Origin of the sequence: Bacteroides sp. AM41-16, assembly GCF_003603495.1 — a bacterium.
In the GTDB taxonomy this organism is placed as follows: domain Bacteria; phylum Bacteroidota; class Bacteroidia; order Bacteroidales; family Bacteroidaceae; genus Bacteroides; species Bacteroides uniformis.
On record NZ_QTNE01000005.1, the window covers coordinates 57,672 to 226,029 of the forward strand.

At 46.8% G+C, this 168,358-nt stretch carries 142 protein-coding genes, 4 tRNA genes and 1 pseudogene (1 of these 147 running past the window's edge); 61 read left to right on the top strand and 86 right to left on the bottom strand.

What is annotated here, in order from left to right; genetic code table 11:
• The 4 genes from DW896_RS06455 to DW896_RS06470 all read left to right on the top strand — a co-directional run.
• Window positions 1-1,818: the 3' portion of a SusD/RagB family nutrient-binding outer membrane lipoprotein gene (locus DW896_RS06455; RefSeq protein ID WP_055288657.1), read on the top strand. It extends 30 nt beyond the left edge of the window; only the last 1,818 of its 1,848 coding nucleotides appear in the window; its start codon lies off the left edge, out of view; its stop codon occupies window positions 1,816-1,818.
• 331 nt (window positions 1,819-2,149) lie between these two features.
• A complete protein-coding gene (locus DW896_RS06460; protein WP_034528663.1) occupies window positions 2,150-2,956 on the top strand; it encodes a DUF3805 domain-containing protein in 807 nt (268 codons plus the stop codon).
• A gap of 63 nt (window positions 2,957-3,019) precedes the next feature.
• Window positions 3,020-4,909 carry an ABC-F family ATP-binding cassette domain-containing protein gene (locus tag DW896_RS06465; protein WP_005826716.1) on the top strand — a complete coding sequence of 630 codons (1,890 nt, stop codon included), beginning with the start codon at window positions 3,020-3,022 and terminating at the stop codon, window positions 4,907-4,909.
• A 44-nt stretch (window positions 4,910-4,953) separates the two neighbouring features.
• Window positions 4,954-5,796, top strand: a complete 843-nt coding sequence (locus tag DW896_RS06470) for a histidinol-phosphatase (RefSeq protein WP_009036801.1) — start codon at window positions 4,954-4,956, stop codon at window positions 5,794-5,796.
• A 73-nt stretch (window positions 5,797-5,869) separates the two neighbouring features.
• Here DW896_RS06470 and DW896_RS06475 read toward each other — a convergent pair whose 3' ends face one another.
• The 5 genes from DW896_RS06475 to DW896_RS06495 all read right to left on the bottom strand — a co-directional run bounded on the left by DW896_RS06475 (window position 5,870) and on the right by DW896_RS06495 (window position 12,428).
• Window positions 5,870-6,298 carry a co-chaperone YbbN gene (locus DW896_RS06475; RefSeq protein WP_005826712.1) on the bottom strand — a complete coding sequence of 143 codons (429 nt, stop codon included), beginning with the start codon at window positions 6,296-6,298 and terminating at the stop codon, window positions 5,870-5,872.
• A gap of 9 nt (window positions 6,299-6,307) precedes the next feature.
• Window positions 6,308-6,604 carry a thioredoxin gene (gene trxA / locus DW896_RS06480; RefSeq protein WP_005826711.1) on the bottom strand — a complete coding sequence of 99 codons (297 nt, stop codon included), beginning with the start codon at window positions 6,602-6,604 and terminating at the stop codon, window positions 6,308-6,310.
• Between the two features lie 71 nt (window positions 6,605-6,675).
• Complete coding sequence (locus tag DW896_RS06485) at window positions 6,676-8,835, bottom strand: S46 family peptidase (protein WP_009036803.1); 2,160 nt, start codon at window positions 8,833-8,835, stop codon at window positions 6,676-6,678.
• 139 nt (window positions 8,836-8,974) lie between these two features.
• On the bottom strand, window positions 8,975-11,140 hold the full coding sequence (locus DW896_RS06490; protein ID WP_005826709.1) for a S46 family peptidase: 2,166 nt from the start codon (window positions 11,138-11,140) through the stop codon (window positions 8,975-8,977).
• 52 nt (window positions 11,141-11,192) lie between these two features.
• The gene (locus tag DW896_RS06495; protein WP_005826708.1) at window positions 11,193-12,428 is read right to left on the bottom strand and encodes an anaerobic sulfatase-maturation protein; all 1,236 of its coding nucleotides are present in this window, start codon (window positions 12,426-12,428) and stop codon (window positions 11,193-11,195) included.
• Window positions 12,429-12,561: 133 nt separating this feature from the next.
• Here DW896_RS06495 and DW896_RS06500 point away from each other — a divergent pair, with 133 nt between their 5' ends.
• Window positions 12,562-13,311, top strand: coding sequence for a DUF4369 domain-containing protein (locus tag DW896_RS06500; RefSeq protein ID WP_005836000.1), 750 nt, complete (start codon window positions 12,562-12,564; stop codon window positions 13,309-13,311).
• Window positions 13,312-13,394: 83 nt separating this feature from the next.
• On the opposite strand, the gene DW896_RS06505 is transcribed toward DW896_RS06500, so the two are convergent.
• The 7 genes from DW896_RS06505 to DW896_RS06535 form a co-directional block, all read right to left on the bottom strand.
• Entirely contained in the window at window positions 13,395-14,153 is a 759-nt protein-coding gene (locus DW896_RS06505; protein WP_009036804.1) for a 1-acyl-sn-glycerol-3-phosphate acyltransferase, read from the bottom strand.
• A gap of 49 nt (window positions 14,154-14,202) precedes the next feature.
• Window positions 14,203-15,378: a metallophosphoesterase gene (locus DW896_RS06510; protein WP_009036805.1), complete on the bottom strand. Its 1,176-nt coding sequence runs from the start codon at window positions 15,376-15,378 to the stop codon at window positions 14,203-14,205.
• Window positions 15,366-15,992 (bottom strand): hypothetical protein, encoded by a 627-nt coding sequence (locus DW896_RS06515; RefSeq protein ID WP_005826703.1) that lies wholly within the window; start codon window positions 15,990-15,992, stop codon window positions 15,366-15,368. Before DW896_RS06515 ends, DW896_RS06510 begins: the two co-directional genes overlap by 13 nt.
• A 4-nt stretch (window positions 15,993-15,996) precedes the next feature.
• On the bottom strand, window positions 15,997-16,482 hold the full coding sequence (locus DW896_RS06520) for an RNA polymerase sigma factor (RefSeq protein WP_005826701.1): 486 nt from the start codon (window positions 16,480-16,482) through the stop codon (window positions 15,997-15,999).
• Window positions 16,483-16,675: 193 nt separating this feature from the next.
• Window positions 16,676-17,590, bottom strand: a complete 915-nt coding sequence (locus DW896_RS06525; protein ID WP_009036806.1) for a vitamin B12 dependent-methionine synthase activation domain-containing protein — start codon at window positions 17,588-17,590, stop codon at window positions 16,676-16,678.
• A gap of 40 nt (window positions 17,591-17,630) precedes the next feature.
• Window positions 17,631-18,977 (bottom strand): dihydroorotase, encoded by a 1,347-nt coding sequence (locus DW896_RS06530; RefSeq protein ID WP_009036807.1) that lies wholly within the window; start codon window positions 18,975-18,977, stop codon window positions 17,631-17,633.
• Window positions 18,978-19,021: 44 nt separating this feature from the next.
• The gene (locus DW896_RS06535; protein ID WP_005826694.1) at window positions 19,022-19,777 is read right to left on the bottom strand and encodes a polyprenol monophosphomannose synthase; all 756 of its coding nucleotides are present in this window, start codon (window positions 19,775-19,777) and stop codon (window positions 19,022-19,024) included.
• Window positions 19,778-20,430: 653 nt separating this feature from the next.
• On the opposite strand from DW896_RS06535, the gene mfd reads away from it, so the two are divergent.
• On the top strand, window positions 20,431-23,820 hold the full coding sequence (gene mfd, locus DW896_RS06540) for a transcription-repair coupling factor (RefSeq protein WP_009036808.1): 3,390 nt from the start codon (window positions 20,431-20,433) through the stop codon (window positions 23,818-23,820).
• Window positions 23,821-23,838: 18 nt separating this feature from the next.
• Here the strand turns inward: mfd and DW896_RS06545 are convergent, their stop codons facing one another.
• From DW896_RS06545 to DW896_RS06575, 7 genes are all read right to left on the bottom strand, one after another.
• Window positions 23,839-24,483, bottom strand: coding sequence for a hypothetical protein (locus DW896_RS06545; protein WP_005826687.1), 645 nt, complete (start codon window positions 24,481-24,483; stop codon window positions 23,839-23,841).
• 35 nt (window positions 24,484-24,518) lie between these two features.
• On the bottom strand, window positions 24,519-26,357 hold the full coding sequence (locus tag DW896_RS06550; protein ID WP_009036809.1) for a YgiQ family radical SAM protein: 1,839 nt from the start codon (window positions 26,355-26,357) through the stop codon (window positions 24,519-24,521).
• The gene (locus DW896_RS06555) at window positions 26,354-26,572 is read right to left on the bottom strand and encodes a sulfurtransferase TusA family protein (RefSeq protein ID WP_005826683.1); all 219 of its coding nucleotides are present in this window, start codon (window positions 26,570-26,572) and stop codon (window positions 26,354-26,356) included. Before DW896_RS06555 ends, DW896_RS06550 begins: the two co-directional genes overlap by 4 nt.
• Entirely contained in the window at window positions 26,573-26,887 is a 315-nt protein-coding gene (locus DW896_RS06560; RefSeq protein WP_009036810.1) for a hypothetical protein, read from the bottom strand.
• 116 nt (window positions 26,888-27,003) lie between these two features.
• Window positions 27,004-29,934, bottom strand: coding sequence for a xanthan lyase (locus tag DW896_RS06565; protein ID WP_009036811.1), 2,931 nt, complete (start codon window positions 29,932-29,934; stop codon window positions 27,004-27,006).
• Window positions 29,935-30,082: 148 nt separating this feature from the next.
• Complete coding sequence (locus DW896_RS06570; RefSeq protein WP_009036812.1) at window positions 30,083-30,961, bottom strand: DUF4886 domain-containing protein; 879 nt, start codon at window positions 30,959-30,961, stop codon at window positions 30,083-30,085.
• 169 nt (window positions 30,962-31,130) lie between these two features.
• The gene (locus DW896_RS06575) at window positions 31,131-33,122 is read right to left on the bottom strand and encodes a glucosamine-6-phosphate deaminase (protein ID WP_005826674.1); all 1,992 of its coding nucleotides are present in this window, start codon (window positions 33,120-33,122) and stop codon (window positions 31,131-31,133) included.
• A 497-nt stretch (window positions 33,123-33,619) separates the two neighbouring features.
• Here DW896_RS06575 and DW896_RS06580 point away from each other — a divergent pair, with 497 nt between their 5' ends.
• Window positions 33,620-34,321 carry an SIMPL domain-containing protein gene (locus tag DW896_RS06580; protein WP_009036813.1) on the top strand — a complete coding sequence of 234 codons (702 nt, stop codon included), beginning with the start codon at window positions 33,620-33,622 and terminating at the stop codon, window positions 34,319-34,321.
• On the opposite strand, the gene DW896_RS06585 is transcribed toward DW896_RS06580, so the two are convergent.
• Genes DW896_RS06585 through DW896_RS06595 form a run of 3 tightly spaced genes read right to left on the bottom strand, consistent with a single transcriptional unit; the run spans window position 34,293 to window position 35,947 of the window.
• Complete coding sequence (locus DW896_RS06585; RefSeq protein WP_009036814.1) at window positions 34,293-35,099, bottom strand: amidohydrolase; 807 nt, start codon at window positions 35,097-35,099, stop codon at window positions 34,293-34,295. The genes DW896_RS06580 and DW896_RS06585 overlap by 29 nt on opposite strands.
• A 22-nt stretch (window positions 35,100-35,121) precedes the next feature.
• Window positions 35,122-35,676, bottom strand: a complete 555-nt coding sequence (locus DW896_RS06590) for a 1-acyl-sn-glycerol-3-phosphate acyltransferase (RefSeq protein ID WP_005826663.1) — start codon at window positions 35,674-35,676, stop codon at window positions 35,122-35,124.
• Window position 35,677: 1 nt separating this feature from the next.
• Entirely contained in the window at window positions 35,678-35,947 is a 270-nt protein-coding gene (locus tag DW896_RS06595) for a hypothetical protein (protein WP_005826660.1), read from the bottom strand.
• 303 nt (window positions 35,948-36,250) lie between these two features.
• Between DW896_RS06595 and DW896_RS06600 the strand changes: the two genes are divergently transcribed.
• The 3 genes from DW896_RS06600 to DW896_RS06610 are packed head-to-tail and all read left to right on the top strand — an operon-like array spanning window position 36,251 to window position 42,037.
• The gene (locus DW896_RS06600; protein WP_009036815.1) at window positions 36,251-37,525 is read left to right on the top strand and encodes an efflux RND transporter periplasmic adaptor subunit; all 1,275 of its coding nucleotides are present in this window, start codon (window positions 36,251-36,253) and stop codon (window positions 37,523-37,525) included.
• 7 nt (window positions 37,526-37,532) lie between these two features.
• Complete coding sequence (locus DW896_RS06605) at window positions 37,533-40,643, top strand: efflux RND transporter permease subunit (protein WP_005826654.1); 3,111 nt, start codon at window positions 37,533-37,535, stop codon at window positions 40,641-40,643.
• A gap of 17 nt (window positions 40,644-40,660) precedes the next feature.
• Complete coding sequence (locus tag DW896_RS06610; protein WP_009036816.1) at window positions 40,661-42,037, top strand: efflux transporter outer membrane subunit; 1,377 nt, start codon at window positions 40,661-40,663, stop codon at window positions 42,035-42,037.
• Between the two features lie 90 nt (window positions 42,038-42,127).
• On the opposite strand, the gene DW896_RS06615 is transcribed toward DW896_RS06610, so the two are convergent.
• Window positions 42,128-42,625, bottom strand: a complete 498-nt coding sequence (locus DW896_RS06615; RefSeq protein ID WP_005826650.1) for a cold-shock protein — start codon at window positions 42,623-42,625, stop codon at window positions 42,128-42,130.
• A 79-nt stretch (window positions 42,626-42,704) separates the two neighbouring features.
• Window positions 42,705-43,010, bottom strand: coding sequence for an RNA-binding protein (locus DW896_RS06620; RefSeq protein WP_005826648.1), 306 nt, complete (start codon window positions 43,008-43,010; stop codon window positions 42,705-42,707).
• Window positions 43,011-43,317: 307 nt separating this feature from the next.
• On the opposite strand from DW896_RS06620, the gene DW896_RS06625 reads away from it, so the two are divergent.
• A complete protein-coding gene (locus DW896_RS06625) occupies window positions 43,318-44,964 on the top strand; it encodes a diphosphate--fructose-6-phosphate 1-phosphotransferase (protein ID WP_117652474.1) in 1,647 nt (548 codons plus the stop codon).
• 69 nt (window positions 44,965-45,033) lie between these two features.
• On the top strand, window positions 45,034-45,906 hold the full coding sequence (locus DW896_RS06630; protein WP_005836022.1) for a glycoside hydrolase family 25 protein: 873 nt from the start codon (window positions 45,034-45,036) through the stop codon (window positions 45,904-45,906).
• A 54-nt stretch (window positions 45,907-45,960) separates the two neighbouring features.
• Here the strand turns inward: DW896_RS06630 and prmA are convergent, their stop codons facing one another.
• Window positions 45,961-46,803: a 50S ribosomal protein L11 methyltransferase gene (gene prmA, locus DW896_RS06635; RefSeq protein WP_005836023.1), complete on the bottom strand. Its 843-nt coding sequence runs from the start codon at window positions 46,801-46,803 to the stop codon at window positions 45,961-45,963.
• A 281-nt stretch (window positions 46,804-47,084) separates the two neighbouring features.
• On the opposite strand from prmA, the gene DW896_RS06645 reads away from it, so the two are divergent.
• Both DW896_RS06645 and DW896_RS06650 read left to right on the top strand, forming a co-directional pair.
• Window positions 47,085-48,467: a hypothetical protein gene (locus DW896_RS06645; RefSeq protein ID WP_009036819.1), complete on the top strand. Its 1,383-nt coding sequence runs from the start codon at window positions 47,085-47,087 to the stop codon at window positions 48,465-48,467.
• 36 nt (window positions 48,468-48,503) lie between these two features.
• On the top strand, window positions 48,504-50,162 hold the full coding sequence (locus DW896_RS06650; protein ID WP_009036820.1) for an OmpP1/FadL family transporter: 1,659 nt from the start codon (window positions 48,504-48,506) through the stop codon (window positions 50,160-50,162).
• A gap of 111 nt (window positions 50,163-50,273) precedes the next feature.
• Here the strand turns inward: DW896_RS06650 and DW896_RS06655 are convergent, their stop codons facing one another.
• From DW896_RS06655 to DW896_RS06680, 6 genes are all read right to left on the bottom strand, one after another.
• The gene (locus DW896_RS06655) at window positions 50,274-51,179 is read right to left on the bottom strand and encodes an outer membrane beta-barrel protein (protein WP_005826629.1); all 906 of its coding nucleotides are present in this window, start codon (window positions 51,177-51,179) and stop codon (window positions 50,274-50,276) included.
• A gap of 20 nt (window positions 51,180-51,199) precedes the next feature.
• Complete coding sequence (locus DW896_RS06660; protein ID WP_005826627.1) at window positions 51,200-51,670, bottom strand: DUF4252 domain-containing protein; 471 nt, start codon at window positions 51,668-51,670, stop codon at window positions 51,200-51,202.
• A gap of 12 nt (window positions 51,671-51,682) precedes the next feature.
• The gene (locus DW896_RS06665; RefSeq protein WP_009036822.1) at window positions 51,683-52,141 is read right to left on the bottom strand and encodes a hypothetical protein; all 459 of its coding nucleotides are present in this window, start codon (window positions 52,139-52,141) and stop codon (window positions 51,683-51,685) included.
• The gene (locus tag DW896_RS06670; protein ID WP_005836025.1) at window positions 52,138-52,662 is read right to left on the bottom strand and encodes an RNA polymerase sigma factor; all 525 of its coding nucleotides are present in this window, start codon (window positions 52,660-52,662) and stop codon (window positions 52,138-52,140) included. Before DW896_RS06670 ends, DW896_RS06665 begins: the two co-directional genes overlap by 4 nt.
• A gap of 124 nt (window positions 52,663-52,786) precedes the next feature.
• Entirely contained in the window at window positions 52,787-53,344 is a 558-nt protein-coding gene (locus tag DW896_RS06675; RefSeq protein WP_005836026.1) for an NADH peroxidase, read from the bottom strand.
• A 26-nt stretch (window positions 53,345-53,370) separates the two neighbouring features.
• Window positions 53,371-53,805, bottom strand: a complete 435-nt coding sequence (locus tag DW896_RS06680; protein ID WP_008663677.1) for a Fur family transcriptional regulator — start codon at window positions 53,803-53,805, stop codon at window positions 53,371-53,373.
• A gap of 296 nt (window positions 53,806-54,101) precedes the next feature.
• Between DW896_RS06680 and DW896_RS06685 the strand changes: the two genes are divergently transcribed.
• On the top strand, window positions 54,102-56,027 hold the full coding sequence (locus DW896_RS06685) for an NAD(+) synthase (RefSeq protein WP_005826617.1): 1,926 nt from the start codon (window positions 54,102-54,104) through the stop codon (window positions 56,025-56,027).
• A 241-nt stretch (window positions 56,028-56,268) separates the two neighbouring features.
• Here the strand turns inward: DW896_RS06685 and DW896_RS06690 are convergent, their stop codons facing one another.
• From DW896_RS06690 to DW896_RS06790, 20 genes are all read right to left on the bottom strand, one after another.
• Window positions 56,269-57,099, bottom strand: coding sequence for a transporter substrate-binding domain-containing protein (locus DW896_RS06690; protein ID WP_005826612.1), 831 nt, complete (start codon window positions 57,097-57,099; stop codon window positions 56,269-56,271).
• A gap of 11 nt (window positions 57,100-57,110) precedes the next feature.
• Window positions 57,111-59,321: a putative porin gene (locus DW896_RS06695; RefSeq protein WP_005826610.1), complete on the bottom strand. Its 2,211-nt coding sequence runs from the start codon at window positions 59,319-59,321 to the stop codon at window positions 57,111-57,113.
• A 254-nt stretch (window positions 59,322-59,575) separates the two neighbouring features.
• Entirely contained in the window at window positions 59,576-60,121 is a 546-nt protein-coding gene (locus DW896_RS06700; protein WP_005826606.1) for a 2-oxoacid:acceptor oxidoreductase family protein, read from the bottom strand.
• Window positions 60,122-60,143: 22 nt separating this feature from the next.
• On the bottom strand, window positions 60,144-60,905 hold the full coding sequence (locus tag DW896_RS06705; RefSeq protein WP_005826605.1) for a thiamine pyrophosphate-dependent enzyme: 762 nt from the start codon (window positions 60,903-60,905) through the stop codon (window positions 60,144-60,146).
• Window positions 60,906-60,916: 11 nt separating this feature from the next.
• Window positions 60,917-61,090, bottom strand: a complete 174-nt coding sequence (locus tag DW896_RS06710; RefSeq protein WP_005826603.1) for a hypothetical protein — start codon at window positions 61,088-61,090, stop codon at window positions 60,917-60,919.
• A complete protein-coding gene (locus DW896_RS06715; protein WP_005826601.1) occupies window positions 61,087-62,172 on the bottom strand; it encodes a 3-methyl-2-oxobutanoate dehydrogenase subunit VorB in 1,086 nt (361 codons plus the stop codon). Before DW896_RS06715 ends, DW896_RS06710 begins: the two co-directional genes overlap by 4 nt.
• A 19-nt stretch (window positions 62,173-62,191) precedes the next feature.
• A complete protein-coding gene (locus DW896_RS06720; RefSeq protein WP_005826600.1) occupies window positions 62,192-62,419 on the bottom strand; it encodes a ferredoxin family protein in 228 nt (75 codons plus the stop codon).
• A 16-nt stretch (window positions 62,420-62,435) separates the two neighbouring features.
• Window positions 62,436-62,711, bottom strand: a complete 276-nt coding sequence (locus DW896_RS06725) for a tetratricopeptide repeat protein (RefSeq protein ID WP_005826598.1) — start codon at window positions 62,709-62,711, stop codon at window positions 62,436-62,438.
• A gap of 175 nt (window positions 62,712-62,886) precedes the next feature.
• Complete coding sequence (gene rpiB / locus DW896_RS06730) at window positions 62,887-63,324, bottom strand: ribose 5-phosphate isomerase B (protein ID WP_005826596.1); 438 nt, start codon at window positions 63,322-63,324, stop codon at window positions 62,887-62,889.
• A gap of 91 nt (window positions 63,325-63,415) precedes the next feature.
• Entirely contained in the window at window positions 63,416-65,425 is a 2,010-nt protein-coding gene (locus DW896_RS06735) for a transketolase (RefSeq protein ID WP_009036826.1), read from the bottom strand.
• A 190-nt stretch (window positions 65,426-65,615) separates the two neighbouring features.
• Window positions 65,616-67,160 carry an alpha-N-arabinofuranosidase gene (locus DW896_RS06740; protein WP_009036827.1) on the bottom strand — a complete coding sequence of 515 codons (1,545 nt, stop codon included), beginning with the start codon at window positions 67,158-67,160 and terminating at the stop codon, window positions 65,616-65,618.
• A gap of 23 nt (window positions 67,161-67,183) precedes the next feature.
• On the bottom strand, window positions 67,184-68,782 hold the full coding sequence (locus DW896_RS06745; RefSeq protein WP_009036828.1) for a xylulokinase: 1,599 nt from the start codon (window positions 68,780-68,782) through the stop codon (window positions 67,184-67,186).
• 124 nt (window positions 68,783-68,906) lie between these two features.
• Window positions 68,907-70,415, bottom strand: a complete 1,509-nt coding sequence (gene araA, locus DW896_RS06750; RefSeq protein ID WP_005836040.1) for an L-arabinose isomerase — start codon at window positions 70,413-70,415, stop codon at window positions 68,907-68,909.
• A gap of 38 nt (window positions 70,416-70,453) precedes the next feature.
• Window positions 70,454-71,140, bottom strand: a complete 687-nt coding sequence (locus DW896_RS06755; RefSeq protein ID WP_005826585.1) for an L-ribulose-5-phosphate 4-epimerase — start codon at window positions 71,138-71,140, stop codon at window positions 70,454-70,456.
• Between the two features lie 42 nt (window positions 71,141-71,182).
• Window positions 71,183-71,860, bottom strand: a complete 678-nt coding sequence (locus DW896_RS06760; protein ID WP_005826583.1) for an NUDIX domain-containing protein — start codon at window positions 71,858-71,860, stop codon at window positions 71,183-71,185.
• A gap of 59 nt (window positions 71,861-71,919) precedes the next feature.
• Window positions 71,920-73,614, bottom strand: coding sequence for a sodium:solute symporter (locus tag DW896_RS06765; protein WP_005826581.1), 1,695 nt, complete (start codon window positions 73,612-73,614; stop codon window positions 71,920-71,922).
• A gap of 27 nt (window positions 73,615-73,641) precedes the next feature.
• Window positions 73,642-74,781, bottom strand: a complete 1,140-nt coding sequence (locus tag DW896_RS06770; protein ID WP_009036829.1) for an aldose epimerase family protein — start codon at window positions 74,779-74,781, stop codon at window positions 73,642-73,644.
• A gap of 266 nt (window positions 74,782-75,047) precedes the next feature.
• On the bottom strand, window positions 75,048-76,202 hold the full coding sequence (gene galK, locus DW896_RS06780) for a galactokinase (RefSeq protein ID WP_005826576.1): 1,155 nt from the start codon (window positions 76,200-76,202) through the stop codon (window positions 75,048-75,050).
• A 49-nt stretch (window positions 76,203-76,251) separates the two neighbouring features.
• Window positions 76,252-77,562 carry a sugar MFS transporter gene (locus tag DW896_RS06785; RefSeq protein ID WP_005826573.1) on the bottom strand — a complete coding sequence of 437 codons (1,311 nt, stop codon included), beginning with the start codon at window positions 77,560-77,562 and terminating at the stop codon, window positions 76,252-76,254.
• Window positions 77,563-77,604: 42 nt separating this feature from the next.
• Entirely contained in the window at window positions 77,605-78,702 is a 1,098-nt protein-coding gene (locus tag DW896_RS06790; RefSeq protein ID WP_034528954.1) for an aldose epimerase family protein, read from the bottom strand.
• Window positions 78,703-78,900: 198 nt separating this feature from the next.
• Here DW896_RS06790 and DW896_RS06795 point away from each other — a divergent pair, with 198 nt between their 5' ends.
• Window positions 78,901-79,872 (top strand): type I phosphomannose isomerase catalytic subunit, encoded by a 972-nt coding sequence (locus DW896_RS06795; RefSeq protein ID WP_005836045.1) that lies wholly within the window; start codon window positions 78,901-78,903, stop codon window positions 79,870-79,872.
• 74 nt (window positions 79,873-79,946) lie between these two features.
• Here DW896_RS06795 and DW896_RS06800 read toward each other — a convergent pair whose 3' ends face one another.
• The 4 genes from DW896_RS06800 to DW896_RS06815 form a co-directional block, all read right to left on the bottom strand.
• Complete coding sequence (locus DW896_RS06800; RefSeq protein WP_005826570.1) at window positions 79,947-80,207, bottom strand: hypothetical protein; 261 nt, start codon at window positions 80,205-80,207, stop codon at window positions 79,947-79,949.
• A gap of 12 nt (window positions 80,208-80,219) precedes the next feature.
• Complete coding sequence (locus tag DW896_RS06805) at window positions 80,220-80,573, bottom strand: phage holin family protein (RefSeq protein ID WP_005826569.1); 354 nt, start codon at window positions 80,571-80,573, stop codon at window positions 80,220-80,222.
• A 19-nt stretch (window positions 80,574-80,592) separates the two neighbouring features.
• Window positions 80,593-80,802 (bottom strand): YtxH domain-containing protein, encoded by a 210-nt coding sequence (locus tag DW896_RS06810; protein WP_005826568.1) that lies wholly within the window; start codon window positions 80,800-80,802, stop codon window positions 80,593-80,595.
• 93 nt (window positions 80,803-80,895) lie between these two features.
• Window positions 80,896-82,173, bottom strand: a complete 1,278-nt coding sequence (locus DW896_RS06815) for a DEAD/DEAH box helicase (RefSeq protein WP_005826566.1) — start codon at window positions 82,171-82,173, stop codon at window positions 80,896-80,898.
• Between the two features lie 174 nt (window positions 82,174-82,347).
• Between DW896_RS06815 and DW896_RS06820 the strand changes: the two genes are divergently transcribed.
• The 9 genes from DW896_RS06820 to DW896_RS06860 all read left to right on the top strand — a co-directional run bounded on the left by DW896_RS06820 (window position 82,348) and on the right by DW896_RS06860 (window position 91,375).
• Window positions 82,348-82,752 (top strand): lipocalin-like domain-containing protein, encoded by a 405-nt coding sequence (locus tag DW896_RS06820; RefSeq protein WP_172685027.1) that lies wholly within the window; start codon window positions 82,348-82,350, stop codon window positions 82,750-82,752.
• A gap of 48 nt (window positions 82,753-82,800) precedes the next feature.
• Window positions 82,801-83,301: an SPOR domain-containing protein gene (locus DW896_RS06825; protein WP_009036830.1), complete on the top strand. Its 501-nt coding sequence runs from the start codon at window positions 82,801-82,803 to the stop codon at window positions 83,299-83,301.
• 469 nt (window positions 83,302-83,770) lie between these two features.
• Complete coding sequence (gene cysQ, locus DW896_RS06830; RefSeq protein ID WP_005836050.1) at window positions 83,771-84,595, top strand: 3'(2'),5'-bisphosphate nucleotidase CysQ; 825 nt, start codon at window positions 83,771-83,773, stop codon at window positions 84,593-84,595.
• Window positions 84,596-84,602: 7 nt separating this feature from the next.
• Window positions 84,603-86,156, top strand: coding sequence for an SLC13 family permease (locus tag DW896_RS06835; protein WP_005826561.1), 1,554 nt, complete (start codon window positions 84,603-84,605; stop codon window positions 86,154-86,156).
• Window positions 86,157-86,177: 21 nt separating this feature from the next.
• Window positions 86,178-86,783, top strand: coding sequence for an adenylyl-sulfate kinase (cysC, locus tag DW896_RS06840; protein WP_005836053.1), 606 nt, complete (start codon window positions 86,178-86,180; stop codon window positions 86,781-86,783).
• A 6-nt stretch (window positions 86,784-86,789) separates the two neighbouring features.
• Window positions 86,790-87,701, top strand: coding sequence for a sulfate adenylyltransferase subunit CysD (gene cysD, locus DW896_RS06845; RefSeq protein ID WP_005826557.1), 912 nt, complete (start codon window positions 86,790-86,792; stop codon window positions 87,699-87,701).
• Window positions 87,702-87,741: 40 nt separating this feature from the next.
• A complete protein-coding gene (gene cysN, locus DW896_RS06850) occupies window positions 87,742-89,214 on the top strand; it encodes a sulfate adenylyltransferase subunit CysN (RefSeq protein ID WP_022402109.1) in 1,473 nt (490 codons plus the stop codon).
• Window positions 89,215-89,277: 63 nt separating this feature from the next.
• Window positions 89,278-90,384 (top strand): sulfotransferase, encoded by a 1,107-nt coding sequence (locus DW896_RS06855; protein ID WP_022402110.1) that lies wholly within the window; start codon window positions 89,278-89,280, stop codon window positions 90,382-90,384.
• A gap of 25 nt (window positions 90,385-90,409) precedes the next feature.
• Entirely contained in the window at window positions 90,410-91,375 is a 966-nt protein-coding gene (locus tag DW896_RS06860; RefSeq protein ID WP_057088318.1) for a PCMD domain-containing protein, read from the top strand.
• 82 nt (window positions 91,376-91,457) lie between these two features.
• Here the strand turns inward: DW896_RS06860 and DW896_RS06865 are convergent, their stop codons facing one another.
• The 5 genes from DW896_RS06865 to DW896_RS06885 all read right to left on the bottom strand — a co-directional run bounded on the left by DW896_RS06865 (window position 91,458) and on the right by DW896_RS06885 (window position 97,150).
• Entirely contained in the window at window positions 91,458-92,207 is a 750-nt protein-coding gene (locus DW896_RS06865; RefSeq protein ID WP_369871571.1) for a YjbH domain-containing protein, read from the bottom strand.
• Between the two features lie 129 nt (window positions 92,208-92,336).
• Entirely contained in the window at window positions 92,337-93,476 is a 1,140-nt protein-coding gene (locus DW896_RS06870; RefSeq protein ID WP_034528676.1) for an OmpA family protein, read from the bottom strand.
• A 40-nt stretch (window positions 93,477-93,516) separates the two neighbouring features.
• Complete coding sequence (locus tag DW896_RS06875; RefSeq protein WP_009036836.1) at window positions 93,517-94,407, bottom strand: DUF3869 domain-containing protein; 891 nt, start codon at window positions 94,405-94,407, stop codon at window positions 93,517-93,519.
• Window positions 94,408-94,420: 13 nt separating this feature from the next.
• Complete coding sequence (locus DW896_RS06880; RefSeq protein WP_034528957.1) at window positions 94,421-95,668, bottom strand: hypothetical protein; 1,248 nt, start codon at window positions 95,666-95,668, stop codon at window positions 94,421-94,423.
• A gap of 342 nt (window positions 95,669-96,010) precedes the next feature.
• On the bottom strand, window positions 96,011-97,150 hold the full coding sequence (locus DW896_RS06885) for a site-specific integrase (RefSeq protein WP_009036838.1): 1,140 nt from the start codon (window positions 97,148-97,150) through the stop codon (window positions 96,011-96,013).
• A gap of 801 nt (window positions 97,151-97,951) precedes the next feature.
• Between DW896_RS06885 and DW896_RS06895 the strand changes: the two are divergent.
• The 11 genes and pseudogenes from DW896_RS06895 to rplT form a co-directional block, all read left to right on the top strand.
• Window positions 97,952-98,933: pseudogene (locus DW896_RS06895) on the top strand (hypothetical protein); the annotation flags it as partial.
• Window positions 98,934-98,946: 13 nt separating this feature from the next.
• Window positions 98,947-99,855 carry a DUF3869 domain-containing protein gene (locus DW896_RS06900; RefSeq protein ID WP_009036841.1) on the top strand — a complete coding sequence of 303 codons (909 nt, stop codon included), beginning with the start codon at window positions 98,947-98,949 and terminating at the stop codon, window positions 99,853-99,855.
• Between the two features lie 41 nt (window positions 99,856-99,896).
• Entirely contained in the window at window positions 99,897-101,021 is a 1,125-nt protein-coding gene (locus DW896_RS06905) for an OmpA family protein (protein WP_034528679.1), read from the top strand.
• Window positions 101,022-101,148: 127 nt separating this feature from the next.
• Window positions 101,149-101,901 carry a YjbH domain-containing protein gene (locus tag DW896_RS06910; protein WP_035448038.1) on the top strand — a complete coding sequence of 251 codons (753 nt, stop codon included), beginning with the start codon at window positions 101,149-101,151 and terminating at the stop codon, window positions 101,899-101,901.
• Window positions 101,902-102,016: 115 nt separating this feature from the next.
• The gene (gene ruvX, locus DW896_RS06915) at window positions 102,017-102,442 is read left to right on the top strand and encodes a Holliday junction resolvase RuvX (RefSeq protein WP_005827870.1); all 426 of its coding nucleotides are present in this window, start codon (window positions 102,017-102,019) and stop codon (window positions 102,440-102,442) included.
• A gap of 43 nt (window positions 102,443-102,485) precedes the next feature.
• Window positions 102,486-103,043, top strand: coding sequence for a peptide deformylase (gene def, locus DW896_RS06920; RefSeq protein ID WP_005827872.1), 558 nt, complete (start codon window positions 102,486-102,488; stop codon window positions 103,041-103,043).
• 117 nt (window positions 103,044-103,160) lie between these two features.
• Window positions 103,161-105,221 (top strand): tetratricopeptide repeat protein, encoded by a 2,061-nt coding sequence (locus DW896_RS06925; RefSeq protein WP_119993054.1) that lies wholly within the window; start codon window positions 103,161-103,163, stop codon window positions 105,219-105,221.
• Window positions 105,222-105,300: 79 nt separating this feature from the next.
• Complete coding sequence (gene thrS / locus DW896_RS06930; protein ID WP_005827875.1) at window positions 105,301-107,241, top strand: threonine--tRNA ligase; 1,941 nt, start codon at window positions 105,301-105,303, stop codon at window positions 107,239-107,241.
• A gap of 120 nt (window positions 107,242-107,361) precedes the next feature.
• Window positions 107,362-107,964, top strand: coding sequence for a translation initiation factor IF-3 (infC, locus tag DW896_RS06935; protein ID WP_005827878.1), 603 nt, complete (start codon window positions 107,362-107,364; stop codon window positions 107,962-107,964).
• A gap of 67 nt (window positions 107,965-108,031) precedes the next feature.
• On the top strand, window positions 108,032-108,229 hold the full coding sequence (gene rpmI / locus DW896_RS06940) for a 50S ribosomal protein L35 (protein WP_005827880.1): 198 nt from the start codon (window positions 108,032-108,034) through the stop codon (window positions 108,227-108,229).
• Between the two features lie 100 nt (window positions 108,230-108,329).
• Window positions 108,330-108,680, top strand: coding sequence for a 50S ribosomal protein L20 (rplT, locus tag DW896_RS06945; protein ID WP_004289896.1), 351 nt, complete (start codon window positions 108,330-108,332; stop codon window positions 108,678-108,680).
• Window positions 108,681-109,218: 538 nt separating this feature from the next.
• On the opposite strand, the gene DW896_RS06950 is transcribed toward rplT, so the two are convergent.
• The 8 genes from DW896_RS06950 to DW896_RS06980 form a co-directional block, all read right to left on the bottom strand.
• Window positions 109,219-110,526 carry a phenylacetate--CoA ligase gene (locus DW896_RS06950; protein WP_005827882.1) on the bottom strand — a complete coding sequence of 436 codons (1,308 nt, stop codon included), beginning with the start codon at window positions 110,524-110,526 and terminating at the stop codon, window positions 109,219-109,221.
• Between the two features lie 30 nt (window positions 110,527-110,556).
• The gene (locus DW896_RS06955; RefSeq protein ID WP_005827884.1) at window positions 110,557-111,138 is read right to left on the bottom strand and encodes an indolepyruvate oxidoreductase subunit beta; all 582 of its coding nucleotides are present in this window, start codon (window positions 111,136-111,138) and stop codon (window positions 110,557-110,559) included.
• Window positions 111,139-111,142: 4 nt separating this feature from the next.
• Complete coding sequence (locus DW896_RS06960; RefSeq protein WP_005827886.1) at window positions 111,143-112,735, bottom strand: thiamine pyrophosphate-dependent enzyme; 1,593 nt, start codon at window positions 112,733-112,735, stop codon at window positions 111,143-111,145.
• Window positions 112,736-112,811: 76 nt separating this feature from the next.
• Window positions 112,812-113,843 carry an endolytic transglycosylase MltG gene (gene mltG / locus DW896_RS06965; protein WP_005827888.1) on the bottom strand — a complete coding sequence of 344 codons (1,032 nt, stop codon included), beginning with the start codon at window positions 113,841-113,843 and terminating at the stop codon, window positions 112,812-112,814.
• A gap of 66 nt (window positions 113,844-113,909) precedes the next feature.
• Window positions 113,910-114,821, bottom strand: coding sequence for a TolB family protein (locus tag DW896_RS06970; RefSeq protein WP_034525590.1), 912 nt, complete (start codon window positions 114,819-114,821; stop codon window positions 113,910-113,912).
• Window positions 114,822-115,065: 244 nt separating this feature from the next.
• The gene (locus DW896_RS21455) at window positions 115,066-115,233 is read right to left on the bottom strand and encodes a hypothetical protein (RefSeq protein WP_005827893.1); all 168 of its coding nucleotides are present in this window, start codon (window positions 115,231-115,233) and stop codon (window positions 115,066-115,068) included.
• A 113-nt stretch (window positions 115,234-115,346) separates the two neighbouring features.
• Entirely contained in the window at window positions 115,347-115,652 is a 306-nt protein-coding gene (locus DW896_RS06975) for a hypothetical protein (protein ID WP_005827897.1), read from the bottom strand.
• 379 nt (window positions 115,653-116,031) lie between these two features.
• Window positions 116,032-116,104 (bottom strand) — tRNA-Thr (locus DW896_RS06980).
• Between the two features lie 199 nt (window positions 116,105-116,303).
• Between DW896_RS06980 and DW896_RS06985 the strand changes: the two genes are divergently transcribed.
• From DW896_RS06985 to DW896_RS07005, 5 genes are all read left to right on the top strand, one after another.
• Window positions 116,304-117,977 carry an SDR family NAD(P)-dependent oxidoreductase gene (locus DW896_RS06985; protein WP_117713980.1) on the top strand — a complete coding sequence of 558 codons (1,674 nt, stop codon included), beginning with the start codon at window positions 116,304-116,306 and terminating at the stop codon, window positions 117,975-117,977.
• 140 nt (window positions 117,978-118,117) lie between these two features.
• On the top strand, window positions 118,118-120,586 hold the full coding sequence (locus DW896_RS06990) for an SLBB domain-containing protein (RefSeq protein ID WP_009036852.1): 2,469 nt from the start codon (window positions 118,118-118,120) through the stop codon (window positions 120,584-120,586).
• A gap of 8 nt (window positions 120,587-120,594) precedes the next feature.
• Window positions 120,595-121,701: a Wzz/FepE/Etk N-terminal domain-containing protein gene (locus DW896_RS06995; RefSeq protein ID WP_005836078.1), complete on the top strand. Its 1,107-nt coding sequence runs from the start codon at window positions 120,595-120,597 to the stop codon at window positions 121,699-121,701.
• Complete coding sequence (locus DW896_RS07000; RefSeq protein ID WP_005827910.1) at window positions 121,680-122,027, top strand: UpxY family transcription antiterminator; 348 nt, start codon at window positions 121,680-121,682, stop codon at window positions 122,025-122,027. Before DW896_RS06995 ends, DW896_RS07000 begins: the two co-directional genes overlap by 22 nt.
• Window positions 122,024-122,485, top strand: coding sequence for a WbuC family cupin fold metalloprotein (locus tag DW896_RS07005; protein ID WP_009036853.1), 462 nt, complete (start codon window positions 122,024-122,026; stop codon window positions 122,483-122,485). The genes DW896_RS07000 and DW896_RS07005 overlap by 4 nt, the downstream gene beginning before the upstream one ends.
• A gap of 81 nt (window positions 122,486-122,566) precedes the next feature.
• Here the strand turns inward: DW896_RS07005 and dnaJ are convergent, their stop codons facing one another.
• Window positions 122,567-123,739: a molecular chaperone DnaJ gene (dnaJ, locus tag DW896_RS07010; protein WP_035448062.1), complete on the bottom strand. Its 1,173-nt coding sequence runs from the start codon at window positions 123,737-123,739 to the stop codon at window positions 122,567-122,569.
• Window positions 123,740-123,750: 11 nt separating this feature from the next.
• A complete protein-coding gene (locus DW896_RS07015) occupies window positions 123,751-124,383 on the bottom strand; it encodes a nucleotide exchange factor GrpE (protein ID WP_005827933.1) in 633 nt (210 codons plus the stop codon).
• 221 nt (window positions 124,384-124,604) lie between these two features.
• Between DW896_RS07015 and DW896_RS07020 the strand changes: the two genes are divergently transcribed.
• A complete protein-coding gene (locus DW896_RS07020) occupies window positions 124,605-126,224 on the top strand; it encodes an ABC-F family ATP-binding cassette domain-containing protein (RefSeq protein ID WP_005827934.1) in 1,620 nt (539 codons plus the stop codon).
• Window positions 126,225-126,504: 280 nt separating this feature from the next.
• Here the strand turns inward: DW896_RS07020 and DW896_RS07025 are convergent, their stop codons facing one another.
• On the bottom strand, window positions 126,505-127,557 hold the full coding sequence (locus DW896_RS07025; RefSeq protein WP_117713979.1) for a leucine-rich repeat domain-containing protein: 1,053 nt from the start codon (window positions 127,555-127,557) through the stop codon (window positions 126,505-126,507).
• A 112-nt stretch (window positions 127,558-127,669) separates the two neighbouring features.
• Between DW896_RS07025 and DW896_RS07030 the strand changes: the two genes are divergently transcribed.
• Window positions 127,670-128,581: a CPBP family intramembrane glutamic endopeptidase gene (locus DW896_RS07030; protein ID WP_117713978.1), complete on the top strand. Its 912-nt coding sequence runs from the start codon at window positions 127,670-127,672 to the stop codon at window positions 128,579-128,581.
• Between the two features lie 17 nt (window positions 128,582-128,598).
• Here the strand turns inward: DW896_RS07030 and DW896_RS07035 are convergent, their stop codons facing one another.
• On the bottom strand, window positions 128,599-130,734 hold the full coding sequence (locus DW896_RS07035) for a Tex family protein (protein WP_117713977.1): 2,136 nt from the start codon (window positions 130,732-130,734) through the stop codon (window positions 128,599-128,601).
• A 153-nt stretch (window positions 130,735-130,887) separates the two neighbouring features.
• Between DW896_RS07035 and DW896_RS07040 the strand changes: the two genes are divergently transcribed.
• The 6 genes from DW896_RS07040 (at window position 130,888) to DW896_RS07065 (ending at window position 139,174) form a co-directional block, all read left to right on the top strand.
• Window positions 130,888-132,765: a HAMP domain-containing sensor histidine kinase gene (locus tag DW896_RS07040; protein WP_181980681.1), complete on the top strand. Its 1,878-nt coding sequence runs from the start codon at window positions 130,888-130,890 to the stop codon at window positions 132,763-132,765.
• A gap of 26 nt (window positions 132,766-132,791) precedes the next feature.
• Window positions 132,792-134,537, top strand: coding sequence for a bifunctional UDP-sugar hydrolase/5'-nucleotidase (locus tag DW896_RS07045; RefSeq protein ID WP_009036858.1), 1,746 nt, complete (start codon window positions 132,792-132,794; stop codon window positions 134,535-134,537).
• Between the two features lie 45 nt (window positions 134,538-134,582).
• The gene (locus tag DW896_RS07050; protein WP_009036859.1) at window positions 134,583-134,921 is read left to right on the top strand and encodes a hypothetical protein; all 339 of its coding nucleotides are present in this window, start codon (window positions 134,583-134,585) and stop codon (window positions 134,919-134,921) included.
• 151 nt (window positions 134,922-135,072) lie between these two features.
• Window positions 135,073-137,397, top strand: a complete 2,325-nt coding sequence (locus DW896_RS07055; protein ID WP_009036860.1) for a TonB-dependent receptor — start codon at window positions 135,073-135,075, stop codon at window positions 137,395-137,397.
• A 74-nt stretch (window positions 137,398-137,471) separates the two neighbouring features.
• Window positions 137,472-138,350: an AraC family transcriptional regulator gene (locus tag DW896_RS07060; RefSeq protein ID WP_009036861.1), complete on the top strand. Its 879-nt coding sequence runs from the start codon at window positions 137,472-137,474 to the stop codon at window positions 138,348-138,350.
• Window positions 138,351-138,412: 62 nt separating this feature from the next.
• Entirely contained in the window at window positions 138,413-139,174 is a 762-nt protein-coding gene (locus DW896_RS07065) for a creatininase family protein (RefSeq protein ID WP_009036862.1), read from the top strand.
• 230 nt (window positions 139,175-139,404) lie between these two features.
• Here DW896_RS07065 and DW896_RS07070 read toward each other — a convergent pair whose 3' ends face one another.
• The 3 genes from DW896_RS07070 to DW896_RS07080 form a co-directional block, all read right to left on the bottom strand.
• Window positions 139,405-140,763, bottom strand: a complete 1,359-nt coding sequence (locus DW896_RS07070) for a transposase (RefSeq protein WP_009036863.1) — start codon at window positions 140,761-140,763, stop codon at window positions 139,405-139,407.
• Between the two features lie 161 nt (window positions 140,764-140,924).
• Window positions 140,925-141,509, bottom strand: a complete 585-nt coding sequence (locus DW896_RS07075; RefSeq protein ID WP_009036864.1) for a Crp/Fnr family transcriptional regulator — start codon at window positions 141,507-141,509, stop codon at window positions 140,925-140,927.
• Window positions 141,510-141,596: 87 nt separating this feature from the next.
• Window positions 141,597-142,946, bottom strand: coding sequence for an MATE family efflux transporter (locus DW896_RS07080; protein WP_009036865.1), 1,350 nt, complete (start codon window positions 142,944-142,946; stop codon window positions 141,597-141,599).
• A 228-nt stretch (window positions 142,947-143,174) separates the two neighbouring features.
• On the opposite strand from DW896_RS07080, the gene DW896_RS07085 reads away from it, so the two are divergent.
• From DW896_RS07085 to DW896_RS07125, 9 genes are all read left to right on the top strand, one after another.
• Window positions 143,175-143,264: transfer RNA gene (locus tag DW896_RS07085), tRNA-Ser, on the top strand.
• Between the two features lie 3 nt (window positions 143,265-143,267).
• Window positions 143,268-143,340, top strand: a tRNA-Lys gene (locus DW896_RS07090).
• Window positions 143,341-143,355: 15 nt separating this feature from the next.
• A tRNA-Glu gene (locus DW896_RS07095) sits at window positions 143,356-143,427 on the top strand.
• A 96-nt stretch (window positions 143,428-143,523) separates the two neighbouring features.
• Window positions 143,524-143,937 (top strand): hypothetical protein, encoded by a 414-nt coding sequence (locus tag DW896_RS07100; RefSeq protein WP_005828038.1) that lies wholly within the window; start codon window positions 143,524-143,526, stop codon window positions 143,935-143,937.
• 95 nt (window positions 143,938-144,032) lie between these two features.
• A complete protein-coding gene (locus DW896_RS07105) occupies window positions 144,033-144,680 on the top strand; it encodes a DedA family protein (RefSeq protein ID WP_009036866.1) in 648 nt (215 codons plus the stop codon).
• A 28-nt stretch (window positions 144,681-144,708) separates the two neighbouring features.
• Entirely contained in the window at window positions 144,709-145,356 is a 648-nt protein-coding gene (locus DW896_RS07110) for a DUF47 domain-containing protein (protein WP_005828040.1), read from the top strand.
• Window positions 145,357-145,368: 12 nt separating this feature from the next.
• On the top strand, window positions 145,369-146,382 hold the full coding sequence (locus tag DW896_RS07115; RefSeq protein WP_005828041.1) for an inorganic phosphate transporter: 1,014 nt from the start codon (window positions 145,369-145,371) through the stop codon (window positions 146,380-146,382).
• Window positions 146,383-146,475: 93 nt separating this feature from the next.
• Entirely contained in the window at window positions 146,476-148,146 is a 1,671-nt protein-coding gene (locus DW896_RS07120) for a putative transporter (protein ID WP_005828042.1), read from the top strand.
• A gap of 54 nt (window positions 148,147-148,200) precedes the next feature.
• Complete coding sequence (locus tag DW896_RS07125) at window positions 148,201-150,189, top strand: fructose-1,6-bisphosphatase (RefSeq protein WP_005828043.1); 1,989 nt, start codon at window positions 148,201-148,203, stop codon at window positions 150,187-150,189.
• A 1-nt stretch (window position 150,190) separates the two neighbouring features.
• On the opposite strand, the gene DW896_RS07130 is transcribed toward DW896_RS07125, so the two are convergent.
• The 7 genes from DW896_RS07130 to DW896_RS07160 all read right to left on the bottom strand — a co-directional run bounded on the left by DW896_RS07130 (window position 150,191) and on the right by DW896_RS07160 (window position 160,698).
• Complete coding sequence (locus DW896_RS07130; RefSeq protein ID WP_009036867.1) at window positions 150,191-151,477, bottom strand: LA_2272 family surface repeat-containing protein; 1,287 nt, start codon at window positions 151,475-151,477, stop codon at window positions 150,191-150,193.
• Window positions 151,478-151,486: 9 nt separating this feature from the next.
• Window positions 151,487-153,034: a sulfatase gene (locus DW896_RS07135; RefSeq protein WP_005828045.1), complete on the bottom strand. Its 1,548-nt coding sequence runs from the start codon at window positions 153,032-153,034 to the stop codon at window positions 151,487-151,489.
• A gap of 54 nt (window positions 153,035-153,088) precedes the next feature.
• Window positions 153,089-154,747, bottom strand: coding sequence for a long-chain fatty acid--CoA ligase (locus DW896_RS07140; protein ID WP_035448166.1), 1,659 nt, complete (start codon window positions 154,745-154,747; stop codon window positions 153,089-153,091).
• A gap of 101 nt (window positions 154,748-154,848) precedes the next feature.
• Window positions 154,849-157,263 carry a TonB-dependent receptor gene (locus DW896_RS07145; RefSeq protein WP_119993056.1) on the bottom strand — a complete coding sequence of 805 codons (2,415 nt, stop codon included), beginning with the start codon at window positions 157,261-157,263 and terminating at the stop codon, window positions 154,849-154,851.
• Window positions 157,264-157,283: 20 nt separating this feature from the next.
• Window positions 157,284-158,360, bottom strand: a complete 1,077-nt coding sequence (locus DW896_RS07150) for a GDP-L-fucose synthase (protein ID WP_087332586.1) — start codon at window positions 158,358-158,360, stop codon at window positions 157,284-157,286.
• A 26-nt stretch (window positions 158,361-158,386) separates the two neighbouring features.
• Window positions 158,387-159,463: a GDP-mannose 4,6-dehydratase gene (gmd, locus tag DW896_RS07155; protein ID WP_005836261.1), complete on the bottom strand. Its 1,077-nt coding sequence runs from the start codon at window positions 159,461-159,463 to the stop codon at window positions 158,387-158,389.
• A 74-nt stretch (window positions 159,464-159,537) separates the two neighbouring features.
• On the bottom strand, window positions 159,538-160,698 hold the full coding sequence (locus DW896_RS07160; RefSeq protein ID WP_005837656.1) for a dicarboxylate/amino acid:cation symporter: 1,161 nt from the start codon (window positions 160,696-160,698) through the stop codon (window positions 159,538-159,540).
• Window positions 160,699-160,826: 128 nt separating this feature from the next.
• Between DW896_RS07160 and gnd the strand changes: the two genes are divergently transcribed.
• Genes gnd through pgl form a run of 3 tightly spaced genes read left to right on the top strand, consistent with a single transcriptional unit; the run spans window position 160,827 to window position 164,529 of the window.
• Window positions 160,827-162,302: a decarboxylating NADP(+)-dependent phosphogluconate dehydrogenase gene (gene gnd / locus DW896_RS07165; protein WP_117713514.1), complete on the top strand. Its 1,476-nt coding sequence runs from the start codon at window positions 160,827-160,829 to the stop codon at window positions 162,300-162,302.
• 17 nt (window positions 162,303-162,319) lie between these two features.
• The gene (zwf, locus tag DW896_RS07170) at window positions 162,320-163,816 is read left to right on the top strand and encodes a glucose-6-phosphate dehydrogenase (RefSeq protein ID WP_005836268.1); all 1,497 of its coding nucleotides are present in this window, start codon (window positions 162,320-162,322) and stop codon (window positions 163,814-163,816) included.
• Window positions 163,813-164,529 (top strand): 6-phosphogluconolactonase, encoded by a 717-nt coding sequence (pgl, locus tag DW896_RS07175; RefSeq protein WP_005828055.1) that lies wholly within the window; start codon window positions 163,813-163,815, stop codon window positions 164,527-164,529. Before zwf ends, pgl begins: the two co-directional genes overlap by 4 nt.
• Here the strand turns inward: pgl and DW896_RS07180 are convergent.
• The 4 genes from DW896_RS07180 to DW896_RS07195 form a co-directional block, all read right to left on the bottom strand.
• Entirely contained in the window at window positions 164,522-165,565 is a 1,044-nt protein-coding gene (locus DW896_RS07180; RefSeq protein WP_005828056.1) for a DUF2776 family protein, read from the bottom strand. The genes pgl and DW896_RS07180 overlap by 8 nt on opposite strands.
• A 99-nt stretch (window positions 165,566-165,664) precedes the next feature.
• Window positions 165,665-166,309: a pyridoxamine 5'-phosphate oxidase gene (gene pdxH / locus DW896_RS07185; protein WP_035448172.1), complete on the bottom strand. Its 645-nt coding sequence runs from the start codon at window positions 166,307-166,309 to the stop codon at window positions 165,665-165,667.
• A 316-nt stretch (window positions 166,310-166,625) separates the two neighbouring features.
• On the bottom strand, window positions 166,626-167,312 hold the full coding sequence (locus DW896_RS07190; RefSeq protein ID WP_005828058.1) for an energy transducer TonB: 687 nt from the start codon (window positions 167,310-167,312) through the stop codon (window positions 166,626-166,628).
• 412 nt (window positions 167,313-167,724) lie between these two features.
• Window positions 167,725-168,358, bottom strand: a 634-nt coding sequence (locus DW896_RS07195; RefSeq protein ID WP_133303684.1) for a LytTR family DNA-binding domain-containing protein, incomplete at its 5' end; no start/stop codon positions are given.

Sequence of the window (168,358 nt, forward strand, 5' to 3'; positions counted from 1 at the left end):
AGTGTGGGTGCCCTTATGACTTTGTTCTCGGGGTGTAGTGACTGGCTCGATGTAAATGTCGATCCCGAAAATCCCACAGCCGGAAATGCGACCTATGATTCACGATTGGCACATATTGAATTTTATACCAACAGTGCCACTCAGTTTGCTGCTTGGCGTTCCAGTATGTCTATGGGCGATTGGACACGCTATTATGACGGCGGCACTTATTGGAATATGTCTTATTGGAGTCCTCAGACCGGTGCCGTTACCACTCCCTACCAATGGTGGTTCTGTGGAGCTGCTGTAAATATTCCATTTTTGATTGACAAGGCTACGGCAGCCGAGGCTTGGCATTATGTGGGTGCAGCTCGCGTAATTCGTGCCTATGGTTTTATGCTTATGACAGACCTTTATGGAGAAATGCCTTACAAGTCGAGTGAGGCTGAAGCCGGTGTTACTCCTACCTATAATGACGGAAAAACAATCTATTTGGGCTGTTTGGCCGATCTTGACACCGCTATCGAGATGTTCCAAAAAGAGCAAGGGTCTGCGACAGCTTCGTTGGCTGTAGGCGATATTTGGAATGGTGGTAGTGTAGACAAGTGGCTTAAATTGGCATATTTACTTAAAGCACGTTACATTAACAAGCTTATTAAAAAGGGTGAAGGCAGTTATCTTGAAGGGAAATACGATGCCGCAGAAATCTTGGCTTGTCTTGACAAGGCTCAGCAAAGCAATGCCGACAATACCGTATTCAATCATATTGATGCCAATAATTCGCATGATGTATTGGGATGGGACGAACCGGTTGATTATTCACCGCTCTTTTCTGTATGTGGCATGAATGCCGGCTATATGCCTACCAAGATGCTTTACGATAATCTGACAAATTTTGCCGGAAGTGGAATAGAAGATCCGCGTGCCGATAAGATTTTACCTTGGGCATATTCGAAGCAATCAAGTAATTCACCCGCAGAGGTGAAGTTCAAAAACGGTTGGCGTCGTTCTATGGGTGTAGACATGATTGGCAATGATAGTCCCAGCCTTACCGGCGGACCGTTGCGCTCGAACTTCTCGGCAGCCAAAGGTTGGTGGATTGACAGTGAATCTTCTACCCGTAAGGGGGACACTATTTATGTAGAGTGTACCAGTCAGTGTAAAGCTTATCAAGGACGTCCTGATTTACTTTATCGTCGCGATGGTACTGATGCCTCTCGCGAATCGGGAACTTTCTATACTCGCGTGTCTTCTCCCACCTATATTGGAACCTATGCCGAAGCTTGTTTCATACGTGCTGAAGTACTCTTTAACCAAGGTAATAAAGGAGCGGCTTTTAATGCTTATAAGAAAGGTATTGCAGCCAGTATCGACGGTATGAACGATAAATTGAAAGTGTGGTGCCGTGAAGATGCCAATTTGGAAGCATGTCCTTCATTCTCTCCTATGACGCAAACCGACATTGACAACTATTTGAACAATGGTATCGGCACTGAAGAGAATATTACTTTGGGCAAGATTCTTACTCAAAAGCGTTTGGCATTGCATTTTTCCATGGAAATTTGGAACGATATGCGTCGCTACGATTTTAATCCGGAGCTTTTCTTAGGCTGGGGTATTCCTGCACGCTATGGCGTTGATGCTACTGCCCAAAAGAATATTCCGCAGGGTAAACAGTTCCGTCGTTGGCAGCAATGCAGTCATGAGCTCAACTACAATACGGCCAATCTGCAAGCTATCGGTGCCACTGTTCCGGGAGCTGATACTTCAATTGCACTTTGGAATGCTGCCGAGGACGTATGGACTTTACCCGTATGGTGGGACAGTGCCCAAAACTAATTTTTCATTGCATTTTATTTTGTGATACAAATTCATTATCTTTACGCCCAAAATGTGGATTTTAAGATATAGTTAAGATATTGAAGGCTCTAATGGTCTTCATTCATAGATGATGATTGGAACAGCCGGTTCGTGAGAATCGGCTGTTTTTTTGTTTCGTTTGTTTGCATATCAACGGCGGTAATATGTTACTTTTGCCCTAAAACCGAAGATAGGCTGCACCTCAGCATAAAAAATGGACAAGTTCATTTTATTTTGCATTCGGTTTGTACTATCTTTGCGAGAAATAGCTGAGATGGTAGGAACTGTCTTTGCAAAGATTAGTCTATATATGGAACAAAGCAAGAAATTTATCTCTCCGGGGGCATGGTTCTCCATGACTTATCCGGCAGACTGGAATGAATTCGAGGACGGGGAAGGCTCTTTCCTTTTTTATAACCCCAATGAGTGGACCGGTAATTTTCGCATTTCGGCTTTCAAAGGGAATGCTACATATGGCAAGGACTCCGTGAAGCAAGAGTTACGGGAAAACTCCTCTGCCATTCCGGTTAGGATAGGCCGGATGGAATGTGCATATAGTAAGGAAATGTTCGAGGAAGAAGGTGCGTACTATACTTCCCATTTATGGATAACGGGCGCGGATGAAGTTGCCTTTGAATGTTCGTTTACGGTGAAGAAAGGAGAGCCAGTTGCAGAAGCGGAGAAGATTATCGCTTCGCTGGAAACGCGGAAGGATGGAGTGAAGTATCCAGCGGAGATAATTCCGGTGCGCCTTTCGGAAATCTACCAGATTAATGAAGCATACGAGTGGGTGGATACTACTATAAAGGAATTGTTGAAGAAGGATTTCCAGGGAGCCGAGGAAGACATTGCCAAGATGCAGCAGATGATGGAAGAAAGCAACATCAGCCCTAAAAAGAAAGATGCGTGGCTGGCTTTTGGCATTGTGCTTTGTGTTATTTTCGCCAATGAAGTGGACGGTATGGAATGGCGTACCTTGGTGGACGGAAACCGGGAAGCGCCCATATTGCTGAACACGTCTACCGGTGAATGGATAGACCCCATGAAGCTGGTTTGGAGCAAAGTAAAGGCAGGAGGTAAAGTGAATCTGCTGGAGATATACAGCTCCTTGTTCTAAGGTCCGGTCATCTCGGTACTGTGATTTTCAACTTTCAATTTTCATTTTTCAACTATTAAAGCATTGGCAGCAGTAAATTCAATTCTTCAGGTGGAAAACTTGACCAAGTCGTTCGGTGACTTGGTACTATTCGAAAATATTTCTTTGGGCTTGTCCGAGGGACAGCGTGTCGGGTTGATAGCCAAGAACGGCAGTGGCAAGACGACATTGCTCAATATCCTTTCCGGCAAGGAAGGGTATGACAATGGCACCATTTCCTTCCGTCGTGATTTGCGTGTGGGTTATCTGGAACAAGACCCGCAATATCCCGAAGAGCTGACCGTGCTCGAAGCGTGCTTCCATCATGGCAACAGTACTGTCGAGTTAATCAAGGAATATGAACGTTGCATGGAAACGGAGGGGCATCCCGGCTTGGACGAAATTCTGGTGCGTATGGACCATGAAAAAGCTTGGGAGTACGAGCAGAAGGCGAAACAGATTCTGTCTCAACTTAAAATACGTGATTTCAGTCAGCACGTAAAACATCTGTCCGGCGGGCAGTTGAAGCGTGTGGCACTTGCCAATACCCTTATCACTGAACCCGATTTGCTGATACTGGACGAGCCTACCAACCACCTCGACCTCGATATGACGGAGTGGCTGGAGGAATATCTCCGCCGGAACAACCTCAGCTTGCTGATGGTGACGCACGACCGTTATTTCCTCGACCGGGTATGCTCCGAAATCGTAGAGATAGACAACCGGCAGATTTATCAGTATAAAGGCAATTACAGTTATTATCTGGAGAAGCGCCAAGAGCGTATCGAGGCCAAGACTGTGGAGATAGAACGTGCCAATAACCTCTACCGCACAGAGCTGGAATGGATGCGCCGCATGCCGCAAGCCCGCGGGCACAAGGCACGCTATCGGGAGGATGCCTTTTACGAGTTGGAGAAGGTGGCTAAGCAGCGTTTCAACAACGACAATGTAAAGCTGGACGTTAAGGCTTCTTATATAGGCAGTAAGATATTCGAGGCAGACCATCTGTACAAATCCTTTGGTGACTTGAAGATTCTGGATGATTTCTCCTACATCTTCTCCCGTTACGAAAAGATGGGTATCGTAGGGAATAACGGTACGGGCAAGTCGACCTTCATCAAGATACTGATGGGGTTGGAGCAGGCAGACAGCGGTACGCTGGACATTGGCGAGACGGTCCGCTTCGGTTACTACTCGCAGGACGGCTTGCAGTTTGACGAGCAGATGAAAGTGATTGATGTAGTGCAGGACATTGCCGAAGTCATAGAACTGGGCAACGGCAAGAAGCTGACGGCATCGCAATTCCTGCAACATTTCCTGTTTACTCCCGAGACACAGCACAGCTATGTCTACAAGCTGAGTGGGGGAGAACGCCGCCGCCTCTATCTGTGTACGGTCCTGATGCGCAATCCCAACTTCCTGGTGCTGGATGAGCCGACCAATGACCTCGATATTGTGACGCTGAATGTGCTGGAAGAGTATTTGCAGAATTTCAAAGGATGCGTGATTGTGGTGAGCCACGACCGTTATTTCATGGACAAAGTGGTAGACCATCTGTTAGTGTTCAACGGACAAGGGGACATCCGCGACTTTCCCGGCAACTATACACAATATCGCGACTGGAAAGATGCGAAAGTCCATCAAGAAAAGGAGAAAGAGAAAGAAGCCGCCAAGGCTCAGGAGGACAAGACGGCGAAGGTGCGTCTGAACGAAAAGCGGCGCATGTCTTTTAAGGAAAAACGCGAGTTTGAACAATTGGAGCAGGAGATAGCTGACCTGGAAACCGAAAAGAATGCAATTGAAGAGGCTTTGTGCAGCGGTACTTTGTCTGTGGACGAACTGACGGAGAAGTCGAAACGTTTGCCGGAATTGTCGGACTTGATTGACGAAAAAACATTGCGCTGGCTGGAGCTGAGTGAGATAGAATCGAACTGAAGTTCGAAATTGAAAATTAAGAATTAAAAATTAGAACTGAGAAAGTGGGAAATCTGACGAATTATCATAGCCATAGCCTTTATTGTGACGGGCGTGCCGGCATGGAGGACTTTGTGCGTTTTGCATTGAGTGAAGGTTTTACATCTTATGGCTTTTCATCGCATGCTCCATTGCCTTTTTCTACGGCATGGACTATGGAGTGGGATATCATGGACGACTATCTATCTGAATTCCATCGTCTGAAGGAGAAGTATGCCGGACGTATCGAACTGTATATCGGTCTGGAGATTGATTATCTGAATGAAGCGAGTAATCCGTCCATCGCCCGTTTCAGGGAGTTGCCGTTGGACTACCGTATTGGTTCTGTACATCTTCTCTACAATGACAAAGGGGAAGTGGTGGATGTAGATGTATCTGCGGATACCTTTAAGACCATTGTAGACGGACATTTCTGCAGTGATTTGGAGCATGTGGTCCGTCTCTATTATGGTAGGTTGACGAGGATGCTCGAGCTGGGTGGTTTCGATATTGTGGGCCATGCCGATAAGATGCACTACAATGCGGCATGCTATCGCCCGGGATTGCTGGACGAGCCTTGGTATGATGAGCTGGTTAGGGCGTATTTCGCAGATATTGCCCGTCGTGGCTATCAGGTAGAGGTCAATACCAAAGCCTATCATGACCTGGGTACTTTTTACCCCAATGAGCGGTACTTCTCCTACCTGCATGATTTGGGTGTACGTGTGCAGGTAAACAGTGATTCACACTATCCGGAACGGATAAGCAACGGACGTCCCGAAGCCTTGCGTGCCTTGAGGAAGGCTGGGTATGAATCGGTGATGGAACTACACGGAGGAGAATGGAAAGAGATGCCTATCGTGTTTTGAGTGAATAGGATACAAAAACTCCTGACTTGCCTTTTTGTAAAGGTAGTCAGGAGTTTTTTCTTTCTATTATGAACTATTCTGTTTTCAGTAAAAAGTCGTCAATCGCCTTTTTGTAGGTAGCCTTATCGGCTGCTCCGCGGAAGAGCTGAGGCTCTCCATTCATAGGGATGAATACAAAAAGAGGGATGCTTGTTGCATTGAACAACGCTGCCAGTTCCTTTTCCTTATCCACATTGACTTTGTAGACAACGATTTTATCGGCATACTCTTTGGCCAGTTCCTTCATAATGGGAGCCACCATGCGGCAAGGTCCGCACCAGTCGGCATATAAGTCTATGATGGCAGGCTTGTTTCCCTTGTATTTCCAGTCCTGGGATTTCTCATAGTCGAACACATCCTTGATGAACATGGCTTTGTTCATGACGATAACTTCTCCGTTTGTTTGAGCATAGGCCAGCATGCAAGAAAACACGAGGGCAACCATTGCTATAATCTTCTTCATTTCTTCTTGTTAAGAGTTTTGTTCTATAACGGCTTTCAAATCCTTACCGCTGATGACACCCGAGTGGCGCCATACGGCTTCGCCTTTCTTAAATACGATAAATGTCGGTACTGCTTGTATACGGTAGCGGGCAGCAAGTTCTTCGTGCTGGTCTACATCTATTTTGGCGATACGGGCAGCATCTCCTATTTCGTTTTTGAGTTCTTCCAGTACCGGATGCATCGCCTTGCACGGGCCACACCAGGTTGCAAAGAAATCAACTAAAACGGGCTTTTCTGATTGTATCAATTCTTCAAACTTTTCCATAATTTTTTCCTTTCTGTTTTTATTTATTTGTAATGATAACAAAATAGGAGGAGGATTTGTTCGCTAAATCATTATTTAATCGTCATCTCTTCAATGAGATGCGAAGCTCCCGCGTATTTGTCGATGATGAACAAGGTGTAGCGGATGTCTACACATGCTGCTCGTTGGGAGGACGGACGGAAGGCAATGTCGCCAGTCAAACCTTCGTAATTGCGGTCAAAGCCGGTACCTATCAGTTCTCCTTTGGCATTGAACACTGGGCTGCCGGAGTTTCCACCGGTATTGTCTGTGTTGACAATGAAGCAGATGGGCATTTCGCCGTTCGGCATGGCATAACGTCCGAAATCCTTTGCCTGATACAGCTGTTTCAGTTTGGCGGGGACTACAAACTCCCAATTGTCGGGATCTTCCTTCTCCATAGCTCCTTTCAGAGTGGTGTAGTAATCATATTTCACACCGTCTGCCGGAGCGTAGGGGAGCACTTGACCGTAGGTCAGGCGCAAGGTGGAGTTGGCATCCGGATAGATGGGCTGACCATTGGCAAGTTTCATGTCCATCATGCCCTTTACCCATACCTTGTGGGCGGCATTGTAGTTTTTATTGGCATCCATCATGGCAATGGAGGTCTGAAGCAGGCCGTCCGTGATGGAATATTTCAGCAAGACCATCCAGTCTGTATTAATCTTGTAGAGGCTGGGCTTGCGGATGAACTTGGCAAAGTTCTCCTTGTTGCCGAAGATGGAATGTTCAAAGCAGGCGTCGATGAAAGCGTCGCTGTTGCCCTTGAAACGCTTGTCTATGATTTGGAAAATACCGATGCGTTGTTCGGCAGGGATATACTTCATGTAGATTTTCAGCATTTCCTTGCCAACAATACGTTCCACTTCGGGGAAGGGGACAGAGGCAAAGTAGCGGTCGGCTGCCTTCTGAAGGCTGTCTTTAGCTGCTGCAATCTGTTTCTTGTCCTTGTTCTTCAAGGCAGATACCAGTCCTGCGGTGCTGGGGATACGCATGAAATCGAGTCCCGTCACCAGTGCTTCTTGAATGGCTTGCTGGTGGTAGAGGGCTGGACGGCGTTGCTTTACGATGGCGCGTATCTGGTCGAATGCTTGCTGATAGCTATTGTCGTTCAGCGAGCGTCCGCGTGCCAGAAGTGCCTCTTGCTGTGCACGTTTAGTGTCCAATACTTTCAGACGGACGAGACCTTCGTTCATACCGATGGCATTTTTCCAGTAGTTGGCAGAAGATGCATACTTGCTGGCATAGTGGATGCGTACGGCATCGTCTTGCAACATTTGTTTCATCAGAGCTTTCTGGCGGACATCGCGCACGTGGTGGCGCATGAAGTTGGTGGTTTGCATACGCTCTTCCACCTCGTCGGAAATCATGTAGCGCCAGTTGCGTCCGGGGAATCCCATGACGAAGGTAAAGTCGCCCTCGCGATAGCCGTCAAGGCTGATGGTGAGATGTTTCTTCACTTTCAGGGGAACGTTGTCTTTGCTGTAAGCGGCGGGTTTCCCGTCTTTGTCGGCATAGATGCGGAACATGGAGAAATCTCCCGTGTGGCGGGGCCACATCCAGTTGTCGGTGTCTGCGCCGAACTTGCCGATGGAGGAGGGGGGAGCGCCTACCATGCGGATGTCGCTATAGGTGGTCTTTACGAACAGATAGTATCTGTTTCCACCGTAGAAGGCTTTCAGTTCCAGTTTGCGGCCAGGTGTCAGGGCGATGCCTTCGGACTTGGCGAAGCGGTCGGCTACTGTCTTCAGGTATTTGGGAGACAGATAATTGGTGCCGTTCGGGTCGTCGTCGGTTTTCAGTTGTTCGTTTACGTACTCTGTCACGTCCAGTATCCGGTCGATGTAGGTGACGGTGAGTCCCTTGCAGGGAAGCTCCTCTTCGCGGGACATAGCCCAGAAACCGTCGGTCAGGTAGTCGTGTTCCACCGAGCTGTGTTGCTGTATGGCGCCATAGCCGCAGTGGTGGTTGGTCAGTACCAGGCCTTCGGCAGAGATGACTTCGCCGGTACAGCCACCGCCGAAATGCACCACGGCATCCTTCAGGGCAATGCCGTCGGGATTGTAGATTTGGTTGGTGGGGATGAGCAGTCCGAGTTCCGTCATGGCTACTTCGTTCTGCTTTTGCAGGTCGGTGAGCATCCACATACCTTCGTCGGCGTGTGCGGCAAGGACAGAAGATGTAATGAATAATGATAATAGGATTCTTTTCATGGTGATGTGCGTTAGAAGAGCATCTGAGAGGGGGGCTATTCAGTATACGACTGAATAGGGTTAAGTATACGACTGAATGGCATTCACTATACGACTGAATGCCATTCAGTATGGGAGGTAATCTCTCAGAGGCTTTAATTTATTCTATAATGTTCATTTCTTTTATCAGATGACTGCAATTGCCCAGTTTGTCGAGGATGAAGAGCACGTAGCGTATATCCAGTGCAATGCAACGCTGCAGGTCATTGTTGAAGTTGATGTCACCGCTCAGAGATTCCCAGTTGCCGTCGAAAGCAGTACCGATGAGCTGTCCTTCGCCATTGATGACGGGGCTGCCGGAGTTACCGCCGGTGATGTCGTTCGTCGTGAGGAAGCAAACCGGCATGGTGCCGTCTGCCATGGCGTAGCGTCCGAAGTCTTTCTTTTGAATCAGTTCTTTCAGCTTGGCGGGTACCACGAATTCACGGTCTTCGGGATTCTCTTTTTCAAGGATACCGTCGGTAGTGGTATAGTAGTCGTAGTGTACGGCATCGCGTGGGCTGTATGATTTTACATTACCATAGGTCAGACGCATGGTGAAGTTGGCATCCGGATAGGAGGGGACGGGCTGTTTCATTTCACCCAAGCCACGGATGTAGGCCTTGTGGAGCAGTTCCATTCCGCTTTCCAGTTCCATGTATTGCTTTCCGAGTTCCTGCAGCTTTTCGTTCTTGGAGCGCGAGTAAGCCGTAGCAGGGTCTTTCTCGATGGCTTTCACGGTGGGCTTTGCCAGGAATTTATCCAGGTTCTTGCGGTTGGAGAGGATGGAGTTGTCGTAAATGTTGTCTACGTATGTGTTGTAGTCGCCCTTGAACTCTCCGTTGATGGTTTGGTAGAAGGAGGGCAGCTCGTCGGCGTTCAGTGCCTTGGCAAGGGCGGGCAGGATGGCTTTGGCTACGGCGCGGTCCACTTCGTGGTCGTAGTCTTTATTGTGGATACCATCGTATGCATTTTCCAACTGCTTCTTCGAAGCTTGCAGCAATGAGTCGTTCTTCTCTTCGAGCGCTTTCTTTATGTTATCCATGATAAGGTAGGTACTGCCGAATTCGATAGCACCGCGCAATGCTTCGTTGGTATAGTAGAGCTGGCGCAGCGTGGGGGTGCTTTTCTCGATGATGGCATCAATTTTCTCTACCACACCCTCGTATTCGGGTTTTCCTTGGGCAAAGGCGGCATACTTTTTCTCGATTTCGGCTTTGGCGCCCAACACGTCATTGTCGATGATTGCCTTGTTCATACCGATGGAGTTCTTCCAGTAGTTACTGCTTCCGGCAAACTTGCTGGCATACTGGATGCGGGTCTTGTCACTGGCATCCATATACTTGCGCAGCACTTCGAGGCGTACGCCGCGCATATCAATCATTGCCTGATTCACGGCGTTCATGCGTTGTTTCACTTCGCTCTGGGTGAGGTAACGTTCTGTGCTGCCGGGGAAGCCCATAATCATGGCGTAGTCACCTTCGTTCAGACCTTTGATGGAGATGGGCAGGAACTTCGGGGTTTTCAGGGGTACGTTGCTTTCACTGTATTCAGCCGGCTCTCCGTTGGCATCGGCATAGATACGGAACATGGAGAAGTCGCCCGTGTGGCGCGGCCACATCCAGTTGTCGGTCTCACCACCAAACTTACCTACCGAGGAGGGAGGAGCGGCAACCATACGCACGTCGCTGTATACCTTATAATAGAACATATAGAATTTGTTTCCTGCATAGAAGGGGAGTGCGCGCACTTCAATGCCCGGTTTACCCTTCAAATCGCTCTTCTCCAGTTCCTCTTTTGCCAGTTTGTTGAGGAACGGGGAAGTCAGTGCATCGATTTCCGTCACTTCGCCTGCCTTTATTTTAGCGTTGACAAGGTCGGTGATGTCTACAATGCGGTGCACGAAACGGAATTTCAATCCCGGGGTGGGCAGTTCTTCACTGCGGTTCATGGCCCAGAAACCATCTGTCAGATAATCGTGTTCCACGCTGCTGTGCTGCTGTATGGCACCGTATCCGCAATGGTGATTGGTCAGAATCAGTCCTTCCGGAGAGATGATTTCGCCGGTACAGCCACCGCCAAAGATACCTACAGCATCTTTCAGTGACACGCCGTTGGGATTATAAAGGTCGTCAGCCTCCAGCTTCAGTCCTTGCTTTTTCATCATGTCGATGGAGTTCTGCTGCTTCATCAGTTGCAACAACCACATTCCTTCGTCTGCACGCGCAGAGCAGACTGTCAGTGCGGCAATGGCCGCAAGCAAACCTTTCTTAAATGTAATCTTCATATAATCAATTATTAAGTAATGTCTTTGAATTTCATTGTCATCGCTTGTGGGCTTATGGCTTTATGGCATTGTTTCTTATTGCTTCCATAATGTTTGCAGGCGGACGCCGGTTCATCAGTTCGTTCTTCATAAAGTCCATGTATGGGGCTGCGTGACTGAAGAACTTATGATATCCTGCACAAAGGTAATTCAGTCCCGGCTCTCCGTCGGCTGTACGTGCAAAACGGTTCTTTGGACATTCGCCGTTGCAGGCAAACAGCCATTCGCACTCCCTGCATTGGGTGGGGAGAGATTGTTGCTTCATCAGTCCGAAGGCTTGTTGCCGTTCTCCGTACATCATCTCCACCAGTGTATTCTGATGGATGTTGCCCAGTTTATATTCGGGGAAAACAAAATGGTCGCACGCATATACGTCTCCGTTGAACTCCATGACGCCTGCATGGCCGCAAGTCTTTGCCATGGAACATACACCCGGTTGTTCGCCTATCCAGTTGGCAAGGGTAGAGTCGAATAACTGTATGTAGTAAGTACCCACGTCCTGCTTTACCCATTCGTCGAACAAGGCGCATAGGAAGTCTCCCCATTGTTCCGGCGTGACGGAAAAGTCTGCCAGCTGCGTGCTCTTTTCCTTGTCTGCCAGGGAGGCAAGATGGCGTCCGTCCCCATGAGGGGCAATGCGCTCCACGATGGGGGCAAACTGGATGTAATGGCATCCTATCTCCTTGAAGAAATTATAGAAGTCCAGCGGATAGTCGGCGTTGTAGTCATTGACCACTGCCATTCCGTTCCATTCCACACCGTGCTTTTTCAGCAGGTTGATGCCCTGCATCACCTTGACGAAAGAGGGCTTGCCCTGCTTGTTCTTCCGGTATTCGTCATGGAACTCCTGAGGCCCGTCTATGGAGACACCCACCAGCCAGTTGTTTTCTTTGAAAAACCGGCACCATTCATCGGTCAGCAACGTGCCGTTGGTCTGTATGCAGTTGTCTATGGTGCGTCCGTTGGCATATTTCTTTTGCAGCTCCATGGCACGTTTGTAGAAAGAGAGCGGACGCATCAGCGTCTCTCCGCCATGCCAGGTGAACAGAACCTGGGGCATGGTCTGCGAGTTGATGTACTCCTCGATGAACTTTTCCAGCAGTTCCTCGCTCATCACATGCTTGGGGTTGTCTCTATATAGTTTGGATTTCTCCAGATAATAGCAATAATCGCATGCCAGATTGCATACCGCACCTACCGGTTTCAGCATTACATAGAGCGGTTTGGCAAAAGGTGCATAGGTTGACATGTATATTTTCTCTATTTTTATGATTTATAATTGTGCAAAAATACGTAAACCGAATGAAAAATCCTTTCTTTCTATTCGGTTTATAAGGAATATTAATACCTTTGCTGGGTGTAATTCAAAAATCGTTTCTTGCATGATTAGAATGAGTGTGAACCGCATTTTACCCTTTTTGCTCCTGCTTGTGCTCTTTACTTCTTGCAACCGCAAGTATAAGATAGAGGGCAGTTCCTCGGTAACCAGCCTTGACGGAAAGATGTTGTTCCTCAAGACGCTTCGGGACGGGCAATGGGTGAACGTTGACTCGGCAGAGGTTATCCATGGGCATTTCAAGATGAAAGGCCGGGCCGATTCCGTGATGATGGTGACTCTTTATATGGACCACGAGGGCATTATGCCTTTGGTGCTGGAAGACGGCAAAATCGTGGTTTCCATCTCCAATACCCAGTTGATTGCCAAAGGGACTCCTTTGAATGACAAACTGTACGAGTTCATAGACAAGCGCAATTCCCTGGAAGTGAAGATAGAGGAGCTGGAACGGAAAGAGGCGCGTATGGTGCTGGACGGTGCCAATCTGGATGATGTGCATGGGCAGTTGGCAAAGGAAGGCGAAACACTTGTGAAGGAGATGAACGACTACGTCCGGCAGTTCATTGTAGATAACTTTGAGAATGTGCTGGGCCCCAGTGTATTCATGATGATGTGCAGCACACTGCCCTATCCGGTGATGACTCCGCAGATTGAGGACATCATGAGGACTGCTCCCTTGTCTTTTAAAGAGAATACTTTGGTGAAGGATTTCCTTACAAAGGCGAAGGAGAACATGCAGCTGATTGAAGAGCAGAAGCGCATGAAGCAAAATGCTTCTGTAGGAGGACAGAAATAAACAGGAATGAGTTGATAATGACAAACGGGAATGCCTGAATATCCTATCAAGATATTCAGGCATTCCCGTTTGTCATTATGTCTTTATCTGTCCTGGTCTTCGTTCTTCACCATCCCTTTATACTTTTCCGGCAATGCACTCTCCACCGCCGCATAAGCCTCGTTCATGCTTGCCTTGATGTTTTCTGCCCCTTTCCCTTTGGGAGGAATAGGTTCATGGATGGTCAGTATCATCCGGTGACGGTGTATCCACTTTCCGGTGCGTGGAAGAATCTCGAACGAGCCGTCTATAGTGACGGGCACCACTTCCAGTTGCAGTTCATCTGCCAACTGGAAAGCACCTCTCTTGAAGTACCCCATGTGTCCCGTGAAGGTACGTGCCCCTTCGGGAAATACTACCAGTGACACGCCGTCTTTCAAAGATGATTCTGCCTGCCGCATGGTGGCAAGCACCTTCTTGGGGCTGGAACGGTCGACGAAGATATGTCCTGCGCTCTCGCATGCCTTGCCGACAAACGGGATTTTGCGCAGGCTCTTCTTCATCATCCATTTGAAGTTCCGTCCCAGGAATCCGTATATCAGGAATATGTCGAAGGCACCTTGGTGATTGGGCACAAACACGTAGGAAGTACGTTTGTGTATTTTCTCCCTTCCATGTACCTCCACCGGAATAAGCAGTATATAGCAGATGAGCTGTGACCAGATTTTACCGGGATAGTACCCCCAGGTATGCGCCCCCCCTATCAGCGAACCGATAATGGTGACCAATGCTGTAAGGATAGTCAGTACCAATAAAATAGGCAACGCAAAGCAAACCTGATAAGTGATATAAAGTATCTTCATAGGTGTCGGATTTTTTATTGCTACAAAGATATACCTTTTTCTTATTTCGTCACTCTTTCTCTCTTACTAATTTTAGTACTGTAATTTCCGGCCATGCCCCGAACCGGAACGGCAGTCCCACATAGCCGATGCCAATATTTACGTACAAAGCCCTTTTGCCTTCGTAGTACATTCCTCTCCATTCCGGATAGATAAGTTCGGCAAGGGAGTGTCCGAACAAGATGCCTTGCATGGCGTGGGTATGTCCTGCAAGCATCAGTGAAATATCCGATTGGGGCAGTACCTCGCGCCTCCAGTGGGTAGGGTTATGGCTGAGCAATATTTGGAACATTCCCTCCGTGCCCTGCATGGCTTGTGGCAAGTCTGCAAATTGGGAGAAAGGAGGCTCCCCGTCGTTTTCCACACCGATGAGGGCTATGCTGTCACCTTTGTGATGAAGGATGTCATGCTCATTGTTCAGCAGTTTCCATCCCATTGCTTTCTGCTGCCGGATTAAATAGTCCAGATTGGCGATTTCTGCTTTCGGGCTTTGCCAGTGATAGTATGAGCCATAGTCATGGTTGCCGAGGATGGAGTATACTCCGTCCGGTGCGTATAGTTGGGAGAGTATTTCTTGGAAACCATCCAGTTCGTGGCTCTGCTGGTTCACGAGGTCACCGGTGAAGACAATCAGGTCCGGCTTTTGTCCGTTGACTAAATCGACCAGCTGTTTGATGGGGTCCGGATTGCCTTGCCAACTGCCGATGTGTATGTCCGATATTTGCACGATGCGGTAGCCGTCGAAACCTTCCGGAATATTTGCAGAACGGTATTCCACTTCTTTTGTATCGAAACGGGTGATGCCTGCCAGGGTACCGTAAAGGATATTGAAGAAGCTGACGACAGCCAAAACCAGTCCTATAGCGGTGAACGGGCTGCGGGGACAACGACGGATGATGAAGTGCGCCAGTACTCCCACCAGCGAGCAAAGCATGAATATGGTTTTTGGAAAGACAAACAGCATGATGGTAATTGCCAGTCTGCCTATGGCCTGCGTATGGTTTGACATCGCATTGTCGCCCGTAAGGAACATGAAGTAAACATAGCCTGCCGCTAATAGCAAGGTGGGAAGCCAATAAAGGCAGTGAAGGACTGCCTTTCTGGTTTTTCTTACTACATAAACCAAGTAAATGTAAAGGTCGGGGATGAGAAGGAAAAGGATGAAAACAAGAGTTACTCGGTGCATATATCTTTCAATTCTTCAATGTTCTTTTTAATATTGTCCAGATGTTTGTAAATCACTTTTTTGTAGAGAATATAGATAATTAGCGCGTCAAATACTACGAAAAGGGTAATCAGTAGGGCTTGTACGCTGGCTGGTGCCAGATGATATTCCATCACCCAATAGTTGAGGATATTGAAAAGGATAATCCAAATGGAGATGCCCATCACTTCATATCTGGTCCATTGGCGGAAGGTGGTCATACGGCGACTGACTTCGGCAACCCCCATTTCATCAATACGCGTGTCCTTGTTCCAGCGGTATGTTTTCCAGTCCCACCACATGCCTATGAGGATGCTTATAGCGATGAATCCCAGTAAAGCGACAATCTTGCCTTGCAGCTGCTCATTGAAGCCGAAGGTGGGCAGCAACAGCCATATAAGCAGAAGGGCTGCCAGACCTACCGCTCCCATTCCGATAGAGAAACGCTGTATGACTACGAGTCGTCCCAGACTTTTGCGGGTATTGGCCTTGTAGCCGGCAATCAGTTCGGTAATCTGCTGTTCGTCAGCAATCGGTTCTTTCTGCAACTGTTCATTCAGTGCGTTCCATGATTTCTTCAGTTCATCCAGTTCCATATATTTATTCCTCCTTATTCATTTTTTTCAATTTGTCCTTGATGCGGCTGAGCTTGGTGGCAACATTAGTCAGGGTCAGCCCGGTGATTTCGGCAATCTCTTCGTAGCTTTTCTCTTCCAGATAGAGCAGGATGATGGATTTTTCCAATTGTCCCAGCCGGTTTATCATCCGGTAGAGTTGCCGTAGCATGGCTTGTGTCTCGTCGGTTTCTTCAGTCCGGTCGGCTTCCTGGGTGAGGGTGACGATTTCGGGGATGTTCTTTTCTTTGCGGATAAAGCTGATACACGTGTTCAGTGCGATGCGGTAAATCCATGTGGAAATCTTACACTCCCGCCGGAACTTGGGAAATGCTTTCCATAAGTTGAGCACCACTTCCTGATACAGGTCGTTGAGGGTAGCATTGGGCGTGGTGTACAGATAGCACACCTTATATATCACGCGCTCATACTCCCGTACCACGGATACAAACTCTTGTTCTGCATTTTCCATCTTTTAGCTTCTTTCGAATTGCTTTTGCACTGTTAGTCGCATTGTGTGGCGATAAATCACAGTTCAAAAAGGATTATTTTAATGTGTTAATGTGCCTATATGCTAATGTGCCAATGACCTGCGGCATGGTAGCACAATATACATATAGCGCAGCCAATTGGCACATTAGCATATAGGCACATTAGCACATTATTCATATTGTAGTGGCTAAAAACTTCCGCATATCCCCTATTGGCATTCCCCGGCGGCGGGCGTAGTCGTCCAGCTGGTCTTCTCCAATCTTGCCCACTGCAAAGTATCGGGATGCGGGATGTGCCAGCATCATGCCGCAGACGGAGGAGTGAGGATGCATGGCTCCATGTTCAGTCAGCGTGATGCCTATCTGTTTCATGCCGAGCAGTTCGTCCAGCAGGAAATTCACGGATTGGTCGGGTAGGGAGGGGTATCCCACAGCGGGGCGGATGCCTTGGTACTTCTCGACCAACAAATCCGGAATGGACAAGGATTCGTCGGGGGCATAGCCCCAAGCCTCCTTGCGGACATATTCGTGCATCTTTTCTGTGGCGGCTTCGGCGAGGCGGTCGTTCAAGGTTTGTACAAGGAGATGTTTGTAAGGGTCGTTCTTGTAAGTCTCTTCGGCCTCTTCACTGATGGTAGAGGCGAAAAGCCCTACGATGTCGGGCGTGCCTGAAGAGAGGGGACGTACAAAATCACTCAGACAGAGAAATGGACCGCCATCGGGTTGTGGTGTCTGCTGTCGGAGCAGAGGGAAGGTTGTTCCTTCTATCAAGAGGTTATCTCCGTCTGCATTTGCCTGGCAAAGCCTGAAGATGCAATGGATGGAGATTGTTTCGTCCAGTCGGTCGAGCATTCTATTGGCTTCCTTGAAGAGCTGCATGGCTTCGGAAGCTTTGGTACGTTCCTCCTCGGGAAAGGTCGTCAGCCAAAGTGCACGGCAGGAATCGCAGCCATGGATGTTGGCAATAGCCGCAAAGCGAGGCTGGAAGCCCCAGGCATGGAAGAAATAAATCCAGTTGATGTAAGGGGTTACTTCATGAATCCGATACGAAAGCAATTCATGCCCCGGTGCCAGTATTGTCCTTTTCATCCCATTTAATCCTTAATCCCTAATCCTTAATTCCTAGCCTTCACTCCCCAAATCTCAGTTCCTCGCCACGATAAGCATCGTCCACCATGCCGTCGCTATAAACGGGATGTCCGTTGGCAAAAGTCCTTTCCACTTTCCAGTTGAAGGTATGTCCTTCCAATGGGCTCCAGCCGCATTTGCTCAAAACTTTGTCGGCTGTCACTTCCCACGGGGTATCGGGGCGTACCAGCACAAGGTCTGCCCGGTAACCTTCACGGATATAGCCGCGCTCGTTGATGCGGTAAATTTGTGCGGGAGCATGGCACATTTTTTCAACGATGGTTTCGAGTGTGAATACTCCCTCATCCACCAGTTGCAGCATGCTGACAAGTGAGAACTGTATCATCGGCATGCCGGACATGGCCTTCAAGGCACCTCCTTCTTTTTCGGAGAGCAGATGGGGCGCATGGTCGGTGGCTATAACGTCTATCAGGCCGGAGTTGACGGCTGCACGCAGGGCATCGCGGTCGGCTTGCTTCTTAATGGCAGGATTGCACTTGATACGTGTGCCCAACGTGCGATAGTCACTGAGCGTGAAGAGGAGATGGGCAACGCATGCTTCGGCGGTGATATGCTTCTCGGAAAGTGAATAGTCATTGAACAGTTGCAGTTCCTTGGCTGTGGACACATGCAGAATATGCAGCCGTGCACCGGCAATCCTTGCCAGCCGTACTGCCAGCTCAGAAGATGCATAGCATGCTGCCGAGGAGCGGATGTAGGGATGCTTGCCTATGGGAATATCATTCTCTCCGGCAAACATTTCCTTATACTTGGCAATATTGTTCTTGATGGTTTCCTGGTCTTCGCAGTGGGCGGCAATCAGCATGTCTGTACCGTTGAAGATGTTCAGCAGGCTGTTCATCTTGTCTACCAGCATGTTTCCGGTACTGGAGCCCATGAATAGCTTGATACCGCAGACGCGGTGCTTGTCCAGCTTGCCGAATTCGCTGTAATTGTCGTTTGTTGCGCCGAAGTAGCAAGAATGGTTTACGATACACTTCTCGTTCAGCAAATCAAGTTTGGCGTTCAAGGCATCCAGCGTAGTGGTCACCGGATTTGTATTGGGCATATCCATGATGGAGGTCACACCACCTGCGGCAGCCGCACGGCTTTCGGTGAGGATGTCCGCTTTGTGGGTCAGCCCGGGATCGCGAAAATGTACATGGTCGTCGATGATGCCAGGCAACAGATAGCATCCGGTGGCATCTATGGTCTCGTCACAAGGGGCGGAGAGCGGTTTCCAGTTGGTCAGTACCTCTGCAATGCGCCCGTCTTCTATCACTATGGAACCTTTCACGGATTGTCCTTCGTTGACAATCGTAGCGTTATGTATCAATATTCTTTTCATATCTTCCTAATATTTGTAGTAAACCCCTATCACTCTATCACCCATCACTTCATCTCCTTATCTACGGTAGGATATTTATGGAACCAACTGTTCCATTTCAACCGAATCACTCCGAATACGGCTTCACCAAAAATACTGCTGTTCATTTTGGAGGTGCCCAGTTCGCGATTAATGAAGATGACAGGCACTTCCTTTACCTTGAAGCCACATTTGTAGGCGGTGAATTTCATTTCTATCTGGAAGGCGTATCCTTTGAAGCGGATACCGTCCAGATTGATGGTCTCCAATACCCGGCGGCGGTAACATACAAATCCGGCTGTAGTGTCGTGGATGGGCAGCCCGGTGATGAAGCGCACATACTTGGAGGCAAAATAAGACATCAGTACACGTCCCATGGGCCAGTTCACTACGTTCACACCACTCACATAACGTGAACCGATGGCTACATCGGCACCCTCTTCGGAGCAGGCGCGGTAGAGTCGCGGCAGGTCTTGGGGATTGTGGCTGAAGTCGGCATCCATTTCGAAGATATACTCATAACCTCGTTGCAATGCCCACTTAAAGCCGGCTATATAGGCTGTTCCCAATCCCAGCTTTCCTTTGCGCTCCACCATGAAGAGGCGTTCAGGAAACTCCTGCTGCAAGGTCTTTACAATGGCAGCCGTTCCGTCGGGCGAACCGTCTTCAATGACAAGGATGTGAAAACCATGTTTCAGAGCAAAAACGGCACGGATGATATTTTCTATATTCTCCCGTTCATTGTAGGTGGGGATGATGACAATGCTGTCTGATGTTTGCATACTTATAGGTAATGGGGGTTATAACTGGGAACAAATGTAATACATTTCTTTTTTATCTGGCAGCATTTTCACACAAATCTTGATTTTGCAAAGTTCTGGCACCACGACTCTTTCATTTATGTAGCTCCTTCTAACTCCTGACTATAAGGAATGCAGGTTAAATCAAAGAACCATATGCTTGACTTTGAACTTTAGCCTCAATCTTTAGCTATTCCCGTTTCAATCATTAACAGAAAACATTCAAACTATTAAAGAAAAACTTTCGAAGTATAAAGGATAAAGTGGGTAGATATAGGGAGAAAAAGTGCTCTTCAGTCTTGGTCTGTCTATCCCAAGCCTTGGGATAGACAGACCAACCCCTGGGATACATGTCCGCAGGCTGGGGATAAACTTTGTGTAACATAACTCCTGAATAGGGATTGTGCAGGCTGTGTTATTCATAATTGGAGGAAAAGAAGTTTCATTGCCTTCCCCGATAAATAGGGCGATACAGAAAAAAGGTGAAGGATGTGCAGGCTGACAGCAGAAAGATTATTTCAGAGAACATAGTTGCCGACAGGTCAAAGCTAAAGATTATTTGTGTATTTTTGCACCGAATTTATTTCGGTAGGATACCTTATGAGAGGCAATACCGGGGGAAAAAGCGCAAAGCAATGAATATAACTGAACTGCAACAATCTTATGCTTCCCATCCCAATGTAGAGGGGGTGTGCAGGCTTCTGAAAGATAACTCTGTCCGTCACCTATATTGCGGAGGTTTATATGCCTCTGCCGCTTCTTTGTTTTCGTCTGTATTGGTTCAGCGGGCTACTTGTCCGCTCGTTTTCATTCTGGGCGATATGGAGGAAGCCGGTTATTTCTATCATGATTTGACGCAGATATTGGGGACAGAGCAGGTATTGTTTTTTCCTTCTTCGTTCCGCCGCGCCATCAAGTACGGGCAGAAGGATGCGGCAAACGAAATACTCCGTACAGAAGTGCTGAGTCGCCTGCAAAAAGGAGAAGAGGGGCTTTGCGTGGTGACCTATCCGGATGCGCTGGCCGAAAAGGTGGTCTCTCGTAAGGAACTGGGAGAGAATACACTGAAACTGCATGCAGGCGAGAGGGTGGATATGAACTTCGTGACGGACGTATTGCGCAGCTACGGTTTCGAATATGTGGACTACGTCTACGAGCCGGGGCAGTATGCCGTTCGTGGCAGTATTATCGACGTCTTTTCCTTCTCTTCCGAATATCCCTTCCGTATAGACTTTTTCGGCGATGAGGTGGAAAGCGTCCGTACCTTCGAGGTGGAAACACAGCTCTCGAAAGAGAAGAAAGAAAGCATCGTGATAGTTCCCGACTTGAGCCATAGCCTGGAAAAAAAGGGAAGCGGCGGCATGGTGTCGTTCCTCGATTTCCTTCCGTCGGACAGCTTGCTTGCCATGCGCGATTTTCTCTGGCTACGCGAACGCATCCAGACCGTGCACGACGAATCGCTTACCCCACAGGCCATCGCCGCCCGTGAGTCGGAGGAGAATGGAGCCATCACGCTGGAAGGCAAGCTGATTGATGGTGGCGAGTTCACCCTGCGCGCCCTCGATTTCCGCCGGATGGAGTTCGGCAACAAGCCCACCGGAACGCCGGATGCTACCATCTCGTTCCATACTACGGTACAGCCTATCTTCCATAAAAACTTCGACATGGTGGCGGAGAGTTTCCGCGAATACCTCTCCCGTCACTACACCATCTACATATGCAGCGACAGCCTGAAACAGACCGACCGCATCCGTGCCATCTTTGAGGACCGTGGAGACAACATATCCTTTACCGCCGTGGAACGGACACTGCACGAAGGCTTTGCCGACGACACTTTACGTATCTGTATTTTTACCGACCATCAGCTGTTCGACCGCTTTCACAAGTATAACTTGAAGAGCGACAAGGCACGCAGCGGCAAGGTGGCCTTGAGCCTGAAGGAGCTGAACCAATTCACCCCCGGCGACTATGTGGTGCATACCGACCACGGTGTGGGGCGTTTTGCCGGACTGGTACGTATCCCCAACGGTGACACCACGCAGGAGGTGATGAAGATTGTCTATCAGAACGAAGATGTGGTGTTTGTCTCCATCCACTCTCTGCACAAGGTTTCCAAGTACAAGGGAAAGGAGGGTGAAGCGCCCCGCCTCAACAAGCTCGGCACCGGAGCTTGGGAGAAGCTGAAAGACCGCACCAAGACGAAGATAAAGGATATTGCCCGCGACTTGATAAAACTCTACTCGCAACGCCGCGAGGAGAAGGGGTTCCAATACAGTTCCGACAGCTTCCTGCAACGGGAGTTGGAAGCCTCCTTCATCTATGAGGATACCCCCGACCAAAGCAAGGCTACTTCCGACGTGAAGGCCGACATGGAGAGTGCCCGTCCGATGGACCGCCTGGTGTGCGGTGACGTGGGCTTCGGCAAGACGGAGGTGGCTGTTCGTGCCGCTTTCAAGGCTGTGGCGGACAATAAGCAGGTGGCTGTACTGGTGCCCACTACCGTACTTGCCTATCAGCATTTCCAGACCTTCAAGGAGCGCTTGAAAGGCTTGCCTTGCCGGGTGGAGTATCTGAGTCGTGCCCGCACCGCTGTTCAGGCAAAGGCTGTAGTGAAAGGGCTTGCCGAAGGGGAAGTGAATATTCTTATCGGTACCCACCGTATCCTGGGAAAAGACGTTAAGTTCAAAGACCTTGGTTTGTTGATTATTGATGAGGAGCAGAAGTTCGGCGTCTCCGTCAAGGAGAAACTCCGCCAATTGAAGGTGAATGTGGATACGCTGACCATGACGGCTACACCCATTCCCCGTACCTTGCAGTTTTCGCTGATGGGTGCGCGCGACTTGAGCGTCATCCAGACACCGCCGCCTAACCGCTATCCCATCCAGACGGAAGTGCACACCTTCAACGAGGAAATCATTGCCGACGCCGTCAATTTTGAGATGAGCCGTAACGGGCAGGTATTCTTCGTGAATAACCGTATTTCCAATCTGGTTGAGTTGAAGGCCATGATAGAGCGGCACATTCCCGACTGCCGTGTCTGTATCGGACACGGACAGATGGAGCCTGCCGAACTGGAGAAGATAATCTTTGATTTCGTCAATTACGATTACGATGTGCTGCTTGCCACTACCATCATCGAAAGTGGCATCGACATACCCAATGCCAATACCATTATCATCAACCAGGCGCAGAACTTCGGCCTCAGTGACTTGCACCAGATGCGCGGACGTGTGGGGCGGAGCAATAAAAAAGCTTTCTGTTACCTGCTGGCACCGCCTTTGTCCTCCCTTACTCCCGAAGCAAAACGACGCCTGCAAGCCATCGAGAACTTCTCCGACCTGGGCAGTGGCATCCACATTGCCATGCAGGACCTTGACATCCGTGGCGCAGGCAATATGCTCGGTGCCGAACAGAGTGGTTTCATTGCCGACCTAGGCTACGAGACGTATCAAAAGATTCTCTCCGAAGCTGTGCACGAACTGAAGACCGACGAGTTTGCCGACCTTTATGCCGAAGAACTGAAAGCAGACGGAGGCGTCATCAGTGGAGAACAGTTTGTCGACGAATGCCAGGTGGAAAGTGACCTCGAACTTCTGTTGCCTGCCGATTACGTGACCGGCAGCAGCGAACGTATGTTGCTTTATCGCGAGTTGGACGGATTGACACTCGACAAGGATGTGGATGTTTTCCGTACCCGCCTCGAAGACCGCTTCGGTCCGATTCCTCCCGAAACGGAAGAGTTGCTGCGCATCGTTCCCTTGCGCCGCCTGGCTGCTCGGCTCGGGGTGGAAAAAGTCTTTCTGAAAGGTGGGCGCATGTCCCTGTTCTTCGTCTCCAATCCGGATAGCCCGTATTATCAGAGCCAGGCATTCGGCAAGGTCATTGCCTACATGATGAAGTACACCCGGCGTTGTGACCTGCGCGAACAGAACAACAAACGGAGTATGCTGGTGAAGGATGTCAGGACGGTGGAAGAAGCTGTCTGTGTGTTGCAGGAGGTAGTGGCAATGCAGGTGGAGGAGTAACTGTTGCCACTCCTGCCACTAACGTCCGAACTGCAAGGCGAATCCCAAATTGAAGAAAGTGATGTTGTTTTTGAACCAGCTATGGTCTACTCCGTCATCATACCCGTCTGTGTTATAAAGTCGTGCATCGGGGTTGGCAAACCAGTCTGCTGTCAGGAAATCACAGCGAATCATACCCGAGAGTTTACGGCTGATGCGGAACTCATAGCCTGCTGCGAAAGTTATTCCACAATATCCTTTATGGAAAAGGTGTCCGTTCCGTTCACCGCGTTTATATGTCCGTTCCTGATAGTTCATATACCCGATGCCGAACGAGAGGAACAGTCCTTGATTCCCGTTGCTCCACAAGGGCCGGTATGTGATGTTGGGGCGTATGCAGTGCAGATGTGCCTTATCCGGCAGGCGTGCCATGCGTAGATAGTCATATTGAAGTCCTGCGGCAAATAGGGGCGTGATGTAGTAGCGGCCTTCTGTCATCAGGTCATATCCCACCCGGTTGCCATTCTTGCTGAAGAAGTCATTACGGTTTCCCTCTACATGAGGTAAGGATACACCGCCACCGAAGATGATACTGTAATTTTGCGGCAGGCATTCGCTTTGTGCCAGCAGACCTGTCGCTCCAATGGGGAGTAGGGATAGGCAGAGGAGGAGGAATCGTTTCATGCAGTTGCTGTGAGTTTCTTGGAAATATCGTATTTTTATCGTTTCCCGTATAGCTTGTCTATCAAATCCGTCCGTCCTATCCGGCGCAGTTCGTTTATGATGTTCCTGCGCTCTTCGGGTTTGTACCAGAAGAAGAATTGGCGTTGAGCCAGTTTCTCGCGCTGCGTTTTGGCACTGAATACCGGTTCCAGCGTATAAGGATGGAAGCCCGTGTACCATGCTTCGGTGGCAACGGTCATGGGAGTAGGGGTAAAGTCTTGCACTTGCTCCAGATGGAAGTCCAGTCGCTTGGTGATGACGGCAAGTTCCGCCATATCTTCCTCCTTGCATCCGGGATGGCTGCTGATGAAATAAGGAATAAGCTGCTGGCGTAGTCCTTCTTCATGGTTAATCCTGTCGAATATCTTCTTAAACTCACCGAACTGGCTGAACGGAGGCTTGCGCATGATGTTGAGCACGCGGTCTGACGTATGCTCCGGTGCTACCTTCAGGCGACCGCTGACATGGCGGGCAATGAGTTCGCGGGTATATTCCTGCGTACTTTTGTTAGTGTTCGGGTCCTTGCTCTGGTGCAGCAGCAGGTCATAGCGTATACCGCTGCCAATGAAGGACTTCTTGATGCCGGGCAGGGCATCTACGGCATGATAGATGTCGAGCAGCGGACGGTGGTCCGTATTCAGGTTGGGGCATACCTTGGGGTAGATGCACGACGGGCGTTTGCATTTCCTGCAGACGGCCTCATCCCGTCCCTTCATGCGGTACATATTGGCCGACGGGCCTCCCAAATCGCTCAAATAACCCTTGAAGTCTGGCAGCTCCGTGATGGCTTTCACCTCTTTCAGAATGCTCTCCTTGCTGCGGCTTACGATGAATTTGCCCTGGTGTGCGGAGATGGTGCAGAAGGCACATCCTCCGAAACATCCGCGATGCAGGTTGACGGAGAACTTTATCATGTCGTATGCCGGAATACGTTTTCCCTTGTATTTGGGATGGGGCAGGCGCGTGTATGGCAAGTCGAAAGAACGGTCGAGTTCAGCTTCCGTCAAAGGGGGATAGGGAGGATTGACTACTACCGTCAGCTTGCCGCTCTTTTGCAAGATGCGGGATGCTGTATATTTGTTGCTTTCCTCCTCGATATGACGGAAGTTGGCAGCTTCTTTCTTTTTATCTTTCAGACATTCTTCATGGGAAAAGAGGGTGATATCCCCTTCTTGTACCACTACTTCCTTGTCAAGGTAAACCATTTGGGGAATATCGGCGATGAGCTTTTTGAAGCTTGGGGCGTCCATCTGTGTCTGTTGGCGTTTCAGCCTTTCCGCAAGTTCCACCACCGGTTTCTCTCCCATACCGTAGATGAGTGAGTCGGCTCCGCTGTCGAGGAGGATGCTGGGGCGTACACGGTCCTGCCAATAGTCATAGTGCGTCAGGCGGCGCATGCTTGCCTCGATGCCGCCCAGTACGACGGGGACATCGGGGAATAGCTTCTTTAATATCTGGGTATATACAATGGAAGGGTACTCCGGACGCATATCCGGACGTGCATCCGGGGTATAGGCGTCATCACTGCGCAAGCGTTTGTTGGCAGTATATTTGTTGACCATCGAATCCATACAGCCGGGACTGATGCCGAAGAACAGACGGGGACGTCCCAGTTTTTTGAAGTCGCGCAAGTCGTCGCGCCAGTTGGGTTGGGGGATGATGGCTACGCGCAATCCTTCTGCTTCGAGGATGCGGCCTATGACGGCGGCTCCAAAAGAAGGGTGATCCACGTAGGCGTCACCGCTGAAAAGTATTACATCCAATTCGTCCCAACCACGCAGTTCCACTTCTTTCTTGGTAGTAGGAAGCCAGTCTGTAAGGCGATATTCTTTCATTTGCACATTAAAAACTGTAATGTCATCCGTTCTCCGTCGTAAATCTCACGGAAGCCTATCTGCTGCTCGGAAAGATACTCTTTCATGTCATTGAAGGCAGCAGCGTCGTCCATGATGATTTCCAGCTTCTCGCCTTTTCCGGCCTCGCACATGGCTTTGATGGCAGGGATTAAAGGGCTGTAATGCTGTTGTCCGCAGGTGTCGATGGTTTTCATTTATTCTTCTTCTATGGTGTCTTGTTGGGAAAGCCATTGCAGATAGAGCTTGATGAGCTGTTGTAGTCCGAAGGCCTTCATGTTGTTGTGATAGATAACGTCGATACAGAGGTCGAGCAGGTCTTTGCTGTCTTCCTCTTGCGAGGCGATGAGGGAGCGGATGTTCAGTTTCAACTTGTCGAGCACGGTTTCGTCCACAATACCGTTGCTGTCGATGAGATGGCGGAAGAGGCCGTATTTCTCGATGGTGGCAAGATTCTCTTCAGAAACTTCTAAACTACGGGTTCCGCTGGGGTTGGCTTGTATAGTGTACATGATGTTTAATGTTTAGTGGTTAATGTTTAATGATTAATGGAAGCAAAGATAGTTTTTTCACTACAGATTACACAGATTTTCACAGATTATTTATAGGGATTGCTATTTTGTCTGTGTTAATCTGTGTAATCTGTGGTGAGAAAGCGGAGTATGGATGCCATAATTACATTTCTGGATGTTTCTTCCCGGATGCTTTCAAAAGGGAATCCCATGACAAAAGTGCGATAATCACTGCCTTGATAGGCTACGGCGGCGGGTGTGTTGCCGATGGCATAGGTCATGACTGGAAAAGCGGGAGACATGGGCAGGATGCAATCAGGGGAAGTGACCGGATAGCTTTGCTCATTCGGCAGGCGGGGAAGGGTGAAGGTATGCCCCAGTCCCCGGACAGCGATTTTGTCCCCGTCTGTTTTCAGAGAGTTGCCATGCCGGTACTTCAAGATATTCTGAATAAATTCTTTATTGCCCTGCGAGCTGTCCATATCGGTGCCTACGTAGGCACCGCTGACCAGGAGATGACCTCCCGACTGGCAATAGGAAGTCAGTATGCGCTGCATGGGCGAGGAGAATGTTTTGTAGTAGGTATTGCGTGCCGGATTGCTGGAATTGTCTTCTTTCTCAAGTCCGAGGATATAGTCCACTATCGGATAATCCTCCAATGAGAGGATGCCCTTTTCCACAGCCTCGTCGCTGCATGAGACGAAGCTGTAATTTCCGGCTGCCTGGATGGCTTTGCCATGTACGAAGGGGTAATCGAAAGTGTTTCCGATGATTTTCATGCCTTCGTATTCGTCACTGCTCTCTCCCAGACGTCGTCCTGCTTCCTTTCGGCTGAAATTCTGCTGGGCGCCGCAGAGGGAGATGTCATAGAGATAGGGTACGCCGGGATCTTGTGACAGGTCGAAGCCTGCCGCATCGGGGGTGTCTATAACGGCAGGCCCGCTGATGCGGTCGAATCCGTTGACGATAAGTATCTGTCCTTTTTCACGCTTTGCCTTGTAGGCGGCAAGAATTTCCGAAGGGAAGCTTTCGCCACCCCGGTTTACAGCGGTTACTTTAAAGGAATAGACGATGCCCGGTTCTATTTTTACGGTATGGGATGGGGAGCTGACGCGTACGCCATTGTCAAATCCTCCACGACCGATACGTGTATATACAATGTATTCACGTGGCTTGGCAGTCGGCTCCAACGGGTCTTCCTCTCCTTGCCAGGAAAGCTCTAAAGTATTCTTCTTTTGACCGAAGCGGATGGCAAAGTGGCTGACGGGAAGGGGTTGGACAACGTAGTCTTTGCCGTGCTGGCTGCATATGTATTGCAGAATGGCTTTATAGAGCGCACGCCCGACGGTGAACTTGAAGTTAGGGTCATGTCCCAAGCGCATATCTGCGAAGTTCTGGTGCGACAACAGTTCTACGATGGTGGAAGGGACGGCGGGCAGGCGTGTTTCACTGTAGTTGCGGTTCCATAGGCTGCGGCGTGTCCAGTCTACGTTGAAGGTAGAGCGGATATCACGCTGCAACTGCGTTAGCAGAATGTCCGAAAGGTCACGGGAGGCATGGCGGTCTGTACCGGCATGCAGTCGGCCGTTGTTGAAGTTGGTGGTATAAATGCCGAGAGTGCCTATAATCTCATCTTCCTTACTGAAACCGGCATCGCTATGCAGGGCCATACTCATTTCAAAGGGGATGCCCAAACCTTCTTCCGTTGGGTTGGATAGTGATTTTCCTGCAAGGTAATTCACTGTACGGGAACGTACGTTGATGTCGTCGTTCATATCATTCTTTCCCTCATAGCCTCCATAGACGGGATAGGGCATACCTGCCCATTGGGCAAAGTAGCGTGCGCCTTCCAGGTATCTGGGCAAGCCGCTGGTTTGTCCCCCGCGGGCAATGTTGCCCATGCCCCCTCCAAAGCGGACGGCATCGGCACAGACCACGCCTTTCTCTTTGCTTTCGTTGCTCAATACCACCATGCCGTAGTCGTTCCGGCCTTTGTCAAAAGTGAATGTGCCGAGGTACACCCATGTGCCGCTTCCTATTTGCTGGTTCACCTTGAACTCCGTGACGCCTCCATTGTGAAATACAAGATATTTGGCATCGCTTACGCTGCCCGGCAGTGTTTGGTAAGATACGTATACAGCATATTCTCCCGTTTCCGGAATATCGGGTACCCATTCGGCAAAAGCCTTGTCTTTCTTCTTTTCAGTTTTGGCAAAGCGTGCCGTGCCGGAGAGGAAAGGGTTTTCATTGTCTTGATAGACTCGTTTCCGTTGGGCAAATCCGGGTCGGGAGGTCTGTTCCCAACGTGCTTTCCGGCTTTTCACGTCCAGATAAAGGGAACCTTGTCCTCCATGTCCGCTCAGGCTACCGTCATTGTCTACGATGACTTCCTGCTTCTGCGTGTCCCTTTCGCGGGGAGTGAATACATTGGCTCCTGCATTCTCTAGCATGGGCAGGAGGTAGGGCAGGATGAAGGATTGGGTGAACTGGTCTTCTGTAGTGCAGAACAGCCTCGGGCGTTGCCATCCCCATTTGTCCTTGTCATTGATATAATATTTCCCGTGGCTTTGCCAAAGGGCGATGTGGCGTCCTTCCAGTCCGCGGGTGATGTCGTAGGGGCGCGAGGTACGGGTTACCCAGGGGGTACCTTTGTATTCCAGGTGGCTGAACAGACGTGCCTTGTCTTTCTTCCCTTTCCGGTAGAGGTTGGGGATAAGCTCTTCGATGCTCTTCCCGTCAGCAAAGACGGTGAGGTCGAAATAGTTCACCGGTCCTGGCAGGATTTGTCCCAGATGGCGGTAAATGGCATCAACGGTTTCAGGCCGTAGAGGCTGGTAGGCAAAGCGCTCGTTTGTATAGACAAGCAATTTCTTCTTCCGGAAGTCAATGCGGAAACTATCCAGCTTGCAGGTACCGATGTTGGCCGTATGGGTGGTGTATTCCCTAAAGAATGTCTGGAGGCGTTCTTCCACATTCTGCTCTAGTTCTTGTGCCGGAAGGAGGAATCCACACAAGAGCCATATGCCGGTTAGGATAAGTTTTTTCATACTGATGAAATATTGAAGTTGCCAATATCTGCTTTTACCAGACGGTGGTGCGTGCAAAAGTACATAAAAGAAAGCTTCACTGATGAGCGGGTTACTTTCTTTTTATTATTTTGCAGACATATAAGTAAGTCTTAAGAATTAAAAAGCATTAATCGGCAATCTTTTTCAGTTCTGTCAGTTCCGTAACTTTGTCCGGATAGAGGATGGCGTTGTGCGCAGCCATTTGAGCTGCTTTCTTATGGATTGGGTCCATTCCTTCGGGAGAATATGGGTTTTCTGTTACATTCTGATGGGTCAATGCCTCAAACCATGTGCAGGCAGCTGTATATCTGCCTATGGTTAAGTCAAGGTGGTATCCGTCCCTATTCATATGGTCGCCGATAAAGGAGGTACGTGCATTTTGTATGGCGGTTCCCGAAGGGATAATTTTCTTGATACCCACCAGGTTGGCGGCTTTCTTTACTGCATCCACAATGCTGGTGTACATTTTCATTTGGTTCTGGTCATAGTTTTTGAATCCGGTGTGGTTGGCATTGGTAGCATAAGCCCATGTCTGGTGCACCATTAATACGGTTTCCTTTCCAATTCGTTCCCTGATATAGTTAACCAATTCAGGTAGGGAAGCTTTGTAGCTGTCATAGATACCAGACAAAGGGCTGGCCTGCTGAACACTGATATAGTCCCATTTCTCATCGGCCAGTGCTTTCTCAATAGTCATTGACCGGGTTTCTGTTTTTTCCCCGTCTTTCTCTACTTTGCGATAGGCATAGGCCGGAGCGTTGTTGCGTATGTTTTGCACGTGCCGTTCCAGTGAACATCCTCCGATAAACATATTGCCGATAATCATGGTGATACCTTCAGCTTCTCCCAGTTCGTGCAAATATTGCTCTACTGCATCTTGTGAAAAGCTGTTGCCTATTGCCAATACTTTGATGGTGTCGTTATTGGCATGGTATCCATTTGCAAACAATGTAAATGGCGTGAGTAGGAATAAAATGACAAGGATGTTGATAGCATACTTTTTCATAATGGTGTTTGTTTTTAAGTTTTGTCGTTTCGATAAATAAGTAACAAAATTATTTGATTGTTTTTATATCTGCAAATATTCCTTGGGAATATAAGAAGGCTGAGACATGAAAAAATGAGATGCATTGCCGGAGCAATACATCTCATCCTATTGTTAATATTTTATCCGTTTATAGCGGAATGTATTCCACAAAGGCTTCCATCGCCTCATAGGAAGCAAGTCCGAGGCTGTCATACAAGGCAGCTGTTCCGCGGTTACGGTCCTCGCTGCGTTGCCAGAACAGACGTTCGTCATTGCCCAGGAACGGTGCGCTTTCCATCTGCGATTGATGCTTCAGGATAGAGTTACGCTTGGCACGCAGTTCTTCCGGGCTGATGGGCACAGCCATCTCGATGTTTTCGATTTCCCATTCGGCCCATGCACCGCGGTACATCCAGATGCGGCATTCCTTCAACCATTTGGCACCTTCTTCTTTTTCCAAGTCAATGGCGGCAAATACGGCGTCCGTACAAACACGGTGTGTGCCGTGCGGGTCGGCCAGGTCGCCGGCAACGAAAATCTGATGGGGTTTCACTTCACGCAATAGGTTGCGTACAATTTCCACGTCTGCTTCGCTGATAGGATTCTTCTGTATCTTGCCCGTTTCGTAGAATGGCAGGTCAAGGAAATGACAGTGATCCAGAGGGATATTATTGTATGTACATGCAGTGCGTGCCTCGCCACGGCGAATCAGTCCCTTGATGGTCAAGATGTCGCGTGTATCCATGTCACCGTCTTTCTTCTCCTTCAAGTATTTACGGATTTCAGTATATTTGTCATTGATGACCTGGTCTTCGCTGTTGTTGAAGATTTGGTTGAACCCGTTGATGAAGTGCAGGAAGCGGATAACTTCTTCATCGCCTACGGCAATGTTACCGGAAGTTTCGTAAGCCACATGCACGTCATGTTTCTGCTCTACCAGACGACGGATGGTGCCTCCCATGGAGATAACGTCATCATCGGGATGCGGAGAAAATACGACCACACGTTTTGGATAGGGCTTTGCACGCTCAGGACGATAGGTGTCGTCAGCATTCGGCTTGCCGCCCGGCCATCCGGTGATGGTATGTTGCAGGTCATTGAATATCTTGATGTTCACGTTATAGGCTGAGCCGAACAATGCCAGCAGTTCGCTCAGACCGTTTTCGTTGTAGTCCTTGTTGGTCAGTTTCAGAATGGGTTTTCCGGTGAGTTGGCACAACCAGACGATGGCACTGCGGATGAGCTTGTCGTTCCATTCGCAGGAGGTTACCAGCCAGGGGCGTTGGATACGCGTCAAATTGGCGGCGGCAGACAAGTCGATAGCTACATGTGCATTGTTGTGAGTCTGCAGATAAGATGCAGGGATAGTATCTGTTACCGGACCTTCAACGCATTCTTTCACCTTTTGCGCTTTCTCCTCACCCCATGCCAGCAGATATATTTTCTTTGCCGAGAGGATGGTGGCTACTCCCATGGTGATGGAGCTGATGGGGGTATTTTCAATGCTACCGAACATCTTGGAAGCTTCATTGCGGGAGTCGTTGTCCAGCAATATCAGACGAGTGGTAGAGTTCAGGCGTGAACCCGGTTCATTGAAACCTATATTACCTACACGGCCAATGCCCAGCAAAGCGATGTCTAAGCCACCGAAACTTTCAATGCGCTGCTCGTAAAGACGGCAATATTCAAAGATGGCGTCTTTGGCGATGGTGCTGTCGGGGGTGAAAACATTCTGTTTGTCAATGTCCACATGGTCTATCAGCATTTCCTTCAATGCGTTGAAGTTGCTGTTGATGGCATTGGGAGCTAATGGATAATATTCGTAGAGGTTGAATATGACTACGTTGCGGAAACTTAATCCCTCTTCCTGGTGCATACGTACCAAGTCTGCATATACATTGCGCGGAGAGTTACCGCCTGCCAGTGCCAAGACACAGAAACGTCCCGCCTTTTGCTTGTCACGGATTAACTGTGCAATGTCAAGGGCAATCTGGTTGGCGCCTTCTTCCGCAGACTCATAAATATCTGTCGGGATTTTTTCCAGTCGGGTCAATACCGACCGTTCAAATGCATTCTCAGGTCTATAGTACCTGGGGGAGACTCTGTTGAGAGTGATTTGAGAGCTTAGATTGGTTTTCATAAAATTTATTATTAATAAATGATTAAGTATTGAACTGTTCTTTCAATCAACAAATATACGAAAAACAATGTTCATCCGCATATTGCTGAAGATTAATTAAGAAATACTGGTCGTCCCATATCTCATATGGGTTTTGACGGTTGTACGGAAAGTGTCTTCGGTCATTCCATAAAGTCACGGCCAACCGCCACCGTGAGTATGGATTTTACGTTGGGTCAACATAGGATTTAGGGGTTAGAATTATTAAATTAATCATGTTGTCGCTTTGACATTGTTTCGAAGGACAAAAATAGGTACTTTTTGGAGAAGATGTACTCCTTCTTTTGGGTATTTTCATTAAATACTCTAAAAAAGAGGATTTGGTGCATTTTGTATAATGTCTCGTTCGTTTGGGGTATAAGTGAGGATAATCATATAAAAATAGACCATTCATCGCACTTTTTGTCGTTTGGGTTTGTTATATTTGTGTGTGTTTATAAACTCTAAAATATCAATGTATGAAAAGCTGGAAAGTAGAAGCAGCCATCATAGCCGTGGGGCTGCTTTTGTTGGGAATCATGGTAAAAGGCGGTATCAACAATTTTGTGAATAAGGACCGTGTGGTCAGTGTGAAAGGGCTGGCCGAAATGGAAGTGCCTGCCGACAAGGTAGTCTGGCCTCTTGTCTACAAAGACATAGGTAATGACCCTGCACTGCTTTATGCCAATATGGAGAAGAAAAACACTGCCGTCGTGAGTTTCCTTGAAAACAACGGTATTGAGAAGGAGGAAATCAGTATTGCACCGCCCGAAGTGATTGACATGCAGGCCGAACGTTACGTTGACCGCAACGTGGCCTATCGTTATAATGCCACGTCTGTCATCACTGTCACTTCCAAGAATGTGGATAGGGTGCGTAAGCTCATGTCGGGGCAGGCTGAACTCTTGAAGCAGGGTATTGCCATCACGGGAGGGGATTATAAATATAATGTGTCTTATGAATTCACCGGTCTCAACGAAGTGAAGCCCAGAATGATAGAGGAGGCCACGAAGAACGCTCGTGCTGCAGCCGAGAAGTTTGCCAAGGATTCGGACAGTGAACTGGGGAAAATCCGCAATGCCTCGCAAGGGCAGTTCTCCATAAGTGACCGCGATGCCTATACTCCTTATATAAAAAGCGTACGTGTAGTGACTACTGTGAACTATTATTTGAAGAAATAACGAACTCGTCCGCATCTTTCCAAGCGGGAAACTTTAGCCTGAACTCCTGCAGGGAGGAAAGGTTGAGGGAGGCGGTGGCAATCGCCTCTTCGTTGTCGGGCACAGTGGCAAGCACTTCCCCCTTCGGAGAGTAGACCACACTGCCTCCGCTGTGTGGAATGTCTCTGCCGTCCTTGCCGATACGGTTGACACCGCAGACATAACTGATGTTTTCCAGCGCGCGCGCTTGCAGCAGGATGTCCCAGACTTTCCGGCGGGGAATGGGCCAGTTGGCGACGTAAATCAGGAGGTCGTATTCATTGCTCGTATTGCGGCTCCAGACCGGGAAACGAAGGTCATAGCATACAAGCAGCAGTATATTCCAGCCGCGATATCGGATGATGGGACGCCGGTTGCCGGGGGTGAAATGTTCTGTCTCGTGCCCCATCCGGAAGAGGTGGCGTTTGTCGTAATAGTAAGCATTGCCTTCGGGCGTAAGGAAGAATGCGCGGTTGTAGTAGGATGGCTTTCCGCCTTCCGAGGCTGTTTCGCAGGCAATATAGCTGCCGGCAAGAGCAAGCCGGTACTCTTCGGACCATTGGCGCAGTGTTGCGATGGTTTCTCCCGTTGTGGGTTCGGCCAAGCTGGCGGTGTCCATACTAAAGCCGGTGGAGAATGTTTCCGGTAAAACAACAATCTCCGTTGTTCCACGAAGAGTTTCTAACTTCTCGCGGAGACGACGGAGATTTTCTTGTTTATTTTCCCAGACGATGTCTGTTTGCAAGATGCTTATTCGCATGGCATTAATGCTTAATACCTGATTAGATATTTCCTAAATCAAAATTTTCGGGATTTTTTCCTTTAAAGTTCTTGAAGTACAGTTTTATCTCGCGCATATCCTTTTCGATGTCTCCGGTAGGCATGACAGCCTTGGTAGAGGAGATGGTCTTGGAAGGATAATCAATCCCGATAAGCATGATGGGCACTTGTGCTTTAAGTGCTATGTAATAAAAACCTTTCTTCCAGTTGGGATTGGCTTTACGGGTTCCTTCCGGTGTAATAGCCAGGTGGAAATGCTTGCTGTTTGCAAACTTTTCGGTCATTTGGTCCACTAAGGAAGATTTACGTCCCCGGTTCACCGGAATGCCGCCAACGGCTTTGAATATCAGTCCCAGAGGAAAAAAGAACCATTCCTTTTTCATCATGAAACTGGTCTTGCGGCCGATGGCACCATAAAACAATTTACCGATAAATAAGTCCCAATTGGAAGTATGGGGTGCCGCACAAATTACACATTTGTCGTAGTCGGGCACCGTCACGTTTGTCTTCCAGCCCAGCAGGCGATAATAAATGAAGCTATAAAAGGCTTTCTTCATCTTATTTCAGTTTGCCCATTGCGTCAATAATTTCGTCTACTTTTGCATTGAAGTCAGCACGAAGTTTTTTGTAGAAACCTTTTACATTTCCTGGCTCGGTGTGGCTGATGCGGCTTATGAATTCATCTTGCATTTTCAGAATTTCAGCCATCAGTTCATCGGCTTTTTGTTTGTCTGTTCCAGGCACATATAAGCTGTTTACAAGACACTCTGTGAACAATTCACCTGCAATATAGTTTATATTCTTCTTTAGTTCTTTTCTACTTGCCATAATCTTTACGTTTAAAATGAATAATCTGAATTATTTTCGGTAAAGATAATGTTTTTCTTTGTTAGTGTAGAGCAAAAAAGGGTTTTTATGTGTTTTTAATTTAGTAGTTTTGTGGAATTATTCCACAAACTGTGGACACATTCCACAGGGAAAAATGGAGGATGCCACCATGAATAAAGAACTGCCGTCTGCTTTTCTGCTTGATATATAGTTTGTTAGACGTAATGGATGAGATGGTGATAGATTGGCATCGGATTTGCTTTAATAGAAAGAAACAGGGTTAAATTTAATATACAAACAAGCATGAGACAGTCTTTTACGAAAAAAGAATTGAAACTAAAGAAGAAGAGGTTGCTGATGATGGTTGCCTGCATGGCGGTATTGTTGGCAGGTTACGTTATTCTGACTTGGCCTAAGAAGGTGGAATCGGAAGCTCCTACCGTGATTGTGGAATCTGCGGAAAAAGGAGATGTGGAGATATATGGCGAGTACGTGGGACGTATTCGCGCTCAGCAGTTTGTAGAGGTACGTGCGCGTGTGGAAGGGTATTTGGAGAATATGCTTTTCGCAGAAGGAACATATGTCACCAAGAACCAGGTACTTTTTGTGATAAACCAGGACCAGTATAGGGCAAAGGCTGACAAAGCTCGTGCACAGTTAAAGAAGGATGAAGCGCAGGCATTGAAGGCAAAGCGCGATTTGGAGCGTATCCGCCCCCTCTATGCGCAGAACGCTGCCAGCCAGCTGGATTTGGACAATGCCCAGGCTGCTTACGAGACTGCAGAAGCCTCAGTAGCGATGAGCCAGGCCGATTTGGACCAGGCTGAATTGGAATTGGGATATACGTTGGTCCGTTCTCCGCTATCGGGACATATCAGTGAAAGAAATGTGGATTTGGGAACATTGGTCGGACCGGGAGGCAAGTCCTTGCTGGCTACGGTTGTGAAAAGTGATACGGTTCTGGTAGATTTCAGCATGACGGCATTGGATTACCTGAAAAGCAAGGAACGGAATATCGATATAGGGCGTCAGGACTCTACACGTTCCTGGCAGCCGAACATTACGATTACTTTGGCGGATAATACCGTCTATCCTTATAAGGGCTATGTGGATTTTGCCGAACCTCAGGTGGACCCTCAGACCGGAACATTCTCCGTACGTGCAGAAATGCCGAATCCTGACAGAGTGTTGTTGCCGGGGCAGTTTACAAAGGTGAAGCTGTTGCTGGATGTACGTGAGGGTGCTGTCGCCGTTCCTCAAAAGGCAGTTACCATTGAGAAAGGTGGTGCATATATTTTTGTGATGCGCCGGGACTCTACGGTTGAAAAGCGTTTCATTGAGTTGGGACCTGAATTTGGCAACAATTGGGTGGTTGAACGTGGTCTGGCTGCCGGAGAACAAATTGTGACGGAAGGTTTCCACAAGCTGACTCCGGGTATGAAAGTACGTGCCCAGGTTGCCGTTCCTAAAAAGGAGGAAGAACAGACGAGTGATTCTCTGAACAAGCAGGTTGTTTCCGAAACGAAGCAGACTACTCCGACTGAGAATAAATCAAAGGACAACAACCCTTCAAAGTAATGATGTTATGAAAGTAAGTTTCTTTATAGACCGCCCGGTATTCTCGGCGGTGATATCGATTGTGATTGTAATTGTCGGTATCATTGGCCTGACCATGCTGCCGGTAGACCAATATCCGCAGATAACGCCTCCCGTAGTGAAAATCAGTGCTTCCTATCCGGGAGCCAGTGCATTGACTGTTTCGCAGGCGGTGGCAACCCCTATCGAGCAAGAGATAAACGGTACTCCCGGTATGCTGTACATGGAGTCCAACAGTTCTAATTCCGGAGGATTTTCAGCTACGGTCACTTTCGACGTGTCTGCCGACCCGGATTTGGCTGCCGTAGAAATACAGAACCGTGTGAAACTGGCGGAGAGCCGTTTGCCAGCCGAAGTGATTCAGAACGGTATTTCTGTGGAAAAGCAGGCTCCCAGCCAGTTGATGACCATCTGTCTGACTTCCAGTGACCCGAAGTTCGACGAAATTTATTTGAGTAACTTTGCTACTATCAATGTACTCGACTTGTTGCGCCGTATCCCCGGTGTTGGACGTGTTTCCAACATTGGCAGTCGCTACTATGCCATGCAGATATGGGCGTTGCCCGACAAACTTGCCAACTTCGGACTGACGGTGCAGGATTTGCAGAATGCCCTGAAGGACCAGAACCGTGAGTCTGCTGCGGGTGTTTTGGGACAACAGCCGGTGAAGGGACTCGACATTACTATCCCTATCACTACCCAGGGACGCTTAAGTTCGGCAAAGCAGTTTGAGGACATTGTGGTCCGTGCCAATGCCAACGGTTCCATTATCCGTCTGCGCGATGTGGCGCGTGTTTCATTGGAAGCATCTTCATATAGCACAGAGAGTGGCATCAACGGTGAGAATGCTGCCGTTCTCGGTATCTATATGCTTCCCGGGGCCAATGCAATGGAAGTTGCAAAGAGCGTAAAGGCTGCTATGGAGGAAATCAGTGCAAATTTCCCTGAGGGGATGAGTTATGAGATTCCCTTCGACATGACGACTTATATTTCCGAATCCATTCACGAAGTGTACAAGACGTTGTTCGAAGCGCTGATTCTGGTGGTGCTGGTTGTATTTCTATCCTTGCAAAGTTGGCGTGCGACGGTGATACCGATTGTTGCGGTACCTATTTCCCTGATTGGTACCTTCGGTTTCATGCTTATTTTCGGTTTCTCTCTGAACATACTGACTTTGCTTGGATTGATTCTCGCCATCGGTATTGTGGTGGATGATGCCATTGTGGTGGTGGAGAATGTAGAACATCTTATGGAGACGGAGAAATTGAGCCCGTATGAAGCTACCAAAAAGGCGATGAACGGATTGGCAAGTGCCTTGATTGCCACATCGTTGGTGCTCTGTGCCGTGTTTGTGCCAGTAAGTTTCTTGAGCGGAATCACCGGACAGTTATACCGTCAGTTTACCATTACTATCGCCGTTTCCGTATTGCTTTCTACGGTAGTGGCCCTGACGCTTAGTCCCGTCATGTGTTCGCTCATATTGAAGCCCGACAGTGGAAAGAAAAAGAACATAGTTTTCCGCAAAATCAATGAATGGCTGAACTTGGGCAATCACAAATACGTGGCTGTCATTAACCGGGTCATCAGGAATCCCCGCCGCTTGATGAGTGCGTTCGGCCTGGTACTGGTTGCCATTTTCATTATCCACCGGTTGGTGCCTACCAGCTTCCTGCCGGTAGAAGACCAGGGCTATTTTAAGATAGAGTTGGAGTTGCCGGAAGGTGCTACTTTGGAGCGAACCCGTGTGGTGACCGACCGTGCCGTGCAATACTTGGAGAAGAATCCCTATGTGGCCTATGTGCAGAACGTGACGGGTAGCAGCCCCCGTGTGGGTAGCAACCAGGCACGCAGTGAGCTGACGGTTATTCTGAAACCGTGGGAAGAGCGTAAGGGGATTTCCATCGATAAGATAATGGAGAATGTGGAGAAGGATTTGAAGGAATATCCCGAATGCAAGGTCTATCTTTCCACGCCTCCGGTCATTCCGGGATTGGGTACCTCGGGAGGTTTCGAAATGCAGCTTGAGGCGCGTGGAGAGGCGACGTTTGACAACTTGGTGCAGGCGGCAGATACGCTGATGTATTATGCCCAGAAGCATAAGGAGCTGACGGGGCTTTCATCATCCTTGCAGTCTGAAATACCGCAACTTTATTTTGATGTGGACCGTGATAAGGTGAAAATGCTGGGTGTGCCCCTGGCGGATGTATTCTCTACCATGAAGGCCTATACCGGTTCAGTATATGTGAATGACTTCAATATGTTCAACCGTATATATAAGGTGTATATCCAGGCCGAGGCTCCTTATCGTGAGCATAAGGACAATATCAACTTGTTCTTTGTAAAGGCAAAAGACGGAGTGATGGTGCCGCTTACTTCCTTGGGAAATGCCTCTTATACCACCGGTCCGGGCAGTATCAAGCGTTTCAATATGTTTACCACTGCCGTCATCCGCGGTTCTGCGGCACAAGGCTACAGTTCCGGCCAGGCAATGGAGATTATGGAGCAGATTGCACGTAACCACTTGCCGGACAATATCGGTCTGGAGTGGAGTGGCCTTTCCTATCAGGAAAAGAAGGCGGGAGGACAGACGGGTCTTGTGCTTACGCTGGTATTCCTTTTCGTATTCCTCTTTTTGGCTGCGCAATATGAAAGTTGGACGGTGCCTATCGCTGTATTGCTTTCACTGCCGGTTGCCGCTTTGGGTGCCTATCTGGGCGTTGTGATATGCGGATTGGAGAATGATATTTATTTCCAGATCGGCTTGGTGATGCTGGTGGGGCTTGCGGCAAAGAATGCCATTTTGATTGTGGAGTTTGCCAAGGTGCAGGTTGACAAGGGAGGAGACTTGATACAGTCTGCCATCCATGCTGCCCAACTCCGTTTCCGGCCTATCCTGATGACTTCCCTCGCCTTTGTATTGGGAATGCTTCCTATGGTGTTGGCAAGCGGACCGGGCTCGGCGAGCCGTCAGGCCATCGGTACGGGTGTTTTCTTCGGAATGATATTTGCCATTGTATTCGGTATTGTGCTTGTACCGTTCTTCTTTGTCCTGGTATACAAGACAAAAGCCAAAGTGCAGCATAAGATTAAGAAAGACTGATTTTAAAGACAACGTTTATGAAAAGAAAGAACATATATATTATTTTGTTGCTGAGTATGTTTGCCCTTACCTCATGCAAGGTGGGCAAGAGCTATGTGCGTCCGGAGATGGCATTGCCGGATAGCCTGGCACAGCAGCAGGATAGCATGAGCATAGCCGATGAACAGTGGCAGGCAGTTTATACGGACAGCACGCTGCGTGCTTTGATAGACCGTGCTCTGGAATATAACAAAGACATGCTGATTGCAGCTTCCCGTGTCAAGGAGATGGCTGCCCAAAAACGTATCAGTGTTGCCAACCTTCTGCCGCAGCTCACCGGAAAGGTGGAGGCTGAGCGCGAGGTGGAGATTTACGGTGGTCATAGCCGTGATGTAGGCAATACTTACGAAGCCAAGGCGTTGCTCTCTTGGGAACTGGACCTTTGGGGAAACTTGAGATGGAAAAAAGTGGCTGCTGTGGCCGAATATTTGCAAAGTGTGGAGGCGCAGCGTGCGTTGCGCATGACCATCGTTGCCGAAGTGGCGCAGGCTTATTATGAGCTGGTAGCCCTTGATACGGAACTGGAGATTGTGCGCCAGACACAAAAGGCGCGTGAAGAGGGAGTGCGCTTGGCGCGTATCCGTTTTGAAGGAGGGCTGACCTCGGAGACCTCTTATCAACAGGCTCAAGTGGAGTTGGCTCGTACGGCTACTCTTGTTCCGGATTTGGAACGCCGTATCTCTCTGAAAGAAAATGATATATCCTTCCTTGTGGGGGAATTCCCTACCCGTATCAAGCGTGTCAATTTTCTGCAGGAACTGGATGTGCCGGAGTCCTTACCGGTAGGTCTGCCTTCGGATTTGTTGGAACGTCGCCCCGATGTCCGTGCGGCAGAGCAGCAGTTGAAGGCTGAACATGCCAGAGTGAAAGTTGCTTATACCAATATGTTCCCCCGTCTGGCCCTGACCGGACAATTTGGATTGGAAAGTGATGTGTTGTCCAATTTTCTGGAATCCCCCTATTCCTTATTGAATGGGGCGGTCTTGGCACCGCTTTTCGGTTGGGGAAAGAACCGTGCTGCATTGAATGCACAGAAGGCTTCTTTTGAAGCCGAAGTGCATAGCTATGAAAAGACAGTGCTGAATGCTTTTAAGGAAGCGAAGAATGCCATTGTGGATTTCAATAAGATAAAGGAGGTCTACCAACTGCGTGCCAAACTTGAACGTTCTGCCAAGGGATATGTGGATTTGGCACAGTTGCAATACATCAACGGCGTCATCAATTATATGGATGTGCTCGATGCCCAGCGTGGTTATTTCGATGCCCAAATAGGGGTGAGCAATGCCATCCGCGACGAACTTATTGCCATGGTAAATGTCTATAAGGCATTGGGGGGTGGCTGGCAAACCGAATGACGTGTGATTAAAGAAGACAGCAAGGGCGTGTATGTATCGAAATATTTGATGGTATATACACGCCCTTGTTCTATAATTGGCTTATTTCATCTAGGATTCTGTATTTAGAGTCTCCTTGTTTTCTTTCTTTTCCTTTGCCTTTTCTACTTCAAGAGCTACGTTTACGGCATTCATGCCTTTAAGGCCACGTTCGAGGTCGAACGTCACAATATTGTTTTCTGCTATATCTGTCAGCACATTATTAATGTGGAAAAAGTATTTTTCGACCCCGGATAAGTCCTTGATGAAGCCGAAGCCTTTCGATTCATTGAAAAACTCGATACGTCCTCTGCGGATGACCGGTTCTTCCTTGTCTTTTTTGGGAGTTGATATGACGATTTCTTCCAGCTTTATTTCTTCTTTGGGAGTGTTTTCTGCCGGAGGAGTAGAGGTTATCATGCCGTTTTCGTCAACATAGGCAATCATATCTTCAAAGCTATTGGCTTTGTTGGATAGTTTTTTTTCTTCTTTCTTTTTTTGTTTTTCAGCTCGTCGGGCGAGTCTTTTCTTTTCATTTTCACGCTTGTCTGCGGAGATGGATTTGGCCATGTATTTTTATTTATTGAGTTATAAAAAAAGCAGGGGGTATTGCTACAACACCTCCTGCTTTTGTCAGTAGTTAAGAATATTAATATCTTCTAGAGTTGTAACCGCCTCTTCTGTCGCGATTGCCGCCATTGGAAGGTCTTTCTTCGCGGGGGCGTGCCACGTTTACCGAGATTTGTTTGTGGTCAAATTCAGCACCGTTCAATTCGTCAATGGCTTTTTGGCCTGCTGCATCGTCCGGCATTTCTACGAAACCGAAACCTCTGGATCTTCTTGTTTCTCTGTCTGTAATGATTCTTGCAGAAGAAACTTCTCCGTACTCTGAAAATAAATCGTTTAAGTCAGCGTCTGTTGTGCTGAAATTTAAACCTGAAATGTAAATGTTCATTTGAAATTTTAATTAATTGTAATTATTAAATTGGAGTATGGAGAATAATTATGGAAGAGACCGCCTAATAATAGTTGTATATTAAAAGAAGAACAATGCGATAACGACTCGTAACTCAAACTTTGCGGCAAAGATAACACAATAAATCAGTTAATTGCTTTCTTCTCCTTTTTATTTTAGGATAAAAAACGATAAATGTCATTTTATACATTATTTCGGCCTCTCGTTTGCATATCTTACGAAAAAAAGCGAAATTTGCGACGCTTTTAAACGGAACTTTACTAACACCTTTAAATAATTAAGAGAAATGACTAAAAGTGCATTGCAAATTGCAAGGGCTGCCTATCAGCCCAAACTTCCGAAAGCGCTGAAAGGAACTGTTAAGGCTGCAGAAGGCGCAGCTACTCAGTCTGTTGCTGACCAGGAAGAAATCAAGAAATTGTTCCCCAATACGTACGGAATGCCTTTGATTAAGTTTGAAACTACCGATGAGGTGGTTAACTTCCCCGCAATGAACGTGGGTGTTATCCTTTCCGGTGGACAGGCTCCTGGCGGTCACAATGTGATTTCCGGTATTTTCGACGGTATCAAGAAGCTGAACAAAGACAGCAAATTGTATGGCTTTATTCTGGGTCCTGGCGGCTTGGTTGACCATAATTATATGGAACTGACTGCTGACATCATTGATGAATACCGCAATACGGGTGGTTTTGACATCATCGGTTCGGGCCGTACCAAGCTGGAAAAGGAAGAACAGTTTGAGAAAGGTTATGAAATCCTGAAAGAACTCGGCATCAAGGCATTGGTTATCATCGGTGGCGATGACTCCAACACTAATGCTTGCGTACTGGCTGAATACTATGCTGCCAAGAATTATGGCGTGCAGGTAATAGGTTGCCCCAAGACCATCGACGGTGACTTGAAGAATGATATGATTGAAACTTCTTTCGGTTTCGATACTGCTTGCAAGACTTACTCTGAAGTAATCGGCAACATCCAACGTGACTGTAACTCTGCTCGTAAATACTGGCACTTCATCAAGTTGATGGGACGTTCCGCTTCTCATATCGCTTTGGAATGTGCATTGCAGGTTCAACCCAATATGTGTATCATCTCTGAAGAGGTTGAAGCTAAGGATATGTCTTTGGACGACATCGTGACCAGCATTGCCAAGGTCGTTGCTGAACGTGCAGCCCAGGGTAACAACTTCGGTACGGTTCTTATCCCCGAAGGATTGGTTGAATTCATCCCGGCCATGAAGCGTCTGATTGCTGAGTTGAACGACTTCCTTGCTGCCAATGCAGAAGAGTTTGCTCAAATTAAGAAATCTCACCAACGCGATTATATCATCCGTAAACTCTCTCCGGAGAATGCGGTCATCTACGCAAGCTTGCCCGAAGGCGTGGCTCGCCAGTTGTCTCTGGACCGCGACCCGCACGGAAACGTACAGGTATCTCTGATTGAAACAGAAAAGTTGCTGTCCGAAATGGTTGGCACTAAGCTGGCTCAGTGGAAAGAAGAGGGCAAGTTCGTAGGCAAGTTTGCTGCACAGCACCACTTCTTCGGTTACGAAGGACGTTGCGCTGCTCCGTCTAACTTCGACGCTGACTACTGCTACTCTTTGGGTTATGCAGCATCTGCATTGATTGCTAACGGAAAGACCGGTTACATGTCTTCTGTACGCAACACTACTGCTCCTGCCGAAGAATGGATTGCAGGCGGTGTGCCCATCACTATGATGATGAACATGGAACGTCGCCACGGTGAAATGAAGCCAGTTATCCAGAAGGCTCTGGTGAAGCTGGACGGTGCTCCGTTCAAGGCATTCGCTGCTCAGCGTGACCGTTGGGCTATGGAAACAGACTACGTTTATCCAGGCCCTATCCAGTACTTCGGTCCGACAGAAGTTTGCGACCAGGCTACGAAGACTTTGCAGCTGGAGCAGGCTAAATAAGTTGATGCATCAACAAGTTGACAATAAAACGGAGGGGCGGTTCATTCCGCCCTTTCTTTTCCTTTGCTCATGGCAACCAAGACCTCCACAAATATCCGGCGTAAAACTACTGCCGCCCGTCGTTCTTCCTCTCCGCGGAGCAAGAAGAAAATGCAGCCACGTACCATGCCCGTATGGTTGCGCAATCTTTTGGCGGTCTGTATCATTCTTGTTTTTTCTACCGGCTTTTACTGGTTTTTCATTCGTCCTTATGCTTATCGCTGGAAGCCTTGTTATGGTCAGAAAGGTTACGGTGTATGTATGCCTTGCAACTATGAGGTGCATGGCATAGACATATCCCACTATCAGGGAAAGATAGATTGGGAACTCCTGACACATAATAGAGAAGCCCAATTTCCCATTCACTTTATTTTTCTGAAAGCTACCGAAGGCGGCGATCATGGTGACGATACGTTTACGCAGAACTTCGGCCAGGCGCGTAAATACGGTTTTATCCGTGGTGCCTATCATTATTTTATCCCTAAGACCGATGCCCGCAAGCAAGCCGATTTCTTTATCCGTACCGTGCAGCTGGCAAAGGGAGACCTGCCTCCCGTACTTGATGTGGAGACTACCGGCAAGCAGTCACCGCAGGAACTTAAAACGGCAGTCAAGACTTGGCTGGATAGGGTAGAGGCGCATTACGGCGTAAAGCCTATTCTTTATACTTCCTATAAATTCAAGAAACGCTATCTCAGCGATTCCATTTTCAATGCTTATCCTTATTGGATAGCCCATTATTATGTAGATTCCGTGCGTTATGAGGGCAAGTGGCACTTTTGGCAGCACACGGATGTAGGCACTGTGCCCGGTATTGAAGAAGAGGTGGATTTGAACGTCTTTAATGGTACAATGGAGGAACTTTTGGAGCTTACGTTGAAAACTCCTTGTATAGAACGCTAAAGGTCAACTTTAGCTTCCTGATATTGACCTTTAGCTTTTTAGTATTGACCTTTATTATTTTTGGAATTTCACTGCTGCCCACCGGTTCTTCTCACGATGGTGGACAAAGTGCAGCCCGTTGCGTTCGGCTTCTTCGCGGATGACGGGAATGTCATCTATGTAGAAACCGCTCATCAACAATTCCGCTCCGGGATTCATGCGGGCTATGTAGTGCTTCATATCTGCCAGGAGGATATTGCGGTTGATGTTGGCGATAACCATATCAAAAGGACCTTTGCTTTCCAGAGAGGAGGCATCGCCTTGGGATACGGCAATATTGTCCACTCCATTCAATTCTATATTTTCGAGGGAGTTGCGCACACACCATTCATCTATGTCGATAGCTGTACAAGGGGAGGCTCCACGCATGCGTGCCAGTATGGCAAGGATGGAAGTCCCACAACCCATATCGAGCAATGCTTTGCCTTGCAGGTCACTATCCAGCAGTTCGCCTATGATGAGGCTTGTTGTCTCGTGGTGCCCTGTGCCGAATGCCATTTGCGGATTGATGACGATGTCATATTCTGCTTGTGGGACATCGTTGTGAAAAGTGCTGTGAATGACACAACGGTCTCCGATAACGATGGGCTGGAAGAAGTTCTTCTCCCATTCCTCGTTCCAGTCTTTGTCTTCGGCTTCTACGAAATTATATTCTATCTGTGTATCGGGCAGAGGGAAGTCTGCAAGTGCTTCTTTGAGTAGAGATTCGTTATACAGCTCTTTCTGTATATAGGCAGTGATACCGTCGGTCTGCTCAACAAAACTTTCAAAGCCAGCTTCACCCAAGACTCCGGAAAGTACATCGTTGACTATTTCTGTGCACGGAACAGTGCGGAATGTAAATTCTAAATATTTCATCGGAATATGATTGTTTGTTAAATGCAGAAGAAGATTTTAAAGAACAAATCTATTTCTGCGTATCTTTGTTTTCACACTGCAAAGGTAATGTAAACCGAGGGCAGAATAAAATGAACTTGTTCATTTTTTATGCGGAAGTGCCGCTTGCCTCGTCAAAAGGCGGGGTATTTAGGGAATTCCCTATAAATCTTTGGGGAAAATCTGCTGCATGGGATAAAATCCGGCGTTATCTTTGTGACGTGAAGAAATAGATAAACGTAAAATCCATAAACCAAACTAATATGAAAAAGATTGTTTTTTTATCGCTTTTTGCCTTGTGCCTCCCATGGACACTGGTGGCACAAAGTATAGATGACGACCTTTACTACACTCCTTCCAAGAATAAGGAAGAGAAAAAAGAAGAGGTGAAGCAGGAGAAGAAAGTCGCTGCTCCCGTAGAAGAGATTGTAGTAAAGTCGAATGTACCGACCACTGTCTATTCATCGCCGGGAAGCACTACTGTTGTAGTAAAAGACCGTAAGGGAAACACCCGCGATGTGGACGAATATAACCGCCGTTATGACTCCCGCGACAATGATTTCGTGATGGAGAACGATACCCTTTACATCAATGAAAAAGAAGATGACGGCCTGGACGGCGAATGGGTGAACGGTGAATTTGAAGGTTCGCAGGATGATTACGAGTATGCTACCCGTATCATCCGTTTCCGTAATCCCCGTTATGCCATCAGCATCAGCAGCCCGCTATATTGGGATGTGGTCTATGGCTTGAATTCCTGGGATTGGAACGTGTATACCGACGGATTATATGCATATGCTTTCCCTACATTCACCAACCGCTTGTGGTGGGATTGGCGCTATAACTCTTATGGTTGGGGCGGCTATCCTTACTATGGCTGGGGATGGAACAGCTGGTACGGTCCGAGCTGGAGCTTTGGCTGGGGCGGCTGGTACGGCGGTGGCTGGTGGGGACATCATCATCACCATCACTATCATCCCGGATATTATCCCGGTGGCGGTGGTCATTGGGGAGGCGGCCATTGGGGAAATGCATATACCAATAGACGTTCTTATGGTCCGAGCCGTTCTTCTTATGCCGGAAACAGAGTATCGTCCTCTACTTCCCGCCGTTCTTCTACTGTAAATGGAGGGCAGACTGTACGTCGTAGCAGTACTACTTCCGGTCAAGTGAGACGTAGCAGTACCGGTACGTCAACCCGTCGGGTGGTAGGCACAAGAAGTTCGTCTACAGTTCGTTCAAGTTCTTCTGCAACTCGCTCAAGTGTAAACCGTTCGAGTGCGGCTTCTACCCGCCGTTCCACTTACACCCGTCCAAGCAGTACGCGTAGTAGCTCATATAATAGTAGCGTAGAAGGAGTTCGTAGCAGTCGTTCTTCCGGTGTACGCTCTTCTGTTGGAACTTCCACTCGTAGCAGGACTTCATCGACTTATAACAGAGGTTCAAGCGCCGCACCGGCACGCAGCTACTCCAATGACAACAATCGTAGCAGCAATCGTTCATATTCTGCTCCAGTACGTTCATCCAGTAGCACCCGTTCTTCTTCCAGCTTCTCTTCAGGCAGTAGCTCACGTTCCAGTTACTCCAGTGGTGGTGGCGGTGGTGCCAGTCGTTCCAGTGGCGGCGGTGGTTCCAGAAGACGGTAAGTATAAGTATGTTTTAATCTAACAAGACTAAGAATTATGAAGAAGATAACCATGATAGCCCTTGCTATGTTTACAGCTGTAGGCGCAGGGGCACAGACAATATATGATGCAACGAATATTGCACAGAAGGAATTGAATGGAACCGCCCGTTTTGTCGGAATGGGCGGAGCTATGGGAGCATTGGGTGGTGATATTTCTACCATAGGAACCAATCCTGCCGGTATCGGTATTTATCGTAGCAATGATGCTATGCTTACCTTTGGCTATTCAATGACGGGCACAGAAAGCAATTATGTAGGTAATAAATTTGAAACGAACAAGAACCGCTGGAGTTTTGATAATGCCGGTTTTGTGATAGCTTCGAAGATAGGCAATCATACTCCTTTGCGGTATGTGAATTTTGGTTTTAATTACCACAAATCAAAGTCATTCTATAAGAATATGACGATGCAGGGGGTGATGGGAAGCATAGATAATCAATATGTATCTCAAGTGCGGAGTATGGCGCAGCAGGCTACGGATGCAGCTTATGCGTTCTATCATCGTCCTCAATATGATTACCCGGATCAAGGAGCTTATTTGGACTATGGTCGCAAGGATATTTATCAACATAATTATGCTGGATGGCTGGGGACTATGGGGTATCAAGGTGCACTTGTTCTTGAGGATATAGAAAGTGAGGACTATAATACTTATCTTCCTTATATTCCTTCCGAAGCGGATGCTTATTTCTTGTCGCGTGAGCGTGGCGGTATTGACCAATATGATTTCAATATCTCCTTCAATATAAATGACCGTTTTTACTTTGGTGTTACTCTGGGTGCTTACGATGTGGATTACAACAAATATTCTCTCTATAATGAAATGTATGCCTACAAATGGGAGGGCGACGGGCAGATTTATGAGGAAGGCTACTCTTTGGAGAGCTTTAACCGTATACACGGTTCGGGTTTCGACTTCAAATTCGGTGCCATCTTCCGGCCGATTGAGGATTCTCCGCTTCGTATAGGTTTGGCTGTGCATACTCCTACTTATTACAAACTGACTTATACTACGGGAGCGTTGCTGACTTCGGATTTGTTTTTACCGAATGAGGCTGGGGATGAAACTCTTACTCGTACCACTGTGGATACTTATTCTGCATTAGGCGGTAGAGATATGGACCGTGATTTTAAGCTGCAAACCCCGTGGGTATTTAATGCAAGTTTGGGCTATACAGTCGGTAATAATCTGGCTTTGGGAGCTGAATATGAATATGAGGACTACTCAAGCATGAAGTTCAAATATCCTGAAGGTGACGAGATGGCATGGGAAACGGGTGAGGCTGACCTCTGTATGAAGGGGGTAAGTACGCTTCGTTTAGGAGCAGAATACAAGCCGATACCTGCTTTCTCTCTGCGTGCCGGTTACAATTACAGTACTGCAGCCTATAAAAAGGATGCTATTAAGGCATTGCCTTCCAATTCTATAAATACAGATACGGATTTTGCCAATAGCAAATCGATGAATACTTTCACTTTAGGTATCGGTTATCGCTTTTCTTCGTTTTATGCGGATTTGGCTTATAAATTCGATACTTATAAATCTGATTTCTATCCGTTTTATAATGATATAAACGGCTTGGTAACACCGCCAACAACGGAAGTTACCAACACTCGCAGTAAAGTGCTATTTACATTGGGCATGCGTTTTTAGAAGAACAATTTTCATTGCAGATAACCTTTCATTGTCAATACCTTAGGGTATAAAAGAACTCCCCGGAATGTACAAATACATTTCGGGGAGTCTTGTGTTATAGGGGAGGGATTACAGATACCATGCCACGCCAAATGAATAGGGAGATACTTCCGGTCCCTTGTCTTTCTGGAATAATCCGTATGTGGAGTAGCGCAGGTAAATGCCGATATTACCATAACCGGCTTGTGCCAGCAGGTTTATGCCGACGGGCTGCACATACATACCTTTGCCTACGGTTTTCTTCTTGCCTCCGTTGATGTGTGAGAATGACTTCACGCTGTGACGTATCTCAAATTCGGGACCGGCATTGAAGAACACTTTGTTTCTTCCCACTCTTTGCTGCCATTCCATCAATACGGGTACACGGAAGAAGAAATGGCGCAGACGGCTTTTATTGTAACTGGTGTCTTCGTTGCCTGCGGTGAAGATGCTGGTTCCGTTTTCCTTCAGCAAGGCATAGTTACCGTCGATATTGAAAGAACGGTATCCCCAGCTGACTCCCAGGTTGATTCCCCAATGCGGGTTCTTCTTGAAGTTGTGATATACGGAGAGGATGTTGAAGCCGAATTCCCATGACTTGGATAAGTCGAGTCCCATCTTGTCGCTTGCTCCGAAGGAAAGGAAGTCGTTAGCCAGCCGGCTGTAGCCAATATACAGACCGGAACAGTGCGGTTCGTAAGCATTGTATCTTCTCTTTTTGGGGATGAATGGCAGGGCGTCGAGGAAAGTGCGCTTGTCTGCATCCACTTTCTCGAGATAGACTCCTTCATAAATTTGTACTTCTTTCTTTTCTCCGTCTTCCAACTGCTCTTCGTACACCTTGATGCGCATGTCTCCTTTTCCTTTCCGGATGATGATGGAGTCGCCTTGTGTCTGTACTGTAGCTTTCTGTTCAGGGTCAGTCTGTTGTTGTGCTGCCATGCGGCCGGCCGGCACAGCAAGCAGGCAGGCCAAAATCATAATTCTGGTTTTCATATCGTATATTGTTTTTAGTGTTATTCCGATTTGTAAAGCATATCCATCATTTCCTTTTCACTGAGCAGACCCTCTATGTAAATCAAAGTGCCCATGGAGTCTTTTCCTATCTTGAAAATGATGTAGCGGTTCAGCTTCTTTCCATTGCGTTCCACCTCTTTCAGTTGGTAATAAGCGCTGCGCAGCACACCGCTTTCCATTACCTCCTGCGCCTTCTTTGCGTTATCTTGCTTGTCGTGTACAATGGCCTGCTGAATTTCCCGGCGATAGGGGGATACATTCTTGAACACAAGGCTCTTGTAGGTAGTCATGCGGTAAGATTTCAGGATACTGCCGTTCAGTTCTACCCTGGTCACGTCCTTTTGCTCGCCATACTTGCTGAATAGGTCGGCTATTTGCAGTCTCTCTTGTGCATGTACAAAGGCTGGCAGGCAAATCAGCAGGGAAAAGAGGCACAGACTACGTATGCAAATCAGTATAGATGTTTTCATAACCTTGTTATATTAGTGTTGAAACAGTAAGTTGCTTAAATCTTCATCCGTGAAGCTGGCGTTCTGCAGGGCTTCTAGTGCTTTGGCTTCCACCAGTTTCTCGTCTGTATACCGCTGGCCGTCGATGACGACATAATTTTCGGGAACACCGGAAAGCGGAAATATAATCTTAGCTACCCCGAGAAGCAGGAGCAATCCGGCGGCAATGCCGCTGACAGCATAGAATGTGCGATAGAGGCGGGAAGGCTTTCGCTGTGTGGGTACTTCCTTTGCCGATTCTGTTGTTACGGATTTTTCCTCTGTCGGTTCTGCCATTGAAGTTGCTTCCCGGTTCAGATAAGCGAATAGCGGGCGGTACGTTTGCAGGTGCTCCGGCACTTCCTCTTCGGTAAAGAAACGGCGCAGTTCACGCTCTTCTTCGCAGGAAGTTTCCCCTTCGAAATATTTATCCAGCAGTTCATCTATCTTCATGGCTCATTTCTCCTTTCTTTTCTTTCTTGTATGGTTCGCAGGTAAACGTCTCTCACTTTCTTCCGGGCTCTTGACAGATTGCTGCGGATGGCTTCCGGTCCGCATCCCGTGATTTCGGCGATTTCGTCCGTTTCGTATCCTTCGATGTCCTTCATCCGCATGATGGTGCGTTGAAGATTGGGCAGCGAGTCGATGATTTCGTGCATCAGACGGATTTCATCTTTGATTTCCAACAGCCGTTCCGGTGTTCCGGTGGGGGATGCCGCCTGCACTATGTCGAGAGATAGGGTGTCGTTGCGTTTGCAGCGCCACATATCTATACAGATGTTGTGCGTCAACGTCATGGCAAATGCTTCGATGCTCCGGTATTGCTCCAGTTCAAGCCTTTTGTTCCATAGCTTGAGCAGTACCTCCTGGACGGCATCTTCTGCATCCTCCGGTTCGTCGGTCAACTTCCGTGCATAGTTCAACAGCTTGGCACGGAGTGGAAGAACGGTTATTTTGAATTCTTTGAGTTCCATTTACACAGATAAGACGAATGGGAAATACAAACGTGACATTGTAAAGTGAAAAAAGTTGGAATAAAAAAAGGGACTTACTAACATTAGCAGTCCCTTTTCTTCACATTACTATAAAAGTATAGGATTATTTCTTGAAATAGCGGTTGTACAGACCTTCGAAACCTTTACCGTGACGGGCTTCGTCCTTAGCCATTTCGTGAACGGTATCATGGATAGCGTCGAGGTTCAATGCTTTGGCACGGGTAGCGATACGCTTCTTGTCTTCGCATGCACCTGATTCTGCGTTCATTCTCTTTTCGAGGTTTGTCTTGGTGTCCCATACGCAGTCACCCAGCAGTTCAGCGAATTTAGCAGCGTGTTCTGCTTCTTCCCAAGCGTAACGCTTGAAAGCTTCTGCAACTTCAGGATAGCCTTCACGGTCTGCCTGGCGGCTCATTGCCAAGTACATACCAACTTCTGTACATTCGCCCATGAAGTGGTTGTTCAGGTCTTTAATCATTTCGTCGTCGCAACCTTTGGCTACGCCGATTACGTGTTCGTCGGCAAATACCAGCGGGCCGTCAGCTGTTGCTTCTTCAACTTCTACGAACTTGCTTGCGGGAGCTTTACACAATGGGCACTTTTCGGGAGCTGCATCTCCTTCGTATACGTAACCGCATACAGTACATCTAAATTTTTTCATTTTCTCTCAGATTTTAATTAGTTGAATTAGTTATTCTTTGTTGTTCTTAAACGTTCTTCTTCTATGCAATGTTTACAGATTCCTTTATAATAGTAGTGGATTTCCTGCACATCGTGCCCGTCCATATCCATGTCGACCACCTTCTTGACGTTGTTATTGCACATCAAGTCATAAATCTTTCCGCAACGCTTGCACAAGAAATGGCCGTGCGGGCTGGTATCGGCATCATAACATGTGTTACGCTCGTCGATAGTCAGGGTTTGTGCGGCACCTTGCTCGCTCAGTAGTTTCAAGGTATTGTATACCGTTGTTTTAGACAGTGTCGGTATGGAGGGAGACAGTGCCGTATAGATTTCATCCACCGTGGGATGCGTACGATGCTCTATCAAGTAATTCATGATGGCTATGCGCTGTACTGAAGGCTTGATATTATGATTCTGCAATCGTTTTACTACATCCATATAATCTAAAGTTTCAAACTTGTAATTATTACATTTTTAATTCACTTGCAAAGATAGGAAGTTCCTATAATTCTCCAAAAGATTTTTGGAAAATTTTTAGTTGCGGTCATTAAAATTGTTTATATATGTTCCTCTTCTTGTAGGCAGGTTGCCGTATTTTTGCCATAAAAGCGAAGGCAGGATGCACCCGGCTTCAGTCGGTTTCTCGTGCCGATATAGAGAAAACGTTTTTCTCTTATCTCTCTTAATCAGAATTTTGCCGTATCTTTGCACCGAATAAATAATATAGCATCCTTATGAATTACGGATATGTAAAAGTAGCGGCGGCTGTGCCCCGTGTCAAGGTGGCTGACTGTAAGTTCAATGCCTCAGAGATTGAAAAAGAGATTATTATAGCCGACGGGAAAGGTGTGCAAATCATTGCTTTCCCCGAGTTGTGCATTACCGGATATACCTGTGGCGACCTCTTTGCCCAACAACTTCTGCTCGAAGAGGCAGAAATGGGATTGATACAGATTCTGAACAATACGCGCCAGATGGATATTATCTCGATATTGGGCATGCCCGTCGCACTGAACGGCGTGTTGCTGAATGCGGCGGTTGTCATTCAGAAGGGGAGAGTGCTGGGCGTTGTCCCGAAGACTTATCTTCCCAATTATAAGGAGTTTTATGAGAAGCGCTGGTTTACTTCCGCATGTGATGTGGCAGAAAACAGTGTGCGCCTTTGCGGGCAGATTATTCCGATGGGGAGAGACCTGCTGTTCGAAACGGCGGATACCACTTTCGGAGTGGAGATATGCGAGGACTTGTGGGCACCCATACCGCCCAGCTCCACGCTGGCGCTGCAAGGTGCGGAAATCTTGTTCAATCTTTCGGCCGACAATGAAGGTATCGGCAAGCACAATTATCTGCGCTCGCTCATCAGCCAGCAGTCGGCACGATGCATTGCCGGTTATGTATTCAGCTCATGCGGTTTCGGAGAATCCACTACGGATGTGGTGTTTGCCGGCAACGGACTGATTTATGAGAACGGGACTCTGCTGGCGGCAAACGAACGCTTCTCTTTCGAAGGGCAGGTGGTCATCAGTGAAATTGATGTGGAACACTTGCGTACGGAGCGCCGGGTGAATACGACCTTCGCGGCTTGCCATGCAAATTGTGTTTCGGCCCTTCCGGTACGAATCTCTACGGAGTATGTCAACAGCAGGGATTTGAACCTAACACGTACTTTTGAACCGCATCCATTTGTTCCGCAGGGGATAGCGTTGGACGAACGCTGTGAGGAGGTATTCTCCATCCAGGTGTCCGGACTGGCGCAACGTCTGGTGCATACTAAAGCGAAGAGTGCCGTTATCGGCATTTCGGGTGGACTGGATTCTACGCTGGCGCTGCTGGTTTGCGTAAAGACTTTCGATAAGTTGGGATGGTCCCGCCAGGGTATTGTCGGTGTCACCATGCCGGGATTCGGAACGACCGACCGTACTTACACGAATGCCATCGACCTGATGAACTCCCTCGGTGTGACTGTCCGCGAAGTCAGTATCAAGGAGGCCTGCATACAGCATTTCAAAGACATAGACCATGATGTCCATGTGCACGACGTGGTTTACGAGAATGCGCAGGCACGGGAGCGTACCCAAATCTTGATGGATATTGCCAACCAGACCTGGGGAATGGTTATCGGTACGGGCGACCTTTCGGAACTTGCTTTAGGATGGGCCACTTACAACGGCGATCACATGTCGATGTACGGTGTGAATGCCAGCGTCCCCAAGACTCTGGTGAAGCACTTGGTGAAATGGGTGGCAGAGCATGATATGGACGATGCTTCACGTGCTACCTTGCTCGATATTGTGGATACTCCCATCAGCCCGGAACTGATTCCGGCAGATGAGAACGGTAATATCCAGCAGATTACCGAGGATTTGGTGGGGCCGTATGAGCTTCACGACTTCTTCCTTTATTACTTCCTGCGCTGCGGTTTCCGTCCTTCCAAGATATTTTTCCTGGCAGCACGCACATTCAAGGGGATGTATGATGAAGAAACCATCAAAAAATGGTTGCAGACTTTCTGCCGTCGTTTCTTCAACCAGCAGTTCAAGCGTTCCTGTTTGCCGGATGGTCCGAAGGTGGGCAGTATCTCTCTGAGTCCGCGCGGTGATTGGAGAATGCCGAGCGATGCTTCGTCGGAGATGTGGCTAAGGGAGGTGGAAGGACTCTAATTCTTTACTTCGGGTATTCCGTAATATCGATATGGGTATTTGATGACTGCATCTTGTTTGCATTCTTGCTGCATGTATTTTGCAGTGCGACTGCAAACGTGTTGCAGTATCACTGCATAACTGTTGCAGTCGTACTGCATATCGGTGTGCAGTGCCACTGCATACATTTTGCAGTAATAAGCTGTTGATTAATAACTAGTTGTAAAAGTAGGGATATGCTGCGTGTATGGAAAAGTGCAGCTTAGTTTCGTTTCCCGTAGTATCGTTTGTAGATTTTTTTGTATTCCTTTCCCTTTTTGAAACTATCCAGCCATGTGTTGAGGCTGTCCAGCAGGATAGGGGACTGTTTGCTTACTCCCCAGGAATAGAATTGCGTGAAGCTGATGGCGGTATTGATGTCTATTTGAGGAATGCTGTCGGCTGCGGTACGGGCAATGCTTTCGTCGCATACGGCATAGTCGATGTCTCCATGGGCTACCAAGGCAATCAGTTGTTCGGAACCGTACTTCTCTATTTCCTCAACGTAGATGGTGTCGCCTATCTCATTTCCCAGGTTGCGGATGCGTAGTATGGAAGGGGAGCCTTTCACTACGTGCAGTGTCTTTCCAGCCAGGTCCAGTTGGCTTTTGATGAATAATGACGAGTCGGAAATATTCTCAAGCTTGCGTTGCACCAGCACTTGCTTGTTCAGCACAATAGGGGTGGTAAGCAGCAAGGAGTCTTTCAGCTCACTGGTGGCGAGGATGCCGTAGGCAATCACGTCATATTGCCCGTCGGCCAGGCCTTCCAGCCGCTTGTTGAAGCTCATTTCCGGTGATATGGCCGCTTGCAGCCCGTGGTCGCGTGCAAAAGCTTCTATCAGCTCGTAGTGGAAACCGGACAAGGTGTCATCATCCACATAGAAACTGATGGAGTTGTATTCCGTCGAAGCATGTATGATGCCTTCGGCAGCTATCTCGGCATAATCGCGCGGATGACCTTTCGGTTTCTCTTCTTTCTCGATGAGATAGTGGGCAATGAGAGCCGCTGCAATTCCCAGAAGTGCGTATTTGAGCAGTCTGCTTTTCGTCATACAGTCATCTGTTAATCATAGAAATTCCATGAGACGCCAATTTTGAACAAGCGCGGATTGATGGGGTAGTGCGGCACCAGGAAGGAATTGGCGCTTCCCATACCCGCGTTGACGTGATACATCATGGCAAAGATACGCGTCCGCTTCAAGTGCAGGTTGGCATATACGTTTACGATGGGGTAACCGCCTATTTCCACCAAATCGTCCGTAGGTTGCAGATGGAACTGCTGGACGCCGGGTGCATAGGCAGGTGCGTTGTACTTGGTGAAGTAACGGACATCGGCACCCAACTGAACGGTCAGCACCTTCTTGGCGAGTTTAGCCAGTATGTAGAAGTTATGGTAGAGCGAGAGTTGGGGCAATGGAAGTACTGTTTCATTGCTCGTCTTCTGCCAGGTCACCTCATTGTCCAGGTGGAAGACACCGAGGCGGAAGTCTTGTTTCAGTGTGGCGGACAGCACTTGTATGTTGCCTCCGTTCTGTTCGGGCAGGGCGCTTTGGTTGAAGTAGGTGTAGTTCTTGATATTCTCTACGCCGGCACGGAGATTGGTTCCCCAACGGGAAATGTTCAGCTCGCCTTCCACACGCGTACGGAATTCCTTGTCCATGTTGTCGTTGTCCCAGTTGTAGTGGTTGGAGTGGTAATGGCGCATGTAGAAGGAAGGAAGCGTGTTGCTCACATAACCGCGGGCGTAGAAGTTCACCGTATCTTTCCATAGACGGAAGTTCAGGTCCAGATTGGCGTTGACGCGGAACTGCCCGATGGCTTTGTCTACCAACCCCACTTCACCGTTTACGTTGTAGTGCAGCAGTTTGCCTTCGCGCTTGGCGAGTTCGCCACCCAGGAAGATTTCCTGCTCGGTGTAGCGGATGCGGCGCATGTCGGTAAGTGTGTCCGTATTCATCAGGTCGTACCGGCTGAACTTGTGGGAGATATAAGCCGTAAGTCCGGCTTTGGCGTATTTGTTGAAACCTTCCAGCAAGGCTATTCCGAACACGTTCTTTACACTGAATGCCGTGGTGGAGTCGTTGCTGTAATTCTTGTAAAGCTTGTAGTCTTCCGGGAAGAATCCTTCGGGCTCGCTTCCCGAACGGAATTGGTGTCGCGACCGCTCTACTTTCAAGGTATGGATAAAGCTGGTGACGGGGACGAACTCTTCTTCGAAAAGTGAGTCGTTGTCTGCGGTAGAAACAGACGGCAGGCTGTCATTGGCAGCTGCAAGTGTGCTGACCGATTTTGATGCTATGCTGTCGTTTGGCAATGCTATGTCGTTGTTCGAAGCGGATATTTCGGCTTCAGAGGACGGGGAGGATGAGGCTTTGGGTGCGGATACCGTCGGTTTGCCTTCTTGTGTGTTCCGTACTCTCCGCGTAAAACCAAGACGATAGCGCTGTGTCAGATAGATATAAAAATCCTTGTTACGGTTGGAACTCTGTTCCAATTTGACCGGAATAGTGGTGGACTCGTACTCTTTCTTTCCTCCGGACATGTTTTCGGGACGGGTGATGTATTGGTCGTCTGCAATACCGCCGTTCTCGTTCATCTTCAGGAAAAAGTTGTTGTAGACTGCTTGTACCTGGTATTTCTCGCCGATATAGCTACCGAACAGACCTGCATTGAAGTGCGAGGTGGACTGGTTCTGGTAATAACCGCGTCCGTACAGATAGTCGATGTTAAAGCCAAATGCCAACTGCTTGTTGACGTTGACGGAGAAGTAGGACTTGAAGCGTTCTTCACCGTTCACTTTGCTGCCGGCTTTGTAGTAGGTAAGATTGGTGTAAGGCACGTTGCTGTTGGTGAAAAGCACCTGGTCGGGACGTGTGAAAAAACTGGAGAAGGGAGCCATGAAGATGGTAGGTTCGCTTTCCTCCCGTTCGAAGAACAGACGTGAGAGGCGTGGAGAACCTAAATTTCCCAAGTAGTTGTAATGGCCGAACATTCCTTCCACCAGATTGGTGCTCTGGAAGTTGAGGCTGGCTGTGTCGGCAGGTATGATGGTACGGTTGCCCAGTGTCTCACTTAGTTTCCACATGTAAAGCTTGGGTGGAAGACTTTGAATCTCAGTATTGGTACTGTCTTCCAGATTGTCCGGCTGGGTATTCGGGTCAATCTGGTTACCGAACCGGTCGCGATTGTTCATCGGGTTTAAGGTGTTTTGCGCCATAGCCCCCCATATCCCTATAACGGACAGAAATATATATGTCAGTACAATTCGTCTCATAATTAGGCGCAAAGATACAATAAAAAATTATTTGCTTACTGAATTCAGCCTTTTTTGCTTCTTTTAAACTGTCTTGTTTTCTGTTTTGTTCTATACTGCTTCCGGTTCTCTGCCCTTGAATCCATACTTTTTCCGGCTTGAAATGAAATAAGCCCTTGCAATAAATCAATATCACAAGGGCTTATCCGTTTTCCTTTATCTCTTATTCTGGCGTAAAGTTCCTCCTCTTATGGGGAGTGGCTTTACATAGCCTTTCATTTCATTTCCTGAATAAGTTCCATTCCTTTCTTGATAGCTTCTTCGTTCATCGGTATCAAGTGGTGGTGGCGTTCGGGCAGTGTCTTCTTCAATCCTCTGAGTACACTGTCCAGTGTAACCATCGGCTTGATTTTCAATAATCCACCCAATACAATCATGTTGAATGCCTTGGCGTTGTTCATTTCATTGGCGGCATCCATGGCGTTGATGCGGTAAACGTGGATGTCCTTACGCGTCGGCGGGTTGATGATGCCGTAACCGTCGTAGATAAGTACGCCTCCGGGTTTTACCTTGCTTTCGAATTTCTCCAGTGACGGCTGGTTCAGGATGATGGCGGCATCGTACTTGCTTAAGATGGGTGAGGATATTTTCTCGTCACTTACGATGACTGTTACGTTGGCTGTACCACCACGTTGTTCCGGTCCGTAAGCCGGCATCCAAGTCACCTCTTTGCCTTCCATCAATCCGGAATATGCCAAAATCTTTCCCATGGACAATACACCTTGTCCACCGAAGCCTGCTATAATGATTTCTTCTTTCATTGTTCTTCTGTCTTTAGCATGATTATTTATCTTTCAGGTCGCCCAGCGGATAGAAGGGGAACATGTTCTCTACCATCCATTCATTGGATTTCGCAGGAGACATCTTCCAGCCGGAGTTACAGGTGGAAACGATTTCCACAAGGTTGGAACCTTTGCCTGCCATAGAGTTCTCGAATGCTTTGCGGATAGCCTTTTTCGCTTTGCGGATGGCGGGAACGGACTGTACGCTTTGGCGTGTCACGTAAGCGGTTCCTTCCAATTGTGCAGCAATATCGGCCATCTTCAGCGGATAGCCGTGCAGATGCACGTCACGTCCGTAAGGGCTGGTCGATGTCTTCATGCCTACAAGGGTAGTGGGAGCCATTTGTCCCCCGGTCATACCATAGATGGCATTGTTGATGAAGATGATGGTGATGTTTTCGCCGCGGTTCAAGGCGTGGATGGTTTCGGCAGTACCGATACAAGCCAGGTCGCCGTCTCCTTGGTAAGTGAACACCAGGCGGTCTGGCCAAAGGCGCTTGATGGCAGTGGCAAGTGCGGGCGCACGTCCATGGGCGGCTTCCTGCCAGTCGATGTCTATATAATTATAGATGAACACGGCACATCCCACGGGGGAGATGCCTATTGCTTTGTCTTCCAGTCCCATTTCTTCGATAACTTCGGCTACGAGTTTATGAACTACGCCGTGACTGCATCCCGGGCAGTAGTGCATGGGATTGTCGTTCATCAGAGTCGGTTTCTTGGCAACCAGATTCTCGGGCTTTATAATATCTTCTTTTGTCATAATCACTTCTCCTATCTGTTGGTGAACCGTATGAAAAACTCCATCAACTTGACGAATATCGCCGCGCCGCAGACGTAGATGAACAGCTTGAAGTCATCTTTTGCAGCAAAATATATAATGATAGCTGCCAGGGCAAGTACCATGAAGAGAATGTTCAGTACGTTTCTTATTTTATCAGGATTCATTTCTTAATCAGTTTTTCTTTCAATGCATCTACTATCTCATCCGGATCGGGAACAATGCCGCCGAGGCGTCCGAAATGTTCCACTTTCACTTTACCGTTCACGGCAAGGCGGACATCTTCCACCATCTGTCCAGCATTCAATTCTGTAACGAGCATACCTTTCACCTTGTCGGCATACGCGGCAATGACTTTGGTCGGGAACGGCCACAACGTGATGGGGCGGAGCATACCTACCTTTATTCCTTCTTCGCGTGCCAGCTCCATTGCTTTCTGTCCGATGCGTGCCATAGAGCCGAAGGCTACAATCAGGTAGTCGGCATCATCGCAATGAATTTCCTCGAAGCGAACCTCATTCTCTTCTATCTGCTTGTATTTGGCCTGGAAACGGATGTTGTTCTTTTCCATTTCTTCCGGTTTCAGTTCCAATGAGGTGATGACGTTGGGTTTGCGGCCATTGGTTCTGCCGGTAGTGGCCCATGGGCATTGTTCGATGACTTCCGCATCGGTGCGGCGTGGCTTTTGTACCGGGAGCACCACTTTTTCCATCATCTGGCCGATGACACCGTCGGCAAGGATGATTGCCGGATTACGGTATTTGAAGGCAAGTTCGAATGCCAGTCCTACGAAATCTGCCATTTCTTGTACGGAAGCCGGAGCAAGGGCAATCAGACGATAGTCACCGTGGCCGCCTCCTTTTACTGTCTGGAAATAGTCGGCCTGGCTCGGTTGGATGGTTCCCAGACCGGGACCGCCGCGCATAACGTTTACAATCAAGCAAGGCAGCTCGGCACCTGCCAGATAAGAGATACCTTCCTGCTTTAGGCTGACACCGGGGCTGGAGGAGGAGGTCATGACCATTTTACCACTTCCGGCACCGCCGTACACCATATTGATAGCTGCCACTTCACTTTCTGCCTGAAGAACCACCATGCCGGTCGTCTCCCAGGGTTTCAGTTCGGCAAGAGTTTCCAATACCTCCGATTGCGGAGTAATGGGATATCCGAAGTAACCGTCTGCACCGCAACGGATGGCTGCGTGGGCGATGGCTTCGTTTCCTTTCATTAATACAACTTCTTCTGCCATATTCTACTGATTTACAGATTTATTCTACTTTTATTTTATATACTGAGATACATCCGTCCGGACATACTGTGGCGCACGAGGCGCAGCCGTTACAAGTATCTTCCAATATTTGGTGGGCATAGTTATACCCTTTCACATTCACCTCCTTGGTGAGGGCTATTACGTTGAGCGGACACGCTACCACACACAAGTTGCAGCCTTTGCAACGTTCGGTGTCTACTACGATTGCTCCTTTGATTTTTGCCATAATTTACGTTCTTTATTTATTGATTGTACATATCCTTGTTGTAGAAGTTCAGGATGTCCATAGCCATTTGATAGGCATGTTGTGCCGGGCTTTCGGGGTTCAGGTCGATGGCATACTGATAGTTGTTCAGTGCTTGTTGCCAGTTGCCTTGTTTCCGATAGGCATTTCCCCGCAGGTAGTAAGCTTCGTCTTTGCCGGGAAAGTCTGTTTGCAGTATTTCGTCAAGCTGCTGGATGGCTTGCTCTACATTTCCCTGGTTGATAAGCTCTTTTATGGTATTCAGTCGTTCCATATCTAAAAAATATCCGGGTTATCGAACCACAAAGATAGTTTTTATTTGAAGACAATGAGCATCTTCACTGTGAAAAATAAGAAAAAGGGGCAAATAAAAAGCCCGAAGTTTCTCACGATTCTATCAGAATGTCAGAGCTTCGGGCGGATATCATAAAGAATGTGATTCTACTGCTTTACAAGTGTACCGGTATCTTGTCCACTCTTCGTTGGTGGCGTCCGCCTTCGAATGGTGTACTGAAGAATTCCCTCATAATCATGTCGGCTTCTTCGGTACTGATGAATCGCCCTGGCATGACAAGCACATTGGCATCATTGTGCTGGCGTGCCAAATGGGCTATTTCTGCTGTCCAGCAGAGGGCTGCGCGGATACCCTGATGCTTGTTCAGCGTTATACTGATGCCTTCACCGCTTCCGCAGATGGCAATACCCGGATAGCACTCTCCGGCTTCAACGGCCAGAGCCAGCGGATGCGCAAAGTCGGGATAGTCGCAACTCTCGGTTGAGTAGGTCCCGAAGTCCTTGTAAGCCCAGCCTTTGGCTTCCAGCCAGCCGCGGACATATTCCTTCAATTCGAAGCCTGCATGGTCGGAACAGATTCCTATTGTTTTCATGATGGTCAGTTAATATACTAATGTGCCAATGTGCTGATGCCTGCAGCTTGTAGGGCGCGGGCAATCAGCACATCAGCACATCGGATAATGATTATAACATTGCTTTTACTTGCTTGTAAACGTTCTCTGCGGTGAAACCGAGCTTTTCGTCCAGCACTTTATAAGGTGCCGAGAATCCGAATGATTCCAATCCCCATACTTTACCGCGGGGACCTACCAGCCCTTGCAGTGTGACGGGCAGACCGGCTGTCAGGCCGAATACCTTGGCACCACACGGGATAATGCCTTCTTGATATCCCGGAGCTTGGCTACGGAACAAACCTTCGGAAGGAACGGACACGATACGCACCTTGATGCCATCCTTGCGCAGCAATTCAGTACCGGCTACCAATGTGGCAACTTCCGAGCCTGAAGCAACGAGGATTATATTGGGATTTTCATCGGAGCCGGCTACAATATAAGCGCCTTTGGCAGCTTGTTCGTAATCGTTGCCTTCGGGCAGGTTGGCGATGTTCTGGCGGGAGAAAATCAAACCGGTTGGGGTTGTGGTATTTTCCATTGCCAGTTTCCATGCCACAGTTGTTTCTTCTGCATCTGCCGGGCGGAGTACCAACATGGAATTATGTCCCTTGTGGTTTTTCAGTTTTTCCATCAGGCGGATTTGGGCTTCCTGCTCTACCGGTTCATGGGTAGGACCGTCTTCACCTACACGGAAGGCATCGTGTGTCCAGATGAACTTCACAGGAACTTCCATCAAGGCTGCCATACGTACGGCAGGTTTCATGTAGTCGGAGAATACGAAGAATGTTCCGCAAGCGGGGATTACACCGCCATGCAGTGCCATACCGATACAGCAACATGCCATAGTCAGCTCGGCAACACCGGCCTGGAAGAATGCACCGCTGAAATCACCTTTCTTGAAGGCATGTGTTTTCTTGAGGAATCCGTCTGTCTTGTCGGAATTGGAAAGGTCGGCAGAAGCAACAATCATATTTTCTACTTGAGTGGCGAGAGCACTGAGCACAGTGGCAGATGCTGCGCGGGTGGCAACGCCTGCTTTCTGTTCGATGGCGGCCCAATTCACTTCGGGAGCCTTGCCGGAGAAAAACATTTCCAGTTTGGCAGCCTTTTCCGGATTGGCTTTTGCCCATGCGGCTTTGGCTGCATACTTTTCAGCCATGATTTTCTTCAGCTCAGTTGCACGCTTGGCATATAGTTCGGCCACTTCGGGGAAGATGACAAACGGATTTGTCGGGTCACCACCCAAATTCTTGATAGTGTTTATATAAGCGTCGCCGCCCAGAGGAGCACCGTGCGTGGCACAATCAGCCTCGTAGCTGCTGCCGTCTGCCTTGCGGGCACCTTTACCCATTACGGTATGGCCGATAATCAGCGTCGGACACTCTTTCTCAGCTTTGGCTTCGTTCAGTGCACCGCGGATGGCATCGGGATCGTTACCATTGATTTTAATGACTTTCCAGCCCCAAGCTTCGTATTTCTTGCCGGTATCTTCGATGGTCACATCCTTTGTCTCGGTAGAAAGCTGAATGTCGTTGGCATCATAGAACATGATGAGATTATCCAACCCTAATGCTCCGGCGATACGGCCTGAGCCTTGGGAGATTTCTTCCTGGATGCCACCGTCAGAAATATAAGCGTAGATGGTCTGTGGCATTACTTCTTCGAAACGTGCCTTCATGAACTTGGCTGCGATGGCTGCACCGACTGCAAATGTGTGTCCCTGGCCGAGCGGTCCGGAAGTGTTTTCGATGCCGCGCATGATGTCACGTTCGGGATGTCCCGGAGTAGGGCTTCCCCATTGGCGGAACTCTTTCAGTTCGTCCAGCGTGAACTTGCCGGTCAGGGCCAATGTAGAGTAAAGCATCGGTGACATGTGTCCCGGGTCGAGGAAGAAACGGTCACGACCTTCCCAAGCCGGATTTTCAGGGTCATATACCAGGAACTCTGAGAAGAGTACATTTACAAAGTCAGCACCACCCATGGCACCGCCCGGATGCCCGGAGTTGGCTTTCTCAACCATGGATGCAGCAAGGATACGGATATTGTCCGCCGCACGGTTCATAAGTTTGTTGTCGTTCATATTGAATCTAATTAATTTTGAATATTATCAATAGGTTATTTGGTCCTTGTAGGTTTTCCAAGGGCAAAGATAACTCTTTATGCGTAATTCACAACACTCGAAGAGTGTCTTTTTTATCAGTATTACTGCCTTTTTGCTGCTAAAATGATACTAAACGTATTTAGCTGATTTTGTGCGGTGCACGGTAGTTTTACTGTAACTCAATAGTAACGATTGATTTGGCCGGAAGTTTAATCTTGAGAATATCTTTATTGATTTTTACCTCTTTGAACGGAACGGGTTTCACATTGTCGGGATTTTCAAATGAATTGTAGTCCGTCAGATTGGTGGAAGTCAATATTTCACCAACTGCTTTCTTGGCTTTCGTTCCAGACAGATTGATGGTCACTTCCTGTGCATTGTCTGCATCTACGTTGGACATGGAAATGTGTATCTTGCCGTTTGGGTCTTTGGAGGCGGTAGCGCTGACCATTGGTATTCTGCGGTTGTCGCGTACATCCATCATGTCGCAGTTCAGCTCAAGAGGAATGTAGGTGGCATCCTGGTGTACATTGTACATTTTGAATACATAATAAGTGGGGGTGAGTACCATGTTTTTTCCGCTGGTCAGAATCATGGATTGCAATACATTGACGATTTGGGCAATGTTTGCCATTTTCAGACGGTCGGTATATTTATGGAAGATGTCGAAGCTGAGGGAAGCGACAAAAGCATCACGCAATGTATTCTGTTGGTACAGATGTCCGGGATTGGTACCCGGTTCAGTGTCCCACCAGGTTCCCCATTCGTCAAGCATAAGAGCCACGTTCTTTTGAGGGTCGTATTCATCCATAATGGTGCAATGCTTCTTGATGACATCTTCTATTTCGCGGCATTTGCCCAGTGTCCAGTAATAGTCGTCTTTACTGAATTGGGTGGCGGCGCCTTTACTGCCGTTCCATCCGCTGACGGTATAGTAGTGCAAGGAAAGACCGTGCATACGGCCGCCTACGCGGTCCATCAGCACTTTGGTCCAGTTATAGTCGTAGTCGCTGGCACCGCTGGCTATCTTGAAAAGGCTATTGCCGTCATAGTTGCGGCAGTAGGTGGAATAGCGGCGGTAGAGGTCGGCATAATATTCGGGACGCATGCTTCCACCGCAACCCCAGCTTTCGTTACCCACGCCGAGGTATTTTACTTTCCAGGCTTTGTCGCGACCGTTCTGGCGGCGCAGGCGTGCCATGGGGGAGTCTCCTTCGGAGGTCATGTATTCCACCCATTTGGCAAGTTCTTCTACGGTACCACTGCCTACGTTTCCACTGATATAGGGTTCACATCCCAGCATTTCGCAGAGATTGAGGAACTCATGGGTTCCGAAACTGTTGTCTTCGATAGTGCCTCCCCAGTTGTTGTTCACCATTTTGGGGCGGTTTTCTTTAGGGCCGATACCGTCCATCCAGTGGTATTCATCGGCAAAGCAGCCTCCCGGCCAGCGAAGGACGGGTACACGGAGCTCCTTCAGTGCATTGAATACGTCGGTGCGATAACCGTTGATGTTGGGAATATCGGAGTTTTCACCTACCCAAAGTCCACCATAGATACAAGTTCCCAAATGCTCTGCAAATTGGCCGTAGATTTCTTTGGGAATGATTTGCTCGCTCTGGTCTGTGTGTAAAGTGATAGTGGCACTTTTCTGTGCGAAGAGTGACAACGAGGTGGAGAGAAATATGCTACTGATAAATAACTTTGTGTTCATAGTTTTTTAGTGTTATTAAATACTTAGTTCTTGAATCTTACTGCTGCTTCTTCGATGGGCAAACCAGCTTTATAGCTTTCGATGTAGGTGTTGAATCCGCTTACATCTTCGGCTGTCGGTGAGATTTCAATACCGGCATTTCCGGTGAATACATGCTTGTCCAGGAAGTCGGCAAGGGATTGGTCGTTTCCGTTGTTTGCAAGGTAGGAAGCGAGGAGGGCAATACCCCAGGCACCACCTTCGCCGGCTGTTTCCATAACGGAAATGGGTGAATTGATGGCAGCTGCCAGTATTCTCTGGCCTACTCCTTTGGTTTTGAAGAGTCCTCCGTGACCGGTGATTCTGTCTACTCTGATTTTCTCTTCATTGAAAAGGATGTCGTTGCCGATTTTGAGAACTCCCACTGAAGCATACAAATGGGTGCGCATGAAGTTGGCAAGGTTGAACTTGTCGTTTGCCGAACGTACAAACAGTGGACGTCCGTCTGCCAGTCCCGTTATAGGTTCGCCTGATATGTAGTTGTATGAGATGAGGCCTCCGCAGTCTGCATTGCCTGTCAGGGCGTGGTTATAGAGCTTTCCGTAGATTTCGTCCATATCTACGGGGATACCCATCAGTTCCTGGTATTCTTTGAAAATATTGATCCAGGCATTGAGGTCGGAAGTGCAGTTGTTGCAATGCACCATAGCTACGAGGCTTCCGTCGGGGGTGGTTACCATGTCAATCATTTCGTAGGGCTTGGACAATTCTTTCTCCAATACAATCATTGAGAAAGAGGAGGTGCCTGCCGATACGTTTCCAGTGCGCTGCTTTACGGCGTTGGTGGCAACCATGCCGGTTCCAGCGTCACCTTCGGGCGGACAGACGGGAATTCCTGCTTTCAGATGTCCCGATACGTCGAGGCGACTGGCTCCTTCGGGAGTAAGGAAGCCTGCGTTTTCACCGGCCGACAATACCTTCGGCAGAATATCTCGAAGCTTCCAGTCGTATCCTTTCGGAGCAATAAGTTTGTCGAACTTATCCACCATTTCAGAAGAATAGTTTTTGGTGATGGGATCGATAGGGAGCATACCGGAGGCATCTCCTATGCCCAGTACCTTTTGGCCGGTTATTTGCCAGTGGACAAAACCTGCAAGGGTGGTCAGGTAATTGATGGATGGAACGTGCTCTTCATTATCCAGGATGGCTTGGTAGAGGTGGGAGATGCTCCAACGCAGAGGGATGTTGTAGACAAATAGTTCGGATAGGGCTGCGGCAGCCTGTCCGGTATTAGTATTTCTCCAGGTACGGAAGGGTACAAGGATTTCTTCTTTTTCATTGAATGCCATATAGCCGTGCATCATGGCACTGACACCGATAGCTGCCAAGGTCTCTATCTCTGTATCGTAGAGGCTCTTTACATTGGTACGAAGGTCTGCGTAGCAATCCTGCAACCCATACCAGACAGCCTCGACGCTATATGTCCACAGTCCGTCGACTAACTGATTCTCCCAAGTATGGCTTCCCTGGGCGATGGGTTTGTTTTCCTGGTCAATCAAAACCGCCTTGATTCGTGTGGAACCGAGTTCTATACCAAGGATGGCCTTGCCTGCCTCAATGGTTGATTTTGCATCTAATTTCATGGTATTAATGATAATTTACGGATTTATAGTACGATTATAAACAACGGATTACTAATTGCAAACTACTAGTTACGTTTGTGGTACGTGTAATTAGTAGTCCGCAATCGGTAATCCGTAATGATTATCAGCAAAGTGCCTTGTTCAGCATATAGTAGACTTCATTCATGCGCAGTTCTTTTTTGAACTCGCTGATGGTGGTATTTTCATCGATGACTACCATTTCGATGCCGGCCATTTCGGCAAAGTCTTCCCAATATTCCACCGTCAGGTCATAGGAGAAGCTGGTATGATGTGTACCTCCGGCCAGAATCCAGGCTGCAGCGCCCACCTCGAGGTTGGGCATTGGAATCCACAGTGCGCTGGCAACGGGCAACTTGGGCAGAGGCTTGCTCTTGATGCATTCTACTTTGTTCACAATGAGGCGGAAGCGATTGCCCAGGTCTACGATGGTAGCGGCTACACCTTCACCTTGCTTGCTGGTAAATACCAGGCGGGCTGTTTCGCTGTCGATACCGATGCTCAGACGGTGCACTTCCAGTTTCGGCTTCTGTTCGGCAATCAGTGGACAGACTTCCAACATGTGTGCCTGCAGGATGGCGCTCTTTTCTCCGTCGAAGTTCAGCGTATAGTCTTCGAGGAAGGAGCACCCCTTCGGCATGCCTTGACTCATCACCCAAGTGGTACGGTATAGTGCCGCAGTTTTCCAGTCGCCTTCGGCACCGAAGCCGTAACCTTCCGCCATCAGTCGCTGTGAGGCCAGTCCGGGGATTTGGTCAAAGTCGCCCAAATCGTTGAAGTTGGTGGTGAAGCCTTTGGCACCCGTGTCTTTCAGCACGCGGCGAATGGCGATTTCGGCCTTGGCGGAGTTCCATACTTTGGTGTAGGCTTCCGTACGTGCGTCTTCCAGTTCGGGAGCGTGGTCGTAGAGCTTGAAGTATTCTGCTACGAGTGCCTTCACGTCCTCGTCGCTGACAGCATTGTAGTGTGTCATCACATCATTGATGGGATAGTAGTCCACATGATAGCCCAATACTTGTTCGGCACTGACCTTGTCACCGTCTGTCACAGCCACGTTGTTCATCTGGTCGCCGAAGCGGATGATGAGCATATCCTGCGCATCAGCCCATGCGGCAGCTACGCGCATCCATGCGGCAATCTGGTTTTGGGCTTTTTCGTCCTGCCAGTGGCCTACTACCACTTTGCGGTTCTTTCGCATACGTGTCACGATGTGTCCAAATTCGCGGTCGCCGTGAGCCGATTGGTTTAGGTTCATAAAATCCATGTCCATCGTCTCCCAGGGAATTTCCTTGTTGAACTGTGTATGGAAGTGTAGTAATGGCTTCTTCAGTTCCTGCAAACCGTGAATCCACATTTTGGCAGGAGAGAAGGTGTGCATCCAGGTGATGACTCCGATACACTTATCGTCGTTGTTGGCGGCTTTGAAGGTAGCGGTTACTTCTTTGGATGAATTGACCGTACCTTTATATACTACCTTTACGGGCAGTTTCCCGGAATCATTCAGACCTTTCACCATTTCATTACTATGTGCGTCTACTGCGATAACTGCGTCACCTCCGTACAAGAGCTGTGCTCCGGTTACGAACCATACTTCATATTGTTCAAATGTGTTCATACAATTTATTTTTATAGTTTATATTTAAAGAATGATAGTTATTTCTGTCCATAATAAGCGTTAGGACCGTGCTTGCGGCTGAAATGTTTTTCTATCAGCAGCGGATTCATGGTCAGATTGGGGTTCACGGCATAGGCTATACTTGCCATTTTTGCCACCTGTTCCATCACTACGGCATTATGTACCGCCTCGTGTGCGTCTTTTCCCCACGAGAAAGGACCGTGGTTCTTTACCAATACTCCGGGAGTATGTACCGGGTTCAGCCCCTCAAAGCGTTTTACGATGACATTTCCCGTTTCCAGTTCATACGCTCCTTCCACTTCCTCCTTCGTCATGTCTGCTGTGCAGGGTATGGCGTCGTGGAAGTAATCGGCATGTGTTGTCCCGATATTCGGTATGTCACATCCGGCTTGTGCCCAGGCTGTGGCGTAAGTAGAGTGCGTGTGCACCACACCGCCGATTTCGGGGAATGCTTTATAGAGAACCAGGTGGGTCGGCGTGTCTGAAGAGGGCTTTAACCGTCCTTCCACGACCTTGCCGTCAAGATTCACTACCACCATATCCTCTGCTTTCATTTCATCGTAACTCACCCCACTGGGCTTGATGACTACCAGACCAGATTCGCGGTCAATGCCCGATACATTGCCCCATGTGAAGATAACCAATCCGTGCTTCACCAGTTCAAGGTTAGCATGGAATACTTTGTCTTTCAGTGCTTCCAGCATATTATTTAAATTACTAATTACAAGTTGTTGAATATTAGGTTCTCAGAGCTTAAATTTCGGAGCTTTGCGGTATGCCTTCTCATTAAACTGATATAAAGCAGCTCCACGTTTGGACCCCGTTTTGTCTATTTTGTCAGTTTTTTCTATATAGTCCATTTCTGCTATGCGTTTTCGGAAGTTCCGTTTGTCAATGCTCTCGCCGTATATAGCTTCGTATAAGCTTTGCAGTTGTGACAGCGTGAACAGTTTAGGTAGTAGATTAAAGCCGATTGGTTCGGTGGACGCTTTTTGTTGCATCAACTTCCGAGCTTTCTCCACCATTTGCGGATGATCAAAGATTAGCGCTGGCAGTTCATTGATATTTACCCAGAAAGCATTGTGTTGCTGTACGGATTCTTTGTCGTATTCGTTGATGTTGATGAGCGCATAGTAAACAATGGAGACTACGCGTTCTCCTGGGTCACGATCTATGGCTCCGAAAGCTTGGACTTGTTCCATATATACATCTTCCAGTCCGGTTAGTTCATTCAGGACTCGTTTGGCTGCATCATCCACGCTTTCGTCTTCCTGCACGAATCCACCCATCAGCGACCATTCGCCCATTGCCGGTTCGAAGTTACGCTTCAGCAACAGCAGGTTCAATTCTCCTTCATTGAAACCGAAAATAATGCAGTCGATACCTACATAAAGTTTCGGATTTGAACTATAGTAATTACTCATATCTTAATTTTTGTTTAAGGGGTATGCTGCATGGATATATATCATAGCAACATACCGATTTACCAGAAATACCAATAAAAAGCAGCAGTAATACCCAGGATGATAAGGGTATGAATGATATCCCATTTATTCCAACTCGCACGTGTAGCTGCTTTTTGTTCAGGAGTTGAAGTTCCGAATACCAGCCCTTGAATCTTTTCAGCGCTTGGGGCAGCTGTAAACATGCTGACTGCGATAACCACTACGATGCAGAACAAGAACATCCATCCGCAGAAAAACAGCCAGTTCATATCATAGAACAGATACTTGAAGGTACTGCTTGACACATCTCCTACATTGCTGTAATATACTTTTGCCCCCAGACGGGTTAAACCGATAATCATTCCGGCAATCAGTCCCCACATACCGCCTTGTGCAGAGGTGCGTTTCCAGCAGATCCCCAAGAGGAAGGCTGCGGCAATGCCTGGTGCTAATACAGATTGTACATCTTGTAAGTAGGTGTAAAGTACATCGCCTACACTGCGCATAATGGGAATCCAGAGTATACCCAATATCACAATCGCAACAGTTGCCATCTGTCCAATTCCTACCAGCTTTTTCTCAGAAGTGTTCGGCTTGAAACGTTTGTAGAAGTCAATGGTGAAAAGCATAGCAGATGAGTTGAACAAAGATGCGAGAGAACTCATCAATGCTGCAAGAATACCGCAAACAACCAAACCTTTGACTCCTGCAGGAAGCAATTTTGCTACTAGAGTTGGGAAAGCAGCATCTGCATTGGCATTTCCGTTTGCCAGCATAGGTAGAAAACCTTCTCCCCCGGTTCCGAGATATTTTTGGTGTAATGCGAAAGCAATCATGCCTGGGATAAGGAATAAGAATACGGGCAATAATTTCAGGTAAGCTCCGAAGATGGTACCGCGCCGTGCTTCCTTTTCATTCTTTCCGGAAAGTACGCGTTGCACGATGAACTGGTCTGTACACCAATACCAGAATCCGATAATGGCTGAACCAATCAGTGCACCCAACCAAGGGAAGTTAGGGTCGTTATTACTGCGTATAAGTTCTGTCATTGTGTTGCCATAATCGTTCACTGTGACTGCACCGCAGATTCTCATCATCTCATCCCAGCCTCCCAATTCTTTGAAGCCGAGTACAAGGATTATCAGTGAACCTAACAGCAAGATGGGGGTCTGCAGGATGGAGGTATAAAGTACCGACTTCATTCCTCCGAAGATTGTGTAGAGCGCAGTCAGTATAACCAGACCGATGGCGGCAATCCAAAAGAAGTCGATTCCCCAAAGTTCTTTTATACCGAATACTTGTTGGAATACCAATCCTCCTGCATAAACCGTCACGGCAACTTTTGTCAGTACATAGCTGATTAAAGATATTACAGACAATATTGTACGTGATTGTGGATTATAGCGGCGTTCTAGGAATTCAGGCATTGTGAATACCATACTTCGCGAATAGAACGGTACGAATACCCAACCTAAGATAAGGATCATCCAGCCTTGTATTTCCCAATGTGCCATCGCCATACCGCTGGAAGCACCGGCACCGGCTAATCCGATTAAGTGTTCCGAACCGATGTTGGATGCAAAGATAGATGCACCGATAGCGAGCCATGTGGCATCACGACCACCTAAAAAATAGTCTGCTGAGTCATTCTGTTTCTGTTTGACAACCCAGACAATAATTCCAATTAAAGCCAGGAAAAAGATTCCAATGACTAACCAATCTAATGTTTCCACGATAATAAATGATTTATAAGGTTATTGTTATTTTTCTACGGAAAATTTGAAAACACATTCACTGTTGTAAATTTGTCCGGGTTCCAGTACGACAGAAGGCCATTGGGCTTTGTTGGGGCTATCCGGATAATGTTGTGTCTCGAGGCATACGGAAGCGCGCTGGTTGTAAGTAATGCCTTTTTTACCTTTTACGGTGCCGTCCAGGAAATTCCCGGTATATACTTGTATGCCTGGCTCATTGGTATAAACTTCCAGGGTGATGCCGCTTATAGGCGATGTCAGTTTGGCTGCCACTTGGGATAGGTCACCTTTAGTATTCAGTACCCAATTGTGGTCATATCCGTTTCCGTTCTTTATTTGTTCAAAGTCCGTCCGGTTGATGTCTTGTGCCACACTCTTGGGAGTGGTAAAGTCCATTGGTGTTTCTTTGACGGAGATGATGTCACCCGTTGTCATGAAAGTACTGTCTACCGGAGTATAGTTGTCTGCATTGATGTATAAGATGTGGTCTGTTGCTGCCTTTGAAGGGTCACCTGATAAATTGAAATAAGAATGGTTAGTCATATTGATAACCGTCTTTTGGTCTGTTGTTGCACTGTATTTTATATCAATGGCATTGTCATCCGTTAACTTGAAAAGTACTTTTGCCGTAACATTACCTGGGAAATTCTCGTCTCCATCCGGTGAAATGCGGGTGAGCTCCAGAGTTGTGCTGTCAATGGGATTGGCACTGTATACTTGGTATTGCCATCCTTTGGGGCCACCGTGCAGGCAATGTCCGAAATTGTTCTGTGGTAACTGTATAGTATCTCCGTCAAGAACGATTTTCCCTTGGTTAATCCGGTTGGCGTAGCGTCCGATAGAAGCACCAAAGTCACTTGGAATGTTGATGTAATCGGCAATGCTGTCAAAGCCCAATACTACATCCTGCATAACTCCATTTTTGTCGGGTACCATAATGGATACAATACGTCCTCCAAAGTTTGTGATGCATACTTCCATGCCCGCTTTATTCTTCAGCGTATAAAGCTGTGTCTGGGCGTCATTGACTGTTGTTTGGAATTTTACTGGATCAAGACCGGACAGCGTAAGCGTTGTTTCTGTCTTTTGATTGCACGCAGTTAGCATCATTGCGGCAATTCCTGCAAGTAGAACATGTCTTTTCATGGTTTTGTATTTAATGTAAATGAGATGATTATCTTTCTTTGGGTGTAAAAGTAACACTTTTCTTTAGTGTAGGCTGTACACTTTTATATGTTATGCAACATAAGTGTCAAGAAACATATCTGTGCCAACTGGCTGTACAGATAGATGTGTTCGGAATAAACTTCTCGGATGATTTTGTTTTTAGAGTGGAAAACGGTGGAATAGGGGAGAAGAAAAAGGCGCTTCCCATTACTGGGAAACGCCTTTTATTTGAATGCTGATGTCTATTATTCTAATCTGCGGGCACCGTCGCTGATGACTACATCATATACTTTTGGGCTTCTGCCGAACTTCTTCTTGAATTCATCTTTTGCTTTTTCGATGAATGTACTGTACAATTCATCCTTTACCAGATTGATTGTACATCCACCGAATCCACCGCCCATGACACGTGAACCGGTAACTCCACAATCGAATGCAAGGTCATTCAGAAAATCGAGTTCTTCGCAGCTTACTTCATACAACTTACTCATGCCATGATGTGTTTCATACATCTTTTGGCCTACAGTTTCATAATCGCCTTTTTCCAGGGCGTCGCAAACGTCGAGTACGCGTTGAATCTCTTCGATGACATATTCTGCACGCATATAGTCTTCTGCGCTGATGTCGGCTTTGGCTTCTTCCAGCATGCCCATGGTAACGTCACGCAGGAATTCTACGTGTGGATGCTTCTTCTGAACAGCGGCAACAGCAGCTTCGCAGCTTTGACGACGTTTGTTGTATGCTGAAGATGCAAGTTCGTGTTTCACTACAGAATCTACAAGAACCAGACGATAGCCTTGCGGGTCGAATGGGAAATACTGATATTCCAGTGAACGGCAATCCAGGCGGATGAGGCTTCCTTTCTTTCCGAATACAGAAGCAAATTGGTCCATGATACCACAGTTTACGCCACAATAGTTGTGTTCTGTAGATTGTCCCACTTTTGCCAATTCAAATTTGTCTATCTTGTTGTCACCGAACAAGTCGTTCAAAGCATAGGCATAGGTACTTTCCAAAGCTGCTGACGAGGACATTCCTGCACCCAGAGGCACATCGCCTGCAAAAGCGGTATTGAAACCTTTTACATCTACACCGCGTTTCATCATTTCCCGGCACACGCCAAAGATATATCTTGCCCAGCTTGCGCGGGGTGCATCTTCTTCATTCAAGCCAAATTCCACATAATCTTTCAGGTCGATGGAATAAGCTTTTACTGTGTTTGTGCCGTTGGGCTTTATTTCTGCAATCATTCCCTTATCGATTGCTCCGGGGAATACAAAACCACCGTTATAGTCTGTATGCTCACCGATAAGGTTGATGCGACCCGGAGAAGCATAAACAGCTCCCGTTGTTCCGTCAAAGTGCTTGATGAAACGGCTTCTTACGTATTCTATATCCATGATATTTATATTTTATAAGGTGAATAAATAAATTACCTATATTTTCTTGTTAATCGACCTTGATGTCCTTATTGACATTTTTGCAGCCTACCAAACCGTAGAACAACAGATAGCCAAGGGCTGCGATGATAACCCAGTAACTCGGCATGAAACCTGCAATGTCGGCCACCAAACCTTGGATAACGGGCAAGATGCCGCCGCCGCATACCAATACCATGAACAGACCGGAAGCCGCTGCCAGATATTTACCCAATCCTTCTACGGCCAAATTAAAGATACCACCCCACATGATGGAAGTACACAGACCTACCAGTACCAGATACATTGCATTGATGGGTACTTCTGCAAATCCGAAAGAGAGACCTCCCGTAGCACTTTGTTGGAGTACCGGCAGATTGACAAGCGAACCGGTAGATGAGAAGATGGCAAGGAATACCAAAAGTAAGCCTAATGCGGAAGTAAAGGTAAGCATTGCCTTACTGGAGATTTTTGCACCCAATGAAGCGCCGGCCAGACGTCCAATCAGCATGAGGAACCAATATGTACCTACAACAAAACCGGAAATGGTGGAAGAAATGCCTGCTCCTCCCTTTTCAATCGGATCGGTCAAGAACAAGTTCAGAGTACCCGGTACACCAACTTCGACACCTACATATACAAAGATTGCTATAGCTCCCAAAATGAAGTGGCGGAATTTTAAAGCGCCTGACATCAACTTACCGATAGGTTCTGTTGAAGTTGCAGCATTGGGTTCCGGTATGGGCACAATCAAAAGAACGAAGAACGCGATGGCAAATACAGCCATTGCTGTGTACATTACAGGGAATATCTGAGAGATAGTAGCTTTTTCAATGGAACCGGCAATCAGGATACCTACGAACATCGGAGTAATGGTGGCCATTACGGAGTTGAAAGAACCACCCACTTGGATAAGCTGGTTTCCTTTGTTACCTTCGCCGCCGAGCTTGTTCAGCATCGGGTTGACTACCGTATTAAGCAAACACATGGAGAAACCGGCGATGAAAGCGCCAATCAAATATACGGCAAAAGCCATATCAGGGCTTGAATGACCGGATAAATATTGGATACCTACACCGATAAAGCCTACAGCTACTGCTATCAATGCCGTTTTTTTATACCCTACCCGTTGTAGTAAGATGCCGCTTGGTATTCCCATCACTGCATATGCAATAAAGTTACCAAAGTTACCCAACATCCCTAAAGCGTTGGATACTGAAAACTGATTTTTCAGTACGATTCCCATAGGGGCAGCAAGGTTGGTAACAAATGAAATCATACCAAAAAGGAAGATCATCGTGATAATTGCGATGAGTTTACCATTCTGTTTTTGTTGTGTCATGGTTTTGTAAAATTAATAAGTTTATAAATTGGATTAGTTATTTCATTCTTGTACACCAAACTTGTAGATTGTCACTTGCTGGTACTCATCACCCGGTAGCAATACTGCCGACGGAAAATGGGACTTGTTGGGCGTATCGGGAAAACACTGGGCCTCAAAGCAGACTGCACTTCTTGCAGGGAAAGTGGCTCCATGGGCACCTTCAAAGCCCCCGAGCCAGTTTCCTGTGTAGAGCTGGACGCCATTTTCAGTGGTATATACTTCCATCGTTCGCCCGCTGTTGGGCTCTATGCAGGTGGCTGCAAGGCTCAGCTCTCCACTTTCAGTCTTGTTCAGTACATAGCAATGGTCATATCCTGCGCCATTCACAATTTGTGTATGTTTCTCATCAATTCGTTCACCAAGAGTATGGGGAGTACGGAAATCCATAGGAGTACCTTCTACCTTCAATATCTCTCCGGTAGGAATGGATACTTCATCGATGGGTACATAAAAATCTGCGTTGATGGTAACGATATTGTTTAAGACTGTAGGGGAGGGATTGGCTATACCGGCAAGATTGAAGAAACCGTGATTGGTCAGATTGACGATGGTGGCTTTATCGGTAGTAGCCCGGTATTCGATGACCAGAGCATTGGTCTCATCCTCCAGGCGATAAGTCATTTCTACTTCGAGATTTCCGGGGAAGCCCTCTTCGCCGTCAGCGGATGTGTAGTTGAAGATGACTGTTGATGGCTCTGGCTGGACAGCATCCCATACACGGGTATGAAAACCAGTCGGACCACCATGCAGTGAGTTGGGACCATTGTTGATTGCCAATTGGTGCTCTTCGCCGTATAAAGTAAACTTTCCTTTAGCTATCCGGTTACCGTAGCGTCCGATGGTAGTGTTTAGAAAAGGTTCCGGGCTGTTGATTACATGTTCAATACTGTCGTGTCCTAATACAACATTGGCATATTTGCCATTTTTGTCGGGTACCATGATGGAAAGTATTGCACAGCCGTAATTAGTAACTGCAACTTCCATTCCCTGGGCATTCTTCAGGATAAACAAATCTGTCTTTTTGTTATTTATATCCTTTTGAAAGTCTTTTTGGTTCAAACCGGACAAATTACTTTCTGTTGGAGTAGTGTTTATCATATCCATGGTATTAATTAAATTTCTTGCAAATAAAAAGAAATTCTTTTGTTCCCCCAAGTAATTGGAAGGAAATGTGGAGAACATTTTAGGAAAGTTTAGCGTTTAACAAATGGAATACAAATTGATATTTTTTGTATGTTTGCCCCCGGAATCTAAAAAAATCACATCATTAACAGAAAGTTCTAATAAAAACAACGAATGTATCCTCTAAAATTTGAGCCTATTCTGAAGCAGACGCTTTGGGGAGGCGACAAGATTATTCCATTCAAACATTTGAATGATACCCTTGCCAATGTAGGCGAGAGTTGGGAAGTGTCGGCAGTAGAAGGCAGTGAGTCTATAGTGGCCAATGGTGCAGACAAAGGATTGACGCTGCCGGATATGGTCAGAAAATATAAGGAAGACCTGGTAGGAGAAGCCAACTATGCACGTTTCGGAAATAAGTTTCCTTTATTGATAAAGTTTATTGATGCCAAGTTGGACTTGTCGATTCAGGTACACCCGGGTGACGAGTTGGCTAAGAAACGTCATAACAGTTTTGGTAAAAATGAAATGTGGTATGTTATTGCTGCTGACCAGGGTGCCAAGCTGATTTCCGGTTTTGCAGAGCAGATTACTCCGAAAGAATATAAGGAACGAGTGTATAATGGTACGTTTGCGGATGTTCTGCAGACTTGCGCCATTAAACCGGGCGATGTGTTTTATGTGCCTGCAGGTCGGGTACATGGAATCGGTGCGGGAGCTTTTGTAGCAGAAATACAGCAAACGTCGGATATCACTTACCGTATTTTTGATTACAATCGTAAGGATAAGGATGGTAAATCAAGAGAACTGCATACAAGCCAGGCCATTGATGCCATTAATTTTGCAGATGTGCAGGACGATTTTCGTACGGAGTACGAGCAGGTTCAGAATGAACCGGTAGAAATGGTGGCAAGCCCGTATTTCACGACTTCCATCTATGACATGACGGAAGAAATCACTTGTGACTATTCTGAACTGGATTCTTTTGTTATTTTTATTTGTGTGGAGGGTTCTTGCCGTATTATTGATAATGAGAAGAATGAAGTTTCCGTACAAGCGGGCGAAACAATCCTGCTGCCAGCTGCAACCCAAGAAGTGACGATTGTGCCTGAAGGAGCAGTGAAGTTGCTTGAGACGTACGTATAAAAGTGCTCAGACTATATCGGATAAAAAAGAGGGGATGACTGTTATGGCCATCCCCTCTTTTTTTATCCGATATTCTATCTCTTTCTTCCAAATATTTTTCTGAATTTCTTCATTACCTTTACCCCCAATACTATACCGTCAAAAACAGCCATACCCGTGTTGAATGCTCTCATCATGGCATTTGCCTTGTTGGTAGCTGGTTCCAGCGGAGCAAAAATTTCTTGTGTAAGCCCAGTCATGATTTCTTTCTGGAGTCGTATTTCTTGTAGCAGCATGGCTTTTTTCTGGGCGATGCTTTCTAAAGTGACGGGAGTCGTATTGGTCGTATTATCCATGAATATTTCGAATTAATTGTCTAAGAATAATTCTGCGATAAGTTTTACTGTCGGATCAATAATGAGCTTTTTGCGGAATAGGACAAGCAGAACGATGAGTAGGATATGGAAGCACGTGATAAGTGCAAAACTCATCATTAGCCCGCCTACCAGCGGAGCTAAGATATAGACCAGCGTAAACGACAGATGAAACAGAACCACTACGCCGAGTATGACGACCAATAGCACCAATAAAAGTGTAGAAAGCAGTTTGGATAGTTTTTCGGTGACTTCCAGTTTGGTATATTCTTTTTGCAGCTCCAGGTATTTCTTGAATTCAATGAAGAGCTGCTGCATATTTTCTATACTTTTGTCGTCTGCAAACATAGTGGTTCTGTTTTTTACCTTATTCCGTTACCTCACCTTTGATTTCCGCAGCAATTTCATCTACCAAGTCTTCCATTTCGCTTCGGTTCAGACGAATCCCTTTCTTACGGAGAATTTCTGCGATTTTGTTACGGGTGTCTTCTCCTTTTTCAGGAGCAAATAAGATACCGAGGGCTGCACCTACTGCGGCGCCACCCAGGAAAGCTGCTAAAACATTTAATCCTTTCATAATGATATTCCTTTCTTTTTTGAGGTTCGTACGACAAAACTAACAAATTTTTTTGAAACTTTGTTCGGAATATCAGTTTTTTTATGATTGTCTTTATCTTCCAACTCCTTTTGGGGTGTTGTTTTGCGAGGTTTGCTTTTTTCTTCTCCAAAAGTCTCCATTCGTACGGCTCCCGCGATAGATTTTGTTTTCCTTGGTTTTGGCCTTAATTTCTTCAGTCTTGATTTTCTGGGCTTTTAAACCATCGGCGGTGACAAATGGGTGTTCTTTTATTACTGGGATACTTTTCCCTATCAATTTTTGGATATCTTTCAGGTAAGGCAGTTCTTCCGATTCGCAAAAGGAGAGGGCAATACCGTCGTGGCCGGCACGTCCGGTTCGTCCGATACGGTGCACGTATGTTTCCGGAATGTTGGGCAACTCATAGTTGATGACGTGTGATAGTTGGTCCACGTCGATACCTCGTGCTGCAATATCGGTTGCTATCAGTACACGCAGTTCATGGTTCTTAAAGCCGGTCAGTGCTCGCTGTCGGGCATTCTGCGACTTGTTTCCATGTATGGCTTCGGCTCTTATTCCGGACTTACTAAGGGTACGTGCAAGTTTGTCTGCTCCATATTTAGTTCTGGTGAAGATAAGTACGGACTTGATAGCCGGATTCTTCAGCAGATGAATCAGTAAGTCTTTTTTCTCTTTTTTCTCAACGAAATAGACTGATTGGGAGATTGTGTCAACCGTAGACGATGCAGGGGTGACTTCCACTTTCTCGGGGTGCGTCAGCATGGAGTTTGCCAAGGTCTCTATTTCCGGAGGCATTGTGGCCGAAAAGAAGAGAGTCTGCCGTTTTGCGGGCAATAGCTTTAATATGCGTCGGATATCATGTATGAATCCCATGTCCAGCATCCGGTCTGCTTCGTCCAATACGAAGAATTCGAGTGCTTTTAGGTTAATGAAACCTTGGTTGACCAGGTCTTGCAGTCGTCCGGGAGTTGCAACCAGTATTTGTACTCCACGTTTCAGTTCATCTGTCTGTGGCTTTTGTCCTACACCGCCGAAGATGACGGCATGTCTCAGTCCGGTATACTTACCGTATGCACTGAAGGATTCTCCTATCTGTATGGCCAACTCGCGGGTCGGCGTCAGAATGAGTGCTTTGATACTTTTGCGATTATCCGTTTTATATAACTTTTGCAAGATAGGGATGGAAAATGCGGCGGTTTTGCCTGTTCCGGTTTGAGCACATCCTAATAAGTCTTTTCCTTGAAGTAATATAGGGATCGATTTTTCCTGGATTGGGGTAGGGGTGGAATACCCCTCTTCTTGAAGAGCCTTCAATATAGGTTCTATCAAATTCAAATTTTCAAATGTCATGTAATCAATTAAGTGAGCCTCATGCCCTGTTTATATTTGGCAAATATACGTCAAGTCTTCCGGGAAATCTCTTTTTATGGAGGGGTTTAATTATATTTAACTAAGGATGCTGAGGTATAATCGCATGTTATGGTGTACTTTTGTTCCATATTTAGATAGTGGCATGGAAAAATGATGAAATTGCATTTAAAATATCTTTGGATTGTATTGGTGGCTTGTACTTTGACCGCTTGCATGAATGGTGGGGGTGACTTGGCCGGTAAGTGGCAGTTGCGTCAGTATCAATATGCCGACGGTACATCAGAGAAGGTGGACAGTGTATTCTATAATTTTCAAAAAGGAAGTTTTTCTGCCATATGTTTGTTGAAAGATGGAGGGTTGACTACGTTTTTTGGAAATTATTCTTTGAAAGGTGCTGAAATTTCCATTATTTTGTTGCCTGAAAGCGTTAACGATAAAAATTATGATACTTATTTCGGGTGGCCGGAAGGAAAATGTACCTTTAAAGTAGAAGATTTGTCCTACTCTTCATTGCGTTTGGAATATGAGGGTACGAAATCTATTTTTCGGAAATTTTGAGATAAAGAATAAGAATAGACGATTTTACTAATAAAAACAATAGAAAAGATGAAAAAATTAGCCGTATTGGGAATGGGAGTATGCATAGCTCTGGCATTCTCTTCTTGTAAATCAAGTGAAAGTGCTTATAAGAAAGCATATGAAAAGGCAAAACAGCAGGAATTGGCCGAGCCGCAAACAACTGTCCCTGCTGAAGAGGTGGCTCCAGTGGTTACCGCTCCAGTAGAAGTAAAGGTGGTGGAAAGTGCACCTGCCGGCATGCGTCAGGAAAAGGTGACTGTGGTATCAGGTGGTACCAGCTTGAAAACCTTTAGTGTAGTTTGCGGAGCTTATAGCGTGAAAGCTAATGCGGAAGGTGTGAAGCAGGCATTGGTGAATGAAGGTTATACTGCAATGGTGGTTTACAATGCAGAAAGAAATCTGTATCGTGTAGTTATCGGTACATTCGATGACAGAGCATCCGCCGAGAATCTGCGCGACTCTTTCAAAGCTAAACATCCTTCGAATGATGACTTCCAGAAGGCATGGTTGCTGTATAGCGTCAATTAATAGAATTCTTTTTGGTAATTCATAACAGAAAGGAATGTATGTTTCCTTTCAAGATGAGGCAGTAACTGCGAAGTTACTGCCTTTTTCATGATATGCCGAAAGAATGTGAAGGCTGGCGCTGTCGCGTGTTTGGTTTGGCAAAACAAAGTGTTTCCTTTAACAGAACAGTTTGTTTCATTAAAGGAAACAACTTGTTTTTAAGCAGTGAAACAAAGTGTTCAGTACTGTGAACTAACGGACTAATTGAGAAAAGACCCAGATAAACTCATGTTGTCACAGTCTCTTTAGTTCCTCTTCCTTCGTGAATATTTCACTCTATTTTTCTCTGCTCCGGATTGATTTTCCTGATTGTGAAAAGTGCTTATAATATTCTCTCTTTCGTTTAAAAGAAGTTATAAAACAAGAGGTGGAAACTTTTAGACCTGAAAAAGTTTTTAATTTTGTGCCTTATCTTTGAGAAGAATATAGTATGGAACGACGATATATACTGAATGCGATTGATGCCGCTTTGCAGGCTGGCGAGAAAATTCTTTCCATTTACGATGATCCGGCATCGGATTTTCAGGTAGAAAAAAAAGCGGATAATTCTCCTCTTACTATTGCCGACCGTAAGGCTCATGAAACTATCTGCCGTTTTTTGGCTGATACACCTTTCCCTCTGCTAAGCGAGGAAGGCAAACATTTGCCTTTTTCGGAACGACGGAGTTGGGAAACTTTATGGATTGTAGACCCTTTGGACGGTACGAAGGAGTTCATCAAGAGGAACGGTGAGTTCACAGTGAATATAGCTTTGGTGCATCACTCAGTACCGGTAATGGGAGTCATTTATGTGCCGGTAAAAAAGGAGCTCTATTTTGGAGTGCATGATTCGGGTGCTTATAAGCTATCTGGTATTACTGCACGTGATGGAATGTCGTGGGATGAACTGCTTGTGAAAGCTGTCCGGCTGCCGGAAACAAGCGTGCACGAACGGTTTGTAATTGTGGCTTCCCGTTCGCATCTGACGCCCGAGACAGAAGATTATATCGAGAAAATGAAATGCAGCCATGCGGAAGTTGAGCTTATATCAAGTGGAAGTTCCATCAAGATTTGTCTGGTAGCTGAAGGCAAGGCTGATGTATATCCTCGTTTTGCCCCTACGATGGAATGGGATACGGCGGCTGGGCATGCTATTGCACGTGCTGCCGGAATGGAAATTTATCAGGCGGGGAAGGAAGAACCTTTGCAATATAATAAGGAGGATTTGCTGAATCCGTGGTTTATCGTAGAACCCAAGCATACTGAAATAAAATAACGACTTTATGACATTTGAGATATTGTTTGTGCTGCTGGCATTGTTGGGCATGGTGATTGCCTTGGTTCTGGATAAAATGCGTCCGGGCATGGTGCTCTTTTCTGTCGTAGTATTGTTCTTGTGTGCAGGTATCCTCACTCCTAAGGAGATGCTGGAAGGGTTCAGTAATAAGGGGATGATGACTGTTGCCATGCTGTTTTTGGTCAGTGAAGGCATCAGGCAGTCGGGTGCTTTGGGGCAAGTAATCAAGAAGCTGCTTCCCCAAGGTAAGACTACGGTCTTTAAAGCGCAGTTCCGTATGTTGCCCACCATTGCTTTTATTTCAGCTTTTCTAAACAATACTCCGGTGGTTGTTATCTTTGCTCCCATTATCAAGCGTTGGGCCGAATCTGTAAAATTGCCTGCTACCAAGTTCCTTATACCCCTTTCTTATGTGACGATACTTGGCGGAATCTGCACCCTGATAGGGACGTCGACCAATCTGGTGGTGCATGGTATGATATTGGAAGCCGGATATGAAGGCTTTACTATGTTCGAGTTGGGTAAAGTGGGCATTTTCGTCGCGATTGCAGGCATCCTTTATCTGTTCGCTTTTTCCTCAAGGCTTTTGCCGGATGTTCGTACGGATGCGGTAAAGCTGGATGAGGAACCGGAGGAGCATGGAGATTTACATCGGGTGGAAGCTGTACTCGGCGCCCGTTTTCCCGGTATCAACAAGAAACTTGGTGATTTTAACTTCAAGCGGCATTATGGGGCCGAAGTGAAGGAGATTAAGCGTAGCGGTCAGAGCATTGTCGGAAATCTGGAAAATGAATATCTCCGCGAAGGGGATACGCTGGTGGTGATGGCTGATGACTCTTTTGTAAAGACCTGGGGGGAATCTTCGGTGTTCGTGTTGCTGGCCAATGGCAAGGATACGGAACCGGTGCCCGGAAAGGGAAAGCGCTGGTTTGCCTTGGTTTTGCTGATATTGATGATAGTGGGTGCAACGGTTGGTGAACTTCCGGTTGTCAAGGAAGCTTTTCCGGAAATCAAGTTGGATATGTTTTTCTTCGTTTCCATTACTACTATCATTATGGCCTGGACAAAGATATTTCCGGCCCGCAAGTATACCAAATATATATCTTGGGATATTCTGATAACGATTGCTTGTGCTTTTGCTATCAGCAAGGCGATGGTGAATTCCGGAGTGGCAGATGCTGTGGCGCGTTTCATTATAGGCATGAGCCATCATTATGGCCCCCACGTGTTGCTGGCTGCTGTGTTTATCATAACGAACTTGTTTACAGAACTGATTACGAACAATGCGGCCGCGGCACTCGCTTTCCCGTTGGCACTTTCCATCTCTTCACAGATGGGAGTCAGTCCGATGCCTTTCTTCGTTGTAATTTGTATGGCGGCTTCTGCCAGCTTCTCCACTCCTATAGGGTATCAGACTAATTTGATTGTACAAGGTATCGGTAACTATAAGTTCACGGATTTTGTACGCATCGGGTTACCTTTGAATATCATTACTTTCCTGATATCCATTTTCTTGATTCCTTTAATTTGGCCATTTTAAAAAAAGAAGAAATAATAACATATGGAAGAAAACAACCACATATATCCGATATTTGACAAAATGCTGATGCGGAAAGACAAAGAAGACTTGTTGAAGCAGCACAGCGTGATGGTTTGGTTTACCGGTTTGAGCGGCTCCGGCAAAAGTACGATAGCCATTGCCTTGGAGCGCGAACTTCATAAAAGAGGATTGCTTTGCCGTATCCTGGATGGTGACAACATCCGCAGTGGCATCAACAATAACCTCGGTTTTACGGAGGCCGACCGTGTGGAGAATATCCGGCGTATAGCCGAAGTTTCCAAACTCTTTCTTGATACGGGTGTTATAACAATCGCGGCTTTTATCAGTCCTAATAACGATATTCGTGAAATGGCGGCTGATATTATCGGACAAGACGATTTTCTGGAAGTTTATGTCAGTACCCCGCTTGAAGAGTGTGAACGCCGTGACGTGAAGGGACTTTATGCCAAGGCACGTAAGGGAGAAATCAAGAATTTTACAGGTATTTCCGCGCCTTTTGAGGAACCGGCTCATCCGGCTCTGACGTTGGATACCTCTGTTCTCAGCCTGGAAGAATCGGTCAATAAACTGTTGGAACTCATTTTACCAAGAATTCAGAAGAAATAAGATATAATGAAAGAAGAATATAAATTGAGCCATTTGAAGGAACTCGAAGCAGAGTCCATTCATATTATCCGTGAAGTGGCAGCGGAGTTTGAAAATCCGGTGATGCTGTATAGTATCGGCAAGGATTCTTCGGTTATGGTGCGCTTGGCCGAAAAGGCGTTTGCTCCCGGCAAAGTGCCGTTCCCGTTGATGCACATCGATTCCAAGTGGAAGTTTAAGGAGATGATACAGTTCCGTGACGAGTATGCCAAGAAGTATGGTTGGAACCTGATAGTGGAAAGCAATATGGAAGCTTTCAATGCAGGTGTCGGGCCTTTTACGCATGGCAGCAAGGTGCATACGGACCTGATGAAAACGCAGGCTTTGCTCCACGCATTGGATAAGTATAAGTTTGATGCGGCATTCGGTGGTGCTCGTCGCGACGAGGAGAAGTCACGTGCCAAAGAGCGTATTTTCTCCTTCCGTGACAAGTTCCATCAATGGGACCCCAAAAATCAGCGTCCCGAATTGTGGGATATTTATAATGCCCGGGTACATAAAGGAGAGAGTATCCGAGTATTTCCGTTAAGTAATTGGACGGAGCTGGACATCTGGCAATATATACGTTTGGAAAATATTCCTATTGTGCCGTTGTATTTTGCCAAGGAACGTCCTTGTGTGGAGATTGACGGAAATCTGATAATGGCGGATGACGACCGCTTGCCGGAACAGTACCGCGACCAGATAAAGATGCGTATGGTGCGTTTCCGTACGCTGGGTTGCTGGCCGTTGACCGGTGCTGTGGAAAGCGATGCCGATACCATCGAGAAGATTGTCGAGGAAATGATGACCACCACCAAGAGTGAACGGACGACCCGTGTCATTGACTTCGACCAAGACGCAAGCATGGAGCAGAAGAAGCGCGAGGGATACTTCTAAAGGAATTAAAAATTAAGAATTAAAAATTAAATCATTAAGGATGAACGATTCTACACTTGATATAAAGGCTTTTCTTGATAAGGATGAGCAGAAAGACTTATTGCGCTTACTGACTGCCGGTTCTGTGGATGACGGAAAATCCACATTGATAGGCCGTCTGTTGTTCGACAGCAAGAAACTATATGAGGATCAGCTGGACGCACTGGAACGCGACAGCAAGCGCATGGGAAATGCCGGCGACCACATTGACTACGCCCTTTTGCTGGACGGCTTGAAGGCAGAGCGCGAACAAGGCATCACCATCGACGTGGCATACCGCTACTTCTCGACCAACAATCGTAAGTTTATCATTGCCGATACTCCGGGACACGAGCAGTACACACGCAACATGATTACCGGGGGCTCTACAGCTAACTTGGCAATTATTCTGGTGGATGCGCGTATGGGTGTCATTACGCAGACGCGCCGGCATACTTTCCTGGTGTCGTTGCTTGGCATCAAGCATGTGGTGCTTGCTGTCAATAAGATGGACTTGGTGGATTTCTCCGAAGAACGTTTTAATGAGATAGTCGATGAATATCGGAAGTTTATAGCTCCATTGGGCATTCCTGACGTAAACTGCATTCCGCTGTCAGCTTTGGATGGCGACAATGTGGTGGAGAAATCGGAACGTACTCCTTGGTATGAGGGTATTTCACTTCTTGACTTTCTGGAGACGGTACATATTGACAACGACCATAATTTGAAGGATTTTCGTTTCCCGATTCAATACGTCTTGCGCCCCAATCTCGATTTCCGTGGTTTTTGCGGTAAGGTGGCTTCGGGTATTATTCGTAAGGGAGATGAAGTGATGGCATTGCCTTCCGGTAAGAAGTCGCATATCAAGAGTATAGTTACATACGACGGCGAATTGGATTACGCCTTTCCGCCCCAGTCCGTCACCCTGACTCTGGAAGACGAGATAGATGTGTCGAGAGGGGAAATGCTGGTACATCCGGATAACCTGCCCGTCATGGACCGCAATTTTGAAACGATGCTGGTTTGGATGGATGAAGAGCCGATGGATATCAACAAATCATTCTTCATCAAACAGACCACCAATATAAGCCGTACTCGCATCGACAGTATCAAGTATAAGGTGGATGTCAATACGATGGAGCATCTTTCCATTGACAATGGAAAGTTGAGCAAGGAAACATTGCCGATGCAGCTCAATCAGATTGCGCGTGTGGTGCTGACCACTGCCAAAGAGCTTTTCTTTGACCCTTATCGGCAGAATAAGGCTACCGGTTCGTTCATCCTGATAGACCCGATAACCAACAATACCAGTGCTGTAGGTATGATTATCGATAGGGTGGAGGATAAGGACATGCACTTAGCTGAGGACCTGCCTATGCTGAATTTGCCTAAGCTGGGTATAGCTCCCGAACATTACGAAGCTATAGAAAAGGCTGTGAAAGAGCTGGAACGCCAGGGCGTGGCCGTACGGATAGAGTGCAGTACTTCTTTATAAGTATTGCAGTTCTCTCTCGGTATCACCGGAAGAAAACCATAACATATTAATATAAAGATAATAATGGGATTGTTAGAATTCAATAAGCTTCCGATAAACACCCTGGTAGGTGCGGATTGGAAAACATTCAAGGATATAACGGGCGGTCGTGACATCGGTGCTGCCTACAAAGGCAAGTATCGGCTAACAAAAGCTGTCTGCCGCCTGCTGTCCACTTTGGCTCCTCTGCAGGACAGACGCTATGAAAAGCTTCTGGCAGATAAGCCCTTGGAGCATGATCCGGTATTCATTTTGGGACACTGGCGTAGCGGAACTACGTTTGTGCATAATGTTTTCTCCTGCGACAAGCATTTCGGCTACAACACGACATACCAGACTGTATTTCCGCATCTTATGATGTGGGGGCAGCCTTTCTTCAAGAAGAACATGAGTTGGTTGATGCCGGACAAACGTCCCACGGACAATATGGAACTTGCCGTTGACCTTCCGCAAGAAGAGGAGTTTGCTTTGGCAAATATGATGCCCTACACCTATTATAATTTCTGGTTCCTGCCCGAATATCAGCAAGAGTATGCCGATAAATACCTGCTGTTTGATGACATCACAGAGAAAGAGCTGAAAGTATTTGAGGAGACTTTCGTCAAACTGATAAAGATTTCTCTTTGGAATACGAACGGAACCCAGTTTCTTAGTAAGAATCCGCCTCATACGGGACGTGTGAAAGAGCTTGTCAAGATGTTCCCCAATGCCAAGTTTATCTATCTGATGCGTAATCCTTATACTGTTTTCGAAAGCACACGTAGTTTCTTTACTAACACCATTCAGCCGTTGAAACTGCAGGATATCAGTCATGAGGAGCTTGAGAAGAATATTTTGTCCATTTATGCCAAACTGTATCATAAGTACGAAGCGGACAAGGCATGCATTCCTGAAGGAAACTTGATAGAGGTGAAGTTTGAGGACTTCGAAGCGGACGCAATGGGAATGACTGAACATATCTACAAGGCTTTGTCCATTCCGGGCTTTGCAGAGGCGCGTGCCGATATTGAGAAGTATGTAGGCGGAAAGAAAGGATATAAGAAGAATAAATACAAGTATGATGAGCGTACAGTGCAGTTGGTTCAGGATAACTGGAATTTTGCGCTGGAACAGTGGAAGTACGATTTATAATGATTGTCAATTATCAATGAGAGAAATGATTCAAAAGAAAATTCGTATGTTGGGAGTGCTGTCTGCCATGCTTTGTTGCGGAGCCGTTTCTGCGCAGCAGCACGAGGTAGAGATGATTCCTTTCGGAAATATGGATCAATGGATTGACCGCCAAATCAAGGAATCCGGTATTATTGGCGGTGCCACGAAGAATGTGTATGCCATCGGCCCTACTGCTACTGTCACCGAAACCAAGGCATACAAGAATATGGGAGGTTCGCCGTGGGCGACATCCAATGTGATGGCCCGGGTAGCCGGTATCACGAAAACTAATACTTCTGTTTTTCCGGAAAAGCGAGGGGATGGTTTCTGCGCCCGCATGGACACCCGTATGGAAAGTGTGAAGGTTTTTGGAATAGTGGATATCACGGTGCTGGCTGCCGGCTCTATGTTTCTGGGTGAGGTGCACGAACCTATCAAGGGAACCAAAAATCCGCAGAAAATGCTGAATTCCGGCATACCGTTTACAAAGAAACCTATCGCCATACAGTTTGATTATAAAGTAAAGATGTCCGACCGCGAGAAGCGTATTCGTGCAACGGGCTTTAGCCGTATCACAGATGTGGAAGGAAAGGACTTCCCGGAAGTGAATCTGTTTCTGCAAAAGCGTTGGGAAGATGAGAAGGGGAATATCTATGCCAAGCGCGTAGGAACGATGGTCGTAAGATATTATACTACTACCGATTGGCATAATAATGCCACTTATTCCATCATGTACGGTGATATTACCGGTGACCCTGCGTACAAGGCCCACATGATGCGTCTTCAGGTTGAAGAACGCTATGCAGTTAATAGTAAAGGAGAGAGCGTACCTATTAAGGAGGTTGCCTGGGGAACGGAAGATGATGTGCCTACTCATTTGTTGTTACAGTTTACCTCCAGCCATGGCGGTGCTTACATAGGTTCTCCCGGTAATTCGTTGTGGATTGACAATGTAAAATTGGTATATTAGAATAAAAGCAGTTAAAGTTGGATGTCATACTTTAGCTGCTTTTTTAATGGAGTCACTGAGACTTTGGGTTACTTCTTATTTCTTATTTCAGATGAATTTTGTATGTCAGCCCTCCACTGAAATATTTCATCCTCTGCATTTCCACCTGCACATGCAGATGCTTGAACAACAGATAGGTGGCTCCCAAGGCAAAGTCCTTGGAGTCATATTCCGCTATCACCCTCAGCTGCGGATGGAAGGACGGATTGTAGGTGACACCCAGTGCAAAGCCATTCAGCTTGTACTCCTTGCGGTTGTTGTAAAGGTAGGAAAGATGGACACCAATCTCCTCTTTACCCACAACGGGTATATGCTTGGAGGCGGCAATGTAGAAACGGCTGTAATATCCGTTACCTTCCGTGGTGCCGACTTGCCCCCCTCCGGAAGAAGTGAACGGGTCGGACGTCCCCAGCACGACAGCCGGCATGTATTTCCAGAACTGCCCCTCCTTCAACACACGCAGTCGGGCGGAAAAGTAACGGTCCTGGTTCGTGAATCCGCTGTATCCGTATGGCTTCAATCCCAACGCCTCCGCCTTGAAAAGTGTACACGTGTAGGCCACTTCCAGAAAGGGAAAGACTGTGACATTCAGGAAGTAGTTGTAGGTATGATAGTACCAGGTGGGTGGTGTGAGCTCCTTGTTCAGGAAGTTACCGCCAACCATGAAAGTCTTGTCACGCTGCATCTCCGCAGAGGGTGCATGCAACAGCCCGGTCGTACCATACGACAACTGGGAAAAGGCCGAAAGGGAAAGGCTGCAAAACAGAACGATAAAGAATAGCTTAAACTTCATCATCACATATAAATTCAGTCGCTGATAAAAAATGGATTGCTTTATGACATGCATCGGACATAGTACCAAAAAAAGGCGTCTGAGTCCCAGACGCCTTCATTTTTAGAGTCTATTTGTCACTTGGAGTTATTATTCCAGGATAACTACACGGTTCAGGAAGTTCTTGCCGAACATGTTTTCAGTACCTCCAAATCCTACGAGCTCAAGTTGGTCTTTACTTACACCTTCTGCAATCAAAGCATCGTAAACAACCTGAGCACGCTTTTCAGACAGTTTCTGGTTCCAAGAAGCGCTACCGGTAGCCTTATCGCAATAACCGGCAACTTTGTACTTCCTATCCGGATTAGCCTTCAGAATCTTGGCAGCCAACTGGATGTTAACCTTGCCATAGTCGTCCAGACGGGCGCTGCCAATCTTGAAGAAGATGGCACGCGGACCGGCAACTTCAACTTCCTTGGTCACTTCCTTAACTTCAGGTTTAGCGTTGGCCAGTGCATTCTTGCAGTTAGCCAGGTCAGCCTGAGCCTGAGCCAGTTCGCTTCTATATCTGTTGATTTCCGCATTGATAGCATCTTCGTCGATATTGGAAGCCTTCACAAATTTCTTGCCACCGAAGATGTAGCTAACACCTGCGGTCAGCATGCCTGTACCTTCAGCCTTGCGATGGCTGCTGATGTTACCGAAAATGGACGGGGCGATAGCACCGCGAGCTTCTACGTCAATAGCCCACTTGGTGTTGATATTGAACTTCAAGCCCAAACCGGCAGAAGCACCGATACGTGCACGCATTTCAGCTTCACCGGCAGGAGTCATAGACTGCGAAGTACCGTCAGCACTAATTGTAACATCCACATTTTGAGATTTTGCTACAGAAATTTGAGGTCCCAAGAAACCGTAAACTTCGAAGAAACGGTTAGGATTAACGCCTGCGAACAATGTAGAAAGATTGATCATTGCATCAATGTTACCACCTACATAAGTCTTGTTGTGTTCCCAATAAGCATCATCCAAACACAGATGCTGAGTAATACCGTTTACCTGAGCACGTACACCCCACGTCGGAGTAATCAACTTACCAACTGATACGCTGAAATGCGGAGCAATCTTATTGAAACCGTCATTGTTGATGGCGTGGATACCACCACCTACACTCACGAAAATATTATCGCTCCATTTCGGAGTGTAGTAGTTCGTTTTTTCTTGTGCACTTAGATTTGCTGCACAAGCGCCTGCCAATAGTAAGGAGGCTATCATTAATTTACTTTTCATTTTCTCTTTAGTTTAAGATAAATAACAACTAAACGTTCTGTTAATCAGCAACAACAATACCGCCACCAGCATTATCTCCACCATGACCATGGCCATGACCATGACCTGCAGGAGCGTGATTGTGACCAGGAATCTGTTGATCAACCAGGATGTCTCCTAAAGCAGTCGCAAAATTTTTAACCTTCATAGAAGCTAAAATTTCTTCCCCTGCTTTTGTATTAGCATCAGCTTTTTTAACAATCTTATAATCAGTAGTTACAACAGTATAAGCGACATTAATTATCGTACGAGAGTGAGCATAAACCGGAATTTCCTTATCTATCTCAACTTCTTCCTCTTTATAAGTATCTTTAAGAGTACTAAAGAAAGAATTAATAGCTCCGATTTCAAGTAAATCTGTTGTATTGATCACCTTTGTATCTTCCAATACCTTATTTCCTGACTTATTAAGATATTTTCCTGTTGTATAGTAATAGTAATCTGTCGTATTATCTTCAAAACCCTCCTTATTCTCAGTATTTGTAGATTCTTGAGGATCTACAACGATTTTTGTTTCTGCTGTTTCTTTTTGAAGAATAATAGTCGGAGTTAAAGAAGCAAACTGGCCAGCTTGCAATGCAGGAACAGCAACTTTAACTTCTACACTCATATCATTATAAGAAGCGGTAACCGTAGCTGTAGTTGCTGCCAAAGTAGGATTACCAGTAAACGTAGCTGACGGACTGATAGTGACCGTAGCAACACTTGTTACATCAGTTGTAACGCCATTCTCTACAGCAAGTACAATCGGACTGATAGTAGCTTGCGCATTGATAGGCTCAATATTTACATTGAACTCTTCTTTTTCACAAGAAGTGAAAGCTGTAGCCAAAGCTACTACGGCAAGTGCAAACACTGCATTTATGCCGTTTAAGAATTTAATCTTTTTCATCTCAATTAATTAATTAAAAATTTAACAATTCTGACTTAATAAAATATGGGTTAAAACTATTCTCTTCCATTATATTATCACTTGCCTCTGCCTTGTATTGCTTATAATAAGTCCTTTCATTACCCGCATTATATACAATGCCCATATGGGCAGAGGTATTTACACGCGGTATATACCCTCTTCTCTTATACTTATAAGGAGGCAATGATACCTGAAACCGGAATCCTCCATTCGCCTTGGCATGCTCTGCTTTCATAGCATAAAAGCCTATCGAACAATAGCGGAAATGACGAACCATTTCAAATCTGACCCCCTTTTCCTTCATTAGATACTGTTCAGCTTTCAGCGTGAACTGGGTATTGAACTGCGGCCAATAAAAGCTACCCCCCAAAGACCAAGTAGCAACCCATGTAGAAGGATCATAATGCAATTTAAATCCATTCCAATATCCGGTTCCAGTATATCCTATTCGAGCCAATAAAGAAAATCTCTCATCATTAAAAGGCCTAAAAAAATCCACATCAAATCCATATTGATCCGCATTAAAATATCCGACAGTCACTTTGCCAAACACATTATACGGCAACCTGAAGCGTTGTGAAAGAGTCAAATTTCCCGGATGAACCTTACCTTCATATTTTCCATACCCATCATTATAAACCGGTATTTTCACTTGTGCCGTTAGTTTCATTCCTTTCCATAACGAAACCTCTATCGCAGGGCTCAAATCAAACAAGACCTGATAAATCTGTGTAATCACCAGATTCTTGAAAGCTAATTGAGGATACACCAATACATCAATCTTGAACAAAGAGCTATTTTTCAACTTTATTTTCCGTGCATTCTTCCAAGTATCACCCAATTCATAGCTTACATTCCAGTCATCACGTTCTGCTTGGAGCACCGAATCACCCTTTATAGGATGATAATAAAGAGAAATCTGGGGTACATTATTGTCCAGAACTATTATTCGGCATGACTTTTCTTCCGGTAAACCCATCTTTTGGATAACATCCACCGCTTTGCCTATGCCTACACCTTGCAAACGATATGCAGAGTTCTGCAGAACATAAACACGTTCATTGCCATCTTCTGTCCATCCAACATTTTCAAATCCCATTTTCACTAAAGCATTTACAGTACTTTCCCCCGTTTGGCAAATCCCTTTCAAAGGAAGCAAACAGTATAAAAAGAACGCTGCACATTGTGCTATTGTTTTAGTTGTTAGGCACTTTCTTATGTTAGAGTTTTTATACCTCATCTTTTTCAACCATTTTTTGTGTCCGTATAACACAAAATATGGTGCAAAAATAGACACATTTTTAATAATACCAAAGATTTTTATATGAAAAAACGAAATAATGTTGTTTTTTCCTCAAAAGCCCCTAATAAAGACTCAGATTGTTTATATGAAGTATATTAGCTATCTTGAAATCCTTAATATAGTTGTACGTAATTGTTATACAGAATGTTGTTTTTTGTGCCAAATAGTCATTTTTAGCAGTTTTGGCTAACTCACTTATCTCTGTAGAAAGGATAAATAGAAGAAATATCTGCAAGAATTAAAGAGAATGACAAATTGCACTTCGCATTTAACCAACCCCTATGATATATTAGGAATTAAATCGATAGCCTTCTTTTTACTTTCATCTACAAGCTTTGCATAAATTTGTGTTGTCTGTATATTGGTATGTCCCAATAGTTTGGAGACTGTATATAAATCTACTCCCAATGTCAGCATCATTGTTGCATGTGTGTGGCGCGCTGTGTGAAATGTTACATGCTTTGATATCCCAGCTTGTTCAACCCATTTGTGTAAAATCACATTACTTCGTCCCAGTGAGACCAATCCGGCAAATACCTTTTCCGTTTCTGGTGCATTTCCTCTGTCTGGCAGATGTTTTATGGCTTCCGAACAGAGTGGAAGCGATATGGCTTCTTTCGTCTTCTTCTGAATAATACTCAATAGTGCATTGCCATTTTCATCATAGCGTATATCTTCCCATCTCAATGCAATAATATCACAATGCCTCAATCCACAAAAACAGCTGAATAGAAATGCTTTCCTTAATAAGATATTATAAAAAGGAGTATGAACCAATCTGGTCAATTCCTTTATAGTAAGATAATCCCTTTCTGTTCGATTACGTTTTGGTTTGTCCTCATTCTTTATTTTATTCATCGGATTAACAGTTATATAATCTTCAGATACGGCCCTGTTCAAGCAGTATCGCAGCGTTTTCAAATAATAGAATTGGGTGTTAACATGTAATGTCTTTTCCTTCTTACAATGTTCTTGTTTTGTTTTCTTCAAGTAATCTATAAAACCCAACAAATAAGTCTTGTCCACCTTTCTTAGCAATATTCCATTCGGAGTATACCTTTCCAAATGGCATACAACAGCATGTATGGCACTTTTCCGTACTCTATTGTTCACACTTTGTTCTGCTATTAATTTCATATAGCCAGTCAGCTTCATATTGGACAATCTGCTATGATTAAATCCGTAAGCTTGATTATATATTTCCAAAATCTTCTGAGCCTTTATCGCATTTGCCAAATTTAGCGTCTCGGCATTTCTTTTTTTATCAGCTTGATTATGTTCAGGGATAATATACAACTTTAAGAATTCGTATTGTCGCCTTCCATTCATATAAATATCCAGATATATGGATTGGCATCCATTAACCAATTTTTTTGTTCTCACCTTTATTGGCTCTTTTAAATTCAATTGTTTTTTCATATTCTTTAAATAAAAACATACAGTTTATTATTAGTAGTAACAAAACAGTAACAAAAGTCAATCCTAAAAATTGTTTTCATGTTCTATCACTCTTGTCTTTTTTATAATTACCTTATTAGCTATCAAATATTTACAGTATAGAACGCCACGTTACTGAAAGAACAAATATAATAATAAGCCAGAAACAATTAAACTATCAAGAGTGTGGCTATTGCTATGACGGCGGAAACTTTCTCTGGAAATTTATTTTCCATCACTTTGCTTCCACACTTCCACCCACCTCCTGTATCCCCCTATCCATCGGCATTTGCCCTGTGGTGGAAGCAATCCGAAAAGGTGGAAGCAAATTTAGCTTCCACTTGTCTGAAACGCCTGAGTTTTGTAGTAACAATCTGTTTACTAGCATAATATTACGCAAGAGCTACATAAATCAATCAGTTCGGCATTCCGCAGAGGCTATGAAAAGTACCGGGAGAGTGAGCCGTTCAAGCGGATGATTCCTAACTCACGGCTATGAATAATGCCGTCTAATATCCTTTAAGTTGTTGTACAATACATTTGCGCCCTATCCACAATAGATGCGGGCTACGTACTTCATCCGTAAAAGCCTTGGAGTTAGTGACACCTAACAGCCATGAACAACCCTGCTTACGACCATAAAGCAATCGCTTGACGACCATTAGCAGAGTTGTTCATGGCCGTTAGGCGTCATTAATTCCCTATGCAACAGCAGACAAACAAAGGGAGAGAAGCAAAGGATTGTCTGTGTTTTAGATAAAAAGCCCATTTGTTAGCAGGTGTATTCCGGAAGAAAAGTCATGCCGCATAATAGTTCTGGATAATAATGTACCCCAGATTTCTCTTTATTATCATCCTATAAAGGGTGATTCGGTGCTCCAAGCAGAACGTGATGACTGGAATGTAAGCTATGAATTGGGTGATACTTGGAAGAATGCACGGAAAATAAAGTTGAAAAATAGCTCTTTGTTCAAGATTGATATATTGGTGTATCCGGAATTCTCTTTCAAGAACGTGATTATTACGCAGATTTATCAAGTTCTATTTGATTTGAGTCCTGCAATAGAAATTTCGTTATGGAAGGGTATGAAAGCCACAGCACAAGTGAAGATACCAATTTATAATGATGGATATGGAGCTCGGGAAGGAAAGGTTCATCCGGGGTTTCTGACTCTTTCACAACGTTTTCGATTGCCTTATAACGTTTTTGGTAAATTCTCAGTAGGTTATTTTAGTGGCAACCGATATGGTGCTGATGTAGATTTCTTTCGACCCTTTAATGATGAGCGCTTTTCTTTGTTGGCAAGAATAGGATATACGGGAGCTGGACGTTGGGACGGATTTAAGTTCCAATATGATCCTTCATTATGGCGTGTGACGTGGTCTTTGGGGGGGAAATTTCTATTGGCCGCGATTTAATACACAGTTCACACTGAAGGCTGAACAGTATTTGTTGAAGGAAAAGGGGATTAAATTCGATATGATTCGTCATTTCCGTTATTGCTCAATCGGCTTTTATGCCATGAAGGCAGAGCATGCTAAAGCGAATGGAGGATTCCGGTTTCAGGTGGCATTGCCTCCTTATAAGTATAAAAGGAAAGGATATGTACCGCGTGTGAATACTTCTACCAATATGGGTATTTCTTATAATGCAGGTAATGAAAGGTATTATTATAAGGAATACAAGGCAGAGGCAAGTGATAATATGATGGAAGAAAATAGTTTTAACCCATATTTTATTAAGTCAGAATTGTTAAATTTTTAATTAATTAATTGAGATGAAAAAGAAAAGTTTTTTAAGTGGCGTAAATGCTAAATTAGCATTGGCTGCAGTAGCTTTGACGAGTGTGATGTTCACAAGCTGCGAAAAGGAAGAATTCAATGTTGCACCTGTGGAATTGGATCCTGCAAGTGCTACCATTGCTGTTACTGTATATGATTTGGGGGATCGTTCTATCATAACAGAAGGCCTTAATATTACAGGTGACACTGAAGTGAAGGCTGGTGCTGATGGTAAAATTGCACCTGAAACAAGAAAGTTTACTGCTACAAAAAAAGATTATTTACCAGGCGAAGGACAAGCTGTGATTCCTGCTTTGAATAAAGGACAATTCGCTTTTGTTCCAGTAAACATTTTCTTGCAGAAAATAACAGATGCCGCTAAGGATGTATATCCTACTCCTGATCCTGAGACTATAAAGCCTGAAATAGGTCAGGTTGTAGATGGTGGAAGTTATACCAATGATGGCCCCAATCCTCAAGACAAAGAATTGTCATATACAGCATATGTCGGTCAAACAGTTACTAACATTGATGAGGTAAAAACTTGGATTGATGCAAATATACCTGCTACTAAGGCTTTGTCTAATGAAGAACTGAAAGCTGTGTTGAAAGCTGCTGTAGAAGGTCTTAATACCGGTTTTACTGCAGTAGTTAGAACAGAAAAAGTAACAATTGCACCTTATACAACTGTTACTTTGAAAGCTACTACAAACTATCAGACTTCTGTAAATAATGTTTCAGCAACAGTAGATGGTGTGGTATATAATATTCCTGGTGTAAATATTAAGGTTGCACTTAATACAACTGCAACACAAGATATTGTTTCAATTACTCATGATCATGGTCACGGTCATGGCAATGGAAACAATGCTGGTGGTGGTAATGGTGACGGTACAGCTTACTAAAATCGTTTTAGTTATTATTTTAATTTTAAACTAAAGGAATAATGAAAAGTAAATTAGTAATAGCCTCCTTATTATTAGCAGGCGCTTGTGCAGCAAATCTGAATGCACAAGAAAAAACGAACTACTACACTCCGAAATGGAGCGATAATATTTTCGTGAGTGTAGGTGGTGGTGTCCACGCTATCAACAATGATGGTTTCAATAAATTGGCTCCGCATTTTAGCGTATCAGTTGGTAAGTTGATTACTCCGACATGGGGTGTACGCGCTCAGTTCAATGGTGTTACTCAGCACTTGTGTCTGGATAACTCGTATTGGGAACATAATAAGACGTACTTTGGTGGTAACATTGATGCAATGATCAATCTTTCTACATTGTTCGCAGGCGTTAATCCTAACCGTTTCTTCGAAGTTTATGGATTTTTGGGTCCTCAAGTAACTGTTGCAAAGTCAGCTAATGTGCTGATTCAAAACGATGGAACAATGATTCCTGATGGGGATGAAAAGGCTAGAGCACGTGTAGGCGCTTCTGCTGGTTTGGGCTTGAAGTTCAATATCAACACTAAGTGGGCTATTGACGTAGAAGCTCGCGGTGCTATCGCTCCGTCTGTATTCGGCAATATCAGCAGCCATCGCAAGGCTGAAGGTACTGGAACTTTGACTGCAGGTGTTAGCTACATCTTCGGTGGTAAGAAGTTTATTCCGGTTTCTAAGATTGACGAAGACGCAGTCAATGCAGAAATCAACAGATATAGAAGTGAACTGGCTCAGGCTCAGGCTGACCTGGCTAACTGCAAGAATGCACTGGCCAACGCTAAACCTGAAGTTAAGGAAGTGACTAAGGAAGTTGAAGTTGCCGGGCCGCGTGCTATCTTCTTCAAGATTGGTAGCGCCCGTCTGGACGACTATGGTAAGGTTAACATCGAATTGGCTGCTAAGATTCTGAAGGCTAATCCGGACAAGAAGTACAAGGTTGCAGGTTATGCTGACAAGGCTACCGGTAGCACTTCTTGGAACCAGAAGCTGTCTGAAAAGCGTGCTCAGGTTGTTTACGATGCTTTGATTGCTCAGGGTGTTGACAAAGACCAGCTCGAACTCGTTGGATTCGGTGGTACTGCCAATATGTTCGGCAAGAACTTCCTGAACCGCGTAGTTATCCTGGAATAATATACTCCAAGTGACAAATAGACTCTAAAAATGAAGGCGTCTGGGACTCAGACGCCTTTTTTTGGTACTATGTCCGATGCATGTCATAAAGCAATCCATTTTTTATCAGCGACTGAATTTATATGTGATGATGAAGTTTAAGCTATTCTTTATCGTTCTTTTTTGCAGCCTTTCCCTTTCAGCCTTTTCCCAGTTGACGTATGGTACGACTGGGCTGTTGCATGCACCCTCTGCGGAGATGCAGCGTGACAAGACCTTCATGGTCGGCGGTAATTTCCTGAACAAGGAGCTCACACCACCCACCTGGTACTATCATACCTACAACTATTTCTTGAGTGTAACTATCTTTCCCTTTCTGGAGATAGCCTACACGTGTACACTTTTCAAGGCAGAGGCGTTAGGATTGAAGCCATACGGGTACAGCGGATTCACGAACCAGGACCGTTACTTTTCCGCCCGTCTGCGTGTGTTGAAGGAGGGGCAGTTCTGGAAATACATGCCGGCCGTGGTGCTGGGGACATCTGACCCGTTCACTTCCTCTGGCGGCGGTCAAGTTAGCACTACGGAAGGTAACGGCTATTACAGCCGTTTCTATATTGCCGCTTCCAAGCAGATACCCGTTGCGGGTAAAGAGGAGGTTGGCGTGCATCTTTCCTATCTGTATAATGACCGCAAGGAGTACAAGCTGAATGGCTTTGCACTGGGTGTCACCTACAATCCGTCCTTTCATCCGCAGTTAAGGATGATAGCGGAATATGACTCCAAGGACTTTGCCTTGGGAGCCACTTATCTGTTGTTCAAGCATCTGCATGTGCAGGTGGAAATGCAGAGGATGAAATATTTCAGTGGAGGGTTGACATACAAAATTCATTTGAAATAATTAGTGAAAAAATCAGAGGAGGGGATGTTTGATACTATCAGACATCCCTTTTCTGTATTATATATGTAAGATTAACGGCGGAATTCAAATTTTAATCGTAATTTTGTAGCCCATTATGAGTAGAATAATAGCCATAGACTACGGTCGGAAACGCACGGGAATAGCCGTGAGTGATACATTGCAGATGATTGCGAATGGACTGACAACTGTGCCTACACACCAATTGTTGCAGTTTCTTCTTGATTATGTGGCTAAGGAGCCGGTAGAGCGTATCTTGGTAGGCCTTCCTAAGCAGATGAATAATGAGGCTTCGGAAAACATGAAGAATATCGAACCTTTTGTCCGTTCGCTGAAGAAGAAACTGCCTGACATGCCGGTTGAATATGTAGACGAGCGTTTTACTTCTGTTCTGGCTCATCGGACGATGCTTGAGGCCGGATTGAAAAAGAAAGACCGCCAAAATAAAGCACTGGTGGATGAAATCAGTGCAACTATTATTCTGCAAACTTATTTAGAGAACAAACGTTTCTCTTTTTTATAATGTATAGAAAGTAATTTGTAATTAGTAATTTGTAGTAAAGGAAATGATTTTACCCATTTATGTGTACGGCCAGCCCGTATTGAGAAAGGTAGCAGAGGATATTGCCCCGGACTATCCGAATTTGAAAGAACTTATTGAGAATATGTTTGAAACGATGGACAATGCTGAAGGTGTGGGACTTGCTGCACCGCAAATAGGTTTGCCTATCCGCGTAGTAACCATTAATCTGGATGTCTTGTCTGATGATTTGCCAGAATATAAAGATTTCCGCAAGGCGTATATCAATGCCCATATTCTGGAAGTGTCCGGTGAGGAAGTTTCTATGGACGAGGGCTGCTTGAGCCTTCCAGGAATTCATGAATCAGTGAAGCGTGGCAACAAAATACGCGTGCAATACCTGGACGAGAACTTGGAACCGCACGATGAGATTATCGAAGGTTACCTGGCACGCGTGATGCAGCACGAGTTCGACCATCTGGAAGGAAAGATGTTCATCGACCATTTGTCTCCGTTACGCAAGCAGATGATTAAAGGAAAACTGAATGCCATGTTGAAAGGCAAGGCACACTGCACTTATAAGGTGAAAACCGTAAAGAAATAAGTTTAACCATATAATATGGTATAAAAGGCTCAAAAAATATAAAAAGTGTTCCGCTAATCCCGACAAGTAAACGAAAAACGTTACTTTTGTTTCGTTTACAAGCATTTATAAAACAAGATGATAAAAAAAATACTGACGGCTATTTTGCTGTTACCCACATTGTTGTATGCACAAATCAATACGGAACGGGTGATGACCATTGCTCGGAATGCATTGTATTTTGAGGATTACGTGCTTTCTATCCAATATTTTAATCAGGTAATCAACGCGAAACCTTATTTATATGAGCCTTATTTCTTCCGTGGACTGGCAAAAATCAATTTGGATGACTATCAGGGAGCGGAGAGTGATTGTGATGCTGCGATTCAGCGGAACCCTTTTGTGGTAGGTGCTTACCAAATCAGAGGATTGGCACGTATCCGTCAGAACAATTTTGACGAGGCGATTGAAGATTATAAAACTGCCATCAAATACGACCCGGAGAATGTGGTGCTTTGGCATAATCTTTCCCTTTGCCATATTCAGAAAGAAGATTATGAGGCGGCTAAGGAAGATTTGGGTACGCTTCTGACAATTGCCCCCAGATATACACGTGCCTATCTGATGCGCGGGGAAGTCTCCCTGAAACAGAATGATACGATACAAGCTTTGCGTGATTTTGACAAAGCCATCGATATGGACCGTTATGACCCGGATGGATGGGGGGCAAGAGCCATTGTACGCCTCCAGCAGGGGAAATATAAAGAGGCTGAAGCTGATTTGGACCAGTCTATCCATCTGAGTGCAAAGAATGCCGGTAACTATATCAACCGTGCCTTGGCGCGTTTCCATCAGAATAATTTGAGAGGCGCCATGAGTGACTATGATTTGGCTTTGGATATTGATCCGAATAATTTTCTCGGGCACTACAACCGCGGTTTGCTGCGTGCCCAGGTGGGCGATGACAACCGGGCAATAGAGGATTTTGATTTTGTGTTGAAGATGGAACCGGATAACATGATGGCCACCTTCAATCGTGGTTTGTTACGTGCGCAGACGGGGGATTACCGGGGAGCTATCAGTGACTATTCCAAAGTGATTGCAGAATATCCTAACTTTATGGCCGGCTATTATCAGCGTGCCGAAGCCCGTAAAAAGATTGGCGACCATAAGGGAGCCGAGCAGGATGAGTTCAAAATCATGAAGATGCAGATAGACAAGCGTAACGGTGTTTCTTCTGGTGACAAAAAGGAAGGTGACGACAGTAAGGATGTTGCGGATAATTCCTCGGAAAACTCCAATGGAGATGGTGGGAAGACCCGTAAGAAATCCGACAAGAACATGGAAAATTATCGGAAAATTGTAATAGCGGACGATTCGGAAGCTGACCAGCGTTATAAGAGCGATTATCGCGGACGTGTACAAGACCGGAATGTGACCATCAAGCTCGAGCCGATGTATGCTTTGACTTATTATGAGAAACTGAGCGATGTGAAGCGTATCGTACATTATCATAAGTATATTGAGGAACTGAACCATTCGAAACTGTTCCCGAAGCCACTGCGCATCACCAATATGGAAGCTCCGTTGACGGAGGAACAAGTACGCTTCCACTTTGCTTTGATAGACGCTCATACGTCTGATGTGGTGGCTGACGAGAAGAACGCCAAGAAACGTTTCATGAGAGGTCTGGATTTCTATCTGGTTCAGGATTTTGCCAGTTCCATAGATGACTTTACAAAGAGTATCTTGTTGGACGACACTTTCTTCCCGGCATACTTTATGCGTGCTTTGGTGCGTTATAAGCAACTGGAATATAAAAAGGCCGAAGCCACAATGAGTGAAGGTGCCACTTCGGGTACAACGGAAATGAAGAAGCCTGAAGTGACAGCCATTGATTATGAAGTTGTGAAGAATGACCTGGATCACGTTATTCTATTGGCTCCTGATTTTGTCTATGGCTATTATAACCGTGGCAATGTGTCTTCGTTACTGAAGGATTACCGTGCCGCCTTGGCGGATTATGACAAGGCGATTGAGCTGAGTCCCGATTTTGCTGAAGCATACTTTAACCGTGGGTTGACGCACATCTTCCTGGGGAATAACAAACAAGGTATTGCCGATTTGAGTAAAGCCGGAGAGTTGGGCATTGTCTCGGCCTATAATATCATAAAGAGGTTTACAGATACACGGGAATAACATTTTTTTGCTAAAAAATAGAATATCAAAAAGAATTAGCTATTTTTGCGTTCTGAAAAATGAAATATACATATAAACTATGATAAAGATAACATTTCCAGACGGCTCTGTTCGTGAATATAACGAAGGAGTAACGGGACTGCAGATTGCAGAAAGCATCAGTTCGCGATTGGCACAAGACGTGCTGGCTTGTGGCGTGAACGGAGAAATTTATGATTTGGGGCGTCCTATCATGCAAGACGCTGAAGTGGTTCTTTATAAATGGGAGGATGAGCAGGGTAAGCATGCCTTTTGGCATACCAGTGCCCACTTGCTGGCCGAAGCTTTGCAGGAACTCTATCCGGGCATCCTGTTCGGTATAGGTCCTGCTATCGAAAACGGTTTCTACTATGATGTGGACCCGGGTGAAACGACTATCAAGGAAGCTGACCTGCCAGCCATTGAGAAAAAGATGGCTGAACTGGTGGCTAAGAAAGAAGCGGTTGTCAGACAAGACATTGCCAAGGCGGATGCTTTGAAGATGTTCGGTGACCGTGGAGAAACTTATAAATGCGAGCTGATTTCCGAATTGGAAGACGGCCACATCACAACTTATACGCAGGGTGCATTTACCGACTTGTGCCGTGGCCCTCACTTGATGACCACAGCTCCTATCAAGGCTATTAAGCTGACTTCCGTTGCCGGTGCTTATTGGCGTGGACAAGAAGACCGTAAGATGATGACCCGTATCTATGGTATCACCTTCCCGAAGAAGAAGATGCTGGATGAGTATCTTGTTCTGCTGGAAGAGGCAAAGAAGCGCGATCACCGTAAAATCGGTAAGGAGATGGACTTGTTCATGTTCTCCGACACTGTAGGTAAGGGACTCCCGATGTGGCTGCCCAAAGGTACTGCACTGCGTATCCGCTTGCAGGACTTCTTACGTCGCATCCAGGCCCGTTACGATTATCAGGAAGTAATGTGTCCACCCATCGGCAACAAATTGCTTTACATCACTTCCGGCCATTATGCAAAATATGGTAAGGACTCCTTCCAGCCCATACATACGCCGGAAGAAGGGGAAGAGTACTTCTTGAAACCGATGAACTGCCCTCACCACTGTATGATTTACAAGAACTCACCCCGTTCTTACAAAGACCTGCCTTTGCGTTTGGCAGAGTTCGGTACGGTTTGCCGTTACGAGCAGAGTGGCGAGTTGCACGGTCTGACACGTGTACGTAGCTTTACGCAGGATGATGCGCATATCTTCTGCCGTCCGGACCAGGTGAAGGATGAGTTCCTCCGTGTCATGGACATTATCTCCATCGTGTTCGAATCTATGGACTTCGAGAACTTCGAGGCACAGATTTCCTTGCGTGACAAGGTGAACCGCGAAAAATACATCGGTAGCGACGAGAACTGGGAAAAAGCAGAACGAGCCATCATCGAAGCTTGTGAAGAAAAGGGGCTGAAGGCAAAAATAGAATATGGAGAAGCCGCTTTCTATGGTCCTAAACTGGACTTCATGGTGAAGGATGCCATCGGTCGCCGTTGGCAGCTGGGTACCATCCAGGTGGACTACAACCTGCCGGAACGTTTCCAGCTGGAATATACCGGTGCTGACAATCAGAAGCACCGTCCCGTAATGGTTCACCGTGCTCCGTTCGGCTCCATGGAACGCTTCGTGGCTGTGCTTATTGAGCATACGGCCGGTAAGTTCCCGTTGTGGCTGACTCCTGACCAGGTTGCCATCCTGCCTATCAGCGAGAAGTTCAACGACTATGCGCATGAAGTGAAACAATACTTGAAGCGATATGACATCCGTGCCATTGTGGATGAGCGCAATGAAAAGATTGGTCGTAAGATTCGTGACAATGAGATGAAGCGTATTCCGTACATGCTGGTTGTAGGTGAAAAGGAGGCTGAAAACAAGGAAGTTGCTGTCCGCAAGCAGGGAGAAGGTGATAAAGGAACCATGAAATTTGAAGAATTTGCCAAAAAAATGAACGAAGAAGTTCAGAATATGATAAATAAATGGTAACTTTGCGCCCAATTGTAGAAGCATAGCATATATTAGATGTTCTAAAGTTCGCTTTTACTTAACAAAAACATTAATTTGGGAATAGTAAATAAGAAACAAACTGGAAGTAAACGTTATTTAATGAAGAATGACAGCTTAAAAGGGCAACATCGGATTAACGAACAAATCCGGGCCAAAGAAGTCCGCATAGTGGGCGATGAAGTAGAACCAAAAGTGTATCCGATAGCGCAGGCTTTAAGACTTGCTGAAGAACATGAAGCGGATCTCGTGGAGATTTCTCCAAATGCACAACCCCCTGTTTGTCGTATTATTGATTATTCTAAATTTCTTTATCAGTTAAAGAAGCGTCAGAAAGAGCAAAAGGCAAAGCAGGTAAAAGTGAACGTGAAGGAAATACGTTTTGGACCTCAGACAGATGATCATGACTATAACTTCAAGTTGAAGCATGCTAAAGGCTTTTTGGAAGATGGTGACAAGGTGAAGGCCTACGTATTCTTTAAAGGACGTTCCATCTTGTTCAAAGAGCAAGGTGAAGTGTTGCTGCTCCGTTTTGCCAATGATTTGGAAGACTATGCGAAGGTAGACCAAATGCCGGTTTTGGAAGGAAAGAGAATGACAATCCAGCTCTCTCCGAAGAAAGTGGCGGCACCTAAGAAGAGCGCGGCTCCCAAGCCTGCAGAAGATGCGCCAAAGGCTGCGTCGGCTGAAACCGAAGAAGAATAAAGAAGTGAGTAACGCCATAGGTATAGTGCGTTGCCATATAATTTAATAATTAAAAAGTTTAAAAAAGATGCCAAAGATGAAGACTAACTCCGGTTCTAAAAAGAGATTTACTCTTACCGGAACAGGTAAAATCAAAAGAAAGCACGCTTTTCATAGTCACATCCTGACTAAGAAAACTAAGAAGCAGAAAAGAAACTTGTGCTACTCTACACTTGTTAGTACAACAGATGTAAGCCAGGTGAAAGAGCTCTTAGCAATGAAGTAATTGAAAAGCGTACAAAAGTATTAAAGTTATTAACCGAATGCATTAGCTTTAAGTCCGCTGCGTGAAGTAACGGCGCTAACATTCAAAAACAAGTAAAACTATGCCAAGATCAGTAAATCATGTTGCTTCTAAAGCAAGAAGAAAGAAAATTTTGAAATTGACCAGAGGTTACTTTGGTGCAAGAAAGAACGTTTGGACCGTTGCCAAGAATACTTGGGAAAAAGGTTTGACCTATGCGTTCCGTGACCGTAAGAACAAGAAGAGAAACTTCCGTGCTTTGTGGATTCAGCGTATCAACGCTGCCGCTCGTCTGGAAGGTATGTCTTACTCTAAGCTGATGGGCGCTTTGCACAAAGCTGGTATCGAAATCAACCGCAAAGTGTTGGCTGATTTAGCGATGAACCATCCGGAAGCTTTCAAGGCTATCGTTGCTAAAGCAAAGGCTGCATAAAAACAGTTAGCAGATAAATTACGAGGTGCTGATTACTCTTTTGGTAGTCAGCACTTTTTGTTTTCTGATACTCCGGGGAGGGGTTAAAACTTGAAAAGGACTTGAAACAATTTACTGCTTTTACTTGTTTCTTTCATAGAAACTCATTACCTTTGTTATAGAAAAAATAGCCGCATTGATTGGATCGGGAAACTCATCAATTTTTATGAAATACCGAGACAAGCTTCGCTTCTCAATGGCGGGCCACGCCCTTCGGGGTAACTCTTGAGTCGGTGGATTACAAAGAGGAGGAGCACTCAAATCATGTCATACGGAGTTTCATCACATCATCGGTGCGGCTTTCTATAAAAGAGGAACGGTAATCTGTTTGGATAACCGTTCCTCTTTCGTTTTATGCGGATGTGGGTGATTGTGAAACGATGATACGTGATGCTGAAACAGATGATGTGTCAAGGGAAGATAGATGATGTGTTTATACAAGACAGACCATCTGTATCGGGTGAACAGATGGTCTGTTTTGAAAAGAGTTTTTTTAAGTTTATTTGTTGTCCCGTAAGTCTTTTACCCTGACGGCTTTTCCTTCGCTCTGCGGCAAGGAACCTTTCTTTACCAACCGTAACTTCGGAGTTACCAGAATCTCGTCTTTCAGCTGGCGGGTAATGGCTTTGCTAATCTTTTGTAGCTCGATGTAATTGTCAGTAGAGAGGTCGCTAAGTTCAACTTCCACAATCATCTCATCCTGGTTATTGACCGTTTCGAGCGTGATGAGGTAATTGCTGCCCAATTCGGGGAATTGTACCAGCACCTTTTCCACCTGCATGGGGAAGATATTGACTCCCTTGATGATGAACATATCGTCGCTACGGCCTTTGATGCGGTCTATACGGATGTGGGTACGTCCGCAAGGGCACTTGCCGGGCAGGATGCGGGTAAGGTCGCGTGTACGGTAGCGGATGAGGGGCATCATCTCTCTGTCCAGCGTTGTCAGTACCAGTTCGCCGATTTCACCTTCCGGTACGGGTTCGCCGGTTTCCGGGTTAATGATTTCGACCAGGTAGCAATCTTCCCAGAAGTGCATGCCGTCTTGTTCGGTGCACTCGAAGGCTACGCCGGGACCGTTCATTTCAGTCATACCAAAGCTGTTATAGGCTTTGACGCCAAGCATGCGTTCAATCTTTCTGCGTTGCTCGTCTGTGTGGGGTTCGGCACCGATAACAAGCGTTTTCAGACTTGTGCCGGCGGGGTCCATCCCTTCTTCCTGGAATACCTCTGCCAAGCGGATGGCATAGCTGGGAATGGCATGCAGGGCAGTGGTCTTGAAGTCGGTGATGAACTTTATCTGACGCTTGCTGTTTCCGGCAGCGGCAGGAACAGTCAGCGCACCCAGACGTTCGGCTCCATACTGAAAGCCCAGTCCTCCGGTGAACATGCCGTAACCGGAGCTATTTTGGAAAACATCCGTCTTACGGATACCTACCATATAGAGGCAGCGTGCCACTAAGTTAGCCCAAGAGTCCAAATCGTGTTGGGAGTGTACGATGACCGTCGGCGTGCCCGTAGTGCCACTGGAAGAATGGATACGTACTCCGTCCTCACGCATATCGCCTGCTACTAATCCAAAAGGATAATTGGCGCGCATATCGGCCTTGGTAGTAAACGGTATCTTACGTATGTCTTCTATAGACCGGATGCTGTCGGCAGTGATGCCATGCTCTTGGAATACCTTTTTATAATAAGGAGAGTTGGCGGCAATGCTGACAGTCTTTTTTAACCGTTGCAGTTGCAGTTCGCGCAACTGCTCACGGGGCATCGTTTCAATCTCTTCTTCCCAGTATTTGTTATTCATGGTATGTTGAAATTTAGAGTCAATTATAGTTTACATCAGTTTTTCAGCAATCTCTTTGCCGGCAGCCAACGCTTTGAGGTTCAGCTCTACAATGGCGTCGCCCTTGCGTTGGAAGATTTCGCGGATGCTGTCTTGCACCTTTGCGTAGTCGATGCCGAGGAAGGGGATGGTGGCGCCCAGCAGTACGATGTTCGCTACGCGGGGAGAGCCGACTTCTTTTGCCACTTCGTTTACGTTCAGCATGATTTTATGCGGCAGCTTGTTGATTTCGGCCTTGATGTCTTCTTCTGCCGGATAGTTGGGAATGTTGATGAAGGGGGCTTCATTGGTCACCAGCCAACCTTCGGGGCTGAGGTAGGGGAGGTAGCGCAGTGCTTCCATCGGTTCCAGGGAGATGATGAGGTCGCATTTTCCTGTGGGAATGAGGTCCGAAGCGATGGATTGGTCGCTGATGCGCAGGTTGGACTGCACGTCGCCGCCTCGCTGGCTCATGCCGTGTACTTCTGCCTGCTTCATGTAGAGTCCGTCCTTGAGGGCTGCTTTGCCGATTACGGTGGCGATGGAGAGGATACCTTGTCCTCCTACGCCGGAAAGTATGATGTCTTTTTTCATGGCTTTACTTGTTTCTTTTTTTGCGTGCTAATGTTTGGATGCATTCTCTGCGGGGGATGATGACGGATACGCCGTGGTGCTCGATTTCTTCCCGGATGATTTGCTTCATCTCTTCGTAGTTCTTCTTCAAGGGCACTACGACGCGGATGTGTTCGGGAGCTACACCGATGCCGGCGCAGATGGCTTCCAGACGTCCGGTGCCGGCAGAGTCTTGTCCTCCGGTCATGGCGGTGGTTTCGTTGTCGGAGATGACGATGGTGACGTCGGCGTTTTCGTTGACGCAATCCAGCAGTCCCGTCATGCCCGAGTGGGTGAAGGTGGAGTCGCCGATGACGGCTACGGCAGGATGCAGGCCGGCATCCGAAGCACCCTTCGCCATGGTGATGGAGGCGCCCATATCCACGCAAGAGTTAATGGCGTTGAATGGGGCATTGGCTCCCAGCGTGTAGCAACCAATGTCGCTGAACACCTTATAAGTGGGATATTCTTCTTTCAATACTTGGGTCAGCACCGTGTACATGTCGCGATGGCCGCAACCCTCGCACAAAGCGGGCGGGCGCATCTCTACCAAAGAAGGAACGCTGAATTCAGCCTTGTTCTCCTTGCCTACGGCACGTGCCACGCTGTCCGGGTTCAGCTCTCCGTCTTGTGAAAGAGTGCCGTCCAAACGGCCTTTTACTTTGATGCCGATGCCCAGATAGCCTTTTAGCTGTTTTTCTACGAACGGTTGTCCGTCTTCCAGTACCAGAATCTCGTCACATGCTTCTACCAGCTGCATCAGCTGTTTCTTGGGCAACGGGTATTGTCCGATTTTCAGTACCGGATATTCGCAACCTTCGGGATAGTTCTCCATCAGGTAGTTGTAGCCGATGCCGCATGCCACGATACCCAGCTTTTTGTTGGGGCCGTCGGTATATTTGTTGTAAGCGGAGTTTTCAGAAGCTTTGATAAATTCGTCCTGGCGTTGCAGCAATGCTTTGTAACGTTTGCGTGCATTACCCGGCAGGAGGATGAACTGACGCGGGTCTTCGCTGAAGGAAATCTCATTCTGCGGTTGTTGCTCCTTGCGCTCTACGCCGGAACGGGAGTGTGCCAGGCGCGTAACCATGCGCATCAGGATGGGTTCGCCGGTCTGTTCGGAGAAGTTGAATCCGTTGTACACCATGTCGTATGCTTCCTGCTGGTTGCTTGGTTCGTACATCGGGATGAGGGAGAAGTCGCCATAGAAGCGGCTGTCTTGCTCGTTTTGTGAGGAGTGCATGCTGGGGTCGTCGGCAGCAATGACTATCAGACCACCTTTTATGCCGGTAATGGCAGAGTTGATGAAACAGTCGGCAGCTACGTTCATACCCACGTGCTTCATGCACACCAATGAACGCTTACCTGCAAAGGACATGCCCAGGGCAGCTTCCATCGCAGTTTTCTCGTTAGAGCACCAGCGGTTATGGATATTCTTTTCGGCAGTAATCGGTGCCATCTGAATATATTCGGTGATTTCCGTAGAAGGAGTGCCGGGATAGGCATATACACCCGAAAGTCCGGCATCTAATGCAGCTTGTGCAATGGCTTCATCGCCAAGTAAGAGTTGCTTGCTCATATCTGAATATTTAAGTGTTAGTCATGGATTAATATTTGACGCAAATATAGGATTTTGCTTTTATTTTATCAGCAGATTACTTGAAAATCTTTCTTTCGTTTAATGCATTCCAATATTTTCTTGCATTTTTCATGTGCTCGGCATAATTGGATGCAAAGTTATGGGTGCCCGAGAAGTCCTCTTTGGCACACATGTAGAGGTAGTTGTGTTTCGTATGGTTCAGCACAGCATCCAGCCCGATGGGTGAGGGGATGCGTATGGGACCGGGAGGTAGTCCGGTGTTGAGATAGGTATTGTAGGGGGATTCTACTGCCAGATGGGCATTCGTAATTCTCCGCAAGCCGAAGTCCTGCAAGGCAAATTTGATGGTAGGGTCGGCTTGCAGGGGCATGCCGGTGTGCAGGCGGTTGATGTAGAGCCCTGCCACCATTGGTTTTTCGGGAGTGTTGTTTGTCTCTTCCTCGACGATGGAGGCAAGGGTGCAGACTTCCGTCGGGGTCATTCCGATGGCGGTGGCTTTGTCTAAGCGTTCCTGGTTCCAGAACTTCTGGTGCTCTTTTTGCATTCTTTCGAAGAACTCTTCTGCACTCATGTCCCAATAGACTTGGTAGGTTTCGGGGATGAAGAGGCAGGGCAGGGTCTCTTTGTTGTATCCCAGTTTTTGTTGGAATGCGGAGTCGTTCATCAATCCGGCTATTTCGGCGGAGTCTATCATGAGCTGTTTGCCTACGCTGCGTGCCAGCCGGTCCAGTGTGCGTACGCTGCCGACGGTGAGATTCGTAGGTTCTTGATATCCGCGGTACAGACGGCTGAATACGTGATATACGTTTTCCCCCGGCCGGATGGTGTAGCGTCCGGTGTGTATATTTTCGGAATATTTCTTGTATTGGGCCATCCAGCGGAAGCCGGTGAAGCTTCGAGGATGGCCTTGTTGTTCCACCTTATTATATATGGAGTCGGCGGTGTCGTCGCGGTCTATATAGATATAGACTGTCTTTTTCGGATGGAATTGCGGGGCAAACAGATAGTAGTATACTGTTCCTGCACAAGCTGCTCCAATAAGAATCAGTGCGACGAATGTTCCGATAATGATTTTCTTCTTTTCCATTTTGTTTTACTGCATCTTTAGTCGGGCAAAGTTAGTAAAAAATGGAGTGAAAACCATCAAGTCATATCAGTTAATTCGATAGCTGACAAAGGCTATGCGTTTGCTGTCCGGTGCCCATGAGTTGACATTGATGGTGCCTTGTCCGCCGAAAAGCTTTAACAATGTCTTGGGTTCTCCACCGTTTGCGGGCATTAGGCGCAGCTCTACGTTCTTGTTTGCCAGGTGCTCTCCCGGTTCCAGGTCACCTTTGTAGTAGGTGATGAATACAACGGATTTTCCGTCAGGGGAGATGTGGGGGAACCAGGAGTTACGGGTTTCGTCAAAGGTCATCTGGGTCTGTTCGGAGCCGTCTGCCTTCATGCGCCAGACTTGCATGAGTCCGGTGCGTACGGAATTGAACCAGATGTATTGTCCGCAGGGGGAATATTCCGGTCCGTCATCCAGACCTTCGGCAGTGGTCAGGCGGGTTTCTTCACCTCCTTCCGCCGGGATGGTATAGACGTCATAGTTGCCGTTTCGTTCGGCGCAATAGGCAAGCTCTTTGCCGTCGGGGCTCCAACCGTGGAGGTAGCTGGGAGCCATAGGTGTTATTAAACGGGGAGTGCCGCCCGTGATGGGAAGTGTATAAATGCGCGATTTATAGTCTTCTTTCGTCCCGTGGCTGATGGCTATCTGCTGTCCGTCGGTCGAGAGGACGTGGTCGTTGTTGCAGTTTTGGGCAAATCCGGTGTTTATCAGTTCCGGTTCGGCAGGCGAGGTGGGGGAAAGGCGGTAAAGCTTTCCTTCGCTGTTGTATAGCAGCCATTGCCCGTCGGGCGTCCAATTGGGAGCTTCAATCCGGTAGGGAAATTCTTTTACGACGGTCCGGTTACCGTTGGTTACATCCAGTATTTCGAGGACGCTGGTAATCTCGTTTTTTTGTTGAGCGGTTGCGGTCAGTGCAACAGTTGCAAAGAAGGGGATTAGATAGGGTTTCATGTTCATATCGTATTTAATAAATCTCCGCAAGATACATTTTTTATTGGAAACTACATAGTCGGAGCATGCTTTTTTCAGAGAGAATCTGTAGTGATGGTCGAATGCGTAGTGCTTATCATATGAATAGTCTCCGGGATTCTTGAAATAGTTGTCCACATACTGCCAGTTGTCGGTGTCGAGCGGCGTGTGCGAAGTCATGTACGATAGGGAGCTTTTGTCTCTACTATCTCGCTGTCCAGACTAATCAGGTCTTTGCCCAAGCGGACAATGCGGGCATGTAGTCGGTGCCGACTTCCCTCTTTCCGCCTCCACCGAATGACAACCATCCTGTACCTTCGTCATCTATCACGGCACCCGGGTCGAAAGGAGCCCTGCAGTGGCCTAATCCTTGGGTGAACTGGCTCACCAGCATACGTCTTACCGTCCGATTCCACCCGCGATACGATGGATGGCGCCCATGAGGCTATACCCCATGGCGAGAGGGCCTTTACGTCAATCAGTCCGTGATAAGTCCAATTTACCATGTCATCGGTGGACAGCATGACCAGTGAATGGGATGTATTGGTATGTGTTTTTGCCGTATTTTCCCACACTGTCCAGTTGCTGGGTGTCATTGGTTCCATACACATAGAGCCTTCCGTTGTATTCCACCGATGTCGGGTCGGCCACAAAAATGAAATCCAACAGCGGGTTGGCGTTTCCACTGAAGAATTGGGGTGATTCTACCGGACGCGTGTCTTTCTTTCTTGAATCGGAAAGCGCCCACACATCATTTCCTGCGGATATAGCCGCCAGCAGCAAAGCCGCTGTAAATAACTTGATTCTTTCCATTTTTTTATAGTATGTTATAGAAACCTATGGTAGCCTTTTGATTTTGGCTTGTGTTCTTCAATCACCTCAATCCTTTATTTAAGATTGAAAAATCGGGTTATTGAAAAGTTGCCGCAAATATTGGGAATTACTATGTATAATATAAGGTGTATTATGTTTTTAATAATGTGCCTATATGTTTCAAGTTATCATTGTAATCAGATGGTGCTGTTTTAAACTAGCTTTACTTGCTTTGGGATAATTATGCGGCTATGGATTAAACTGTTTGGAAGGGCATTGTGTTTTATGCAAATATATTCGTAGAAGAGCGTTTTTTATTCTAACAATTCTTGAAAAGAAAAAGCACTGATTATTCCAGATAATCAGTGCTTGAATATCGAGCCGCTAGCCAGACTTGAACTGGCGACCTACGCGTTACGAATGCGTTGCTCTACCAACTGAGCTATAGCGGCAATAAGCTTTTGTTTACGGGGTGCAAAGGTACATCTTTATTTGAAAAGGCAAAAAGAATCTCTGTTTTTTTTAGAAATATTTTAGTGGGATAATTTTCTATTTGAATGTCCTGAACTTTATTGCCATAAAAATTGGATAATAAAACGAAAAGAAGCATCTTTGTCGTAGGTCCTATAGCAAATAAGTCTGATACTGATTATGAATTTAAGAATCTATTATAAATATCTTTCTTCACGCATAGCGTCCAAATGGACGGTGTTGTTGGTAGATGTAATTATCGTTGTGATTTCCATGCTTTCTGCATGTTTTTTGCAATATAGGCTTTCGTCCGTATCTTATGAAATTTCTTTGTATGTATGGCTGACCATTTTGGCTGTCTTGTGTAATGTCTGTTTCTTTCATATTCTCCGTACTTATGTGGGTGTTATCCGTTTTTCCTCTTTTGTGGATATTTATCGTGTGCTTTGGAGTCTTACGATAAGCTATGCTGTACTGTTTTTAGGGAATTACTGTTGGTCTGTTTCGGGGCTTGGAGAAACTTTGCCGAACAGCATTCTGTTTATGGCATATATGTTCACCTTCTCTCTGATGGCTTGTATGCGCATTGCTGTGAAGATGCTTTATGAAGCTATTGCTTTTGATGCACGTCATTGCGTGAATGTTTTTATTTATGGATTCCATGGGACTGGAGTCAATGTTGCAAAATCCTTGAGAGTTAGTCGTAATAATCATTATCGCCTGCGTGGCTTTATTTCGGACGAACCTGATATGATAGGTAAACATACGATGGGATGCAGGGTATATCCCAATGATGAGCAGCTGTTTGACCGTCTAAAGAAAAAGAAAGTGGATACAATCATTATCTCTCCAAGCAAGGTGTCGGATTTGGAAAATTCCGGAATGCTGGATAAACTGTTCTCTCATGATATTCATGTAATGACCGTTCCTCCCTTAAGCGATTGTATGGACGATGGACTGATAAAGGACATTCAAATAGAAGATTGGCTCCGTAGAGAACCGGTACAAGTTGACGTGCGTAAAATTACGGCCCATATCGAGGGGCGTAGAGTAATGGTTACGGGAGCGGCGGGAGCTGTAGGAAGGGAAATCGTCCGCCAGTTGGCTACACTGAATCCTTATCAGTTGATTCTGGTAGATCAGGCAGAATCCCCATTGTATGATGTACAGTTGGAATTGTCTGATCATTGGAAGAATCTGGAGGTCCGTGTATTGGTTGCAGATGTTGCTAACCGTACGCGTTTGGAGGCTATATTTGAAGAAACACGTCCTCAACTTGTTTTTCATTCTGCTGCTTATAAGCATGTACAACTGATGGATGATTTTGTGTCGGAGGCAATTCAAACGAATATATCGGGGACAGTGAATATTGCAGACCTGGCGGTAAAGTATAGAGTGTCCCGTATGGTTATGATATCTGCTGCTAATGCACGTCATCCGGAAAATGCTATGGAATATAGTAAGCGTGTGGCGGAAATATATGTGCAGTCATCTGATTGCAGGTTGAAACGCGACAAAGGGGAAACTGATATGTTCATAGTACGTTTGGGTGAGGTGTATCCGACGAATACTCATTGTTTGATTACCATGTCTGAAGCTTGTATGCTCACCCTGGAAGTGGGAGTCATGGGGGATGGGGGAGAAGTGTACATTGTGGGAGGGCCTGGGGATGGACTTTTGGATTCTGTAATCAGTGAAAAGATAAAGCGTGAAAAGCCATCTGTTGATGATTATGAACATGTGCGGGAAGAAGTGCTGGCCTTGGTGCAATATAGTTATACTGAAAAAAAGGCTATTTTGATTGGACTAATGAAAAAAATAGTGCCAATTTTCCCGCTTTCTTCTACCCAATGAAAAGACGTGAAAGTGACAGCTTTTTAATGCTTTTTCTGAAACTTAGAGGTGGAATAAATGTATATTATAAAAATAATATATTACCTTTGTGCCCGATTTATATTTATTACAAGAACTCAAAAGATTAATCAGAATATCTTATGCGTAGATTAATAACACTATTCTTTTTGGTATTTACTTTGTCAGGGGTAGCTTTTGCTCAGCAGATGTCAGATGATCAGGTTGTTCAGTATGTAAAAAGCGCTCAGCAGATGGGCAAAAATCAAAAGCAGATTACTACTGAATTAATGCGGCGGGGAGTGACAAAGGAACAAGTTGAAAGAATTCAGAAAAAGTATGAAAACTCTAAATCTGGAAGTCCGCAGAGCAATACCCAAGATGAGAAGCGTTCTCGTCAACGTGGTGAAATGAGTGGCGTAGTCAAAGGGCTGCGTACAACTTCGGAAACTTATTCTGCCAGACAAACGGATGTTGCAGGGGATTCTTTACAAATGATGGATAATCGTTCCTTGTCTCAAGAGAAGGAAACAGAGGATCCGACTTCGCAAATTTATGGTCATAATATTTTTACTAACGATAATTTGACTTTCGAACCCAATGTGAATGTTGCTACTCCCGAGAATTATCGTCTGGGGCCTGGTGACGAGGTGATTATTGATGTGTGGGGAGCTTCTGAAACAACGATTCGACAAACAATCTCTCCGGAAGGAAGTATTCTTGTGAATAATTTAGGACCGGTTTATCTGAGTGGCAAAACTGTAAAGGAAGCCAATAATTATTTGAAACAAGAATTTGCCAGAATATATTCCGGAGTAACCGGAAATGTTCCGTCTACCCAAGTTAAACTGACATTAGGAGAAATACGTTCTATTCAAGTAAACGTTATGGGTGAAGTTGTGGTGCCCGGAACTTATACCCTCTCATCATTTGCTTCCGTATTTCATGCTTTATATCGTGCAGGTGGTGTGAACCCGATTGGTAGTTTGCGCAGTATTAAAGTGATTCGCAATGGAAATACAATAGCGGATTTGGATGTTTACGATTTACTTATGAAAGGAAAAATGAAGGATGACATCCGTCTGCAGGATGGTGATGTAATTCTTGTGGATCCTTACCAGTCACTGGTACAGATATTAGGTAAGGTAAAACGTCCGATGTTTTATGAAATGAAACCCACTGAAACCGTAGGTACATTATTGAAGTATTCAGGTGGTTTTACGGGTGATGCTTATAAGAAAGCATTACGTATAATCCGTAAAAGTGGACGTGAGCATCAAATTTATAATGTGGATGAGATGGATTATTCCGTATTCCGCGTAGATGACGGTGATAAGATAACGGTTGATTCCGTTTTACAGCGTTTTGAGAATCGTGTGGAAATCCGCGGTGCTGTATATCGTGAAGGTTTGTATCAGTTGGACGGTACGATGAATACAGTGAAGCAGCTGATTAAGAAAGCGGAAGGACTTCGCGGAGATGCATTCTTAAACCGTGCTATAATCGATCGTGAACTTGAAGACTTGTCGCATGAGGTTATACAAGTAGATGTGAAAGGTTTGCTGAACGGGACGGCTGCAGATATTCCTTTGCAGAAGAATGACATTTTATATATTCCAAGTATTCATGACTTGAAGGAAGAAGCTACACTTACCATTCATGGTGAAGTTGCCAATCCGGGTACATATCTCTATTCTGATAAAATGACAGTAGAGGATTTGGTGTTGCAGGCTGGTGGCTTGTTGGAGGCAGCGGCTACGACGAAAGTTGAAGTGGCACGGCGTATGAAAGATACGAAGAGTACATCTTTCAGTACTACAGTAGGCCAGAATTTCTCTTTTGATTTGAAAGATGGCTTATTGGTGGGAGAAGGAAGCCAGGATTTCCATCTTGAACCTTTTGATGAAGTTTATATTCGTAAGAGTCCGTCTTATTTTAAACAACAGAATGTTATGGTGGGAGGAGAAGTTCTTTTTAGCGGTAATTATGCACTATCGAAAAAAAATGAACGTTTGAGTGACTTGATAGCTAAGGCTGGTGGAGTGACTCCCGATGCTTATATAAAAGGAGCGCGTCTTATACGTAGGATGACCGAAGAAGAATTCCGCCGTAAGGAAGATGCTCTGCGTATGGCGCAAGCGGGAGGCGGAGATTCCATATCTGTAAAAAGATTGGATTTGTCCGATACCTATTCTGTAGGTATAAATCTGGGAGAGGCCTTGAAAAATCCTGGTTCAGATGCTGATATGGTGCTTCGCGAGGGAGATGTATTATTTGTTCCGGAGTACGTAAGTACAGTGAAAATCAACGGTGCTGTAATGTATCCGAATACAGTTTTATATAAAAAGGGTGAAAGCTTGAAATATTACATCAATCAAGCTGGTGGTTTTGGTAATGATGCCAAGAAACGTAAGGTCTATGTAATATACATGAATGGTACAGTTTCTCGTTTAAAAGCAGGGAACAAGAAAGCCATTGAACCTGGTTGTGAAATAATTGTTCCAAGTAAAGAACAGAAAAAGAAGATGACTACTGCTGAAATTCTGGGAATGGGAAGTACGACAGCTTCTATTGCAGCGATGATTGCGACTATGGTTAATCTCTTTAAGTAATTTGAATTATGAGCGAAGAAAGAATACAAAACATAACCTCTCCACAACCTGAGGAACAAGAAATAGATTTGATAGAACTGGCCCAGAAAGTATGGGCTAGTCGCAAATTGGTTTTTAAGGCGTGTGGTATCGCTGCTCTTGTAGGACTGGTTGTTGCATTTAGTATTCCTAAGGAGTACTCTACAAGTGTGACATTGGCTCCGGAGAGTGGTGGCAAATCTGGTGGTGGAAGTATGGGAGCCCTTGCAGCCATGGCGGGTATCAATTTGGGCACTTCTTCTGGTGAGGATGCTTTGTCACCCGAACTTTATCCTGATATTGTAAGTTCTACTCCTTTTCTGATTGAACTGTTCGATGTTAAAGTCAAGGATCAGAAAGCAAAAGTAGACACGACTTTATATGCTTATTTGAAAGAAGAACAGCGTTCTCCTTGGTGGAGTGCAATTTTCTCCGCTCCTTTTAAGGTGTTAGGATGGACATTGTCTTTGTTTAAGGATGAACCGGAAGAGGGGGACGCAAAGCTGGATCCTTTTCGTCTTACTAGAGATGAGTCTGCCATTGCAGATGCTTTAAGTAAACGTATCTCTGTTTCCGTAGACAAAAAGACAGGTGTGACAACCTTGTCTGTTACTATGCAGGATCCTTTGATATCTGCTTCGCTGACGGATACCGTGATGCATTGCCTGCAGAACTACATCACAGATTATCGGACTAATAAGGCTCGTCATGATTTGGCATTTACCGAAAAACTTTATGGAGAAGCAAAGGCCAGTTATGAGGATGCCCAGAAGAAATACGCAAATTTTGTAGATGCAAACCAGAATATAATATTACTGAGTTATCGCGCAGAGCAAGAGCGTTTACAGAATGAAATGAATTTAGCCTATCAAGTATATACACAAGTGTCTCAACAATTGCAGATGGCAAGAGCTAAGGTGCAGGAGATTACACCGGTATATACGGTTGTCCAGCCGGCTACGGTACCTTTGAAGCCTGCAAAGCCCAATAAATTGATGATTTTGATCGGCTTCATGTTCTTGGCAGGTGTCGGCAGTGTGGGATGGATATTATTTGTAAAAGATTTATTAAAGGGATGGAAAAAGCAAACAATATGATGACGGATAATGATATGATGTGCTGGCATGCATTGTACACAGCACCCAAGTCTGAACATAAGTTGATGCAGCGTTTGAATGCTGCGGGATATACTACATATTGCCCGATGCAGGCTGTGTTTGTAAAATGGAAAGGGCATACCCGAAAGGTGATTACTCCTCTTTTTTCCGGATGTTTGTTTGTTGCCGGTAATGTGTCGGAAGTTACCTCATTGGCTTCCTCGCAGAAGGCTGCTATATTAGTAGATAATGAAGGAAAAAGTTTGTCTATTGAGGCGGGCAAAGCAGAACTTCCTGCCAAGTTTGCCCAATTGCTGAAGTTATGATGAAGCTGATAACAGAAGAGCTGCTGGATACCGTTACTTCACGAGCTAAGGAGAACTCCCGTTTACGTATGAATTATAATTTTCATGCGTCTATGGATGCTCCTATTCATCGGTTGCTGAATGCTTTGGAACCGGGAACTTATCTTCCTCCTCACCGTCATACAGGTAAGGAAGAAACTTATCTGGTTTTGCGTGGAAGTCTGCTGGCATTTTTTTATGATGATGCCGGTAATGTAACAGATAAGGTATGCCTCAATCCTTCGGAAGGTAAATATGGTCTGGAAATTCCTTCTAATACATGGCATAGTATTATTGCCTTGGAGTCAGGTACCGTTATTTTTGAAATTAAAAAAGGCCCATATCAGCCTCTACCCTCAGAGGATTTGGCTTCGTGGGCTCCTCAGACTTCTGATACGGAAGGAATAAAGGCTTTTATGAAGCGGATGTTGGAACTTTAACATTTTCCCGATAAAAAAACATAGGAAAGCCTCCCGATATTTTTTATTGTATACCGGGAGGCTTCTTTATGCACCATATTTTCAGTCGAACAGACTCTTGAACTTCTTGAATATTTTCTCCTTAATCGAAGTATTTGGCTTGAAGTTATCCGATTCTTCCATCTCCTCCAGCGCCTTCTTCTCATCCTTGTTCAGCGTTTCGGGTACGTATACGCTGACATTTACCAGCAAATCTCCCGTGCCGTATCCGTTCACGTTGGGTAAACCTTTGCCGCGCAGGCGGAGCACTTTTCCCGGTTGCGTACCTGAGTCAATTTTTACTTTCACCTTTCCATCAATCGTGGGAATTTCTACCGCACCACCCAAGGCTGCTGTCGGGAAGCTGAGGAGCAGATTGTAAATCAAGTCGTTTTCATCGCGTATCAAGTTCGGGTCTTGTTCTTCCTCTACAAGAATCAGCAAGTCTCCCGGCACGCCGTTGTGCTTGCCTGCGTTTCCTTTTCCTCCCATAGAGAGTTGCATACCTTCTGCAACGCCTTTCGGAATTTTTACGGTTACTACTTCTTCACCGTATACAATGCCTTCACCGGCACACTCCTTACACTTGTTCTTGATGATTTTGCCCTCACCGCCACACGTCGGGCAGGTGGTTCTTGTCTGCATGGTGCCGAGTATGGTTTGCTGGTTACGGATTACCGTGCCGCTGCCGTTACAAGTCGGGCAGGTCTCTGAACCACCGTCACCTTCGGCTCCCGTACCATGACAGTGGGTACAAGGCACGTATTTCTTCAGTTTGAATTTCTTTTCCACGCCGGTAGAGATTTCCTTGAGGTTCAGTTTCACCTTGACACGCAGGTCCGAACCACGGTAACGGCGTTGTTGTTGTGCTCCACCGCCTCCGCCGAAACCTCCAAAACCGCCGAAACCTCCACTGTGTCCGCCAAAGATGTCACCGAACATGGAGAAGATGTCGTCCATGGACATGCCTCCACTGAAGCCGCCGAACGGACCACCATTACCGGCGGCACCACCCAGTCCGGCATGACCGAACTGATCGTAGCGGGCACGCTTGTCCGGATTGCTTAGTACGTCGTATGCTTCTGCCGCTTCCTTGAATTTCTCTTCGGCTGTTTTGTCGCCCGGATTCTTGTCCGGATGATATTGGATGGCTTTCTTGCGATAGGCTTTCTTTATTTCTTCTACCGTTGCTGTCTTTTCGACTTCCAATACTTCGTAGTAATCTCTTTTTTCCATACAGTTTTATGTTATTCTCCGACTACCACTTTGGCATGACGGATCACTTTGTCATTTAGGATGTAACCGGTTTGTACACAGTCCAGAATTTTGCCTTTCAGTGCTTCATTGGGTGCCGGAATCACGGCGATGGCTTCGTGATAGTCTGTATCGAGCGGTTGTTCCTTTGTCTCTATTACCTTAACGCCGTTTTGTCCCAATACAGACATGAACTTGTTGTAGATAAGTTCAACGCCTTCTTTTACGGCGGCTACGTCGGTGGCTGTCTCCATGTTTTTGAGGGCGCGTTCAAAGTCATCCACAATGGGTAGGATACTGCTGATACTCTTTTCACCACCGTTCAGGATGAGTTCTGCTTTCTCCTTCATGGTACGTTTGCGGTAATTGTCAAACTCGGCAGACAAGCGCAGGTATTTGTCCTTCTGCTCTTCAATCTGTTCATTGGCCTTTTCCAGTTCCTGGGCGAGCTTTTCTTCTTCTGTCAGGGGAGCTTCGTTTTCTTGTGAAGTTTCTTGTCCGACAGTTTCTTCGTCACATTCGTTAGGAGTAGCTTGAGTTTTCAGTTCCTCTTCCTGGTTGTTTTCTTTTTCTTTCGGATTCATATTGTTATGCTTATTATTCTTGTAAAATGATTTTGCTTTCATTGCTGTTAAGGGTTTAAGTTAATACGATATTAGTGCTCCAGCAAAAACTTTGCCAAAACGGATATTTTTGCCGAAAACGCTGCAAAGGTAATACTTTTATGTCAGATTGACAGCGCTTCTCTGTGTCTATTCATGGAAAAATAACTATCTTTGCACTCGCAATTCGCAGACTAATAGGTATTAAATAGTAAATTGTAAATAAATAAATCGTAAATATAAAGATGATTACAGTCTCTAATGTCTCAGTACAGTTTGGTAAAAGAGTGTTGTTCAATGACGTAAACCTGAAGTTTACAAGTGGTAACTGTTATGGTATCATCGGTGCCAACGGCGCCGGAAAATCTACTTTCCTGAAAACGATTTCCGGGGAGCTGGACCCTACGACGGGCTCCATCATGCTGGCTCCGGGAGAGCGTCTTTCCGTTTTGAGCCAGGACCACTTCAAGTGGGATGCTTTTACGGTGATGGACACGGTGATGATGGGACACACGGTGTTGTGGGATATCATGAAGCAGCGTGAAGTGCTGTATGCCAAAGAGGATTTCACAGACGAGGATGGGCTGAAGGTTTCCGAATTGGAAGAGAAATTTGCCGAGTTGGACGGCTGGAATGCCGAAAGCGATGCTGCCGCCTTGTTGAGTGGTTTGGGTATCAAGGAAGACAAGCATTATCTGTTGATGGGTGAGTTGAACAACAAAGAAAAGGTGCGTGTCATGCTGGCGCAAGCTCTCTATGGAAATCCTGATAACTTGCTGCTGGACGAGCCTACCAATGACTTGGATATGGAGACCGTGACTTGGCTGGAAGAGTACCTCTCCAACTTTGAGCATACGGTGCTGGTGGTAAGCCACGACCGTCACTTCCTCGACTCCGTTTGTACGCATACGGTGGACATCGACTACGGAAAGATTAACCTCTTTGCCGGTAACTATAGCTTCTGGTACGAGTCCAGCCAGCTGGCGCTCCGTCAGCAGCAGAACCAGAAGGCAAAGGCCGAGGAGAAGAAGAAAGAGCTGGAAGAGTTTATCCGCCGATTCAGTGCCAATGTGGCAAAGAGCAAGCAGACTACCAGCCGCAAGAAGATGTTGGAGAAACTGAATGTAGAAGAAATCAAGCCGTCATCACGTAAGTATCCGGGCATCATCTTTACGCCCGAACGCGAACCGGGTAATCAGATTCTGGAAGTTTCCGGTTTGACGAAAACGCTGGAAGATGGTACGGTGCTGTTCCGCGACGTCAACTTCAACGTAGAGAAGGGAGACAAGATTGTATTCCTTTCGCACGACCCGCGTGCCATGACCGCCCTGTTCGAGATTATCAACGAGAATATGAAACCGGATGCAGGTACTTTCAACTGGGGTGTGACTATCACCACCGCTTACCTGCCGCTGGACAATACTGCATTCTTTAATACAGACCTGAATCTGGTGGACTGGTTGAGCCAGTTCGGTGAAGGCAATGAAGTCTATATGAAGAGCTTCCTGGGACGTATGCTGTTCTCCGGTGAGGAGGTGCTGAAGAAAGCAAGCGTATTGTCGGGAGGTGAGAAGATGCGTTGCATGATTGCACGTATGCAGCTGCGCAATGCCAATTGCTTGATTCTGGATACACCTACCAATCACCTCGACTTGGAGTCTATCCAGGCATTCAACAATAATCTAAAGACCTATAAAGGCAATATCCTTTTCTCATCCCACGACCACGAGTTCATTCAGACGGTTGCCAACCGTATCATCGAATTGACTCCGAACGGTATTATCGACAAGATGATGGAGTATGACGAATACATCACTTCAGACCACATCAAGGAGTTGCGTGCACGTATGTACGCAACAAAGTGATAACGGAAGCTAAGGACTAAATAAGCATATTTTAAATCGTTCCATCATGAGGAAAAAATCGTTCCACCATGGTGGAACGATTTTTTCACCACGGTGGAACAATATTTCTGCCATGATGGAACGATTCTTCTTTCATATCTTTTTGGTTTAATAAAGGCTTGTGCGATATTGAAAAAAAGAAGAAGGTGTGTTAGAATGATTTTTAGCTATCATTCTGACACACCTTCTTTTGCTATTAAAAGAGTCTCTTTGTTCTTATTAAGGCGGGGAATAGTCTGAGTTATTGTTTCTCCTTATATATAATTTTGCCTTGGCTTTCGCCGAAAAGGTTGTCGCCTAGCGTGGTAATCTTATTCCCCGTGGCAAGCACATAGCGCAGGTTGTCGCATCCCATAAATGCTCCGTACTCAATGGCGGTTACACTGGCAGGAAGCACCAGCGTGCCGCACAAACGGCCGCAGCCACTGAATGCACGCTGTCCGATGCTTCTAAGCTCTTGCGGGAGCCGTACGTTCAGCAGATACTTCTTTTGGGTGAAAGTATAGTCGGGAATTGCAGTGGCATTACTGTTGGTCATGTCGATGGAAACCAGATTGGGCATATAGTCGCGTATCAATGTGAAGTCGGCTTCGTCCATTTTTCCTTCAACGGTCAGAAAGTTAACGTCTTTGGGCTGAAATCCGGCTCTTAACAGTTCGCTGGCAAGGCTGCCCATTTTACCAATCTGCACATTTACTGTCAGTGGTTCTCCTTCAATGAATGCAAAGGTTTCCCATTTCTTTTTGGTACGATAGGAGTCACTGCATCCCAATGGAACAAATATGGCTGTAACGCTATCGGCCAATGCTTCGGACAACAGATTGGGAGCCGTTTTCTTCCGTATCTGGCATATCTTGAGATTTTTGCATCCCTTAAAGGCAGCATCTTCGATGTTCTTGGTCTTGTCGGAAAGGATAATCCTGGTCAGCGTCTCCTTACCTACAAATGTACTGTCGTCTATTTGCTTGCAGAAGGCATATGCCGGAATGCAATTGGCAGGATATACATAAAAACGGTTTGGATAAGTCCCGTTCTTGCCTGCATACATGCTGATGGAGGCATTTGAAATGTCCAGCAGTTGCAGGTTTTTGAATTCATCCCGTAGATGCCTGAAATCTACGGCATTCAGCTTGCCCTGCAGGGTCAGTTGGGTGATTTCATTGGCTTCCGCTTCTGTCATCAGTTCCACCAGGGTGCCAGGTTTGGCCACGTAGTATCTTTTGGATTTTTGTGCCGAGGCATTCAGCATTAACGCCAGTCCGGCAACGGCTAAAAGTATTTTTCTTAGTTTCATGTTTGTCGATTCCAGATTGATTTTTCAAATATAAGAAGAAACCGGCAGGAATACATGAAGTTTTTTCTTTTTATTATTATTTTTGTCGGATATTAATCAAAATGAGATACAAATGGAGACGGAAGAAACGGTGAAGGAAGAGTGTGTTGCTATGAGTAAAACAAAACGTATTTGGCTGGCATTCGTTGATATAGTACTGTTTACTGTACTTTTTATGATTTTTCTGTTTTTGTTTGCCATACCTTTTGCGATTGCTTTCCCTGAGTTGAAGACACAAGCTGGTGGGATGAGCGTCTATTTAATGATGTTGAATGAAGTCTTGATGTTGGCCAGTGGGCTTATTGCCGCTTGTATGGTGCTGGGTTTCAGGAAGCTTCCTTTTTCGGGCTTGGGCTTGTCTTTGAAGGGATGGGGCAGAAGCCTGCTGAACGGAGCTTTGTTTGTCGTGTTCTTGTATGTAGTTGGTTTTGGCTTGTCTTTATTGTTGGGGGCTGTGGAAGTGGCAGGGGTCTTGTTTTCTCCCATTTCGTTGTTGTCGAGTCTTTTGCTTTATTTTTTAGTGGCAGTTACGGAAGAAGTTATTGGACGCGGTTTCATTTTAGGGCGTATGCTGGATGGAGGCGTCAATAAGTTTGTGGCATTGCTTATCTCTGCGGTGTTATTTTCGTTGATGCATCTTTTCAATCCCAGCTTTGCCTTCGTCCCGTTTTTGAATATCATGCTGGCGGGTTGTTTCTTGGGAGCTTCCTATATATACACGCGTAACCTCTGTTTTCCCATTGCCTTGCATTGGTTCTGGAACTGGATTCAAGGTTCTGTTTTGGGATATAAAGTCAGTGGAAATGAATTTAGCAATGAGAATCTGCTGATTCTTCACTTTCCGGAAGAAAATCTGATAAATGGAGGAACTTTCGGGTTCGAAGGCTCTATTCTGTGTTCACTACTTTTAGTGCTTGGTACAGTAATTATCTTAAGACACTATTATAAGGGATTAGTGATTAATGATTTCCGTATTAGTCATTAATCACTAATCATTAACCCCTAATTCTGTTCCACTCCTTTCATTGTCAGCTGTATGCGTTTCCGGTCCATATCTATGCTGAGTACCTTTACGCGTATATGCTGGTGAATGGACACTACTTCATTAGGGTCTGATATGAATCTGTCGGCGAGTTGGGAGAGGTGTACCAGTCCGTTTTCCTTGATGCCTATGTCGACAAATGCGCCGAAGTTGGTGATGTTTCCTACGATGCCGGGCAATTCCATGCCTTCGCGCAGGTCGTTGATGGTGCGCACGTTCTTGTCAAATTCAAATATCTTTATCGGTCCGCGTGGGTCACGTCCGGGCTTGTCCAGCTCTTGCAGGATGTCTTTCAGTGTCGGCATGCCCACGGTGGGGGAGAGGTAGCGTTCGGGATTAATCTTCAGACGCAGCTCCCGGCTGGCTATCAGCTCGGCTACGCTGCAACCCAAGTCCTTTGCCATTTGTTCTACGATACAATAGCTTTCCGGGTGTACGGCAGTATTGTCCAGCGGATTTTTTGCCTGCGGAATACGTAGGAAGCCGGCACATTGCTCAAATGCCTTGGCACCCATGCGCGGTACTTTCATCAGTTCCTTGCGCGAGGTGAAGGCACCGTTTTCGGCGCGATAGTTCACAATGTTCTGTGCCAGTTGCGGACCCAATCCCGAGATATAGGTCAGCAGATGGCTGCTTGCGGTGTTCAGGTTGACACCTACCAAGTTTACACAGTTTTCTACGGTCTGGTCCAGTGATTTTTTCAGCTTGGTTTGGTCCACGTCATGCTGGTATTGCCCCACACCAATAGATTTCGGGTCAATCTTTACCAACTCTGCCAGCGGGTCCATCAGTCGTCTGCCTATGGACACAGCACCGCGTACGGTGATGTCGTAGTCGGGAAACTCGTCCCGTGCAATTTTAGAGGCCGAATAGATGGAAGCTCCCTGCTCGCTGACGATGAATATCTGTATGTCGCGGTTGAAGCGCTGATGTTTCAAGAACTCCTCCGTCTCGCGGCTGGCAGTTCCGTTACCTATGGCAACGGCATCTATCTTATAAGACTCTATCATCATTTGCAGCTTGGCAAATGCCTCTTTCTGCTTGCTGACCGGAGGGTGGGGGTAGATGTTCTCATTGTGGAGCAGATTTCCTTGTGCATCGAGGCACACAACTTTACAACCCGTACGAAATCCGGGGTCTATACCCATCACACGCTTTTGCCCCAGTGGTGAAGCCAGCAACAACTGACGGAGGTTTTCGGCAAATACCTTGATGGCTTCCTCATCAGCACGTTCCTTACTTTGCGTGGCAAATTCCGTCTCTATGGATGGCTTCAATAGGCGTTTGTAGGAATCCTGCACGGCTTCTGCCACTTGCTGTCCGCAGGGGTTGTTGCTCCGCACGAATTGGCGTTCCAGCCGTTCCACGCACTCCTCATCGTCCGGGCTGATGCTGACTTTCAGCAGGCCTTCCGCTTCGGCACGCCGGATGGCGAGCAGGCGGTGGGAGTTGCATCGCTTCAACGATTCGGAGCAGTCGAAGTAGTCACGGTATTTGGTCGCTTCCTCTTCTTTGCCTTTCACTACTTTGGCGGTCAGTATGCCTTGGCGGGCAAATGCGTTGCGCACGCTGTTTCGGGCACGTTCGTCTTCGCTAACATGCTCGGCTATGATGTCACGGGCACCTTTCAGTGCATCTTCCACGTTCTTCACGTCTCCTTTCACGTAATTGGCGGCGCGTTCCTCCGGATGAGGATCACGTTGCAGCATCAGCAGGGTGGCGAGGGGTTCCAGTCCTTTTTGACGGGCTGCTTCGGCACGTGTTTTCCGTTTGGGCTTGTAGGGGAGGTAGATGTCCTCCAGTAGGGTATTGTCCCAAGTCTCCTCGATGCGCTTCTGAAGTTCGGCGGTCAGTTTACCTTGTTCCTGTATGGTGTTCAGGATGGTTTCTTTACGTTTGGCGGTTTCGCTCAGTTTCTCATATTGCGTCTGGATAGCTTCAATCTGCACTTCGTCCAGTCCTCCCGTTGCTTCCTTGCGGTAACGGCTGATGAAAGGGATTGTCGCTCCGTCTTCCAGCAGGCCGAGGGTCTGGCTTATTTGTCTTTCTGATATGCCGAGAGCGGCAGATATCATTCGATGAAAATCTTGTATCATTTTGTATCTCATTTTATAATAGGTGCCAAAAGTACAAAAAAACAATTGTTGTTTTTTCTTTAGGTTCCAACTTTTATCTATATTTGTCAAAGCTATGGAGCAATTAAACGAATCAATCAATTGAAACACATATATCGTACAATATTACCATGCATGGTAGCGCTTTTCTGTTGCCTTTTGCCCGCTTTTTCTATTACGGGAGAGCATCCGGTACTGATTATCAGTTCCTATAATCCGGATGCCGGCCGTACTTCCGGCAACATCTCCGACTTTATGGAGGAGTTCCAACGCCTGGGCGGGACAAACACCATCGCATTGGAGAACATGAACTGCAAGAGTTTTTCCGAATCCCCTCTTTGGGAGAGGAGAATGGCTGAGCTGTTGGCTAAATATCAAGGTGATAAAAGTCCGGCGCTGATTGTACTTATAGGGCAGGAAGCCTGGGCTGCCTATCTTTCTCTGGAAGACTCCATATGCGGCAATACTCCGGTAGTGAGTGCACTGTCCAGCCGGAACGCCATATTGCTGCCGGGTGATACCGTTGACCTGAAGACCTGGATGCCCGAATCCGTCGACTTCTTCACGGATTTCCCCAGTTCGCCTATCAAGGCTGGCTTCGTTTATGAGTATGATGTGGAGGCCAACATCAATATGATAAAGCAGATGTATCCCGGCACCAAGAATATCGCTTTTGTCTCAGACAACAGTTATGGCGGCGTTGCCATGCAGGCCTATGTAGTGAAGGAGATGCAGAAGTTCCCGGAACTAAACCTGATTCTGCTGGACGGACGCGTCAATACCATATATACCATTTGTGACAGATTGCATGAGTTACCGGAAAATACAGCTATATTGATGGGGACATGGCGTGTGGACATGAACGATGGTTACTTCATGCGGAATGCAACCTACGCCATGATGGAAGCAGCTCCCACTTTGCCCACTTTCTCGCTCAGTTCCGTAGGCTTGGGATATTGGGCTGTGGCAGGTGTCGTTCCTGCCTACCGTGCTTTGGGCAAGGAGATGGCAAGACAGTCTTACCGCCTGCTGACCACCTCCCAGGATAGTGAGACCCATATGGAAATCATTCCGAATGAGACCATACTGGACGGTAAACTTGTGAAGGAAAAGAAACTGAATATCACCGGCCTTCCGCAGCCGGTAAAGATGCTGAACGTAACCCCTTCTTTCTACGAACAGTACAAGTATCATATCTGGTCTGTCGGTGCTGTTCTGTTGGTGCTGTTGGGCGGTTTGTTCGTTTCCCTTTACTTTTATTATCATACAAAGAAGTTGAAGGATGAACTGGAGGTATCCGAGGGTGCCTTGCGCGAAGCAAAAGACCGTGCCGAAGAATCCAGCCGTCTGAAGAGTGCTTTCCTTGCCAATATGAGCCACGAAATCCGTACTCCATTGAATGCGATTGTGGGCTTCTCGGACGTGCTGTCTGCCGGAGGAGCCTCGGAAGAAGAACAGCGTGGCTATTTCGAGATTATTAGGACCAACTCTGATTTGCTGCTTCGGTTGATTAATGACATATTGGATGTGTCCCGTTTGGAGGCCGACCGCGTCATCCTTTCTTTGGAGAGCTGCAATGTAGTGCAGATATGCCAGCAGGTAGTAGCTTCCGTGGCCCAGGCACGCAGGTCGACCAATCAATTCTTATTTGAGTGTGAACGTGAGGTAGTGGAGATGCGGACGGATGTGCAGCGTTTACAGCAGGTTGTGATAAATCTGCTTTCCAATGCGGACAAGTTTACAAAAGAAGGTACGATAACCTTGAAGCTGGAGCCGGATACGGCGAGGAATGTTGCAGTATTCTCGGTGACTGACACTGGTTGCGGCATTCCATTGGACAAACAGAAACGGGTGTTCGAACGTTTCGAGAAGCTGAACGAATATGTGCAGGGAACCGGCTTGGGCTTGTCCATCTGTAAGCTGACCGTTGAGAAGTGGGGCGGCGAGATTTGGATAGATCCTGCCTATACGGATGGAGCGCGGTTTATGTTTACCCATCCTATGAACTTATAAGAACCGACAAGAAATAAGGAAATATAATGAAAAGATTTAGTTGTTTTTTTATCTGGATTTTTGTCCTGACAAGCATACTGCCTGCGCAGGAAAGAGAGGTGAAACTGAAAGTCGTACAGACCAGTGATATACACGGCAACTACTATCCCTACGACTTTATACGCCGCCGGGAGGCAACCGGCAGTCTGGCACGTGTGCATGCTTTGGTGCAAAAAGAACGTGAGGCTTATGGCAAAAATCTGATTCTCTTGGACAATGGTGACATTCTGCAGGGACAGCCCACAGCCTATTATTATAATTACATAGATACCGTTGCCCCTCATCTGGCAGCGGAGATGATGAATTTCATGGGGTATAATGCCGGCAATATGGGTAACCATGACGTAGAGACCGGCCGTACCGTTTTCGACCGTTGGGCAGGTGACTGCCGTTTTCCGATATTGGGTGCCAATATTGTGGATACTGCTACCGGAGAAACCCATTTCAAACCCTATGAGGTGCTGGAACGTGACGGAGTGAAAATTGTGGTTCTCGGTATGATAACTCCTGCCATCCCCGTATGGCTTTCAGAGAATCTGTGGAAAGGGCTGCGTTTCGACGATATGGAGGAGACTGCCCGCAAATGGATGAAGATTATCCGTGAGCAGGAAAAGCCTGATTTGGTTATCGGTATGTTCCATGCCGGCCAGGATGCCCAGCTGATGGGAGGCAAGTATCGCGAAAACGCTTCGGTGGAAGTGGCGTGCAACGTGCCGGGATTCGATATTGTCCTGATGGGGCACGACCATGCGCGCGAATGCAAGAGGGTGTGCAACATAGCCGGTGACTCGGTACTGGTGATGGACCCTGCCAGCAACGGTGTTGTTGTGAGTAATGTGGATATAACCTTGAAACTGCGTGATGGTAAAGTTATAGACAAGAAGATAGACGGCATACTGTCCGATACGCAAGACTACGGCGTCAGCGAAGAGTTCATGCAACGCTTTGCCCCCGAAAATGAAGCTGTGCAGAATTTTGTTTCCAAGAAAATTGGTTCCTTTACCGAGACTATCTCCACACGTCCTGCCTATTTCGGTTCTTCCGCTTTTATAGACCTTATCCACGAATTGCAGTTGGCAATCAGCGGAGCGGATATTTCTTTTGCGGCTCCTTTGTCCTATGATACGGAAATCCGTAAAGGAGACATTTTTGTGAACGATATGTTCAATCTGTATAAGTACGAAAATATGCTTTACACCATGCGTCTGACGGGGAAGGAGATACGCGATGCCTTGGAGATGTCGTATGATTTGTGGACCAATCGGATGAAGTCTCCGGACGACCATATCCTTCTCTTCCGTGAGAAGCGCCGCGAAGGTGCTACGGATAGGGCCTCATTCAAGAATTTCAGCTTCAACTTCGATTCTGCGGCGGGTATTATCTACACGGTGGATGTGACCAAGCCGGATGGCGAGAAGGTAGCCATTCTCAGTATGGCAGACGGTACTCCGTTCGATATGGATAAAATGTATAAGGTAGCGGTGAATTCTTATCGCGGAAACGGTGGCGGCGAATTGCTGACAAAGGGGGCCGGCATCTCGCAGGATGAATTGAAGGAACGCATCATCCACTCTACGGATAAGGACTTACGCTATTATCTGATGCAGTACATTGAGCAGAAGAAGGTGATTGAACCGCGTACGCTGAATCAGTGGAAGTTTATTCCCGAAGAGTGGGCGGCTCCGGCTTCCAAGCGTGATTATGAGTTCTTGTTTGGCAAAGTTAAAGAATAATTCACTATCTTTGCGGCTCAAAATCTATAGTATAAGTTTTTGGACGTGAAGCAGAAGAAAAAAATTATAGGTGCATTGAGCTTGCTGGTACTGTTTATCATGTACCAGGCAAGTATCACTGCGTTCACTCACGTCCATTATGTGAATGGGGTGATGATAACGCACTCGCACCCTTTTCATGGCACACACTCTCACTCTCAGACTTCCCTTTTGGTTATCGGGCATTTGTCGGCATTCTACTCTTCCGGAGTGGATGTGTATGAGGTTCAGCACCCGATGCGTCCTTTGCTGGCCATGCTCAGAGCCAAACCGGCAACACCTACTGTTAAGGGGGAAGTGATACGTACCCTTTCCCTTCGCGCTCCTCCCGCTCTTTTTTCATAGTCATTAGGTTTAAAAACGCCTGGATTTTTTGTATGTAGATACCAGGCATTTTAGTCTCGAAGTCCGGCATTTCAGTGAACGAAGTGCGGCATCTCGGATGATTATCTTTTTTCAGACTTGAATTATTTTTTTTATTTAGAGCGCTAATTTGATGAAACAATACATTTTGGCGTTGGTACTTGCAGTGGTAAGTGCCAGCGTAGCTTTTGCCGTAAATCCTATAAAAGAAGGCAATATGATTTCCGGCCATGTGATAGTGAAAGGTACGGAGGAAAATATACCGTATGCCACGGTTTTGATTATCGGCAGTGGTCAGGGAACGGTTTCCAATGAAGAAGGACAATTTGAGTTCCGCAAGCTTCCGGCGGGAAAATACAAGCTCCGTGTGTCGGCAGTGGGTTACAAGACCCAAGAGAAGGAGGTGACGGTGAGCAAGGACTTTACTGCCGTCATACATTTCCCGATGGAAGAGGAGAGTTTCATGACCGATGAAGTGGTGGTATCCGCCAACCGCAACGAGGTAAGCCGCAAGGCAGCTCCGGTAGTTGTAAATGTGATGAGTACCAAATTGTTCGAGATGGTCAACTCCACCGACCTTGCCAAGACACTGAACTACCAATCGGGCTTGCGTGTGGAGAACAACTGCCAGAACTGTGGTTTCCCCCAGGTGCGCATCAATGGCTTGGAAGGTCCGTATTCGCAGATATTGATAAACAGCCGTCCCATCATCAGTGCATTGAGCGGTGTGTACGGATTGGAGCAAATCCCCGTGAACATGATTGAACGGGTAGAAGTGGTGCGTGGCGGAGGCTCTGCCTTGTTTGGCGCCAATGCTGTGGGAGGAACTATCAATATTATAACCAAAGACCCCATCAACAATTCCTTTCAGGTATCGAGCATGTTCTCCAATATGGACGGCAAGTCCTGGGAGCAATATATGGGTGGCAATGTGTCGCTGGTTGCCAAAGATAACTCTTACGGCATTGCCTTTTATGAGAGTTACCGCAACCGCAACCCCTACGACCGCGATGGCGATGGCTTTTCCGAGCTGGGCAAGCTGAACATGAATACTTTCGGCTTCCGCGCCTATTACCGTCCTACGCATTTCAGCCGCATCAATCTGGAATACCATACCACCAACGAACTTCGTCGCGGAGGCAACAAATTCGATTTGCAGCCGCACGAGACGGACATCACCGAGCAGACCAAGCATATCATCAATAGCGGAGGCGTGAGCTACGATTTGTTCTGGAAGGAGTACAAGCATAAGATTTCGGCTTACACCTCCATACAGCACACCGACCGCAACAGCTACTATGGTGCCCAAAAGAACATGAATGCTTACGGCAAGACGAAAGACCTGACCTGGGTTGCCGGCGGCATGTATGTGGGCAATATGGACAACTGCTTCTTTGCCCCCGCCACCTTCACCGGCGGACTGGAATATCAGAACAACTCCCTGCACGACATCATGACCGGCTATCATCGTGACATGGAGCAGGATGTCCGCATTGCCAGCGCCTTCGTGCAGAATGAGTGGAAGATGAACGTACTGACCATGCTGGTCGGCGCCCGCCTGGACAAGCACAACCTGATAGACAAGCTTATTTTCAGCCCCCGCGTCAACCTGCTCTACAAGCCGGCAGATGATTTTCAGGCACGCTTGACTTACTCTACCGGTTTCCGCGCTCCGCAGGCATACGATGAGGACTTGCACGTGACGGCAGTAGGCGGCAAGGGAGTCCAAATCAAACTCGCCGATAACCTGAGTGAAGAACGCTCCAACAGTTACAGCGGTTCGGTGGACTGGACTGCCCATCTGGGACACTGGCAGGCAAACATCCTGGTGGAGGGTTTCTATACAGACCTGCGCCACGTCTTTGTGCTCGAAGATATCGGCAAGAACGAAGTAGGGGATGTCATCAAGGAGCGCCGCAACGGAAACGGCGCACGCGTATACGGTGCCAATCTGGATGCGAAGATTGCCCACGGCAAGGAGGCGCAGTTCCAGCTCGGCTTCACGGCGCAGCGCAGCCGCTACACCCATGAAGAAGTCTGGACAAAGGTGGACGGCAAAGACCTTACCACCAAGCGCATGCCCCGTACACCGGACTATTACGGGTACTTCACTTTCTCCTCGGCACCGGTGAAGAATTTCGATTTCTCCCTTTCCGGCACTTATACGGGAAAGATGATTGTGCCGCACTACGCACCGGAAGATGCTCCCGAGGGTGCCTTCTGCAATATCACCTCGGACCGCATGGAGCATACCCCCCAATTCCTGGACCTGAATGTGAAGCTGAACTACACCTTTGTGCTTCACGACCATATCAAGCTTCAGTTGAATACGGGTGTACAGAATATCTTCAACAGTTTCCAGAAAGACCTGGATAAAGGGGAATTCCGCGATGCGGGCTATTTCTACGGACCTACGCAGCCGAGAACCTTCTTTGTCGGCTTCAAGATAATGAACTAAAAGTTTCCATTTAAGGATTTTTAGAGCTAAATTCCGCAAAATAGTCCTACATTTGTCGCCAAAGCACAAAAACCATGGATACTAAGAGAATACGAAATGTAGATATTTCCCAGATACATCATTTGCCGATGATCGATTTCATCGGCAATGATTTTGCTATTTTTGATGACATCAAGGACATGTCTTTGAGCTCTTATCCCACCCGTTTGAATGCTGCTTGCCTGACTGTCTGCCTGAAAGGGTGGTGCAAACTGGAACTCAACTTGCAGCAATGTGAAATGCGGGAAGGTATGTTGGGTATTATCCTTCCCGACCAGATTGTTCTGCAAGGAGAACGCTCCGATGACTTTGCCGGACTTTTCATTGCCGTCTCAAAAGATTTTATGGATATGGTGATACCCACCATGCAACAGCTTTTCCCCATGTTCTTCATGATTAAGGAACGGCCTTTCGTCCACATCACTCCGGAGGAATCCCAATCATTCCAGGAGTATCACTCTTTCCTCTGGAGCAAGGTGAAGCTGAAGGACAATCCTTTCCGTAAGGAAATCACCCAGGGATTGCTGCTGGCACTGTTCTATGAGATATACAACATCTATCAAGGGCATGCCGTTCAGGAGCGCATACCCAAAAGCAGGAAGGAAGACTTGTTCGAACGCTTTATCCGTGCCGTTTCAGAGTCCTATAAGGAAGAGCGAAGTGTGTCCTATTATGCCGATAAGATGTTCCTCACCGCCAAGCACCTTTCCACCGTAGTGAAGGAAATCAGCGGAAAGACGGCAGGCGAATGGATTGACAGTCTCGTCGTTTTGGAAGCCAAAGCCTTGTTGAAGTCTTCCGAGCTGAGCATTCAGGAAATTGCGGACGAGCTGCACTTTGCCAACCAGTCGTTCTTTGGCAAGTATTTCAAGCATCACACCGGTATGTCACCTAAAGAATATCGCCGGCAATAGGTTCAATGTGACGGAATAATGTTTATTTTTGCGGTAAAGATTTACCCCCAAAATAAACTATCATGGAAAAAAGAGAAATTGACCTTACTGTTTCCTGCTATGGAAAGGTGAAAGGAGTGAAGTATGACGTTGTCATCCTGCCTTGGGGAGCTACGGAGCCCCATAATCTGCATCTGCCTTATCTCACTGATTGTATTCTGCCGCATGACATTGCCGTAGACGCGGCTGCATTGGCTTTACAGAATTCCGGTGTACGCTGCATGGTGATGCCTCCCGTACCTTTCGGTGCACACAATCCGGGGCAGCGCGAACTTCCGTTCTGCATCCATACCCGCTATTCCACCCAGCAGGCCATTCTGGAAGACATAGTTGCCTCCCTCTATGCACAAGGCATGCGCAAGCTGATTATTCTCAGCGGTCATGGCGGCAACAACTTCAAGGGAATGATTCGTGACCTGGCGTTTGTGTATCCCGATTTTCTGATTATCGCTGCCGACTGGTTCAGCATCGTCCCTCCCAAAGACTACTTTGAGGCTGTTGTCGACGACCATGCCGGCGAGTCTGAGACTTCCGTCATGATGCATTACCATCCCGAGCTGGTGAATCTGGCTGAGGCCGGTGACGGAGAATCCCAACCGTTTGCTATTCCTTCCCTGAATGAAAAGGTGGGCTGGGCTCCCCGCCATTGGAATAAGGCTACAGTCGACAGCGGGGTAGGGAACCCCAAAAAAGCTTCTGCCGAGAAAGGAGAACGTTATATGAAACCGGTGGTGGAGAAGTTGTCGAAGCTCTTTACGGAAGTCGGTCAAGGAAGTCTGTATTGATGTACTTGGGGATATTCCGTAAATGTTCCTCTTTCTAATAAATTAAGAGAAAAGTTTTACTTTACGTGAGCTTTTCTCTTGATTATTTTCGTTGAACCTCCCCAGTTTTCTGTCTTTTCATAGAATATTATTTACATATTCTTATTTTTTCCTTTCCACCCATGCATTATGTACATGTCTTTTTTAGGGGAAGTTAAAACCTCTCCTCTTTTCCTGTTATTTTAGTCTGATTATGCAGCAGTTCTTTTTTTCTTTTCGACCTTTTCTATCATGCATACCGCATTGGCCGTATGTATCCCAAAGAAAATCCAAAGCATTTCCGTTTTCCTGTTTCTGGCTTTTATCCTGGCCAGTGAGTAATGTTGTTTCTGCGTTCCAAAGCTTCCTTCCAGCCGGGTAGCTCTTTCACGGCTGAGTTCCGACCGTAAGATCCTCCGAAGCGGCTCATCTTTGGCGGCTCTGCCCTTACGCTTGAAGGAAGTACTTATATGATATTTAGTACAAAATTTCCGGTTGGCATTATTGGCATAGATTGAATCCGCTGCAAGCGCCTTAACCCTAACCTTGGTCAGTTGTTGTTGCAGATGAATACAGTCTTTCAAACGTACTCCTTCGTTAAAAGCCTTAAAGGAGATATGTTCTATAAAGGAGATTCCATCTATCTGTATATTGTTGACCTTGGCTCCGAATTCAACGGATTTGGTTTCCTTGCCTCTGATAATGGGGCGAAGGTAATGCCGGTCGATACTCACGATACGGTCGGACACTTTTTGGCCTGCAAATAAATTCTTCCCTTGCTCAAGAACCGTCTGTATGACCGAGAATCGTCTTTGGTAATCAGAGGATAGTGTAAGCCTGTTCCCGTAGGATGAATGGATCCGCTCCAACTGGTCAAGCAACTTTTCCAACAACTGAAGTAGCCTGCGTGTAATCATACGGGTCTGTGATTTCCTGCGTTTACGCAGTTTACTGTAAACAAGGTAGGCACGGCTTACATCAAGATACTTGTTACGGGGACGTTGTATGTGCAATCTCCGGCAATGTTTGCACAGATGACGATGAAGCCATACGATACCTTCCCATAAGAGTTTGGTATCAGTAGGGAAACGCAGACGGCTTTCATAACAGGTGGTATCGGTCATACAGACATGAAGGTTCTCAAGATAAGGTTTCCAATGCCCGGCAAGAATAAGCTGGAGGGACTCAACATCAAGGCGATTCGTCAGGAACTGGCGGATCGCACTGACGATTTTAGGATTGGTCAGCGGATGAAGCGGATCAATCTGAACACCACAAAACAACTGGTAATGAATATTACCGTTTAAATGTTCAATCAGTTGTGCATCGGAAAAGTTGGTATAGGACTTCAGGACCATCAAGGCTATTTTACCTTCGGGAGAAAAATAACTTTTACGACCCAAAGGAGAAGACTTCAAATGCATTTGTCGGGCCAGTTCCGAGAAAGGGAATAGAGAATGGAGGCGACCTAATTCACTCGTTACAAAACTTTGACGATATTTTTTAAGCATATCGAACTCGGTAAAACCTAAACAAGGTTCGATTTCTGAAATTTTTTGTATCTTTACCATGTGTTTTTATTTTTAATTACCCCCGTTTTGGCCGTCAAACCGTTTTTGGGGGGAATGCTTAAAGATACAAAAAAGGCAACTAACTCATTGCAAGTTAGTTGCCTTAAATTTTATTATTTTAGGAATATCCCTATGTATTCTCCGGGCAGACAGGTGGAGGGTTACAGTATGCCCGAACGTACCCGACTCAGTGTTTCGGGGGTCATCAGCAGATAGGACGCAATATGCGACAAGGGAGCCCGCTTGATGACTTCGGGCTGATGTTCCATGAGCTGGTTATAGCGCTCGCGTGCAGCCTCAAACCGCCAGGAGTCAGCCTTTATCTGTGAGACAATCAGGGAATATTCCAGAATCTTCCGATAGAACATGTTTATTTCCCATGAGATTTCGGTAAGTGTCAACAGCTTGTTGTATGGCAGCAGGTATACGACACTCGACTCGAGTGCCTCAATCATGAGGTGGGTGGGTTCCTGCTTCAGGGTACTTTCTATGCAGATGATGATGCAGCCTTCATAGGAAAAGTGTTCGGTGACGTCTTTGCCGTTTTTATAATAGAATTGGCGCAACATGCCTTTTCCTACAAATACGATATTATGGCTTATTTGCCCTTCATTGAGTAATAATGCGCCCTTTTCTACTTCCTTGCGAATGAGGATTTCCTCTATCAACCTTCTTCCCTCGGGAGCCATGTCCGGATAGCGGGAGTTGATAGCGGCATCTACGGTTTCTTTCAATAGTGCATCCATAAGACCATGATTTATTTGTTCAGTAAGTAAGGCCGGTAAAGTTCGGTCCGCTTCTGCTTTCGGGGAGCAAAGATAGGACTTTTGGAATTAAAAACAATTCCGGATGAAGCTTTTGTTTACCCATTTCATGCCATACCAGCGGCGGACGAAAATGAAGCCGCGGATATTCTCGTCCAACAGGAAGGCTACCCACATGCCGCAGATACCCCAGCCGAGGGGGAAACCGAAAAGGTATCCCACACCTACAGCTACACTCCACTGCACCACCAACCCTACGTAGAAGGGGTAATTGACATCTCCTGCCGCACGAAGGGCGTTGGTGGCGAAGATGTTGATGGGGCGGCCTATTTCGAGGAGTACATCTATGATAAGGATGGTGGCACCCATACGTATGATGTCGGGGTTGGACGTGAGCCAGCCAAAGATGGCATGCCCCGAAAGAGCGAGGATGCAGGACAGCATGACGGTAATCATGACGGATTTCTTCATGACGTATTTTCCCATAAGGAAGGCTGCGTGAGGTTTCTTCTCGCCTATCAGATGCCCGATACAGATGGCTCCGCCTTGTGCCATGGAGATGCTGAACAGATAAGCGAACATGATGATGTTGACACAATAGGTACGGGTGGCGAGCGCTTCCACTCCCAGCATGTTGATGAAGTAGGTGATGACGACTTGCGACGAGCTGTACGACAATTGTTCGCCGGCGGAGGGCAGGCCTACCTTCATCAGGTTCTTTAGTTCTATCCACGGAAAAGGGCGGAAGTATGCCGGTGGGAAACGGTGGATGTGCTTGCGGAACAGTATGACGAACAGTATAATCATGGAGACACCCCGGCTGAAGGCTGTGGAGATGGCGGCGCCTTCCACGCCCAGTTCCGGAAAGCCGAAGCGACCGAAGATGAGGGAGTAGTTGCCGATGATATTTAGGATATTGACTACGACGGTGACCATCATCGGGTAGATGGCCTTGTTGGCACTGCGCAGGGAGGCGGAGAGGGTGAGGGATAGTGCCTGGAAGAAGGCGAAAGCGCCTACGATACGCATATAGTCCATGCCGTCCTGCATCAGTTCAGCGGTGAGCCCCATCAGCCGGAGGATGGGATGGGCGCAGGAGAACAGTACCAGGCTGACCGTGATACCTACCGCCAGGTTGACGAGGATGGATACGCCGACTACTTGCACTACTTTCTTGTGTAGTTTCGCACCGAGATACTGGGAACACAGAACGGACGTTCCGAGGTTGATGACTTCGAAAACGAGGAAAGTGAGCATGATAATTTGGTTGACTACCCCTACGGCGGCAACACTGTTGTCCGAGTGGCGGCTCAGCATGATGGTGTCCACCGCACCGAGCATCATGATGAGAAGTGTCTCTATAAAAATGGGGGCGGCCAGCTTGGCAAGCCGCTTTTTCAGGCTTTCTTGTTGTATCATTGTCCGTGTATGTGCACTATACTTTAAAAATCGCGCAAAGATAAGGAAAGGTTGAAAAGGACGGTTTGATATGTATCAAATTTTTTTTCTTGTTTTAGGGTTTGAGTGTTAACGTGTTATCTCAAATTGTATGAAAACGGTGAAAAAAATATGTAGGAAAGATTTGCACAGTCCAAAAGTTTGCCCTACATTTGCACCGCATTTGAAAAGAATGCTGGTTATAAAAAAGGAAGTTTGGGTGAGTGGCTGAAACCACCAGTTTGCTAAACTGACGTACGGGTAACCGTACCGGGGGTTCGAATCCCCCAGCTTCCGCCAGATGCACTCTTAGCTCAGTTGGTAGAGCAACTGACTCTTAATCAGTGGGTCCAGGGTTCGAATCCCTGAGGGTGTACAAGACAAATGCGAGGGTGGGTTCATCTAACGGTTAGGATACATGCCTCTCACGCATGGTATACGAGTTCGATTCTCGTACCCACTACAACAAGAAAGCGGTTGACTGATGAAACGGTTAACCGCTTTTTGTTTTTCATTTTTCTGTTGTAATCCGAAAATAGTTTCTATATTTGCACCCGCTATGGCGAAATGTATATTCTATATCTTGTTAGGGTTGTTCCTCATATCGAAGTTCACTTCCGTTTCTGATGATATGGAGGGATGTAAGACACTCCCTACTGCGGATGTGCATTATTTCTCCGGAGCCCAGCACAGCTTGTCGGGGGCAGATGGCAGACAATGCCAGGAAAAAGGGGAGGACGCGAATTATAATTGCCTGGCAGATGCCGGTTGCATAGGAAATACCTTCTCATTACGGCATGCCTCTTGCTCGAAATTGTTGAGGCTTAATCCGGACTTCATTGCCGCCAAGGTTGCGAGAACCCTGAAAACTCTGCTCCCGGAAGAAAAGACAACTTCTTTCCCCTTTACTTTCCATCCCCATAAGATTTCATATAGATATTATGTATATACGCTGAGGCGTATTCTTATTTAGTACTTTCCCCTCCTCTCTTTCGGGAGCCGGAGAGATTGCCCGTCTCCCCATGCCGAGTTTTTCTCTATTTTTTAAGTACTGATAATCAATATATAATGGATTTTCTATTGGATTTTATTCTCCATATCGATCAGTATATGATTGATATAGTGCAGGAATATCATATGTGGGCGTATGCCATATTGTTTCTGATTATTTTCTGCGAAACGGGGCTGGTGGTCACACCTTTCCTGCCGGGCGATTCCCTGCTTTTTGTGGCGGGAGCTATTGCCGCACTGCCCGACATGCCTCTCGAGGTCAATGTGCTGGCTTTGATATTGTTTGTTGCCGCGGTATTGGGCGACTCTTGCAACTACATGATAGGGCATTTCTTCGGGCGAAGGCTCTTCAATAATCCCGATTCCAGAATATTCAAGCAAAACCATCTCGACAAGACCCATGAGTTCTATAAGAAGTATGGAGGCAAGACAATTATCATAGCTCGTTTTGTGCCTATCGTCCGTACGTTTGCGCCATTCGTGGCGGGGATGGGTAAGATGCATTACTATTACTTCATGCTGTACAACCTGATTGGGGGCGCCTGCTGGATTGCCATTTTCTGTTATGCGGGTTATTTCTTCGGTGACCTTCCGTTTGTACAAGAGAACCTCAAACTGCTGATTGTGGCCATTATTGTGGTTTCCATACTGCCGGCCGTGGTAGAAGTGCTGCGTGCAAGACTGAAACAACGAAAACAAAAATAAATTAATATACTTAGTACATTTATCCATTATGAAGAATTCTTTTTTTAGCCGGTTCACACCGAAAGAACCGAAATTCTTTCCTTTGCTGAAGCAATTGTCTGAGATTTTATTGTCCTCGTCGGCTCTGTTGATAGAAATATTGGGCCATGACTCGCCTGAGAAGAGGGCGGAAGATTATAAACGAATCAAAGATTTGGAGCGCGAGGGCGATAAGCTGACCAATCTGATTCTGGATGAACTGGGCACTACTTTCATTACTCCTTTTGACCGGGAGGATATCCATGACCTGGCTTCGGGCATGGATGATGTGATTGATGGAATAAACAGCTGTGCCAAGCGTATCACTATCTATAATCCGCATCCTATTTCGGACAAGGGGAAAGAGCTGGGACATATGGTTCAACAAGAAGCGGCCCTCATCGGCCAGGCCATGGATGAACTGGAGGCATTCCGCAAGAGTCCGGATAAGCTGCGCGCATATTGCAACCAGCTGCATGACATAGAAAACCGGGCAGATGATATTTATGAATTTTTCATCACCAGGCTTTTTGAAGAAGAGAAGGACTGCATTGAACTCATCAAAATCAAGGAGATTATGTATGAGTTGGAAAAAACGACGGACGCAGCCGAACACGTGGGCAAGATTTTGAGGAGCCTGATTGTGAAATACGCATAAACGAACGGACGCATGGAACTATTAGTGATTATCATTGTACTGGCTCTGATATTCGATTATATCAACGGTTTTCATGATGCGGCCAATTCTATTGCCACCATTGTGTCTACCAAAGTGCTTACACCGTTTCAGGCGGTGATATGGGCGGCTTTCTTCAATTTTGTGGCCTTTTTCATCGCCAAGTGTGTCATCGGCGGTTTCGGCATTGCCAACACCGTATCGAAAACGGTGATGGAGCCTTACATTACTTTGCCTATCATTCTGGCCGGCGTGATTGCGGCTATTGCCTGGAATCTGTTCACTTGGTGGAAGGGAATCCCTTCCTCTTCTTCGCACACGCTTATCGGAGGTTTTGCCGGAGCTGCCATCATGGCACACGGTTTTGAGGCCATCCAGTTGAGTATCATTCTGAAGATTGCGGCATTCATTTTTCTGGCTCCCTTGATTGGTATGGTGGTGGCATTTGGTTTTACGTTGTTGGTCTTGTACATTTGCCGCAGGGCGCATCCCCATACGGCCGAGGTGTGGTTCAAGAAACTGCAGCTGGTGTCTTCGGCTTTGTTCAGCATCGGGCACGGTCTGAATGATTCACAGAAGGTAATGGGTATCATTGCTGCGGCTATGATAGCCGGACATTCGGAAGGACTGGGAATGGGGATAAACAGTATTGATGACCTGCCGGATTGGGTGGCATTCTCTTGTTTTACGGCCATTTCACTCGGTACCATGTCCGGCGGGTGGAAGATTGTGAAGACCATGGGGACTAAGATTACGAAGGTGACGCCACTGGAAGGGGTGATTGCGGAAACTGCCGGTGCGTTTACGCTTTATCTGACGGAGTATCTGAAGATTCCGGTAAGTACGACACACACCATTACGGGAGCTATTATCGGAGTAGGGGCCACGAAGCGGCTTTCGGCTGTGCGTTGGGGAGTTACGAAGAGTCTGATGACCGCTTGGGTGCTGACTATCCCCGTCAGTGCTTTGCTGGCAGCAGGGATTTATTGTATCGTATCCCTTTTTTAGAAGTGCTGCCGCATAAAAAATAGACGGGTTCGTTTTATTTTGCATGAGGTTTGCACTATCTTTGCAGCCTGAAACTGTAAAATAGAATGCACATTGGACTGGCTATATAGTTTATTCGTCGAGCACTCCGCCTTGCAGGCGGTTGTGGTACTCTCACTGATTTCTGCTATCGGATTGGGATTGGGGAAGATACATGTTTGCGGCATTTCATTGGGAGTGACGTTTGTATTCTTTGCCGGCATCATTGCCGGGCATTTCGGGTTGTCCATAGACCCGCAGATGCTGAATTATGCGGAAAGCTTCGGGCTGGTGATATTTGTGTATGCTTTGGGTTTGCAGGTGGGACCGGGTTTTTTCAGCTCTTTCCGTAAAGGAGGGGTACAACTGAATATGCTCGCCACGGGTGTAGTGCTTATCGGCACCCTGCTGACTGTACTGGGCAGCTATGGGTTGGGGGTATCCCTGCCGGATATGGTGGGCATACTTTGCGGTGCCACGACAAACACACCGGCACTCGGTGCGGCACAGCAGACATTGAAACAGATGGGATTGGAGTCCAGTACCCCTGCTTTGGGGTGTGCGGTGGCATATCCGCTGGGGGTGGTAGGGGTCATTCTGGCCGTACTGTTCATCCGTAAGACGCTGGCGCATAAGGAAGACCTGGAATTGAAAGAGAAGGATGACGTGAACAAGCCTTACATTGTTGCGTTCCAGGTGCACAATCCTGCCATCTTCAACAAGAGTATCAAGGAAATAGGCGGGCTGAACAGCTATCCGAAGTTCGTGATTTCCCGCTTGTGGCGGGATGGGAATGTGAGTATTCCTACCTCGGAAAAGATTATAAAGGAAGGTGACCGCCTGCTGGTGATTACCTCGGAGAAAAATACGCCGGCTCTGACCGTGCTTTTCGGCGAGCAGGAGCATACTGATTGGAACAAGGAAGATATAGACTGGAATGCCATAGACAGCCAGTTGATTTCGCAACGTATCGTGGTGACGCGCCCGGAGTTGAACGGCAAGAAGCTGGGTTCTCTCCATCTGCGTAATCATTACGGTATCAATATCAGCCGGGTTTATCGTAGCGGCGTGCAGCTGCTGGCCACAGCGGAACTGACCTTGCAATTGGGTGACCGCCTGACCGTAGTGGGCGAAGCCGCTGCTATACAAAATGTGGAGAAGGTGCTGGGCAATGCTGTGAAAAGCCTGAAGGAACCGAACTTGGTGGCGGTATTTATCGGCATTGTCATCGGTCTGGCTTTGGGAGCAATTCCTATTTCCATTCCCGGCATCAGCGCTCCCGTGCGGCTCGGATTGGCAGGAGGCCCTATCATCGTAGGTATTCTTATCGGGACATTCGGTCCGAGGATGCACATGGTGACTTATACTACGCGCAGTGCGAACCTGATGCTCCGTGCATTGGGATTGTCTCTTTACCTGGCTTGCCTGGGACTGGATGCAGGTGCCCATTTCTTCGATACGGTATTCCGGCCGGAAGGGCTGTTATGGATTGCTACGGGTTTTGCGTTGACTGTGGTTCCGGTATTGATTATGGGTATCGTTACCTTCAAGTGGCTGAAGATAGATTTCGGAACAATGGCGGGTATGCTGTGCGGAAGCATGGCAAACCCCATGGCGCTGAACTACGCCAACGACACCATTCCGGGAGACAATCCGTCTGTAGCTTATGCTACGGTTTATCCGCTGTGCATGTTTCTACGGGTAATTATAGCCCAAGTGCTGCTCATGTTCTTCATTAATGGATAATGAAGAATGAGGGATATTATCAACTGTCAATTATCAACTATCAATTAAATAACTATGGGAAATATAACTCCGGAAAGTATTGTCAATGACTTGCGTTATTTGCAATTATTATCACGCAGTTTTCCTACCATTGCTGATGCCAGTACAGAAATCATCAATCTGGAGGCCATTCTGAATCTGCCGAAAGGTACAGAGCATTTTCTGACGGATATTCATGGCGAGTATGAGGCTTTTCAGCATGTGCTGAAGAATGCATCGGGGGCAGTGAAACGTAAGGTGAACGAAATATTCGGGCATACACTGCGCGAAAGTGAGAAGAAGGAAATCTGTACGTTAATTTATTATCCGGAAGAGAAGCTGCAACTTATCAAGGAGCAGGAAACGGACCTGGATGACTGGTATTTGATAACACTGAACCAGTTGGTAAAAGTATGCCAGAACGTTTCGTCCAAATATACCCGTTCGAAAGTACGCAAGGCACTTCCAGCAGAGTTCTCGTATATCATTCAAGAGCTGTTGCACGAATCGAGCATCGAACCTAACAAGCATGCCTATATCAATGTCATAATCAGTACCATTATCTCTACGAAGCGTGCGGATGATTTTATTGTGGCGATGTGCAACCTTATCCAGCGCTTGACCATCGACTCGCTGCATATCGTGGGCGATATATACGACCGCGGACCGGGTGCGCATATTATCATGGATACTCTCTGTGATTATCATAATTTCGACATCCAATGGGGTAACCACGATATTCTGTGGATGGGTGCCGCATCAGGTAATGATGCTTGTATAGCCAACGTAATCCGTATGTCGATGCGCTATGCCAATTTAGCAACGCTGGAGGATGGTTATGGCATCAATCTGTTGCCGCTTGCAACGTTTGCCATGGATACCTATGCGGATGACCCTTGCACCATCTTTGCGCCGAAAATGAACTTTGCCGATGCGGAATACAATGAGAAGACCTTGCGGCTGATTACACAGATGCACAAGGCGATTACGGTTATCCAGTTGAAACTGGAGGCGGAAATCATCAGCCGCCGTCCTGAGTTCGGTATGGAGAACCGGAAACTGCTGCATCTGGTGGATTTCGAGCGTGGTGTGTTTGTATACGAAGGCAAGGAATATCCGTTGCGCGATGTGAATTTCCCCACCGTAGACCCGGCGGACCCGTATCGTCTGTCGGACGAAGAGCGCGAACTGATGCACCGGATTCATTCTTCTTTCATGAACAGCGAGAAGATGAAGAAGCACATGCGCTGCTTGTTTACGTATGGCGGCATGTATCTGGTGTGCAACAGTAACCTGCTTTATCATGCTTCCGTGCCTCTGAATGCGGACGGCAGTTTTAAACATGTTCGCATCGGCCAAAAGGAATACTGGGGACGTAAGTTGCTGAAAAAGACCGACCAGCTGATACGTACCGCTTACTTTGACGAGGACGGTTCGGACGAGAAACAGTTTGCACTGGATTATGTCTGGTACATGTGGTGCGGACCGGATGCCCCTTCCTTCGATAAAGACAAGATGGCTACCTTTGAACGCTATTTTGTGGCCGACAAAACATTGCATAAGGAGACGAAAGGGCATTACTATGCTTTGCGCAACGAGGCTGAGGTGTGTGACCGCATTCTTGAAGAGTTCGGCGTGAAGCCGGGGCCACATTCGCATATCATCAACGGACATGTACCGGTAAAGACCATTAAAGGTGAGAAACCCATCAAAGCGGATGGTAAGCTGCTGGTGATTGACGGTGGTTTTTCAAAAGCCTATCAGCCGGAAACGGGAATTGCGGGATATACGCTGGTATATCATTCCCACGGCTTGCAGTTGGTGCAGCATGAGCCGTTCCAGAGCCGTCAGAAAGCCATTGAAGAAGGACAAGACATCAAGTCTACAACCCTGGTTGTCGAATTCAATTCGCAGCGTATGATGGTGAAGGATACGGATAAAGGAAGTGAACTCGTTACGCAGATTCAGGATTTGATGAAACTGCTGGTGGCGTATAGGACGGGGCTGATTAAGGAGAAACAATAATTTATAATTTCAGTATCGTCACCCCGCCCTCTACAATGATGCCTTTGTCATAGGTTTTCCCTTGGGTGTAGTAGCGGCTGCCGCCATAACCGCCGGTGAGGAATATGCCAAAGCGCTCGGTCAGGTGGTATTCCAGATTGACACGTGCCTGGAGGGCATAGAGACGTGCCGGAATGCCGTAGTCCTTGTTCTTGAAGGTTTCTATATGTTGGTATCCCAGATCTCCGCTGATGAACAGCTGTTTGTAGAGCGGTAATTCAAGACCGGCACGGTAGAAGAGGGCAGCGGAAAACTTATCGCCAAAATCCAGATAATGGGTACCGCCACCGAGGATGGTATAGAAGAGCCGGTTCTTGAAACGGGCACCTACATTCAGCTTGGTGGCATTACCACCGAAAAACATCAGTTGAACTTTTGTTTGGGGATTGGCATTGACTAATCCCAACTGGAAACCATCTAATTTTTCTTTGTAGTAGTTGAATAGACCTATTTGAAGCCCTTTGGCACGTATGGCCATATTGGCAGCGCCTATTTGTAATCCTCGGGCTGTACCACCCACCACATTGCCCAGGCCGGAAACCTGAACACCGGTCATATCTCCGGCGGTGATGTTGGTAAGGGCGGACATCTGCATGCCATTCAAGTCTTCACCGATTACACTTAGCAGGCCGGCCCCTGAAAATCCTTTGAAATTTCCACCGGAAATATTGGCGAGTCCGGCAAAGTGTATGCCGGAAGCACCTTCTCCGCTGATATTCAACAGGCCGCCTATGGAGGCGCCACGATTATAGTCCCCACTGATGTTTGCCAGACCGGAAATGATGACGCCTTGCGCATGGTTTCCGGTGATACCTACCAGTCCCGAAACGGATACTCCGATAAGGTTGTTGCCATTGATGTTGGTAATTCCTGCTATCTGCATGCCTCGCATGCTTCCCCCCACCATATTTGACAGACCTGCCATCTGTACACCGTTCACATCCCTGCCGGTTACACTGCCAAGAATATTCATGCCGAGGCCATTCAGACGGTTCATGGAGGAGAACACACCCAGATTGAAGCAGGTGCTTCCTATGGTATCAGTCCGCTGTGTGGAGATGTTTTTCCATAAGGAGATATTGATACCTACCGGGCCATGGTCTGTTCGTGGAGAGCGTTGTTTCCGGAAAGATTTTTCGGAGGATTTCTGAATCGTATCCGGCTGTACGCTGCCCGGATTATGTTCTTGGGCAAGAGCTGTCCCTGCAAGAAGCAGGGACACAAGGAGGAGGGAAAGGTTTCGTTTCATACTTTTTTTCTATATTTCGTCCGGCCAGGGAGCTGGTTGGCGGGTGGCACGCAACAGAGGGCGCTGCGCATCCACAGACCGGAGGTAATTACTTAATTTCCGTGACAACTCTTTGACAACTTCAGGCTTCTCTCGGGCCATATCATGTTTTTCACTGATGTCGGCGGGGATGTTGAAAAGTTCCCGTCTACCGTCACCGAAATAATACACCAGCTTCCACTCGCCCGAACGGATGGAGCAAGTGGCTCCGATGCCCGGGCCGGAAGGACCCCAGCTATTGGGATAATGCCAGTAGATATCACGGTCTTTCATTTTACCTTTTCCGGTGAGCAATGGCATGAAACTGATGCCGTCGCGTTGCTGTACGGTTGTATAGTTGTCTACGCCTGCCATCTCAAGGATGGTGGGGAAGAAGTCCTCTATCATCAGGTAATGGTCGCATTGGGTTTGGGGCGCTACGATGCCCGGCCAGCGGACAATCATCGGTTCACGTATGCCTCCTTCGTAGGCGGAACCTTTACCACTATTGAGCGGATAGTTCTGGACATGCAGTTGTCCGGCGCGGGTATGGGCCGCCAAACCGCCATTGTCGGACATGAAGATGAGGATAGTGTTTTCCGTCAGGTTGTTCTTGTCCAGATAGTCCATGATGTCTCCCAGACTTTTGTCCATACCCTCAATGAGAGTAGCATAGGCGGCTTCTACCGGAGGAAGGCCTTTGTCCAGGTACTTCTGGTAGAAACGCATGTCAGGTTGTATAGGGGTATGGATGGCATAGTGTGCCATGTATAGAAAGAATGGCTTGTCAGTCTGCTGTGCATCGTCCAGTGCCTTCATGGCCTCTATGGTAAGGGCTTCACTTAGGAAAGTGTCGGTTCCATGATATTTCTCCAGACCGGGTACGGCAGCCAGCGGGCTTTTACCGTCTGTTTTGTTGCCGAAATTCTCCTTGCCATAGTAGCTGGCAGGTGAACCGGCAGCATGTCCGGCTATGTTCACTTCAAACCCCATTTTCAACGGGTCGGCTCCGGGAGTGCCTTCAGCACCAAAGTGGGCTTTTCCGCAATGAATGGTGTGATAGCCATGGTCTTTGAGTACTTCGGCCAGGGAGGTGACTTGTGTGGTCCGTTCCACGCCAGGCTCTTGACAAATGCCGTTAACGTTCCATTCCGGATAAATCATGACCGAGTCGGGTTGTTCATGGGTAGTGTTCTTACGGAGGGTCCAACTGGTGACTCGATGCCTGGCAGCATTCATTCCCGTAAAAAGGCTGACACGCGTAGGTGAACTGATGCTGCATGCATAGGCCTGCGTAAACATTTTGCCTTGTGTAGCCATCCGTTCCATGTTGGGAGTATGGTACGTATCGTTGTACTTGGTACGCTGTGTCCAAAAGGGGAGGGACGTGTCTTGCCATCCCATGTCATCCACTAGGAACAGAATGATGTTTGGCTGCTCTTTTGGAGCAGGTACGGCATCCCCAGGCGGCATGCCATACGCTTCTCCCGCCATTCCGCATATCGGAAGCATGGCGGATAATAATAATTCGTTTCTCATTTAGATAATAATTTAGAAAGGGTTAGATAGGTTGTAGTTTAATTGTTTTTTACATTATCCTTTGGCCTCCTGATACAAGAAGCGTTTGATAGATTTCTTCGGCGTTTTTTCAAATTCTTCAGGATAGATTTTCATTTTGAATATCTGGCTGTATGCGGGCAGTTCTGCATTCAGTGCCACACGGTTTTCCTCCATGACGCGTTCGATGTCGTCATTGTTCAGCCCATGGGCAAAGGCATCATCGAAGTCGGGGTAAACCAGACCTACCAGTTTCTCATTCTGCTGCACGATGATGCTTTCGGCTACATACGGCATATTGTTCAGTTTGTCTTCTATCTCTTCCGGGTAGATATTCTGACCGCTCGGACCAAGGAGCATGTTCTTGCTGCGTCCCTTGATGCTTACGTTGCCTTCGGCATCCATCAGGGCAAGGTCTCCGGTGTGCAGCCAGCCGTCTTTGTCGAGTACCTGTACGGTGGCCTCGTCGTTCTTGTAGTAACCCAGCATGACATTGGGACCACGGCAGACAATCTCTCCCGGAATGTTTTCGGGATCGGATGATAGGATTTTCACCTCCATACGCGGTGCGGCTTTTCCGCAAGAACCGGGTTTGAAGCGGGTCCAATCCTCGTAACAGATGATGGGGCCGCATTCCGTCATTCCATAGCCTACCGTATAGGGGAAATCTATCATCTTTAAGAACTGCTCCACTTCCTGGTTGAAGGCAGCTCCTCCTACAATGACTTCTGCAAAGTTTCCGCCAAAGGCTTGAATCATTTGTTCGCGTACGGTTGCTTTTATCTTGTCGTTAATGATGGGTACTTTCAGCAACAGCTTCATGGCGGGAGTTTCCAGCTTGGGCAGTACGCTCTTCTTTATAATCTTTTCGATAATGAGCGGAACAGCCACAATCAGGTTAGGCTTCACTTCGGTGAAAGCTTGGAAAATGATTTTGGGGCTGGGCATGCGAGTGAGGAAGAATATGTGGCAACCTACGGCGAATTCATACAGAAACTCGAATGCAAGTCCGTACATATGTGCCATTGGCAGCATGGAGACAATCTTGTCACCGGCTTTCAGCGGCAATACTTCGAAAGCAAAAGTAGTGTTTGACCAAAGGCTGCGGTAGGGCAGCATCACTCCTTTGGAGTAACTGGTGGTGCCGGATGTATAGTTGATGACCGCCAGTTCGTCGGGCTGGTCCTTGTGATAACTGACATGTTCCTTGCGGAAGTTCTTGGGGTATTTCTTACCGAACATTTCGTTGAGATGTTCGCGGGCATAGTCCAACTTTTCGCTGCGGGAGACAAGAATGTAGAAGTCTGCCATCATCATGATGCCCTCCAGCAACGGCATAGCACTTTCGTTGAGGTTTTCCCAAACCTGGTCGCCTACGAAAAGCAGTTTGGCTTCGGAATGGTTCACGATGTTGTGTACATTGTCTGCCTTGAACTCGTGAAGGATGGGGACGATTACCGCACCGTAGGTCAATGTTGCGAGGAACGTTACGCCCCAGTGGGAACTGTTGCGGCCACAGACGGCAATCTTATCGCCTTTCTTGATGCCGCTTGCCTCGAAAATGATATGCAGCTTTTCTATTTTGCGGGCTACGTCCTTATATTGTAGGGTTGCTCCCTTGTAATCGGTCAGAGCGTCTAAATCCCAATTTTCCTTTATGCTATTCTCTATATAGGCGATAAAACTTTGTTCCATGATATTTAATTGCACATTTGGTTGAAAATTGTGCAAATATAAGGGTTTATATATAGAAAGCAAACTTTTATAAGGAAAATAGTTTTTATGGTGGCTATTTGTTAAAATTCGACAGTTATACCTAAAGTAGGCAGGATAGTGCCGCTTTCCTGCTTGAGGTATTTCATTTTATAGCGCTGTTCGGCAACAGGAGCAGACGGATTTTCGATGATGCCCGTACTCATTATCACATCCGGCTGCTTCAGTTTGTTGCCGGTGATATTCTGTATGTCCAGATAGATTCCTATCATGCAGTGATGGAAGTAGAAGGACTTGTCCACACGCAAGTCTAACTGGGCAAAGTTGGGAAGCCGCCCGGTATTATAGTACGCATAGTCGTAGTAGGGCTGTCCTTTGGCATCCCATGCTTCTACGAGTGATGATTTGTCTTCATCATAGGGAGTGTAGGGGCTGCCGCCTATATAGCTTAGCTTGCCTCCTATGCTCCAGCGCCGGGGCAGGTTGTATGTACCGCTCATGTTGAGTATGAAACGGTTGTCCCAGGCAGATGGAATGAAGTCTCCATTTGAACGGTTGCGGTATTCGCTGCGGTATAAGGTGAAGGAGGATACGAGATTGAACTTGCCGGATGCCTGCCAGCGGAACATGGTTTCCAGTCCGTAGGCCCTGCCGCTGGCTGTAGGGACGAGTGCTTCGTTGCCGGTGACACCGTAATCGTTTCCTTTGCATGCCAACGGAATGTTGTCTTGAAGGGAAAGTGGCATACGGCTGTAACGCTTGAAGAAACCTTCTGCAGAAACCATGAACCGGTCTTGCAGGTGCCAGTCCACACCGAGGCTGCTTTCAAAGACCTGCATGTACTTCAGGTTTTTGTTGAGATATTGCCCTTCATTGTCTTTATATCCCAAAGCGGTGTAGGGAGGCAATTGGTGGTAGAGGCCGGTACTTCCGCTCAGGGTCCATTGTTCCGAGAGTTTGTAGGATGCAGAGAGGCGTGGGGAGAACTGTTTCCATAGCTGCCGCATCTTTCGGTTGTAAGTGTTGCCATCCATACGGATACCGGCAGAAAGGGCCAGACGCTTGTCGGCGGTGGTATAGTTGGAAGAGAAGAAAGCCCCCCAGCCGAAGATGTTGAGTGAGGTTTCGTAGATGGAAAGCGTACTCGAATGACTGCCGTATAGTCTTTGCCTGCTGTGGTTTGTATAGATGGAGTTGTTCAGTTCTGCTCCTTCTTTTAGGGTCCATGCTCCCAAGCGCGTTTGGTTTTCGAAACGCAGGGTGGTCTTTTGTTCTGTGGAGCGTAGGCGCAGGGTCAGGTTGTCTTCGGAAGAGTCATCGTTGTTGCGGTATTTCAGATTGCGGTTGTTCAGGTAGTTATGGCTCAGTATAAGGGATTGTACGTGCCTTCCATTGTAGTGTCTGTAAGAGGCTCCGAAAGTGAATGTTTCCTGATGGATAGTGGGGAGATAGCTGAGCAGATATTCGGCATCTTCTCCTTTTTCATCGGTATTCAGTTTCATCTTGTCAATGCCTGCAAGACCAAGCAGGGTCAGCTCGCTGTGCTCGTTGAAACGGGTTTTTGTTTTGAATTGTCCGTCAATGAAATTGGGCAGGAAGGGCAGTCCCAAAGCCTTGAACAAAAGTTGCAGGTAGGACTGGCGTGCGGAGAACAGATAAGTGGTGCGCTGCCCCAGATGGCCTGCTCCGCTGAGCGAGACTTCCGATGCGCCGATGGTGGCTTTGAACGCCTGCTTGTCCGGATTTCCGTCCTTGAGGCGGAAGTCGAGGACGGAACTCAAGGCTCCGGAGCGGTTGGCGGGGAAGGCGCCCGTATAAAATGTAATCTCGCGTATCAGGTCGGCATTGACAATACTTACCGGTCCTCCGGATGCACCCTGAGTGGCAAAGTGGTTGATGTTGGGGATTTCGATGCCATCCATATAAAAGCGGTTTTCGGAAGGAGAACCGCCCCGAACAATCAAGTCGTTGCGATAGCCGATGGGAGAGAAAGAGACGCCGGGATAGGAGCGTACGATGCGCGAGACATCCCGGTTGGCTCCGGGACTTTTCTCTATTTCCTGCAAGCCGATGATACGCATGCTGACTGGGCTTTCGATACTTCGCCGGAAGGGGGAAGGCACCACCACTACTGTGTTCAGCAGATTGGCATCCTCTTCCATCTCTATCTCGATGAACGGGGTTGAGGCTGAAACAATATATTCGGGGGTGGAAACAGTCTGGTATCCTATGCAGGATGCCTCAAGGCTATAGATGCCCGGAGGTACCTGCTCTATCTTGAATGTGCCGAGTGAATCGGTGGACGCCCCTTTCCCGGGGATGCCGGCAACGAAAACGTTGGCGTAGGCCACGGGTTGTCTGGACTGTCTGTCGATGACTTTGCCGCGAACGGAATAGGTCACGGGAGCTATCATGGCATTCATGGTTGGGCTGATACCTGATAAAAGTATCAGCAATATAAACAATACAGTTTCCACATTGTACCGTATGGCATTCATGGCTAATCAGACGTCACTAATTACTTTCCCAAGTACCATCGGTACATGCGTTGCACACCTTCCTCGATATCAATCTTATGATGCCATCCCAATGCATGTAACTTACCGGGATCGGTCAGTTTGCGCATGGTGCCGTCGGGTTTGGAAGTGTCGAAGGTCAACCGGCCCTGATAGCCTACGGTGTTGACAATCAGCTCTGCCAACTGGCGGATAGTGATTTCCTTGCCCGTACCGATATTGATGTGACAGTTGCGGATTTCCTTGTCGCCCGGCTTGAAGGTATCTTTGAAGTCGACGTGTTCCATGACGAAGACGCTGGCATCTGCCATCTCCTCGCTCCAGAGGAATTCGCGCAAGGGGGTGCCGGTACCCCATAATCTCACTTCTTCTTCGCTGATGCCGTATTTCCGGAGGATATTCAGAATGTCCTCTTTGCTGCTGTCGCCGTTGATGCCTTCCACCGGACGCAGGTTCATGTCGTGGCGTACGGCATCCCAGTCGCCTTGTTTCAGGCAGTGGGCGAGGTGTATCTTGCGTATCATGGCAGGGAGCACGTGGCTGCGTTCCAGGTCGAAGTTGTCGTTGGGACCGTAAAGGTTGGTGGGCATCACGGCAATGTAGTTCGTACCGTATTGAAGATTGAAGCTTTCGCACATTTTCAGTCCGGCTATTTTGGCGATGGCATAGGGCTCGTTCGTGTATTCCAGCGGAGAAGTGAGGAGTGCGTCTTCTTTCATCGGCTGTTCGGCATCACGGGGATAGATGCAGGTGCTGCCCAGAAAGAGAAGTTTTTTCACTCCGTGGCGGAAGCTTTCGCCGATGACGTTCTGCTGTATCTGCAAGTTCTTGTAGATGAAGTCGGCACGGTAGATACTGTTGGCCATGATGCCACCCACAAAGGCGGCGGCAAGGAATACATATTCGGGCTGTTCCTCGTCGAAGAAGCGGCGTACGGCAACTCCGTCGAGCAGATCGAGTTCTGTGTGGGTCTTGCCGATGAGATTGGTGTATCCTTTCTCCTCAAGATTTTTCCAGATGGCAGAACCTACCAGTCCCCGGTGGCCTGCTACATATATTTTGGCATTTTTGTCTAACATTGTTGTCTGAAAGTTTAATAGTTCATTCAAAGCTCTTTGCTTCTTAAATACAGTTTCTTCACAAATTTCATGTCGTGCTCTGCCATGATGCGTACCAACTCTTCAAAACTGGTCTGCCTCGGATTCCATCCCAGCAGTGTTTTTGCTTTGGTGGGGTCGCCCAGCAATTGTTCCACTTCGGCAGGCCGGAAATATTTGGGGTCGACTTCCACGAGGACTTTTCCGGTCTGTGTGTCGATACCCTTCTCATCCACTCCCTGGCCTTCCCAGCACAGAGTGATGCCTACCTCTCGGAATGCCAGTGTCGCAAATTCGCGTACGGTATGCATTTCTCCGGTGGCAATGACGAAGTCTTCGGGGGTGTCGTGCTGCAGGATGAGCCACATGCACTCGATGTAGTCTTTGGCATATCCCCAGTCGCGCCGGGCATCCAGATTGCCCAGATACAGCTTGTCCTGGAAGCCTTGGGCGATGCGGGCAGCCGCCAGTGTGATTTTTCTTGTCACGAAGGTTTCACCTCGGCGTTCGCTCTCGTGGTTGAAGAGTATGCCGTTTACAGCAAACATGCCATAGCTTTCGCGGTAGTTCTTTGTAATCCAAAAGCCATACTGTTTGGCTACGCCATAGGGGCTGCGGGGATAGAACGGGGTCGTTTCGCTTTGCGGCACTTCCTGCACTTTTCCGAAGAGCTCGGAAGTGGAGGCCTGGTAGATGCGTGTCTTCTTTTCCATACCGAGAATGCGTACGGCTTCGAGCATGCGTAGGGTGCCTACGGCATCGGTTTCGGCGGTATATTCGGGCACGTCGAAGGATACTTTGACATGGCTTTGGGCGGCAAGGTTATATATTTCGTCCGGCTGCACACTCTGGATGATACGGATGAGAGAGCTGGAGTCTGTCATGTCTCCATAGTGCAGGTTAATGGTACGTTTCTGTTTCATGTCGCGTACCCACTCATCGAAGTAGAGGTGTTCGATGCGGCCGGTGTTGAAAGAGGAAGAGCGACGCAGGATACCGTGCACTTCATATCCTTTCTGCAGGAGGAATTCGGCAAGGAACGAGCCGTCCTGCCCGGTAATGCCGGAGATAAGGGCTTTCTTCATAATGTATGCTTCTTGTTATTATGTCTTTTCGGACTGCAATATTCGTTATTTTCCACGAGATGGCAAAATATAAACTATTTCTTTCCCATCACTTTGTCGATAATCAGTGCGATTGCCCCGTCGCCCGTCACATTGCAGGCAGTACCGAAGCTGTCCATCGCTATGTATAGTGCAATCATCAGCGCTTGTGCCGACTCGTCGAAGCCCAGCATGGATTGCAGGATGCCCAGTGATGCCATGATGGCGCCTCCCGGTACCCCGGGAGCGGCTACCATAGTGATGCCCAGCATGAAGATGAATCCTGCAAATAGAGGGAAATCATGGGGCATGCCTTGCATTATCATCAGTGCCAGGGCGCATGCCACAATCTTCAATGTGCTGCCCGACAGATGGATGGTGGCGCAAAGTGGGATGACGAATCCGGCAATATCGGCAGAGACGCCGTTCTTCCGACTTTGCTCCAATGTTACGGGGATAGTGGCGGCACTGGATTGAGTGCCTAGAGCCGTGAAGTAGGCAGGCATCATTCGTCCCAGTAGTTTGAGAGGGTTCTTGCGGACAAACAGTGCCGCAATGCTGTATTGGAATACCAGGAGAAAGATGTGAAGCAGGAAGATTACACCGATAATCTTAATAAAGACCATCAGGATGCCGAATACTTGTCCACTGTGCGTCATGTTGAGGAAAATGCCGAAAATATAGATGGGAAGCAGCGGCAATATCACTGCACTGATCATGCGGATGACAATCTCTTGAAAATCGCGTGCCGCATTTTTCAGTACCTCACTTTTCAGATGAGCCAGGCCCAGCCCCAGTGTGAAGGCAAGTACGAGTGCGGTCATAACATTCATCAATGGCGGGATACCCACGGAAAAATAGGGAAGAATACCTTGAGACTCACTGACTTCTTCTAACGGCACCCCGGTTTCTATGAGGGAAGGAAATACCGCCATACCGGTGAAGTAGGAGAGAAAGCCGGAGAATAAGGTAGCTCCGTAAGCAATGAGCGCTGTGACGACCAGCATCCGTCCGGCTCCTTTGCCGATGTCGGCAATGGCAATCGTGACCAGTCCCACAATGATGAGGGGGATGGAGAAGTTCAGGAATTCACTGAAAATGGCATTGAATGTTACGAACAGCCGTACCAGCGAAGCCGGTAGGAAATTTCCGAAAAGTATACCTAAGATAATGGCAATGATGATGCGTGGCAATAGTCCGATGTGGAAGTTCTTCATGAGCATTGGTTTTCTGTCTGGTTGAAAAATAGGCTTTCGCTGACAAAAGTACTATTTTATTTTCGTAATTCATACGAACAAATGCTGTTAGCATTTTGTTTCCATATAAAGACAAAATTTACATGAATATGAAGAATTTAAATAAAACAGACATTGGACTTATCGGTCTGGCAGTTATGGGCGAGAATTTGGCCCTCAATATGGCAGATAAGGGATGGAATGTTTCGGTATATAATCGTACGGTTCCGGGAGTGGAAGAAGGGGTGGTGGAACGTTTTGTGAACGGCCGCGCCAAAGGGAAAAAAATTGAAGGCTATACAGATATAGCCGAATTTGTAACTTCCATTGCCATACCCCGCAAAATAATGATGATGGTTCGTGCCGGCAGTGCGGTGGATGAACTGATGGAACAGCTGTTTCCCCATTTGTCCGAAGGGGATATCCTGATTGACGGTGGCAATTCCAATTATGAGGACACCAACCGGCGTGTGGCATTGGCCGAAAAGAAAGGCTTCCGTTTTGTGGGAGCTGGAGTTTCCGGTGGAGAGGAAGGAGCGCTGAACGGCGCGTCTATCATGCCCGGAGGATCTGAAAGTGCCTGGCCTGAGGTGAAGCCTATCCTGCAGAGTATTGCGGCAAAAGCATCTGACGGTACCCCGTGCTGCCAGTGGATTGGTCCTGCCGGTTCCGGTCATTTCGTCAAGATGATACATAACGGTATCGAATATGGAGATATGCAGCTTATTGCCGAAGCTTATTGGGTGATGAAGAATCTGCTTGGTCTGGACAATGGACAGATGGCGGAAATCTTTGCCGATTGGAATGAGGGCAAGTTGCGTAGCTATCTCATTGAAATTACCGCCAACATACTACGTCATAAGGACAAATCAGGAGGTTACCTGATAGATAAGATATTGGATACCGCCGGACAGAAAGGTACGGGCAAGTGGTCCGTTATCAATGCGATGGAGCTGGGCATGCCGTTGGGGCTGATTGCTACGGCTGTGTTCGAACGTAGTTTGTCGGCACAGAAGAGCTTGCGTGAAACGGCTTCCAAGCAATTTGTATGCCGACGCTCGCAGGCGGTGTACAACAAGTCGGAGATGGTGAAGGATATCTATTCCGCACTCTATGCTTCCAAATTAGTGTCATATGCTCAGGGATTCGCCGTGTTGCAGCGTGCATCCGACGCTTTTGCCTGGAACCTCGATTTGGCATCCATCGCACGCATGTGGCGGGGCGGCTGCATTATCCGTAGTATTTTCCTGAACGACATAGCTACGGCTTTCGAGGCAAAAGACAAGCCCAAACATCTGCTGTTGGCTCCTTATTTCAAAAATGAAATGCAGCTGTTGCTTTCCGGCTGGAAACATCTGGTGGCACAATCCATGAAAGAGGAACTTCCGGTGCCTGCATTCTCGTCCGCCTTGAATTATTTCTATTCGCTGGTGTCTGCCAAGTTGCCTGCCAATATGATTCAGGCGCAACGTGACTATTTTGGTGCGCATACCTTTGAAAGGACAGACGAGTTGCGTGGACAGTTTTTCCATGAAAATTGGACGGGACACGGAGGAGATACGAAATCGGGTACGTACAATGTGTGAGAAAGGGGGAGAAGATGATGAAGAAATTAGTGATTGTTATATTCGGCGCTTCGGGTGACTTGACGAAGCGCAAACTGATGCCGGCGCTCTATACTTTGTATAGTGGCGGGCGGTTGCCGGAAGGATTCTCCATTCTGGGGATAGGACGCACCGAGTATACGGATGCCCGTTACCAAGAATATATAATGAGTGAATTGAGTAAGTTCGTAGCTTCCAGAGAGCAGGTGGAAGATAAAATGAGGGATTTTTGCAGCCATCTGCATTACCAGACATTGGATCCCGCCGAGGTTGAAGGCTATCATCTGCTGGACGGACGTTTACAAGAGTTTACCGGTGAGCAGAAACCGGACAACCTGCTGTTCTATCTGGCTACTCCACCTTCCTTGTACGGTGTCATTCCCTTGCACTTGAAGGCGGCCGGTCTGAACCGTCCTGATACGCGTATCATCGTTGAAAAGCCGTTCGGTTACGATTTGGAGTCAGCCAGAAAGCTGAATAGCATTTATGCTTCCGTTTTCAAGGAGCATCAGATTTACCGCATCGACCATTTTCTGGGTAAGGAAACGGCGCAGAACATTCTCGCCTTCCGTTTTGCCAACGGAATCTTCGAACCGCTATGGAACCGTAATTATATAGACTATGTGGAGATTACAGCCGTAGAGAATCTGGGTATCGAAGGACGTGGCGGATTCTATGAAGGTGCCGGAGCCCTGCGCGATATGGTACAAAACCACCTCATACAGCTTGTGGCGCTCACAGCATTGGAACCGCCTGCCGTTTTCAATGCCGATAATTTCCGCAACGAGGTGGTGAAGGTCTATGAGTCATTGGCTCCCTTGACAGAGGAGGATTTGGAGGAACACATTGTCCGCGGACAATATACGGCTTCGGGCTCGAAAGCCGGGTATAGGGAAGAGAAGAACGTGGCACCTGATTCGCGTACCGAAACGTATATTGCCATGAAAATCGGTATTAACAACTGGCGGTGGAAGGGTGTTCCTTTCTATATCCGTACCGGCAAACAAATGCCGACAAAGGTGACTGAGATTGTTGTACATTTCCGTGAGACGCCCCATCAGATGTTCCGTTGCGAGGGTGGACATTGTCCCCGCGCGAATAAGCTGATTCTCCGCCTGCAACCCAATGAAGGTATTGTGCTGAAATTCGGCATGAAGACTCCCGGACCCGGATTTGACGTGAAGCAGGTGATGATGGACTTCAGTTATGACCAGTTGGGCGGGTTGCCTACCGGCGATGCCTATGCCCGTCTGATAGAGGACTGCATACAAGGTGACCCTACACTCTTTACCCGCAGCGACGCGGTAGAGGCTTCATGGCGCTTTTTCGATCCCGTGTTGCGTTATTGGAAAGAGCATACGGATGCTCCTTTATATGGGTATCCCGTAGGTACGTGGGGACCTTTGGAAAGTGAAGCGATGATGCACGAACATGGTGCTGAGTGGACTAATCCGTGTAAGAATTTGACTAATACAGATGAATATTGCGAGTTATGAAAAGTTATGTTTACCATTCGGCTACAGCTACGGCACATGCGTTGATTGAACATTTGATTGCGATGATGGAGCGTGAGCCGGAAAAGACCTTTTATTTTGCATTCAGTGGGGGAAGTACTCCTTCGCTGATGTTTGACATTTGGGCCAACGAGTACAAGGAGGTGACTCCTTGGATGCGGATGCGGATTTATTGGGTGGATGAACGGTGTGTGCCGGCAGAGGATTATGAGAGCAATTATGGTACCATGCGCCGTTTGCTGTTGGATGAAGTAGGCATGCCCGATGAATACGTTTATCCTATTTATGGAGTGAACCGCCCGGAGATTGAAGCAAAGAACTATTCGACGCTGGTTTGCCGCACGGTTCCGCTTTGGGGTGGCTTCCCGGCCTTCGATGTCGTTTTGCTCGGTGCTGGAGACGACGGGCATACCTCCTCTATCTTTCCGGGGCAGGAATATCTGCTTTCTTCCTTTCATCCTTATGAGGTGAGTGTCAATCCCTATAATGGGCAGAAACGCATAGCCATGACCGGCTGCCTTTTGTTTGCTGCGAAGAATCTTATTTTCTTTGTTACCGGCAAGAATAAGGCGGATGTGGTCCGCGATATTCTTGATTCCGGGGATACCGGTCCGGCAGCTTATGTGGCCCACCATGCCGAGCGTGTGGAATTGTTCCTCGATGCTCAGGCCAATGGCGGGAAAATGTCTACTTAGATGTACCGCTCTCCAGAATGCTTACGATGGAGAATAATGTAAAGCAGATGCCTCCCAAACCTGCCAGTACGCGTGCAGGGACAAAATAGGCATTGTGCAGGCTTGCCATCTCAAACAGAAAGGCGGAGAGAAACAGACAAGCCAGGGCCGTGAAGACCGGAATCAGCGGGATGCGGTTGGCCAGCTTGAAAGTGTTCCGCCAGATGGCGGCAAGTAGTATGACTTTGCTGGAAATGCTGTAGCATACCAGTCCCAGGCCTATCATAATATATCCTGTGGAGGAGAGTGCCGGATTGCTGTTGGCCAAGACCAGAAGTCCCCAGAGAATGCTGATGCTGCCCATTATCAAAACAAGGGCCGGCCATTGTTTCCGTTCAGACTTTGTATAGTTGTTGCGTATCTGGCGGACGATGGTTGCAACCAGCGCCACCAAGCTGGAACAGATACAAGCAAGTCCTGCCATGACATGGCCTGCTACATAATATGCATTGTGCTCGCTGCTTTTTGACAATAGCCAGAAGGCCCATATCCATGCCATTACTGCCATAAGGGTGGCAACTGCTATCAGGATATATCCCTGGGAGGAATTGAATGCATCGGCAGGTTGTAGCTGGTCGGTACGTTCCGAGTTGGCGGGAATGAGGGTGAAGCGGGTGGAGGCTGTGGCTGTGGTAGCTACACAAGCTGTGATGAAACCGACTCCGCAAATCACGTGTCCTGCCACGAAATTGCTTGCCGTGGCAGCTTCGTGCATATAATTCCAACCATAGATTACTGTGAGTACGGCTGCCAGGTAACCAATAACCGGAAGTGCGTATCTGGCTATCGGATTGTAGGTATGAATAATTTGTCTAATGATTGTTGCCGCTGTGGCGAACAAGGCAATGCAAATCATCCCTAAGGAAAATACTACCGGACCGGCCACAAATTTTGCCGAATCCAGTCCTTCGTGGAGCACAAAGGCTCCGTAGCCGAAACAGAAAAGGGCCATCAACAAGGGTATAGCCCTGAAAAGAATACTGATACCGTAATTCATAACTGTTGTTTTTAGAGTTTCCCCTTCAAACAGCGTTTCTGTGGCTTTGTTCCTCCTTTTAAGATTTATTTGTGATGAGAAGTGTTTCCCTGTCCGTATTTAGGGAGCCAGCCTCTCCTTTTTCCAGCTGCCATCCGCTTGTTGGGAATAGAGGAAACGGTCGTGTAGCCTGCTTTCCCGTCCTTGCCAGAATTCAAAACGGAAAGGGGTGACGGCAAAACCTCCCCAGTTGTCGGGACGTTTGATACTTTGCCCTATCCATGTTGCCGCTTCGCGGACGAACGCGCGCATTATCTCCATACGGCTGCCGATGACGTGACTTTGGGGTGAAATCCTCGCCCCGATTTTACTTTTGTAAGGCCTGCTTGCAAAATAGGCGTCAGAATCGGCAGGAGCGCATCTTTCAGCTTTTCCTTCAATGTGTATTTGCCTTTCCAGTTTGTGCCATACGAAAGATAAGGATATATACGGATTTGCAGTCAGTTGCCGGCCTTTTCTGCTTTCGTAGTTGGTGAAGAAGATGAACCGGCCATTTTCCACCCCTTTCAGCAACACTGTGCGTGTAGAGGGATGTCCGTCTGACGAGACTGTAGCTACCGTCATGGCGGTGGGCTCGTACTCATCACTATGGATAGCATCGTTCAGCCAATGGTCGAATTGCTCAAGGGGATTGTCGTTGAGGTTACCCGGTGTCAGCCTGCCTTTCTTATATTCTCTTCTGATGTCAAAGAGTTGTGATTTCATTATCGTGTGGTTTTATCAGGAGTGATATATTGTTTTTCTATGTAACAGTCTGAGAGGGCTGAATGTTTTTGTTTTTCTGCGGAAAGAAAAATATGGAAGAAGGAAATGGCTGTGTTGATACTTAAAAAAATGGGGGTGTGTCAAAATTCACCACAGATTACACGGATTAACACAGAATGAGCTTAATCTACTGATAATCAAAGATGCTTATCTGTGCAAATCTGTGTAATCTGTGGTGAATACCAGTTTCGACACACCCTCGGATATTGGAGATTACCTTATGAAGACAAGTGGAAAGTGGACACTGGCATGTCTGCTATTGTAATTTAAACATTACGGGAACTGTGAATTTACAACGGACCGGTTTGCCTCGTTGCTCACCGGGTTTCCATTTGGGCATGGTGGAAATCACACGGATAGCTTCTTTGTCCAGATAGGGATCTACGCCTCTTACTACTTTTACATCTACGATGCTGCCGTCTTTGTTGACAACGAATTGTACTATTACGCGCCCCTGGGTTCCGGTCTCTTGTGCAATAGTCGGGTATTTTATACTCTTACCCAGATATTGCATCAGACTCATGCCATTATAAGAAAACTCGGGATTCTTCTCTACAACTTCAAAAATCTCATCCTCTACCGGAATCTCTTCATCTACGGTTGGAGATATGGGTTTGATGATTACAGCTTCACCGATTTCTTCGGAAGAGGCAATGGCTGTTTCTTTCACATTGTCATTATCATCCACAATTGTCAATACCTCGGCAATTGCAGGAGCTTGAGGGGGTGGCGGAGCTACTAATTCGGGTTGCTCCGTGATAGGAATTTCAATTTCCTGCTCAAATACGTTCTCGGTAATAGCACCGCTCATGTCAATCCTAACATCACGCTTCGACCATTCAAATGCAACGAACATGAAGACCAGCACAATTACATAACCTACAAGTAGCCAACTTGACTTCTTGTTTTCCAGGCTTGCTTTGGATGTTTTCTTGATTTCCATAATTTACAAGATTATTACCGTATAATGGTTGTCGCGAAACTAACATTATACAGATGTGATTAGTAAAATCATAAAACATGCGTGCCCACTTGTTTCTGTATTAAAGATAAGAAAATGAATGTTATGTTGGTGTTTGATATGTAGTTATATATAGTTTTTTAAATTTGCTTTGATAATTTTTCTGCTTGTGGATTAAATAGTGTTGATATGTAAAAAGCACTTCCAACGTTCGCTTACGGAGGAAGTGCTTCACACAAAAACTAAACTAGACTTAACTAAACTATTCTATTGGGGGAGTTTCACAACTCCTATCTGTTCGGTGCAAAGATAAAAAAACATATTTTAATATGCAAAAGGATTCTATAATAAATCGACGTTTTTTCCGATTTTATCGACGGATTAGTCGATTTTTTTAGCTTCTTTGGTCTAAAAATTCTTGAAAAGCTTGTTTATAGCTGTCGCTTATCGGGATGTAGTTCTTTCCGAACACGATGCGACCACGGTCTATAATACGTATTTTATTCTTCTGAACAATGTAGGAACGGTGGACGCGCATGAAACGCGAGGCAGGCAGAAGTTCCTCCATTGCCTTCATGCTCATGAGAGACAGGATAGGCTTGGGAGAATCCTCCTCGTAGATTTTGAGATAGTCTTTCAGCCCCTCTATGTACAGAATTTTACTCAATTCGATTTGCACCAGCTTATACTCGCTTTTTACGAAGATGCTCTGAATCTCTTCCTTGGGCTGTTGCAGCAATTCAAACCATTGCACAGCCTTGTTGGCAGCCTGCAGAAAGTCGACGTAGGAGATGGGTTTCAGCAGGTAGTCCAGCGCATTGACTTTGTAGCCGTCTATGGCATACTGGTCGAAGGCGGTGGTAAAGACAATGCGGGTGCCGGAATCGACCATCTTCGAAAATTCCAGTCCGTTCAGTTCGGGCATCTGGATGTCGAGGAAAAGCAGGTCGATGTGCTTCTCGGGCAACTCCTTGATGGCTTGTAGAGGATGTAAATTAAACTGTGTCAGCAAGGAATAAAGTATTAAC

Coding starts and splice junctions, on each gene's coding strand:
- DW896_RS06460 (WP_034528663.1), top strand. CDS start 2,150: ATGGAACAAAGCAAGAAATTTATCTCTCCGGGGGCATGGTTCTCCATG.
- DW896_RS06475 (WP_005826712.1), bottom strand. CDS start 6,298: ATGAAGAAGATTATAGCAATGGTTGCCCTCGTGTTTTCTTGCATGCTG.
- trxA (WP_005826711.1), bottom strand. CDS start 6,604: ATGGAAAAGTTTGAAGAATTGATACAATCAGAAAAGCCCGTTTTAGTT.
- DW896_RS06485 (WP_009036803.1), bottom strand. CDS start 8,835: ATGAAAAGAATCCTATTATCATTATTCATTACATCTTCTGTCCTTGCC.
- DW896_RS06490 (WP_005826709.1), bottom strand. CDS start 11,140: ATGAAGATTACATTTAAGAAAGGTTTGCTTGCGGCCATTGCCGCACTG.
- DW896_RS06495 (WP_005826708.1), bottom strand. CDS start 12,428: ATGTCAACCTATGCACCTTTTGCCAAACCGCTCTATGTAATGCTGAAA.
- DW896_RS06500 (WP_005836000.1), top strand. CDS start 12,562: ATGATTAGAATGAGTGTGAACCGCATTTTACCCTTTTTGCTCCTGCTT.
- DW896_RS06505 (WP_009036804.1), bottom strand. CDS start 14,153: ATGAAGATACTTTATATCACTTATCAGGTTTGCTTTGCGTTGCCTATT.
- DW896_RS06510 (WP_009036805.1), bottom strand. CDS start 15,378: ATGCACCGAGTAACTCTTGTTTTCATCCTTTTCCTTCTCATCCCCGAC.
- DW896_RS06515 (WP_005826703.1), bottom strand. CDS start 15,992: ATGGAACTGGATGAACTGAAGAAATCATGGAACGCACTGAATGAACAG.
- DW896_RS06520 (WP_005826701.1), bottom strand. CDS start 16,482: ATGGAAAATGCAGAACAAGAGTTTGTATCCGTGGTACGGGAGTATGAG.
- DW896_RS06525 (WP_009036806.1), bottom strand. CDS start 17,590: ATGAAAAGGACAATACTGGCACCGGGGCATGAATTGCTTTCGTATCGG.
- DW896_RS06530 (WP_009036807.1), bottom strand. CDS start 18,977: ATGAAAAGAATATTGATACATAACGCTACGATTGTCAACGAAGGACAA.
- DW896_RS06535 (WP_005826694.1), bottom strand. CDS start 19,777: ATGCAAACATCAGACAGCATTGTCATCATCCCCACCTACAATGAACGG.
- mfd (WP_009036808.1), top strand. CDS start 20,431: ATGAATATAACTGAACTGCAACAATCTTATGCTTCCCATCCCAATGTA.
- DW896_RS06545 (WP_005826687.1), bottom strand. CDS start 24,483: ATGAAACGATTCCTCCTCCTCTGCCTATCCCTACTCCCCATTGGAGCG.
- DW896_RS06550 (WP_009036809.1), bottom strand. CDS start 26,357: ATGAAAGAATATCGCCTTACAGACTGGCTTCCTACTACCAAGAAAGAA.
- DW896_RS06555 (WP_005826683.1), bottom strand. CDS start 26,572: ATGAAAACCATCGACACCTGCGGACAACAGCATTACAGCCCTTTAATC.
- DW896_RS06560 (WP_009036810.1), bottom strand. CDS start 26,887: ATGTACACTATACAAGCCAACCCCAGCGGAACCCGTAGTTTAGAAGTT.
- DW896_RS06565 (WP_009036811.1), bottom strand. CDS start 29,934: ATGAAAAAACTTATCCTAACCGGCATATGGCTCTTGTGTGGATTCCTC.
- DW896_RS06570 (WP_009036812.1), bottom strand. CDS start 30,961: ATGAAAAAGTATGCTATCAACATCCTTGTCATTTTATTCCTACTCACG.
- DW896_RS06575 (WP_005826674.1), bottom strand. CDS start 33,122: ATGAAAACCAATCTAAGCTCTCAAATCACTCTCAACAGAGTCTCCCCC.
- DW896_RS06580 (WP_009036813.1), top strand. CDS start 33,620: ATGAAAAGCTGGAAAGTAGAAGCAGCCATCATAGCCGTGGGGCTGCTT.
- DW896_RS06585 (WP_009036814.1), bottom strand. CDS start 35,099: ATGCGAATAAGCATCTTGCAAACAGACATCGTCTGGGAAAATAAACAA.
- DW896_RS06590 (WP_005826663.1), bottom strand. CDS start 35,676: ATGAAGAAAGCCTTTTATAGCTTCATTTATTATCGCCTGCTGGGCTGG.
- DW896_RS06595 (WP_005826660.1), bottom strand. CDS start 35,947: ATGGCAAGTAGAAAAGAACTAAAGAAGAATATAAACTATATTGCAGGT.
- DW896_RS06600 (WP_009036815.1), top strand. CDS start 36,251: ATGAGACAGTCTTTTACGAAAAAAGAATTGAAACTAAAGAAGAAGAGG.
- DW896_RS06605 (WP_005826654.1), top strand. CDS start 37,533: ATGAAAGTAAGTTTCTTTATAGACCGCCCGGTATTCTCGGCGGTGATA.
- DW896_RS06610 (WP_009036816.1), top strand. CDS start 40,661: ATGAAAAGAAAGAACATATATATTATTTTGTTGCTGAGTATGTTTGCC.
- DW896_RS06615 (WP_005826650.1), bottom strand. CDS start 42,625: ATGGCCAAATCCATCTCCGCAGACAAGCGTGAAAATGAAAAGAAAAGA.
- DW896_RS06620 (WP_005826648.1), bottom strand. CDS start 43,010: ATGAACATTTACATTTCAGGTTTAAATTTCAGCACAACAGACGCTGAC.
- DW896_RS06625 (WP_117652474.1), top strand. CDS start 43,318: ATGACTAAAAGTGCATTGCAAATTGCAAGGGCTGCCTATCAGCCCAAA.
- DW896_RS06630 (WP_005836022.1), top strand. CDS start 45,034: ATGGCAACCAAGACCTCCACAAATATCCGGCGTAAAACTACTGCCGCC.
- prmA (WP_005836023.1), bottom strand. CDS start 46,803: ATGAAATATTTAGAATTTACATTCCGCACTGTTCCGTGCACAGAAATA.
- DW896_RS06645 (WP_009036819.1), top strand. CDS start 47,085: ATGAAAAAGATTGTTTTTTTATCGCTTTTTGCCTTGTGCCTCCCATGG.
- DW896_RS06650 (WP_009036820.1), top strand. CDS start 48,504: ATGAAGAAGATAACCATGATAGCCCTTGCTATGTTTACAGCTGTAGGC.
- DW896_RS06655 (WP_005826629.1), bottom strand. CDS start 51,179: ATGAAAACCAGAATTATGATTTTGGCCTGCCTGCTTGCTGTGCCGGCC.
- DW896_RS06660 (WP_005826627.1), bottom strand. CDS start 51,670: ATGAAAACATCTATACTGATTTGCATACGTAGTCTGTGCCTCTTTTCC.
- DW896_RS06665 (WP_009036822.1), bottom strand. CDS start 52,141: ATGAAGATAGATGAACTGCTGGATAAATATTTCGAAGGGGAAACTTCC.
- DW896_RS06670 (WP_005836025.1), bottom strand. CDS start 52,662: ATGGAACTCAAAGAATTCAAAATAACCGTTCTTCCACTCCGTGCCAAG.
- DW896_RS06675 (WP_005836026.1), bottom strand. CDS start 53,344: ATGAAAAAATTTAGATGTACTGTATGCGGTTACGTATACGAAGGAGAT.
- DW896_RS06680 (WP_008663677.1), bottom strand. CDS start 53,805: ATGGATGTAGTAAAACGATTGCAGAATCATAATATCAAGCCTTCAGTA.
- DW896_RS06685 (WP_005826617.1), top strand. CDS start 54,102: ATGAATTACGGATATGTAAAAGTAGCGGCGGCTGTGCCCCGTGTCAAG.
- DW896_RS06690 (WP_005826612.1), bottom strand. CDS start 57,099: ATGACGAAAAGCAGACTGCTCAAATACGCACTTCTGGGAATTGCAGCG.
- DW896_RS06695 (WP_005826610.1), bottom strand. CDS start 59,321: ATGAGACGAATTGTACTGACATATATATTTCTGTCCGTTATAGGGATA.
- DW896_RS06700 (WP_005826606.1), bottom strand. CDS start 60,121: ATGAAAGAAGAAATCATTATAGCAGGCTTCGGTGGACAAGGTGTATTG.
- DW896_RS06705 (WP_005826605.1), bottom strand. CDS start 60,905: ATGACAAAAGAAGATATTATAAAGCCCGAGAATCTGGTTGCCAAGAAA.
- DW896_RS06710 (WP_005826603.1), bottom strand. CDS start 61,090: ATGAATCCTGATAAAATAAGAAACGTACTGAACATTCTCTTCATGGTA.
- DW896_RS06715 (WP_005826601.1), bottom strand. CDS start 62,172: ATGGCAGAAGAAGTTGTATTAATGAAAGGAAACGAAGCCATCGCCCAC.
- DW896_RS06720 (WP_005826600.1), bottom strand. CDS start 62,419: ATGGCAAAAATCAAAGGAGCAATCGTAGTAGACACCGAACGTTGCAAA.
- DW896_RS06725 (WP_005826598.1), bottom strand. CDS start 62,711: ATGGAACGACTGAATACCATAAAAGAGCTTATCAACCAGGGAAATGTA.
- rpiB (WP_005826596.1), bottom strand. CDS start 63,324: ATGAAAACAATAGGAATCTGTTCCGACCATGCAGGCTTCGAATTGAAG.
- DW896_RS06735 (WP_009036826.1), bottom strand. CDS start 65,425: ATGAACGACAACAAACTTATGAACCGTGCGGCGGACAATATCCGTATC.
- DW896_RS06740 (WP_009036827.1), bottom strand. CDS start 67,160: ATGAACACAAAGTTATTTATCAGTAGCATATTTCTCTCCACCTCGTTG.
- DW896_RS06745 (WP_009036828.1), bottom strand. CDS start 68,782: ATGAAATTAGATGCAAAATCAACCATTGAGGCAGGCAAGGCCATCCTT.
- araA (WP_005836040.1), bottom strand. CDS start 70,415: ATGAACACATTTGAACAATATGAAGTATGGTTCGTAACCGGAGCACAG.
- DW896_RS06755 (WP_005826585.1), bottom strand. CDS start 71,140: ATGCTGGAAGCACTGAAAGACAAAGTATTCCATGCTAACCTTGAACTG.
- DW896_RS06760 (WP_005826583.1), bottom strand. CDS start 71,860: ATGAGTAATTACTATAGTTCAAATCCGAAACTTTATGTAGGTATCGAC.
- DW896_RS06770 (WP_009036829.1), bottom strand. CDS start 74,781: ATGAAAAGACATGTTCTACTTGCAGGAATTGCCGCAATGATGCTAACT.
- galK (WP_005826576.1), bottom strand. CDS start 76,202: ATGGATATAGAATACGTAAGAAGCCGTTTCATCAAGCACTTTGACGGA.
- DW896_RS06785 (WP_005826573.1), bottom strand. CDS start 77,562: ATGACACAACAAAAACAGAATGGTAAACTCATCGCAATTATCACGATG.
- DW896_RS06790 (WP_034528954.1), bottom strand. CDS start 78,702: ATGATAAACACTACTCCAACAGAAAGTAATTTGTCCGGTTTGAACCAA.
- DW896_RS06795 (WP_005836045.1), top strand. CDS start 78,901: ATGTATCCTCTAAAATTTGAGCCTATTCTGAAGCAGACGCTTTGGGGA.
- DW896_RS06800 (WP_005826570.1), bottom strand. CDS start 80,207: ATGGATAATACGACCAATACGACTCCCGTCACTTTAGAAAGCATCGCC.
- DW896_RS06805 (WP_005826569.1), bottom strand. CDS start 80,573: ATGTTTGCAGACGACAAAAGTATAGAAAATATGCAGCAGCTCTTCATT.
- DW896_RS06810 (WP_005826568.1), bottom strand. CDS start 80,802: ATGAAAGGATTAAATGTTTTAGCAGCTTTCCTGGGTGGCGCCGCAGTA.
- DW896_RS06815 (WP_005826566.1), bottom strand. CDS start 82,173: ATGACATTTGAAAATTTGAATTTGATAGAACCTATATTGAAGGCTCTT.
- DW896_RS06820 (WP_172685027.1), top strand. CDS start 82,348: ATGAAATTGCATTTAAAATATCTTTGGATTGTATTGGTGGCTTGTACT.
- DW896_RS06825 (WP_009036830.1), top strand. CDS start 82,801: ATGAAAAAATTAGCCGTATTGGGAATGGGAGTATGCATAGCTCTGGCA.
- cysQ (WP_005836050.1), top strand. CDS start 83,771: ATGGAACGACGATATATACTGAATGCGATTGATGCCGCTTTGCAGGCT.
- DW896_RS06835 (WP_005826561.1), top strand. CDS start 84,603: ATGACATTTGAGATATTGTTTGTGCTGCTGGCATTGTTGGGCATGGTG.
- cysC (WP_005836053.1), top strand. CDS start 86,178: ATGGAAGAAAACAACCACATATATCCGATATTTGACAAAATGCTGATG.
- cysD (WP_005826557.1), top strand. CDS start 86,790: ATGAAAGAAGAATATAAATTGAGCCATTTGAAGGAACTCGAAGCAGAG.
- cysN (WP_022402109.1), top strand. CDS start 87,742: ATGAACGATTCTACACTTGATATAAAGGCTTTTCTTGATAAGGATGAG.
- DW896_RS06855 (WP_022402110.1), top strand. CDS start 89,278: ATGGGATTGTTAGAATTCAATAAGCTTCCGATAAACACCCTGGTAGGT.
- DW896_RS06860 (WP_057088318.1), top strand. CDS start 90,410: ATGATTCAAAAGAAAATTCGTATGTTGGGAGTGCTGTCTGCCATGCTT.
- DW896_RS06865 (WP_369871571.1), bottom strand. CDS start 92,207: ATGAAGTTTAAGCTATTCTTTATCGTTCTGTTTTGCAGCCTTTCCCTT.
- DW896_RS06870 (WP_034528676.1), bottom strand. CDS start 93,476: ATGAAAAGTAAATTAATGATAGCCTCCTTACTATTGGCAGGCGCTTGT.
- DW896_RS06875 (WP_009036836.1), bottom strand. CDS start 94,407: ATGAAAAAGATTAAATTCTTAAACGGCATAAATGCAGTGTTTGCACTT.
- DW896_RS06880 (WP_034528957.1), bottom strand. CDS start 95,668: ATGAGGTATAAAAACTCTAACATAAGAAAGTGCCTAACAACTAAAACA.
- DW896_RS06885 (WP_009036838.1), bottom strand. CDS start 97,150: ATGAAAAAACAATTGAATTTAAAAGAGCCAATAAAGGTGAGAACAAAA.
- DW896_RS06900 (WP_009036841.1), top strand. CDS start 98,947: ATGAAAAAGAAAAGTTTTTTAAGTGGCGTAAATGCTAAATTAGCATTG.
- DW896_RS06905 (WP_034528679.1), top strand. CDS start 99,897: ATGAAAAGTAAATTAGTAATAGCCTCCTTATTATTAGCAGGCGCTTGT.
- DW896_RS06910 (WP_035448038.1), top strand. CDS start 101,149: ATGATGAAGTTTAAGCTATTCTTTATCGTTCTTTTTTGCAGCCTTTCC.
- ruvX (WP_005827870.1), top strand. CDS start 102,017: ATGAGTAGAATAATAGCCATAGACTACGGTCGGAAACGCACGGGAATA.
- def (WP_005827872.1), top strand. CDS start 102,486: ATGATTTTACCCATTTATGTGTACGGCCAGCCCGTATTGAGAAAGGTA.
- DW896_RS06925 (WP_119993054.1), top strand. CDS start 103,161: ATGATAAAAAAAATACTGACGGCTATTTTGCTGTTACCCACATTGTTG.
- thrS (WP_005827875.1), top strand. CDS start 105,301: ATGATAAAGATAACATTTCCAGACGGCTCTGTTCGTGAATATAACGAA.
- infC (WP_005827878.1), top strand. CDS start 107,362: ATGAAGAATGACAGCTTAAAAGGGCAACATCGGATTAACGAACAAATC.
- rpmI (WP_005827880.1), top strand. CDS start 108,032: ATGCCAAAGATGAAGACTAACTCCGGTTCTAAAAAGAGATTTACTCTT.
- rplT (WP_004289896.1), top strand. CDS start 108,330: ATGCCAAGATCAGTAAATCATGTTGCTTCTAAAGCAAGAAGAAAGAAA.
- DW896_RS06950 (WP_005827882.1), bottom strand. CDS start 110,526: ATGAATAACAAATACTGGGAAGAAGAGATTGAAACGATGCCCCGTGAG.
- DW896_RS06955 (WP_005827884.1), bottom strand. CDS start 111,138: ATGAAAAAAGACATCATACTTTCCGGCGTAGGAGGACAAGGTATCCTC.
- DW896_RS06960 (WP_005827886.1), bottom strand. CDS start 112,735: ATGAGCAAGCAACTCTTACTTGGCGATGAAGCCATTGCACAAGCTGCA.
- mltG (WP_005827888.1), bottom strand. CDS start 113,843: ATGGAAAAGAAGAAAATCATTATCGGAACATTCGTCGCACTGATTCTT.
- DW896_RS06970 (WP_034525590.1), bottom strand. CDS start 114,821: ATGAAACCCTATCTAATCCCCTTCTTTGCAACTGTTGCACTGACCGCA.
- DW896_RS21455 (WP_005827893.1), bottom strand. CDS start 115,233: ATGCTGGTGAGCCAGTTCACCCAAGGATTAGGCCACTGCAGGGCTCCT.
- DW896_RS06975 (WP_005827897.1), bottom strand. CDS start 115,652: ATGGAAAGAATCAAGTTATTTACAGCGGCTTTGCTGCTGGCGGCTATA.
- DW896_RS06985 (WP_117713980.1), top strand. CDS start 116,304: ATGAATTTAAGAATCTATTATAAATATCTTTCTTCACGCATAGCGTCC.
- DW896_RS06990 (WP_009036852.1), top strand. CDS start 118,118: ATGCGTAGATTAATAACACTATTCTTTTTGGTATTTACTTTGTCAGGG.
- DW896_RS06995 (WP_005836078.1), top strand. CDS start 120,595: ATGAGCGAAGAAAGAATACAAAACATAACCTCTCCACAACCTGAGGAA.
- DW896_RS07000 (WP_005827910.1), top strand. CDS start 121,680: ATGGAAAAAGCAAACAATATGATGACGGATAATGATATGATGTGCTGG.
- DW896_RS07005 (WP_009036853.1), top strand. CDS start 122,024: ATGATGAAGCTGATAACAGAAGAGCTGCTGGATACCGTTACTTCACGA.
- dnaJ (WP_035448062.1), bottom strand. CDS start 123,739: ATGGAAAAAAGAGATTACTACGAAGTATTGGAAGTCGAAAAGACAGCA.
- DW896_RS07015 (WP_005827933.1), bottom strand. CDS start 124,383: ATGAAAGCAAAATCATTTTACAAGAATAATAAGCATAACAATATGAAT.
- DW896_RS07020 (WP_005827934.1), top strand. CDS start 124,605: ATGATTACAGTCTCTAATGTCTCAGTACAGTTTGGTAAAAGAGTGTTG.
- DW896_RS07025 (WP_117713979.1), bottom strand. CDS start 127,557: ATGAAACTAAGAAAAATACTTTTAGCCGTTGCCGGACTGGCGTTAATG.
- DW896_RS07030 (WP_117713978.1), top strand. CDS start 127,670: ATGGAGACGGAAGAAACGGTGAAGGAAGAGTGTGTTGCTATGAGTAAA.
- DW896_RS07035 (WP_117713977.1), bottom strand. CDS start 130,734: ATGATACAAGATTTTCATCGAATGATATCTGCCGCTCTCGGCATATCA.
- DW896_RS07040 (WP_181980681.1), top strand. CDS start 130,888: ATGGTAGCGCTTTTCTGTTGCCTTTTGCCCGCTTTTTCTATTACGGGA.
- DW896_RS07045 (WP_009036858.1), top strand. CDS start 132,792: ATGAAAAGATTTAGTTGTTTTTTTATCTGGATTTTTGTCCTGACAAGC.
- DW896_RS07055 (WP_009036860.1), top strand. CDS start 135,073: ATGAAACAATACATTTTGGCGTTGGTACTTGCAGTGGTAAGTGCCAGC.
- DW896_RS07060 (WP_009036861.1), top strand. CDS start 137,472: ATGGATACTAAGAGAATACGAAATGTAGATATTTCCCAGATACATCAT.
- DW896_RS07065 (WP_009036862.1), top strand. CDS start 138,413: ATGGAAAAAAGAGAAATTGACCTTACTGTTTCCTGCTATGGAAAGGTG.
- DW896_RS07070 (WP_009036863.1), bottom strand. CDS start 140,763: ATGGTAAAGATACAAAAAATTTCAGAAATCGAACCTTGTTTAGGTTTT.
- DW896_RS07075 (WP_009036864.1), bottom strand. CDS start 141,509: ATGGATGCACTATTGAAAGAAACCGTAGATGCCGCTATCAACTCCCGC.
- DW896_RS07080 (WP_009036865.1), bottom strand. CDS start 142,946: ATGATACAACAAGAAAGCCTGAAAAAGCGGCTTGCCAAGCTGGCCGCC.
- DW896_RS07100 (WP_005828038.1), top strand. CDS start 143,524: ATGGCGAAATGTATATTCTATATCTTGTTAGGGTTGTTCCTCATATCG.
- DW896_RS07105 (WP_009036866.1), top strand. CDS start 144,033: ATGGATTTTCTATTGGATTTTATTCTCCATATCGATCAGTATATGATT.
- DW896_RS07110 (WP_005828040.1), top strand. CDS start 144,709: ATGAAGAATTCTTTTTTTAGCCGGTTCACACCGAAAGAACCGAAATTC.
- DW896_RS07115 (WP_005828041.1), top strand. CDS start 145,369: ATGGAACTATTAGTGATTATCATTGTACTGGCTCTGATATTCGATTAT.
- DW896_RS07125 (WP_005828043.1), top strand. CDS start 148,201: ATGGGAAATATAACTCCGGAAAGTATTGTCAATGACTTGCGTTATTTG.
- DW896_RS07130 (WP_009036867.1), bottom strand. CDS start 151,477: ATGAAACGAAACCTTTCCCTCCTCCTTGTGTCCCTGCTTCTTGCAGGG.
- DW896_RS07135 (WP_005828045.1), bottom strand. CDS start 153,034: ATGAGAAACGAATTATTATTATCCGCCATGCTTCCGATATGCGGAATG.
- DW896_RS07140 (WP_035448166.1), bottom strand. CDS start 154,747: ATGGAACAAAGTTTTATCGCCTATATAGAGAATAGCATAAAGGAAAAT.
- DW896_RS07145 (WP_119993056.1), bottom strand. CDS start 157,263: ATGAATGCCATACGGTACAATGTGGAAACTGTATTGTTTATATTGCTG.
- DW896_RS07150 (WP_087332586.1), bottom strand. CDS start 158,360: ATGTTAGACAAAAATGCCAAAATATATGTAGCAGGCCACCGGGGACTG.
- gmd (WP_005836261.1), bottom strand. CDS start 159,463: ATGAAGAAAGCCCTTATCTCCGGCATTACCGGGCAGGACGGCTCGTTC.
- DW896_RS07160 (WP_005837656.1), bottom strand. CDS start 160,698: ATGAAGAACTTCCACATCGGACTATTGCCACGCATCATCATTGCCATT.
- gnd (WP_117713514.1), top strand. CDS start 160,827: ATGAAGAATTTAAATAAAACAGACATTGGACTTATCGGTCTGGCAGTT.
- zwf (WP_005836268.1), top strand. CDS start 162,320: ATGAAGAAATTAGTGATTGTTATATTCGGCGCTTCGGGTGACTTGACG.
- pgl (WP_005828055.1), top strand. CDS start 163,813: ATGAAAAGTTATGTTTACCATTCGGCTACAGCTACGGCACATGCGTTG.
- DW896_RS07180 (WP_005828056.1), bottom strand. CDS start 165,565: ATGAATTACGGTATCAGTATTCTTTTCAGGGCTATACCCTTGTTGATG.
- pdxH (WP_035448172.1), bottom strand. CDS start 166,309: ATGAAATCACAACTCTTTGACATCAGAAGAGAATATAAGAAAGGCAGG.
- DW896_RS07190 (WP_005828058.1), bottom strand. CDS start 167,312: ATGGAAATCAAGAAAACATCCAAAGCAAGCCTGGAAAACAAGAAGTCA.